Genomic DNA, 230,686 nt, shown 5'->3' with positions numbered 1-230,686 from the left:
GGAACCAGGCGTCCGAGCGAGCTCTCCGCCCGGTTGGTGATGCCCAGCAACTTCGGGGCGTAGGCGGGATCGGGGATCAGGTCGCGCCGCTCACGCTCCATCAGCAAGGCGGCGAGGGTGTCAGCGGTTTCGCCCGACTGGGTGACCCCGATCGTGAGGGTATGGGGCACCAGCGGCGGCGGTGCGTAGCGGAACTCGCTGGCGTAAAACACCGAGGTGGGCAGGCCGGCCAGCTGCTCCAGCAGGTAAGCGCCCACCATCGAGGCATGGCGGCTGGTGCCGCAGGCGAGGATCTGAATCCGCTCCACCTGCTCGAACACCCCGTCTTCCAGGGGCAGGGCCACCAGGGAGGGTCCGGCTGGGCCGCCGTTCGGCTCGGGCAGGTGACGCGCCACCCACAAGGCCGCCGTTTCCGACTGCTCATGGATCTCCTTGAGCATGAAGTGGCGGAAGCTGCGCTTGTCCGCCACGTGCTCGGTGCCGGTGAGCAGGCGCGGCAGGCGCTGCACCCGGGCACCGGCGGCGTCATAAAGCTCGATGCCGAGGGGCGTGAGCAAGGCCAGCTCGCCGTCCTCCAGCGGCAGGATCGTGCGGGTGAAGCCGGCCAGGGCGGGCGTGTCGCTGGCACAGAGGAACTCCCCTTCGCCAAGACCGATCAGCAGGGGCGCCTGACGCCGGGCCACCACCAGGGCGCCGGGCGTCTGGGCCCACAGCACCGCGAGGGCGTAGGCGCCATGCAGCAGGGGCAACACCTGCTGCAGCGCTTCGAGCAGAAGGGCGCCGCTCGGGATCGCCCCCGCGTCCAGCCGCGCCGCCAGCTCCCGCGCGATCAGGTGCGGGATCACCTCCGTGTCGGTGTCGGAGCGGAAGTGGACGCCCTGGGTCTGCAGCTCCTCGCGCAGTTGCCGGTGATTTTCGATGATGCCGTTCTGCACCACCGCCAGCTGGCCGCTGCCATCGAGGTGGGGGTGGGCGTTGCGCTCCTCGGGCTTGCCGTGGGTGGCCCAGCGGGTGTGGCCGATGCCGCAGTTGCCGGGGGCGCCCTGCCGCTCCAGCCGCTGGGCCAGGTTCACCAGCTTGCCCTCGGCCCGCAGGCAGACGAGCTGGTGGGTGCCGGCCAGGTCAGCCGAGGGGGCGGCGGCCCCGGCAGCCATCGACACGGTGGCCAGACCGGCGGAGTCGTAGCCGCGGTACTCGAGCTGACGGAGGCCTTCCATCAAGAGAGGGGCGGCCTCCCTGGAGCCGATCACCGCAACGATGCCGCACATGGGCGATGGGCCGGAATTGGGGTGGTTCTACAGGATCGCCGCTGCCTGGCAACAGTGCCAGGTGCCAGCTGCTGCGAGCTGACAGGTGCCAGGTGCAGGGCCGCCGGCACCCAGGCCGAAGCTTCTTGCGGCAGGCACGCACAGCGGGCAGGGCCCGACATGCAAAAGCCCGGCGTGCGCCGGGCTGGAAGCGCTGCAGAAGGCTGCGCCTGACTTCAGTAGGCCAGACCCATGCTGCGGCTGGTCTCGTCGCCCAGATAGACACGGACGCTGAGGAAGTCGGTGGGGCAGGCGGTTTCACAACGCTTGCAACCGATGCAGTCTTCGGTGCGAGGGGAGGAAGCGATCTGGCCGGCCTTGCAGCCATCCCAGGGCACCATCTCCAGCACATCGAGAGGGCAGGCACGGACGCACTGGGTGCAACCGATGCAGGTGTCGTAGATCTTGACGGAGTGGGACATGCCCGACCGGAGGCGAACGGCGTGCGGCCAAGGTACCCAAGGCGACCGAAGCCAAGGCTGGGCCGGCCCGAGGCCGTCATTCTTTTTCATATGGCTCGGGGGCCCGTCCGGGGCGACCCGTAGGATGCGGCCTCCCTCTAAGCGGCCATGTCACAGGAAGCGATCTTCGAGAAAGTGCGTTCGATCGTTGCCGAGCAACTCAGCGTGGATGCCGCTGAGGTCAAGCCCGAATCGAACTTCCAGAACGACCTCGGCGCCGACTCTCTCGACACGGTGGAGCTGGTGATGGCCCTGGAAGAAGCCTTCGATATCGAGATCCCCGACGAGGCCGCTGAAGGCATCACCACCGTGGGTGATGCCGTGACTTACATCCTGGATAAGCAGGCCTGAGGGTGTTGATGGTGGAGGGACTCCACCGCGTCGTGGTCACAGGCCTGGGCGCGGTCACACCGATCGGCAACACCGTTACCGATTACTGGGAAGGCCTGGCCTCGGGGCGCAATGGCGTGGCCGCGATCACCCTGTTCGACGCCTCGCGCCATGCCTGCCGTTTTGCGGCGGAAGTGAAGGATTTCGATCCCGTCGGCATGATCGACCGCAAGGAAGCCAAGCGCTGGGATCGCTTCTGCAAGTTCGGCGTGGTGGCCGCCAAGCAAGCCGTGCTGGATGCCGGTCTCACGATCGACGACACCAACGCCGACCGGGTGGGTGTGTCGATCGGCTCTGGTGTGGGCGGACTGCTGATGATGGAGAGCCAGGCCCATGTGCTGGCCGACCGCGGGCCGGACCGGGTCAGCCCGTTCTGCGTGCCGATGATGATTCCCAACATGGCCGCCGGCCTGGCCGCCATCGCCCTGGGGGCCAAGGGTCCGAGCAGCGCCGTGGCCACCGCCTGTGCCGCCGGCTCCAACGCCATCGGCGACGCCTTCCGCCTGATCCAGATGGGCCTGGCCGACGCCATGGTGTGCGGCGGCGCCGAATCGGCGATCACTCCACTCGGGGTGGCGGGTTTCGCCAGTGCCAAGGCACTGTCGTTCCGCAACGACGACCCCGCCACCGCCAGTCGCCCCTTCGATGCGGAGCGCAACGGCTTCGTGATCGGCGAAGGGGCCGGGATTCTGGTGCTGGAAAGCCTGGATCACGCCACCCGGCGCGGCGCCGAGGTGCTGGCGGAGATCGTCGGCTACGGCATGACCTGCGATGCCCACCACATCACCTCCCCCACACCCGGTGGGGTGGGTGGTGCCGAAGCGATGCGGCTGGCCCTGCGTGATGCCCGCCTCGACGCCGAAGCTGTGGATTACGTGAATGCGCACGGCACCAGCACCCAGGCCAACGACAGCAACGAAACGGCCGCCATCAAGGCCGCGCTCGGTCCGCACGCGCTGCGCACACCGATCAGCTCCACCAAATCCATGACCGGCCACCTGCTCGGCGGCAGCGGCGGCATCGAAGCCGTCGCCGTGGTCAAGGCGATGGAGCACAACCTCATACCCCCTACGATCAACTTCCAGAATCCGGATCCGGCTTGTGATCTGGATGTCGTGCCGAACCAGGCGCGGGAACAGAAACTGAACGTCGTGCTCTCGAACTCCTTCGGGTTTGGTGGTCACAACGTCTGCCTCGCATTCCGCAGGAAGCCCTGAACGCCCCCGTTCAGCCGTCCTTCAGGAAGCCCTCACACCACCCCCCTCCTCTTCGCCATGGTCGCTGCCCCTTCAGTGGACACCTTGTCCATCGACACCCTCTGCATCAACAGCATCCGCTTCCTGGCGATCGATGCCGTCAACAAGGCGAATTCCGGTCACCCGGGCCTGCCGATGGGCGCAGCGCCGATGGCCTATGCGCTGTGGGACAGGGTCCTGAAGCACAACCCCAGCAACCCCGGCTGGTTCAACCGCGACCGCTTCGTGCTCTCGGCCGGCCACGGCTGCATGCTGCTCTATTCGCTGCTGCACCTCACCGGCTACGACAGCGTGGGGCTGGAGGACATCAAGCAGTTCCGCCAGTGGGGCTCCAAGACCCCCGGCCACCCGGAAACCTTTGAAACCGCCGGTGTCGAAGTCACCACCGGCCCTCTCGGCCAGGGCATCGCCAACGCCGTGGGCCTGGCGATCGCCGAAGCCCACATGGCAGCGCGGTTCAACAAGCCCGGCGTTGAGCTGGTTGATCACTACACCTACGTGATCATGGGCGACGGCTGCAATCAGGAAGGGGTGGCCAGCGAAGCCGCCTCCCTGGCGGGCCACCTGGGCCTGGGCAAGCTGATCGCCCTCTACGACGACAACCACATCACGATCGACGGCAACACCGCGGTGTCGTTCACCGAAGACGTGATGAAGCGGTACGAGGCCTATGGCTGGCACGTGCTGCATGTGCCCGATGGCAACACCGATGTGGCGGCGATCACCAAGGCGATCGAGGAGGCCAAGGCGGTCACCGACAAGCCCAGCCTGATCAAGGTCACCACCACCATCGGCTACGGCTCCCCCAACAAAGCCAACACCGCCGGTGTGCACGGCGCTGCCCTCGGCGCTGACGAAGCCGAGCTCACCCGTAAAGCCCTCGGCTGGTCGTATGGACCGTTCGAAGTGCCCCAGGAGGCCTACGACCACTGGCGTCAGGCCCTCAGCCGCGGTGCCGCCGCCGAAGCGCAGTGGAACGCCGACCTGGAGACCTACCGCTCCCAGTACCCCACCGAGGCAGCTGAATTCGAGCGCCAGCTGCGTGGCGAGCTGCCCGAGGGCTGGGAGGCCAAGCTGCCCACCTTCACCCCCGCAGACAAAGGTCTGGCCACCCGCCAGCACTCCTACAACGTGCTCAACGCCGTGGGACCCAGCCTGCCGGAGCTGATCGGCGGCTCCGCCGACCTCACCCACTCCAACCTCACCGACATCAAGGGCGAGGCCAGCTTCCAGAAAGGCGGCGAAGCCAATCGCTACCTGCACTTCGGCGTGCGTGAGCACGCCATGGCCTCCATCCTCAACGGCCTGGCGTATCACGGCAGCGGCCTGGTGCCCTACGGCGGCACCTTCCTGGTGTTCGCGGGCTACATGGTGGGCGCCATGCGCCTGTCGGCCCTCAGCGAGCTGGGCGTGATCTACGTGCTCACCCACGATTCCATCGGCCTCGGCGAAGACGGCCCCACCCACCAACCGGTGGAAACCCTTGCCTCGCTGCGTTCGATCCCCAACCTGCTGGTGATGCGTCCCGGCGATGGCAACGAAACCAGCGGCGCCTACAAGGTGGCGATCAGCAACCGCAAGCGCCCCACCGTGCTGGCCCTCAGCCGCCAGGCGATGGTGAACCAGGCCAACTCGTCGATCGATCAGGTGGCCAAGGGCGGCTACGTGCTGATCGACTGCGACGGCACCCCCGATCTGATCCTGATCGGCTCCGGCACCGAGCTCGACCTCTGCGTCAAGGCCGCCGAGCAACTGAGCGCGGATGGCAAGCAGGTGCGCGTGGTGTCGATGCCCTGTGTGGAGCTGTTCGAGGAGCAGGACGCCAGCTACCGCGAAGCGGTGCTGCCCGCGGCGGTGCGCAAGCGCCTCGTGGTGGAGGCCTCCAGCTCGTTCGGCTGGCACAAGTACTCCGGCTTCGACGGTGACACCGTGTCGATCGATCGCTTCGGTGCCTCCGCCCCTGGCGGTGTGTGCCTCGAGAAGTTCGGCTTCACGGTCGACAACGTGGTGGCGAAGGCGAAGGCCCTGGGCTGAGCCGTTCCGCCATGCCGATGGAGATGCTCGAGCTGTTTCCGCGTTACGTGCTCACGGGCACGTTGCCGGTCGGCACGCTGGAGCCTCTCCTTTCCCTGGCGGAGCGGGTGCTGGCCGATACCGGCCTCACCAGCGATGCCTCCGCGAAGCTCGCCGGCCAGTTGCAGCAGCAGCGCGAGCTCGGTCCGCAGTTTCCGGAGATCACGGCCCTGTGCAGCGAGGTGGTGCTGCCGGCCTGCGAGCGCTGGCTGCGCCACGTGATGGAGCGGCAACCGCCCCAGGGTCGCGGCCCCTGGCATCCGGGCCGCTACGGCCTGCAGATGATCGACATCTGGCTCAACAGCCAGCAGGCCGGTGACTACAACCCGGTGCACACCCATGGCGGCTCGTTTTCCGGCGTGCTGTTCCTGAAGGTGCCACCGCAGATCAACGGCACCAGCTTCGACGGCCAGCTCTGCTTCCACGGCCCGGAGGAGTGGCACATCCAGAGCTTCCGTACCGGTATGGCGCACTACGTGCAGCCCGTGCCGGGCACCTTCTATGTGTTCCCGGCCTGGCAGCCCCATTCCGTGCCGCCCTTCCGTGGCGAAGGCGAGCGCTGGTCGCTGGCCTTCAACGTGCAGGCGGTTCCCGCGCCGCCAGGGGGGCAAGGAGCCCAGGCCGCTGCGGCCGTGCCCCGCGGCCGCCTGGAGGTGGGCCCGGCCATGCCAGTGCCGCCCCCGGCCAGCGGCAACGTGTCGCTGTCCTCCACCCGGAAGCGGCCCGGCGGCTTCGCCTGAGCGGAGCGGGGGCGGCGTGCAGCTGACCCAAGGTCTTGCGCGGCGAGGCCTGTCGCCGAGCTAACCGCGGCGCTGGCGGGGCGGTGAGGCGAGCACCAGCAGCACGGCGCTGACGAGCAGCACCAGGGTGGAGAGCACCTGGATCTGGGGCGAGATCTCGCGCTGAAAGGCACCGGCCAGGTAGAGCGGCAGGGTGACGATCTCGCCGGCGGTGAAACTGCTGATCACGTAGTCGTCGAAGGAGAGGGAAAAGGAGAGCAGGGTGGCCGCCAGCAGGCCAGGCGCCAGCAGCGGCAGGGTGACCCGGCGGAAGGCCGCCAGCGGTGGAGCGCCCAGGTCCTGCGCAGCGAGCTCGAGCGTGGGGTCGAACCCTGCCAGCCGTGCCTTGAGGGTGAGCGCCGCGTAGCTGAGGCAGAACAGGCTGTGGGACAGCAACAAGGTGAGCGGTCCACGGGGCAGATCGACGCGCACGAAGAGGGTGAACAGGGCCGTGGCCAGCACGATCTCCGGGTTGGTGAGCGGCAGGGCCAGCAGCAGCTCGATCCAGCGCCCCGCCCGCAGGCGGGCGCGGCTGAGCGCCAGGGCCATCAGCCCACCCAGCAGCACCGCCAGCAGCGCAGCCGCCAGGGCAAGGCCGAGGCTGGTGAGGAAGGCCTGGGTGAGGGCGACGTTACGCAGCGGATGCCGCCAGTTCTCCAGGGTGAAGCCCTGCCACAGCAGGTTGAAGCGCCCGCGGGGGGCGTTGAAGCTGAACAGCACGGTGACGACCACCGGCGCATACAGCAGGCCATAGGCCAGCGCACTCCATACACCCAGCAGCAGCGCACCGGTTCGGTTCATGGCAGCGGCAGATCCTCCACGCCACGGCTGCGCAGCTGCAGCACCACTGCCACCGAGATCAGCGCCATCAGCATGAGCGTCAGGGCCGCCGCCCGGGGCGCCTGCAGTTGCACCAGCAGCAGGTTGTCGATCGTGTTGGCGATCATCCGCTCATTGGGGCCGCCGAGGAACAGCGGATTCACGACATCACCGGCCGCCGGGATCAGGCTCAGCAGCAGGCCGGCTCCCAGCCCCGGCAGCGACAGGGGCCACACCACCCGAACGAAGGAGCGCAGCGGACCGGCATGCAGATCAGCGGCGGCCTCCAGCAGGCGGGGATCGATCCGCTCCATCGCCACCACCAGCGGCAGCACCAGAAACGGCAGCACCCCATTGGTGAGGCCCAGGATCACCGAAGTGGGCGTGTTCAACAGCCGTCCATCACGCAGCACCCCCAGCCCATTGAGCAGCTCGGTGAGCCCAAGGGTATCCAGCACGCCGAGCACCGGACCGTTGTCCCCGAGCAGGCTGGTCCAGGCAATCGCCCGCACCAGAAAGGACGTGAGCGAGGGCAGCACCACGAGGCCGATCAGCAGCGGTTGCCAGCGGCCGCCATGGAAGCGGATCGCGAAGGCCAGCGGATAGGCCAACACCAGGCCCACGGCCGTGGCCACCAGTGCGTAGCTGAAGGAACGCACCAGGATCGGGCCGTAGGCCTGCAGCACCTCCAGATAGTTCGCCACCCGGCCGGTGAACACCGTGTCGAGGCCGAAGCGGCTGAGCGGCTCCGACAACGACAGGGGCACCAGACCGAGCAGCGGCAGCACATACAGGGCCAGCAGCCACAGCAGGCCCGGGGTCAGCAGCAGCCACGGCCAGTGGCGCCGGAGTTCAGCCCTCGGTGATACGGGCAAAGCGTTCCTCCCAGCGGGCTTCCTCCTGATCGCTGAGCGGCCCGAAGACATGCAGCTTCTTCTGCATGGCCGCATCCGGGAACATCAGCGGGTTGTTGGCCAACGGGGCGGTGGCGGGATCCTTCGCCAGCACCTCGCGCACCCCTTCCACCGGGGAGATGTACTGCACCGCAGCGGCGATGCGTGCCGCTTCCACCGGCTCGTAGACCCAGTTGAGCCAGCGGGCCACCTCCTGCGGGTGGCGGGCGCCCTTGGGCATCAGCATCACGTCGGCCCAGAGCACACTGCCGCTGTCCGGCACCAGGAAGCGCAGGTCGGGCTGCTCCATGGAGAGCTGCGCCACATCCCCCGACCAGCCGATGCAGGCGGCCAGGTTTCCGGCCAGCAGATCGGTCTGGTAGTCGTTGCCGGTGAAGCGACGGATCTGGCCGTCCTTGCGGGCCTGCTCCAACCGGTCGAAGGAGGGCTGGGCTGCGGCCCAGGTGGGGCGGGTGATGTCCTGGCCGTCGGCCAGCATCAGCAGGCCCATGGTGTCGCGCATCTCCAGCAGCGCCGACACGCGGCCCTTGAGCGCCGGATCGAACAGATCATCGATGCCGCGCAGTTCCCGGCCCGTGGCCTTGATGTTGTAAGCAATGCCAGCGATCCCCGACTGCCAGGGCAGGCTGAAGCGCTGCTCCGGATCCCAGGAAGGCTTGCGCAGGGAGGGGACAAGATTGCGGGCGTTGGGCACCTCCGCCAGCGGCAGCGGCTCCATCCAGCCCAGCCGGATCAGCCGTTCGGCCATCCAGCCGGTGAGCACGATCAGGTCCTGAGCGAGCGGCCGGCCGGCAGCCAGCTGGGGCTGGATGCGGGCGAAGAACTGGCGCACATCATTCACGTCCTCGATGTAGCGCACCTGGATGCCGGTGTCCTTCTGGAAGCGCGAGACGCTGCCGGGGGCGCCAGGGGCGTCCACATCGATATAGAGGGGGAAGTTGGAGATCACCAGCTCCCTGTCCTTGCCGCCGCCGTCGCCGCCCTCGCTCTGGCCGCCGGTGCCGCCGCCAGCCCCACCGCCACAGGCCTGCAGCAGCGGCGGTGTGAGCGCCACCCCCGCAGCCGCCAGCCCCAGCTGGCGCAGAAAGACCCGGCGGCTGCGGGGGGATGGGGCGGAGCCGGAGCGGGAGGGGGTGAACGGACGGGTCATGGGCGGCTGGGCGGCTGGAGGGCGTGGCTGTCGGCGGGGTTCCACCGGCACCAGAGCTCGGTGCCGATGGAGAGATCGTCCGGCAGGCCGGCGCTGGTATCGATCGCGATCAGCGGCAGATCATCGGCACAGCGCAGACGCACCTCCACCGTGGCTCCCTGAAAGGCGAGTTCGCGCACCCGCGCCCGCAGTCCCCGCTCCCCTTCCCCCGGCGGGGAGGCGCTGAGCCGCAGGCGCTCGGGCCGCAGCAGCCGCACACCCTCCCCGGCACCGTTGGGCAGCAGGTTGGCGGCGCCCAGGAAGGTGGCCACCACGGCGCTGGTGGGGCGTTCATAGAGCTCCCGCGGCGTGCCCACCTGCTCGAGCCGGCCGCGGTGCAGCACCGCCAGCCGGTCGCTCAGGCTGAGGGCTTCTTCCCGGTCGTGGGTGACCAGCAGGAAGGTGATGCCCACCTCCCGCTGGATGCGCTTGAGCTCGGAGCGCATGGTGCGACGCAGATCGGGATCGAGTGCCGCCAGCGGTTCGTCCAGCAGCAGGGCAGCCGGGGCGTTCACCAGCGCCCGCGCCAGCGCCACCCGCTGCTGCTGGCCGCCGGAGAGCTGGTGAGGCCGGCGCCGGGCCAGCTCCGTGAGCCGCACCACCTCAAGCGCTTCGCCCACCCGGCGGCGGATCTCCGGCTCCGGCCGGCGCAGCGAACGGGGCCCGAAAGCCACGTTGTCCCAGACGCTGAGGTGCGGGAACAGGGCGTAGTTCTGGAAGACCAGATTCACCGGCCGCCGGTGAGGCGGCGCCTGGGTGAGGTCCTGGCCCTGCAGCAGGATCCGGCCCGCCTGGGGGCGCTCGAAACCGGCGATCAGGCGCAGGGTGGTGGTCTTGCCGCAGCCGGAGGGGCCCAGCAGGGAGAAGAACTCGCCGGCAGCGATCGACAGGCTGAGGTCGTCGAGGGCGGCCTGATCGCCGTAGCGATGGCTCACATGGCGCAGCGCGATCGCCTCGGCGGGGAGGGCCGCGACGCGGCCGCTCTCCAGGACGGGCTGCGTGAGCACAGAGGAAGCGCGAATGGGCCCCCTTTTAGCAATGTCCGGCCCGCTGTGATGTCCACCAGCAGCTGGCATCAGCAGTTGAACAGATGGCGCCGGCATGGGGCAGCGGAGCCAGCCGTTCAGACAGGCGCGACAGGCCATGGCAGACCTGGGGCCCTAGGTGGCCTACTTGATCGCCACCACCATCGAATCAGGCCCTACGAGGGGTTCCACCCGGCTGCTGGAGAAGCCCGCCTCCCGCATCCAGCCGGCGCAATCGGCGCCGGTGTAATCGAAGCCGCCGGGTGTTTCGATGAGCATGTTGAGGCTCATCATCAGACCGAAGGCATTCTGCGAGCGGTCGTCGTCGATGATGGCCTCGTAGACGATCAGGGCACCGCCGGGCGGGAGTGCGTCGTAGGCCTTGGAGATCAGCATCTTCTTGGTGGCGAGATCCCAGTCGTGCAGGATGTGCCCCATCAGCACCACATCGGCCTGAGGCAAGGCCTGCTGAAAGAAGTCACCCGGCTGGAAGCTGAGGCGATCTGCCACTCCAGCCGCGGCGACATACTCCTCGAACAGCGGCGCCACCTGCGGCAGATCAAAGCCGATGCCCCGCAGGTGTGGGTTGGCGAGGGCGATCTGGGTAGCGAGATCCCCCTGTGCCGTGCCCACATCCACGAATCTGCGTGCGGTCTGCCAGGGGTAGTGGCGGGCGATCGCCATGTTGGCCCCCCGGCTGATGCCGGTCATGGAGGAGAGGAATTCCTTCAGCCGGGCCGGGTCGCTGTAGAGCGTTTCAAACAGCCCCGTGCCGCCGTTGCGCAACTCGTTCTGCGGCGCGCCCGTGCGCAACGCTTCGGTGAGGTGACCCCAGAAGGGATAGAGGCGATGGTTCGCCATCTCAAGAATGCCGCCCAGGTAGGTGGGCTGGTGGGGATCGAGGAAGAGATCGCTGTCCGGAGCATTGGCATAGCCGGCCGGGCCACGGCTGAGGAAGCCGAGGGCCACCAGCGCATCGAGAAAGTCGCGCGCCGCACGCGGATGCAGACCAAGGCGCTCGCTGAGACCTTCGAAAGGTTCCGGACCATCCGCCAGCGCACGGAACACACCGATCTCGATGGCGCTGAGCAATGTTTTCGAGGCCCAGAACGCCAGGCCGGTCTGCAGGATCTTGTCCGGAGTGGGTTGCTCAGGCACGCAGGTCACCAGATGTTGAAGGGAGTCGCAGCAGCGGCCGTGGTTGAGGGTTGACGCCTCTGACAGCGGTTCGCCGCGGAGCAAGCCCGGCGCTACCGCAGCGTCGCTGACGGCGGCAGGGGCACTGGAGCCTAAAAGAGGAAGGGTCTGTGGCTGAATCGCGCCTTGGCTGAATCACCCTGCCGGCCGTGGCCGAGGGGGCCGGGCGTGGCCCAGGTGGCACCCTACCCGCCACGCCCGAGGCCCTGCGGGTTCCATGACCACCTGGGACTCCTGCAACCACGCTGATGGGCAGGAACAGTGGCCAATCAGGGGCGCCAGCACGTGCGCGCCTTAAAACTCCAGCCGGAGCGACAGCAGCAGCAGGGCAGCAGCCGCACCTGCCGACGGAGGCGAATGGCTTGAAGCCGTGCAGGCGGAGGCGACCACCTGGGTGTCCCTTCAGCTGGAGACAAACAGCTGGATGTCTCTTCAGGTGGAGGCGAACACCATGAGCAATGACGCCGCCTGGGGGAAGGATTGCCCGAGGACCTCCAGCTCCATCCGCTCAACCTCCTCCGGCATCACCCGACCCCATACGGCCGTGCCCAGCAGCGCGTAGCCAAAGGAGCCTCCGGGGGCCACCCGTCCGGCATGGAATGTGCCGCCTGGAATGGCCAGCTGGGGCCGCTCACCAGACGCCAGGTCACTGCCGACCTGCGCGATCGAGGCATGGCCTTCGGGCGACACCAGCAGCACTTGCAGCGGGTCTCCCAGGTGGTGGTGATACACCTGGTCGTGGCGGATGCGGTGCAGCTGGATGCCTCGCTCCGGGCTGGCAAGAAAGTAGAGGGTGCCGCCTGGAATCTCCCGGGCCACGAAGCTCTCGGCCACCCTGCCGCAGGTGCGATGGGGCTCCAGCCCGAGCCAGGCAACCACCTGCTCGGCGCTGGGTGGCTGGGCCCCTTTCGGGCCGTGGCCGGGCAACTTCAGACCCCTACCGGCTGGCCGGCAGCCGCCTGGGCCTTCAGCACGTCTTCGAGGCCGGCGAGATCCTCATCGGTGATCTTGGTCTGCATCGGGCAGTGCTTGGGACCGCACATTGAGCAGAACTCCGCCTGCTTGTAGATGTCGGCCGGCAGGGTTTCGTCGTGGTATTCGCGGGCGCGCTCGGGATCGAGCGAGAGCTCGAACTGGCGGTTCCAGTCGAAGGCGTAGCGGGCACGGCTGAGTTCATCGTCGCGATCGCGGGCGCCGGGGCGGTGGCGGGCGATGTCGGCGGCGTGGGCGGCGATCTTGTAGGCGATCAGGCCCTCACGCACATCCTCGGCATTGGGCAGGCCCAGGTGCTCCTTCGGGGTGACGTAGCAGAGCATGGCCGTGCCGTGCCAGCCGGCCAGGGCGGCACCGATCGCGCTGGTGATGTGGTCGTAGCCAGGGGCAATGTCCGTCACCAGCGGGCCGAGCACATAGAAGGGCGCTTCGCTGCACTCCTCCATCTGCTTCTTGACGTTGAACTCGATCTGGTCCATCGGCACGTGGCCGGGGCCCTCCACCATCACCTGGATGTCGTGCTCCCAGGCGCGGCGGGTGAGCTGGCCGAGGGTTTTGAGCTCCGCCAGCTGGGCGGCATCGGAGGCATCGTGCTGACAGCCAGGCCGCAACGAATCGCCCAGCGAAAAACTGCAGTCGTAACGCTTGAAGATCTCGATGATGTCGTCGAAGCGGGTGAACAGCGGGTTCTGCTTGTGGTGGTAGAGCATCCACTGGGCCAGGATGCCGCCGCCGCGGCTCACGATCCCCGTGAGGCGGCCCTTCACCAGCGGCAGGTGCTCGATCAGCAGACCGGCGTGGATGGTCTGGTAATCGACGCCCTGCTGGCAATGCTTCTCGATGATGTGCAGGAAATCATCGGCATCGAGCTTCTCGATCGAGCCGTGCACGCTTTCGAGCGCCTGATACACCGGCACGGTTCCGATCGGCACGGTGGAGGCGTTGATGATCGCCGTGCGCACCTCATCGAGATTGACGCCGCCGGTGGAGAGATCCATCACCGTGTCGGCGCCGTACTTCACCGCCAACCGCAGTTTTGCCACCTCTTCCTCGAGGTCGGAGGCATTGGGGGAAGCGCCGATGTTGGCGTTCACCTTGCACCTGGAGGCGATGCCGATCGCCATCGGCTCCAGATTGGTGTGGTTGATGTTGGCAGGGATGATCATGCGGCCCCGGGCCACTTCTTCCATCACCAGGGATTCGGGCAGGTTCTCCCGCTTGGCCACGTAGGCCATCTCCTCGGTGATCACACCCTGGCGGGCGTAATGCATCTGCGACACGTTGGCGTCGCCGCGACGCTTCTCAATCCAGGCGCTGCGCATGATCGACTCGAGAAATGGGGCGTTCGGACCGGGTCGCTGGGAAGCGAGGACACAACTCCGGAACCGGGCGCCACCGGGACCGATCGGACCGCGGTTGCATTCGGGACACTTCCCTGCGCCGGCATGACCCGGATCAGGTTCGGAGGGTGTGATCTCAGCCGAGGCCCAGGCGCACTTCCGGTGGGAAGCAGGCTCGGGGCGGCACCCCTAGTGACCGGCCAAAGCTAGCAAGGGTGCCTGTGAATGCCGGAGTTCAGCACAGAACCCATTCAGGGCTGCAGTCCGTTGAGGGCGGCCGCCACCACCCGGTGGTCGGGGTCGTTCTGCAGACCGCGCAACAGCGCCCGCACCGCTTCGGCACCCTCCGCCGGCGCCACTTCATGCGCCAGCCGGCCGAGGATTTCGGCGCCACCCACCCGCACCGAGCTGTCGGGATCGGCGATCGCCATGCGCGCCAGCTCCAGCAGCGGTTCAAACCCCATCACCGCCTGCTCGGCCAGGGCCGAGAGGATGCTGCAGCGCACCAGCCACTGGTCGTCGGCGGCGAAGGCCTCGCGCAGCAGCGGCCAGGCCTGCTCGGCGCCATAGCTGGCCAGGGCGTTGGCGGCCTCCGCCCGCACGTTGGCGTCGTCGTCGTGGCGCAGGGCCCGCTGCAGCGCCTCCCAGCCCGCCGCACTGCGCTTCACGCCCAGGCCGGCGCAGCTGAGCGAGCGCACGATGAAGGGTTCCTGCTCCAGGCCGAGCAGCAGCAGCGGGATCGCCACCTCGCTTTCCACGCCCCGCAGCCCCGCCAGGGCCGGCATCGCCTGCACCGGATCACCGGAGGCGATGGCGGCGCGCAGGGCGTCCGCATCCAGCGGCGGCTTGCTGTCGGAAGAGGAATCGGCCATGGCTCCACCCTGTCACGGAGGGGGAGGAAATGACTGCACCTGCCGGAGGCATTCCCGCACCACCCGGCGGCGACGACGGCGGCGCAGGCTGCTGCTCACCAGCAGGCCGCTGCCGATCAGCAGCGCCGGCAGACCCTGCACCCGCTGGATTCCCTGACGCGACACGATGCTGATCAGCGCCAGCAGGATCAGCAGCGGCGCCGACAGCGCCAGCAGCGCGCGGAGGGTGCGGTCGCGGGCGCTCACACCCGGCGCTCCATCCAGAGCAGCAGGCTGAGCGTGAGCACCTGCACGCCGACGGCGATCGCCCCTTCGTCAGGGTCGAAGCCGCCGTTGTGGAGGGCCGCGCAACCCTCGGGCCCGGCCACCCCCAGCCGGAACATGGTGCCCGGCGCAGCGGTGAGCAGCTCGGCGAAATCCTCCGCCCCCAGGGACGGCTGCTCCAGCCGCCGCACCTGCGGACGATCGAGCAGCGCCAGGGCCGCCTCCTCCACCAGCTCGGTGAGCGCCGGGTCGTTGTGCACCGGCGGCGAGATGCAGCGGTAGCGCACCCGCGCCTCGCCGCCGTAGCCGCGGCAGATGGCATGCACCGTGTCCTCGATCCAGCCGGGCAGTTCGGCGTGCACCTCGGTGTCGAGGCAGCGCACCGTGCCCAGCAGGCGCACATGGTCGGCGATCACATTGAAGGCCTTGCCCCCCTCGATCCTGCCGAAGCTCACCACCACCGGCTGCAGCGCATCCAGCCGCCGGCTGATCGCCTCCTGCAGACCGCTCACCACCCGGGCCGCGATCCAGATCGCATCGGTGGACTGGTGCGGGCGGGCGCCGTGGCCGCCTTCGCCGAGCACCTCCACTTCCAGCTCGCCCGCCGCGGCCGTGAGGCTGCCGCTGCGCACACCGATGCTGCCCACCGGCAGACTCGGAAACACATGCACGCCGAACAGGGCCTGCACTCCCTCCATGGCGCCGTCGGCCAGCATCCAGGCCGCCCCCTGGGCGATTTCCTCGGCCGGCTGAAACAGCAGCCGCACCCGGGCCGTGAGCCGCGGGGCGAGGGGCGCCAGCAGCCGCGCCACCCCCAGGCCGATCGCGGTGTGCATGTCGTGCCCACAGGCATGCATCAGCCCCTGATGGCAGGAGGCGAAGGGCAGGCCCGTGCGCTCCTCCACCGGCAGCGCGTCCATGTCGACCCGCAGAGCCAGCAGTGGCGCCGCTTCAGGGCCAAGCTCCGCGACCACGCCGGTGCGGCCCACCCCTTCGCGCACGTCCCACCCCAGCAGGCGCAGCTCCCCGGCCACCAGGGCGGCGGTCTGGTGTTCCGCCCCGCTCAGCTCCGGATGGGCATGAATGTGGCGACGCAGCCCGATCAGCTCCGGCATCGCCTGCTGGAGGGCCGCCTCCAGCTCAAACTGCTGCCAGAGCGTCAGCGGCGCGACCGGCAGGCTGGACAGGGACGGACGCGTTGACGCGGCAGGGCTCATCGACGGGCCAGTTGCAGAAAATCCTGAAGAGCGTGCACCGGCAGGGGAGGCCAGCGCCGTATCTGCAGGAGCCATTCTGGCTGCCGGTAGCGGGGGTCGAGGCCGGAGGCCGCCGCCCAGTTGCTCTCAGCCTCCCCTGAGGCGCCGCGTTGCCACAGCACAGCCGTGAGGCCGGCGCGGGCATCGGCGAACAGCGGGTAGCGGCGAATCAGCAGGCGCAGTTCCCGCTCGGCCGCCGCCCCATCCCCCTGCTGGAAGGCCGCCAGGGCGGCGCTGGAGCGGGCCATCGCAAAGCCCGGCCGGGCCAGATCGGCCGCTTCGAAGCAGCGGCGCGCCTGGTCCCAGTGTCCCTGGGAGCCGCGGACATTGCCGAGGTTGTAGAGCGCCGCCGCATCGGCCGGATCGTTCTGGAGGATCGCCTCGTAGTCGGCAGCGGCCAGGTCCCACTGCTGCAGGGACTCCTCGGCGATGCCCCGGTTCAGGTAGGGGTCGGCGCTGCCGGGTTCGAGCGCGATCGCGCGGTTCTGGTCGCTGATCGCGCCCTGCGGATCCCCCATCGCCAGCCGCACGTTGCCGCGGTTGCTCCAGGCGGAGGCATCGCCGGGCAGCTGCTCCACCACCTGATCCCACAGGGGCAGGGCCTCACCGAAGCGCCCGTCGCGGCTGGCGCTCAGGGCCGCATCGAACAGCTGGGGCACACTCATTTGCGCGGCCAGCAGCACCGCCAGCAGGGTGGCGAGCATCAGGCCGCCTCCGGCCAGGCGAGGTGTTCACGGGCGGCGGCGGTGGCGATGCGGCCCCGCGGGGTGCGCTGCAGGAAGCCCAGCTGCAGCAGGAAGGGCTCCACCACCGTTTCCAGCGTGACCGGGTCTTCGCCCAGCCCGGCGGCCAGGGTCTCGAGGCCCACCGGGCCACCGCCGTAGCCCTCCAACAGCAGCTGCAGCAACCGCCGGTCGCTGGCATCGAGGCCGCGGGCATCCACGCGGTGCAGGCTGAGGGCTTCAGCCACCAGCGCCGCATCGATGCAGGCGTGGCCGCGCACGCTCGCCACATCCCGGACGCGACGCAGCAGGCGGTTGGCGATCCGGGGGGTGCCGCGGCAGCGGCGGGCCACCTCGATCGCGGCATCGCCCGCGAGCTCCAGCTTCAGCAGGCCGGCGGCCCGCTCCACGATCGCCTGCAGATCGGGCAGGTCATAGAACTCCAGCCGCTGGATCAGCCCGAAGCGATCACGCAACGGCGAACTCAACGCTCCCGCCCGGGTGGTGGCCCCCACCAGCGTGAACGGCGCCAGCGGCACGGCGCGGGTGCGGGCCGTGGTGCCCTTGCCCACGGTGAGATCCAGCCGGCAATCCTCCATGGCGGGGTAGAGCAGTTCTTCAGCCACTCGGTTGAGCCGGTGGATCTCATCGATGAACAGCAGGTCGCGCGGCTGCAGGTTCATCAGCAGCCCGACGATGTCGCGCGGGCGTTCCAGCGCCGGCGCACTGGTGATGCGGCAGCGCACGCCCAGCTCCTCGGCCAGCACCAGGGCCATGGTGGTCTTGCCGAGGCCGGGGGGGCCGTAGAGCAGCACGTGATCGAGCGCATCGCCGCGGTTGCGGGTGGCCTCCACCGCGATCGCCAGCACCTGCTTGAGCTCCCGCTGGCCGATGTACTCCCCGAGCCGGCGCGGGCGGAGCGTGTCCTCGCGCAGCAGCCGCGGGGCCTCGGCTGTGCCGCTCAGCTCAGCGGCGCCGGCTGAATCGGCTGGGTCGCCGGCCTCAGCCCTGTCGAGGCCTGCGGCGGGGTCCAGGGCGCTGTCATACGGATGCGGCTGCGCATCCACCAGGCGTCTGGAGCCCAGGCGACTGGAGCCCTTGCCAGAGGTTCGATCGGACGGGCCGGAGGACACGATCGCCATGGCAGGAGCGTAGGGAGGACCGGGCCTGCTTAGGGTCGAGCCTGAGGCCGGGGGTGGCAATGGCGAAGGCAGCGGGAAAGAAAGCCGCGCGGGCAGCCCGTGATGCGGCCAACCGCCTGCTGGCCGACAACCGCTTCGCCCGTCACCAGTACGAGATTCTCGAAACGCTGGAAACCGGTCTGGAGCTGGTGGGCACCGAGGTGAAGTCGATCCGGGCCGGCAAGGCCAACCTGCGCGATGGCTTCTGCCTGATCCGCCAAGGGGAACTGCAGCTGCACAACGTGCATATCTCGCCCCACAGCCACGCCGGCGCCTATTTCAACCACGAGCCGCTGCGCACCCGCAAGCTGCTGGCCCACCGCCGCGAGATCGACAGGCTGCGCATCGCCATCGATCAGAAGGGGCTGACGCTCATCCCCCTGAACCTGCACCTCAAGGGCTCATGGATCAAGCTCACGCTCGGCCTGGCCAAGGGCCGCAAGCTGCACGACAAACGCCAGGAGGAGCGTCGCAAGGACGCCGACAGGGAAGTGCGCGCGGCCTTGACCCGCGGCTGAACCCGGCCACCGCCCCGGGCCCGGTGGCACGCCATACAGTCGCCACGCCCCATCGCCAGCAGCTGCCATGTCGGCATTGACCCGCTGCCTGCAGGAAGAGGCCGCCGCGATCGCCGCTGCCGCAGGCCGGATCGAAAGCTGCCAGGTGGATGCAGCCCTGGCGATGCTGGACCGCTGCGCCGACCAACGGGCCAAGCTCGTGATCACGGGGGTAGGCAAGAGCGGCATCGTGGCCCGCAAGATCGCGGCCACCTTCTCCTCGATCGGGCTGATGTCGCTGTACCTCAACCCGCTCGATGCCCTGCACGGAGACCTGGGTGTGGTGGCCCCGCAGGACGTGGTGCTGCTGCTCTCCAACAGCGGCGAAACCGGCGAACTGCTCGAAATCCTTCCCCACCTGCGCCGGCGTGGCACCGGCCGCATCGCCCTGGTGGGAAAACTGCAGTCGAGCCTGGCCCGCGGCTGCGATGTCGTGCTCGATGCCTCGGTGGACCGGGAGGTCTGCCCGCTCAATCTGGCCCCCACCGCCAGCACGGCGGTGGCGATGGCGATCGGCGATGCCCTGGCCGCCGTATGGATGGAGCGGCGCGGCATCTCCCCGGCCGACTTCGCCCTCAACCATCCGGCCGGTGCGCTCGGCAAACAGCTCACGCTCACAGTGGCCGATCTGATGCTGCCCACCACCCAGCTGCATCCGCTGGAGGAAAGCGACAGCCTCAGCGCCGTGATCGCCCTGCTCACGCGCGATGGTGCCGGGGCCTGCTGGGTGCGCCGCAGCGGCGCGCCGCAGCAGCTGGCGGGCCTGATCACCGACGGCGACCTGCGCCGGGCCCTGGAGCAGAACGCCGCGTCCGGCTGGGCTGAGTTGTGCGCCAGTCAGCTGATGACGGCCGATCCGATCACGGTGGGGCCGGGCATGCTGGCGGTGGAAGCGTTGGAACGCATGGAGCGCAACAGCCGCAAGCCGATCGGCGTGCTGCCCGTGCTCGACGACGCGGGAACCATGCTGGGCCTGCTGCGACTCCACGACCTGATCCAGGCGGGGCTGAGCCCCAGCTTGAGCTGAAGGTGTGGCCGCATGGCGTCCTGCAGAGTGGGCGGGGCCCGCTCAGGCGGCAGCCAGGCGGCGGGCCTGCTCCAGCTGGGCGGCGGTGTCGACCGAGAGGAAATCACCCTCCACCGGGAAGGTGCCCACCGTGAGGCCCGCCTCGATCAGCCGCAGCTGCTCCAGCTTCTCGGTGTGCTCCAGCGGTGAGTGGGGCAAGGCATTCCAGCGGGCCAGCACGTCGGCGCGGTAGCCGTAGATGCCTACATGGCCCCAGTAGGGCGCATGGGCGTGCCAGTGCTGCGGATCCTCACCGCGTACGTGCGGGATGGCGGAGCGGGAGAAGTAGAGCGCGCGGCCGTCGGCCGCCAGCAGCGTCTTGACCACATTGGGGTCGTGGATCTTCTCCGGCAGCATTCGGTAGATCGGGGTGAGCACCTCCGGCGTGGGCGTGCGCCGCTCAAACTCAAGTGCCATCGCATCGATCACGGCCGGATCAATGAACGGCTGATCCCCCTGCACATTGATAATCACGCTGCGGACCGCGGCCAAGGCGCCGCCCGTGGCCCCCGCCCGGGCAATCAGGGCCTCCACCACCGAGGCGAGCCGCTCGCTGCCGGAGCTGCAGCTGGCGCTGGTCATCAGCACCGGAAATCCCCAGCCCTCGGCCGCCGCCCGCAGCACCTCGCTGTCGGTGCAGAGCACCACCGCAGCAGGCCGCTGCGCCAGGCGGCAACGCAGCAGCACCCGCTGCAGCATCGGCTGGCCGCCGATGTCGGCCATCACCTTGTTGGGCAGGCGGGACGACTCCAGCCGCGCCGGCACGGCCACCACGCAGGCCAGCGCCGGTGGGCTGGCGAGGGCGGCAGGCTCCGGCGCCGAGGCGCCACCACCGTGCTGCCGATCGCTCAAGCCACTGCCCGTCATCTGCTGCCAAGACCCTGGTGGCGGGAGCCTATTCCCACAGCGCCGTGAGGCTGCGGGCCTGCCGCACCAGCGCTTCCACCCGCTCGGGCGCCGCCGCTGGCCGGGCGCCGGCCTCCATCTGCCGGTACACATCCGCCACCCGCCAGGCGGCGGTGTCGGGGTCGGCGGCATGGCGGGGGATCAGGTGGGCGTGCAGGTGCCGGGCCCCCTCCCCGAAAGCGATCACATAGACGCGCTCGCAGCCGGTGAGCTGGCGCACCAGGGCACTGCAGCGCTGCAACATCGGCCCGAAGGCCGCCGCCTCCGCGGCCGTGAAGGCGGCCGGGCCATCGAGGTGGCGGACCGCATCGAGCAGCAGCCAGCCCGGCAGCGGCGCCGGTGTGGGGTGGTGCCGCAGCAGCCACAGGGGCCGGCGCAGGATCTCGTACCGGGCGATCGCCTCCGGCTCGGCGTGCAGACGGCAGACGCCACAACCGGCGGCCACTTCGCTCAATCCCACAGACGCATGGCGTCGTCGCGGGCGGCATACCAGCGGGCGGCCAGGGGCCCGCCCATCGTGCGGCATTCACGGAACCAGGGGCCGCCCAGGGTCCAGTGCAGCAGGGCGGCACCGCCCGGCTCCGGCGCCAGCGGCGGCGGCGCCTGCACATCGACGAGATGGTTCCAGCGGTCGGGCAGGGCGCCGATCTCGTGATCCCCCGCCAACCAGTGGAAGCGGTGCAGATCGAGGCCGGAGGCGGTGTTGACGTACTCGGGGGTGAGCGCGGTGCAGCGGCTGGTGTTGAACAGCATCAACGAACTCCAGTTTTTCTTCGGATAGGCCGATTGCCGCTCACCGAGAAACTTCACGTTTTCGCCAGGAACGTGATCGTGCTGCACGCACATCACCGCGAAGCGATCATCCCGCAGGGCCCAGAGTTCAGTGATGTCACTGAGACACAACATGTCGCAGTCCATGAAAATCGCCCAGCCCTGATAGCCGCACAGCTGCGGCACGAGGAAGCGGGTGAACGAAAAGGCCGTGCTTTGCCTGGGATCCCGCTGGCGCCAGTACAACCCCTGGCACTCCAGCTGCGGCGTCTCGAGTGGTGTGATCGCCAGCGTTTGTGTGCTGTTCTGATACAGACTGTCGATCAACACATTGGTGGCCGCCCGCTCGCGCGGATCGACACCGATGAAAATGGGGATGGGCCTACTCATTGGGGTGAGCATATGTCCCGGCTCCCGTGAGCCATGCTGAGGGCACCTGCACGCGGTGGACCGTGAGTTTCATCCTGATCGCCGGCCCCTGTGTGATCGAAAGCCCGGAACTTGTGTTCGAGGTGGCCGAGCGGGTCAAGGCCATCACCGAGCGGCTCGGCATCACCTATGTGTTCAAGGCCAGCTTCGACAAGGCCAACCGCAGCTCCGGCGGCTCCTTCCGCGGCCCCGGCGTGGCCGAGGGCCTGGAGGTGCTGGCGGAAGTGAAGCGCCGCACCGGGCTGCCTCTGCTCACCGACATTCACGAAAGCCAGCAGGCCGCTCCAGTGGCCGCCGTGGTGGACGTGCTGCAGATTCCCGCCTTCCTCTGCCGTCAGACCGATCTGCTGCTGGCCGCCGCTGACGCCGTTCGCGGCACCGGCAAGACGATCAACGTGAAGAAAGGCCAGTTCCTCGCCCCCTGGGACATGGCCCAGGTGGTGACCAAACTGCGCGAGGCCGGCGTGGAGAAGCTCTGGCTCACCGAGCGGGGCTCCAGCTTCGGATACAACACCCTGGTGGTGGACTACCGCGGCCTGCCCCAGCTGCGGGCGCTCGGCTGCCCGGTGATCTTCGATGCCACCCACTCGGTGCAGCAGCCCGGTGGTCGTGGCAGCAGCAGCGGTGGCCAGCGTGAATACGTGGCGCCGCTGGCGCGCGCCGCAGTGGCCGTGGGGGTGGACGGCCTGTTCATGGAGGTGCATCCCGACCCGGAGAACGCCCTCAGCGACGGGCCCAACATGGTGCCGCTGCATCGGCTCGAACCCCTGCTGGAGCAGTTGCTGGCGATCCGCGCCCCGCTGCAGCAGCGCCCTGAAGCGGTCAGCACGCTGTGAATGGCGGCTGGCTGGCCCGCGGCCGCAGCCGGCTGGCGGCGCGGCGCTGCCGCGATCGGCTGCGGCAGCTGAAGCTGCTGGTGCTGGATGTGGACGGGGTGCTCACCGATGGCGGCCTCTGGACCACCGAGAGCGGTGAGGTGATCAAACGCTTCGATGTGCGCGACGGGCTGGGCATCCGCCTGCTGCAGCAGGCCGGGCTGGAGGTGGCCCTGCTCAGCGGCGGCAAGAGCGGGGCCACCGAGCAGCGGGCCCGCTACCTGGGCGTGCAGCACTGCCTCACCGGCGTGAAGGACAAACCCGCCGCCCTGGCGGCCCTGCAGCGGCAGCTGGGGCTGACCCCCGCCGCCACGGCCTTCGTGGGCGACGACCTCAACGACCTGCCGGTGCGCCCGGTGGTGGCGCTGCTGCTGTGCCCCGCCGACGCGGCGGCCCCCCTGCGACGCCACTGCGACTGGGTGCTGCCGCGGCGCGGCGGGGACGGGGCCGTGCGCCTGGTGGCGGAGGCGATCCTGCAGGCGCAGGGGCGCTGGCAGGCGCTGGCCGGCGCCGGCTGGCTCGATCGCAACGACGGGCCCGCAGCGCCGCTCACCACCGCTCCCGGTCGAGCCGCTCGGCCCTGAGGGCACGCAGGCGCTCGCCCAGCGCTGGCCCCTGGGTCAGGCCCGTGGCCAGCAGCTCCGCCGCCGTGCAGGGGGGCGGCAGCTGGCGCCAGCGCAGCAGCCAGCGCAGCAGTCCGCGGCGCAACGCCAGCCCAGGGGCGGGAGCGGCCGGCCCCGCGCCGCAGGCCAGGGCCAGCACCACGGAGTCGAGCGGCAGGCCCTTGCGCTCCAGCCGCTGGCTGAGCGCCGCCGGCGAGCGCGGCAGGGAGCCGCTGGGTAGGCGTTGCAGGCCCCGCAGTGCCTGCAGGCTGCGTTCTGGCAGTTGCAGGCGCTGCGCGGGCGGCAGCGGATCCTGGAGCGCAGCCAGCAGGGCCAGCAGCCGCCACGGGCCTGGCGACCAGCCTGGTAGATCCGCTGCCGCCCGCAGCCGGTCGGCCCAGCGCAGCCGCCGCCGCCAGCTGCTGTCGCCCTGCAGACCCGGGGCCAGCAGCGCCAGCCCCTGCCAGCCCTGCAGCAGCTGCAGGGCCTGCGGCCAGGGTTCGCGGCCCAGCAGCAGCTCCAGTTCCCGCCGCAGGCGCGTGCCCAGCGAGGGCACCGTGCCCGCCGCCGGCCAGGGCCAGCGGGCCAGGGTGTCGGTCCACTGCCGCAGGCTGCCGGGCGCCAGGTCCATGCCCAGGCGGGCGCCATAACGGGCCGCCCGCACCAGCCGGGTCGGGTCGTCGCTGAGGCTGCCGGCGTGGAGGAAACGCAGCCGCCGCGCGGCCAGATCCGCCAGACCGTCGTGGGGATCGAGCAGGGCGCCATCGGCGAGCACCAGCGCCATGGCGTTGATGCTCAGGTCGCGGCGGGCCAGGTCGTCGTCGAGGGAGCCGAAAAACACCGTGGGGTTGGCACCTGGATGGGCGTAGCGCTCGCCGCGTGCCGTGGCCAGATCCAGCACCACCCCATCGATCTCAAGCTCGGCGGTGCCATAGGCCGGATGCAGCTGACAGAAGCCCAGCCCCGCTCCCGGTGTGCCCCGCAGGCGCTCCACCACCCGGTGGGCCGCCGGCGGTCCCGCCGCTTCACTGCCTTCTTCCACCACCAGATCGAGATCGGGCAGGCCACGCCAGGGGTCGTTGTGGACGCGGTGCAGCAGCAGATCCCGCACCGCACCGCCCACCAGAGCCACCCGCAGCGGCGCTGCGGCGCGCACCACCGTGGCCAGCACCCGCTGCACGGGGGGATCGAGCGCGTCGAGCAGCGAAAGGCCGGGCATGGGGGGAAAGCGATTGTTCTGAGTGAAGCGACGCCAGCCTTGTCCATCAGCACTTCACTGCACCACGAAGGCGCGAACGCCTCCTGTGATCACATCAAGCCAACGGGATCGACCAGATCATTGGAATAAACGAGCCGCCGGTTCATGCCCTGCCATCCCGGCAGCAGCAAGGCCAGATGGACAGGCAGAAAGGGGCTGTTGAGCCAAGCGGCGTCGTAGCGGATGCGGGCACTTTTCACTGGATCAAAACGCATGTGATTGCCGCTGAGGATGTGGCTGCCGGTGGAAGGGCCCGGCATGAGCATCGCCGGCTCAAAGCTCAGATCAAGCCAGTGGCACAAGCGGGTGAGCGCAGCTTCGGGGGCCAGAGCCAGCTCCTCATAGCCCAGGAGAAACACAGGCTTGCCCGCCGTTTGCAGGCGCCGCTCGAGCTGGCCATTGACACGGCGCCAGCGGACCAGCGACCGCCAGCCACTGGCCACCTGGCGCCGGGGGCGGCGTGCGATCGCGTGAACCCAGGAGCGCACATCGCGGACCAGAAACAGCACCCGGATTTCCATGCCAAGCGCCGCATCAGGCAGGGTCAGCAACTCCAGATCCGACTGAAACGAGTCGACCATCCAGCGCAGTGGCTCGGCGAGGGCTTGCTCTTGAGCATGCGCTACCAAACGCTGCCACTTTTGAGCCAGCGGCAGGTGATCGTGAGCCGGTAGCCACTCCAGAAGCGGCCCCCAGACCGGGCATTGCGCCGCGATACAACCGCAGGTGCAGAGACGTTCGTTGCGCAGTTCGCGCCGCAGCCTGGCCGGACCACCGCCTTCCTCACCGGGCGCGGGCCTACGCAACAGGCGCACCGCCTCGCCGAAGCCCTGCACCTGGGGATGGGCACCGAGCGCCAAATCAAGAAGGGTGGTACCGCTGTGGCCCAATCCGCGGATGAGGAGCAGCTTCGGGCGAGTCGTCATCACTGGGAAATGCGTAGCGTTCGGGAAACACGCTGTGGGGAGTGAAACAATCGATCCCGTGTCGATGCTGGGATCAAAGTTTATCCACACGCATACCTATAGACGCCAGGCATCTGAAATCATGCATCGCGGTGTTTGGACTGGACACATTGCCGAAGCCCAAAAGACTGCGGCCGCACATGTGCACTTTCTGGTATCACAATGAAGGTACTTAATGCTGTGAATTGGCGAGGCTCCCAACACGATGCTCCTGAATGGGCCGCAAGCAGTGGCTGAATCAACTCTTTATCCCCGTGCAGACCAACAAAAGGCAGCATGACAGCAGAAAAACCATTCACTCCCTCGGGATCAACACGCTGCAAAGGAATGGAATCAAAATAGGGCACCAGCCTATGCTTTTTAGCAGAAACGCTTGTGCAACCTTGCCGACAAACCCCTGTTTCACCAATAAAGCGAGCCAAATACTTGTAGTTCTGAAGGGGATAAATCTTGGCAGAAAGCACTTCCTGGGAGTGCCAGAAATGCATGCTAATAATAACGGCCAAGACACACACTGTTGTTCGTCTTACATAAGGACTACCTGAGGCAATCAGACGTTGCCCCACATCCCCCAAAGCGAGGGCGAAGCAAGGGAGAAGCACAATAAAATATCGCTCAACAGCGAGTGGCTTAACCAGATCGATCAAACTGATGAGCCCTAAAAATGCCGCCGCTCCAGACAACAACCAACAGGCTTCACTGGAACCACGAACACTATCCCTTAGCTGAAGCCCTCTGTCTTTATCTCTTGATCGCCGCTGGCTTCCAACCGCTGAAATCAGCATGGCGAGCACGATCACGACCACTGCAGCAGGAAAGGCTGGAAAGGCTCCATTCATCGCGGTGCTGAACACACCGATGACCGGCTGAGACACAATCCAACTGGTTCTTCCGCCACCTGCGCCACCGACCAAGACATGAAGCAACGGCCAAGCAAAGAGTGCCGGCAGGAGAGCTAGGCCCCAGCGACGACGACCAAGACATGGCGCCCCTCTCAGGACATCCAGCACCAGGAGCGTGAGGGCGTAGAAAAAACCGAAGTAATGACTAAGAGAAAGCAGCAGCAGGGAAACGATAAAACAAAGGCGCAGAGCGTTAACTCTTGGCAGGTGAACCGAAGGCCCTTGCTGCTGAGACCGCCAGAGTATGGTCATGACCCCCACTGATACTGTGGCAAAAAGCAGAGTCCAGGAATAAGGTCGAACTTCCTGGGCATAAAGACTGAAGAGGGGGCTTGTTCCGAGGAACAGGATCGCGATGATCTGGCGGGCGAAACCGCCGTTTTGCGTGGTCCATGCAATGGCGATCAGGCTCAGCCAGGCAGGAATCAGGCTCAGAAAGCGGGTCGGGATCTCACCAGATCCAAACATGTCGACCCACAGCCGCAGGAGGGTCAGATGAAGGGGGGGATGGGTATCAGGAAGAATCCATTCTTTGAACAAGACATGCCACGAGGAAGCATTGGCAGCCCCAATGGAGAACAATTCATCGTGCCAGTAAGAGTACGCTTGAAACACGCCCCTCGAGCAGAGGAGTATCAGTAAAAGCAGAACGACCAGCAAGATCCGGCGTTGTTGCTTGATCTCCGTTGGATAGCGGCTCTCCTTCACCGCGGCTTGATCGGCGCCAGCCGGGGATCGAGGATCTTGGCGCTCATTCCCTCGAACTTCACCGCGATCGAGATCTTCTCACCGCTGCCGAACAGGTGGGTGATGATCCCGTCGCCGAAGCTGGCATGGTGCAGGGTGTCACCTACCGCCCAGAGCCGCGCCGGGGCGCGGTGGCGCACGGCATTGACCGGCTCAGCAGAACCACCGCCGTCAGCAGCGCCGCCCCCGGCCCGTTGTGCGCTGCGCGGGTTGTCGTCCCGGTCGACTCGGGTGAGCCGGTCGAGCCGCTGCTCACGGCGCAGCGCCGCACCGCCGCTGCGGGGCACATCGCCCTGCACCAGCTCCGGCGGCAGCTCCGAGAGAAACACCGACGGCACCGCCGGCTCGCGCATGCCGCCCCACAGCCGCCGCTCGCTGGCGTGGGACAGGAACAGCCGCTCCTTGGCGCGGGTGATGCCCACATAACAGAGGCGCCGCTCCTCCTCCAGGGCAGCGGGATCCTCCAGGGAGCGGTAGCTGGGGAACAGCCCCTGCTCCAGCCCCACCAGGCACACCACCGGAAACTCCAGCCCCTTGCTGGCGTGCAAGGTCATCAGAGTGACGCGATCGGACTCGGTGTCCTTGCTGTCGGCGTCGCTGGCCAGGGCGGCGGAGGCCAGGAAACCCTCCAGCGAACCCTCCTCGTTCTCCTCCTGGTATTGCAGGGCCGCGTTCACCAGTTCCTGCAGGTTGCGCCGCCGCTCCTCCGCCTCATCGGTGCCCTCGCTGATCAGTTCGGCCACATAGCCGCTCTGCTCCATCACCCGCTGCACCAGCTCCGAGGGGGGCGCGTCCTGCACGCGGCGGCTCAGGTCGCCGATCAGCTCGGCGAACTGCAGCAGCCCCTTCGCCGAGCGGCCCGCCAGCGAGCGCACCGCCTCGGGGTCGTTCACCACCTCCCACAGCGGAAGACCCAGCTGGCTGGCGGCATCGCTGAGCCGCTGCACGGTGGTCTTGCCGATGCCGCGGCGCGGCACATTCATCACCCGCAGCAGGCTGACGCTGTCCGCCGGGTTGACCAGCAGCCGCAGGTAGGCGAGCACATCCTTGATCTCACGCCGGTCGTAGAAGCGCAGACCCCCCACCACGATGTAAGGGAGGCCCCAGCGCACCAGGGATTCCTCCATCGCCCGGCTCTGGGCGTTGGTGCGATACAGCACCGCCATGTCGCCCCAGCGCAGCTCCGGGTGGGCCGCCTCGAGCATGCGCAGGCGGTGCACCACCGCCTCGGCCTCGGCGATCTCGTCGTCGCAGCGGGTGACCACGATCGGCTCCCCCTCGCCGCGGGTGGGGCGCAGCACCTTGTCGATGCGCTCGCTGTTGTGGGCGATCAGGGCGTTGGCCGCCTCCAGGATCGTGGCGGTGGAGCGGTAGTTCTCCTCCAGCTTCACCATTGTGCGGGTGGCCTCGTCGCTGGCCTTGTCGCCGAAGTCGTCCTGGAAGCCCATCAGGATCGTGAAATCGGCGGCGCGGAAGCTGTAGATGCTCTGATCCGCATCCCCCACCACGAACACCGAGCGCTGGCCCCAGTCGTCGAACTGCCCGGGGTCGCGGCCGCCCGTGACCAGCAGCTTGATCAGGTCGTACTGGGTGCGGTTGGTGTCCTGGTATTCATCCACCAGCACGTGGCGGAAACGGCCGTGCCAGTAGTGCCGCACCTGCTCGTTGGTCTGCAGCAGCTGCACCGGCAGCAGCAGCAGGTCGTCGAAGTCGAGGGCGTTGTTGGCCGCCAGGGCGCGGCGGTAGCGGCGGTACACATCCGCCACCATCTTTCCCCGCTGCCCCTGCTGCTCCTGCTCCAGCTGCTCGGGCAGCCAGCCCTGGTTCTTGGCGTTGCTGATCGCCCAGCGCACCTTCTTGGGCTCGAAGCGCTTGGGATCAAGCCCCAGCTCCTGGGTGACGATCTCCTTCACCAGGGTCTGGGCGTCGCCCTCGTCGTAGATGGAGAACTGGCGGGTCCAGGTGAGCCCTTCGGGATCCCGGTACTTGTCGATGTCGAAGCGCAGCAGCCGCGCGAACAGGGCGTGGAAGGTGCCGATCCACAGCTCCTTGGTGATCTCCCGGTAGATGCGGGTGCGCAGCTGACGCTGCTGCACCGGCGAGAGGGTGCTCAGCGGCTGGCCGAACTGGCTGGTGGCGAGCCGCTGGGCCAGCAGCAGCTCCAGCCGCTCCTTCATCTCCCGCGCCGCCTTGTTGGTGAAGGTGACGGCCAGGAGCTGGTGCGGATCGACGCCGTGATGGCCGATCAGGTGGGCAATGCGGTGCGTGAGCGCGCGCGTCTTGCCGCTGCCGGCACCGGCCACCACCAGCAGCGGGCCGTTGTGGTGGTCCACCGCCCGGCGCTGGGCGTCGTTGAGGCCGGCTAGGAAGCTCACGGGTTGAGCCTAGGGGGCCATGCCATCACCGAAAGCCATCGTCCGACGATCCAGCTGCGACGCGAAGGGATGATGGAGCAACAGTGCCAAGGCAACCAGGCTGAGGGGGATCAGAGGAGCGGAATAACGAATCAAAAAATGGGTTGAAAGTCCGTAGAACAAAAAGTAGCCAGCGGGCAACAGTGAGATCAGGATCCAGTCAGGCTTCCGCAGCCAGAGCCCAAGCAAAGGCATGAACACCAGGGAGAGCATTGCCACCCCATTCAGGATCGTGGTGCTCCAGCTGTAAGCGTGAGCGAAGGACCAGATACCCTTCCAAAGGAAAGCTGGGGTAACAAGCAGATGACGAAGGCTGTTGGCCTGAATGTTGCGAACAGCGATCTTCTTGAGAGCATTTTCCTGATCAGACAGTTGGTCGACAGGAAGGTTTGCTTTGAGCTTTGCGGGCACCACGCGCTTCCCAACCTGATAGAAACTCACGACCTCATCCAAGCGGCCAGCGGTGATTGCACGCTGGTCACAGGGGAGATTGCGTGTGAATCGCTGTAGTGAGCCATCGCATTCCAGCTGACTCGGGGCAAAGCCGAGAAAGGGTTCAAACAGGTCCTCGCGCAGACGCTCTGGCGAGAATGCATAGAAGGCGCCTCGAAGCTCATCGGCAGTCATCTTATTGTAACTGGCACGGATGAGCAGCACATCGGCACCTCCGCGTGCCAGGGCGAAATCATTGAAGAGAAGAAAGTTGCGAGTCATCCATGGCACAGTGAACAGACAGATTCCCAGTAACAGAGCAGTGGCGCATACGAAGGGCCTCTGATGCCTCCGCTGCGCTTCTCGCATGATCAGCACGAGGATCACCGGAACGGCAATCATGCAGACGTACTGGCCGGAAGCCTTGGTGAGCAACACCAGCGAAATCCCACCGCCAGCGAGCAATGCAAGGGGGGCGCCAGGTCGACGTCGGGCCAACACCAACAGCACTGCACTCAGGACGAAGAAGGCAGCTGCCGGTAACTCCGTCTTGAAGTTCTCAAGCTCGGATGAAACCAAAAAGGACCAGCTACCCAGCAGCACACCCATAGCAACGATGTGGGCCAGCCAGGGCGGTCGAAACAACAACCAGCAGAGCCACCAGAGCCCCGCGAACAGCATGAGTGCGTACAGGAGATTCACCTTCAACGCCTGCTCCAGGAGACCAGGGTCTTCAAGGAAACGGGAGAATGGCTGAGGCAGACCAGGGCCTTTGGAGAGTGACAGCACGGATGCGAGAATCAGGTTTGGAAGGGGTTCACGCCTGTACCCTGGGATCGCTGGATTCTCCTCAAAGCCATAGGTGCCGCCAACCACCAAGTTGTAGGCAGCATGCAGGTTCTGTCGCGCATCGCCTCCCACCGGCTCCAGCCGAATCTCTTGGCCGGCCTCCAGAAGCAACCAGCAGATCAGGACCCCCACCACAGCCGCCAGAACCGATGCCCAACGCAGACCCGTAACCTTGGTGAGCCAGGGCAATCGCATGTTCAGCGAAAACTCTGCCCCATCGTCGCATCCCTTCAACGTTGGATGGAGATCCTTGAACCAAGCGGAAACGAGCCGAATCCTTAATGCACGCCAGGAAGATCGGTCGCCAGAGCGGGATCGGAATGATGGCATCACCATGGAGTCACCCTCGGTATCGGTGATCATTCCCTGTTTCAACGAAGCCGGTGCGATTCGCCGCACGGTGGAGGAAATCCTGGCTGCCATTGACACCAGCGGACTCAAGGCCGTGGAGGTGATGGTGGTCGACGACGGCTCCAACGACGGCAGCGCTGAGATTCTTAGTGAGCTGGAGAATCTGTATGGCAGCCGGCGAATGCGAGTGATTGGCCATAGTCGAAACCGTGGCTACGGGGCTGCTCTGAAAACCGGCATCCGCCGGTCCCATTCCGAACTGATCTGCATCACCGATGCCGACGGCACTTACCCGAATGAGCTGATTCCTGAATTGGTCGATGAAGCCGCGGACCACGACATGCTCGTGGGTGCACGCATTGCCGAAGATGTCGAGTATTCGAAGCTGCGCACGATTCCTAAACTCTTCCTGGTTCCTTGGGTTTCCTTTCTTTCTGGCCAGGATGTGCCAGATATAAATTCTGGCTTTCGCTTTTTCCGCAGGGATGTTGCCTTGCGCTTCCTGGAATTACTGCCGAACGGATTCAGCTTTACAACCACCATAACGATCTGCATGCTGCGAAACAACTTCGATGTTGCCTACATTCCGATCAGCTATCGGCGTCGAATCGGCAATAGCCATATTCAGCCAATCAAGGACACCATTAATTTCGTTCATCTGATTAGCCGCACTGGCATGTACTTTGCTCCACTTCGGCTTCTCTTGCCGCTCGTGGTGGCGCTGAGCATCTGCTTCATTCTCAGCCTGTTCTATGATGCCTTTGTGTTGCGTAATCTCACAGATAAGACGATCCTCATTGGCTTTGCAGCTCTCAACATCCTGATGTTTGCCATGTTGGCCGACATGATCGACAAACGCAACATCTAAGTCGTTTCCATACCAGATTCAGCTCACAGGGTTGGCCAATCAAGTTGGCGGAGCCAGAACCTGGCAGCGAACGGGCTGGGGACAGGGAATCCTCCTGACCCGGTTGGGCTTCCGGTTGACAGCCAACTCACGCTCCCTCCTTTGTGGACCTGCCCGAACCTTCCTATTCCTTTTGGCCCGGCCTCTCTGCGCACCGGCTCAGAAGGGTGGCCAACTGGTCGTGGTGATGGCCCGTCGTGAACCTGGTCAGGCATCGATGGCGGCCTCGATTGCCGAGCCTTTCGGCAAAGGCGGGGTCAGCAGCCAGGCGGCTGATCGCTTTCCCCATCGCCTTCCAGTCCCCCTCGGGCACCAGGATCCCTGTCTCGCCGTCGATCACCACGTCCGGGATCCCCGCATGCCATGTGGCCACGACGGGCAAACCGCTCAGCTGGGCCTCCATCACCGCTACGGGTGAGCCTTCCTGGTCGCCATCGGGGGCGGTGAGCGAGTGTTGGAGGAAGCCTCTGCTGTGGCGCATCAACTCCGCCACCTCGGCAGGCGTCCGCAGGCCGGCAAACCTCACCCGTTCGGCGATGCCCAGCTGGATGGCCCGCTGGTGTGCCTGAGCGAGCAGGGGCCCCTCCCCGACCATCACCAGCTGGAGCTCTGGCAAGTCCCTGGCAGCCAGGGCGAAGGCGGCCAGGGTGAGCAGCGGACCCTTCTTGGCCACGAACCGACCGACACTGAGGAACAGGGGGGGGGCCGCGGCAGGATCGGCTCCGTGGAACACGGCTGGATTCGCCCCGGACGGACTCACCAGCACGGGGAGGGGACTTGTTCGTCTGTGGGCCAGACCCAACACCGTCTTGCGCATGATCTCCGACTTCACCACAGCTGCGCTCGAGAGCTCCAGCAACCGCTCGTAGCGCTCCTTCAGGTGGAACAGGTAGCGGTGGGCGGATGCATCGGCCCCCCGGAAATGCACGATCAGGGGAAGGCCGGTGGCCGGAACCAGTTCCATGATCTGCACCGCATGGAAGCCGAACTCCGCCAGCACCACAACGGGTTGCTCTGTTCGGCAGATCCTGCTCACCAGCCGGGAGGGCAGCCAGGTGCCGAACCGCCTCACCGCTTGCGCCAGACATCTGGGCAGAGCCGGTGCCAGCCGATGGAGCGCCTTGCTGACCACAATCGAAAGGCCGTAGGCCGTCCGCAGCGGCGGGCCTGACCAGGGAATCTCGTCAGCGCAGACCACGACCGTGTCGAAGGGCAGCCCGGTGGCGTTGGCCCTGATGAAGGTTTCCGAGGGTGCCCTGAGGCTTGGCACCAGGAGCAGCAACCGCTCAGCCATCGGGCTCCGGCGCTGCGACGGGCAGGTTCAGAGCCCACCGCCACAGGGGCTCGATTTCCGTCCACTCCTGCGATGCCAGCCGCTGACGGCCTGCTGACCCGAGCCGTGCACAACGCCGCTCATCGGACAGCAGGGCTTCGATCGCTTCGGCCAGGCACCCGGGGTTCTCGGCCGGCACCACGAGACCGGTGCGGTCGTGCTCCACCAGCTCAAGCGGCCCCGGGGAGGAATCCGTCACGATCACCGGCAGACCGGTGGCCATCGCCTCCAGCAAGGCATTGGGCATCCCTTCGAACCGGGAGGGCAACACGAAGATCCTGGCCTGGTGGAGATAGGGAAGAACGGTGCTTTGGAAGCCCTCGAAGCGAACCTTGGCTGCGATCCCCAGGGACCGGGCCTGCTCCTCCAGGGCCCCACGCTCCGGACCATCCCCCACGACCACCAAGCGCCACTCCCCCGAGGCTGGTGACACTCGGGCCATGGCTTCCAGCAACAGATCGAGTCCTTTCTGGGGCACCAGCCGAGCCACGGCGAGACAAACCTTCGACGGTTGGAGGTCGGGCCGTCCTGCACCGGCCAGGGATATCCCGGGCGGCAGGGGGTTGGGCAACAGGCGAGCCTGGGTGAGGCCCAGATCGGTTTCCAGGGTCGCCAGCACCCCGAGCGTGTTGGCGGTGAGCGCATCGGCGCGTCGGTAAAGCAGACGCCGCAGCCGCTGCCACGGGAAGCCAAGGGTCTGCCGGCGGGGATCGTTGCGTTCCGACACGGCCAGGTGGAGGGGCAGATCCCAGCAGGCCTGGCAGGCGAGCATGTTGGTCTTGGTGAGCAGGGCCAGCAGCCGGGGTGGTCGCTCCGCCAGCACCCGTTCCCGCAGCAAGGAGGCCTGGGGCCCGCCCACCCCGCGCACCAGCCAACGCAGCAGGCCGGCGCCCTGGGGAGGGCGCAACCGCCGGAGCAAGGGCCAGAGGGTGATGAGCAGGAACCAGGACGCCAGGCGCGGCAGCCACAGCTTGAGGAATCGGCGACCGCGGGCGAGCAGGGAGCGGTTCCACCAATCGCCGCGGCGGGCCGCCGCGACGGCGGCGCCAAGGTCGAGCAGCCGTACCCCCGCCGGCACCGCGTGCACCGGGGTCGGATCCGGCAGCAGGGAGACAACCGTGATCTGGTAGCCCTGCCCGGCGAAATGGGCAGCGGCCAGCATGGCGACCTTCTGAGCACCCCCAGGACCCAGATGGGGCAGCACGATCCAGAGGTCGTCAGCCATTGAGGGCCTCGATGAAGCGTTGTGCGAGCTGTGCGTCGCTGAACTGTTCACGCACGTGCTGAGCTGCCTGGCCCAGGCGGCGCCGCAAGCGGGCATCCCGGTGCAGGGTGGTGATGGCGTTCGCCAACTCCAGATCCGAGGCTGCTTCGGGCAACAGCAGTCCGTTCTCCCCATCCCGGATCAGGTCGGCTGGGCCGGTCGGACAGTCGCAGGCCACGCAGGCGCAGCCCGAGGCCATGGCCTCCAGAAGAACATTGGGGAAGCCTTCGAAACGGGAGGGCAGGATGAACATCTCGCAAGCCGAATACCAGTCGCCAATGTTTCCCACCACCCCTGGAAAGTGGACGCGCCCCATGGCTGCCGAGGAGGGGGGCAGCGAGGACTGTAGGTCGGCCACCTGATCCCTACCGCGGTAGGGCTTGATGGTGAGTCCAGCTATCACAAGGTGGAGCCCTGGGCAGTCGTCAGCGATCAACGCAAACGCCCTCACCAAGCGATCGAAGCCTTTCTGAAACGCTTTGGTTCCAACTGCAAGAAGCAGGGCGGGTGGAGGCCCAGCAGTGCCTGAATCGTCATGTCGGAGACAAGGACCAAGAACAGTGACTGGATCCACATGAGGCACAAATGAAGGCAACGGCCAGCTCACCGAATTCGGCAGCAACAGCTGTGGCGTGGCGCCCAGATGCCGCCTGAGCCAATCACCGGTCTGATGGGTCTGCACGAGATGAAGGTCAGCCCTGCGGTAGGTGAGCCATCGCAGCAGGCGCCATGGCAGAGACGGGGGCTTGGCGGGTGGATAGTTGCGCTCAGAGATCCAGCACTTCAGCGGCAGACCCCATACCGCCAGGATCAGTTTGATCGCTGGAAGGGTAGTCATCCCAATGGCGATATCGATTCGGTTGCGGCGTAGCCAATGCCGTAACGTCAGCACCCTCCATGGGAATCCCAGCCAGCCCAAGGCAGCCACCCAGGCTGGATCAGGGGCTTCAACCTCACGTAAAACACCCTCAGGGAGGGGGTAGAAGTCGTGGCGGGCCTGCCGCCGCGTGAGGACAACAGGAAGATAGCCAGCCTCGCGACACCATTGCGCCATCCGCAGCGTCACGCGTTCAGCACCACCAGTCTTGAGAGAGTCGATGTAGAACGCCACACGCACTGTCATTGCGACGGAGCCAGGTAGGAAGCAAACATAACTCTGATCTTGGGGAGGAAACGTGGCTCAAACGTGGTCTTGATGATGAGAGTGATCAAGTGATGGATCTGCTCATCTTCCTTCGCAACCAACCAGCCCGTGCCATCTGTTGTTGCAACTGCCCCAAGCATCTCCCTGGCGAAGCCACGGTGATCTTCCTGAGCACTGCTGGCATCAAAGCAAGGCCTGTGGCAATGGTCGTGGACTCGGCGCAATCGATGACAGGCGAGCCGCCACCGCTCAGCATCCTGTTGGTGCCAAGCCTGAAGGGCTTCAATGGCCAGGCATCGCATCAGATTACGGGTAGATCTGTAGGCGCTATCGGGATCAATGGCCGCGAGGTCAACGCTGTCGATGATGACAGAGACTCGAATCCCCACAGACTCGAAGGAATCAATACTCCCCAGAGACAGATACAATCGAGAAAGTGCTGTGAAAACCGAAACCAGCAGCTTTGCTCGGTTTTCCCGGTTGGCGCGCTGGCAGACAAACACGCCTGGATCGCTCAACAGCTGCTGGACCAGCCGCTCCAGATCAGCAGCCGTATGCTCCATCAGTGGGAAATCATCAGTTGCAATCGCCTGGTAAGCAATGATGATCAAGGAATACCAGCGATAGTGCTCAGGAAGCTTGCTGCTGGCAGCGATCAACTGAAACAGAGCCAGTCGCTGCTTCAGATCACCAGGCCGCATTGACCGGCGAAAGAGAAGGCGATGAAGATAATGCGTGTGGCCTGAGTTAAGCCATAGATCCTCAATCTTGCACACGGCAAAGGAATAATCATTCCGAGCCATTGCCTGAGGAATAATCGCGGCAAGCACCGCAGGATTGCGGGGCCACCGCTCCAGAAACCGCATCAAGAGCTGATAGGCTGCAAGCCGCCTGCCGAAGCAACGTAACCCGGCAGCTATCGCTACAGTCACCCAAGCCAGAACCCACTCAGGCAGGTAAGTGCGGATTCGCCGCCTACTGGGCTGGATCATTGATGGCTTGAGTGCCTCACGGGATTGGGTCGGCTGTCAGTGAACTGTCTACTGACGGCTCAGAGGTGAGGGTGGCTTCCGCGGGAGCACTGAACAGGCACAGCGACGTGGCCGCCAGGAAACCGATCAAACACTGGGTGACTTGATTGGTGCGATAGATGGTAGTGGCGAGGGTGTTGAGCAGGAGCAACACGTTGAGGGAAACAGCTACTTGAAAAAACACAAGGTGTGAGGGCGTTGTGTCACATCGGGACGCAATGCTCTGGAATTGTCGCCTGAGACCCATGGAGACGAGAATCACCACAATCAGAAATGCCAATAGGCCAAGCACACCAAGCTGGCCACCGATCTGAGCGATCGTGTTGTGAGCATGGCCGAATCCACCTCCCTCCCTCAGGTGGCTGCACATATCGTTTGCCTGTGGGCCGTAGCCCACACCATAAAGAAACCGATTCGCCCCAGTAAACATCAACGACAGCCAACATGCCCCCGCTCTCAGCCTACCCATATCCGAAGACTGATTGATGTTCGCATCAGGGGCCAAGAAAAACCACCACGACCCAATGACCATGACAGCCATGGCAGCGGTGGCAAACACAACGGAAAGAAACTTTGTGGAGCCCCTCCTCCAGCGTGCAGCTACCCAACCAATCAAAAGAGCCACTGGCGGAGCTATCTGGGCAAGGCGGGAATCCGTGCTCACGCAGAGAGCATAACCAACAACTGCTGCCGTGGTGCCGATCAGACGCTCGAGCAACGATCGAGAGAGCAATGAGTAACTGGCCGAACTGAGCGTAAGAAGCATCAGGATCGTGGCAAAACGATTGATGCCTCCATGGCCATCCATGGTCGCCTCGTACACATCTCTAACATATGATATGCTCCAGAAGCTTGCGGCAGAATGATGCTGCAAAAAGTAGGCCATCAGCAGCAAGGGGGTGAGCGCCAACCATCCGAATGACAACCTCCATGCGCGCAAGCTCTGGCTGGCACCGATCATGAAGCCGATGGCAATCAACAGGAAGGTCGTAGGCCCATCAATATCCTCACGGAGAACAATCAAGCGAGTGTTCACGAGCAGAAGAGCCAACAGAATGGCTTCCAGCGGAGGCTGCAAGGAGTGTGTCCTAAACTTGGCAACCATCTGATTGGTCAAGCGGATAGCCATCCAGATCACCAGCAAACCCAGCGCGGGCTTGCGTCCTTCAGTGAAGGAATGAAGTGTGATCACAATGGGAAGAATGCCGTCATAGCCCTGAATGGCCCAAAGACGCGACAGGAGCAGATTGGGCAGGCAAACAAGCAAATTCCAAACTTGATTGCGTTCGATCATTCCACCGAGGCAATGTTAGGAAGATAACGAAGCATGGCTTGCGTACGGCGATGATAGGTATGCTGAGCGGCACATTCGATACGCGCCTCAAGCGGGCATCCCAGGCCCTTGAGACTGTTATGCAGAGCGGCGAGGAATGAATCCACTGTTGGCTCGCAAAGAGCAGCAAACGGGCGATAACTCTCCAAAGCATCAATGGCCGAAGCCACAACCGGCAGCCCGGCGGCCAGATACTCAAAGAACTTCATGGGAAACATGGAGCGGGTGTATCTGTTGAAGCGAAGCGGCAGAAGGCCCACATCAAGACCCTTCATATAGGCAGGTAAATCATGATAGGACTTGACGCCAAGCCAGTAAACATTAGAACAATCCAGCAAGCCGGAAAGCTGGGTACTGGGATCACCCTCACCAACGGGACCGATCATCACATAGGACCAGCTTGGTGACGCCTCTGCAAGCTTGGCAAGCAAGTCAAGGTCAAGCTTGTACGCACTTATGGCCCCCACAAAGCCGATTCGAGGTTGGGGGATGATGGCAATATCGCGAGGAATCTCAAGATCAGGCTCAAGTGCCTGCGCGAAGTGATTGTAGTCAGCAACGTTTGAAAAGTAGTATGTATTAGGATTATACTTACGACGACTCTCCTGAAGGGCAGGAGAGGTTACAAAGACAAGATCAGCAGCCCGACAAAGACGCTCCTCCCACGCGGAGAGATCCAGATCATCCATGTCCGGTTGAGCCTGGATGTCATCTACGCAATGGTAAACCAGAGTTGCATACGGACCAGGCATCCCATAAGCAAGGGTCTTTGGATTGTAAGTCCATAACAATTCCGCTCGCATCCCCAGCCAGCGCCGAGCCAGAGCCAGACCGCCAAGCAAGATCAATCGGTTGATCCGAGTGGCAAGTTGACCACGAACCCCAGGCAAAACCAATGGTGACCAAACCCAGAGGTTGGGCTTCTGCTGCCGTGGCGGCATCAAGCCCTTGACTAAACGACGGAAAATTCTGCCAAAATCTTGAGCCTGACGGCGCGGTGCACGTAAACCCAGTGACTCGACATAAAGAACTCGATGACCAAGATCAGCCAACTCGGAAGCGACGTGTTGCTTATTGGTCCAAAGTAGTTGATCCCAATCTGCAGTGGCCAGAAGGGTGATGTCAGCCATTGTCTAGCGAAACAAGCTCCCTGAAGGTTTCCGACCTGGCCTGAAGCTGTTGATAATCTCCGTAGGCTCTAATCATCCCATCCGCAAATTCATAGATTCGATCGCAGTTCTTAACAGTGCTTAAGCGATGTGCAATCACAATTGTGGTGCATCTACGACCGATCAGCTCAAGCGAGTCTAAAACGCTGCTCTCAGTTTTATTGTCCAAAGAGCTTGTCGCCTCATCCAGAACGAGTACCTTGGCCTTCTTGTAAAAAGCCCTTGCAAGGGCGAGGCGCTGACGCTGTCCACCGGAGAGTCGCAAACCATTTTCCCCGATCATTGTATAGAGTCCATATGGCAACTCAGAGACAAACTCATTTAACTGAGCAGCTTCCAAAGCCTCCCAAACGGCATAATCATTGATCTCTTCCTCATCCACTCCAAAAGCAACATTTTCACGGATGCTCGTATCGAGCAGAACAATCGATTGAGGGACCATCGCGCAGCAAGCTTGCCAAGCTGGCGTTTCTTCATAAGCCAACTCGATCCCATCCAGCTCGATGCATCCCCTTTGCGGCTTATAGAGGGCAAGCAGGAGGTGGGCGGTGGTGGATTTACCTCCACCAGTTTTGCCGACCAAAGCAACCCTTGAGCCAATGGGGATCGTGATGTTGACTCCTTTGATCACCCAATCTTCCGAACTGGCATAACGGAACCAAACATCATTCAGTCTGATTGTGTGCTTAGGCATCACCCCAGCAGGAGAGGGGGTACCCGGGCTTAGAAGAGTGGCCCGTGACGCCTTCAGATCCAGCAGCTGTAAGGCATCCGAGATATCTGGAAGGCTGCCTCGAAACCGGTTGACAGATCGAAAAATCGACTGGATTGGAGCTGAGATTCTCAAGGCTGCAAACATGACAGCTGCCAATGCAGGCAAGGCTTGCTGCAGCTTTCTATCTGGATCCAACAAGATGGGAATAAGGCCAATCGCGAAGAGCATCGTGATTCCGGCCGGCTCAATGATATAGCGAGGAATATCAGGCAGAAGCTTTGAAATTCTGTCGTAACGTTTTCCTGTGATTCCAATGGACCAGAACTTGTCGATGAATCGCTGCTCGGCCGCATATAGCTGAACATCACGGATTGAACGAATAGATTCGACCAGCAACGAGTTGATTCTCAACGCAAACCGCAGCTTCTGCTTGGAGGCAAGCCTTAAGGGTGCAATCAGCAGTGCCGACACCGAGGCGTAGGCAGCAACGAGAGTGACAAAGAGAATGATCGCAACAGGGCCCAGGACAACTGCGACACCAATCGTAAGTACACCAACAGATAATGCGCTGGAAATCACTGACAGCATAGGCAGAATGATGTCATCAGATATTTTGCTGAGGATACGGTTGAGACGCGCAAGAAGGTGGGCAGACTTTTGAGCCTGGAAGTACTCGTAATCTTGCATCAGAATATTTGCATAGATCCGATTGCCGTAATCCGACCAAATCTGCGCGCTGAGGAAACTCTGGAGTGCAGCAGTGAGAAACTTTAAGCCTGTTGACAACCAAATCAATCCAATTAGGATGCTCACCATCCAAAGTGATTGAGAGGCTCTACCGCCGCCAAAGAACCAGATCTGTGGAATTCTGTCGGGCAGCTTGACCCCGCTCAAGGCACCCACAAGGCGAGCCAGAAGCCCAACGAAAACCAGATCCAGCAGGCCAACCAATAAAGAGATCACCAGCAAAGCGATCAGACCCTGCAGACGCTTTTTTGGCAAAAATGACAATAATCGGCCCAGTTGGGCCAGCGTCTGGCTTTGCAGCCCGGCAGGGAGGCTCAACTTCACTGAAATCGAAGACTCTGCTCAATGGCCCGATAACCTTATCGGTCACATCCGACAGGGTGCCTGCGTCCAAGCCAGTCACAGAACCGATCGTCCACGCCAGCGGCTTGTGAGGCTGCGCAGCTTGGAGAGGATCCTCATGGCTTCCAGGCTCGCGGGCGAGGGATTCCGCAGCGGCGGAGTGCGGGATGACAGCCGGTCCCAATGCTGGTCGATGGACTTGAGGGCCTCTGCCCAGCGGTACCTCAGTTCCTGCTCCGAGAACATGGACAACAGCCTGTTGCATTGGGCGGGGTCTGCCTGCCAACGGCCCGGATCAGCAGCCGCAGCAATGATTCGCTCTAGGTCGGCCTGGAGTGTGCCAAAGCCGATCTGGTGGCCAACCGCCCCCGGGTCAAGGAAGTCAGCCAGGGCATGGTTGACACTGCTGAACACCACACAGCCACTGGCAAGTGCCTCCATTGGTGGAAGTCCGAAGCCCTCGCTGAGCCCTTCGCTGCGCCAGTAATCGGCCGAGTCGTAGAGATACACCTTGGCGGAGCGAAACAAGCCCACCAGGTCGTCGACCCAGCCGCTCTGCACCTCAACCCGGAGGCCTTGGGCCCGCAAGGCCGGCACCAGTTGCTGCAGCACGTAGGCGCTGCTCTTGCGAGCCTGCACCAGCACATCAATAGGGCGCCGGGCCACCAGGGCCGGATCGGCGACTCTGTCGTCGTCCCCCCAGCTTGCATCAATGGCATTTGGCACCAGAAACAGCGGGTTGCGTGGCGCCCGATTTCCCCAGTACCCGAGCGTGTTGCGGCTCACCGCCAACACCGGCACGCCAGCGGGCAAATCAAAGCCATACCCAGTGCTATGGGCGTGATACGCCACCGCCCGACCCCGTAGCAGACGCAGCTGCCTGGGCACGTCAAACCCCCAGCTCACGATCCAAAGCGCCGAACCGGGTGCTCGCTCCTGGCGAAGCAGATCGGCCAGATAAGGCCTCCCGGGTTCCTTTCGCCGATAGGTGACCACCTCCGTGGGCACGATTGAAGCGGTGAGGCGGGCCGTTTGCAGTTCAACCTGAAGACCGCCACAGCGGAAGCGACCGCTGGTGCCGGGCACAAGGAAGCGAAGGGGGCGCAAAGGCGATCTGGCAGCCGCCGCTGACTCTGGCGCAGGGGAGGGCCGGTGCCGGCTCAGGCGGCGACGGCCTCGGTGCTGCCGGTGCGCTGGCGCCGGGTGAGGAAGCCGAACAGCACCTTGCCGATGGCGGCCACCAGGTTGCCTTCCAACTCCTGGAACATCACCATGTTGAGGTGGAAGGCGTGGTTGGCCTCCTCCACGATGCGATCGGCCGTGGCTTGATCAATCGGCAACTGATCGAGGCTTTCGCGATAGCTGGCCTTGAAGGCCTTCTCATCGGGAATGGCATCGAATTCGTAGAACCGCAGGCCATCGTGTTCGCCCAGGTTCATCGCTTTCTGAGCGATGTTCTTGAGGATCTGGCCGCCGGAAAGGTCGCCGATGTAGCGGGTGTAGTGGTGACCCACCAGCAGCTCGGGGGATTCTTTGGCCACCTGATGAAGGCGTTCCACGTACTTCTGGGCGCCCGGAGTGGGCTGCACCTGCTGACGCCAGCCGGCGCCGAAGTAGAAGGCAAGATCAGCCTCAAGAGCGCTGCGGCGGTTGAGGGCGTCGTGGGCGATAGGCCCCACCACCGGGTGAGACTTGAGGGCGCCGATCTCTTCCTCCATCGCGCTGTACACGAAGTAGAGGTCGGCGACCAGCTTGCGGTAGCTGATCTTGTCGACCACCCCTTTGAGGAAGCAGGTGACGAAGCCGGTGTTCTCGGCCATCGTGTGCGCCTTTTTGGTGCCTTCGCGCAACTGTGAAGCAAGGGCGACAGCCATAGAAGCCGGTGTGCCGTAGGTCGTGGCCAACAAGTTAGGGCCGTGCTGCCGGCACGGGCGGCTCAGGTTGCGAAGGGTTAAGCGGCCTCGTCGCTGGCGGCGGCGGCTGGCCCCTCGCCCAGCAGGGCGAACAGGTCGCGGCAGACGAGCCGCAGCTTCTCCGCCACCTCGGGCTGGGGCAGGTTCACCCCACTCGCTTCCCAGTCGCCCACGGTGGCGAGCCGCCACTGCTCGCCCTGGAAGGTCATGCCGCTGAGCAGCACCCCCAGCAGCCGCGGGGTACCGCCGCCACCGGCGACCGGAGCCTCGGCGAGGCGCAGCTGCATCAGCAGGCTGCGGCACTGCAGGCGGGGGCTCCAGCCGGGGAAGTGGAAGGCCAGGTCAACCGAGGCCTGCTCCTCGAAGCGGCGGGTGTCGGGGTCGTCGCGCCAGGGGGTGAGATTGGCGCGGGCATCAGGGAAATGGCGCCGGAACAGGGCGGCGGCGGAGGCGATGGCGTGGGCCATCTCCGGACTTCGGGCCAGGTCTGCCGCATTCATGGCGTTTCCCCTGAGCAGAACAGCGGATGGAACGGAACCTAGGCTCCGCGAGCCGACCCATGCTGGAGTTTCCCGAGGGAGGCTGCGCCAGCGGGCCGGCACCACGACCACGGACCGCCGTCGGTCGCGCCGTTTCCCCCCTCCTGCCGCCGATGGTGACCCTGTCCGCTCCGTCCTACGAAAAGCTCACCCCACCCGAAAACGGCACGGCGATCCGCTTCGAGAACGGCCTTCCGGTGGTGCCGTCCGACCCGATCATCCCCTTCATCCGCGGCGACGGCACCGGCGTGGACATCTGGCCCGCCACCCAGCGGGTGCTGGATGCGGCCGTGGCCAAGGCCTACGGCGGCGAGCGGCGCATCGAGTGGTTCAAGGTGTACGCCGGCGACGAGGCCTGCGAGCTCTACGGCACCTATCAATACCTGCCACAGGACACGCTCACCGCGATCGAGCAGTTCGGCGTGGCGATCAAGGGCCCGCTCACCACGCCGATCGGCGGTGGCATCCGTTCGCTGAACGTGGCCCTGCGCCAGATCTTCGACCTCTACTGCTGTGTGCGCCCCTGCCGCTACTACGAAGGCACCCCCAGCCCCCACAAGCGGCCCCAGGACCTCGATGTGGTGGTGTACCGGGAGAACACCGAAGACATCTACATGGGGATCGAGTGGGAAGCCACCGATCCGGTGTGCGTGGAGCTGATCGCCCACCTCAACGACACGGTGATTCCGGCCAACGGCAAGCTCGGCAAACGCCGCATCCCGGAGGGGGCCGGCATCGGCATCAAGCCGGTGAGCAAGGCGGGCACCCAGCGCCACGTGCGCAAGGCGATCCAGCACGCCCTGGGGCTGGAGGGCGCCAAACGCCACGTCACCCTGGTGCACAAGGGCAACATCATGAAGTTCACGGAAGGGGCCTTCCGTGACTGGGGCTACGAGCTGGCCACCAGCGAATTCCGCGACCAGTGCGTGACCGAGCGGGAAAGCTGGATCCTGGGCAACCTGGAGCGCAACCACGGCCTCAGCGTCGAAGACAACGCCCGCCTGATCGAACCCGGCTACGACAGCCTCACCCCCGAGAAGAAAGCGGCGGTGGACGCGGAAGTGAAAGGGGTGCTTGACAGCATCGGCGAGAGCCACGGCTACGGCAAGTGGAAGAGCATGGTGCTCGTCGACGACCGCATCGCCGACAGCATCTTCCAGCAGATCCAGACCCGGCCCCAGGAGTATTCGGTGCTCTGCACCCTCAACCTCAACGGCGATTACATCTCCGATGCGGCGGCGGCGGTGGTGGGCGGCCTGGGCATGGCGCCGGGGGCGAACATCGGCGACAACGCCGCCATCTTCGAAGCCACCCACGGCACCGCGCCCAAGCATGCGGGGCTGGATCGGATCAACCCGGGCTCGGTGATCCTCAGCGGCGTGATGATGCTCGAGTACATGGGCTGGCAGGAAGCGGCTGATCTGATCACTGCGGGGATCAGCGCCGCGATCGCCAATGGGGAGGTCACCTACGACCTGGCCCGGCTGATGGAACCGCGGGTGGATCCGGTGAGCTGCTCCGGCTTCGCCGAGGCGGTGGTGCGCCACTTCGGCGGCTGAAGCCCGGAGATTCCGGGCAGGGGTGCGGCCGAGGACAATCGGGGGGATGCGTGCGCCCCCCCATCAGATCGCTCGCAGAGCCGAGATCGACGGCCTCAGAGCCGTCGCCATCGTTGCCGTCATCGTCAACCACCTGAACAAGTCCCTGCTGCCGAGCGGCTATGTCGGGGTTGACGTTTTTTTTGTGATCTCCGGCTACGTGATCACCCGATCGCTGGAGCACAGGCCAACGGCCGACAGCCGCGGAGCCTTCCTGGCCGGGTTCTACCGCCGACGCATCCAGCGACTGGTCCCGGCTCTGAGCGCTTGTGTCGTCGTCACCGCCTTGCTGACCTGCCTGGTGGTTCCTGATCCGGCGGCCTCCCTGTGGACAGGGCTTCTTGCGCTGGCGGGGGCCTCGAACGTGTTCCTGCACCAGCAGGCCACCGATTACTTCGGCACCAGCGCCCAGCTCAACAGCTTCACCCAGACCTGGTTCCTGGGTGTGGATTATCAGTTTTATCTGGTGTTTCCGCTGGCTGCCTGGCAGCTCGGACTGGGCAGAGCCGGGGGAGCGGGGCGAAGGCGGTTTCGCCTGGGGATGGCCCTGGTGGCCGTGCTGTCGCTGATCCTGTTTCTGCAGATGCGGCAGGTCGATTCATCCGCCGCCTACTTCCTCACGGGGCCGAGGGTCTGGGAGTTGGCGGTCGGTTGTCTGCTGACTGCGAACGGGGAGGATCCGCAGGGGGAACCCGGACAGGCCCCCCTTCGCGACGGGCTGGCTTGGGGGGCCTTCCTGGCTCTGGTCGGCGTGACCCTGGCGCCCCAGGGTTCCAGTTCGATCCCGATGCTGGTCAGCGTGGCGGCAACCTGCGCGCTGATCCGAACCCTGCGGGGAAGTTCCTTGCTCGGCCGGCTCCTCACGTGCCCCCCGGTGCTCCGCATCGGCCAGATTTCGTACTCGCTCTACCTGTGGCACTGGAGCGTCATCGTGCTCAGCCGCTGGACGATCGGCATCCACGCCTGGAGTGTGCCGTTTCAGTTGCTGCTGATCCTGGGGCTGGCAGAACTGTCCTACCGGACGCTTGAAACCCCCTTCGGTTCGAAGCCGTGGGCCCCCACCAACCAACAGACCATCCTGATCGGAGTCGGAATCAACGCCGCCGCCGCAACCATGCTGCTGTTGCTGATCGGCGGAGGGCTCGGACCCCATCTTTATCTCGGCCAGCGGCCGGCCACGTTGTCCGAGGAACGGCGGAACCAGCGCATTGCCGGCACGACCATCACCTCAACGGCCTGTCTGATCGATCGAAACGATGTGCTCGATCGCCCTCAGATCGATGCCAAGGCCAGGACCTGCTCGGTCGAGTCCGCGCCCCAGGGCGCAGCCCAAGGTCGGACCATCTTCGTGGTCGGTGACAGCCATGCCACTGCCTTGATTCCCCTGGCCGCCGAGCTCCACCGGGAGGGCGCCGGAATCACACTGCTCACCAAAGCCGGCTGCCCGTTCCCGGCCACCGCATTCGGCCATCTGGATCCTGGCTGTGAGCGCTTCCAGGATGAGATTGCTTCCCGGATCCTCGCCACCAGCCGACCCGGAGATGGCGTTCTGATCGCGGGCTATCAGCTCAGTCACCTGGGCAGCGGCCTGCGGGCCACCCGTGACCATTTCCTGGATCGAACCGGACAGCCGGTGCGGGGCACCGAAGCGAAGACGGCGCTTTACATGAAGGCGCTGGATGCCTTTTCAGACAGGGCTGGCGCCAATGGGCTGCAGGTCGCCCTGATCGGGGCCGGTCCGAGGCTGATCGGACGGGAGCTCTGTCTGCCGGAGTGGTTCCGCCCCGCTCGATGGAGCGAGCCCTGCCTGAACACCCTGCGAGAGGATGCCACCTCCACCAGGACGATCAACGTTCAACTGAGCCGCAATCTCCCTGACCGCGTGCGCTTCATCGATCCGATGCCGTGGATCTGCCCGAAGGGCTGCTCCCTCGACGATCTGAAGTGGCAGCTGGCCGACGACGACCATCTCACCGCCGCGGCGGTTCGGCGGCTGAAGCAGCCGGTCCTGGAAGCCCTGAGCCGGGCAGACTGAGTGCCATGCCTTCTCCAGTCACCGATCCCTGCATCCACTGCGGTTTCTGCCTGCCCACCTGCGCCAGCTACCGGGTGCTGGGCACGGAGATGGATTCACCGCGGGGGCGTATCCACATGCTCAAGGCGATCAATGCCGGTGAGCTGGCGCTGGATGCCACCGTGGCGAGCCACTTCGATTCCTGCCTGGGCTGCCTCGCCTGCGTGAGCGCCTGCCCGGCCGGTGTCCGCTACGACGAACTGATCGAGGCCACCCGCCCGAAACTCAACGCCCCGGAGCTGCGCAGCGGCGGCCAGTGGGCCTTCCGCAGGCTGCTGTTCCAGTTGCTGCCCTATCCCCAGCGGCTGCGGGCCGTACTGCAGCCGCTGCGGCTCTATGCCGGCACACCACTGCAACGGCTGGCCCGGCGCAGCGGCCTCACCCGCCTGTTCGGGCCCGGGCTGGCGGCGATGGAGCGGCTGCTGCCGCCGCTGGCCGAGGAGTCGTTCACCGATCCGCTGCCGCTGGTGACCCCGGCCCAGGGCGAGCGGCGCTACCGCGTGGGCCTCGTGCTGGGCTGCGTGCAGCGGTTGTTCGAGCCGGCCGTGAACCGGGCGGCGGTGCAGGTGCTGAGCGCCAACGGCATCGAGGTGGTGATCCCGCCGGCCCAGGGCTGCTGCGGCGCCGTCACCCACCACCAGGGGGAAGAGGCCCAGACCCATGCCCTGGCCGCAGCCTTGATCGACGCCTTCGACGCCGTGATCGGCCCGGGCAAGCCGGCGGGCGCCGAACCGCTCGATGCGGTGCTGGTGGCGGCCTCCGGCTGTGGCCACACGCTCAAGGCCTACGGCCGCCTGCTGGCCGGTGATCCGGCCTGGGCCGCGCGCGGCAGCGCCTTCGGCGGCCGTGTGGCGGACATCCAGGAATTCCTGCAGCGGGTGGGGTTGAGCGAAGCGGTGCGCCAGCGGTTGCAGCCGCTGCGCCACAGCGACGGCAGCCGCGCCAGCGCCGAGCGTCCGCTGCGGCTCGCTTATCACGATGCCTGCCACATGCTGCACGGCCAGGGGCTGCGCGAACAGCCCCGGGCGCTGCTGCGCCAGATCCCTCACCTGCGGCTGCTGGAGGCCACAGAAGCGGGGGTGTGCTGCGGCAGCGCCGGTATCTACAACCTGGTGCAACCCGTGGAAGCCGCCGAGCTGGGCCGCCTCAAAGCCACCGACCTGAGCAGCACCGGCGCCGACCTGGCGGTGAGCGCCAACATCGGCTGCACGCTGCAGATCCGGCAGCATATGGAGAGCGCGCCGCGGCCGCTGGCGGTGCTGCATCCGGTGCAGCTGCTGGCCATGAGCCTGGATGGCGGATCCGACCGGCCGGCTTGAGCGGCCAGAAGCAGGGAACGGCGCAGCGGAGCGCCAGGCACCAACACGACGCGGAGCGTGATGCACCACCGCTTCGATGCTCACTTCCACATCATCGATCCAGCCTTTCCGCTGCTGCCGAACCACGGCTTTCTGCCCGAGCCCTTCACCGTCGCCGACTACCGCCGCAGCACCGAGGTCCTGGGAATCACGGCAGGGGCGGTGGTATCAGGCTCCTTCCAGGGTTTCGGTCAACGCCATCTGCTCAGTGCCCTGCAGCAACTGGGCCCTGGCTTCGTGGGTGTGATCCAGCTGTCGGCCCAGGCCACCGATGCGGAGATCCTCGCGCTCAACGCCAGGGGCGTGCGGGCCGTGCGCTTCAACCTGCGGCGTGGGGGCTCAGAACGCGTGCAGCACCTGGAGGCGCTGGCGCTGCGCCTGCATGCGCTGGTGGGCTGGCCTGTGGAGCTGTATGTGGAGTCGCGTGAGCTGGCGGCCCTGCAGCCGTTGCTGCGGCGGCTGCCGGCGGTGAGCATCGATCACCTCGGCCTCTCGCGCGACGGCTTTGCCACGCTGCTGCAGCTCGCCGAGCAGGGCGTGCGCGTGAAAGCCAGCGGCTTCTCCCGGGTGGAGCTGCCGGTGGCCGAGGCCCTGGGCGCCCTGCACGCCGCCAATCCCCAGGCCCTGATGTTCGGCACCGACCTGCCGTCCACGCGGGCGCCGCGGCCGTTCCACCCCAGCGACCTCACCCTGCTGATCGACACCCTGGGCGAGCCGGCAGCACAGAAGGTCCTGTGGAGCAATGCGGCCTCCTTCTACCGGCTGCCCGCGCCATCGGTCTGAACTCAGCCTCACCTCAGCGCCAAACACCACACCCGGGTTCCAAACAGCAACCTTCAGGCTTCCTGGTTCCTGGTTCCTGGCACAACATGGCCAGGGAGCCCGCTCCCCAAGCCAGTGCCCCCTGCTGCCCGTCTGCTGGCCGTCGCCAACGCCCTGCTGAACCTGGCGTCAGCGGAGGTGGCCGCCGATGCGCGGCAGGCGGCAGCTGGTGATGCAGGCGATCACTGCTCCATCTGCTCCCAGGCCTGCAGCAGCGTGTCCGCCTGGCCCAGATTGCCGGGAAAGGTGAGCACCGGCAGCAGCGGCGCGGTTTCGTGCTCCGCGCCCGTGCGCAGCATCGACAGCCCAGGCAGCAGCTGACCCTCCAGCCGCACCTGGCTGAGGCCCAGCCCTTCGGCCAGCAGGGTCTGGCTGGTGATGCCCCCCTTGCTGATCAGGTACCCCAGCTGCGGCGCCAGCGCGCCCCCCAGCCGGGCCATCGCCGCCGCCAGGGCCAGGCCCAGCCGCCGCCGCTCCTCGGCATGGCGGCAGACCAGCTCCCCCCGGCTGGTGAACAGCACCGGGGTGCGGCCGCTGGCCAGCACGGCGCGCAGCTGTGCCAGCCAGGCCGCTTCCAGTGAGGGCAGCAAATGGTCGGGCAGGGGGCCTTCCAGCACCCGCGCCACACGGGCCACCGGGATCTCCACGCCTACGCAACCCGGCGCCGCCAGCAACCGCTCCAACTGGGCATCGGCCAGCGGCACGTGCGATCCCACCAGCACCAGCCCCGGCAGGGGGCCCGAGGCCGCGCGCCGGCGCAGGCCGGCCAGGGCCGCCGGGTTCAGGGGCTGCGGCGGCAAGTCCACCAGGGCGTTCAGCAGGCTGGCGGCCGACTGGAACAGCAGCCGCAGCGGCCGTTGGCCCGCCGGGGGCTGCACCACGGCGCGCACCGCCTCTCCCAGCACCTGCAGCTGCTGCGGACGCTCCGCATCCACCACCATCCAGGGGTTACCCGACAGCCCGCGCAACCGCTGGATCAACACCTCACGGCCGGCCGGCACCAGTTCGTCCAGGCCGATCTGCTGCACCGCCGCGGCCAGCAGCCGCCCGCCGCTCTTCTCGGCCAGCCAGTCACGCAGCACGCTGGTGCCGTAGCCGAAGCGGCGATCACGGGCAAAGGGCGTGCGATGCACCGGCTCGCCGTGCAGCAGATGGCAGCCCCCCACCGTGGTGCGCCCCCCTTCCAGGAAGGCGGGCACCAGCAGGGTGGCGTCGAAGGGGCCCAGCTCCGCGGCGATCAGCTCCGCCTCCAGCGGCGTGTGCCCCCGCAGGGTGGAGTCGCCACGGCTCACCACCAGCCAGCGATCGATGCCGGCCGCCGCCAGCGCCGGCCGCAGCGCCCGGCAGATCTGGCGCACCCGATCGGCCGCCGGCTCCGGCTCCAGGGCACGGGTGTCGGTGAGCAGGAACAGCAGCGGCGACGGGTCGCGCAGGGCGCTCAGCAGGGTGTCCGGATCCCAGCGGAGCAGCAGCAGGCAGCCATGCACCGTCTGCGAACCGGTGGGATCGTCGTCGAAAACGACCACCTGGAACGGGGGCGCGGGTGGGGGGGGCGGGGCGGCCATGGCACCATCGTGCCGTGATCACTCCCGCGTCCCACGAGCTGCCCGACCTCGTGCGGCAGCTGCATGCCGCCGGCACGCCGTGGCTGCCTGCCGGCACGGGCAGCCGCCTGGGCTGGGGCCCGCCGGTGCGGCACACCGACACGGTGCTGAGCGTGGCGCGCCTGAACCGCCTGCTCGACCACGCCAGCGGGGATTTCACCGTGACCGTGGAAGCAGGGCTGCCGCTGCGTGAGCTGCAGGAGGCCCTGCGCGCGCGCAACCAGTGGCTCGCCGTCGACTGGCCCTGGGGCACAGGCGCCAACGGCGAAGGGGCCGGCAGCGTGGGCGGGCTTGTGGCACGGGGGCTCGGCGGCGGCCTGCGCCAGCGCTACCTGGGTGTGCGCGATCAGGTGATCGGCATCGGCCTGCTGCGCGCCGATGGTGTGGCCGCCCACGCCGGCGGCCGGGTGGTGAAGAACGTGGCCGGCTACGACCTGATGCGCCTGTTCACGGGCAGCTGGGGCGCGCTCGGCCTGATCACCGAACTCACCCTGCGCACCTTCCCGCTGCCGCCGCAACGGCGCGGGCTGCTGGTGCAGGGTCCGCTGGAGGGGCTGGAGCGCCTGCGCCAGTGGCTGCTGCGCTCCAGCCTCACCCCCGAACTGATCGACTGGTGGAGCAGTGCCCTGGCGGAGCAGGCCGGAGCCGAAGCCCAGCCTGCCCTGCTGCTGGCCCTGGCCAGTGTGAGCAGCGAGGCCCTGGACGACCAGCTCGTCACCCTGCGCGCCCAGGCCGACAGCCACGCGCTCAAGGGGCTGCCGCTCGATCCCGAACGGCTGGAGGCCCTGCGCGTGCTGGGGCTCGGCGGCCAGCAGCCGCAACCGGTATCCGGCGCAGACGAGCCGCTCTGGCTGCTGCGGCCGGGCGTGCTGCCCAGCCACACCGCGGCGCTGCTGGCGGATCGCTCCGTCGCCGGCCTGCCGCTGGCCCTGGGGGCCGGCAGCGGCCTCGGCTATGCGTGGTCGGCGGCGGCGGCCTTGCCGGCCTACCGGGTGGAAGCGCTGCGGCGCCGCTGCCAGGAGCTGGGCGGCCAGCTCACGGTGCTGCAGCAACCCAGCGGCAGCACGGTGCCCGCCTGGGAGGACGCCCCTGCCGTGGCGATGATCCAGGCGGTCAAGCGCCAGTTCGACCCCAGGCAGCAACTGGCCCGCGGGCGCCTGCCGGGCGTCAGAGCGGCCTGAGCACGTAGCGACTCTGCAGCGTGCAGCTCGCGCCGACTGCCACCTCCAGCCGCCGGTCGCCGCTCACCAGGGCGCCGCGTGGGCCGGTCCAGGGCTCCAGGCACACCATCGGCCGGGGCGGATCGGTCCACACCACGGCCAGGTCAAAGGGGGCGAAGGGTTGCAGCTCCAGCACCAGCCCGGCAGCCGGATCCACCAGCCGCACCGGCCCCTCGGGCCGCGCCAGCAGGTCCACCCCAGCGGCCAGCGGCGCGAGTGTGGCGGCGGTGTCCGCCTCCGCCATCACCTGATGGTTGAAGCAGCGCTCCGGCAGCCCTTCCAGGTGCACCGCCGCGTTGCCGCCGTCTGGCGCCGGCAGCGCCGACACATTGAAATAGGGGTGCAGGCCGAAGCTGAAGGGCAGCGGCCGGCGGCCGCTGTTCTCCAGCACCGCCGTGATCGCCAGGGCAGCAGGCTCAAGGCGCAGCTGCAGCCGCAGGCAGAAAGGGAACGGAAAGGCCGCCAGGGTGGCAGGGCTGTCGCGCAGCTCGAGTTCCACCCCCGCCTCCTGGGGCAGGGCGCGCAGCTGCCAGGGCAGATCCCGGGCGAAGCCGTGCTGACGCAGGGTGAAGCTGCCCTCCGGCAACGGCAACTGATCGCCCGGCAGGTTGCCGCAGATCGGGAACAGCACCGGCATTCCCCCCCGCACCGAGAGGGCGGGATCGGCAAAACGCTCCGCATCGAGATACAGCAGCTCGCGGCCATTGCAACGCCAGCCGGTGAGCAGGCCGCCCCGCTCAGGCACCAGGCGCAGCAGGTCGGGGCTGCCCGGAGCGTCGGAGTTGCCCGGAGCGCTGTACTCCCAGTGGGGATAGGGAAGGGTTCGTTGCAGGAGGGGCATGGCTCAGGCGCTCGGCAGGCCGGCCACCCACTCCAGCAGGGCGGCGTTCACCTGATCGGGCACCTCATCGTGGGGGCAGTGGCCGGCGTCGAGCACCACCTCGGCGGTGCCGGCGGGGGCGTGGCGCTGGAAGGCGGCGCGGCGGCCCACGGCATTGATCCAGGGGTCGCGGATGCCCCAGAGCAGGAGGAGCGGGGCGGTGAGGGCGGCGAACAGCTCATCGAGCGGCTGACCGCTCGGGATGTCGAACACGGTGCGGAACACCCCGAAAGCGCCCGGGTCGCGTGAGGGGCGCAGGATCGATTCCACCAGCGCCTCATCGACGTTGGTGCGATCGATGTACACCTGATGGAGGGTGCGGCGGATCGTGGAGCGGCGGCGCAGGTTTTCGAACAGCAGCCGCTGCAGCACCGGGCTGCGCAGCAGCGCTCCCCCGATCGTGCGCCGCGCGATCGCCCCCCAGCCCTGGGGAGGCGCCTGCTCGTCGCTGAAGGGGCCGGCCGCATTGATCAGCACCACACCGGCGGCGTCGGGGCCCAGCGCCACGCCGGCGGCCAGCACGGCGAAACCGCCGAGGGAATTGCCCACCAGCACGGTGGGGCGGCCGATGCGTTCGTGCACGTAGGCGGCCAGCTGGTCGCGCCAGAGGGCCCCGCCGTAACGCAGCTCGCCGGGCTTGGCACTGCGGCCGAAGCCGAGCAGGTCGATGGCATGCACCTCGTGCCGTGCCGCCAGGGCCGGAATGTTGTAGCGCCAGTGATCGGTGGAAGCACCGAAGCCGTGCACCAGCAGGAAGGCCGGCCCCACCGGCTCTGCGGGGGCGGCCCGCACCGCGTGCACGGCATGGCCCAGGTAGGTCCAGGGCTGCGCGCAGGGAATGGCGGGGGAAGGGGTAGCCGGCACCACGGCGGTGTCGGGCTCTGCGCTGGGTGCTGCGCTTGAAGGGATCACCGGAAGCCTGCCGCGGTGGCCGATGCTAGGGAGCAGTTTGAGCGGCCCGCTCCGTGCGCGACTGGACCAGCCTGCTGTCGGGGGGGGCGCTGTGGGCGCTGGCGCTCTACCTGCCGCTGACGGTGCCGCTGGCGCGCTTCGAGGAAGCACTGGCCGACGGGCCGCTGAACGAAGGCCTGCGCCAGCTGGCCCTGGTGGTGAGCAGCCTGCTGCTGGCCCTGGTTGTGGGGGGAATCACCCAGCTGGGTCTGAGCTGGGCGCTCAGCCCGAGCTGGGCGGCCAGCCTCGGGCTGATGGCGGTGCTGGCCGGAGCCTTCTGGGGGCTGGCCAGCCGCCGCGATTCCGAGTGAGTCAGGCCGGCTGTTCGGCCGGTGCTTCCTTGCCTCCGAGCACCAGGCGCAGCAGCAGCGGCGCCAGGAAAGTGGTGCCGATCACCATGATCAGGATGGCGGCCTCCAGCGCAGGGTTGAGCAGCTTGGCCTGGGTGCCGAGGCCGAGGAAGATCAGGCCCACTTCGCCGCGGGGCATCATCCCCAGACCCACCACCAGCCGGTTGGTTTTCTCCTTGCTGAGGTAGCTCCAGCCGGACACCAGCTTGCCGAGGATCGCCACAGTGAGCAGGAAGGCGGCCACCACCAGGCCTTCGCGGTTGCTGGGGTCCATCGGGTTGAGCACCGACAGGTCCATGCTCGTGCCGATCAGCACGAAGAAGATGGTGGCGAACAGGGCCACCAGCGGCTTCACCGTGTCCTGGATCAGATGGGTGTGCTTGGAGCTGCTCAGGATCAGGCCGGCGGCGAAGGCACCGAGGGCCGCTTCGAGGCCGATGGCCTGGGCCGCGAAGCAGCAGAGGCAGAGCACCACGAAGGAGGCCACCACCACTTCACCGGGGGCCTTGAGCTGGTCCAGCACCCAGTCGAACAGCGGGGCAGCCGTGCGGCTGAGGAACAGGGATGCCGCCACGAACACCGCCGCGGCCACCAGCAGCTTGATGATCGGGCCGATCTCGAGAGCGCCGCCACCGGCCAGGGCCACCACCACCGCCAGGATCACGATGCCGAGGATGTCGTCGAGCACGGCGGCGCCGATCACGATCTGACCTTCCTTGGTGCGCAGATATTTGAGTTCGCCGAACACACTCGCGGTGATGCCGATGCTGGTGGCGGTCATCGCCGCACCCGCAAACACCGCCGGGATCAATGGCAGATGGAAGAAATAGAGGAGTCCGAGCGTGCCGAGCGCGAAGGGCACCACCACGCCGGTCACGGCCACGGTGCTGGCCTGCAGGCCCACCGCCACCAGCTCATCGAGTTCACTCTCGAGGCCGGTGAGGAACAACAGCGCGAACAGGCCGAGCGTGGCGAGCGATTCCAGGTTCGGGAACGTGGAGTTGTAGATCGACTGCACCACGTCGGGAGTGACATCCGACAGTGAGCTGACCAGATTCAGCAGCGTGCCGTTCAGCTGCGCTCCGGTTTCGGGGGGAAGGATGAAATGGAGGCCGGAGAAGCCGATCAGCACACCGGCCAGCAGCTCGCCGAGGATCGTGGGGAGCTGCAAGCGCACCATCACTTCGGCGAGCGCACGGGCCGCCACGAAGATCAGCAGGATCCGCCCCACCGAGATCAAGGTGGAAGCCACCTCCATCTCATGGGAGCCCATCTGGAGCAACAACTGAGGAACAGACGAGATCATTGGTGTGGAGGTCGTTCCCCAGCGGGGAGCAGCAAAGTGCGTTGGACCTTAATGGGAATCCTGCTGAGCTGACTGAAAACCGAGCCGACGGATTGCAGCGTTCGGCCCCGCAAGGGGGCGGTGGGAGTGCGCCTGGGCGAAACCGCGAAGGGCGAGCGCAGCGGCGGCCCCGGCGGCTGCGCGGGGGTGAGGGAACGCCCATCCAGGGGCGAGCGGCCTTGCGGCCACGGCGGTGCTTGAACAGCCTGTCCGTGAGCAGGGACGGCCCGCGTGCTGCAGCCGACCGTCCTGGCTCCGCACCGTGCCTACGGTTCCGGGTGCTCCCCGAGCCCGCTCTACGCCCTTCGCCACCCGCTCCCATGACGATCACCTCGGCCAGCAGCGCTGGCCAGACCCAGGAGACAGGGACACAGGCCCCGCTTGACGCCGTCGAACTGCAGCGGCTGGATGCCTGGTGGCGCGCCGCCAACTACCTGGCGGTGGGAATGATCTACCTGCAGGCCAACCCGCTGCTGCGCGAGCCGCTCAAGCACGAGCACATCAAGAACCGGCTGCTGGGGCACTGGGGCTCCAGCCCGGGCCAGGCGTTCATCTGGGCCCACGCCAACCGCCTGATCCGCGCCCACGATCTGGAGATGATCTACCTGTCGGGGCCAGGCCATGGCGCCCCCGGCGTGCTGGGCCCCACCTACCTCGACGGCAGCTACAGCGAGATCTATCCCGACAAGTCCCAGGACGCCCAAGGGCTGCGCAGCTTCTTCAAGCAGTTCTCCTTTCCCGGCCACATCGGCAGCCACTGCACCCCGGAAACCCCCGGCTCGATCCATGAGGGCGGCGAGCTCGGCTACGTGCTCTCGCACGCCTGCGGCGCCGTCTTCGACAACCCCGAGCTGATCGCCCTGGCCTGCGTGGGGGATGGCGAGGCCGAAACCGGCCCGCTGGCCACCTCCTGGCACATCAACAAGTTCCTCAACCCGGTCAGCGATGGCGCCGTGCTGCCGGTGCTGCACCTCAACGGCTACAAGATCGCCAACCCCACGCTGCTGGCCCGCATCAGCCGCGACGAGCTGGAAAGCCTGATGCGCGGCTACGGCTGGACGCCCTTGTTCGTGGAAGGGCATGAGCCGGCGGCCATGCACCAGGCGATGGCCGCCGCCATGGATGAGGCGGTGGACCGGATCCTGAGCGCCCGCGCCCAGGCGCGCCAGAGCGGCGAAGCGTTCCGGCCCGCCTGGCCGATGATCGTGCTGCGCTCACCCAAGGGCTGGACCGGCCCCACCGAGCTGAACGGCAAGAAGCTGGAGGGCTTCTGGCGGTCGCACCAGGTGCCCCTGCCGGCCCCCAACAAGGACCCCGAGCAGCTGCAGATGCTGGAGAGCTGGCTGCGCAGCTATCGGCCTGAGGAGCTGTTCGATGAAAGCGGCACCTTGATGGCCGAACTCAGGGCCCTCTCTCCCACGGGCCAGCGGCGCATGGGCTCCAGCCCCCATGCCAATGGCGGTCTGCTGCGCCGCAAGCTGCGCCTGCCGCCGATGGAGGCCTACGAGGTGCCGGTGGATCACCCCGGTCAGCGGGAGCATGAGAACACGGCGCCGCTGGGCGAGCTGCTGCGCGACACCATCGCCCGCAACCCGGACAGCATGCGCGTGTTCGGCCCCGACGAGACCGCCTCCAACCGACTGCAGGCGATCTACGAGGTGAGCAAGAAGGTGTGGATGGAGGACATCCTTCCGGAAGACAGCGGCGGCAGCGAACTGGCCCGCAACGGCCGGGTGGTGGAGATGCTCTCGGAGCACACCCTGGTGGGAATGATGGAGGGCTACCTGCTCACCGGCCGAAATGGCCTGTTCCACACCTACGAGGCCTTCGCCCATGTGATCGCCTCGATGTTCAACCAGCACGCCAAGTGGCTGGAATCGTGCATTCACCACGCCCCCTGGCGGGCGCCGATCGCCCCCTGGAACTGCCTGATCTCCTCCACCGTGTGGCGCCAGGATCACAACGGCTTCACCCACCAGGATCCCGGCTTCATCGACCTGGCCGGCAACAAGAGCGGTGAGGTGGTGCGGGTGTATCTGCCGGCCGATGCCAACTGCCTGCTGGCGGTGGCGGAGGAGGCGTTCCTGGAGCCCAACGTCTGCAACGTGATCGTCTCCGACAAACAGAAGCACCTGCAGTACTTCACCCTGGAGCAGGCGCGGCGCCATGTGGCCAAGGGGATCGGCATCGTCTCCTGGGCCAGCAACGACGATGACGGCACCGCACCGGATGAACCTGATGTGGTGATGGCCTGCGCCGGTGACATCCCCAGCAAGGAAACGCTGGCGGCGGTGGAGATCCTGCGCCATCAGATTCCCACTCTCAAGATCCGCGTGATCAACGTGGTGAAGCTGTTCGCCCTCACCAAGCCCAGCGAGCACCCGCACGGGCTCTCCGACCGCGACTTCGACAGCCTGTTCACAACGGACAAGCCCGTGCTGTTCAACTTCCACGGCTATCCCTGGCTGATTCACCGGCTCACCTATCACCGCAGCAACCACGGCAACATGCACGTGCGGGGCTACAAGGAGAAGGGCAACATCAACACGCCGCTGGAACTGGCGATGAACAACCAGATCGACCGCTTCAATCTGGTGATCGACGTGATCGACCGGGTGCCCTCGCTGGGATCACGGGCCGCCCACGTCAAGGAGAGGATGAAGGAGGAAATCCTGCGGCACCGCGCCTACGCCCACATCCACGGCATGGACACCCCCGAGGTGACCAACTGGCGCTGGAGCCTTCCGGCCCCGTCAGTAGCGCCCGGCGCCTGAACCAGCGCCTTCTCTCCTCTCCCGCGCCCCTTACCCGCCCCACTCGATGACCGAAACCCAGGCCCGCCAGCTGCAGCTGCCCACCCCCGGCTGCTATGCAGATCCCCAGCGCAGCGGTCTCACGGCGGACGATCTGTTCGACAGCGTCACCGGTCACCTCTTCTACACACTCGGCAAGCTGGCACCGGTCGCCACCCGCCACGACGCCTACCTGGCGCTCAGCTACGCGGTGCGGGACCGGCTGATGACGCGTTACCTGGCAGGGGTGGAGGCGATCTCGGCCTCGCCACGGCGGGTGGTGGCCTACCTTTCGGCCGAGTTCCTGATCGGCCCCCAGCTCGGCAACAACCTGGTGATGCTCGGCATCCAGGACGAGGCGGCCGAGGCGATGCGTCGCTTCGGCATCGAGAGCCTGGAGGAGGTGCTGGAGGTGGAGGAGGAGCCGGGGCTGGGCAATGGCGGCCTCGGCCGCCTGGCGGCCTGCTACCTGGAATCCCTGGCCAGCCTGGAGATTCCGGCCACCGGCTACGGCATCCGCTACGAGTTCGGCATCTTCGATCAGCTGGTCCGCGACGGCTGGCAGGTGGAGATCACCGACAAGTGGCTCAAGACCGGCTGGCCCTGGGAGCTGCCGCGGCCGGATCAGGCCTGCACCGTGGGCTTCGGCGGTCACACCGAGACCTACCGCGACGCGCAGAACTGCCTGCGGGTGCGCTGGGTGCCGGCGCAGCAGGCGATCGGCATCCCCCACGACGTGCCGGTGCTGGGCTACCAGGTGAACACCTGCGACCGGCTGCGGCTGTGGAAGGCGGAAGCCTCGGAAAGCTTCGACTTCTACGCCTTCAACATTGGCGATTACTACGGCGCCGTGGAAGAGAAGGTGGGCTCGGAGAACCTCACCAAGGTGCTTTACCCCAACGACGGCACCGATGAGGGGCGCCGGCTACGGCTCAAGCAGCAGCACTTCTTCGTGAGCTGCTCCCTGCAGGACATGGTGCGCAGCCTCGATGCCCGCCAGCTGCCAATCAGCGAGTTTCCCGATCACTGGGCCGTGCAGCTCAATGACACCCACCCGTCGATCGCCGTGGCCGAACTGATGCGGCTGCTGATCGATGAGAAGCACCTGGAGTGGGATCAGGCCTGGGACATCACCACCCGCTCGCTGTCTTACACCAACCACACCCTGCTGCCGGAGGCGCTGGAGAAGTGGGGCCTCAATCTGTTCAGCAGCCTGCTGCCGCGCCATCTGGAGCTGATCTTCGAGATCAACCGGCGCTTCCTGCAGACGGTGCGCATGAAGTACCCCGGCAACGATCAGATCCTGAGGCGGGTGTCGATCATTGCCGAGGACGGCGAAAAGGCCGTGCGCATGGCCAATCTGGCCACCGTGGGCTCCCATCACGTCAACGGGGTGGCGGCGCTGCACAGCGAGCTGGTGCGCACCGAGCTCTTCCCCGATTACGCCGCCATCTGGCCGGAGAAGTTCCTCAACGTCACCAACGGCGTGACGCCCCGCCGCTGGATCGCCCTCTCAAACCCGCTGCTGCGCAGCCTGCTGGATGAAACGATCAGCGCCGACTGGGTGCGCGATCTCGATCTCCTGCGGGAACTGGAACGCTTCCAGCACGACAGCGCCTTCCTCGAGCGCTGGGGCCAGATGAAACTGGCCGTCAAGCGGCGGCTCACCACTTACGTGCACCAGACCACGGGCCTGCTGGTGGATCCCGCCACGATGTTCGATGTGCAGGTGAAGCGGATCCACGAATACAAACGCCAGCACCTCAATGCACTGCAGGTGATCGTGCAGTACCTGCGCATCAAGCACGGACTGGCCGATGGTCAGGCGCCGCGCACGGTGATCTTCGGCGGCAAGGCGGCCCCTGGCTATTACATGGCCAAGCTGATCATCCGCTTCCTCAATGGCATCGCCGATACGGTCAATGCCGACCCCGACATGGACGGGAGACTGCGGGTGATCTTCCTGGCCGATTACAACGTGAAGCTGGGCGAGCGGGTGTACCCCGCCTCCGATCTTTCCGAGCAGATCTCCACCGCTGGCCTGGAAGCCTCCGGCACCGGCAACATGAAATTCGCCATGAACGGCGCCCTCACGATCGGCACCCTCGATGGCGCCAACGTGGAGATCCGTGAACAGGTGGGCGAGGAGAACTTCTTCCTGTTCGGCCGCACCACCGACGGCATCGAGGCCCTGCGCCGCGAGGGCTACCGGCCGTGGGAATGGATCAACGGCATGCCGGAGCTGGCCGAAGCGCTGCGGCTGATCGAGCAGGGCCATTTCAGCAACGGCGACACCGAACTGTTCAAGCCGCTGCTGGAGAACCTCACCGGCCGCGATCCCTTCTATGTGCTCGCTGATTTCACCGATTACCTGCGCGCCCAGGATGCGGTCAGCGCCGCCTGGGCCGATCGGGAGCACTGGAACCGCATGTCGCTGCTCAACACCGCACGCACCGGCTTCTTCTCCTCCGACCGCTCGATCCGGGAGTACGCCGAACGCATCTGGAAGGTGAAGCCCTTTCCGATCACGATCAGCTGCGCCATCGAAGGGGCCGAATCCCCCTGAGCCGGAGGCCGCGATGGAGCCCAGCGCAACGCAGGCCGCCGATCTGGTGCTGGTGCTCAACGTGGGCAGCTCCAGCCTCAAGGCTTGCCTGATCGACCCGGCCGGCACGCGGCTGTGGCAGGACCAGCGCCCCTGGGATCCCGCCGCAGCGGACGAGGTCCTGGCGTCGTTCCTGCCACAGGCGCTGGCCCCGTGGCGTCAGCGCCTGCTGCTCACCGCCCACCGGGTGGTGCACGGCGGTGCCGCGCTCACGGAGCCCACCTGGATCACCCCGGCGCAGGAGGCGGCCCTGGAGGCGCTGGTGCCCCTGGCCCCCCTGCACAACGGGCCGGCGCTGGTGGTGATCCGCTGGATGATGCGCTGGCTGCCGCAGCTGCCGCAGTGGGCCTGCTTCGACACCGCCTTTCACGGCACCCTGCCGCGGGCGGCTTTCACCTACGCCATCCCCGCCGCCTGGCGCGCCGAGGGGTTGCGGCGTTTCGGCTTTCATGGGCTCAACCACCAGCACGTGAGCGAAGTGGTGGCGGTGCCGCGGCTGATCAGCTGCCACCTGGGGGCGGGCTGCTCCCTGGCGGCGGTGCGCAACGGCCTGAGCATCGACACCACGATGGGCTTCACGCCGCTGGAGGGGCTGGTGATGGCCAGCCGCAGCGGCTCGGTGGATCCCGGCCTGCTGCTCGATCGCCTACGGCAGGGCATGAGCGCTGCTGAGCTCGATCACGCTCTGCAGCACGAAAGCGGCCTGCGGGGGCTCTCGGAACTGAGCGGCGACATGCGCAGCCTGCGGCTGGCGGCGGCGGCGGGCCACGCCGGCGCCCAGCTGGCGCTGGAGGTGTTTCTGCACCGATTGCTTCAGGGCATCGGTGCCATGGCCGCCAGCCTGGGCGGGGTGGACGCGATCGCGCTCAGCGGCGGCATCGGCCAGAACGACTTGCTGCTGGAGCAGGAGCTGCGGGAGCACCTGGCCTGGCTGCCACCGTTTCAGCTGCTGCGCGTTGCCGCCGATGAGGAGGGCATGGCCGCCCGGCTCTGCCGCCGGGCCAGCGGCGGCACCGGGCCGAGCGAACACTGACGCTCAGCTGCGATCGGGCAGATCGGGGGTCTGGTGCAGCAGGCGATTGAGGCGCAGGCGATCGGCATTGAGCGGATCGGGAGCCAGCTCACCGGCCGTTTCCCGGAACTTCTGCTCCACCTCCTCCGGCACCCGCACATCAAAGATGCGCTCCATCAGCGCCTCGATCGAGAAGAGGTGGGCGTTGATGTTTTCGAGGTCACTGATCGCCTGCTGCAGGCTGTCCTGCTCCGGCGCGTCGTCGTCAGGCGACTGGGCATCGGGCGCAACGGAACCGGCGGTGGCAGCCGCGGCATCGGTGGCGTCGTCGCCGTGGGTTTTCTGCAGCTCTTCCAGCACGCGGCCCGCCAGGGTGCGGAAGGCCTGAAGGGCAGCCCAGTTGAGCTCCTGCTGCTGGCGCAGGCTGGGATTTTCGCGGATCAGTCGGTCGTGCTCCCGATAGAAACGCTGACAATCAGGGCATTGGCAGGGCTCTTCGGGCACCGCGCTCCCTTGGTTCTTCTCAAACCATCATGCCATTGGACGCCAACCTGTGCCGTCAAGCGAGATCGATACAGGAATCCCCGGTGAAATCATCGTCACCGAAGAGGTCGCCATCCTCCACCTGGGCGGCAGGCAAAGGAATTTCGATCGTGCTCACCACCTGAATCACATCGCGCAGCCGCATCGAATCGGCGAACCAGCTCATCGCCTGCTCCATGTCACCGCGCCGCTCCGCCTCGCCGGCCTGCTCCTCGTGCGCTTCGGTGAGCAGGGCCAGCCAGCAGAGGCAACGGGCCTGCACCACGGAAAGATCGAGCTCATCGGGCTGGCCCCGGGCGATCCTTTCGCTCTCCTGCTGCACCAACAGCCTCAGCCGCAGATCATGGAGCTGGGTCATGCTCAGAAAACGACCTCCCCTACACTAGTGGCGGTGGCCCGTTCAAGCACGGCACCAGTGGTAGTGCCTGCTACCCCTCTGCAAGGTCTCTATGGCCGCGAAGCGAGGTGGTGAGGTGCAGCGGTGAACCGTGTCTGCGCCTGTTTCCTGCCGCTGGCAGTGCCGGGGCCGGGGCCTGGTGAGTGTCGTTGCAGCGTTTCCCGCACGTCGGGCGTCGGCCGGCGGCCGGCGGCGGCGTTCCGGGCCCAGGCTTCAGGCGTTGAGCGCCGCAAGGCCCAGATCCTGGCGCCAGTCGCTCAATGGGCGTTCCCAGTGGTCTTCAAAGCGCTGGGCAATCACCAGGCAGCCGGCCGAGAGGCCCATGGCAAAACCGTTGCTCAAGGCCTGCAACAGCGGGGCGATCGGTTCATCGTCCTGGAGCGTTTTCAGCAGGCCGCCGAAGATCAGCATCACTGCCAGCGGGGAGCGCACCTGGGCCAGATTGAAGGCCTGCAGTCCGAGCTCGCCCACCGCATCGGTGCCGAAGCCGGTGAGCACATGCACGATGTCGTGGGTTTCGCGCAGGCGGTGCACCAGGTAGTCGGACGCGGAGGTGATCGGCGCAGGGTCAAGCAGCGCCTCCAGGGACAGGCCCTGCTCGCTCAGGTGCCGGGCATAGGCATGGCCGAGGCTGCCTACCGGCATGGCTTCGAGCGCCTCAAGGTCCAGCGGTTGCGGTCGCCAGCCTTCTGCCACCAACGCCGCCATCTGCGGGTTGGCGAGCAGATGGCGGTGCATCTGATTGGACAGCGGACTGTTCTGCAGACTCCGCGCCACCGCAAACACGCTGTCGAGCTGGTCGGGGTTGCGCAGAAAGCCGCTCAGTGCCGCCACCATGCGCAGCGACTGCAGGCGCTGGGGAAGGTTGAACATGTGAGCGCTGGATGATTGCGACCATGTTGCCACCGCTGCACCAGGCGGCCGGCGCAGATCACCGTGATTCCAACGCCCTTCGCGGGATGCGCCGATCCATGAACGCCACAGCGCAAGCCATGGCAAGGTGAACAACATCACCGCAACTGCACCACAGTTGTTGACTCTGCTGCAGTGAACAGTGCAGTCAACGCAAATGGGGAAGAGCCAGCCCGACGGACAGTGCCAACGGCAGACTGCGAGCCTGGAGAACAGCAAGCCAGGAGAACAGCGGTGTGTGTCAAGTGGAGATAATCTGGCTACACCGGAGTTCGCGGTTGGTTGCCGATGGCACAGCCGCACCCATCAGGCCCTTCCGCTGGCTGAGATCCACCCGATGAACCAAGACCTCACCACACCCCGAAGACCACGGCTCACCTCGGCCTTTCAGCGGCTGATGTCGGTGCATTGGTGGATGGCAGGGCTCTATCTGTTGTTGTTCAGCGGCGGCGCCTTCATGGCCCAGCTGAGTCGCGAGGTGTCTTTTCGTGGCTCTCTTTATGACATCCACAAATCGATCGGCCTGCTCACCATCGCCCTGCTGCTCTGGCGGATCGTGGTGCTGCTGCAGGTGTGGTGGAAGAAGTACACCCGGCACCTGCCTCGGTTGAGCCCGAAATGGTGGCGCAACATGCTGCTCCATACCCTCCTGTATGGCTTCATGGTGGTGGTTCCACTGGCCGGATTGCTGCTGTCCAATTCGTTCAAGGCAGGCAATGTCGCCTTCTTCGGCCTCGTGATTCCCGATCTGTTTCCTGAAAACAAGGCGATGGTGGAGCTGGGCCGCAGCCTGCACTTCTGGCTCTCCTACACCTTCCTGGCCTTCATCGTTCTGCACACCCTCGCCCAGTGGCGCGTCGTGCAGGCCAACCTGCGCCGGCTGGGTGACACCATCAAGCGCCGGCGGGCCTCAGAGGTTGTTTCCCACTGAAGCGGTCGGCATCGGTCAGAGGCCGCGCAGCGGCAGCGCCGATCAGCAGCAGGCGCCGCTCGTTGTGGACGTGGCCGCCGCAGGCCCGTCGAACGGCAGGGCCGTGCCGCAGCCCTCGAACAGGCCGTAGTGGCGGCTGAAATCGCCGATGAAGCTGAAGTGGGGCGCCAGGCGGCTGCCTTCGAGCATGCGGAAGGTGTTGCCGCAGACGGGAAACACCTTGCCGGCCTCGATCCAGTGGTGCTTGTCGAAAGGCAGGGCGTGGGGGTGCTCGGTGATCGTGCCGCGGTAGATCACCGCCTGGCCGTGGTCTTCGCAGGCATCCTCCAGCTCGGGGAGGTGGAACAGCCGGTAGGTGGCGGAGAAGAAGCGGATGGCGCCGGTGCGGGCGGCCAGCTCGGCATCGGTGATCTCCAGGGGCCGGTCGCTCACCAGGCGGGGATCGGCGAAGCCGGCCTGGCGGGCCAGGCGCAGGAAGTCATTCCAGTAGAGGGCGCCGCTGAGGCATTCGCCGTAGAGCACCGGATCGCGTCGCAGGGCTTCGGGCACGCGCCGGTCGGCGTACACGTCGGCGAAGAAGAACTCACCGCCGCTCTTGAGCAGGCGCCGCACCCCGTTCAGCACGGCCAGCTTGTCGGCCGAGAGGTTCACCACGCAGTTGGAGATCACCAGATCGAAGCTGCCGGGCTCCAGGGGCAGCTGATCGAGCTGCTCGATGCGGCCCTCCAGGAACGTCACATTGGCAAAGCCGAACTGATCGGCGTGGTGCTGCTGGTGCCGCCGGGCCACCGCCAGCTGCTCGGGCGTCATGTCCACCCCCACCACTGCGCCGCCGGGCCCCACCAGCTGGGCCAGCAGGTACACATCACGGCCGCTGCCGCAGCCCAGATCCAGCACCCGCAGGCCCTCCAGCAGCGGCGGCACCACCAGGCCGCAGCCGTAATAGCGCGACAGCACCTCGGGATGGATGCGGGCCAGCAGCGGACGCAGGGCCTGGGGCACGCTGCTGGCGTCGCAGCAGGCGTCGGTGCGCAGGTCGGCGCTGCTGCTGAGCGTGGCGCCGTAGTACTCCTGCACGCCGCGGCTGACGTCGGTGGTGCTGGTGTCAGGGGTGCTGGTGCCCGCCGGGCTGCAGCAGCTGGTGTCGGTGGAAGGGGCGTCGGCGCTGCTGGTGTGGGTGGGGCTGGCCATGGAAGGGTGCAGGGGGATGAACGGGAGGGCTTCGGGGGGCTCAGCCGCGCCGTCGCCAGGCGTGGTAGCGGCGCAGCCAGGGCATCAGGTGCTGGGGCACCCGCTGCTTCTTCCAGCTGGCGGCGGCGTACTTGTTGGCCTCCGCCATGGTGGGGTAGGCGTGAATGGTGGCAAAGATCCGGCCCAGCCCCAGGCCCCAGGTCATCGCCAACACGAACTCGGCCAGCAGTTCGCCGGCGTGCTCGCCCACGATCGTGGCGCCCAGGATGCGGTCGCTGCCTGGCTGGGTGAGCACCTTCACGAAGCCCTGCTCGGCGCTCTCCACGATGGCGCGGTCGAGTTCGTGCAGGGGGAAACGGGTCACGTCCACGGCGATGCCCTGCTGAGCGGCGTCGGCTTCGGTGAGCCCCACCGTGGCCACCTCCGGTTCGGTGAAGGTGGTACGGGGGATCACCCGGTAGTCGGCCTTGAAGGCGCGCAGGTTGCCGAACAAGGCGTTCACCGCCGCATACCAGGCCTGGTGGGCGGCGGTGTGGGTGAACTGGAACGGTCCGGCCACATCGCCGGCGGCGTAGATGTTCGGGTAGTTGGTCTGCAGGAAGGCGTTGGTGGTGACCGTGGCGCCGGTGGGGATGCCCAGCTCCTGAAGGCCGTAGCCCGAGAGCCGGGCGCGGCGGCCGAGGGCGCAGAGCACGGCATCGCAGACGATCGCCCGCTCCTCCTCCCCCTGCCGCAGCCGCACCGTGATCGCGCCCTGGGGGCCGGGCTGGCGCTCGAAGCCGAGCACCGTGGTGCCCATCAGCAGGGTTATGCCGTCAGCTTCCAGGGCCCGTTGCACCTCGGCGGCCACGTCCGTGTCTTCCTTGCTGAGCAGGCGCTGGCTGCGCTGGATCTGGGTGATCGGCAGGCCCAGCTGGGCCAGGGCCTGGGCCAGTTCGCAGGCGATCGGCCCGCCCCCCAGCACCGCCAGCCGCGGCCGCTCCAGGGCGCAGCTGCCGAGCCAGCTCCACACCGTTTCGCTGGTGAGCAGCGGCACCGTATCGCTCCCCGGACAGTGAGGCAGCACCGGCTCGGCGCCGGTGGCCAGCACGATCGCGCGCGCCGTGAGCTTGTGCTCCCCCCCCTCGGGCCCCTGGATCGCCACGGTCCAGGGATCGAGCAGCCGAGCCTGGCCTCGCAGCACCTCCACCCCCAGCCCCTCGTAGCGCTCGACGCTGTCGTGGGGCGCAATCGCCTCCACCTTGGCGGCCACCCGCGCGAACACCTGGCGCACGCTCAGGCGCGGCTCCACCGGCTCAAGGCCGTAGCGGTCGGCGCGACGCATGCGGGCCGCCAGCCGCGCCGAGCTGATCAGTGCCTTGCTGGGCACGCAGCCGGTGTTGAGGCAGTCGCCGCCCATCTCGGCGCGCTCCACCAGGGTCACCCGCGCCTTCACCGTGGCGGCGATGTAGGAGGTGACCAGTCCTGCCGCGCCGGCGCCGATCACGATCAGGTTGCGGTCGAAGTGGCGGGGGCGCCGCCAGGGGCGGTAGAGCTGCCAGATCTGCCAGCGGCGGGTGGCCGCCTTCGCCAGCCAGGGGAACAGGGCCAGCAGCAGCAGCGAGCCCAGCAGCGGCGGGCTGAGGATGCCGCCCAGGCCGCGCAGCTGGGCCAGCTGGGTGCCGGCGTTCACGTACACCAGCGTGCCGGGCAGCATGCCGATCTGGCTGGTGAGATAGAAGCTGGCGGCCCGCATCGGCGTCAGCGCCATCAGCAGGTTCACCAGAAAAAAGGGGAACACCGGCGCCAGCCGCAGGCTGAGCAGGTAGAACACCCCATCGCGCGCCACGCCCGCCTCGATCGGCGCCAGCTGGCGGCCGAAGCGCCGCCGCACCAGATCGCGCAGCAGGGTGCGGGCCACCAGGAAGGCCAGCAGGGCGCCAACGCTGGAGGCGATCGACACCAGCAGGGTGCCGAGCCCCAGGCCGAAGATCGCCCCGCCGGCCAGGGTGAGCACCGCGGCGCCCGGCAGCAACAGGGCCGTGACCAGCACGTAGAGGAGCATGTAGGCCCCGGCCATCAGCACCGGCGCCTGCGCCCGTCGCTCCAGCAGGGCGGCGTGGGCGCGCTGCAGGCCCTCGAGGGTGAGCTGGCGGTGCAGGCCCAGAGCGAAGAAAAGCACCACCACCAGGGCGATGGCGGCGATCAGCAGCAGCTGGCGCCAGCGGGGCCGGCCAGATGGTGGTGAACCAGACGCAGACATGGAGGAGGCGCTTCCCTAGACCTACCGGCAACAGCGTGGTGCGGATTGGCCGGCAACACCGTGGCGTGAACCGGCCGGCTGGGGCAGGCAGCAAACCGGATGGGCCACTGGTCGGTATTGCCTTGGTGGCCACCCTGGAGGGCTAACCCCCTGCTTCCGCCTGTTCGAATCGTCATCCTCGCCAAAGCGCCCGTCCCGGGGCAGGTGAAGACCCGGCTGGAGCCGGCCCTGGGACCGGCCGGCGCCGCGCGGCTGGCCGAACGGCTGCTGCGCCGGACCATCCGCACCGCCTGTGCCAGCGGCCTGGGCGTGGTGGAGTTGTGCACGACGCCTGCTCCCGACCATCCGGCCTGGCGGCGGCTGAACCTGCCGGCGGAGCTGGCCTGGAGCGAGCAGGCCGAGGGGGATCTCGGTGCGCGCCTGGCCGCCGTTGATGAGCGGGTGCAGGCGACGGGAGCGCCTCTGGTGCTGCTGGGCATGGATTGCCCCGGCCTCGGCGTGCAGCATCTGCAGGTGGCGGTGGCCCAGCTGACCGCCAACCAGGCCGCACTGATTCCCAGCCGCGATGGCGGCTACGTGTTGCTGGCGCTGAGCCGCTTCGCTCCCTCCCTGTTCCGCGCGATCCCCTGGAGCACGGACGCCGTCTGCGGCATCACCCGCGAGCGGCTGCGCACACTCGGGTGGTCGTGGGGAGAGCAGAGCCCCCTGGCCGATATCGACGAGCCTGCCGATCTGGCTTGTCTGCCACTGGGACTGCGCGCACACCTCGAGACCTGCCATGGCCATCGATTCATCCCAGAGCCGACCGGAGCCCCAGCCCCCGTTCACAAGGGAACTGCTCGACAGCCTGCAGGTGGTGATTCCGGTGCGCAATGAACGACTGACGATCGCCCATGTGATCGGCCAGCTGCAGCACCAGGGGCTGCGCCGTATCCGGGTGGTGGACAACGGCAGCAGCGATGGCAGTGCCCTGATCGCCGCCGCGCAGGGGGCGGAGGTGCTCAGCGAGCCGCACCCCGGCTACGGCAGGGCCTGCTGGCGCGGCTGCCTCGAGCTCGACCCCGCGGTGCGCTGGCTGCTGTTCTGCGATGGCGACGGCAGCGATCCGATCGAGGAGCTGCCCCGCTTCCTGCCGCTGCTGCACGACCACGACCTGCTGCTGGGCGACCGCACCGCCACGGCCCTGGGGCGGGCGGCACTCACTCCCCTGCAGCACTGGGGCAACCGCCTGGCGACAGGGCTGGTGACCCTGGGCTGGGGCTTCCGCTACCGCGACCTGGGGCCCCTGCGCCTGGTGCGCCGTTCCGCCTTTGAGGCGATGGGGATGCGCGACAGGGGTTACGGCTGGACGCTGGAGATGCAGGTGCGGGCGATCGAACTGGGCCTGCGCATCGGCGAGATTCCCATCTCCCACCGGCCGCGTCTGGCCGGGGACTCAAAGATCTCCGGTCGCTGGCGCGCCAGTGTGCGGGCGGGAAGCGTGATCCTCTCCACCCTCGGCCGGCTGTGGCTGCGGCGATGGCGCTGAGACTCCAGCTGCCGGCGGAGCTGAGGCAGATGTGGCTGCGGCAGGTGTGGCTGCGCCAAGCCTTCAGCGCCCTGCTGCTGATCGGTGGGGCGTTGATGATGCGCCCCCACGGCGATCTGTTCGACCCCGCCAACCTACAGCCGTTCTGGCTGGCGGCAGCGGTGATGGGGGCGGGCTTTGCCCTGTCCTGGTCGCTGGCTGCGCTGCCCCGGGCGCTGTTCTGGGCGGTGGCGGTGCTCACGCGACTGCCGTTGCTGGGCATGGAGCCCGGCGACGACATCTGGCGCTACCTGTGGGAGGGGGGGATCCAGCTGCAGGGCTTCAGCCCCTACGACCTGCCGCCGGATGCCGCGGCGCTGGAGGGGCTGCGCACGCCCTGGTGGCCGCAGATCAACCATCCCGGCACCACCGCCATCTATCCGCCACTGGCGCAGCTGCTGTTTCGGCTGCATGCCGCCGTGGCCCAGCAGGCGCTGCTGTTCAAGCTCTCCTTCACCGCCGCCGACCTGGCGATCTGCGGCCTGCTGGCGGCGCGTTTCGGGGCGGCACGCACGGCGCTGTACGCCTGGAATCCGCTGGTGATCTACGGCATCAGCGGCGGCGGCCATTACGACAGCTGGTTCCTGCTGCCGCTGGTGGCGGCCTGGCTACTGAGCGAGCGCACGCCCGGGCCCCAGGGCGCCCGCGCCCAGGCCGGGGTCGACCTGTTGCTGGGCCTGAGCGTGGCGTTGAAGTGGATCACCCTGCCGCTGCTGATCCAGCGGGCCTGGAGCCGCTGGCGGCAGACACGGCGGCCCGGGCCGCCCTTGGCCACAGTCCTGGTGGGGCTGGCCCCGCTGCTGCTGGGGGCCTCCCTGTTCTGCGGCCTGCGCAGCTGCCCGCTGGTGCCCACCGGCTCCAGCTTCGTCCGCTACGGACGCAGCGCCGAATGGCTGCCCCACTGGATCGGCCGGCTCTGGCCCTGGACGCTGCAGACCAATGCCGTGCATGGGCTGCTGCTGCTCCTGGTGGTGGGGGTGCTGCTCGCCGGCCGGGCGCGGCTGGGGGTGTTCGCCTGGCGCTACCTGCTGGCCCTGCTGCTGCTCTCCCCGGTGGTGCACGCCTGGTATTTCATCTGGCTGATGCCCTTCGCGGTGCCCAGCCAGAACTGGGGGGCGCGGCTGGTGAGCCTCTCGGCGTTCGTGTATTTCGTGCTGCCCTCGCGGCTGCCCGACTGGCAGCTCACGCCCCCGGAACGGCTGCTGCTGTGGCTGCCCTTGCTGCTGGGTCTGCTGCTGAGCCTGCGGGGGGAACACCATGACCGAACCGAATCGTCCGCTCAGCGGTAAACCCCTGGTCTGCTTTCGCGCTTCCATGGCTTCGCTTCGTTGGCGTGTCCCGTCGCTGGCGCTCTGCGGGGTGCTGCTGCTCAGCGCCGCAGGCTGCGGCGGCGGACCGGCCGAGCAGATCCTCCGCCAGAGCAGCGGCAGCGCAACAGCCACCGCCCCCCAGCCGCGCCTGGATCCAGCCCCCTTCAATGCCGTGCTGCAAGCGGTGGTGGACGCGCAGGGGCTGGTGGACTACGACACCCTGCAGCGCGATCCGGCCCAGCTGGATCGTTACCTGAAGGAACTGGCTGCGCTGACGCCCGAGCGCTTCGGCTCCTGGCCGGAGGCCGATCAGATCGCCCTGCTGATCAACGCCTACAACGCCCTCACCCTGCGCTCGATCATTGATCAACAACCGATCCGGCCGAGCATCAAGGACATTCCCGGCGTGTGGAAGTTCCGCCGCCACGCGCTGATGGGCCAGCAGCTCACCCTCGATGGGATCGAGCACGAGATCCTGCGGCGCGAATACAACGAGCCCCGCATCCATGCCGCCCTCGTCTGCGCCGCCATGAGCTGTCCGCCGTTGCGCGGCGAAACCTTCACGGGCCCGGAGCTCGACCGGCAGCTGGACGATCAGAGCAAGCGCTGGCTGGCCAGCAACGTGGGGCTGCAGATCGACCGGGCCAACAGAACCGTGGGCATCTCAAAAATCTTTGAGTGGTTCGGGGAAGACTGGTCGCGCGCCGATCCCAAGGCCGCGACGGTGCCCGGCCACGAGAAGCAGAGCGCAATTCTGCGCTTCATCGCCCGCTACCGGCCGGCCGAGGATCAGAAGCTGCTGCTGGGGGGCGACTACCGCCTGATCCACCTGCCCTACGACTGGAGCCTGAATCGGTCACGGCGTTGAGTTGGTCGCAGAGCTGAATTGGTCGCTGGGAGAAAGCATATGCAGGCGATAGATCTTATGAGTTGAAGAGCATTAGGCCTCACGCAAAGTGTCTCTTGCACGTGGCAAAACTCCCAGAGAATATGTATCGTTGCGAACAGTGGTTCTCTGACCCGCGAACCAACGGCACCGCTTTCAGCTGACCAACCAAAGCCCTTGCAGCATCTGCTTAGTCGGATGGCCTTGATGCGATTCTCTCTGCGGTTTGCAGAAGGGCAAGGCCAAGTCGGGGTGGTTTGCGGAACCGTCGAAGAACAAGTTCGGCAGACGCCTCAGTCATGCAGTATCATTTAGAGATTGCACTTCACCACTATGGACAAACACATTGAACCCCTCCCCCTTCCGGATATAACTAATTTACTGAGTAGTCAAACCACTTGTGAGTCAGATTGGTCAGTTTTAGACATTTCAACAGACAGCAGATCAATTAGTACTCCTAATTGCTTGTATGTGGCCCTTCGAGGTACAAGTTTTGATGGCCATGACTTCGTTGCTCAGGCTTTCCAAAAGGGAGCCGCTGCCGCTGTTGTCAGTCAACGTGTTGAAGGTGTTGACGGGCTTCAGATTGTCGTCCCAGACACCCTTCTTGCCCTTGGAACACTTGCCAAATTCTATAGGTCGTTATTCAAGATTCCCGTTGTTGGTGTTACGGGCAGTGCTGGAAAGACGTCTACGAAAGAAATGATTGCAGCTGCCTTAAGGCCATTCTTGAATATACAAGTAAATAAAGCCAGCTACAATAATGAGATTGGAGTTCCACTCACCCTCTTTGGGATTGATCGAAACACCCAAGCAGCAGTGCTGGAAATGGGGATGCGAGGCATAGGCCAGATAGAATATCTTTGCAATATTGCAACGCCAAATATTGGGGTAATTACGAATATAGGCATGTCGCACATTGAATTACTTAAGTCCAGGGAAAATATCGCTATCGCGAAAAGCGAGCTTCTTGCTTCATTGGGCACCAATGGAGTAGCAATAATAAACGCTGATTCCGATTTTGCCGAGTTCCTCAAGGGGCGTTCTCCATCAACTGTGATCACGTATGGAACAAGTCCAAGTGCTGATTTTCAAATTACTGAGTTGCGCTACATAAATAACAAAGATACGGCCTTTAAGGTCAACGACGTTGATATTTACCTTAATGCAACCGGAGATCACCATGCAATGAATGCAGCTGCAGCATGTGCAGTAGCTTCAGCTCTTGGTTATTCCGTTTCGGAGATTGCCGGGAATTTAAGAAACTTTCGCTCAGTAGAGCAACGCGGCACAGTTATCAGGACTAAAGATGATATCATTGTATTGGATGACACGTACAACGCCGCTCCAGATTCATTCCGTTCGGCACTTCAGACATTAAGCATAGTAGGTGCGAATCGGCGTAAGGTCGCAATTTTAGGCGAGATGAGAGAGTTGGGCGAGAAAAGCTCAGAAGCGCATGCTTATGTTGGCCAGATTGTCTCAGAGCGTAACATTGATATCTTAATTACAGTCGGGGGTGATGCACGGTGTATTTCAGAAGCAGCCAACTCTTTACCAGAGTCTCATAAATATCATTTCGAGTGTGCTGACGATGCTGCATTGAAGGCAGCTGACTTGGTTCATCCAAGCGACATTGTTTTAGTGAAAGGATCAAGAGCGATGCAAATGGAGAAGATTGTCGCGCGGCTTGAGCGCGGATTGGAAGATCTAGCATAAGAATGTGGCAACAGCTGCCCAACATCAAGATGCAGCGGGCGGGAGCACAGTTTTCTTAATTGTCGTTCAGGAATTTGCCCGCCGCTGATCTTGGCGTTAGATTTCACTCGAGGGCATGATGAGATCGGAAGTGCAACTCAACGGATTCGCGTTTTCTGGATACAGGAGCTTTGGTGGCGCGCTAGCGAAGATCGCTCCACTGAAGAAGATAAATTTTGTAATTGGTCAGAACAACAGCGGAAAGTCTAATGCAATTAACTTTCTTAACAAGCAATACCCATTGTTTTGGAGCCTGGCCAACGGAACATATAGATCTGGGAGCGATGGAAAGCATAAGTTCACCGATCTTGATCGACCTATCGTGTCATCAGCAAGTAATCCGAAGATTGCATTTCCGATCGCAAAAGAATCCATCGATGAATACCTCAGCAGCAAGTTTGAGGATCCACGCGTTCCGGCCTTTCAGCTTGCAAAGAAAATAATTGCGTCATGCTATGAAGCCGACGACGAATTTGTTTGGTTCGTTTACGGCGGAAGCTCTCTGAATAAGAACTTCGAGCTGCAGGTAGACGTAGAAGAGGCTATCCCAGCTTTGGCACAGCACGAATGGGGGCAAGTGTGGAGAGCGCTGACACATCAGCAGCAAGGAAATATTCGTACACATTGGGTGCCTCAAACTCTTCATGCCTTGGCATATGTGCCCGAGCGTTGCCCCGCTGTAGAAACTATCCCAGCAATTCGACGGATTGGTGAGCCAAATTCGGGCAAGCTCGATCATAGCGGTGAGGGAATCATTGAGAGCCTGGCAAGACTCCAGAACCCCCCTATATCTAGCCGTAAAGATAGAGAGAAGTTTACCCGGATAAACACGTTTGTACAAAGGGTTCTTGAAAATAGTTCGGCAGAAATTGAAATTCCGTTTGATCGAGACATGATTCTCGTTCACATGGACGGGAAAACACTGCCGTTGCACTCACTGGGGACCGGGATACACGAAGTAATTATATTGGCATCAGCAGCTACAGTTCTCGATAACAGCATCTTGTGCGTCGAAGAGCCTGAACTACATCTGCACCCAGCATTGCAGAGGAAACTCCTCAAGTACTTAGCTTCGGAGACGAACAACCAATATCTGTTCACAACGCATTCAGCACACCTAATGGATGCGGTGGATTCTGAAATATTTCATGTGTCGCTGTCATCGGAGGGCTCAGCGGTTTACCGCGTCGGAAACGATTCGGAAAAAGTCAGAGTATGTAAAGATTTGGGATACAAAGCTTCCGACATATTGCAAGCAAATGCTTTGATTTGGGTTGAGGGGCCGTCCGATAGAGTTTATTTGAATTATTGGATTCGCGCAAAACGTCCGGATCTGATGGAAGGGGTTCATTATTCGATCATGTTTTACGGTGGAAGGTTGTTCAGCCATATCTCCGCAGAAGTGGGGGCAGTCGAAAGCATTGCCGATGATCTAATAGCAATTCGCTGTTTAAATCAGAACACTTCAATTGTCTTTGATAGCGATAAGCCGAAATCGCATGTCCAACTTACTGCAACCAAGCAGAGATTGAAGTCAGAGTTCGACTTGGGGCCTGGCTTTGCGTGGGTGACTCGTGGCCGCGAAGTTGAAAACTATCTCGATGAGGAGGCGTTGCAGGCTGTCATTCGCAGAGTGCATCCATCGGTGGATCAGTTCGTGGCATCTGGGCAATGGGCCAACCTTCTTGTCTATAGATCCAAGAAAGATGGCAAAGAGCGAACGGCTGATAAGGTCAAGGTTGCTAGGGCTTTTGTAGAGGGAAATGAACCAGACTTCTCTATTCTAGATCTGAACAAGCGTATTGAGCAGTTGGTCGTATTTATAGTTATGGCGAATTCAGATGAAATCTAACAACACGTTGCAGGTGACGTTGACGCGCTGCCAACTTTTGCTGCCCCAAAAGCGCCCATCGCCTCAAACGCACATGAACGTGGGCGCTATCCGCATCCAGGAAGCCGTTGGCCAACAACCGCGCTTGGTACCAATCGGCAGTACCATGCTGGAACGAAGCGGAAGCACCAGCGCACCCTTGAGCTGATCTTCTCCCGTCCTGTAAGCGGCAGCTTGCCGTGGAGGGACATCGAAGCCCTGTTTCAGGAGCTCGGTGGGGATGTCAGTGAGAGGGCGGGCAGCCGAGTCGTGGTCGTTCTGTTTGGCGAAGTCAGGGTCTTCCACCGCCCCCATCCATCGCCCGATACAGACAAGGGTGCTGTTGCTTCAATCCGCAAATGGCTTGAAGAGCACGGAGTGTCACCATGAATCTCATGAAAGTAGATGGCTACCACGCCAAGATTGAGTACGACGAGGAAACAGATCAATTTCGAGGGGAAATTCTTGGGCTTTCTGGAGGAGCGGATTTCTATGGTTCTAGCCCAGATGAGCTTCGCCGTGAGTTCAGAAAGTCATTGGACGTTTTTCTTGAGGTCTGCAAGGAACAAGGTATCGAGCCCCGTAGAAGCTTTTCAGGCAAGTTCAATTTTCGGATACCGCCTGAACTACACGAGAAATTAGCGATGGCTGCGGAGGTGCAAGGAAAGAGTCTCAACACGCTCGCCCAGGAAGCACTTCAGAGAAGTGTCATGGCATAGAGGAGCGGATATCCCGCTCTTCGAGTTGACAGGCCTCCATTGATTCCGTGCTTGCGATGTGAAGTCCATGCCTGCCACTGAGCGGCAGTGTCAGCGCCACACGAAACCCACAAGAGGCATCCCCCTCCTTCTCTTCCCTGCAGCGCTCGTCGCCACCCCGATCAGCTCCTTCTGGTTGGCTTCAGCAGCGCTGCCATATCAAGACCCAACACCTTCGATGTTGACCGAGCAGGCCACAGAAGGGCAAAGAGTGCAGTGGTTCATGGGCGGCAGTTCCATCTTTGCGCTTGCAGATGTAATCGGGCGATGAAAAACAGGACAACCACTCAGATAACGCCTGCCTGGTTCTGTGGGCGAATCCCGTTGGGCCCATCAGAGGCTTGAGATCAAGAGAAATCCGCCGCTTCTGCCGCTCAGCTGAGCCATTCGGACACCTCACGTCGATCAACGCCCTGGCTCCGTCGGACCAGATCGCTGCCCAGCAGGTCGCCGATCCGCTGGGCCAGCACGTCGAAGCAGGCGGAGAAGGCCGTTCTGGCTTCTTCCATCTCTGTGTGCGCAGCAGGGTCGGGCAGCCCCCAATGCAGCCGCGTGGTGTCGGCTGGCAGCGGGTCGCAGTGACGGGCCGCGTGATCGCACACGGTGATCACCAGATCAAACGGGTCGGCCGACGCCTCCAGCACCGCCGCCAGGCTCTTGCTGGTGAACTGGCCGGGGTCGACGGGCAGGCGGCTGATCTGCTCCAGCGCCAGCGGATGGACCCGCCCGGTGGGGGCACTGCCGGCGCTGGCGACCTCAACGGCCCCCTGACCGAGAGCCTGAAACAGGGCTTCCGCCATGATGCTGCGCGCCGAATTGCCGGTGCACACCACCAGCACTCGCTGCCTGGTTCTCTTCGTCACAAGGTTGCTGCGCAATGGGTTGGTTGAGCGCGGCCCCATCCCCCGGCCCGTGCTGAACCGCTCAGTAACTACCGGCGGCGGTCGGAATCGGATGGCCACGCCTGGCGCCCATGCGCTTCCCGGGTCGCAGGCAGCACACGAGCCCTTGCTTCGGCTGCGTTCAGGAGGCACGGGGCTGGCGGGACTCGAACCCACGACCTACGGTTTAGGAAACCGTCGCTCTATCCGGCTGAGCTACAGCCCCTTGCGGCCCATTATGAGCTCCGCCCACGCGGGCATGATGGACCACGAAAGCAGGCGAGGTGGTCGCAATCGGGGCAGCGTTTCGGTCTTCGGGCCGGGCGCCGGGCCCGGTTGAGGAAAGTCCGGGCTCCCGAATGGCCAGGCTTGCTGGGTAACGCCCAGTGCGGGTGACCGTGAGGAGAGTGCCACAGAAACACACCGCCGATGGCTCAGGGGGGTTCGCCCACCGGGCACAGGCAAGGGTGCAAAGGTGCGGTAAGAGCGCACCAGCAGCATCGAGAGGTGCTGGCTCGGTAAACCCCGGCCGGGAGCAAGGCCGAGGGACAAGGGTTGGCCATGACACCCGTCCCGCTTCATGTGTGCCGCTCGAGGCCGTTGGTAACAACGGTCCCAGATAGATGACCGCCCCGGTCCGCTCCGGCGGAACGGAACAGAACCCGGCTTACGTCCTGCTTTCACCCCCTGACGATGACGCCCCGAGGCCCAACGCTGAGCCCCCGCCGGCAGCGCCAGCTGCTGGCCTACCTGGCCAGCCTGGGGCTGGAGGAGCCCAGCACGGGCCTGTCGGGTCTGGCTTCGATCGATGAGGCCCTCACCCACACCTCCGCCGGCCTGGCGCGCAACCATGAGCGGCTGGAGTTTCTCGGCGATGCGGTGCTGCGGCTGGCCGCCTCCGAGCACCTGCAGCGCCTACACCCGCAGCTGAGCGTGGGCGCGCGTTCGGAGCTGCGGGCCCAGATCGTCAGCGACCGCTGGCTGGCGGACCTGGGCGATCGCTGCGGGATCGATGCGGTGGTGCGGCTTGGCGCCATGGCGGCCGGGGATGCCGCAGCGCGGCGCACGATCCGCGCCGAGGCCTGTGAAGCCCTGATCGGCGCGCTCTACGAAACCTGGGGAACCCTGGAGCCGGTGCACCGCTGGCTCTCCCCCCACTGGTCGGAGAGCATCGCGGCGCTGCTGGCCGATCCGCACCGCCACAACTGGAAGCAGGCCCTGCAGGAATGGACCCAGGCGCGGGGGCTGGGTCTGCCCGCCTACAGCTGTGAAGAGTGCAGCCAGGGGCATGGCGATCCGCGCCGCTTCCGCAGCGCCGTGGTGGTGGCCAGCTACGCCGCCGCATCACCTCTGGGCGAAGGCTGGGGCCGTTCGCGCCGCGAGGCCGAACAGCAGGCGGCCAGCGCGGCACTCAGGGTGCTGGAACTGGAGCAGGGCGCCGAAGCGCTCAGGCCGGCTCCAGGCTGCTGAGGGGCAGGGTCACCAGCTTGTCCCAATTGCCGCCCTCGAACAGCACCGCCACCTGCTTGCCGCTGAGGCGCTGCACGAAGCCGCGGTAGCCGTTGTAGATCGAGCGTGGGTCGCGGACCACCACGGTGGACCCGGGCAGGATCGGCAGCGCGCTGACAGCCATCGGTGGTCTGAAGGGGTGGCGCCATTATCGAGGCTGATGCAGGCGAGCGGGGATGGCAAAAGGGGCACCACCGCGCCGTGATGGGGCTGACCTGCCGCCGCAGGAGGCCCCTGCGGCCGATCCCTGGCTGGTGGTGGGGCGGATCGTGGCCGCCCAGGGCCTGGAAGGGGAGCTGCGCGTGCTGCCGCGCACCGATTTCCCGGAGCGCTTCACCCGCCCGGGGCCCCGCTGGCTGCGGAAGCAGCAGGAGCCTCCCCGGCCTGTGCGCCTGCTCAGTGGCCGTCAGCTGCCGGGGCGGGAGCTGTTCGTGGTGCGGCTGGAGGGGATCGGCAACCGCTCAGCGGCGGAGGCGATCGTGCAGCACGACCTGCTGGTGGAGGCGAGTGACCGCCCGCCGCTGGCCGACGGGGAGTTTCACCTGTTCGATCTGCAGGGGCTGGAGGTGCGGCTGGCGCCCGGCGGCACGCCAATCGGCACCGTCGTCGACCTGATCCACGCCGGGAATGACCTGCTGGAGGTGAGGCTGAGCGAGGGGCGGCGGGTGCTGATCCCCTTCGTGACACCGATCGTGCCGCGGGTGGAGGTCAGCGAAGGGTGGCTGGAAATCACACCGCCGCCGGGTTTGCTGGATCCCTGACCACCTCCATAAACTGCGTGCCTATCCGGTCTCTTCTCCGACCATGAGCTCAGAGATCGCGTTTCTCGTGCCGGTGATTCTCTGCGGAGGGACAGGCACGCGGCTCTGGCCGCTCTCGCGCGCCTCCTACCCGAAGCAGTACTGGGCGCTGGCCGGCAGCGACGACACCACCCTGCTGCAGCAGACCCAGCAACGGCTGGAGGGCCTGCCCCAGCTGGCGCCGCCCTTGCTGGTCTGCAACGAAGACCACCGCTTCATCGTGGCCGAGCAGATGCGCCAGATCGGCGTGGATCCAGCCGCGATCCTGCTGGAGCCGGTGGGGCGCAACACCGCGCCGGCGATCGCCGTGGCCGCCCTGCAGGCCACCGCCCGCGGTGAGGATCCGCTGCTGCTGGTGCTGGCCGCCGATCACGTGATCCGCGACGGCGCCGCCTTCCGCGCGGCGATCACGGCGGGTCGTCCCGCCGCCGCGGCCGGCCGCCTGGTGACCTTCGGCATCGTGCCCACCGCGCCTGAAACCGGCTACGGCTACATCGAGGCGGCCCTGCCCTTCGCCGCTGCGCCCACAAACGGAGCCGCCGCCGGCCCTCTGGAGCCGGTGCCGATCGCCCGCTTCGTGGAGAAGCCCGACCGGGCCACCGCCGAGCAGTTCTTCGCCTCGGGACGCTTCACCTGGAACAGCGGCATGTTCCTGTTCAAGGCCAGCGCCATCCTGGCCGAGCTGGAGCGGCTCACCCCCGAACTCGTGAGCGCCTGCCGCGCCGCCCTGGAGCAGGATTCCGCCGACCTGGATTTCCTGCGTCTGGAGCAGGAATCCTTTGCCAGCTGCCCCAGCCTGGCCATCGACGTGGCCGTGATGGAGCGCACGGCGCTCGGTTCGGTGCTGCCGCTGGAGGCGGGCTGGAGCGATGTGGGTAGCTGGAGCGCCCTGTGGGACACCGGCGAGCGGGATGCCTCGGGCAACGTGCTGCGTGGCCGGGTGATCAGCGAGGGGTCGCGCAACTGCTATCTGCGCAGCGAGCACCGGCTGGTGGTGGGCCTCGGCGTCGATGATCTGGTGGTGGTCGAAACCGACGATGCGGTGCTGGTGGCCCACCGCGACCGGGCCCAGGACGTCAAGATGATCGTCAACCAGCTGGAGGCGGCGGGCGCCTCGGAAGGCAAGGCCCATCGCCGCATCTACCGCCCATGGGGCCACTACGACGGCGTTGTGGAGGGAGAGCGCTGGCAGGTGAAGAAGATCCTGGTGAAACCGGGCGCTTCGCTGTCGCTGCAGATGCACCACCACCGCGCCGAGCACTGGGTGGTGGTGAAGGGCACCGCCGTGGTGGAGAAAGACGGCCTCCAGGAGATGGTGGGCGAGAACCAGAGCACCTACATCCCGCTCGGCTCGAAGCACCGGCTGTCGAACCCCGGCAAGATCGCCGTGGAGATGATCGAGGTGCAGAGCGGCCCCTATCTCGGCGAAGACGACATCGTGCGCTTCGATGACGTCTACGGCCGCACCGACGCCCCCCACCGCGGCATCGCCCAGGCGGCCAGCTGACGCTTAACCGGGGCCATACCCCGCCGGATTGGCCGACTGCCAGGCCCAGCCGTCCCGGCAGATAACGTCCAGGCCACGCTCGGTGCGCCAGCCCAGCCGCTCGGCCGCCAGGGCGGGATCCGCCACCGACACCGCCACATCCCCAGGCCGACGCTCTTCGATGCGGTAGGCGATCGGCCGTCCGCTGGCCCGCTCATAGGCGCGCACCACCTCCAGCACCGAATGCCCCGCACCGCTGCCGAGGTTGAGGGTAAGGCGCTGGGGAGCTTCTGCCAGCAGCACCTCAAGGGCCGCGCGATGGCCGTCGGCCAGGTCCATGACGTGGATGTAGTCGCGCACGCCGGTGCCATCGGCCGTGGGCCAGTCACCGCCGAAGACGCGCAGGAAGGGCCGCCGGCCGATCGCCACCTGGCTCACGAAGGGGAAGAGGTTGTTGGGCAGGCCGCCGGGGTCTTCGCCGATGCGGCCGCTGGGATGGGCGCCACAGGGGTTGAAGTAGCGCAGCAGGGCCACCCGCCAGCCGGGTTCGCTGGCCGCCACATCGGCCAGCAGGCGCTCCACTGCGGCCTTGGTTTCGCCGTAAGGGTTCACCGGTGCCACCGGCGCGGATTCGGGGATCGGCACCACGCTGGTGAAGCCATACAGCGTGGCGCTGCTGCTGAACACGATCGTGCGGCAACCGGCCTGGCGCATGGCCGCCAGCAACCGCACGCTGCCGCCCACGTTCACATCCCAGTAGCGCAGCGGGTCGGCTACCGACTCCCCCACCGCCTTGCAACCCGCCAGATGGATCACGGCCTCGATCGCTGCGGCGGCGAACGCCCGTTCCAGGGCGGCCGGATCACGGATGTCGCCCTGGATCAGATGCAGCGGCGCCCCCGCCAGTTCCTCGACCCGGCGCAGGGCTTCCGGGGAGCTGTTGGAGAAGTCGTCGAGCACCACCAGGCGATGGCCCAGCTGCAGCAGCAGCACACAGAGGTGACTGCCGATGAAGCCTGCCCCACCGGTGATCAGAAGCGCGGCCATTGCAAAGGCTGGGTGTGCTTTCGGACACTACTGATCGGCAGCGATGGCCAGCCGCCTCGCCCCTCGGGGGCGCTTCAACCCAGGCGGAGGTCGATGGTGCGCAGGCCGGGCTCCGGCAACGGCCAGGCCGGCGCCGCCAGCGGCTCGAGGGGCTCAGGATCGGGCACGAAGTGATGCGGCTCACCATCGCGGCGGAAGCAGACCAGCCGCTCCCCGCTGCCTGCCGCGAGGATCTCCAGCTGCAGGGGCAACTGGTTCGGGATGCAGGGATGCAGGGAAGGGAACAGGCTGCTGTGGCGGTAGCGGATCCCCAGCCAGCCGTCCGCGAGCGGCAGGTCGCGGCCGCAGAGGCGCAGCCGGTAGGAGGCGAGGAACGCCTCGTTCGCCCGCAGTTCCAGGCGCTGCAGGGAGCTGTCGACGAAGCGGCTGGTGGTGCCGCCCTCCGCCGGGGTGTCGCACAGCAGCGGCCAGGGCTCCAGGGCACGGCGGATCTCCAGCCGGGCGCCCTGCTGCTCCCAGGAGAGCAGCAAGGGGAAGCGCCAGTTCCAGATCTGCCGGTAGGGCTCGGGCTGCATGTCGAGACCGTCGGCATCCAGCTGCTGCAGCACCTCCTGCAGATCGCTCCAGAGCGCATGGGGCAGTAGCGCCTCATCGTGGAGGTGCTCGTTGAAGGTGATCAGCTCGGTGGGGCGGTGGATCGGATCCAGCAGGTGCGCCGCCAGCGCGCTCCAGAGCAGGGCGATCGCCGCGGCCCACTCCGCCCTGGGCAGGGCCTCGATCGCCCGGAATTCGATCAGACCCTGGCAGCCGCTAGGCCAGGCGGGGTTCCAGAACTTGTCGAAGCTGATTTCGCTGCGGTGGGTGTTGCCGCTGCGGTCGGCATGGAGGTGGCGCAGGGTTTCACTGATCAGCACCCGCTGATCGCCCTCGGGCAACTGCTCCAGGGCGCTGTGGGCCAGTCGGAGATCGAAGGGGCTGGCACTGCCCTCATCGAGCCGCGGCGCCTGGGAGGACGGGCCCACCGAGCTGTTGCTGAAGAGATAGGAGAGGCTGGGATGGTGCTGCCAGAAGCGCAGGATCCCCACCAGCCAGGCTGGCCGGCTGAAGAACGGGTTGGCCTCAAGGCTGGCGCCGCCCCAGAGCAGGTGGTTGCCACCGCCGGTGCCCTGCTGCTCCAGGCCCTCACCCTTCGAGCTGCAGAGGCCCACCGCCACGCCCGCCTCGGCCAGGGTCTGCATCCAGCCGGCGTAGTCGGCCCAGCCGTGGCACACCGGCAGGTTGACCTCCAGCACGCCGGGGTCGGCGGTGAGGCCAAGCACCTGCCACTGGCCGTCCACATCAACAGGCAGCATGCCGCTGAGTTCGGGCTGGCTCCAGCCCGCGCTGGCGGCGGCGATCACCGTCAGCAGCTCGAGCAGGGGCTCGCGCGCCAGCGGCGGCAGAAAGAGGTTCCAGCTGTCATCGCGGATCTCCAGCGTCAGCACCTGACGCAGCACCCCCTCGGGGAAATGCACAAGCGGCAGGCGCAGCCCGGCCGGACCGGGGGCCGGCAGCAGGCGGCAGAGCCGCTTGGCGAGGCTCCACTCGGCCGCCTGCCAACCCGCGGGCTCGCCGTCCTCGCTGGCCTCGGCGTGGTGGCAGAGCGGCACCGCCCAGACGCGGTTGTCGGGGGCGAGGGGATCCTTGAGCTTGAGTGGCTTGAAGGCGCAGCCCAGGGCCGAGCCGACGGCCTCCAGAAAGGCCTTGGCGCGTTTGCGCGGCAGGGGAGGCAGGCAGAAGGGCGCACCGAACGCCGGTGGGCGCCCCGCCGCAGCGTCCTGGGGCCAGCGCACCAGGGGCAGGCCATCGAGGCCGGTGATCAACCGCAGCGCCCAGCGCGGGTTCACCTCGCCGTCGTAGCGCTTGCCCGGGCAGTACATCAAGGTGCTGCCGGGCCAGGTGCGGCGCTGAATCTCCGCTGCCAGGCCATGGGCGTAGGCCAGCTTGGTGGGCCCATCGGCGGTGACCGACCATTCGGCCCCTTCGGGCTTGAGCGGCACGTAGGTGGGTTCACCGCCCAGGGTGAGGTGGAGGCCCGCGGCCTGCAGCCGGTGCTCCGCTTCAACGGCCGTGGCCGCCATCCAGCCGGGGGTGGAAGTCAGGGGAGGGGGCGCGGGCCGTTGCAGGGAGTCGGCGGGCGCAGACGCGGGGGTGACGGGCATGGTCAGTGAGGGGTAGTCCGCAGGCTGGCAGGAATCACGGTGCAGGCATTGATCGGCACCGGCGCCACCTTCCAGATGCGTTCGGCGTACTCGGCGATCGAGCGGTCGGAAGAGAAGAAGCCGCAGCGGGCTGTGTTCAGCACCGACATGCGGCTCCAGCTGGCGGGGTTCTGCCAGGCCTGATCGACGGCGTTATGGGCGCGGCGGTAGTCGCCCATGTCGGCCATCACCCGGAACGGATCGCTGCCGCAGAGGTTGGCCAGCAGCGGGTGGAAGAGGTCGCGGTCGCCTTCGCTGAAGTGGCCCGAGCCGATCAGCTCGATCGCTTCGCGGGCGATCGGATCGTTCTCCAGCCAGGGCATCGGGTGGTAGCCGTTGCGGTTGAGCGATTCGATCTGCTCGGCGGTGTGGCCGAACAGGAAGAAGTTCTCGTGTCCCACCAGCTCGCGGATTTCCACGTTGGCGCCATCGAGGGTGCCGATCGTGACGGCGCCGTTGAGCGCCATCTTCATGTTGCCGGTGCCGGAGGCCTCCTTGCCGGCGGTGGAGATCTGCTCGGAGAGGTCCACAGCGGGATAGACCTTCTGGCCGAGGCTGACACTGAAGTTGGGCAGGAAGACCACCCGCATGCGGCCGTCCATGGCCGGGTCCATGTTCACGATCTCGGCGATGCCGCCGATCAGCCGGATGATCAGCTTGGCCATGTGGTAGCCCGGCGCCGCCTTGCCCCCGAAGATGAAGGTGCGGGGCGGCAGGTCCTCACCGTTGCGCAGCCGCAGGTAGCGCTCCACGATCTGCAGCGCGGCCAGGTGCTGGCGCTTGTACTCGTGGATCCGCTTCACCTGGACGTCGAACAGCGACGAGGGGTCCACCAGCACGCCAAGGTCGTGGTGGATGGTGGCGGCCAGCCGCTGCTTGGCCTGGTCGCGCACGCTGCGCCAGCGCTCCAGGAAGGCACCGTCATCGGCATGGGCCTCGAGGCCCTTGAGCTCGGCCAGATCCCGCCGCCAGCCGCGGCCGATCGTCTCGTCGAGCAGGCCGGAGAGAAACGGATTGGCCACCGCGATCCAGCGGCGGGGTGTGACGCCGTTGGTGACGTTGGTGAAGCGATCGGGCCAGAGATCGGCGAACTCGGGGAACAGCTGCGACTGCACCAGGTCGCTGTGCAGCTCCGCCACCCCGTTCACCTTCTGGCTGCCCACCACCGCCAGGTTCGCCATCCGCACCTTGCGCTGGGGCCCCTCCTGGATCAGCGACAGCCGCTCCAGCAGCTCGGGCTGGCCCGGGTAGCGGATGCGCACCATGCGCAGGAAGCGGGCGTTGATTTCGTAGATGATCTCGAGCTGGCGGGGCAGCAGCTGGGCGAACAGCTCCAGCCCCCAGGTCTCGAGCGCCTCAGGCAGCAGTGTGTGGTTCGTGTAGTTCACGCTGGCGGTGGTGATCGACCAGGCGGTGTCCCAGTCGGCGCCGTGCTCATCGATCAGCAGCCGCATCAGCTCGGCCACGGCGATGGCCGGGTGGGTGTCGTTGAGCTGCACCGCGAACTTGTGGTGGAACTCGGTGACCGGCAGACCCTGCCCCTTGAGGATGCGGAACATGTCCTGCAGGGAGCAGCTCACGAAGAAGATCTGCTGGCTGAGCCGCAGGCGCTTGCCCTGTTCAAGCTCGTCGTTGGGATACAGCACCTTGGAGAGCGTTTCCGACTCCACCTTCTGCAGCACCGCGCGGGTGTAGTCACCGGCGTTGAAGGAAGCGAAATCGAAGGCCTCCGGGGCCTGCGCCGACCACAGCCGCAGCGTGTTGGTGGTCTTGACGCCATAGCCAAGGATCGGCGTGTCGTAGGCGACGCCCAGCACCACATGCTGGCCGATCTGCACCGGGTAGGTCCACTCGGGGCGAATCACCTCCCAGGGGTTGCTCTGCGCCAGCCAGGGATCGGTGCTCTCCACCTGCCAGCCGTTGCTGATCTGCTGGCGGAAAATGCCGAACTCGTAGCGGATGCCGTAACCGATCGCAGGCAGCTCCAGGCTGGCCAACGATTCCTGGAAGCAGGCCGCCAGGCGGCCGAGGCCGCCGTTGCCCAGGCCCGGTTCGGGCTCCTCGGCGATCAGCTCCTCAAGGTCGACACCAAGTTCGTCGCAGGCATCCTTGGCCGCCTCGCGCAACCCCAGGTTCACCAGGTTGTTGTCGAGGTGTGGGCCAAGCAGGTACTCGGCGGAGAGGTAGCTGACGGTACGCACCCCTTCCTGGGTGTAGGCCTCGGCGGTGTCGACCCAGTTGTGCAGCAGCTGGTCACGCACCGCCAGCGCCAGGGCGCGGTAGTAGTCGTGGCGGGTGGCCAACGATGGCGACTTGGCCAGGCTGGAGAACAGGTGGCGGCGGATGCCCTCCGCCAGCGCCCGACCATCCGCAGAAGAGAAGTAGTCGCGGTCAGCGGGGGGTGCTGTGGTGGCGGCCATGGGGTGCTTATCAGCAATCGGACCTTCATGCTGCGGACTGTGGCCCTGATGCTGCGCCAACGGTTACCAATTCAGGTTCATTTTCCGTTTGCCGCGCCAGGGACACCTGGCCGTGACTGCGGCCGGAATTAAGGCGGGATCAGAGTTGCAGCAGGTTCGGCACGGTGTGTTCCTCGCTCAGCACATCGGCGGTGATCGCCCAACTGAGTTCGCTTTTCACGCCGGGTGGTCCGGAGAAGCTTCCCGACACCGCCGCGGTAAGGCCGGACTTGGAGGAGGTGGCCAGGGGGATGTAGCGGTCGTCGATGGCCCCCTGGCCGCTGGGATCGAAGCCCCGCCAACCGGCACCGGGCAGATACACCTCCGCCCAGGCATGCAGGTCGTAGCGCTGCGGCCTGGGCTCCACCAGGTGATAGCCGCTAACAAAACGGGCGGGCAGGCCCACGCAGCGACAGGCCTCGATCATCAGCACGGCCAGATCACGGCAGGAGCCCACCCGCTCTTTGAGCGTGCGGCCAGCGGGCCAGGCCGGCCCGACATGCCGCTGGGTGTACTTGACCCGGTCCTGGATCATCTCCACCAGCTGCTGCAGGAACATCAGCGCCCGCTGGTCGCTGCCCATCAACGCCTCCTGGGCCAGCTCCACCGCCGCCGGCTCGTGCTGGCCATTGGGCAGCCAGCCATCGAGGGAGCCCTTGAGGTCGCTGTTCAGCAGGCCCACCGGATAGGGCAGCAGGGGCTCGTTCTCCTCCAGGCAGGCCTGCAGCAGGGGCGGCATCTGGGTGTCCACCTCACTGGTGGCGCGGATCTCGAAGCTGTCCGTGCTGCCCGCGAAGCGGGCCCGCAGCACGTCATCACCGCTGGCAGCCACCAGCAGATGCAGCCGGTGGGGATCGGGCGAGAAGAACAGCTCGAAACTCACCAGACGCTGGAACCCGTGGGCCCGGGGCCGCAGGCAGAGGCGATGGGGACCCAGCTGGACCGGCGCGCTGTAGCGATACGAAAGGGTATGGGTTACGCGGGCGCGCATGCCGGGGAGGAGGCGGTGGGCAGGGGTGGCGGGGGCACAGCCGAGGCGCTGGAGGAGGCCATCGACTGGGCCTCGACAGCGCCCGACTGCACGCAGGCCGGCGACGGGGAGGCGTGGGTGACGGTGACGAAGTAGCGGTCGCTGATCAGACCATGCAGGTGGTTGAGATCACTCTGGAACTGGTCGATCGCTTCATGCAGGCCACGCCCGATCAGCTCGTCGATGCGCACGTAGCTCCAGTTGGCCAGCATCAGACCGGAGAGGCATTCCAGGTCGTCGGGCGGGCCGGGCACCGGGTTGCCGCGGATCACCCGCAGCGACTTGCTGAGGCCTTCGAGGCAATACCGCACCGAGCGGGGGAAGATCGGATCGAGCAGCAGGAAGGCCGCCACCGCCTTGGGCTCGATCGCCCGCTGCTGCGACTGGCGGAACATCTGATAGGCCCCGGCCGAGCGCAGCAGGGAGATCCACTGCAGTTCATCGAGCACGCCGCCCACCTCTTCCGGGCTCGGCAGCAGCAGGAAGTACTTCACATCAAGGATGCGGCTGGTCTTGTCGGCGCGCTCCACCAGGCGCCCCAGCTTGCTGAACTGCCAGGAGAGATCGCGGCTGAGCGTGGCATCGGTGACGCCATAGAACAGCTGGCAGGCCCGGCGCACCTCGTGCAGCTGCTCCTGGGCCGGCAGGCGCCAGAAATGGTCGCTTTCCTTGAGTGTGAGATAGAGGTCGTTGATCTGCTCCCACATCTCCGTGGTGATCACCTCGCGGATCTGGCGGGCGTTCTCGCGGGCGGTGGCGATGCAGTTGACGATGCTGCTCGGATTGTCCGGCTCGCGCACCAGGAAGCGCACCACATCGGTGGGGCCACCATCGGGGTAGAGGCGGTCGAACAGCTCGCGGTCGCCGCTGGCATCGATCAACGGCAGCCAGGGTTCGGCGCTGCCCGGCGGGCAGTCGAGCGCCATCGCCTCGCTCACTTCAAGGAAGCGGGAGATGTTCTCGGCCCGCTCGACGTACCGGTTGATCCAGTAGAGGGAATCGGCGACGCGGCTCAGCATGAGGTCTCATCCACGATCCAGGTGTCCTTGCATCCTCCGCCCTGCGACGAGTTGACCACCAGCGAGCCGCGGCGCAGCGCCACCCGGGTGAGGCCGCCCGGGCTCACCCAGGCCCCCTTGCCCCGCAGCACGTAGGGCCGCAGATCGACGTGGCAGGGGTAGAGCTCGCCTTCGCTGAGCGAGGGCACGGTGGAGAGCTCCAGGGTGGGCTGGGCGATGAAGTTGCGGGGATCGGCCTTGATCTTGTCGGCGAAGGCGAGGATCTCGGCCGGATCGGCGTGCGGGCCGATCAGCATGCCGTAGCCCCCGGCTTCTCCCACCGCTTTCACCACCAGGTCCTTGAGGTGGGCCAGCACATAGGCCTGATCCTCGGGCCGGGCGCAGATGTAGGTGGGAACGTTCTCGATGATCGGCTCCTCCGCCAGGTAGTAGCGGATCATGTCCGGTACGTAGGCGTAGATCAGCTTGTCGTCGGCGACGCCGGTGCCCGGCGCGTTGGCGATCGCCACCCGGCCGGCGGCATAGGCCTCCATCAGCCCACGCACGCCCAGCATCGAATCGCTGCGGAACACGGCCGGATCGAGGAAGTCGTCGTCGATCCGGCGGTAGATCACATCCACCGGCTCGAGCCCGGCGGTGCTGCGCATCCACACCCGGTTGCCCTCGCAGACCAGATCGCGGCCCTCCACCAGCTGGATGCCCATCTGCTGGGCCAGGTAGCTGTGCTCGAAATAGGCGCTGTTGAACACGCCCGGGGTGAGCAGCACCACCGAGGGAGTGTCGGTCCAGGGGGCCAGTTCCCGCAGGGTCTGGAGCAGATGGGAGGGGTAATCGTCGATCGGCTGCACCGTGGGCCCGGAGAACAGGCTGGGGAACATCCGCTTCATCACGCGGCGGTTTTCCAGGAAGTAGGCCACGCCCGAGGGGCAGCGGAGGTTGTCTTCCAGCACCCGCCAGGTGCCCTTGCCGTCACGGATCAGATCGAGGCCGGACACGTGGCACCAGCGATCCAGCGGCGGCTTGAACCCCGCCATCTGCGGGCGCCAGCCATGGGAGCTGATCACGTCGGCGCGGGGGATGACACCGTCGTTGAGGATCTTCTGGTCGCTGTAAACGTCGGCGAGGAAGCAGTCGATCGCTTCGAGGCGCTGAATCAGGCCCTTCTCCAGGCGCTGCCATTCGCCCGCGCGGATCAGCCGCGGCAGGGGGTCGAAGGGCAGGATCCGCTCGCCGCCCTGCTCACCGGAGCCATTGAGACGAAAGGTGGCCCCCAGGCGCTTGAGCAGCATGCCGGCGGCCGCGTGGTTGCGGTTGATCTCTTCGATGCCCAGCTGGCCCAGGGACGAGAGCAGGGGCCGCAGGGCGGAGCGGGGCTGGGAAGAGGCGCTGAAATATTCGTCGTAGCCCTTTGCGGGCTTGTAGTCGGTGAACATGGGCAGCCGCATCGGGCTCAATCATGAACAGCGGCGCGGGGCCGACCCGTCATGGTTGCTACCGATCAGGCCCGGCCGGCCGCGGCTCCGGCCCGCCCTGATCGGCCCTGGCAGTGAATCCAACGCTCAGAGCAGGAAATAACGCTGCGCCATCGGCAGCACGTCGGCGGGTTCGCAGGTGAGCAGCTCCCCATCGGCGAACACTTCGTAGGTCTGGGGATCCACCTCCACCTTCGGCAGGGCCGTGTTGTTGCGCATCTCGGCCTTGCCGATGCCGCGGGTGTTCACCACCGGCACGCAGGGCCGCTCGAGGCCCAGCTTTCTGGGCAGGTCGTCATCGAGGGCGGCCTGGGAGAGGAAGGTGAGGCAGCTGGGGGCCAGGGCCTTGCCGAAGGCGGCGAACATCGGCCGGCCATGCACCGGGCCGGGGGTGGGGATCGAGGCGTTGGCATCGCCCATCTGGGCCCAGACGATCGAGCCGCCCTTGATCACCATCTCCGGCTTGACCCCGAAGAAACCCGGCTTCCAGAGCACCAGATCCGCCAGCTTGCCCACCTCCACCGAACCGATCTGGCTGTCAAGGCCGTGCACGATCGCCGGGTTGATCGTGACCTTGGCGATGTAGCGCTTGAGGCGGGTGTTGTCGTTGCGCTCCGAGTCGCCCGGCAGGGCTCCCCGCTGCACCTTCATCTTGTGGGCGGTCTGGAAGGTGCGCGTGATCACCTCGCCGACGCGGCCCATGGCCTGGGAATCGCTGGCGATCAGCGAGAAGGCGCCGATGTCGTGGAGGATGTCTTCGGCGGCGATCGTTTCGCGGCGGATGCGCGATTCGGCGAAGGCCACATCCTCCGGGATCGAGGGATCGAGGTGGTGGCACACCATCAGCATGTCGAGGTGCTCCTCCAGGGTGTTGCGCGTGTAGGGGCGCGTCGGGTTGGTGGAGCTGGGCAGCACGTTGGCTTCGCCGCAGATGCGGATGATGTCCGGCGCGTGGCCGCCGCCAGCGCCTTCGGTGTGGAAGGTGTGGATGGTGCGGCCGCCGATGGCGCGGATCGTGTCCTCCACGAACCCTGCTTCGTTGAGGGTGTCGGAGTGGATCGCCACCTGGATGTCGAAGCGATCCGCCACGGACAGGCAGCAGTCGATGGCGGCGGGGGTGGTGCCCCAGTCTTCGTGGAGCTTGAGGGTGACGGCACCGGCACGGATCTGCTCCTCGAGCGCCTCGGGGGTGCTGGCGTTGCCCTTGCCGAAGAAGCCCAGGTTCACCGGCAGCCCCTCGGCGGCCTGCAGCATGCGGGCCATGTGGAAGGCGCCGGGGGTGCAGGTGGTGGCGTTGGAGCCCGTGGCCGGGCCGGTGCCGCCACCGAGCAGGGTGGTGACCCCGCTGGCCAGAGCGGTTTCCACCTGCTGCGGACAGATGAAATGAATGTGGGTGTCGATGCCGCCGGCGGTGAGGATGTGGCCCTCGCCGGCGATCGCCTCGGTACCGGGACCGATGACGATCGTCACCCCATCGGTGATGTCGGGGTTGCCCGCCTTGCCGATCGCGCAGATGCGGCCGTCGCGCAGGCCCACATCGGCCTTGACGATCCCCCACCAGTCGAGGATCAGAGCATTGGTGATCACGGTGTCCACGGCCCCCCCGGAGCGGGGGGTCTGGGCCTGACCCATGCCGTCGCGGATCACCTTGCCGCCGCCGAACTTCACCTCTTCCCCGTAGGTGGTGAAATCCTTCTCCACCTCGAGGAACAGCTCGGTGTCGGCCAGCCGCAGCCGATCGCCGGTGGTGGGGCCATAGGTTTCGGCGTAGGCCCGCCGATCCATCCGATAGGGCATGGCTGAGGAAAGTCGAGGAGGACGGTGGGGGGTGGCCGGGGTGGCCGTCGCAGGGCAAGGGCAGCGCGCGCTGGTGGCGCCGCTTCAGTCGAGCGGGCCGTTGACCAGGCCGTTGAAGCCGAAGACCCGGCGCGCGCCGGCCAGGGGGATCAGCTGCACCTCCCGCTGATCACCGGGCTCGAAGCGGATCGCCGTGCCGGCCGGGATGTCGAGCCGCTGGCCACGGGCACTGTCGCGGTCGAACACCAGCGCGTCGTTGGCTTCATAGAAATGGAAGTGGGAGCCCACCTGCACCGGGCGGTCGCCGCGGTTGGCCACATTGAGCGTGGTGACGGGCCGGCCGGCGTTGAGTTCGTGGCTACCGGGCTCCGGCAGCAGTTCGCCAGGGATCAGAGGAGACATGCAGGCGGAGCGATCAGGGGGGATCAGCGGATCGGGTCGTGGAGGGTGACGAGCTTGGTGCCGTCGGGGAAGGTGGCCTCCATCTGCACCTCAGGAATCAGTTCGGGAACGCCCTCCATCACCTGGTCACGCCGGAGCCAGGTGCTGCCCTCCTCCATCAGCGCGGCCACGCTCTTGCCATCGCGGGCGCCTTCCAGCACCTGAAAGCTGAGCCAGGCCACGGCTTCGGGGTGGTTGAGCTTGAGACCGCGACCCAGGCGCCGTTCCGCCAGCAGGGCCGCGGTGACGATCAGGAGCTTGTCCTTCTCCTGGGGGGTGAGATGCATGGGGGACGCGATTGCCGGCCACACTCTTGCAGCGGCGCGGGGCTGGAGCAGGTTCAGCAGGAACGTTCGCAGCGCCGGCAGCGGCGTCGGTCATGGCCCCACCGGTGTTGCCTGCGCAGGCGGCCTCGGCACAGGGGGCAAGGCGGGAGGCACCTGCCCCGTCCAGCGGGCCTCCTCCAGCGCCGCCGGATACAGCCGCCGGGCAGCGTCCTGCGCAACCGGGCTCCGGCGCAGCAGGGCGCGGTATTGCTGCAGTGCGGAGGTGGGCCGGAACAGCAGGCCTGCCACCACAGCCAAAGCGGAGCCCAGCAGGTAATCCAGCCAGCGGTGGGGGATGTACCAGGCCACCAGCGGTCCGTAACCGACAAAGGCCACCCCGCTGGAAATCAGCGCGGTGCGCAGGTACGCCTCGCCCTGCAGCGCCACCACCAGCGCCGCGGTTCCGCCCATGACCACGGCGGTGCTGAGCGGGCTGAGGCCAAAGCTGTCAAACACCAGCAGCGGCATCAGCACACCGAGGCTGACTCCCACCATGCGATCGCGCACCCGGGCCAGGGTGGCGCCGAGGCTGTCGTTGAGCAGCAGCACCACGCCGAAATAGAGGTATTTGGGGGCGACGGCGCCGAGGCCTTCCCCGATCGGCAACGCCAGTACGGCCACAACCAGCTTGCGCCAGAAGAACGGCGAGGCCAGACCCGCCGCCAGGCGCGCGGCCAGCGGCGGGTCGGCGGCAGCCGGCTCAGGCTCCTCCGCTGGCGCCTGGTGCCCCGCCGGACTCCACACCACCTGCACGACACTGCCGACCACGAGCCCGAGCGCGATGGCGGCCAGTTCGTTGCCCAGGCTCAGCCAGCTGCTGGTGGCGTTCAGCAGCGGCAGCACACCGGTGATGGCGAGCACGTTGCCGAGCGGCCGCAACGCGCCGGGCAACAGCAGCATCAGCACCTGCATGAGCGCGGCCACCAGGCCGAACACGAACACCTCCGGCGCTCCGGCGAAGGCCTCACCGATCAGCAGCCCGATCGCCATCGAAAGGCCGCTCAGCCCCACCAGCACCGGGTACACGGGCAGGGGCCAGCGGCTGAAATCCGGACGCACCACCAGCGCCGCCACGATCACCCCGTAGGCGGCCGCGCCGCTGTCGAGGCCCAGGCCGGCCGCCAGCGCCGCGGTGAAGCCGCTGGCCTGGGCGATCACCAGGGCGGCACGCAGGCCCCGCGAGGGCAGCGGGGCTGCGGCGCCGGTCACCGAGGCCGGCCGCCGAGGGCCTGGATCCAACCCACCAGCAGCACCACCCCCAGCAGAGCCACCCAGAACCACAGCCGGGGCGGGCTGCTGGCGGCCGCCAGCGCCAGCAACAGCAGGGCCAGCCACGGGGCCGGGGCCGCCCAGGGCGCCAGCCAGGGGACCAGCGACTGCCGCAACGGGCGGCGGCGGGCGCGGGCGGCGACGGCCTCAACGCGGGGGTTGCTCATCGCTCGGTCCCCCCCAGCCAGCGCAGAAACGGCAGCACGAAGCTGACCAGCGGACGCCGCTCCAGTTCAACCCGGGCCAGGGCCGGTGTGCCGTTCTCAAGCTCAAGATCGGGGCCGTTGCCACCGCTCCAGCGCAGGCCGCTGGGGGTGGCGGCCGGCTGCAGATCCACCAGCACCAGCATCACCGGCGCGGTGACCTTGTTGCCCAGGGTGGCGAGCGGATCGCCGCCTTCCCCGAAGGCCTCCTGGCGGCTGCGGGCCGCCAGGCTGGCCGCCAGATCGCTGTCGCCCAGCACATGGGTGAGCGCTTCGGCATCCAGGGAGATCGGTGACAACGAACGGATGCGGCCCGTCAGCGCGCCGTAGCGCTGCGCGGTGCCGCCGTAGCGGTCACGACTCTGAAGCTGGGGTTCCACCTGGACCCGGGCTCCGGGCCGCAGGCGGCTGGCGTCGGCCTCGGTGAGCAGGGTGATGGCGGTGCGGTGGCGTGACACCGCCTGCGGAGGGGCTCCGACTACCGCGATCCGCTGGCCCGGAACCACCGCCTGCCCCGGGGCCACCAGCAGCGACAACAGCGTGCCGGCGCGGGGGGAGAACACCTGCTGACTGACCAGCTGGGCCTGCAGTTCGGCGCGGCCGGCCTCCAGCTGGGCGATCTGACCTTCCAGGGCACGGATCTGGCTCCGGTTGCGCAGGTAGAGGTCCTGAGCGCCCACCCAGAGCGGGCTGTAGCGCGGAATCACCTCGTCGCGCCGCAGCGATTCGAGGGCGGCGAGCTGTTGGCCGATCGGCTGATTGCTTGTGCGCAGGGTGTCGATCTGGCTGCGCATCGCCTGCTGCTGGAGATCGATCGCCTGGTTCTGGCGCCGGATCGCCTCAGGGTTGGCCGCCACCCAGCCGCCCCCCGGTGCCGCCTGATCAACCCGATTGATCGTGGCCAGCAGCTGGCCCTGACGCAGCGGCGCCCCCACCTCCGCCGCCAGGCGCTGAATCTGGCCGGCGGAGCGGGCATAGACGCCGGCGCGGCTGTCCGGCTCCATCAGCAGGGCGCCGCCATGCACCAGCACAGGCACCCCGGGGGCGAAGGCCCAGGTCAGCGCCAGGGCACTCACGGCCGCGATCGGCAGCAGTCGGGGCAACAGCGGCGCTGGCGCCGTGGTGGTGCTGGCCGGCGCTTCGGGCATTCGCCACAGGCCCGAAGGGCACCACCGAAAGGAGCACGTAGGGTACGCGCCACGTCCGGTGGTGTCGATTGGTTGGCCGCAGCTGCCGAGGCCAGATCGCCTGGTGGGCCATCGCCTGGCCGCTGCTGACGGCCACCGTGGCCATGCCAGCCACAGCGGCCACACCAGGCCCGCCTCCGGCCGTGCTGCGCCTCAGCCTCGAGCAGGCGCTGGCCCTGGGGCTGGAGCGTTCGCTGCCGCTGCAGAGCGCCGCGGTGGCCATCGAGCAGAACCGCTCGCTCGTGGCACTGGCCAGCAGCGCCTTCCTGCCGAAGCTGGATCTGCTGGGCCTGGGCACCTACGCCCAGGTGGGCACCGACATCAACTTCATCAGCAATGTCTCCACCATCGGCGACCTCAACCTCAACCTGGGCAGCCAGGGGTATGCGGTGGTGCAGAACGCCTTCGGCAATCTCGCTCTGGCGCTCAGTTATCCGCTGATCGATTTTCGCCGTGGCCCGCTCAGGGATGCCGCCAGGGCCAACCTGGCGGCCGCACAGTCGCAGCAAATGGAGCAGCAGCGGATCAGTCGCTTCGCCATCACCGCCGCCTATCTCCATCTGCAGCTCGCCGATGCATTGATCCCGGTGTGGCAGCGGTCGCTGGACGTGTCCACGCGGCTGCGCCGGGACGTGAACGCCATCCGGGCCCGCGGCCTGGCCAGCCGCAGCGACAGCGCCCAGGCCGAGGCCTTGCTCGAGAACGACCGGCGCGGCCTGGCAGAGGCCGAAGCCCAGGTGGAAATCAGCCGCAGCGGGCTGGCGCGGCTGCTGGCTCTGCCTGCGGATCAGGCCGTGGCCGCCACAGATCGCCTGCAGCCCGGACCGGCCTGGGGACAGGACCTGCCCAGCACGATCCGCCGCTCACTGCTGGATCGCCCCAGCCTCGCCGCGCTGGAGCAGCAGCGCCAGGCCCAGCTGGCCCAGGTGCAGCTGGCCAGGGCCGCGCGGCTGCCGTCGGTGGGGCTGTTGCTCGGGGGCGGCATCAATGCCAACCGGATCAACCTGCCGGTGCTGTCGACCAGCACCACCGTGGGGCTTTCCTCGGGCCCCAGCGCCGCCTTGCCGCAACAGAGCGCCGGCGCCAGCCAGTCGGGCAGCTTCTACGACTGGGGCGCCCTGATCAGCCTGCGCCAGCCCCTGTTCGACGGCGGCAGCGCCCGGGCCGCCACCGCCGTGGCGCAACGGCAGGTGGAGCAGCAGCAAATCGCCATCGCCAGCGCCGAGCAGGCAATCATTCAGAACGTGGAAACCTGGTGGCAGACCCACCGCGCCACCGCCGCTCAGATCACCGCTGCCGCCGCCGCCGCCCGTGCCGGTGAGCTGGCGGTTCGCGATGCCGAGTTGCGCTATCGCGCCGGCATCAGCCCGATCCTGGAGGTGATGATCACCCAGCGGGATCTGCAGCTGGCCCGCACTGCCCTGGCGGTGTCCGTCCACCGCTGGAACCTCAGCCGCGCCGGCCTGGAGCTGGAAACCGGCGCCACAGCGCCCTGACACCGCCGGCTCAGCCGAACGGCGACTCCTGGAACGGCCACACCCGCGGCAGCTGGGGCGGCGCCAGCCCCCGTTCAGCGCGAATGCGCGCCCAGAGGCGCGTGAACCAGTAGCGGGCCGCCTGGGTGGAAGGGCCCCGGTAGCGGGCCACCAGGCCCTGATCGAGGCGGCCGCAGGCCATCTCCCCCACCAGACCCTGGCGGTCGTCGCGGCAGCGCAGCAGCAGCTCCTCGCTCACCGGCGCCGGCGCCGCCCACACGAGGCTGCCGAAGACCGGAGCACCGCCCAGCCCGTGGGCGTGATCGAGGCTCCCGCCGCCCAGCTCCAGCCGATCGACCACGCTCCAGCACCCTTCGCGGCGGATCGCCAACGAGGAGCGCCAGCGACCGGCGCCGAGGGATTCACCATCGGCGCTGCGGCCGAGCCGCACCACTTCGGCGCCCAGCCAGCTGGCTCCAGCCGCCAGCTCCACCCGGCTGTCCTGCTCGTAGAGCGCGCCGGCGTACAGCACCAGCTCCTGGGGCAGCCATTCGAGATCGGCACCGTCTTCCAGGCGGAACGCCAGCAACTGCCGCGCCCACTGGCCCTCAGGCGCCAGGCGGGAGCGGCCGATCGAGCCATAGACCTTCTGCGCCGCCACGCTGGTGACCAGGGCCCGGCTGCCGGCCTCCAGCCGGGTGTCGATCGCCAGCTGATCGCCGCCCACCAGGCCGCCGGCGGTGTGCAGCAAGGGCAACTCACAGCGGCCATCGGCGCGGCTGAAGGCGCGTTGGATCTTCAGCGGCGAGGTGGCTCCCCCCTGGTGCAGGGTGAGCGGCGCCGAGGGCGAGAGGGCGAAGCGAAGACTGGCCTCACCACGCCAGCTGCTGGTGGATGGGGGCGGATCCGCAACGATGACGTGGGCCAGGAGGGGAAGGGGCGGTGGGGCGATGCTGAGAGCGAAGCGGTGGTCATCAGGTAGCGGTCGTCACATTTCTCGCCCCTGCCCATGGCCATGGTGGCGCGCATGATCGTCCTTGACCGGCGCCTGAGCGCCCCGCCCGACGCCCCCTCCAGCCTGCGGCTGCCGCTCAGCGCCCAGCAGCGCGAGGGGCTGCGCGGCCATCGCCGCACCACCTGCGGCGAGGATCTGCTGCTGCAGCTGCCGCGCGGTGAAGCGCTCGAACCCGGCGAGTGGCTGAACAGCAGTGAGAGCGGCGTGGTGGTGCAGGTGGAAGCGGCTCCGGAGCCGTTGCTGCTGGCCCGCAGCGCCGACTCCCTCCAGCTGCTGCAGGCCGCTTATCACCTCGGCAACCGCCATGTGGCGCTGGAGCTGCACCCGGGCGAGCTGCGCCTGCTGGAAGATCCGGTGCTGGAGGAACTGCTGCGCCACCGCGGCTTGGCCGTTCTCCACCTCGACGCACCGTTCCGGCCGGAACCGGGCGCCTATGCCGGCAAGGGCGGGCATGCGCACTGAGCCCCCAGCCCAGGCCGGCGCGGCGCCGACCCGGTTGCTGTTGTTCCAGCTGATCAGTCCGGCGCTGCCGGTGGGGGCGTTCAGCTATTCGGAGGGTCTGGAAGTGCTGGTGCAGCAAGGCCGGATCAACTCCGCCGAGGCGCTGCACGGCTGGCTGGCGGCGGAACTGCAGCGGGGGACGCTGGGCGTGGAGGCAGCGGCCCTGGCGCCGCTGCTGCAGGCCATGGCGGCAGGGCAATGGAGCGCCGTGCACGATCTCGACGGCTGGCTGCTGGCCCTGCGGGAAGCCCCGGAGGTGCGCGCCCAGCAGCGCCAGATGGGCCGTTCCCTCACCCAGTTGCTGGGCGAACTGGGTTGGCGGCTACCGGCCGACGCGGGCCAGGGGGCGGCCACCACCTCTGCGGCATCCGCATCGGCGCAGGGGCTGGCCTGGCCGGCGGCCTGGGCCTGGGCCGGCCACTGCCTGGGTGTTCCCAGCACCGACCTGGTGGAGGCCTACCTCTATGCCTGGGTGGCCAGTCAGATCAGCGCGGCGGTGCGGCTGGTGCCGATCGGCCCCACCCAGGGACAGGGGCTGCAGCTGCGCCTGGCACCGCTGCTGGCGCAGCGGGCCGCAGAGCTGGCCCACACCGACCCGCACACGATGTGGTCAGGCGGTGTGGGCGCGGGGCTGGCCCAGCTGGGGCACGCCGAGCTCTACTCACGGCTGTTCAGAAGTTGAGGGGAGGCGTAGCTGGGCACCGGTGGCAGGATTGCGCCCACTCGTCTGAAGCAACGCCATGAGCAAGCTGCGTGTCGGCGTGGCCGGACCGGTGGGCTCGGGCAAGACAGCCCTGGTGGAAGCCCTGTGCCGGCGGCTGCGCGAACGGCTGCAGTTGGCCGTGGTGACCAACGACATCTATACCCAGGAAGACGCCCAGTTCCTGACCCGTGCCGGCGCGCTGGAGCCGGAACGGATCCGCGGGGTGGAAACCGGTGGCTGCCCCCACACCGCCATCCGCGAAGACTGCTCGATCAACCGGGCGGCGGTGGAAGACCTGGAGGAGAGGTTTCCGGATCTCGACCTGGTGCTGGTGGAGAGCGGTGGCGACAATCTGGCGGCCAGCTTCAGCCCCGAACTGGTGGACCTCTGCATCTATGTGATCGATGTGGCGGCCGGCGACAAAATCCCCCGCAAAGGCGGGCCGGGCATCACCCGTTCTGATCTGCTCGTGATCAACAAGATCGACCTGGCGCCGATGGTGGGAGCGAGCCTCGAAGTGATGGAGGCGGACACCCGCCGCATGCGCGGTGATCGCCCCTGGTGCTTCACAAATCTGCGCAGTGGCGAAGGCCTTGATGCGGTGGAACGTTTTCTTTGCCGGCAACTTCCCGCTCCCGGGTCTTCGCTCTGATCGTTGCCATCGGAGCCGGCGCTCGGCAGCGGCTGCGGCGTGTACAGACATGAGACGGCGAACCGCCCCTGGAGGCTGAACAGGGAATCAACACAGTGGCGGCGGCAAAGGGGGAAGCAATACCCAAAAAGCCCGTGCACAGGGGCTCTTCAGCCGTTTCTGTGCCTTTGGCGACAGGACTGACAAGACCGGCTCCGTATGTTCCGCAATGCCGTCAGCACTGCGGCAATTTCTTCACCTTGAACAGGCCCAATGGTTCCGTATTTCTCGAGGCGGCTGGTTGCCGGTCTTGCTGCAACTGCGATCACGGTATCCCTCGTCGCCTGCGGGGGCGGTGGCGGTGGGGATAGCGCTGGTTCTTTCGACGGAGAAGTGAAGGTTGGCATTCTTCACTCTCTGAGTGGAACGATGGCAATTTCTGAGACGACCCTGAAAGAGGTCGAAGAAATGGCTATCAAGGAAATCAATGATGCTGGCGGCGTCAAAGTTGGCGGCAAGTCCTACAAAATCGTTCCCGTCATTGAAGACGGTGCATCTGACTGGCCCACCTTCGCTGAGAAGTCGCAGAAGCTGATCGACTCCGACAACGTGGCCGTGGTGTTCGGCGGCTGGACCTCCGCCAGCCGCAAAGCCATGCTGCCGGTGTATGAGTCCAAGAACCATATGCTCTTCTACCCCATTCAATATGAGGGTCAGGAGTGCTCCCGCAACATCTTCTACACCGGCGCCGTTCCCAACCAGCAGGCCGAGCCTGCGGTGGATTGGCTGATGAAACAGTACGGCGAAAAGCTGGGCAAGAAGGTCTACCTGGTCGGTTCTGACTACGTCTACCCCCGCACCGCCAACACCATCATCAAGGAGCAGATGAAGGCGCTCGGCGGCGAAACCGTCGGCGAGGATTACATCCCCCTAGGCAACACCGAGGTGGCGCCGATCATCGCCAAGATCAAGAAAGCCTTCCCTGATGGTGGCATCATCATCAACACCTTGAACGGTGACTCCAACGTCGCCCTGTTCAAGCAGTTCAAGGCTGCAGGCATCGATCCGGCCAAGTACCCGATCATGTCCTTCTCGATCGCAGAAGAGGAAATCCGCCAGATCGGCCCTGAGTACACCACCGGCACCTTCGCCGCGTGGAACTACTTCATGAGCCTGGATACACCGGCTTCGAAGAAGTTCGTTGCCGACTTCCAAGCGGCCTATGGGGCTGACCGTGTGGTGGGTGACCCTGCAGAGTCCGCCTACAACATGGTGTACCTGTGGAAGAACGCCGTTGAGAAGGCTGGCACCTTCGAAGATCTCGACAAGGTTCGGAAGACCATGATCGGCATCACCTTTGATGCCCCTCAAGGTGAGATCAAGATGTTCCCGAACCATCACACCTCTGAGCGTGTGATGATCGGCGAAGCCCTGCCCGATGGCCAGTTCAAGATCCTCTCCGACAGCGAGAAGGCCATTCCGCCCATCCCCTGGAACCAGTTCGTTCCTGAAACCAAGGGCTACACCTGCGACTGGACGCAGGACCGCCCGGATGCCGGCAAGTTCAAGATGTGATCGTGCCTGGGTGGCTTCTTCGGAAGCCACCCTTTCCTTTCACTTCTCCATTTCCTGTCTGGCCTGAGATTATCTTCGGCATTGAAGCCTGCCTATCACTTTCGATAGCGCCTTTGATCGCCCCAGCCCTCAGGACATCATGTTCACGAGACTTGCAGACAACACCAGAGAGATCAGCCAGTAACGGATTGTTCTCTCTGCATTTATCATTTTTCAGACGATTCCAGCCATTGCTTCGCGTATTGAAGCGGCCTACACGGAGGTGGCACCATCTTGGCGTCTGCCCATGCACCGGCTGATGGGCTCAAGCCAATCTGTCGCTGCGCCCCTGACGCTCTGCAGAGAGGCCCCGATCAAGCTTCACGCACAAAAACAGTTCGCAATATCACTTGATACAGCCGCAAGGCTCCTGTTGATCCAAGGTTAATCCCACTCGCACGGAACAGCCCCCCAGTGGAACTTTTCTTCTCGCAGATTCTTGATGGCTTGAGCATCGGCTCGGTGCTTCTGCTCGCCGCCACGGGTCTCGCCATCGTGTTTGGCCTCATGGGGGTCATCAACCTGGCTCATGGTGAGTTCATGATGCTGGGTGCCTATATCACCTTTGTGGTCCAGAACCTGTTTCGGCCCATGGGCGGTGTGGTGTTTGAGCTCTACTACCCCGTGGCACTCGTGGCCGCTTTCTTCATCACCGCCATCTTCGGCGTGGTGCTGGAGCGAACCCTGATCCGCAAGCTCTACGGAAGACCACTGGAAACGCTGCTGGCCACCTGGGGGGTGAGCCTGATCCTGATCCAGCTGATTCGAAGCATCTCCACCTCCATGGTGATCGGTATCGCCGCAGCTGTGGTCATCGGCTTCTTCGGTGGGAAGTTTCTCGGCAAAAAGATCGGTGATCGTCCCGCGTTCCCTTACCTCAACGGCGTGCTTTGGGCCGTGGCTGTGGCCATCGGCCTGGTGGTGGTGAATTCCTTCTCCTCTGTGCGGGCCATCGCCAGCCCCTGGTTCGGGCCGCGCAACATTGACGTGACAGCACCCAAGTGGCTGCAAGGCAGCTGGGGCGAGATCGGCGGAATTGAACTGCCTGGCCTGAGGATTTTCATCATTCTGTTGTCCGCAGTGCTGCTGCTCTTCGTGATGTGGTTCCTTACCAAGAGCGTGTGGGGCCTCCGCATCCGGGCTGTCACCCAGAACCGGCAGATGAGCAACTGCCTGGGCATTCCCACCGACAGCGTCGACAGCATCACGTTCGGACTCGGTTCAGGTCTGGCAGGAGTCGCAGGCTGCGCCATCACCTTGCTGGGATCCGTGGGCCCGAACCTGGGAGCGGCCTACATCGTGTCCTGCTTCATGGTGATCGTGCTGGGGGGCGTGGGAAACCTGCTGGGCACGGTGCTGGCTTCTCTGATCCTCGGCATCATTCAATCGGTGGTGGGTTCCGGATCGCTGTTGATCGTGTTCCCGGATATGCCGCCTGCGGCCAAAGGGGTGGTGGAATTCTTCGCCACAACAAGCATGTCGCTGGTGCTTGTATTCATCTTCATCATTGCCTTCCTGCAGTTCCGCCCCAACGGCATGTTCCCTCAGAAGGGGAGATCGGTAGATGCTTGATGCGCCGCTGCCAACAACCAAGCTCCTTCCATCTGCTCCGTCTCCACTGAGGTCCCAGCCATGAAACTTCTCAAGCGACTCGTTCCCTGGATTCTCCTCGCCATCGCGCTGTTCATCCTTCCAGCGGTCCTCAGTGATTTCCGCATCAACTTGTTTGGCCGCTATTTCTCACTGGCGATCACAGCGCTTGCTATCGACCTGATCTGGGGCTACACGGGGCTTCTGAGCCTTGGGCAAGGGATCTTCTTCGCCCTGGGTGGCTATGGGGTAGCGATGTACCTCACCCTCAACACCCCCAGTGAAGCGGGCGGTAATGGCATCCCCAAGTTCTTTGAGAACTACGGCGTGGAACAGCTGCCCTTCTTCTGGCAGCCCTTCTGGTCGCCCGCCTTCACGCTGATCGCCCTCTGGGTGTTGCCCGCGATCGTGGCAGGCCTGGTGGGCTACCTGATCTTCAGAAACCGGATCAAGGGGGTCTACTTCTCGATCATCACCCAGGCGGCGTTGATGGTCTTCTTCCACTTCTTCAACGGCCAGCAGAAGCTGATCAATGGCACCAACGGCCTGAAAACCAGCACCACCGAGCTGTTCGGCATGCTGGTGGGCTCCAGTGAGATGCAGATCTGGCTCTACCGCCTCACGGTTGTTCTCATACCTGTCGCCTTTCTGATCTGCCGCTATTTCACTTCCGGCCGCTTCGGCGATGCCTTGATTGCCATCCGAGATGATGAGCAGCGCTTCCGTTTCGCTGGCTTCAATCCCGTTCCCTTCAAAACGATCGTCTTCCTCGTTGCCGGCGCGCTCTGCGGCATCTCAGGCGCTCTTTACACCGTTCAGAGCGGTATTGTCTCCCCGCAATACATGTCGATCTCCTTTTCGATCGAGATGGTGATCTGGGTGGCTGTGGGGGGACGCGGCACCTTGGTGGGCCCGATCATCGGCGCCGTTCTGGTGAACTATCTGCGCAGCCTGGTGAGCGAAGCACTTCCCGAGTTCTGGCTGTTCGTGCAGGGGGCACTGTTCATCTTCGTGGTGGTGCTGATGCCGGATGGCATCTACGGCTGGGTGTCCAAAGGAGGCCTGCGCACCATGCTGGCCGCCTTCGGCATCGCTCCCAAAGCTCGTACCTATCCCCAGATCGACCAGGAGGGCCCTGGCATGGAAATGAAGAGCCCCGCCCCTACCGATTCCTCGGCCTGAGGCCTAGGCCGCTGGCTGGCCGGAGGAAGCCCGACGACATCAAGGCCAGACATCAAGGCAGAAAGTCAATGATCCTGGGCTACCACCCTCACGGCTCCATCAGATCCATCCACTCCATCCTCATCCCATCGGGCCCTTCAGCTCACACGTCCACCAGGCAAACCCGCTGCCCAGCCCCCCTTCCACAGACCCCCTGAAACACCCTGGCGATCATGTCTGAAACACTCCTTGAACTTCACGACGTCAGCGTCAGCTTTGATGGTTTCTTCGCCCTGACCGATCTTTCACTCACCCTGCAGAAAGGCGAACTGAAGTCGATCATCGGGCCCAATGGCGCCGGCAAGACCACCTTCCTTGATGTGATCACAGGCAAGGTGCGCCCCACCAAGGGCACTGTCACCTTCAAAGGAAAGTCGTTGGTGGGGCTCTCCGAGCAGAAGATCTCAAGGCAGGGAATCGGCAGGAAGTTCCAGACCCCACGGGTGTTCGACAACCTCACAGTGCTGCGCAACCTGGAACTGGCCGCCTCGCCGAACAAGAACCCCCTCAGCCTTCTCTCCGACAAGCTGCCGAAGGCCGCCAAGGATGAGGTGCATCGTCTGATGAGCTACGTGGGCCTCACCCCCTTCGCCACCACTCAGGCGGGTTCACTCTCCCACGGGCAGAAGCAATGGCTGGCGATTGCTTCCCTCGTGGCTCAGTCGCCGGAGGTGCTGCTGCTCGACGAGCCCGTGGCCGGGCTCACCGATGAAGAAACGGTTCGTACCGCTGAATTGATCAAGTCACTGGCGGGCGATCACACCGTTGTGGTGATCGAACACGACATGGAATTCATCCGGGACCTCAATGCCCCCGTCACCGTGCTGCACCAAGGGCAACTGCTCACCCAGGGCCTGCTGGAGGATGTGAAGAAAGATCCCCGGGTGATTGAGGTCTACCTGGGCCCAGCCGAGGAATAAGCGGTTTCCACCACTCGCCTGACACCAACCCACAGCTGCCATGACAACCGACAACCTCCTTTCCGTCTCTAACCTCAACGTTTACTACGGCGAAAGCCACATTCTTCGCAATGTGGATCTCTCCATCCCTAAAGGGCAGATGGTGTGCCTGATCGGTCGCAACGGCGTGGGCAAAACCACGTTCCTCAAAACGATCATCGGTCTGCTCAAGCAACGCTCCGGCAGCGTCCAGTACGACGACCAGGCCCTGAGCGATCAGCCCCCCTACCAACGGGCCCGCTCCGGCATCGGCTATGTGTCCCAGGGGCGTGACATCATTCCGCAGGTGACGGTGAAGGAAAACCTTCTGCTGGGAATGGAAGCGCTCCCTGGTGGCATGGCGAAGAACCGCCACATCGACCCGATCGTGTTTGATCTGTTTCCAATTCTCGAGAAGTTTTTATCCCGCAAAGGCGGTGATCTCAGCGGCGGACAACAGCAACAGCTAGCCATCGCTCGCGCTCTGCTGGGCAAGCCGAAATTGCTGCTGCTGGATGAGCCCACCGAAGGCATTCAGCCGTCCATCATCCACGACATCGAAGTGGCGGTGAAACGGATCATGAAGGAAACCGGAATCAGCGTGCTGCTGGTGGAGCAACACCTTCACTTCGTGCGCCAGTCCAACTACTACTACGCCATGCAACGCGGCGGCATCGTTTCAAGTGGCCCCACCGAGAGCCTCTCCGATGATGTGGTCCAGGAATTCCTCACGGTGTGAGGGCGCTCCAAGGGAGCGCCATGCAACGCGATGCAGCCTGGACGACACATCTTTGCAGTCAACTGTGTCATCACAGGTGCCAACTCTCCCGTGCAGCTGTTTGGATGCCAGCCGTTTACGTGCAACCCGTTTACGTGCCAGCTTCTTTCCGATCAACTCCTTGCATGCGGTGGTCTCAGCCGCCAGAGTTGGAGGCCATGACCGACCATGGTGCGAGCTGTATGAGCTGCAGCCTTTCTGCCTGCTGACTCCTGTGACTCCTGCCTCCTGACTGCTGCCCGCGGCTCAGCAACCGCGGGTGACCATCCAGGGGCGAGCCGCACTTTCCCTGAGCCGGGGCTTGGGGCTTTCTTCGCGCACTTCCTTGCGGACCAGCCGGGGCTCACTGGCTTCCTGCTTGAGGCGGAAGCCACCGGACAGTGTCATGGGCGGGCTGAACACTCTGTTACCGGGATTGCCACAGCTCGGACAGTCCGTATCGTTCTGGCGGGCGTCGATGCTGCGCCACACCTCGTAGTTGTCGCAGCCGGAGGTGCAGCTGAATTCGTAGACAGGCATGGAGAAGAGGAGAAAAACAGGGAGCACCAGCTGGCGGGTCGTTTTCAAAGAACCGAGTGATTCCCGCAACAACCCTGCTGCGCTGATGGGAGTTGGAGCCGACAGCGACAGGGGAGGCGGCGGCCCGCAGGGATGGCCGTAGCCGTCACCAACAACGTTGGCGACAACCACGGCCAGCAGAGGGGGAGGGAGCCATGACGTGGAGCCGGCGTGGAGCCACCGAACACCCACCTTGCCGAGGCAGAGGCGGCGGTGGCCCCTTGCGGGCCATCAACAGGGAAGAATGTCCTGGTCGAAGATGGAGGTGGGAATCGCCAGGGTGCAGCAGGCATTGGGAATGTCCACAATGCCGCTGATCCTGCCCTCCACCGGCGCACAGCTCAGCAGCAGGTAGGCCTGCTCACCGGTGTAGCCGAAGCGCTTGAGATACTCAATGGCGTTCAGGCAGGCGCGTCGGTAGGCGATGTGCACGTCCATGTAGTGCTGCTTGCCTTCGAATTCATCCACGGAGATGCCTTCGAACACCAGATAGTCGGTGAAGTGGGGCTCCACCGGGCTGGTCTTGAACATGGGATTGACCATCCCATACTTTTCGACGCCACCTTTGATGATCTCCACATGCAGATCGAGGTAGCCCGACATTTCAATCGCGCCACAGAAGGAGATTTCCCCATCGCCCTGGGAGAAGTGGATATCGCCCATCGAGAGCTTGGCGCCTTCCACATACACGGGGAAGTAAATGCGGGTGCCCTTGGTGAGGTTCTTGATGTCGCAGTTGCCGCCGTGCTCACGGGGCGGCACGGTGCGGGCCGCTTCGTTGGCCACACGCTCGAAATCGGCGCTGGGCAGCGTGCCGAGGATGGCGCTGTTGGGGTTGGGCAGGGCCGCCAGCACGGGCTCGCTGCCGGAGAGGCCGGCGCCATAGGTGCGCCGATCCGGGGCCGTGTTCACCAGCTCGGTTTCGCGGCGGTTCCATTCCCGCAGCAGCTCGTGGGAGGGCGCACAACCGATCAGGCCGGGGTGGGTGATGCCGGCGAAACGCACACCGGGGATATGGCGCGATGAGGTGTAGATGCCTTCGAAATCCCAGATCGCTTTGGCTGCCTTGGGGAAGTGATCGGTGAGGAAGCCGCCGCCATTCTCTTTGGCAAAAATCCCGGTGAAGCCCCACTCATCTCCCTGCAGCGCACCCACATCAAGGATGTCAACCACAAGAATATCGCCAGGTTGAGCTCCATTCACCCAGATCGGGCCGCTGAGCACGTGCACCACTTCCAGGTTCACATCAGCGATATCCTGGGGGTCGTCATTGTCCTTGATCTGGCCATCCGTCCAGTCCTTGCATTCGATCCGGAAAACCTCACCGGGGTTGACAGAAACGACGGCGGGGATATCGGGATGCCAGCGGTTGTGGCCCGGCATGTCCTGTTGATCCATCGGCTTGGTGAGATCAACCTTGAACAGCGTTTTTGGCATCGCAAACGAGGCGTGGTTTCATCTCCATCGAAATCCACAGGTGGATTCGCGGAAGTGTCATCGGCTACCAGACCCACCCAGTTTGGCTGCGGCAACACAGGCGTGCATGCCACAGCAACACAGCACACAGCGGCGGCAGGATCTGCAGAGCCGATCCGTTATGTCGCTGGCCGCGCCGTGCTGTCGTTGAAGGTGCCGCGGCGGCAGAGATTGTCCTTGAGGCGATCGGTCCAGGCTTGACGCGAGAGCACTCCCGTGCTGTCAACACCACCATCGAAATGATAAAGAATCTGCCAACGCGTAGCGGTGGAAAACTTTCCAGCGTCGGCGAGATCGTTCAGTTCATTGCCATAAATGTTGTCATACGTTGGCCAGTTCGGCTCGTTCTCGAGGCTGCAGACCGCATTGACCTGATACAGCCTGGCGCTGCTGTCGGGCTGCCCCTCCGTCTGCACGCGCACGACGCCTTTGTAGAGGCCGTTGGGCAGACCTGGCACGAAGGCCTTGGCCAGGGTCACATTGGCGGTGCCCGCCCGCACCAGCAGATCGCCGATCTCGGCCTGCTGAGCGGGTGTTTCGAGGGGAGCCGTGCGGCAGGCACTCAGGCTCAAAGCCGCCACCACCATCGCTGCCGCTGCGCTCCAGGCCCGTCCGGACGCCAACCCCATCACCCAGCTCTGCACCGTGAAGCCTCAGAACATAGGCTCGCCGCCCATGGCGGCGGTGGCCGGCGGCGGCGAAGGTCACCCAGCTGCCAGCAGCCGGCGCCAGAACGCTTCCGGCTCCGGCTCCAGCGGCTGCGGGGAACCGTTCACACTCAAGGCCGGACGGCAGCCGAGGCTGTTGATCAGCAGCACGGCACTGCCTGGGCCCAGAGGACAGGGACCTTCGCGGACCAGGCCCAGCGCCAGGGCGCGGCCCCGCATCACCCCCGGCAGGCAGCCGCTGGCCAGGGGCGGTGTGAACCACTGGCCGTCACGCCGCACCAGCAGGTTGGCCGTGGTGGCGCAGCAGAGGCCGCCAGCCGTGCTCTCCAGCAGGGCATCGGCGGCGCCGGCGGCCCGGGCCTCACGCCGCGCCTCGATGGCGGGCCCGTAGGCGAAGGTTTTGCAGCGGCTCAGCAGGCTGGAGGCGTTGCGCCGCTCCCTGCGGCTGACAATCACCGGCACGGGGTCGAACTGCGGCGCCGCGGCCGTGAGCTGCAGCCAGAAGCGGGGCTGCAGTGATGGGGCACCGGGGGCCGGCAGTTCCACACCCCGCGGCCCCGTCGCCCCACCAGCGCCAGCCTCCACCGCCGGCGCGCCGCGGCTCCAGTTCAGGCGCAGCGCGCCGGTGTGGATGCCGCTGCGGGACACCGCCTCCGCCAGCAGGGCGCGCACCCGCTCATCGCCGGGGGGTGGCTCCATGCCCAGCAGGGCGGCGCTCTGCGACCAGCGTTGCAGGTGGGCGCTCAGCAGCAGCGGCTGCCCCGCTTCCACCAGCAGGGTTTCGAACAGGCCGTCGGCCAGTTGCAGCCCCCGATCGGCCAGGGGCAGGGCCAGCTCGGCCGGTGCTCCCCAGAGCCCCGGCGCCCCCGGAGCGCCGCTGGGCTCGATCCAGGCGATCGCCTGCATCAGCACCCTCCAGCTGCGGGGCCTGGCGCGACGGCCGCCAGCAGCGGGCCCAGCTTCCAGAGCAGCTCCTCGGCCTCCGCCGCCGGGTCGGAGTCGGCCACGATGCCGCAGCCGGCATGGGCGCGCAGGCGCCGCCCCCGCAGCATCAGGCTGCGGATCAGGATGTTGCTGTCGAAGCTGCCATCGGCGCCGAAGCGGAACAGGGCGCCGCAGTAGGGGCCTCGGGGCACGGGCTCCCGTTCGCTCAGGCGCTCGCAGGCCCGCACCTTGGGGGCGCCGCTGATCGAGCCACCCGGCCAGGAGGCGCGCAGCAGCTCCACCACACTGCAGTCGGCGCGCAGCTGCCCCTCCACCACCGAGGTGAGGTGGTGCACGTGCGGGTAGCTTTCCAGCCCCACCAACTGGGGCACCTGAATCGAGCCCGGCACGCACACCCGGCCGAGGTCGTTGCGGAGCAGGTCCACGATCATCACGTTCTCGGCGCGGTCCTTGGGGCTGGTGATCAGCTCGGCGGCGGCGGCGGCATCGGCTTCCGGATCGCCATGGCGCGGGCGGGTGCCCTTGATCGGCCGGGTTTCCACCCAGCCGGTGGCGCTCACCCGCAGAAAGCGTTCCGGGGACGCCGAGAGCACCGCCTCGTCGCCTGCCACCAGGAGGCCGGCAAAGGGCGCCGGGCAGGAGCGGCGCAGCCGGCCGTACAGGGCCAGCGGGTCGGGGGGCGCAGCCAGGCTGGCCTCACAGCAGGCGGTGAGGTTGGCCTGGAACAGATCCCCGGCAGCGATCCAGCGGCGCAGATCGGTCACCTGGCGGGCGAAGGTGGCGGGATCGGTGTGCCAGTGCCAGTGTTCTGCGGCCACACCGGCCCCGCTGCCGGGCGCAGGGCCTTCAGCCGGGTCAGCAGCTGAGCCAGCAGGCGTGTCGGCCGCCGGCACCAGAGCCGCGAGCCGCTCTGCCATTGCCGTCAGCCGGGCGGGATCCACCCCTTCCAGCTCCAGACGACGCTCCTGCAGATCGAAGCGCAGCACGGGGTCGTAGCGGCCTGCCCAGAGCAGGGCCGTATCGGGCGAGCGCCAGTGGGCGGCCGGCTCCACCCACGCCCCGGCCTCGTAGGCGAGCCAGCCGAACCAGCTGCCTGGCCGTTCCCGCAGGCGCGCGAGGGCCACGAACGGATCGGCGGCTTCCGGCTCACCCGGCAGCCCCCGGCACACCACCTGCTCCAGAGGAGCCACGCCCAGGAAGCCCCAACGCCCCAGCGCACTGCCATCGCCATCGAGCCAGGCGAGGCCATCGCCGCTGCCCGCGGCGGCCAGGGCGAGGGCCACCTCCCAGGGGTCGCGCCACGGCAGTGAGCGGCGCAGCAGCGGCGGCTGAGCCCCGGAACCCGGCGTCATGCCGACGGCCCGCCCCAGCTGCCGCCTCCATCGCTGGCCAGGTCCGGGCGGCCCGCCTCCCTCAGGGCGGCATCGCGGATGCGGCAGCTGTCGCAGCGCCCGCACGGCCGGGCGCCGCCCGCGTAGCAACTCCAGGTGCGGGCGATCGGCACGCCCAGACGCAGCGCCTCCTGCACGATCCGGGTCTTGCTCCACGTCACCAGGGGCGCCCACAGCCGGGCGCCGTGGCCTTCGCGGCCGCTCTTGCTGGCCAGATCAGCCAGCTGCTGGAAGGCGGCGAGGTAATCGGGGCGGCAATCGGGATAGCCGGAGTAGTCGATGGCGTTCACCCCCAGCACCAGCCGCTCGGCCCCGCGCGCTTCAGCCAGGCTCAGGCCGAGGGCGATGAACACGGTGTTGCGGCCTGGCACGTAGGTGGTAGGAATCACCCCCTCCTCCACACCGGCCACCGGCAGCGCCATGGCGGCATCGGTGAGGGCTGAGCCGCCCCAGGACGCCAGGTTCACCGCCAGGGTGTGGTGCTCCGCCAGGGCCAGGTCGGTCGCCAGGGCGGCGGCCGCGGCCAGCTCCTGACGGTGACGCTGGCCGTAATCGAGCGACAGGCCGATCACGTGGTAGCCCGCTTCGATCGCCAGGGCCGCAGCGGTGGCCGAATCGAGGCCGCCGGAGAGCAGGGCGACCGCGACGGGTGGGGCGGCGGCGCTCACGGCGAAGCAGGCGTGTCAGGCGTCACGGGCGGCGGCGTCGTGGGTGCGGAGGGCGCCACAGGGGGCTGGGTTGGGATGGCGGGTGGCGTCACCGGCTCAGCGGGCGGCGGCGCCGTGGTGTCGCCGGGGTCGGTGGGCGGCGGCTGGGGCGGCTCCGGCGGCGGCGCATCGGCGCGCAACGACAGGGTGATCATCGCCGGGGCCACACCGTCGTTGGTGACCAGCAGCTGCACTTCGGTGCCCGGCACCGGCGGCAGGGTCACCACCCGCAGCGGGCCCTTCGGCTCCAGCAGGCTGCCGGCAGCGTTGTAGACGCTCATCTGCATCAACGGCGAGCCGTTGACACCGAGCACCAGCCGGTACCCCGCCGACAGCCGGATCGGGAACAACCGCGCCCCACCGGCGCCGAGCGAAGCGGAGAGGGCCTTCACCTCGCCCGCTGTGGCCTGGATCGGTTCGATCTGCAGGGTTTCCAGCGTCTGCTCGCCGGCGGCATACCAGAGCTGGCGGAAGGGCTCGGCGGGGATGTCGGCGCCGGCACGGCCGGGAAGCAACGCCTGGGCATTGCCGGAAATCAGTTGGCGCAGCACCGGCGAACTCACCCCCTGGGCGGCGAGCTGACGCTGGCGGGCCTCCCAGTCGGCGGTGGAAAAAGAGCCCAACCTGCGACGGAGCGGCGGCGGCAGCTGCTCCACCCGGGCCAGCCATTCCTCCGCCAGGCCGTTCCACACCTTGCGCAGGGGGGCGTCCTCGATCGAGTCGTTGGGCAGACGGCCGCCACGCTCGGGGAACTGGGCCAGCAGGTTGGCGTCCACCAACCGCAGGAACCAGCTGCGGTTGATCTGCAGCGCCCGCAGGCGGTTCAGCAACTGCTGGCGCTGATCGACCTCACCGGGGGGGAGGCTGGCGGTGAGCTCGCGGGGCTGTTCAGCCGGGCGATTGGCGGGGGCATCACCGCGGCCCAGCAGCCACCAGCCCGCGGTGATGCCCACCACAGCCGACACCACCAGGGCCACCACCACCGGCCAGAGCCGCCCTTCCACCGCCTCCTCCTTCTGCTGCTGCCGGCTGAGCGGCGGCATGGGCGGTGGCGGTGGCCGCCGCTCCACGACCCGGGGCTCGGGAGCCGGTGCTTCAGCCGCAGTGGCCGGCGCGGCCGTGAGGGGGGCGGCTGCAGAGTTGGTGGTGGAGGCAGCGGCCTGCTCGGCAGGCGCAGGGTCCGCAGCGTCGATGCCGGCCAGTCCCGGCGAAACGGCGGCGGGGGGCACGAGCATCAGGGTGCGATCGGCGCGGGCCACCGGGCCCGTGCTTTCCGGCATCGGCAGCGCCTGGAAGGCAACGAGGGCCTGCGGCGTGCTGGCAAAGCGGGCGGTGGGATCGGCACTGATCAGCCGCTCCAGGGCGGCGCGGAACGGTGGGTCGAGGCTGAGGCCGTCGGGCCAGCGCCAGGCCAGGCTCACCGGATCGAGCAGGGCGGCGGGATCCTCACCGCTGAGCAGCACCAGCGCCACCACCCCCAGGCCGTGCAGGTCCATCCAGGGCAGCAGCGGAGCGCCGGCCACCTGCTCCGGCGGCGCATAGCCCGGGGTGGCGCCGGCGGCGGCCTGGCCGGGGCCGGTCCAGCCGATGTCGAGCAGTACCGGCAGACCGTCGCGGTCACGGCGCAGCAGGTTGGCGGGGGTGAGATCGCCGTGGCAGATCTCCTGGCCGTGCAGCACCGCCAGCACCGGCAGCAGCTGGCGCAGCAGCAGCAGCACCTCACCGGGGCCGAACACCAGCTGGCGACCCCGCCGCGCCTCCAGCAGCTCCTGGTAGGTGCGCCCGTCCTGCCACTCGCGCACCAGCCAGAGCTGGCCGTCCCGCTGGATCGTTTCCCCGAAGCGGGGCACCTGGGGGTGGAGCAGGGCCTGCAGGCGGCTCCAGCCCGCCCGCGCCCCGGCCTGATCGAAACCGGGCCCCAGCTGCCGCAGGGCCACGGGCGCCTCGCCGGCCAGCAGATCACTGGCGCGCCACAGCACCCCCTGAGGACCGCTGGCCACCTCCATCTCCAGGCGGTAGCGATCGGCGATCACCGCACCGGCGGCCGCCCCGGGCTGGTCAGCCATGGGTGGGCCGGTCCTGCGGGACGCCATCCAGCAAGCCCCGTTCGGGCTGGCGCAGGCCGCGGCCGGCCAGCCAGTCGGCGTCGTAGAGGCGGGAGCGGTAGCGGTCGCCGCCGTCGCAGAGCACGGTCACGATCGTGTGGCCCGGACCGAGGCGCCGGGCGGTCTCCACCGCCGCGGCCACGTTGATGCCCACCGAGCCGCCCATGAACAGACCTTCGCGCCAAAGCAGCTGGTAGATGGTGTCGAGCGCGGCCTGGTCGTCGATGCGCACGGCGTCATCGATCGGGGCACCCTCCAGATTGGCGGTGACGCGGGTGTTGCCGATCCCCTCGGTGATGGAGGTGCCTTCGGCCTGCAGCGCCCCGGCGGTGGCCCAGCTGTAGAGGGCACTGCCGTGGGGATCGGCCAGCACGCAGCGCACCTGGGAGGAGCGCTCTTTGAGGAAGAGGGCCACGCCGGCGTAGGTGCCGCCGGTGCCCGTGGCCGACACCCAGGCGTCGATGCGGCCGCCCGTCTGCTCCCAGATCTCCGGACCGGTGCTGGCGTAGTGGGCGCGGCGGTTGGCCAGGTTGTCGAACTGATTGGCCCAGACGGCACCGGGCGTTTCGGCGGCGATGCGTCCCGAGAGCCTCACGTAGTTGTTGGGATCGCGGTACGGCACCGCCGGCACCGTGCGCACCTCGGCGCCGAGGCTGCGCAGCAGGCCGATCTTCTCGGCCGACTGGGTGTCCGGGATGACGATCAGAGCCTTGTAGCCGCGGGCATTGCAGAGGTGGGTGAGGCCGATGCCGGTGTTGCCGGCGGTGCCCTCCACCACGGTGCCGCCCGGGCCGAGGGCGCCGCTGGCTTCCGCCTCCAGCAGGATGCCCAGGGCAGCGCGGTCCTTCACCGATCCGCCGGGGTTCATGAACTCGGCCTTGCCGAGGATCTCGCAGCCGGTGAGCTCGCTGAGCAGCCCCAGCCGGATCAGCGGGGTGTTGCCCACCGCACCGACGAAGCCCTGGGTGGTTCCCGCCCGGGCGACGGCCATGGCCCTGCCGCTGCTGATCGAACCGGCGGTGCTGCCCATCGCGCCTGTGGGAGAAGAAATCGCTCTGGCGATGATCGTAGGGGCGGCAGCCCTGACGGCCGATTCCTTCTAGCCTCAGGCGAGCAGCCCTCTGGCCATGGCCTCCGCCGCCCCCACCGAGGCCCTGCTGCGGCGGCTTCATGCCGTGCGCGCCCACAGCGAGGCGCTGATCGCGGAGCTGGAGCCGGAAGATCTGTGCCTGCAGGGCATGGCGGACGCCAGCCCGCCCAAGTGGCACCTGGGGCACACCACCTGGTTCTTCGACACCTTCCTGCTCACGCCCCACCTGCCGGGTCATGAGCCGGTAGAGAGCCGCTGGAGCTTCCTGTTCAATTCCTATTACGACGCGATCGGGGCGCGCCACCCCCGGCCGCAGCGGGGACTGCTGAGCCGGCCACCCCTGGCGGCGGTGCTCGCCTGGCGGCGGCGCGTCGATGCGGGGCTGGAGGCCCTGGTGGAGCAGCTGAGCGCCGGGCCCGCCACGGCGGCGGCGCCGCTGTGGGAGCTGCTGGAGCTGGGTCTGCAGCACGAGCAGCAGCACCAGGAGCTGCTGCTGATGGATCTGCTCGACGGCTTCAGCCGCAACCCGCTGGAGCCGGCGGTGGAGCCCTCGGGCCGGGGTGCCGAAGCCACCTACGAAACGCTGGTGGCCGCCGCCGACGCCGCCCCCACCAGCACCCCCAACCCGCCCGCGTCCGCCTGGCTGCACTGGCCGGGAGGGCTGGTGGAGATCGGTCACGCCGAGGCTGGCGCCGGCCCCGAGGGCCCCTCCGGCGCCTTCCATTTCGACAACGAAAGCCCCCGTCACCGCCAGTGGCTCGAACCCTTCGCGCTGGCCCCCCGGCTGGTGTCGAACGGGGAGTACGCCGCCTTCATCGCCGCGGGCGGCTACCGGCGGCCGGAGCTGTGGATGAGCGAGGGCTGGCAGGTCTGTCAGCAGCGCGGCTGGCAGGCGCCCCGCTACTGGCGCGGCAGCGGCGCCCCCGAGGGCTGGTCGTGGGAGTTCACGCTGGCGGGGCGGCGCCCCCTGCACCCGGCCGCGCCCGTGCGGCACCTCAGCTGGTTCGAAGCCGACGCCTATGCCCGCTGGGCCGAGGCCCGCCTGCCGAGCGAAGCGGAGTGGGAAGTGGCCGCCGCCACGCCACCCCCGGCGGGCGGCAGCGGCGGGCTGGAAGCCCTGCAGGGGGTGCTGTGGCAGTGGACGTCCAGCCCCTACCGTCCGTATCCGGGCTTCCGGCCCGCCGCCGGAGCGGTGGGCGAATACAACGGCAAATTCATGAGTTCCCAGATGGTCCTGCGCGGCAGCAGTTTCCTCACACCGCCGGGCCACGGCCGCCTCACCTACCGCAACTTCTTTCCGCCCGCGAGCCGCTGGCTGGCCGGCGGCCTGCGCCTCGCCCGGGACGGCCGATGAGCGCCCCCTCCGCCGCTCTGCAGCGCGGGACGGCCGCCGTCGACCTGCTCGACCTCCATCCCGTCGCCGCCGACATGCGGCGGCTGGTGGTGGAGGGCCTGTCGCGCAGCCCCCGCCAGCTGCCCGCCTGGTTCCTCTACGACGCCGAGGGCTCGCGCCTGTTCGACCGCATCTGCGAGCAGCCGGAATACGCACTCACCGCCACCGAAACCGCCCTGCTGGAGCGGGAGGCGCCGGCGATGGCGGCGGCGCTCGGCGCCGGCGTGCCGGTGGAATTCGGCGCCGGCAGCGCCCGCAAGGTGTCGCCGCTGCTGGAGGCCCTGGCACCCCCGGCCTATGTGGCGCTCGACATCAGCTCCGAGCACCTCGCCGGTGCCTGCCGGGCACTGCAGGCCCGCCATCCGGCCATTCCCGTGCTCGGCATCTGCTGCGATTACAGCCAGCTGCTCACCCTGCCGGCCCACCCCCTGCTCGATGGCCAGCGGCTGCTGGGCTTCTACCCGGGCAGCTCGCTCGGCAACTTCGCCCCCAGCGAAGCGGTGGCCCTGCTGCGTCAGTTCGCCCGGCTGCTGGGGCCCGAGGGTCGTCTGTTGATCGGCATCGACCAACCCCGCGCCGCGGCCCAGCTGGAGGCCGCCTACGACGATGCCGCGGGCTGGTCGGCCGCCTTTGCCCGCAACCTGCTGGTGCGGCTCAACCGGGAGCTGGGGGGCAACTTCGTGCCGGAGCGCTTCCGCTACCGCGCCCGCTGGCAGCCGCAGCAGAGCCGCATCGAGATGGCGCTGGTGAGCACCTGCCACCAGGTGGTGGACGTGGCGGGCCGGCGCTGGCCGTTCGCCGCCGGCGAGGCGCTGGTCACCGAGCACAGCCACAAGTACGACCCCGCGGCCTTCACCGCCCTGGCGGCCGCGGCCGGCTGGCGGGCCCAGGCGCGCTGGGCCGATCCCGGCGAGAGCTTCAGCCTGCACCTGCTCGCTCCGCAGGCGCCAGGCAGACTTGAACCAGTCGAGGCCAGCCGATGAGCCGGGAAGACCAACGCAAGGCGATGCGCACCACGCGCGAGCAGTTGATCGCCGAGCTCGAGGAGCTCTACCGCCAGGCCTTCGATCGCATCGGCAGCGAAGACCTGGGCGAAGGGGCGATCGCCCGCCTCACCCAGCTGCTGCTGCGCTCCCGCGATGGCGCGATCACGCCGCTGCAGGAAGAGATCGAGGCGCCGCTGATCACGCGGGCACCGGAATGAAGGGTGGGTCGTGGCGGGGGCAGCGGCCATGAGCGGCAGCTGGTTCGAGCAGCTGGAGGCGCAGCTGGAGCAGCAACTGGAGGCGTTCCTCAGCAGCCGCCCCGAGCAGCGGCAGCTGCTGGTGGAGGAGGAGCAGCGGGAACGGCAGCAGCGGCTGAAGCGGCGGCAGCTGGAGGTGCAGGCGGAGGCGGAACGGCTGCGGCGCGCCCTGCTGGAGCTGGCCACCGAGATCACCCAGTGGCAGGGGCGGGTGGAGCGGGCCCGGGCCGCCGGCGCCAGCGCGCTGGCCGACCAGGCCGAAGCCCGGCTGCGGCAGCTGATGGCTCTGGGCCGCGACCGCTGGCAGGCCCTCAGCAGCCTGGGCGAGGAGTTCCGCCGCCTGGACGCCGACCTGGCGGCCCTGCAACGGGAGCAGGAGCAACAGGCGGCCACCGCCGCAGCCTCAGGCGCGCCTGCGCAAGCTGGGTCGGGGGAACGCGGGCCGGGCCCAGCTGGAGCGACCCCGGGCAGCCAGGCAGAGGCCGCAGGAGCAGCAGCGGCGGCAGCTTCCTCCCCCACCACGCCGCTCGATCCGATCGAGCTGGAAGCCGCCTGGTCGGCGTTTGAGGCGCAGCAGGAGCTGGAGGAGCTGCGCCTCCGCCACGGCACCCCGCCGGTCTGAGCCGGCCGCCATGGGATTCCTTCTCTCCAAGCTGCTGCCGCTGCTGCTCTACCCGCTGGGGCTGGCCATCGGCCTGCAGGCGATCGCCCTGGCGGGGCGCCGCCGCCGCTGGAGCCCCTGGCTGAGTGGCGGCAGCCTGGCGTTGCTGTGGATCAGTGCCCTGCCGTTCACGGCCCGGCAGCTGGTCTGGAGCCTGGAGGAACGCAGCGCCGCCCTCACCCCCAGCCCGCTTCCCACCGCCGACGCCGTGATCGTGCTGGGCGGCGGCCTGCAGCCCCAGCTGGCGCCCCGCACCAGCGTGGAGGTGAACGAGGCGGGCGACCGCCTGCTCACCGGCGTGCGGCTGCTGCAGGCCGGCAAGGCGCCGCTGCTGCTGCTGAGCGGCGGCAGGGTGACCTTCCGCAGCGCCAACCCGGCACCGGCGGAGGCTGAAACGGCGCGGCGGCTGGCACTGGAGCTCGGCGTGCCGGAGGGGCGCCTGCTGCTCAGCGATCAGGCCCGCACCACCGCGGAAGAGGCCCTGGCACTGCGTGCGATCGGCCGGGCCCGGGGCTGGCGTTCAGTGCTGCTGGTCACCAGCGCGATGCACATGCCCCGCTCGCTGGCCACGTTTCAGCGCCGCTCAGGGCTCCAGGTGGTGCCGGTGGCCTGCGACTACCTGCTGCCGGCCCGCAGCGCAACCGGAAGCCCGACCGCCGCCTCACTGCTGATCGAGCTGCTGCCCGAAGCGGGCGCCCTGCAGCTCACCACCCAGGCGCTCAAGGAGCACCTGGGGCTGCTGGTGTACCGGCTGCGGGGCTGGAGTTGATGGCCGGGATGGGGCGCAGACGGGCTTGCGGCGGCGCACCCTGCTGCCAGAAGCGCATCCGGACCGGATGCAACAAACCGGGCAGCAGCTACTTCTTTGGCGCCGGTGGCACCAGGCTCACACCTTCGGGCGGCGGCGTGGGATCGGGATCGGCGATCAGCATGTGCTGGAGCACGATCTCCGGGCGTTCACTGTCGCGCCAACGGATCCTGTAAGCCGGCATCTTGGTGCCGCGGCTGGTGGTCTGCTCCACCGGCTCCATCACCCAACCGCGACGGGAGCGGCCCTGAGGGTTGCGCTTGACCACCGCATCTGCGTGCTTGAAGCGGAATCCAACGCGCTCACCGCTCATGGGCCAAGGTCAGTGCCAACGTGACCCCATTATCCACTTTGCCCTTCAAGCTCCAGTGGAACCGGCCTCTGGACGCAAGAGCGGGAAGGCGATCACATCACGGATGCTGGGGCTGTCGGTGAGCAGCATGGCCAACCGGTCGATGCCGATGCCCAACCCGCCGGTGGGGGGCATGCCCACCTCAAGAGCTTGGAGGAAATCCTCATCCACCCCCTGCGCCTCCAGGTCGCCGGCGAGGCGACGCTCCTGCTGGGCCTCCAGGCGCCGGCGCTGATCGACGGGATCGATCAGCTCGCTGAAGGCGTTGGCGGTTTCACGGCCCACGATGAACAGCTCGAAACGCTCCACCAGGCCGGGCTTGCTGCGGTGCGTGCGCGCCAACGGTGAGATCTCCACCGGGTAATCGAGCACAAAGGTGGGCTGGATCAGGCTGGCTTCCACCCGCTGTTCGAAGGCCTCGTTGAGCAGACGACCCACGCTGTCAGCGGCGGCGGGCACCTCCAGCCCAGCGGCAGCCATGGCGGCGGCGGCCTGCTCACGGCTGGCGAAGCCGTTGAAATCGAGCCCGGTGGCCTGCTCCACCAGCTCGTGCATGGTGGCCCGGCGCCAGGGGGGCGTGAGATCGATCGCCACGCCCTGATACGTGAGGGCGGTGGTGCCGCACACCTGCTCGGTGACGTCCGCGATCATCTGCTCGGTGAGCGCCATCATGTCGGTGTAATCGGCATAGGCCTGATACACCTCCACCGAAGTGAATTCGGGGTTGTGGCGTGTGCTGATGCCTTCGTTGCGGAAGATGCGGCCCAGTTCGTAGACCCGCTCGAAGCCACCCACCACCAGCCGCTTGAGATGCAGCTCGGTGGCGATGCGCAGGAACAGCGGCAGATCGAGGGCGTTGTGGTGGGTGCAGAAGGGGCGGGCGTCGGCGCCACCGGCCTCCAGATTCAGCACCGGCGTCTCGATTTCGAGGAAGTCGCGGGCATCGAGCCAGCGGCGGATGCCGCTCACCAGACGGGCACGGCGGCGGAAGGTTTCGCGGGTGTGCGGCGAAACGATCAGATCGAGATAGCGCTGGCGGTAGCGCTTCTCCACATCCGCCAGGCCATGCCATTTATCGGGCAGGGGCTGCAACGACTTGCAGAGCATGTCCCAGGCCGTCACCTTCACCGACAGCTCACCCCGATCGGTGCGGCGCAGCGTGCCGTGCACACCGATCAGATCGCCGGCATCCACCAGCGAGGTGATCTGAGCAAAGGCCTCGGGCTGCTCGGGCAAGGCCGCCAGCAGGTGGGCCTTCTCGATGAACAGCTGAATCGGGCCGCTTTCATCCACCAGGGTGAAGAAAGCGAGCTTGCCCATCACCCGGCGGGTCATCACCCGGCCGGCCACGGCCACGGCCACGGCACGCTCCTCGCCGTTGGGCAGGTCGGCGTGCTCCTGCTGCAGGGCGGCAGTGCGGTGGCTGGGCTCGAAGCGCAGGGCATAGGGGCCCTGACCGAGGGCCGCCAGGGCCTGGCCCTTCTCGAAGCGGGCCTGCTCCAGGCGGTTGACGGGGTGCTCCGGCAAGGCGACGAACAGGGGACGGAAGGGACCATCCTGCAGGAGCGCAGGCGGTGGGCCTAAGCGGTGACGGCGACCAGGGGATCGATCATCCGTTGCGAGGCGTAGCCGGTGCCGCGCACGGTGAGGATCAGCTCGGGGTTGCGGGGGTCGGGTTCGAGCTTGCCGCGCAGGCGAGCCACATACACATCCACGACGCGCAGATCCGCGGCGCGGCGCGGCGGGTAGCCCCACAGCTGCTCAAGGATCTCGGCGCGCGGCACCACCCGGCCGGGCTCGCGGAACAGCAGCTCCAGCAAGCTGAATTCGGTGTAGGTGAGGCCGATGCGCTCACCGGCGCGGGTCACCTGACGGCGGTTGGTGTCCACCACCAGGTCTCCGATGCGCATCACACCCTGGCCGGCGGGGATGTCGCGGGGTTCGCTGTTGGCGGATCCACGCCCCACCCGCCGCAGGATCGTGGAGATGCGGGTTTCGAGTTCCTTGGGGCTGAACGGCTTGGGCAGGTAGTCGTCGGCACCGAGATCAAGGCCGGCCACCCGCTCGGCGATCGCATCAAGAGCCGAGAGGAAGATGATCGGCACGCAGGATTCGGCCCGCAGGCGCCGGCATACCGCAAAGCCGTCCAGCTTCGGCAGCATCACGTCGAGCACGACGAGGTCGGGCTGCTCCTGATGGAACAGGGTGAGGGCCTCCTCTCCATCCTCGGCGCAGAGGACGCGGTAGCCCGCGAGCTGCAGGCGCATCACCAGCACGCGGCGCACGGCGGCCTCGTCGTCGACGACGAGCAGGGTGGCCTTGGGTGCTGTCCGCGTGTCCTGAACCACCGCCTCCGCCTTGGCTTGCCGAGGCTGCGTGTCCAGTGGCATCACAGGAACAGTCGTGAAGAAAAATCACCCTACCTGTCAGCTTGTACGCATGGAGAGCAGAAGGCGCACGTCAGGGAGTAGCAGCGCCAAGACTTAATGATTTTTCAATAGTTGCAGCGGCGCCGGCAGCCACCCGTCAGCACCATTCTCACCAAGCCCATCGGTGGCCTCGCCGTGCGGCGCGGTCGCCACGCCGCACGGCGAGGCCAGGGCTCAGGGCCAGCGACCTTCCGCGTAGAGGTTCCATTCCCGCTCCGCCGCCAGCACGGCCGCATCGCTGCTGATCTGGCCAAGCATGGCGCGCTGGAGCTGGCGGTAGATGATCGCCTGCAGCCGCTTCACGCCGGGGTTGGCGGGCACCAGCACCCGTGCCCGCCCCAGCGTTTCAGCTGATTCCAGGCGTGCCGCATGCACCAGCGCCTGCTGGGGATCGGCAGGCGTGTCCCGCCGCAGCTGTTGCTCGATCGTGGTGAGCGCCTGCCGGGCCGAGGGGAGCACCCGCGCCTGCTCAGCGAAGCGGGCCTGATTGCTGGCGTTGGTCAGGAACAGGGCAAAGCTCACCGCTTCCTTGGGCATGGCGCTCTGGCGCGGAACCGCCAGGTTCATGACCGCCACGTTGGCGGTGCCGTCGGGGCCGGTGAGCGGCGGGTGGGGTTCGGTGACGGCAGCGATCCCCGGGGCGTTGGTCTGGATGCTGCGCAGGAACTCGGCGCCGCTGGCCAGCATCGCCAGCTCACCGCCCTGGTAGAGCTCGATCGCACGCCGGTAGCCCTGGCTCACCACTTCACGCGGCAGCAGGCCACGGCGGTAGAGATCGGTCCAGAAGGCGAAGGCCCGCCGACCCGCCGGGCTGTTGAAGGCGGCCCGTTGGCGGTCATCGGTGAGGGTCACACCCATCTGCACCATCGACTCCAGCAGCTCGGCCGAGTCATCCGGCACCACCGTGACGAACAGCGCATGGCGGCCGGTGCGCCGTTTCACCGCTTCCGCGAAAGCCGGCACCTCCTCCCAGCGGCGCGGTGGGTCGGCGTATCCGGCCCGCTTCAGCAGGTCGCGGTTGGCGAGCGTGATGCGCGCCGTGAGGTACCAGGGGATCGCGAACTGTCCATCCGCGTTGCGGCTGGCTGCCCAGATGCGCTGCAGATAGATCTCTGAGGCCCCGGGCGGCAGCAGGGGGTCGAGGTCGAGCAGCCCCCCCTTGCTGGCCAGGTTGGCGGCGAACAGCGGGTTGAGGTTCACCACGTCGGGGGCGGTGCGGGCGTAGACCGCCGCCAGCAGCTTGCGCTCCACCGATCCCCAGGGGATGTCGGTCCAGCGCACCGTGATGCCCGGGTTCTCCTTCTCCCAGGCGGCGATCACCTCGGTGAGGTAGGCGTCGAACTTGGGGGAGAGATCGAGCGTCCAGACGTTCAGCTGGCGCCCCTGGCTGCGCGGACCGCCGCAGCCCGCCAGCACCGCCGCCAGCAGGGTCAGCACGGCACGCCGCCGCCAGCGCCCCCGGATCCCCTCGGTCAGCCCCCGCATCGCTTCAGCCCCTCGATGGTGCGTTCTGCTGCCGCCAGAGCAACAGCAGCAGCGAACAGATCATCGGCGCCAGCAGACCGGTGAGCAGGGTCTGGGTCAGCAGGGTGCGCAGGCTGCCGGCGAGAGGCAGCTGGGGGGGTAGGCCCAGCCGCTGCAGGATCAAGCTGAGCCCCAGCAGAAAGGTGCCGATCAGGGCCAGCAGCCCGAGGCTGAAGCTGCGCTCGAGCGGCGGTCCCTTGCGGCCGAGCCTCCCCCACCACCAGCCCAGCAGCACCAGCGCCGGAATCTGGGTGGCGCCATCGAGGGTGAGGGCGTCGAGCAACAGCCCCAGCCCAAGCCCGGCCAGGGCACCGGAGACCGGCCCATCGCTGATCGCCCAGGGCAGCAGCCACAGCACCGCCCAGCTGGGTGGTGCCCCCGAGAGGCGCAGGAGCGCGGGAGAGGCCAGCGTGAGCCAGGGCACGAGCAGAGCGCTGGCCACAAACCAGGGGTGGCGGTGCAGCTTGCCCACCATTCAGGGCGCCGCCTGCCGGGGCTGCACCAGCACCTGCACCCAGTCGATCGCTTCCACCGGCGCACTGAGCTGCACCACCGCCGTGGGCGCCGGCACGGCCTTTTCATCCACCGACTGGATCACGCCGACGCTCATCCCCGGCGGCACCAGCGTGCTGGCCGGCGAGGTGACCACGACATCCCCTGGGCGCACCTGCGGATCCTTCACCAGAAAACGCAGCTCGGGCCGGCTGCCGTTCACGCCGGTGAGCAGGCCCATGCTCTGGGTGCGCCCCACCCACACGCCAATGCGGCTGGAGGAATCGGTAAGCAGGGCCACCCGCGCGGTGGTGGGGGTGACGCTGGCCACCCGGCCCACCAGGCCGCCCGGGCCCACCACCGCATCGCCGCGGCGAATCCCCTGAAGCTCACCGGCGCCGAGCACCAACTGCTTCCACCAGCCCTCGGGTTCGCGCGAGATCACCGCCGCCGTGACCTCCTGGGGGTTGGCCCGCTGCAGACCCAGCAGGGTGCGCAGGCGCCGGTTGTCCTGCTCCAACTGGGCGAGTCGGCTGCGCTGGTCGAGCTGCTGGGCTGACTGCAACCACTCGCGCTGGGCCGTGCCGGGCCAGAACGGACGGCTGACCAGCGCGTAGGCATCCGTGAGGAAGGCCCCCTTGCTGAGGCGGACCCCCACCAGCGCCAGCAGCAGCAGCCACCAGGGCCAGGCCTGGATCACCCGTTGCAGCGAGGGGACGCGCGGCAGGCGCCCGAACGGCATGGATTTCAGGAGGACAGACGGGAGAAGTCAGGCGTGTCGAGCACGCGCTCCAGGCGCTTGTAGTCCTCCAGCACCTGGCCGCAGCCACTGACCACGCACAGGAGCGGGTCCTGGGCCACGTGGGTGAGGATCCCGGTTTCGTGGCTGATCAGCTCGCTGATGCCGCGCACCAAGGCACCACCGCCGGCCAGCATGATGCCGCGATCGACGATGTCGGCGGCGAGCTCGGGTGGGGTGCGCTCAAGGGTGCGCTTCACCGCCTCCACGATCACGTTGAGCGGTTCGGCCATCGCTTCACGGATGTCGCCGGAGCGCACGTTGATGGTGCGGGGCAGGCCGGAGAGCAGGTGCAGCCCGCGCACGTCCATCGAGGTCTCGTCGTGGGCGTCGTCGGGGAAAGCAGAGCCGATGCGGATCTTGATGTCTTCGGCGGTGCGCTCGCCCACCACCAGGTTGTGGACCTTCTTGAGGTACACACCGATGGCCTCGCTGATCTCATCGCCGGCCACCCGCACCGACTCGCTGAGCACGGTGCCACCGAGACTGAGCACCGCCACCTCGGTGGTGCCGCCGCCGATGTCGACGATCATGGTGCCCACCGGCTCCGTGACCGGCAGGCCGGCGCCGATCGCGGCCGCCACCGGCTCATCGATCAGGTGCACTTCGCGGGCACCGGCCAGGCCGGCCTCACGCACCGCGCGGCGTTCCACGCCGGTGACGCCGCTGGGAATGCCGATCACCAGACGGGGCGCCACGATGCCGCGGCCCTCGTTCCCCTTCTGGATGAAGGTCTTGATCATCTGCTCGGCGGCGTCGAAGTCGGCGATGACTCCGTCGCGCAGGGGGCGCACGGCGCGGATGTTGCCCGGGGTGCGGCCGAGCATGAGCTTCGCTTCATCCCCCACGGCCAGGGGCACACCCCGCTCAAGATCGAGCGCCACCACGGAAGGCTCCTGCAGCACGATGCCCTTGCCGGACACGTACATCAGTGTGTTGGCCGTTCCCAGGTCGATGCCGATGTCGCGTGAGAGCTGGAAACGTCGAAAGAACACGTAGGAGCACCTGAGCGGTTGCGATCATAGGAGCGGGATCTGGCAGCAACCCCCCCGACGGTGGCGGTGGTACATCCGGGTGGAACGGGGGAACCTTCAGGGAGAAGCGGCCTGCGGCACCTTGAGGCAACGGGGCGCATCATTGATTCAACAACTCCACTTTTTTCAACGACAGGACAATCCATGGGTGTGAATTCCGTGACGCTGGTGGGCCGTGCCGGCCGTGATCCCGAGGTGCGCTACTTCGAATCCGGCAGCGTGGTCGCCAACCTGACCCTCGCGGTCAACCGCCGCAGCCGCGACGACGAACCGGACTGGTTCAACCTCGAGATCTGGGGCAAGCAGGCCCAGGTGGCCGCCGACTACGTCAAGAAGGGGTCGTTGCTGGGGATCATCGGCAGCTTCAAGCTCGACCGCTGGACCGACCGCACCACCGGTGAGGAGCGCACCAAGCCGGTGGTGCGGGTCGACCGACTCGAACTGCTGGGCTCCAAACGTGACGCCGACCAGGGCGCCTACGACGACGGCGGCGGCGCTGGCGGCGGTTTCGGGGGCGGCGGCTATGGCGGCGGCTTCGGTGGTGGCGAGCCGAGCAGCGAGGAAGTTCCGTTCTGAGCCGCCTGCAAGGGCGTTGCCTTCAGCCGGAAGGTGGTCTTGGGCGGCTGGGCGGCCTGCGTGGCTTCCCCAGGGACTGAGCCTCAGTGGCTGTCCTGGCGCTTCTTCCAGATGCGCAGCCCCAGCCAGGCGCCGGCGGCCAGCACGGCGAGCACCAGCACCACCTTGATCACCCGGGCCACCGGTTCGATCCACAGCTCGACGTTGCTGTAGCCCTCGCCCAGCAGCATGCCCGCCACTGTCAGCAGCAGGGTCCAGATCAGGCTGCCGGCCGTGGTCCAGATCAGGAAGGGCACCATCGGCATCATCTCGATGCCGGCGGGCACGGAGATCAAGGTGCGGATGCCGGGCACCAGCCGGCCCCAGAACACCAGGGCGGTGCCATGGCGGCTGAACCAGGTGCGGCTGCGGTGCAGCTCCTGCGGGCTGATGCCGATCCAGCGCCCATGGCGCGAGAGCCAGTGCTCGATGCGTTCCTCGTTCACCAGCCGCCCCACCCCATACCAGGGCAGGGCGCCGAGCACGGTGCCGAGCAATCCGGCCAGCACCACCGGAATGAGGCTGAGCTGCCCCTGCTGCACATAGAAGCCCCCCAGGGGCATGATCAGCTCGGAGGGGATCGGCGGAAAGAGGTTCTCGAGGAACATCGCCGCAAAGATCGCCGCATAACCGGCCATCGGGTTGGCCTCCACCGCCGAGCCGATCAGCTCGGGCAGTTGCTGAACCAGTTCGATGGCCATGCCGGCGGGCTCGTGATCGGGAAAGTCTTCCACGCTGACGTGAAGGTTGCCCGATGCTCAGGGAAGCGCCTTGCCGGCGAGGCCATCAGGCCTGCCGGCGAAGCAGCAACGCTGGGCGCGGAACTGTGGGGCGCGGGATCAGTAGCGGTAGTGGTCGGACTTGTAGGGGCCTTCCAGCGGCACGTTGATATAGGCGGCCTGCTCGGGGGTGAGCTCGGTGAGTCGGGCGCCGATCTTGTCGAGGTGGAGGCGGGCCACCATCTCGTCGAGGTGCTTGGGCAGCACGTACACCTCCTTGCCGTAGTGGTCGCCTTTGGTGAACAGCTCGATCTGAGCCAGCACCTGGTTGGTGAAGGAGTTGCTCATCACGAAGCTGGGGTGGCCGGTGGCGCAGCCCAGGTTCACCAGCCGGCCTTCCGCCAGCAGGATGATCTTGTTGCCGCTGGGCAGCAGCACGTGATCCACCTGGGGCTTGATGTTGTCCCAGGGGTACTGCTTCAGGGAAGCCACGTCGATCTCGTTGTCGAAGTGGCCGATGTTGCACACGATCGCCTGATCCCGCATCTGGATCAGGTGGTCGTGGGTGATCACGCGGAAGTTGCCGGTGGCCGTCACGAAGATGTCCACATCCCCCACCACGTCGTCGAGACGGACGACCCGGTAGCCCTCCATCGCCGCCTGCAGCGCGCAGATCGGATCGACTTCGGCGATCATCACGCTGGCACCGAGGCCACGCAGCGACTGGGCGGAACCCTTGCCCACATCGCCATAGCCGATCACCAGGGCCACTTTGCCGGCCACCATCACATCGGTGGCGCGCTTGATGCTGTCGACCAGGGATTCGCGGCAGCCGTAGAGGTTGTCGAACTTGCTCTTGGTGACGGAGTCGTTCACGTTGATGGCAGGGAACGGCAGTTCACCGCTCTTCTGCATCTGATAGAGACGCGCCACACCCGTGGTGGTTTCCTCGGTGACGCCCTGGATCTGGGCGTGGATGCGCGAATAGAAGCCGGGCTGGGCGGCCAGGCGTTGACGGATCGACTGGAACAGGGCGATCTCCTCTTCGCTGCCGGGGTTGTCCAGCACCGAGGGGTCCTGCTCCGCCTTGGTGCCGAGCACCACCAGGCCGGTGGCATCGCCACCGTCGTCGAGGATCATGTTGGGTGTGCCGCCGTCGGCCCACTCCAGGATCCGGTGGGTGAAGGCCCAGTATTCATCCAGGGTTTCGCCCTTGAAGGCGAACACCGGGATGCCGGCTTCCGCCATCGCGGCTGCAGCGTGATCCTGGGTGGAGAAGATGTTGCAGGAGGCCCAGCGCACTTCAGCGCCGAGAGCCACCAGGGTTTCGATCAGAACGGCTGTCTGGATCGTCATATGCAGGCTGCCGGCAATGCGGGCACCCTTGAGCGGTTGCTGGCTGCCGTACTTCTCACGCAGCGCCATCAGACCGGGCATCTCGGTTTCAGCGATCGCGATCTCCTTGCGGCCCCAGGCGGCAAGGCCGAGATCAGCGATCACATACGACGACGGGGTGGACAGTCCGGTTGCGGCGGCAGCCGCAACGGACGTGGCAGCTGAAGGCGTGGCCAGCATGGGGAAGCTCCGAAGGGAGAAGGATTGGGGATGTGGAAATATCTGCAGAGACGCCGAGGCTTCGGGCTCGCTTAACGGGAATCTACAGGGATGGAACAGTCTGCTGAGATCCGGGTGTGCCATCTGGCCGATGCGGCAGCCACGGCGGCGCTCGGGCGGGAGCTGGCGTCGCTGCTGTTGAACGGCGGCGGTGCTGCCAGCGGCGCAGCACCTCCCACTTTGCTGCTGCAGGGGGAACTGGGGGCCGGCAAGACCTGCCTGGTGCAGGGTCTGGCCCTGGCGCTGGGAATCGACGAACCGATCACGAGCCCCACCTTCGCCCTGGCCCAGCACTACAGCGGCCGGGGCGCTGACGGCGAGCCCCATGCCCTCGTCCATCTGGATCTCTACCGGCTGGAGCAGCCGGCCGCCGCCGCTGAACTGTTCGCCCAGGAGGAGGAGGAAGCCGGCGCCCTGGGGGCGGTGCTGGCGGTGGAGTGGCCCGAACGGCTGCCGTGGCTGCCCGATGGCGCCTGGCGGCTGGAGCTTCAGCACGACGGGGACAGGCGCCGGGCAGTGCTGCGACCGCCGCACTCAGCCGCCTGAAGGCCTCAACTCCTTGAACAACCGGACCGTAGGCGACCTCCAGCTTCGCCCCGGGCCGTGTCCGGGATGCGCTGCAGCCGATCGAGGTTGACCGGCTCGACATACCCGGGGGGTGCTCATAGGGCGTCGGTCCCCGCTGCACTCTCACCCAGAACGGCCAGAACCTGCTGCTCGCTCGGCTGGGGATCAATGGCGCCGGCACCCTGGCAAACCAATGCACCGCAGGCGGCTGCAAAGCGCAGAACCTGCTCCACGGCGCTGACGACCACCGGCTCTTGCAGCAGCCCCGGCCGGCCCACCAACTGGTGCAGCAGGCCTGCCAGGAAGGCATCACCAGCACCGGTGGTGTCGATGGTGGCCACAGCCACGGAGGGCAGCCGGCCACCGCAGGCTCCCACCGCCCAATCGATCGGCTGGGGGCCATCGGTGATCAGCACGGCGGGCCGCTGCGGCAGGGCCCGGCGCACGACTGTGGCGTTGGCGCTGCCGAACAGCCAGAGGGCCTCCTCACGGCTGCACTTGAGCAGGGCCGCCTGCGTCAGCAAGGGCTCAAGCCGCTGCCGCACCGCCGGCGGCGGGCCCTGCTCAGCGCCGAGCCCCCAGAAGGTGGGCCGCCAGTTGACGTCAAGCGCCAGCGGCAAGCCATGCGCCCCGGCAGCCAGCAGCAGCTCCTGCAGCGCCGCTGCCGCCGCAGCGGAAGCCAGCGGAATCGTGCCGCAAAGGAGCCAGCGGGCCTGGGCCAGCAGCGGCGCCAACGCCCCGGCCAGCGCCGCGGCATCGATCGCCTGATCAGCGAAGCCCTCCCCCCGGTCGCCGGCGAAGCCGCCGAAGTGGCGCTCACCTGCGGCATCGCGCCGCACCAGCACCGTGCGGCTCGGGCGCAGCGGATCGCACTGCAGCGCACGGGTATCCACCCCCCGCTCCAGCAACAGAGCGCGGAAGGCGGCGCCGATGCGGTCGTCGCCCAGGCGGCCGATCAGCGCGGCGCCGGTGCCGAGGCGCGCCAGGGCGCAGGCCACATTGGCCGGGGCACCGCCGAGCCTGTCGTCGACCGGGGTGTCGCGGGCCGGATCGCCGCCGGGCGGGCCGAGCCGATCAACGAGTGCTTCGCCGAAGCAGAGCACCCGGGCAGGGGAAGGCACCGTCACGGCAGGCTCGCGCTCAGTTCTCTCCACACTCGCCGGTGGGCCCGGAGGCCGCCACGGGCGCCGCGCCGGCCAGCCGCTCCAGCAGCGCCGCGATGATGCGCGCATTGGCGGCAGGAAAGGGGAAGGCCGCCAGCCCCTCCGGCTCCACCCAACGCACCTGCTGACTGGCCAGGGGCTGCGGATCTCCCGCCAGCCAGCGGCAGAGATGCACCACGAAGCGGAGACGCTTATGGCTGTAGCTGTGCTCCAGGGTGATCAGCTCCTCGCCCACCTCCGCCTCGATCGCCAGCTCCTCGCGCAGTTCGCGGGCGATGGTGGCCGCGATCGCTTCGCCCGGCTCCTGCTTGCCGCCGGGGAATTCCCACAGCCCCCCCAACAGCCCCTCCGGCAGGCGCTGATCGATCAGCACCCGGCCGCGCCCATCCAGCACCACCCCCACGCCGATCACTTGAAAGGGCAGCGGCCGGGGGGCGTCCTTCACGGGGTAGCGGGCGGGGTCGCCGGCAGCGTAAGCAGCGCATGGGTTCCGCCAGGGGCAACGGCCGCAGTCGGGGGAACGGGGGGTGCAGACCGTGGCGCCCAGGTCCATCAGAGCCTGGTTGAAGGCCCGGGGTCGCTGCCGGTCGAGCAGCAGCTCGCTCAGCCGCCAGAACCCGGCGAGCACCCGTTTCGGCGGGCGGGGAGCGGCGATCAGGCGCGCCAGCACCCGCGCCGCGTTGCCGTCAAGGATCGCGAAGGGTTGATCGAAGGCCGAGGACAGAATGCTGCCGGCGGTGCTGCGGCCGACGCCGCTCAGCGCCAGCCAGCCAGGCAGGTCACGGGGCCAGGGGTCGGCGCCGGGGGCGCTGGCATCAAGCAACTGCCGCGCCCCCTGCTGCAGGCGACGCGCCCGCCCGTAGTAGCCCAGGCCCTGCCAGAGCAGCAGCACCTGCTGGGGGTCGGCGGCGGCCAGAGCCGGCAGGTCCGGGAAGGCCGACATCCAGCGCTGCCAGTAGGGCAGGGCCACAGCCAGCTGGGTCTGCTGGAGCATCACCTCCGCCACCCACACCCTCAACGGATCGAGGGGTTCGCCATCCAATGGCGGGCGGCCATCGGACCGCAGCTTCCACGGCAGGCTGTGGCGCCCGTGCCGCTCCCCCCAGGCCAGCAGGGCGGCACGCAGCTGCTGCAGGGGTAAGTGCTCCTGCCTCTCTGCCCAGCCAGCATCACGCCGCCCTGCCATCAGCAATCTGTATCCGCCGCACCCCGCTGACGGGCCAGGGCCGCGGCGCTGAACACCAGGGCCATGAGCAGGTACCCGAGCGCCCAGCGTCCGCCCGTGCCCCAGCCCATCTGCAGCACGGTGTCGCTGGCGGTGAAACGCCAGGCGTGAATCAGCCCGAACCAGGAGGCCAGGGCCGCCAGGCCGGCAGCGATCGCCGCGGCCACGAACCGCTGCTCGATCACGTACACCACCATCGCCGCCAGCAACATCGCCGCCACGATCTGCCCCTGTTCCAGAGCGAAGGCGCCGGCCGCCCACACATCAGCCTGCTGCAGCGGCAACAGCAGGGCCGGACCGAAGGGCTCGGCGGCGCTGCCGGCCCCACCGGCCCGCAGGCCGGCCTTGAGCAGCAGGGCGCCCCAGCCCGCCAGGCCTGGCAGCAGGCCCAGCACCACCGCCGGCGCATGGGCGGCGGGGGTGGCCTGAAAGCTCTGGGCGGCGATCACCAGGCCGATGTAGAGCACGATCGCCATGCCGGCTTCAATCGGCACCAGCTGACCCACAAGGCCGAACACGCCGAACAGGCAACCCAGCCCCATCACCACGCCGTTCAGCCACGAGTAGCCGATGCGGGCCCCCATGCCCTTCCAGCCGGGATGGCCGATGTAGATGGTGGTGGGGAAGCAGGAGCCCAGGGCGGCGGCCACGATCGTGCCCACGCCGTTGATCAGCAGGGAGCTCTTCACCGGGTAGCGGTCACCGGCGGCTTCGGCGCTCTCCAGGTTCTGCAGCGACCCCAGCAGGTTGAACAAGCCCATCGGCACGATCACGCCGAGCCAGGGCAGCAGTTGCCCGCGCGCCTGCCACAGCGCAGCCAGTTGCAGGGGCGGCAGATGCAGGCCCACCTGAGCGGCGTTCGTCTGCCAGGTGAGGGCATCGATCGACACCAGGCCCGTCGCGGCCGCCAGCACGATCCCGAGCAGCACCGCGATCAGGCCGCCGGGCAGAGGCAGGCGCAGCTGGCCGTAGTAGGTGACAAGAATCACCGCCAGCACCGCCAGGCCCACCACCGGCTGGGCATAGGTGCGCAGCAGGAACCCCAGTGCGATGTAGCCCAGGGCAATGCCGGCCAGGGTGGAGAGCAGCGCCGCCCGCGGCAGCCAGCGCCGCAGGCCCCCCACCAGCCAGGCCCCGCCCGCCTCGATCAGGCCCGAACCCAGGCAGGCCATCAGACCCGCCTGCCACGAGAGACGCACCGCCTCGGCCTCCGGCAGCCCCTGACCCAGCGCTGCCAGCTTCACCGGAAGCATCACCAGGAACACGTAGGCGAACAGGCTGACCGTGTTGATGCCGTAAGGAAGGGCGGTGCGATCGCCACGGCCCTCGCGCTGGGCCAGGCGGAAGGCCTGCCAGGCGTAGGCCCCGTTGCCCACCACCAGGCTGAGGCCAGCCGCCGGCAGGATCACCTGAAAGATGAGGGCATCGGGGAAGCCGAGCACGCCGCGGCAGAGGCCAAGGATCAGCAGGATCTGGATCAGGTTGTCGAGGCCGAGGCCCATCAGGCCGTCGATGTCGCCGGCCACCAGCCAGCGGGGTCCGGAGCTGGCCATGGGCCAAGAGGCAGACGGTGGCTGCATGATCGCCCGGATGCAGCAGCGGGACGGTTCCGGTGCCATGCGGCGCACCGGAAGTCATCGCTCCCAGGGCAGGGCCGGCAGCTGGCCCTGAGCCAGGCGCTCGGTTGGCCCTCAGCTGGCCACGTAGTCCTCCACGCTTTCGCTGAAGCGGCGCAGGCTGGCGAGGCCATCACGCTCGAGGTTGCGCACGCGGTCGCGGCTCATGCCGAGGATGCGGCCGATGCCGGTGAGGCTCATCGGTTCTTCCACATCGATGCCATAACGCATCTTCAGCACATCGCGCTGCAACCCCGGCAGTTGCTCCAGCAGTGCCCGCATATCCCCCCTCAGGCATTCGCTGTCCACGCTCTCCTCCGGCAGCGTCCCGTCCCCCTGCAGCAGATCCAGCAGCTCCGTATCTTCCCCGTCGCCCACCTTCGTTTCCAGGCTCACCGGCTGCCGTGCTCGGCACAGCAGATCCTTCACCTCCTCCTCCGGCAGCTCCACCGCCACCGCCAGCTCACTCAGCGTGGGCGTGCGGCCCAGCTCCTGGCTCAGCTCCCGCTGACCCTTCTTCAGCTTGTTCAGCGTTTCGGTGATGTGGATCGGCAGGCGGATCGTCCGGCTCTTCTCCGCAATCGCCCGGGTGATCCCCTGCCGGATCCACCAGTACGCATACGTCGAAAACTTGTAGCCCCGCGTCGGGTCGAACTTCTCCACACCCCGCACCAGGCCGATCGTTCCCTCCTGGATCAGATCCAGCAGCTCCATGTTCCGCTTGGTGTACTTCTTCGCCACGCTCACCACCAGCCGCAGGTTCGCCGCCACCATCCGCTCCTTCGCCCGCCGCCCGCTCGCCAGCTTGCGGCGCAGCACCGGCACCGGCAGCTCCAGCGCCGCCGCCAGCACCTCCATCGTGGGTTTCACCCCGCCGGCGCGCATCTCCAGCTCCAGCTCCGTTTCCTCCAGACGCATCAACTCCTGCACCTGGCGGCCCAGCGTGATCTCCTGCTCATGGCTCAGCAACGGCACGCGGCCGATGTCCCGCAGATACGAGCGCACCAGGTCGCCGTCCACGGGGGGCAGGGAACGGGGCAGAACCACGGGCCGGGGGTCGGCATCGGCCAGCGACTCGACGGGCCGGGACGGGGAGAGAGCGACAATCACGGCGTGGTGTTTTGACAGTGTGTAAAGCCTAACCTGAAGAAGTGTGAAGTCCCTCTCATCTCGGACTCTTCGGGGCGACATTCCCCTGAGCGCCACCCAGAGCAGCCAGGGTCTGAGCAGTGCCGGTCGCCAGCTTCTTCCTGCCCTGGCGCTCACTGGCCAGAGCCGCTCATCCACCCACAACGCAAACCCTGCCTGGGGAGTAGGCGCAGCCATCCAGCCAGCAGGCCCGCCAAACGGCCCCAAGGCGCTGCCTCCGGCAGCCGCCTACCGCCCAGCTAGAGCGGCATCCCGAGCGAGTCGAGCAGCCAGGTGGCGGTCCTGAGGTAGATGAACACCCCTGCCACGTCGGTGGCGGTGGCGATGAAGGGCGCCGACATCAGGGCTGGATCGAGCCCCAGCCGATCGAACAGCAGCGGCAGCGCCGCGCCGGCCGTGGCCGCCAGGGTGGTGATGGCCACCAGGCTCAGGCCCGCCGCCACCGCCACCAGCCAGCTGCCTGACACATAGCGGGCCCAGGGCACCACCACCAGCACCATCAGCACCCCCAGCAAGGCGCCGGCCACGGCCTCGCGCCAGATCGCCGGCCAGGTGCCGAGCGCCTGGATGCGCTGGGTGCTGAGGCCACGGATCACCACGGTGGAGCTCTGCGAACCCACGTTGCCGCCCGTGCCGATCAGCAGCGGGATGAAGGCCGTCAGCATCACCACCCGCTTGAGCACCGACTCCTGCGAGGCGATCACCGCCGCGGTGCCGGCATTGGCGATCAGCAGCACGAGCAGCCACACCACCCGGCGGCGGGCCACGGTGAACAGGTTGCTGCGGAAGTAGTCGTCCTCATCGCCCGCCTGAACGGCGCCGGCCGCGTAGAGGTCACGGGTGGCCTCCTGCTGGATCACATCGATCACGTCGTCGACCGTGACGATCCCCACCAGTCGCTCCTCACGGTCCACCACCGGCACCGCCAGGAAGTCGTAGCGCTGGATCACGCGGGCCACCTCCTCCTGATCCGTGGCGGTGGTGACGTTCACCACCTCCCGGGTCATCACATCGCCGATGCGGTCTTCCGGGTCGGCCATCACCAGATCCCGCAGCGAGAGGATGCCAGTGAGATGGCGCGAAGCGTCGGTCACATAGAGGCTGTACACGGTTTCAGTGTCCCGGGCCCGCCGCCGCACGATGTCGAGCGCCTGAGCGGCGCTGTGGAACTCCTTGAGGTCGATGAATTCGGTGGTCATCAACCGGCCGGCCGTTTCCGCCTCGTAGCCCAGCAGCTGGGCCGTGACCCGGCGCTCCGCCGGGCTCAGCTCCATCAGCAGGCGCCGCACCACCTTGGCGGGCAGTTCATCGAACAGCCGCACCCGGTCGTCCGGCGACATCTCCTCCACCAGCTCCAGAACCTCGCCGGAACGGAGCCGCTCCACCAGGCTCTGCTGCACATCGCCATCGAGGTATTCGTACACCTCGATCGCCTTGTCCTTGGGCAGCAGGCGGAAGGCCAGGGCCTGCAGCGTGCGCGGCAGGGTGCCGATCGCCTCGGCGCAATCCACCGGCTGAACCGGCTCCAGCAGCAGTTTCACGCCGCCGTAGTTGCTGGCCTTGAGCAGGGCTTCCAGCTGGCGGGACACCACCTCGGCCACCTGCAGGCCGCCGCCGAGCACGATCGTGGAGCCGCTGATGCTGCCCACTGCGCCACCGCCGTGCTCAGCGCCGCCGGACTGGCCTCGGCCGGCAGGATCCTGGCGGCCATGGCGGGCGCCGCCGCTGTCGAGCTCGCTCATCGGCCCCGAAGTGGCGGCACATCGAGTGTATGGGGAGGGTTCCTGCCACGGCCTCCCCGCAGCGGCGCTCAGCTTCTAGGGTCAGCCGGCAGCGACAACAACAACCATGAGCGTGAGCGTTTCCAATGTGGTGGTGCGCAGCGCCACAGGCGCGGAGACACCGCTGGCCGGCTATGCCGGCTCGGTGCTGCTGATCGTGAACGTGGCCAGCCGTTGCGGCTTCACCCGCCAGTACGCCGGCCTGCAGACGCTGCAGGACACCTACGGAGCACGCGGCTTCAAGGTGTTGGGCTTCCCCTGCAACGACTTCGGCGCCCAGGAACCGGGCACCCTGCCGGAGATCCAGCAGTTCTGCTCCACCACCTATGGCGCCAGCTTCGAGCTGTTCGACAAGGTGCAGGCCAAGGGCGTGAAGAGCGCTCCCTATGACGTGCTCACCCAGGCCGAACCGGCCGGCGATGTGGAGTGGAACTTCGAGAAGTTCCTGGTGGGCAAGGACGGAACGGTGCTGGCGCGCTTCAAGAGCGCCGTGGATCCCACCGGCCCTGAGCTGACGGCAGCCATCGAGGCGGCCCTCGCCGCCTGAGCCGACCGCAGAGGCGGAGCGGCTCCATGCCGCTCACAGCCTGCGTCGCCGCAGGGCGGCCATCAGCCGATGGCTGGCGGCGGCCCCTGCGGCCGCTGCCAGCAGACCCAGCACCAGGCTGGCCAGCAGCAGCCAGAGTCCCTCGCCGGCGCGATCGAGCTCGGCCAGCCGCACCAGGTTCAGCATCCAGCTGCTGAAGGTGGTGAGGGCCCCGCAGAAGCCGATGCCGAGACAGAGCACCAGCGGCGTGCGCCAGGGGATCGGACCCGCCAGCAGGCCGAGCACCAGGCAGCCGGTCAGGTTCACCAATAGCTGCGCCCAGGGGGCACCGCCCAGCACAGGGCCGAGACGCGTTTCCGCCTGCCAGCGCAGCAGCGCGCCAGGCACCGCCCCCGCAGCCACCAGCAGCAGCTCCACGAGCTCGAACCGCAACCGCCGCGCCTGAAGGTCGCCCGGGTCAGGCACGGGCTACCGCCTGCCCCAGCAGCACGGCCAGCACGCCCAGCAGCACGGAGGCCGCCAGCAGCGCCAGTGTTTCGCGTCGCCTGCCGGCCTGCCAGGCCAGCAAGGCTTCCAGCATGAAGGTGGAGAACGTGCTGAAGCTGCCGAGAAAACCGGTGCCGATCAGCAGCAGCAGGGGGCTGCCAGTGCCGCTGGAGCGATCGAGCGCCACCACCAGCCCGAGCGCGAAGCTGGCGGACACGTTGACCGCGAGGGTGGCCCAGTGGCGATGAGGCAACAGCGGCTCAAAGTGGTTGACCAGCCGCAGCCGCAGCCAACTGCCGGGTACCGCACCGACGGCCACCAGCAGGGCCTCATTCACCCGACCAGCCAGCCGCGCCGGGCCGTTCCGGCGGCAGCCGCTGCCTCGACGTGCAACCAGCGTTCCCCCTCGGGCTCCTGCCACACGCGCAGCAGCCGCAGCGGCGCACCCGCAGACACGGGCAGCAGGCAGGGGGCGCGGTGATGGGGAGAAGCGCGCAGCACGCCATCGCGCGAGCCCTCAGCAAGCAGCGGATCGCCGTTCTGGCGGCGGCGCAGCTCCGGCGTGCGCCAATCGGCGCCACCGGCGGGGAGGGAGGCCGGAGCGATCAGGGCGAAGCCCAGCACCCAGATCCAACGCCAGGCCATCAGATGTCGAGCTGAGCGAAATCGAGCTCGGCGCTGTGGGTTTCGATGAATTCGCGGCGGGGCGCCACTTTGTCTCCCATCAGGATGGTGAAGATGCGATCCGCTTCAGCGGCATCTTCGATCTCCACCCGCTTCATCTTGCGGGTGGAGGGATCCATGGTGGTCTCCCACAGCTGCTTGGGCATCATTTCCCCCAGACCCTTGAAACGCTGGAGGGTGTAATTGGCCTTCTCACCAAAGCCATCAAGGGTTTTCCTGAGGTCTTTTTCGTCGTAGCAGTAGGTGTGATTCTTGCCGCGCTCCACCTTGTAGAGAGGCGGGCAGGCGATGTAGATGTAGCCGCCTTCCAGCAACATCTTCTGGTAGCGATAGAAGAAGGTAAGCAGCAGCGTGCGGATGTGGGCGCCGTCAACATCCGCGTCGGTCATGATCACGATCCGGTGATAGCGCAGCGAGGATTCATTGAATTCTTCTCCCTTGATGCCCAGCCCCAGGCCGGTGATCAGCGCCTGGATCTCGGTGTTCTTGTAGATCTTGGCGTCGTCGGTTTTCTCGATGTTGAGGATCTTGCCACGCAGGGGCAGGATCGCCTGGAAGCGGCGATCGCGGCCCTGCTTGGCGGAGCCACCGGCGGAGTCGCCTTCCACGATATAGATCTCGGATTCGGACGGATCGCGGGAGCTGCAATCGGCCAGCTTGCCGGGCAGTGTGGAACTCTCGAGCACCGATTTACGGCGCACCAGTTCACGGGCGCGGCGAGCCGCCTCAGCGGCGTTGAAGGCCTGGATCGCCTTCTCCAGGATCAGGTCGATCACCTGGGGGTGGAACTCAAGGAATTCGCTCAGCGATTCGCCCACCACGGTGTCCACGATGCCGCGCACCTCGGTGTTGCCGAGCTTGGTCTTGGTCTGACCTTCGAATTCCGGATCGGGCACCTTCACCGACAGCACGGCGGTGAGCCCCTCGCGGATGTTCTCGCCCGCCAGGTTGGAATCACCGTCTTTGCGCTTGCCACGCTTCCTGGCGAAGGTGTTGAGCGTGCGGGTGAGAACTGTTTTCAGGCCCTCGATGTGCGTGCCGCCGTCGACGGTGCGGATGTTATTGGCGAAGCCGAGAATGCTGTCGGAGTAGGCGTCCACGCACCATTGCAGCGCAGCCTCCACCTGCACACCGTCCTTCTCAGCATTCACATAGATGATGTCGGGGTGAAGGGGATCCTTGCCGTCGTTCATGTAGGCGACGTACTCGCGGATACCGCCTTCGTAGTGATAGATCTCCTCGTGGGCGCTGCCGTCGGCGCCGAGGGCCTCGCTGCGTTCATCGCGGAAAACAATCCGCACACCGCCGTTGAGATAGGCCAGCTCCCGCAGCCTGCCGGACAACGTGGTGTAGTCGAAGTGGATGCCGCCGGAGAAGATCTCGATATCGGGCTTGAAGCGCACCGCCGTGCCCGTGCGGCCGCTGGTATCGGCTTCCGAGCGCAGGGTTCCGATCGGGGCGCCGCGCTCGAAGCGCTGGCGGTGCACCTGATCCTGCCGGTGCACGGTCACTTCCACCCACTCGCTGAGCGCGTTCACCACCGAAACGCCCACGCCGTGCAGACCGCCGGACACCTTGTAGCCGCCACTGCCGAACTTGCCGCCGGCGTGCAGCACGGTGAGCACGGTCTCCAGGGCCGACTTGCCGGTGCGCGGGTGCACGTCGGTGGGGATGCCGCGTCCGTTGTCGGTGACCTCTGCGGAGCCGTCCTCGCAAAGGCGCACCAGGATCTCGGTGCAGTGGCCGGCAAGGGCCTCGTCCACCGAGTTATCCACCACCTCATACACAAGGTGATGCAGACCCCGCGGCCCGGTGGTGCCGATGTACATGCCGGGGCGCTTACGCACCGGTTCCAGGCCTTCGAGCACCTGAATCTGTTCGGCGCCGTAGGCGTGCTGAACTTTGGAGGAGTCGCTCATTCCGAAAGGCTCAGGTGGCAAGTTGCGGCGTGCGCCGGTAGCCGGGTGAAGCGGTGCAGCAGCGGCACAGGGCGCTCAAAAGGCCAATCGAGGTGTCGATCTTACCACTGCTGCTTCAGAGGGGCGCCCAGGGGGCGCTCAGCGCCCGTTTGCGACAGGGATGCACCCCCCAGTCGCATCTCTGCTCCGTCCGTCCCGCGCCGGGACCGCCCGCAGGCCTCCGGCGCATCCCCTCGGGCCGTTCCTCAGCGAGGCTCAGGTCACCCCGCGCGCGCCCTGCGCAGACGCCCCCCGGATGGCCGCTTCGCTTCCCCTCGTGCTCGTGCTGCTCGGGCCCACCGCCAGCGGTAAGTCGGCCCTGGCCCTGGAGCTGGCCGGCCACTTCGACCTCACGGTGCTCTCGGTGGATTCCCGACAGCTTTATGCGGGCATGGACATCGGCACCGCCAAACCCACCGCCGCCGAACGGGTGCGCGTGCCCCACGGCCTGCTCGACCTGCGCCAGCCCGACCAGCCGCTGAACCTGCAGGAGTTCCGCCAGGCGGCCGAGGCCGCCATCGCCGCCGAACACCAGCGCCGCGGCGTGGCCTTTCTCGTGGGGGGCAGCGGGCTGTACCTGCAGGCCCTCACCCAGGGGCTGCAGCCACCGGCGGTTCCGCCACAGCCGGCCCTGCGCGCCCAACTGGCGGCGCTGGGGCCAGCCACCTGCCACCAGTTGCTGCGTCAGGCCGACCCGGAGGCGGCAGGGCGCATCGACCATGCCGACACCGTGCGCACCCAGCGGGCCCTGGAGGTGCTGTACGCCACCGGCCGGCCCCTGTCCAGCCAGCAGAGCCAACGGCCACCCGCCTGGCGTGTGCTTGAACTGGGCCTTGACCCCAGCGACCTCAGGCAGCGGATCGCCCGCCGTACCCGTTCGCTCTATGCCGATGGCCTGGTGGAGGAAACGCAGGAGCTGGCCCGGCGCTTCGGCCCCAACCTGCCGCTGCTGCAGACGATCGGCTACGGCGAAGCCCTGCAGCTGCTGGCGGGCGAGCTGAGCGAGGCGGAGGCGATCAGCCGAACCGACCAGCGCACGCGGCAGTACGCCAAGCGCCAGCGCACCTGGTTCCGGCGCCGGCATGACCCGCTGTGGCTGGATCCGGCCGCTGGCGCCACCGATCTGCTGAGGGCCGCCATGGTGGCGGTCGAAGGGGTTCTAGGGTAAGTGTGAGTGCTCGACGGCTGTTCCCCGTGCCGGCCTCCGCTACGCCCCTCGCTTCTTTGAATGCCTCCTCGTCCTCGGTTTGATCGTCGTGCTCCCGTGCGGGAGCTCCCCAACATCAACGAACGCATCAGTTACCCCCAGTTACGGGTGGTCGATGCCGACGGCAGTCAGCTCGGCGTGATCACCAGGGAGGAAGCCCTCGAGGTCGCCAAGGACCGTGAGCTCGACCTTGTGCTGGTGAGCGAGAAGGCGGATCCGCCGGTGTGTCGGATCATGGACTATGGCAAGTTCAAGTTCGAGCAGGAAAAAAAGGCCAAGGAAGCCAAGAAGAAGTCGCATCAAACCGAAGTCAAGGAGGTGAAGATGCGCTACAAGATCGATTCGCACGATTACCAGGTGCGCATCGGTCAGGCCATCCGCTTCCTCAAGGACGGCGACAAGGTGAAGTGCACGGTGATCTTCCGCGGCCGGGAGATTCAGCACACGGCGCTGGCTGAGCAGTTGTTGTATCGGATGGCCAAAGACCTCGAGGAAAGCGCCGAGATCCAGCAGGACCCCAAGCGCGAGGGGCGCAACATGATCATGTTCCTCACGCCGCGCAAAACGCCGCTCACCAAGGAAAAAGATGCCGCTGCCCTGGCGGCCAAGGCGGTGCGCACCATTCCTTCACCGCAGCGCCAGACCAGCGCCGCCGCTGCAGGCGAGGCCGCCGAGGGCTGAGCGCAAACGCAGACGCAGAGCGTTGCTCGCTGATGCGGCACGCCCATGCTCAGAGCGTGGTGGCGAACAGTTCGAGCATTCCCTGCCAGCCGGCGGCGGCAGCAGCGGGGTCATGGTCGGGCCTGGCCTCGCACATGAATCCATGGCCCGCCTCCAGTTCGATCAGCCGGTGGCGCCCGCCCGCCGGATCGGCCTGGCGTAACGCAGCCCCGATCGCCGCCAGCTCAGCGGCCGGCATCAGCGGATCGCGCCGCCCGCAGAAACACCAGACCCTGCCAGTGACCTCCGGTAACACCTCCAGGGTGGGGGGGCCGCCCCCCGGCCTGCCGCTGGCCACCCCTGCCCCGTAAAAGTCTGCGGTGGCAGCGATCTGGGGCAGGCTGGCCGCCAGCAGAGCGGCGTGGCCGCCAAAACAAAAGCCCACGCAGCCCAGCAGGCCGGCCCCGGTGCGTTCCTGCAACCACTGGCAGGCCACGTCCAGATCAGCCAGCAGCTCGGCGCTGCTGGTGCGGTCCTTGTGGCTGCGTCCTTCGGCCAGATCATCGGCGCTGTAGCCCAGCTCCAGGGCCGGAGCGCTGCGGGCGAACAGTGGCACCGCCAGCGCCGCATACCCCTCCAGAGCCAGCCGGTCGGCGACCGAACGCACCCAGGCGTTGATGCCGAAAACCTCCGGCAGCACAAGGATGGCGCCCCGTGCGGGCTGGGCGGGAGCAGCCCACCAGCAACGCAGCGGCACCGAAACCACACCGGTGCGCTGCGCCTGCTCGCCTGCCAGCGAACCTGCCGGCCTGTCAGCAGCCACCAGGCCAGAAGCAGCAGCAGCGGGGGCTGCGGGAAGGGTGATCCACTCGGCCACGGATGCTGTCGCAGGGGTCGGCCCACACGATGCCACTGCGGCGGTTGGGCCAGTGGCGGAGCAACCGGCACAGTCTCTTATGACAAACAGGGAATTGTCACCGGGGCCGAAGCTCCGTAGGGTGTCCCCAGACGTTCAGGTCCGGGCCGGCGTGCGATTTCACATCCAGCAGGAAAGCGACATCCCGGCGTCGACCCAGCTGTACAACCAGATCTGCTTCGCGATCGCGGCCCGTCATTACCCGCCGGGCCACCGCCTGCCGAGCACGCGGCAGCTGGCCATGCAGACCGGCCTGCACCGCAACACGATCAGCAAGGTCTACCGCCAGCTGGAGAACGACGGTGTCGTGGAGGCGATGGCGGGCTCCGGCATCTATGTGCGCGATCAGCAGAAGCCGCGCGAGCTGAAGGCACCGCCGGGCCTGCGCAACCGCCTGCGGCCCGACATCGACCGCGAGGTGCGCCAGTGCGTCGACGGCCTGCTCAACGCCGGCTGCACGCTGCAGCAGGCCAGGGAGCTGCTCACGCGCGAAATCGACTGGCGGCTGCGCTGCGGCGCCCGCGTGCTGGTGAGCACACCGCGCGAGGACATCGGCGCCTCGCTGCTGATCGCCGAAGAACTGGTGCCCGTGCTGGAGGTGCCCGTCGAAGTGGTGCCGATGGAGGAGCTCGAGGCGGTGCTGGAGAGTTCGAGCAACGGCACGGTGGTCACCAGCCGCTACTTCCTCCAGCCCGTGGAGGAGTTGGCCCAGCGCTTCGGCGTGCGTGCCGTGGCGGTGGATCTCAACGACTTCCGCCACGAGCTCGATCTGCTCAAGGAGCTGCGGACGGGCAGTTGCGTGGGCCTGGTGAGCATCAGTCCCGGCATCCTGCGGGCCGCGGAGGTGATCCTGCACAGCATGCGCGGCAACGAGCTGCTGGTGATGACCGCCAACCCCGACGTGGGCAGCCGCCTGCTGGCCCTGCTGCGGGCCGCCAGCCACGTGCTCTGCGACCGACCGAGCCTGCCGCTGGTGGAGCAGACCCTGCGCCAGAACCGCGCCCAGTTGATGCGGCTGCCCCAGGTGCACTGCGCCCAGAGCTACCTGGGGGCCTCCACCATCGATCTGCTGCGCAAGGAGATCGGCCTCACCGGCCAGCGCGATGGCTACGGCGATCCTGAAACCATGAAGGTGGGATGAGCAGCGTGAAGCCATCTCCGCCCGGCTCGATCGGGCGGTTGCTGCGTGCGATCGGCGCCGACCTGCGCATGATCAAAGAGCGCGACCCTGCCGCGCGCGGCACGGTGGAGATCCTGCTCTGCTATCCGGGCTTCCATGCCCTGGTGCTGCACCGTTTCAGCCACCGCCTGTGGCGGCTGGGCCTGCCGCTGGTGCCGCGGGTGCTCTCGCAGGTGGGGCGCAGCCTCACCGGCGTGGAGATCCACCCGGGCGCGCAGATCGGCCATGGGGTCTTCATCGACCACGGCATGGGCGTGGTGATCGGAGAAACGGCCGTGATCGGCGATCGCTGCCTGCTGTTTCAGGGGGTCACCCTCGGCGGCACGGGCAAGGAACACGGCAAGCGCCATCCCACGCTCGGCGAGAACGTGGTGGTGGGGGCAGGAGCGCAGGTGCTCGGCGCGATCGCGGTGGGATCGAACACCCGCATCGGCGCCGGCTCGGTGGTGCTGCGGGATGTGGCGCCCGACAGCACGGTGGTGGGCGTTCCCGGCAGGGTGGTGCATCAATCGGGGGTGAGGATCGATCCTCTGGCGCACTCGCAGCTGCCGGATGCGGAAGCCAGGGTGATTCGCAACCTGATGGAGCGCATCGACACGCTCGAAGGTGAGGTGGGTCGGCTGCAGAACTGCCTGCGGGAAGTGGCCGCCGGCCGCCCCCTGCAGGACATCTGCGGCGGCAAGGCCCAGAACCTGAGGGACCGCGAAATCCTTGAGTTCCTGGGCGATGGGCCCGGCGATGGGCCGGGTAGCGGGCTGCTGACGGCGCCGACTGACGGCGCCGACTGACGAATGAGCTGCTGCGGCGCAGGCTCTGACGCTCAGCCGGTGACCACCGTTTCGGCGGTTTCCATGCGGGGCTGAAACATGAACATGGAGTAGATCACGTTGCGGCGCATGGAGGTCATCATCTCCAGGAACATGTCGTAGCCCTCGTTCTTGTATTCGATCAAGGGATCCTTCTGCCCGTAGCCGCGCAGACCCACCGATTCACGCAGGGCATCCATGGCCTGCAGATGTTCGCGCCAGAGGGTGTCGATCTGCTGGAGGATGAAGAACCGCTCCGCCTCCCGCATCAGCCCAGGCCTCACCTGCTCGATCTGGCTCTCCTTGAGGTCGTAGGCGTTGCGCAGCTGCTCGCGCAGGAACGCCTTGAGCTCTTCAGTGGAAAGGCCCTGGAGCTGCTCGGGCGTGAGATCGGCCAGCAGGTACACGAACTCCTGAACCTTGGCCACCAACCGGCCCAGATCCCATTCCTCGGGCGGCAGATCAGGGTTCACATAGGCATCCACAATGTCAGACATGGTGCGTTCGCCGTAACCGATCACCTGCAGCTTGAGCTCCCGGCCTTCGAGCACGCGGCGCCGCTCGGCATACACCGCTCGGCGCTGGTTGTTCATCACTTCGTCGTACTCGAACACCTGCTTGCGGATGTCGTAGTAGTAGGTTTCCACCTTCTTCTGCGCCCCTTCCAGCGAACGGGTGAGCATGCCCGATTCGATCGGCATGTCTTCCTCCACCCGGAAGGCATTCATCAATCCGGCCACACGTTCACCACCGAAGATGCGCAGGAGGTTGTCTTCCAGCGAAAGGAAGAAGCGGGTGCTGCCGGGATCGCCCTGACGTCCGGCCCGGCCGCGCAGCTGGTTATCGACCCGGCGCGATTCGTGCCGCTCGGTGCCGATCACGTGCAGACCACCGGCCTGCCGGACCCGCTCCTCCTCCTCCTTCACCACCACGTCGTACTCGGCGCGGACCCGGGCGATCAGGCTGCGCAGCGCCTGAATCTGGGGGTCGTCGGTGGGGGCCTTCTCCGCCGCCTGGGCGATCCGGTCTTCCAGCTGCAGCACGCTGAGGGCCCGGTCACCCCAGGCTTTCACCAGTTCACGGGCCAGCTCCACCAACGATTGCTCGGTGGCGGGGGTGAGGGCGCAGGGGAAAAGAGCGCCGATGGCACGGGCCTCGCTGGGCGCCGAGGCCGGCAGGGCGGCACCGGGAGCAAAACCGGCACGGGAAGCCTCCCGGGGCAGGGGGATCGGCGGCCGATGGCCCTCCTCCGGCCGCACCAGCAGGGGCAGGAGCACTTCCCTGAGCTTCAGCCGTGCCATGTAATCGGTGTTGCCGCCGAGGATGATGTCGGTGCCGCGGCCCGCCATGTTGGTGGCGATCGTGACGGCTCCGGCCCGGCCGGCCTGGGCCACGATCTCCGCCTCACGTTCAACGTTTTCGGGCTTGGCGTTCAGCAGGTTGTGGGGAATGCCCTGCTCGGCCAGCAAAGAGGAAAGCAGCTCCGACTTCTCCACGCTGGTGGTGCCCACCAGGATGGGGCGCCCGTCGTGGTGAATGGTGGCGGTTTCCAGAGCCACCGCCCGCCATTTGGCCACTTCGTTCTTGTACACCTGATCCACCAGATCGGTGCGGGAGCGCTGCCGATTGGTGGGCACCACAGTCACTTCGAGTTTGTAGGTTTTCTCGAATTCCACTTCTTCTGTCTTGGCGGTGCCGGTCATGCCGGCCAGGCGTGGATAGAGCAGGAAGAAGTTCTGGTAGGTGATGCTGGCGAGTGTCTGAGTTTCCGGCTGGATCGGCAGATTCTCCTTGGCCTCAATCGCCTGGTGCTGCCCATCGCTCCAGCGGCGACCGGGCATCACCCTGCCGGTGAACTCATCCACGATCACTGCGTCTTCGCCGCGCACGATGTAGTTGACATCTTTGATGAACAGCTCCTTGGCCTTGAGCGCATTGGTGATGTAGTGGGCCCAGGGATCGGCGGGGTCGAACAGGTCTTCCACTCCCAGCAACTGCTCAGCCTTGGCATACCCCTCATCGGTGAGGGTCACATTGCGCTGCTTCTCATCCACCTCGTAATCCCCTTCGGGATCCACACCATCTTTCGAGCTGCCTTCAGCACGGATGAGCTCATTGGCAATATCAGCAGCGCGGCGGTATTTCTCCTGGGGGCGCTCCACCTGCCCTGAGATGATCAGGGGCGTGCGCGCTTCATCCACCAGGATGGAATCAACCTCGTCAATCACGCAATAATTGAATTCACGCTGCACCACTTCTTCGATATCATTCGCCATGTTGTCGCGAAGATAATCAAAGCCCAGCTCACTGTTGGTGGCATAGGTGATATCGCAGCCGTAGTTGCGACGCCGCTCGCTGGGCGGCATGTCCTGCTGGATCAGCCCCACGGACAGCCCCAGGAAGCGGTGCACCTGCCCCATCCACTCGGCATCACGACGCGCCAGGTAGTCGTTCACCGTGACCACGTGCACACCCTTGCCGGTGAGCGCATTGAGATAGGAGGGCAAGGTGGCCACAAGGGTCTTGCCTTCACCCGTCTTCATCTCGGCGATCTGCCCCTCGTGCAGCACCATGCCGCCGATCAGCTGCACATCGAAGTGGCGCATCCCGAGCACCCGCTTGCCCGCTTCGCGCACCACGGCGAAGGCTTCAGGCAGGAGCTCATCGAGAAGCTGGCGCTGACGGGCCGGGGTTTCCGCCTTTGCCAGGCGCTCACGGAAGTCGACGGTCTTGCGCCGCAGGTCGTCATCGTCGAGAGGGGCCACCTCCTCTTCAAACAGATTGATGTCGGAAACGAGCGGTTGGTAGCGCTTCAGCTTCCGGGCATTGGGATCTCCCAGGAGGAGCTTGAGCATGGAAACGGACCATTCGTATTGCGTCACCCTACCACCGCAAAATCATGGTCGGGAGCGGAGAAGCCAGCTGCTGCAAGGGTTTTCGGCACCCGCGCCAGCGGGAATCCACCCCTGCTGGTCGTGTGAACAGCCTTGGCGCGCCGAAGCTGGCGCCTTCAGCTGGGCAGCGGGCGTCGCTGATGCCCTTCAGGCCAGAGCAGGCCAGAGCAAGCCAGAGGCTCACCCAAACCGAAGGGCGAGAGGGCGGGGCCTCCAGCGAGAAACGAACGTTGCTGGGAAGCCGTCAGGGATGGCCGGGTCGGCATCGATCGACCGGCGTCAGCCCCCCACACCACAACGTGGGGACGAGCCGGTCTGGCAAGGTGCTCGCATCATCTCCTTGACGGTGGCAAAGTGCCTGCTGCGCGAGCATCGACAGGCTGCTGAAGCGGCTTAGAGCGTCAAGGCTGTCTTCACGGCAGTGAGGCGGAGGGTCTGGGGGGAATCAACAGACATAGGGATAGGTGTGCGTGTGCTGGGGGTGATGGGGAGGGTCCCATCTCCCAACAGAAGGGATTCACTGCAAAGCAAACGCCTGCATCGGATGGCTGCGGGACGCTTCGGCAGGTGCGCAACAGGGTGGACCGTGGGTTATTCGCCCCTCTGCTCATGGCGTAACCGTACAAGCTCTTCACGTGCTTGCTGCAGGGAATGCCAATGCTGCTCAGCTTGCAACCTGTAGGGCAGGTGGTTACGCTCACCCCACTGGCATTCAGGCCGCAGTTCAGCAATCTGAGCGAGAAGGCTGCCCTTGGCAGTGAGCAGCGGCAGGATCTCCCGAAGCGAATTCAGCCAAGCGGGCTCGCTCGTGCCAAAACTCAATAGGCCCAGGCCATGGCCATGGAGAAGGCCTAAACCATGGGTATCGGAACGTTCCAGCAGCTCGTTCCATAGCCTCCAAACACCAAATCCACGCTCCCTCACATTGATATCGTGAAACAGCACCACGGCTTCGGGCTTCAATAGCGGTCGCCAGGTTTCGAGATCGTGCTGGACGGCGTCATACGTGTGCAGACCATCGACATGCAGAAGATCAATGGCTCCGGATGGAAAGTGAGTAGCGGCTTCATCAAAGCTGGACCGAACCAGCCGCGAACGACAACGATGGTTGCGATCCTGCTCGCTCTGAACGCGTTGATAGACCTCCTCTCCATACCCGCCCGCATGCTCGTCTCCCTGCCAGGTGTCAACGGCGTAGACAAAGGTTTGGGGTGAAAACGCCTGTGCCGCCTCACAGAATGCGAAAAAAGAAACTCCAAAATGCGTACCAAGCTCAACCACGGTCTGCGGTTGGAGATGCTCCACAAGCCAATGGGCAATGGGCACATGTTCCCACCACGCCGAGGGGGCCAGGTAGCGGGGCAAAAGGCCAAGATTTCGTTCCATCAGCAAGTTCATTGGCGGTGGCGGGCTCCCAGCTCCTTGCTGGATGGGCTGTCTTGGTGGGGCAAACAGCCAAACTCGATCTCCTGCATCGGCAGACCTGCAATGCCGGCGTACATGGCACTCGATTCGCTGTGGAGGATCAAGGCATCATGCTGCCACTGCAGCTGACGATGGTCTTCCTGTGTTCCTGCCGCCAGGGAAACGGCAATGGCATAGTCACCAGGAGCCAGCACAGGCAGGGTAAATCGAAAGCGAGCAAAGTAAGTAGCTCCGGCCGGAACTGTGAAGGTCGGGTCTGGATGGGATAAACACGTGTTGTCTCCGAGTACGGCCATCCCACGAGAATCTTTGAAGATGAATCCCACAATGGGCTGGCGGATCGCTGTGTGGGCACGGGCTGTGATCGAGAGATCGACAAGCTCTCCGCCCATGGCCGTGCGAAGCGGCAGGCCACTCGCCGCATCAACCAGGTGCACGCTCTCCAGACTGGCCTCCGCGGTTCCAAACGAGCTTGAGAGCAACAGGGCCTGATCAAAAGGCGTGATCTCAATCAAATTCCCAAGCCCTGCATTGAGCCGTAGCTCCTGTCGGTAGTCGCGCCAACGGGTGTAATACTCCTCCGCAGGCTCAACAGGTGGCTTGGTGGTCTTGTCTGGAGCCGTAACTGAACGGCCAGTCGATGCGTCCTGGGCGATGTAAAGGTCCTCAAGGTAGAAGTCGCTCACTGTGGACGCTTCTCCAGCGAACTTGATGCGGCCCGCCTCAAGAAGAATGGCTCGATTGCAGAGGCTACGCAAAGCCTGCGTGTCATGGCTCACGAAGAGCAGACACTTCTCCTCTCGCTGGCGATTCAGAAAGCGAAAACACTTCTGATTGAAGAAGGCATCTCCCACGCTGAGAGCTTCATCCACCACAAGGATGTCTGCATCCACATGAGCAACGACGGCGAACGCCAGCCGCACAGACATGCCACTGGAATAGGTTTTAACCGGCTGATGCACAAAGTTGCCAATGTCAGCGAAAGCGAGAATGTCGTCGAGCTTCTGTGCGGTTTCTTCTCGACTAAGCCCGAATAGGGAAGCATTGAGATAGATGTTTTCTATTCCTGTGAACTCAGGGTTGAAGCCACTACCAAGCTCCAGCAAGGCAGCAACCCTACCCCGCGTTTGCACCTGCCCTTCGCTCGGCGTAAGGGTGCCACAAAGAATTTGCAACAAGGTGCTCTTGCCACTGCCGTTGCGGCCGATCACACCAAGTGTTTCGCCGCGGCGCACCTCAAAGCTGACATTCCGCAAGGCCCAGAACTCGCGAAAGTATTGGCGACGGCCACGCCAAAGGGCCTGCTTCAAACGTTGCGTAGGATCGTCGTAAATGTGGAAGCACTTTCCCAAGTCTTCCACGTGGATCATCAGATCATCCGACTCAATAGTCACGTTGGAAGAGGTAGCAGGGACGCCGGAGAAAGATTATAGTTCATGGGGTGGTGCTTCTTACATCACATCAGCGAAGGCCCCTTGAGCCTTTTGAAACAAACGTAGCCCCAGCTCAGCGATCACAACCCCAAGCAGAAGGCCAACGCTGTCTCTGAGTGGCAAGCAAGGACTCTAGTGCGCAAACAGGGAATGGGTGGTGCCCAGTCCACTCAAGGGACTTGTTATCCGTTCCTCTACGCCGTGACACTTCTCTGGAGTGCTTCCTGAGCGAGCGTGTTGAGACTCTTTCCCTGCGCCTCTGCAGTCATCGCCAATCTCTCGTGTAGTTAAGGCGGAATCCGAAGGTTGATTTTGCCTGAAAAGTGCCTGCGAGGCTCAATTCCTTGCACCTTGCAGAACTCAAGAAAGTCGCCCCAACGACTTTTTGAACTCTAGGGAATCCCTGGGAAATAGAAGATTGACAATGGAAAGAGCTCGCAATCGCCACGTTTGCCTGTGGCTCAACGCAGCAGCCATTTCATCAGGTTTCTACCGCTCGTTATCACCCGTTTCTTCGTTGTTTTGGAGTTCCAAGCAGTCCCCCCACGCACAGCATTCCCGCCGTTCATGACGCCTCAAGCAGCTGTCGCCGGGCCAAGAACAGATTTGTGAGCGCTGCGATCACGTTGACCTTGCAACGATTCTTGGCAATCCCGCGCAGCCGGGTCTTTTGAATTCCGAACTGCTGCTTGATGCCCCGGAACGGATACTCACCTTTGGCGAGGACGTGCGCTTTGGCGGTCTCGATCAGATCCTGCAGCCTTCCATCTGGGGTGGTGGGCAGAGCTCGGCGTTGTCCCGGCCGCATTGCCACCCGGAACTCCGCTGTCTTGCTCGTCATTTCGGACCGTTTGGCGATGCCCTGGTAACCGGCCTCGGCTTAGACCACCTCCTCACCGCCCTGCAGCAGCTCTGCAGCTGGGGTGAGATCGTGCACGTTGGCGGCCGTGGTGACGACGGAGTGGATCAGCCCGTAATCCTGGGCGACGCCGGTATAGACTTTCCTTTCGTAGTACCACTGGTTGCCCTTCTTGGTCTGGTGCCTCTCAAGATCACGCTTCCCTTCCTTGTTCTTGGTGGAGCTGGGCGCTGCAATCAAGGTGGCATCCACGATCGTGCCCTGGCGCATCGTCATGCCCCGTGCGCTCAGGTGAGCCTTGACGGTCGCAAAGATCTGCTCGCCCGGGCGATGCTTCTCCAGCAGGTGGCAAAAGGTGAGAATCGTGGTCTCGTCAGGGATCCGATCTCTGGTCAGATTGACTCCCGTAAACCGGCGCATGGTGGGCACCTCAATCAGGGCCTCTTCCATCGCAGGATCACTGAGTAGGTACCACTGCTGCAACAGGTGAATCCTCAGCAACCGCTTCGCGGAAGCCAGGGGCTACGTGGACAGCGGATAAGGAGGCCTCCCACCCTTCTTGCTGGTTTTGGGGTAGTGGGGCTCCATCAGCGCGATCAGTGCCTGCCAGGGCACCACCGCCTCCATCTCCGCCAGGAACTTCTCGCGCTTGGTCTGTTGCTTGGCAGTCGTTTGTTCGTAGTCAGAGAAGCCGAGTTGCTTGCCGGCCATCAACACAGCCCTGACCGGCCATCACGGGGCCATTGTCTCGTGAATGGGCTGACTTTTCCAGAGTTTTCCTAGAGCCCTTGAGGTTGCCATATTTGCCAAGTCAACGTGAGCTATGCGATGAACCCTGCCGCATGTCCTTCAATCTGTTGGGGACGCAAACGTCGGGATTCTCAAGCCTCACCACCTTGTTTCAAATCAGGCTGTGACATACGGAAAATCAGTGTTAATGAGTCTCTCTTGCAGGAGTCTATCGGCTACAATAAGCTTGTCTTCATGAATCTGGGGAAATGCGTGGTTCGTCCCCTCGGGCCAAGGAAGAGGCAGGCCATGGTCAGCAACACCTGAGATCGACGTTGCTGCATAGCATGCGAAGCTTGGCAAACTCTCGGGCTGCTCGATGGATCTACTTACGTCTGTCACAGCTTGGCTTACTGGTGTCTCGAGATGATGTTTTATGGTGTTATCACTATCTTCTCGGCCGTGAGCCTGAATCCGAAAGCGATCTCCTTTCAAAGATACATTATCGCAGCTTTAGGGCGTTAGCCCAAAGTTTTACAGATTCTCCTGAGTATTTGCAAGGCCGCACAGTGAGCAGAGAGGACGTGCTTTGGTGCTACGAGCATATTCTCGGCCGCGCCCCTGAGTCCGAAATCGTTCTCCTTTCAAAGATGCATTATCGCAGCTTTAGGGCGTTAGCCCAAAGCTTTACAGATTCTCCTGAGTATTTGCAAGGCCGCACAGTGAGCCGAGAGGACGTGCTTTGGTGCTACGAGCATGTTCTCGCCCGCGCCCCTGAGTCCGAAAGCGTTCTCCTTTCAAAGATGCATTATCGCAGCTTTAGGGCGTTAGCCCAAAGCTTTACAGATTCTCCTGAGTATTTGCAAGGTCGCACAGTGAGCAGAGAGGACGTGCTTTGGTGCTACGAGCATATTCTCGGCCGCGCCCCTGAATCCGAAGAGGCCGTTACTTCATTTATGAGCACTCGTGACTTCAGGTCACTGGTTAGTTTTTTTCTTGAATCCGTCGAATTTGCAGGCAGGCATCCCTCATCCTCCGATAGTCCTGCTGATGTGTGGAAGTCAAGCATCCCGCCGGATGTCTTTCGGGAAGCCTTATTTCAACCTCTCAATCCGCAGTCACTCACCAAGCAAGATAGAGATTATGTCAATCTTCATTTTGAACGACTTTGGCATGCGATGAACGCCCTTGCCGATCTGTCGCCATCTGGCGGACGATTGATTGATTTCAGTGCACGTTCGCACTTCAGCGATGCGATGGGCAAGCTCCTGCCAGATGTTGAACAGACCGGCGTAAATGGAGTCAACTACGAGCTTGATGACTATGCTCATCTCTATGGAGAGTCGTCCTTTGATATCTGTCTGAACATGGAGGTGCTTGAGCATTTAATCTTTGATCCTGCGCACATGGTCTGGTCGATGAATCGCATGCTGAAGACTGGAGGTCTGCTATTTCTTTCGACGCCTAATGCGGTGGCGATGACGAATGCCCTCCATTGGATGAACGGTGACTCACCCACGCTATGGAATCAGGTAATCCCTGGAAAACCCTACTATGAGCGCCACAATCGCGACTGGACACCCTCAGAGGTGGTAAGGCTTCTTGAGGAAAACGGCTTTACAGTCCTGAACGTCTATACAAGAGACTTTTACTCTTCGTCACATGAGCTCCTGCCGCAGCATTCAAGAGATATCTCCTACTTGCAGAGTCATGCTAGGCACACATATTTCGGTGATACGATATGTGTGTTGGCGTCTAAGCAAGAATCTTTGACTGGGCCAGTCCGCAATACCTGGCTTTACGCTGATCAAGACTGATGGATCTAGGTATAGGTTCTATGCGAGAGTTGTTTTGCGGCATGGGTCTCGCAGAACGTTCTTCCTAAAACCATATGATTATGATGCCTTATTCATTCAGCACCAAGGAATCCCTGGGAAATAGAAGATTGACAATGGAAAGAGCTCGCAATCGCCACGTTTGCCTGTGGCTCAACGCAGCAGCCATTTCATCAGGTTTCTACCGCTCGTTATCACCCGTTTCTTCGTTGTTTTGGAGTTCCAAGCAGTCCCCCCACGCACAGCATTCCCGCCGTTCATGACGCCTCAAGCAGCTGTCGCCGGGCCAAGAACAGATTTGTGAGCGCTGCGATCACGTTGACCTTGCAACGATTCTTGGCAATCCCGCGCAGCCGGGTCTTTTGAATTCCGAACTGCTGCTTGATGCCCCGGAACGGATACTCACCTTTGGCGAGGACGTGCGCTTTGGCGGTCTCGATCAGATCCTGCAGCCTTCCATCTGGGGTGGTGGGCAGAGCTCGGCGTTGTCCCGGCCGCATTGCCACCCGGAACTCCGCTGTCTTGCTCGTCATTTCGGACCGTTTGGCGATGCCCTGGTAACCGGCCTCGGCTTAGACCACCTCCTCACCGCCCTGCAGCAGCTCTGCAGCTGGGGTGAGATCGTGCACGTTGGCGGCCGTGGTGACGACGGAGTGGATCAGCCCGTAATCCTGGGCGACGCCGGTATAGACTTTCCTTTCGTAGTACCACTGGTTGCCCTTCTTGGTCTGGTGCCTCTCAAGATCACGCTTCCCTTCCTTGTTCTTGGTGGAGCTGGGCGCTGCAATCAAGGTGGCATCCACGATCGTGCCCTGGCGCATCGTCATGCCCCGTGCGCTCAGGTGAGCCTTGACGGTCGCAAAGATCTGCTCGCCCGGGCGATGCTTCTCCAGCAGGTGGCAAAAGGTGAGAATCGTGGTCTCGTCAGGGATCCGATCTCTGGTCAGATTGACTCCCGTAAACCGGCGCATGGTGGGCACCTCAATCAGGGCCTCTTCCATCGCAGGATCACTGAGTAGGTACCACTGCTGCAACAGGTGAATCCTCAGCAACCGCTTCGCGGAAGCCAGGGGCTACGTGGACAGCGGATAAGGAGGCCTCCCACCCTTCTTGCTGGTTTTGGGGCAGTGGGGCTCCATCAGCGCGATCAGTGCCTGCCAGGGCACCACCGCCTCCATCTCAGAGAGAAAACGCTCACGTTTGGTGTGCTTCTTCGCCGTGAATTGCTCGTAGTCACCGAACCCGAGCTGCTTGCCCCCCCATGAGCCAAGCCCTTAGCTGCGATCACAAGGCCATCATTGTCCCGTGAATGGGCTGACTTTTCCAGAGTCTCCCTAAGTGTTGAGAGCGATATTGAGTTAAGGTGTGGTCTTCAGCGAAGGGAGGAATGACCTGCCTGCCACTTGCCGAGCAGCTCAGTCGCGGTTAGTGTCGCACATCCTCCAGTCATTTGGTTGACATGCATTTTTCTTGCTCTCGATGATTTCGCTGGCGATAACTGGATGCCAGCATCGCCCTGTGTTTACCTAACCTGCAAAGCATCTGTCACCGCGTTGTTGAGGACCAATGAAGATTACGCCAGAGAGGAAGCTGGATGCTGTCTTGGCCTTGATCCTGCTGACTGTCTATCCAGCTTGGGCGATTACTCAGGGCCAGGATGCCAACTACGATGCTCGGAACTACCATCTTTACTCCTCCCTTGCATTTCTTGGCGGTGCGTATGATGGTGACTTGCTCCCTGGTGGGACGCAAACATTCCTCAACCCCCTCGCAACGCTACCGGCAGCACTTCTCTACTACGCCAGTCAATCACTTGGCCCTTTGTTACCCACACTATTGTTGGCACTGATTCAGGGGGCCACATTGGTCGTTGTCTATGCCATCGGTTTGCGCCTTCTAAATGGCAACCGTCCAATGGCTTTCTTGGCAGCTCTAATGGGGGGGACTGCTCCGCTTCCTCTGTCCGAGGCTGGCAACACCATGGCTGACCTGACACTTTCGTTGGTGAGTGTCTCGGCCCTCGCGTTCGCCCTCGATTCTGCATCCACGGAACCTGTCTCTGACGGTCGCTGGCGTTTGGCGCTGTCAGCTGGCTTGGCTGGAGCGTCAGTAGGGATGAAACTGACGTTTATCGTTACGATTCCCTTGCTTCTTTGTGTGGGTTTGACCTCCATAGGCTCGTCACCCCTTCGGAAACAGAGATTGCACCAACTGCTATTAAAAAGCACGACTGCACTTCTGGCTTTTTCCATCAGCCTCGCTTTGTTCATGTCGCCGCAGTTTGTTCAGGCTTACAAGTTCACCGGAAATCCAGTATTTCCAATGTTCAATCAGTATTTCCGCTCTCCATTGCATGAAGACGCGCATTCATCTGATGATCGATTCCTTCCTGATTCGGGCCCGTCTTTCTTAATGGCTCCCTTGCACGATTTCACGGATAGCTTTTACGCACCGTTTAGTTCAACTATGGGGTTACAGACAAGGCGTGCCGAAGTACTGTTCCGTGACATGCGTCCGATGCTATGGATTGCCTGTTCACTAATCGTCCTAATGCTCCCGGTCTGGCGGCGGCGGCTGAATCGGGTTCAAATTGGCTTCGTGCTAGGCCTCTTGTCGTCATATTGGTTTTGGTTGGCTCTCGCGGGTATCGGGCGCTACGCCATCCCCTTACAGTTGCTACAAGGGGTTGCCATCGCCTTGCCCTTTCAGTTCCACCATGGTTTTACTCGTCGTTTTCCTTCCGGTTTGAATGGCAAAGTGGCCTTTACATTGCTTCTCGCTCTCACTTGGGTGACTCAGATCACTCCGAGTTGGGATCGAACCGGTTTTGAGGCTCACTGGGCCAAAGTGAGTCTCGATTCACAGCCTGCAGTTGTCACGGTTCGAAATGGTGAGCTCCAGTTTGTAAGGGAACAGCCCATCGTGTTGCTCCAGCGGCCGAGCGGATGGATCAAGTCCCAGAGTCTGGAGAGTAAGAACCCTCTCCTGAATTGGGATCCAGGTATTGCTCAGCGATCAGCTGGTCGTATTTCCAAGCTGCCAGCAGTACACGCGCGCATTGAGCACCAGATACTGGCTAGTGGATTCGAAAGCGTTTTGGCCATGAGCCTCTCAAAATCCCCAACTGATGTCTCTAAGGAACTTAACCGTTTTCTGGTGGAAGCCCCTCTCTTGCGCGCAGCTGGCTTCAAGCCTGGAAGCTGCTCGCGTTATCGTGCGGTCAACGGCGGGCTACCCTTCTCTCTTTGCAGTGTCACTCGCAAGTCGCTGCAATGACTTAAGCTGGTGCCTTAGTAACTTTGCGTAGGTTATGTTGAATGAATGCGAGCTCAGCTTCGTGATCCCATGTCTGAACGAAGCCCTCACACTCGCTGGCACGATTTCTGATTGCCATCAGGGTGCTAGTGCCTGTGGTGTTGCGTATGAAATCGTCGTTGCAGATAACGGTAGCACGGATGATTCGGTAGACATCGCACTTCGCCACGGCGCTCGGGTGGTGAATGTGCTTCAGCGTGGCTATGGAGCTGCCTTGCAGGCTGGTATCAAGGCGACTCGCGGACGATTTGTGTTGATGGGTGATGCTGATGGTACCTATTGCTTTGATCAGGCATCTCTGTTCTTGGAACCCTTAAGGCACAATGTCGATTTAGTGATGGGTAACCGGTTTAAGGGTACTATCGCGTACGGAGCGATGCCCTTCCTGCACCGTTATCTAGGCAATCCCGTACTCAGCCTTGTGGGGCGTTTGCTGTTTGGGGTTTCCATAGGAGATTTTCATTGTGGACTGAGAGCTTTTCGTCGTCGTACATATGATGAGCTTAATCTGTGTTGTAGCGGAATGGAATTTGCTTCTGAAATGGTGATCAAGGCCAGTCTGCGCGATATGCGAATCGTGGAAGTGCCTACGGACCTGAGGCCCAATCCTCCCGGTCGTCAGCCCCACTTGCGCACTTGGCGTGATGGATGGCGTCACCTTAAATTCATGCTCTCATTCAGCCCTCGCTATGCCTTTCTAAGTCTGGGTCTGCTGTTTCTGATTGCGTCGCTGGCGCTGTATTTTGCTTATGCGTTGGAGTGGTCAGTGTTTACCGGAGCAACGTCGCTTCTGGTGGCTGGCTTTCTGTCTTTTTCGGCTTGTGCATTGTTCTCTGATTACGTGACGACCCGCTTTTTTTTCGCTAGGCGCTATGGCAGCCGCGTCGGTCGTGGCGGCCGGATGATTGATCGCTTGCTCACTTTGCGCAGCGGAGTTGACCGTTTGTTGAGGCTCTCCGCGGCCTGCCTGGTGCTTGGAGCGGTAATCTCAATATTGGTATGGTATGCTTATGAACTGCGTATCTATTCTACACGCGCCATTGCTCAATGGGCGTTTTTAGCGTCACTCCTTTTTTCGATCGGTTTATTTGCTTATCTCACTGGTGCCAAGATATCCACGCTTCTTGCCTTTCAGGACCGCCAGGATTGATGTGGATAGGCGATTCTTTTCATTCGCCTTATTTGGTGTCCTGGCTTTTGGGGCGGATGTCCTTTTCTTCTATCTCGTTGGCAGCGCGGTAGACATTCCTTGGCTGCAGAAAGTTGCAGGTTTTGTTGCCGGCGTGAGTACTACTTATCTTCTCAATAGTGCATATACATTTCAGGCTCCGCTGTCGCCGCAGCATTACGGTTTATATGTGCTTTCCCAAATGGGCGGCATGGCCGTGAATCTTCTCGTATTTCTGCTGGTTCACGGCTCAGTTCACACCCTGGTCGCTCTGGTATTGGCGACGTTGGTGGGATTGGTTGTGAACTTTCTTGGGGCTCGGCGAGTCCTTTCAGGCTCAATTGGCCAAGGCGCTCGGGTGCGGCGGCTTCTGTCCCGTGGACAATAAAGTCTATAGTCCTCGGGGAGTATTCGAGTCTTGTATAGCACTTGCTTAGATTCGCACCAGCGCAACACGCTCTGGTTGGTGCTTGATAGCCTCCTGTGTGTCCCTGATGTGCTGTCTCGCGGGGATCTCTGAGGTGGGTGCCTTTTACTGGACAGATACGGCCCCTGAAATTGTTAACCCCGGACGGGAAGAACAGGGTTCGCTCTCAGTATAGACCTCGCGGGGAGTTCTGCCTCCCAGCCATTGCTGCATGCACGCAGGTAGACCCCCTCATACTTGTTCGTCCTCCACAGCCTCTCCACCAGGATGTTGTTGTAGCAGCGTTTCCTCCCTCGCCAGCTTATCTTGATCGTCTGGCTCTGCAGTCCCCTAACGAGGGCGATCGAGGTGAGTTTAGAGCCTTGATCGGAGTGGAAGACCTCTGACCTACGGCCTCCTTCCAGGGGCATCTCCAGAGCCTCAAGGGAGAACTCCGTGTCCATGCTGTTTGAGCCCGCCTCGGACAACACCATCGGGGCACTTCACCCCAGCAGTGCCGCCAGAAATGACAGCAGGCGATCGTGGGCGAACAACAGCAACCCGATCACATAGATCACCAGCAGAGCAACGCCCTGGAGCAATGAGAACAGCAGCGTCGGCAAGAGCGGCCCGACCACATGGCTACCTGCCAACATCCATGCCGCTGGCAGGCTGGCCAGGGGGTTCAGAAACGTCTGAGTGCCACCGGGAAGAAGATCGGCTCCGTAATCACCGGCGAGAAAAGCCAGTGCGGCGTAGAGGTGATAGTTGCGAGCGTCGTAATTGATATCCTGGCCATGCATCCAGCTGTAGACAGGAAACACTGCCATCAGCAAGGTGGCCAGAAGCCAATCCAAACGAGTCAACTTCGAAAGAAGCACCAAAAGCCTGAGTTGGTTCGCAAACACTATCAGGAAAGATCCCAGCCCACTGGATGGCGGTGGAGGCGAAGATGGAACACTGTCGTCAGTTCCACCAGGAGCCAGGCCTGTTGATCACCGTGATTCGCCACCGTGCAGGTGCTCCCAGCCTGCGTCTGGGACTTGGACCAGGGCTGAGGCCGGTGGATGCGATTGGCCAGCTGCAGAAGCTGCTAAATTGCAACAGCTTTTGGGCCACGGCACGAAGCCGGGTTCAGCTACGCACGATGCTCAAAGGTAGCTCCGTTGTGGTGAGTGCCTGGAGCGGACAGCAGCTTGTGGGGTTTGGCCGGGCCAACAGTGATGGCGTTTTCCGTGCCGTGCTTTGGGATGTGGTTGTGGCTGAGCAAAGCCAGGGGCAAGGATTGGGGCGCCAACTGGTGGAAGCGTTGCTGGCGGCACCAGCCTTGGCACAAGTGGAGCGCACCTATCTGATGACGACGAACTGCGAAGGTTTCTACCGGAAGCTGGGATTCAACGCCGTTCAGCACCAACGGCTGATGAGGCGTGAGGCCAGCGGGGAATGAGCAACTCCTCCCTGCGAGTGCGGGTGGCCATTCCCCACTACTTCCGTGAGCGCAGTGGCGGCACAGGCTATGGATCCGGCAAGCCAGGGGCCCGCTTTGAACGCTGCCTGGCACTGGGCCGATGCCTGGCCGCCCTGCTCGCACTGGAGCGGAGCACCGAGGATCTGGTGCTCAACATCGGCCAACGTGTGCTGGAGGGCGCGGGGCCACTGCAATTCGGCGACAAGCACCGGCTGGCCTCGATCAGCCTCGACTTGCATCTGTTCACCAGTGAGGGCCATCAACTGGAGGAAGCGATACGGCCCTACGCCGATCGGCTGACCCTCCACACCGTGTCACTGGAGGATCCGCGCCAACTGCCCCTGGCCGCCCGCGACTTCCTGATCCAGGCTGACCCAGTGCTGGATCTGGCTCTTTACCTGGAAGACGATCTGGTGATCGGTGATCCCCTCTTCTTCGACAAGCAGGCCTGGTTCCTTGCCGGCTGTGAACACAAGGCGGTGCTGATGCCGCACCGCTACGAACGGATTCCCGGCCAGGCGGGACAAAGGCTGCTGGTGGATGGCCCCTTACGCAGCGATTTCATCGGCCGGTTCACCACGCCCCAGGCCTCCGTTGGCCGCGGGCGGTTCTGGGATGGGCAGGAGATCGTGTTTGATCGAACGGCCAATCCACATTCTGGCCTCTTCTGCCTGAGCAACAGCCAAGTGATGCAGCTGCGGGGTCAATCCTTGCCCAAGCAGGGGTTCGTCGGTCCGCTGGAAACCGCCGCCACGCTCACCGCCCTGCGTTTTTTCGCCGTGCTGAAGCCAGCGCTGGCGCACAGGCAGTTCCATTGGGTGGAGCATGGCCACCCCTCGTTTCAGCCGTACGCCAAGCAGTGGCCGCGCGCCTGAGCACCACGCCAAGGCCTGGAAGCACGGTGATAAGGTGACATTGCATTTTGGATTCAGCCATGCCGGTTCGAAATATTATCTTCAAAGGGCGCCAATTCGTGATCGAAGATCTTCCCGAAGAAGCCAGGCAGGTGTTCGGCCTGCTCCAGGCTGCAGGGGAGCAGATCACCCGCGGCCAGGCAAGTGTGGCTGTGGCGGAAACAGCCCGGCAGGTATTAACAGCAAAGCTGGATCAGTTGCTTCATGATGTGCCTTCCAGCGAAGTCACTCAGCCATAGCGGTGGAGATGTGCAGGCTCTCTAAGTGGAGAAGCCTGCACAACCATCAACATTCAGCCTCTCCGATCCGTCGCGAGACTAGCTGCCGCCTTGGTACTGTCTGCGACCCTGGTTGTGCACCCGAAGGAATGGGGCTGTGGCCATGAACATGCCGCAGCCCGCAACCGATCGCCTGTGCCTCAACCGCTCTGAACGCCCCAGCACCGGCAAGACCTGGTGGCAGGTGGCACTTCAGATATGCCCATGAAACGCATCTTGAATGAGAGCGTGGTGACGGACCAAACAATCAGCGCGATCGTAGTGGCTGATCACCGTTCGGCGTGCCGCAAGCCGCAATGAGGCATAGGCCCCTGGATCACTCAAAACATCATGCATCTGATTGGCAAGAGCATCGGGGTTGAAATAATCCACAAGCAGGCCATTCTCACCGTGGCGGATCACCTCCCGCACCGGTGCGGTGTCTGAGCCCACCACCACACAACCGGCCGCCATGCTCTCAAGCAACGACCAGGAGAGCACAAACGGAATCGTGAAATACACGTGGCAACTAGAGATTGCCAACAGCCGCAGAAAGTCTGCATAGGCCAGGCGGCCAGGGAAATAGATGCGATCGAGATTGATCTGCCCTTCAAGTTCAGCCAGCAGCTGCTCTTTGTGGGGAACATCGGGACGGGCACCATATCCGCCTTCGGGAGTTCCCACGATGATGATGTGAGCCTGCGGGCACAACTCCTGAAACCTGGGTAGAGCGCGCATGAAACGGTGAAAACCGCGGGCGGGCTCAAGCGATCGGCTCACGAAGGTGACGACGGGATCGGCCGCCGTAAGCCTGCGGCCGCGCACCTCAAGATAGAGATCTTTCTGTGGTTTGGCATGGCGGGTATCGATGCCATCGTGAATGATGCGAATCCGTGAGCGAAGCTCCTGCGGATAGGTGCTGCGCTGAAAACGGGTGGGGCTCACACCCACGGTGACCTGCTGCAGCGACAGCAGGATGCTGGCATTCTTGCCTCGCAGCTTTTGCAGAATCAGAGAATCGCTGGAGCAATACTCTGGATCAAAGCCGAGATCAAAGCCATCAGTGTTGTAGTAATACTCACAGTAACCAATCAACTTCGCAGTAGGCCATACATCCAGCAGGAAGAGATCCTCACCCCAGCCTGTATGCGTGCAGATCACATCAGGGATGAATCCTTCATCACGTAGCGCTTGTGCGGCTGCAGCACAGCTGCGTGCGCGGATCATCTTGCTTTCAAAGTCCACCGCCAGAGGATCAGTATCACGGCCGCTGGAGCGATCAAAGCCGTAGTGGCGATAGGGGTAGGTCTTAGGAAAGGCGGAAAGGGGCCGAACATTGCCAAGCGCTAGCACCGTGTGGCCCTTCGCCTGGCAATAGGGCAGCAGATGCTTGTACTGGCCGGGAAAATTCTGATGAACGAACAGGATGTTCATGCAGGTGGAACTCAGGCGTCAACGAATTGAACAGAAAAAAAGCGGGGCCGAAGCCCCGCTTGAATGAGAAGGAGAAGACCAGACTCAGACCAGTTCAGTGCCGGTGAACAGGCTGTTGTCGAACACACCCAGCTGGCGCAGTTCGCTCGCTTCCACAGTGTAAGCCTGGGGATTGGCGAAGTCGAAGGACGACTCGGTGTACAGATACAGAGCCGTATCCGTTTGACCCTGCTGGACGATCAGGGCTTGGTTGGTGACAGCATCCACAAAGGTGAGGATGCCGACGAGATCACCAAGAGCAAGACCGTTGCCGATCACACCCACGCCGTTGATGTTTCCAGCAACAGCGTTGGCATCGAACAACTGTGCATCGGTAAGGCTGCGGGCCGGACCGGTGAGGTTGAGGATGTTGCGACCGGAGAGGTTGTTGCCCGCATTACCCGTGGAGCTCAGGCCACCCAAGACGAGCTGGGCATTGGTCGCCGGTGCGGTGGAGAGCAGCCCGCCGATGTCGGTGAGCAAGCCACCGGTGATATCGATGGAGTCAGCAAGGGAATAGCCGGTGATGAAGTCACCGCCAGTGCCTGTTCCACCGGTGCCACCATCATTGCCCGTGTTGTAGCGGACAACTTCAACTGCGCCGGAGAGAGCGATGGTGTCAGCACCGCCATTACCGGCCACTGTCACGTTTTGACTGGGGTCACCAGAGAAGTTGGTGAAGGTGTCATTGCCGGCACCCAGGTTGTAGGTGGAACCAGCAGCAGCATTGTCGAATCCGGTGGTGAAGACATCGACAGCCTGGCCCTGAACAAAGCTGGTGGCATTGAGGGTGAAGTTGTCACCATCAGAGTTGATGTCACCATCGAGGTTGACCGCCAAACGACCACCGGTGGGCAGGGGCAGCAGAGTGGTGTCGAGAACCAGGGTTTGGTTGAAAGCACCGGGGGAAACGTTCAGAACTTCAATGTTCTGAACTTGCGTGCCGGTGACGGTGGTGGTGGAACCAAAAGCGCCATCGAGCGCGAACACGAGCGTGTCCACATCAGCACCACCATTGATGCGATCACCAACGGTAAAGCCACCAAGCTCATCGGTATGAATGATGCCGCCTGACTCGACGGACGTTGTCACGCCCAGGACAATGAGATCATTGCCGGCTCCAGCAGTAACCGAATCATCGCCCAGACCCACCCGAACGGTGTCTGCGCCGGCACCAGAGGAAACCGTGTCGTCCTCGTCTTCAATGCCATCGGCGGTGCTGATGGAGTCAGCACCAGTGCCGGTCACGACTGAGTCAGCACCGAGGCCAGCCAACACGGTGTTGGTGCCATCTCCGGCGTTGATGGTGTCGCTACCCGTACCACCGACGATGGAGTCGTTGCCGACGCCCGTGATCACCGAGTCTTCACCAGTTCCAGCGTTGATGGTGTTGTTACCAGTGCCGCCATCGATGGTGTCATTGCCGCCGTCACCCAGCACGGAGTCGTTGCCTTCGCCGACGTTGATGGAGTCAGCACCACCCTGGGCATTGACGGTGTCGTTACCGCCGCCGGTCACGATCGAATCAGCACCACCGCTGCCGAAAACACTGTCGTTGCCACCAGCGGTGACAACCGTGCCAGCTGCATCGAGGTCAACGGTGTTGTTGCCGCTGCCTGCATCGATGAACAGCGAACGCTCGATGTCGTCCAGGAAGTCGTCGCCACCGGCGGTGAAGATCGACTGAAGCCCAGGAGCAAAGAACAGACCGATTCCACTGAAGCGGACCGGTTGGTTAACGGCCGCAGGGTTGAAATCGAAGATTTCGATGTTGCTGATGTTGGTGAGGCTCAGCTGCAGAGCCAGTGGGGCGAGCGGGTTGCTGACTGCAAACTCCAGCTCAAGGGTGTCCACCCCACCGAAGCCGTCGGCGAAGTCGCCGACTTGTACGTCCGAGAGCTGGAAGGCCGTGAACGTGTCGTTGCCCGCAGTGCCGAGAAGGTTATCGGCGTTGGGGGTGTAGAAGAGTGCCGTGTTGATAACGACGAAACCAGGCGGCACACCCACCACGGAAACGTTGAGATCGGCGCTTTGCTCAACAATGATGCGCCCGGCCAGCAGCGGATCAGCACCAGTGAGGTCGATGTTCAGCGAGGAAACGGAACCCGCCAACAGAGGAGTGGCACGGATGATCAGCACATCATCGCTATCACCAACGAGGCTGTTGAACTGGGCGACGCTGAGGTTGCGCAAATCGAACGTGAAGGTCTGAGGACCATTCACCGAGGAGCCCAGTTCGATCACCTCAAGACCCGTCACGTTGACGAGGTCGACGGCGGTGACATCTGCCGAGTCAAGAATCAGCAGTGTGTCTGCGAAGGTTTCATCCTGATCGAGCGGTGCTTCACCGAAGGCAAGCACAGATTCTGGGCTGATCAGCTCATCGCGGATGATGATGGTCTCACTGTCGGTGTCATCCTGACCGGAATAACGGATCGAGATGAGATTGCCAACGAGATCCACTGGGCTGAGGAAGCTCAGATCCAGGGTCACATTGCCGGCATCATCACCGGAAGTGAACACCGAGAAGATGCGTGAACCGATGTCATCCGACGTGCGGACCAGCTCGTCGCTGAGGGTGATCGAGTAATCACCGTTGCCAATCAGATCGAGGGCTTCGATCCGGCTCACCCGCAGGGTTTCCGAACGGAGCAGGGTTCCGCCGTTGGCGAGATTAATGGTGTCGATCCCAGCGCCACCGTTGATCGAATCGGCAAAGGTCAGGGAATCGGTGTCGATCACCAACTCATCGTTGCCGAGACCAAGCAGAACAGTGTTGGCGAAGGTGTCGTCCTGGATCACATCATTGACAACCTCACCCACAACGACGAGGTCATCATCATCGCCAGCATCTACGAGGTTGGCGCCGCTGCCGGTGAACACAACGTCAGAGCCGGCGCCGGAGCTGATGGTGTCATCGCCGGAACCAATCACATCGCCTGCGATGATCGCATCACCAACGATGAAGTCTTGGCCGCTGCCGGTGGTGATGGAGTCGTCGCCGAAACCACCCGTCACTGCGTTGTCGCCGTCACCAGCGTTCACAACGTCGTCGTCGGCGCCAGCATCAATCGAGTCGTCGCCAGAACCAGAGGTGATGGTGTCGTTGCCATCGTTGGTGTCGACACTGTTGTCGCCATCGCCGGCCTGGACAAGATCGATTCCATCACCGGTCGTGATGGTGTCGTCGCCAACGCCAGCGGACACTGAGTTGCGACCGTCGCCGGCATCCACCAGGTTGTCACCTTCGCCAACGAAGAGTTCGTCATCGCCGCCCACGGTGAAGACGGTGTCGTCTCCGTCTTGGGTGACGACAAAGAAATCGGTGGCGAAGGTTGGGGACTGGGTTCCAAGCTCGAGGAAGTTATCCCCGATCGCCCCGAACACGCTCACATCCGGGAGGAAGTTGTTGATGACATCGCCCAGGATCGAGGTGTAGCCCAGGCTCAGATCACCATCGAGAGCAAAGGCATTGATGGTGCTGATGCGCCGGTTGTCATTGCCGGCAAGGCCGAGATCCGTGGTGATGTCGAGGGAAGCATCACCGTCGATCACCAAGGTGGTCAGCGCATCACCAACGCTGAGCTGGTCGAGCACATTGGTGATTGAGCCAAGCGAGGTGAGCGCAAGGGTTTCGATGCTGGCGTTAGCGCTGAGAGGCCCTTGGGTGAAATTAAGGCCGAGCGCTTCACCAGAGGTGGCGTCGACCGGTGTTTCTTCGATGACGACACTGACCAGATTGTTAGAGCTGGCAAGTGCGTTGACGTCGAAGTTGTATTCGATCGTGCCGAAGCTGTCCGTGATTTCAGTGGTGAAACCAACGGCGGATTGGATGTCCTCGAGGAGGAGGAATCCAAGCTCTGACTGATTGATATTGATCTTGGTGAGCCCATCGGCTGCGCCGCTCGCGCCATTGAGGCCGAAGGCACGGCTGAGATCGACGGAGCCAACATCCCAGAGATCTTCGCCAGAAGGATTCAGCTCCAGGGTCTGAATGCCAAAGCTGGTGAAGTTGTCGATGGTGAAGCTGCCATCGGTACCGATCAGCAGCTTGGAGTCTGTGCCGGCACGGCCGGTCAGCTGATCGTTCTGGCCGAGGGTCGACTCAGTGCCGATGAAGGTGAACTCGGGCGCCGTTGTGGCCGTCACCACATCGGTTGCTGTGGTGAGAACCGTTTGGGTGGGGACGACGGGGGGAGGAGTGGTGTCAACGATCACCACAGAGTCGCTACCAGGCGGCTTGGAGAAGACGATCTGGTTGGGGAAAGTGATCTCAAGGGTTTCCGTCTCGCCAACAATCGCGTCTTGAGCGATGGTGACCTGGAGGACGCCCACGCCGGTGACGCTGATATCAACAGTGCCCACCAGCTTTCCACCGACCACGTCAGCGGCCTGAACACCACTGAGCTCGTAGGAAATGGTTTGGCCGGCAAGATCCGGGATCGTCTGAATCAGGAAGATGACCGTGCCGCCTTCGGTGACGCTGCTGGCGTTCGAGCTCAGCAGCGCAACGGTGCCGACGGGGGGCAGCCCATCGATGGAGGCTTGAGTGGCAGCCGGCGAAGGGATGGTGGCCGTGCTGACAACGGGCTTCAGGAAGTCGACGCCGAAGGTAATCGCGAGCGGACCGGCGTATTCAAGAGTTGCCGTGGCATCCGCTGCCACAAGGCCGGTCCAGGTTTGGGAGGCCGCCTGCTTCGATTCCAAAGCCACACGGTCGGGCGAACCAGCGGGCTGCGCCAGAGCGCCTAGGGCAATGAACAGGCCCACGTCCTGGATCGAAATCTCACCGTTGTTGACCTTGGCCGTCCAGAACTGAAGGCCGGCTGCATCGGCCTGACGCCCAAAGGCGTTGACATAGAACGAATTGATGATTTGTTCTGTTGTCTTGCCGGCGGTCGTCTGGGCAAACTCAACATCAGCAGCAAAAAAGTCTGCAACTTCGGCAAGCGGAAGAGATGCCTGAGGCCCAGTCGTCCAGAAAGTGAGGCCTGCAGGGTCAGCCGGCCTGCCGAAATAAGTGATGTAAAGAATTTGAGTTTCGAGGGCAGTTGCCATTCGTGGAGTTCTCCAGGCTTGGGGAAGAGGGGACGGTCTCCGCAGCTGGGCTGCGGCTGCGGCTGCCGAGAAACCTTAAGGGTCTTGGCAGTTCTGTCAAGGCTGTTGCCGCAGTGGCAGACCCAGCAGATCCGCCCAATCATACCCGAGCATTACGAGTTGAGACCAGCTTTTGCCGGTGTGATATGCCGCTTCGCTGACAGATCTTGGACTGGACGTACAAAGCTAGCAAACGACGACTGGGTTCGGAATACTGCAGCACCCCATGCAGCCGGCGCGAAGCCCACAACCCACCACTTCCTGCTATCTGCTAAAGAGCCGCTTGGATCGCCTCTGCGGAGCAGGGCTGCTGAGACTGGTCGTGACTCGTGAGCCGTGTGGGTAAGCAGTTGAATGACGGCGTGATCCCAGAGGCGCAGGAGTCAATTGATGGCCCCTATTGACAGCTCCCCATTCACGCCGACGGTTTCCTGCCTGGTGGTGTCCCGCAACGCCTCACTGCTGAACCGGCTGGTTCGCAGCCTTGGCGAAGCACGCCGCTTCTGGAAAGACACCGATGAAATTCTCTGTTCGTGGAACGGAAATCCGGAGGATGAAGCCCTGCTTCAGGCTGATGCCCACCCGCCACTGAGAATCGCTGCCCGCTCAGCCTATCATTTCGCCACCAATGTGAATGCCCTGGCCGATCAAGCCCGCGGTGACCTGTTGGTAGTGCTGAACGACGACGTCATTCTCGATCGTGGCAGCCTGGATCGGGCCATTCAGATCCTGCAAAGCCGGCCCGAGGTCGGTGTGGTGGGGGGGCGGTTGCGCACCAGCGCTGGTCGCCTGGGGCATGCCGGCATCCTCTTTGCGAACCAGGGTGTGCCGTACAACCGCTTCCGACCCGATCGCCTCGGCTCCCTGATCAACCCCGATGCGCTGGCAGTGCGGGAATCGGGCCCCATGCCCGCCGTCACCGGTGCGCTGATGGTACTGCGTCGCGAAGATTTCCAGGCCATCCGGCTGCGCGAGAGCTTCAGCGTGTGCGGGGAGGATGTGGCTCTTTGCCTTGATCTTTACGACAATCTTGGTAAATGGGCTTATTACGCTAGCGATGTAACGGCAATCCATGACGAGAAAAGCACCCGCGGGGAGACCCTTGATCACTACGACCTGCATCAAGTGGCGGAGCTGGTGAGGGAAAGGCTCCGCAAGAACCCCGCTCTACGTGCACAACAGGCCTATTGGGCAGTCCAGGAAGCCGATGAACTCGAGGGGATCGTGCATCGGCTCCGCGAAGACAACCGGCAAAGGGAAGAGCAATGGAGCGAAAAGGAGAAGGAGTGGAGCGAGAAAGAGAAGGAGTGGGCGATGATGGCGGAGGCCAGCGAGAGGAATCTGCTGGAACTGGCCGAAAAAGAGAAGAACTGCTTGGCCGTTCTGGAAGCCACCCGGGAAAACGTACGCGAACTTGAAATCGCACAACAGAACGCTGCTGATCAAAAACGAAGTGACAATCGAAAGCTGGGAGAGATGCAGGGAAAACTCAATCGTGCCCTGCTTGATCAAGAAAGTCTCAAGCACAGCCGTTCCTGGCGGCTCACCGCTCCCTATCGTCGCCTTGGACGCCTCCTTCAGCGTTGGCGTCGCAGCTCCTGAAGCCAGGCCTCAGCCCCCGGCAGGAGACACTCAGGCGAGCTTTCCGTACCAACCGGCTCCGAGAACGGGGTGGGGTGATGGGCGGGGCGCAGCAGCCGCTTGATCCGCTCCTTCACCGTGCTGAGTCGCCGGCGCCAGCGTTGCCGCCGGCGGGGTCTTGGCGCAGGAGGCTCAGGATTCATCGTTGCATCGGGGCCTGCCAACGAGGGCGCGCCCACGAATGGCGCTGGATCAGCTCCCGGCTGCAGACCAATCGCCTCAACGAGCTGATCGGCACTCTGGCTCCAGGACTGGGGGGTGAACGGCGCGGGTCGGTGGCCGGGTGCTGCTGCCGCGTTGCCAGAGATGTCCTCCAGAAAACGAGCGATGGACTCGCTGAGGGCTTGCCGGCTGGCCTTGCTGGGGAAAAAGCTGGCATGGCCGCCCGTGACCTCGTGGAACACCGGCAGATCCCGCAACAACAGCGGCAAGCCAAACGAGGCAGCTTCAATCAGCGGAATGCCGAAGCCCTCCCCAAAGGAAGCTCCGATCAACCCTGAGGAACGCTGATAGAGGCACTGCAACAGCGAATCTGACGCCGCATCAAACCAAAACAGCTGTTGGTGGAGCAGGGGATGCCGCCGGATCGCCGCCACCGTGGCCGGCAGGGTTCTGCGGTCTGGATCCGGTAGGTCGGTCCAGCCTTCACGGCCCACAATCACCAGGTTGAAGGTTGCCCCGTTCTGCCAGAGAGCCGTGGCCGCTTCCAACACCTCGAGGTACGCCTTGCGTGGTTCGACCGTCCCCACCATGAGCAGGGTGGGCCAGGGGCCCAGGGCTTCCACCGCTGTGATCTCCTCCTGGGTTGGCACGGTGGCGGTGCCACGTTGAAAATCAGCTCCGTGGTGAAACCAGCCGAGCCGGTATGGACTCTCGTGCGCTGCCAGCTGCCGCTCCAGCCGCCAACCCTTGAGCTCCTCCATCACGCTCCTGGAGACACACACGGCCCCATCTGCCTGCAGAACCACATCAAGCCAGGCGCGATGCCGTTCCGACGCACCCGGCGGAAAGCATTCCGGCAGAAAACAAGGCAGGAGGTCATGAACGACAAAGTGCACCTCCACACCTTGCGCACGCAAGAAGGCGTAGTAAGCCCGTTGGCTCACAACCACGTGGTGGCTGAGGTCGATGCCCAGAAACACATCGCCGGGGTACCAGGCGACAGGCCCATCCTCCAATTGATCGACCGCCGCTTGCACCAGAGTGGTGGTGAAGTGGCGCGCGTAGCGATAACCCAGGCCGTCCGAACAAGCCACAACAGGTTCGACCCGGAAACCAACTGGTGGACGCGCCAACAACTGCTGACAGATCGAACGCACCACACGCTGCACGCCGCTGCCCAGATCCTGCTCTGCCAAGGCCGAGACATCCAGGAGCAACTGGCGTTGCCGCGGCTCGGGAGGAAACAGCAAGCCGAGCGTATTGGCAGCCTTGACGATCTGCTGGGGATCTTCAGGCAGCTGCCGGCGAAATGGGGTGAGCAGCTGCTGGCGGCGTCGCGATTGCTCACCAGCGTGGTGCAGGGCCTCCGCATAGCGAGCGGCGCAGTGGTCGGGGCGATGGCGCTCGGCGATTTCGCGGCGTCCACGCTCCACGAGCCGCCGTCGTCGTTCTGGATCGCGCGCCAGCGACTCCAGGGCACGGGCCAACTCTGCCGTGTCGCAAGCCTCTGACAGGCGGAGCGCACAGCCTTCGGGGATCTCCCTAAGGCTGCCGTGGTCGTTGACGATCAGGGGGACCCCGCCAGCGAGGCAATCAAGAACCGTCCCGGAAGTCTCTCCCCGCGAAGAGCTGCGCAGCTGAACGGCAAGGTCGGCGGCCGCCAGGTAGCCGAGATAGTCGGCTGTATCAATCCAGCCGGTGATACGGACCTCCGCCAGGAGGCCACCGTCCGCCCGTGCCCGCCGAATGGCCCGGCGCATGCGGTTCAGCAGCCGTTGATCACTCCCAGCCGAACCAGCGAACACAAGGGCACAACGGGGGTCGCTCGCCAGGGACGACGCCAGGAACGCCTCCAGCAAGAGCAGGCTGCGCTTGGCCACCCCAAGGAATCCAAAGGTGCAGATCACGAGGCTGTCCTCGGCGAGATCGAGGCGGGCACGCTGATCAGAGCGATCGGTGGGCCCAGGGAGAACCTCCTGCTTGAGATGGGGAATAAGGGTCCAGAACTCAGCGTCGGTGGGGCCGTAGAAGGATTCCGCCAATCGCAGTGCCTCGCGGCTGTGAACGATCACGCCATCGGCCTGCTGAAGCAGCGGCAGGTTGCAGGGGTAGGCCCAGATGACGTGATCATCGCCGCATTGCTGCGACGCTTCGTAGGCGAGGCAGGCCTGATAGCCGTGGGAGGCGTAGAGCCTCTGCAGACAGCTTCCTCCGAGCCATTCATCTGACTCCGGGCTGCACACCACATGGCCAAGAAAGAAATCGTGCAGGACCACCACACCAGGGAAGGCCCCCAGCAACCGCATGATCTCCAGGTGAGCCGACGAATTCCCTAAGTGATACAGAACATGATCGTAGTGATGGGCGCCACTGGCGAACTGCAAAGGCGTGAGCACAGACAGCACCCCTTCTGGAGGTGGTCCATCCCACGGCAACTCGGTGACAACATCAATCGAGAAGTGCCTGGCCAGGTGGGGGAGCAGAGCGAGGCTATAGGTGCTGATTCCGCTCCTTTGGGGGGGCATCGGGCTGATATAGGCCAGCCGTGTGCCCGGGGAGCGTGGAGGCAGAGAGGGGGTGGCATCCGGTGCCCAGACGCGCGTTCGAGGCCACGCGGGTGGATGGAGTGAGGGGACACACACCTCGTCGAAGCCATACAAGGCCTGCAGCGCCTCCAGGCAGGGCTGGCCAAGCTCGGGAACGAGGCAGAAATGGCGCGGGCGATGACCAAGCCAGGCCAGCAACACCCCGGCAGCGGGGGACCCCCCCCATTGCGGATCCCCGCAGATCAGGACCGGAAGCTCTGCAGCGACAAGGCCAGGAGGCGCACTGGAAAGGCAGCGGCGCAGCAAGGCAGGATCTGCAGCGGCACTCTGACGCTGTAACTGACGCAGATCAATCAGCAGGGCAGGAAGGCGGCCTAGGGCCAGCCATCCTCCCACAGCGGGGCCTGCCCATGCCGGCAGACGCCCATGGGAAGATGGCGTCACGTCTACCCTGCGGACCCTTTGTCCCTGTCCACGGTCTTTCCCCATGACCCCATGAGCGCCGTTTCACAGCCCGAGCACGCTCAAGCTGCCGAGGAAGTGTCGGCAGGGATCCCAGGCGTGGCTGCACCAACACTGCGCTCCCTGGCCCACTGCAACTTGCTGCGCCCCTTCGTTTACCACATGGTTCTTGAAGAAACGCTGGACAAGGGTGCACTGGAGCAGGAGTTAAGCAAAACCCTGCTTTCGAACTTTCGCAAAGCCAATGGCCTGCAAGATCAAGCCAGCGAAGCCCAGTTTCTGAGCAAAATGGGATGGACGCAACAGGATTACCTGTGGCAAGTTCAATTGCCACACCGCATTGCCGTCCATTGCGGCCAACACTTTATCGCCAAAGCCGAAGCACGATTCCTGGACAAAAAGAACCAGCTTGACCAAGTCATCTATAGCCTGATCAGAGTGAAGGATGGCTCTCTTGCCCGCGAGCTTTACCTCAGAATTGAAGAGGGAGAAGCCACGTTTGCAGAGCTGGCTGAGATCTACAGCGAGGGGCCTGAAAAAACATCGCGCGGACTGATTGGCCCCCTGCCTCTCAATCAGGCCCATCCCCAACTCGCGCAACGCTTGAGAAGCGCCACGGTCGGCGAACTGATCGCTCCGTTCTCAGTCGAGCAGCTCTGGTTGTTGGTACGGCTCGAAAGGCATCAACCCGCTAGCCTTGATGAGGCGATGCGGCAGCGGATGGCCCAGGAGCTGTTCGATGAATGGATCCAGGAGGAGGTCACCCTTAGGATCAAGCAAATTTGCCCAGCCCCGCTGAACCCTCTCGTATGACCACCACCACCTACCAAAAGCTTTGGGAGCTTGAGGTGTTCAGTTCCCTTGGAGCTGAGGGGAAACAACTGGTGGAGGATACGTCCCGCCTGTTGCAGTACCGCGTCGGGCAGTCAATGGCGGTCGCCAACACCATTCCCAGTGAAGTTCTGATCATCCTTGAGGGAAGTGCCCGGCTCACTGCCCATCAAGGCACAGGCTGGCGAACTGTCGAGCGCTTGGAACCCGGTGAGGTCGTAGGGCTCACTTCACTGCTGAGCGCCTCCCCCTGCGAGGAGGTTCATGCCTCCAGCGAGGTCATGGCCCTGGCCATCCCCGACAATACAATTCTGAAGTTGCACTCCAGAGACAAGATCTTTAAGGATTGGTGCTCGACGCACCTCTGGACTGCAGAGCTTGTACGCCTCGTTCAACTCCTTCAAAGCCAATCCGCAGCTGCTCCTCTCAGCATCCGTGAGAGCGTGGCGCTGCTGCGATCCGAGGCCACAGTCCGCACTGTTCCGCTCACGACGCCACAGGTCGACGCTGACCATGTGTGGTATGTGGCAAGCGCCAACCTGCCTGGCTTGGAGATCGGGGCCGTCGTCGCCTCTGGCGCGAGCCTGCCAGCCCCCGTTGGCCCGTTGCCGGCAAGGTTGATTGGATTGCCAGTCGGGGTCATCGAAAGTCTTGGCAGAAGCCCGGCCGCTCCAGCTGCCAGCGGCAAAGAGAACGGGAGCCTCATCACCGCAGTGGATGGTGCCGGTCCCACAGTCCTGGCTGCGCCTGAATCGCCTTTACCCACGGCCGAGAATCTGGGAAGGAGTGATGAACGGCAACCCTTCAAAGTCATCAGGGGGGAGGGCCCCATTGATGAAACCCTGGCTTGCTTTCAGATGCTGAGCAGGCAGATGACCCTGCCCTTTCGAAAGGATGCCATCGAGAAAGTTTTACGGCAGCAGCTGCAACGCGGTCAGGCGCCGAACATGCAGTTGGTCGGAAGCCTCGCTTCAATGATGGGCATGCATGTGGTGGGGGCAAAAGTCAGCAGTAGCGCCTGTACCCGCCTGCAGACGCCCTCCCTGGTCGAATGGGACGGCACCTTTGCTCTCCTGCAAGCCAGTAACGCCCGTGGAATCGTGCTGGCTTCTCCGCGTAAGGGCTTGATCCGGCTTAGCCCTCAGGAAGTGGATGAAGCCTTCCCGGATGGAATCAACCTTCTTCTTGTCGATCGCACCAGCGTCACACCAGAGCAGAAGTTCGGGGTGTCGTGGTTCCTGCCGGCGCTGAGGCGTCACCGGGGTGTGCTCACTCAGGTGCTCGTCTCCTCCTTCGTGGTGCAGCTGTTCACGTTGGCCAATCCCCTGATCATTCAGGTGATCATTGACAAGGTGATCAGCCAGCGCAGCCTCGACACACTGCAGGTTCTCGGCATTGCATTGGTCGTTGTCACCTTGTTGGAAGGTGTGCTGGAGAGTCTTCGCACCTTTATTTTCACTGAAACAACCAATCGCATCGATACGCGGCTGGGCGCAGAGGTCATTGATCATCTGCTGCGCCTTCCTCTTGGCTATTTCGATAAGCGCCCGGTCGGAGAGCTGGGCAGTCGGATTGCGGAGCTGGAGAAGATCCGCATGTTCCTGACAGGACAGGCTCTCACCACGATCCTTGATGCCGCCTTTTCGGTGATCTACATCATCGTGATGTCGATCTATTCATGGGTGCTGACCCTGATCGCGCTGGCGGTGGTGCCGATTCAAGTGGCTCTCACCGTGCTGGGAGCTCCGCTGTTTCGGCGTCAGTACCGTGATGCCGCCGAAGAAAACGCAAAAACCCAATCCCACTTGGTGGAGGTCCTTACCGGAATTCAAACCGTCAAAGCCCAGAATGTGGAGATGGTCAGCCGGTGGAAGTGGCAAGACCTGTACTCAGGCTACATCAGCAAGTCCTTCGAAAAGACAATTACAGGGACGGCACTAAGCCAGACAAGCCAAGTTCTTCAGAAGCTTTCTCAGCTCATGGTGCTATGGGTTGGCGCTACGATGGTGCTGAAGGGCGAACTAACTCTGGGCCAGCTGATTGCCTTTCGCATCCTCAGTGGATACGTCACACAGCCATTGTTGCGCTTGGGCTCAATTTGGCAGAACATACAAGAATTGAGAGTTTCCTTTGAGCGTCTAGCCGATGTCGTTGACACCCCGGAAGAATCCAATGAAGCAGATAAGCAGAAGATCCCGCTCCCTGCCATCAATGGCAGCGTTCGCTTTGAAGATGTAACCTTCCGCTTCAACTTGTCATTGCCGCCAGTTCTTCACAACGTCAACCTGACGATTCCATCAGGAACGTTTGTTGGAGTTGTCGGCCAAAGCGGAAGCGGCAAGAGCACATTGATGAAGCTGCTGGCAAGGCTGTATAGCCCTGATTCAGGACGCATCCTGATTGATGACTACGATATCGACAAAGTTGAACTCTATTCTCTGCGTCGTCAGATTGGCATCGTACCTCAGGAGCCACTATTGTTCAGCGGTACGATCAACGAAAACATTGCACTTGGCAATCCAAATGCCACGAGTGACGACATCGTCGCAGCAGCAAAGATAGCCTGCGCTCATGACTTCATCATGAGCCTTTCGGCAGGCTACAGCACAAACATCGGCGAGAGAGGCGCTGGCTTATCAGGCGGACAGAAACAGCGCATTGCCATTGCCCGAACTCTTATCACCAACCCCAAGTTGCTTGTGATGGATGAGGCAACCAGTGCACTTGACTACGATACGGAACGTCGCCTTTGCGACAACTTGGTTGAAAGCATTCAAGGAAGCACGGTGTTCTTCATTACGCACCGTCTAAGCACGATCCGTCGTGCCAAGCTCATCGTAATGATGGACCAAGGAAACGTTGTCGAACAGGGCACCCATGAAGAACTTGTTCAACTGAAAGGTCGCTACTACGCTCTCTACCGCCAACAAGAAGGCAGCTGATCTAGCTCAAAACGAACGATGTTCTCTTCTTCGCAACTTCAGTGAAACTGACCAATCCCCTCCGCAAGCTCCAAAACAACATCGAGCAAAGCATTCACACAGAATCAGAGAATGCTTCTGTACTGGAGCAGTCACCATTTTGGGCGACGGCAACAACCTGGGGACTGATTGGCACTGCTGCCTTCGGTGTGGGTTGGATAGCCTTGGCGCAAACGGAAGAGATTGTGGTAGCCCCGGGAAAGCTAGAACCAATCGGTGTCGTTCAGGACATCCGTCTTCCGGTGGGCGGTGTCGTAGCGAAAGTTCTGGTTAAGGATGGCCAAAAAGTCAACGCTGGTGAGACTCTGCTTCAATTAGACAGCGAAGCAACAGAGGATCGCAGGCGGAGCCTCATGCGGGGCATCCTGCTGAAAAAGGAACAGCTGGAGCTCAAAGAAAAGGAGCTTGCAAAATATCTCGACCTAAACTCAACTGAACAGCAATCACTGCAACGGAACCTTGAACTAGAAACAGACGTGCTTAAGCGCTTGGAAACCCTAACCAAGGAGGGCGGCATTGGCGAGCTACAATATCTCAATCAGCGCAATAAGGTTGCAGAGATTGATGGAAACCTGAATCAAACTCGTGTTGACAGAATGCGTCAGAAAGCAATCCTAGACCAGAGCATTCAGCAGTTGAGAGGGGAGGTAAACGAGCTTAACTCTAGCCTTTCCGACGTAAGGATTAACATTCGATATCAGAATGTCAAGTCACCAGTCAACGGTATTATCTTCGGGCTCAAACCAACTGGACCTGGCTTTGCCGCCCAAACAAGCGAGCCAGTGATGCAGATTGTTCCCTTCGATAAACTTGAAGCCAGTGTAGAAGTTGCCAGTCAAGACATCGGCTTCGTCAGCGTTGGCAAGCCAGTGGATATCAGCATTGATTCCTTTCCTGCCACTGATTTCGGCGTGATCAGCGGTGTTGTAAGACAGATTGGCTCCGATGCGATCCCCCCCGATCAGCTGAAACCAACCTATCGGTTCCCCGTAAAGATCAAGTTGAATACCCAACAACTGAAGATTGAATCTGGCCAGGCACTGCCTTTGCAGGTTGGTATGTCCTTGCAGGCAAACATCAAACTCCGCAAAGTCAGCTATCTGCAGCTCCTCCTGAATACATTCAGAGACAAAGCCGACTCACTTCGTCAGATTTAGCTTCCAAGTACCCCTTAGGGTTCATCAACAATCGTGGCACTCAAGACTGTTGTGCTCCATACGCGTAAACTGAGGGAAGCGGACCAACCAACTAAACGCAAAACCCCTGAATCTTGCAAGCAAGATTCAGGGGTTTTACCGTAGGAAGCGGGTGACGCGATTCGAACGCGCGACATTCACCTTGGCAAGGTGACGCTCTACCACTGAGCTACACCCGCAGCCATTTGACTGGCACTCATTCATTATGCACCACGGCCTGCCCACCAGTCAACGCTGCTGGAGCAGTGGCGAGAGTCTATGGTGCAATGGCTCTTGGGCCACTGCTGGCAAGGGCTGGAGTGGGTAAGCGAGGCCGAGCAGAGTAACGCGCCCGCCAACAAGAGGCGCAGACCAAACTCAACAGTCCGTAACCGAAGAGGCAGGCGATGGGAGGCCATCCGGCAAGCTTGAATCTCATCTTTGACACCTTGATCTTTGGCCAGGCGGCCCGCTCACCTCTGGCACGGGGTGGCATCTATCGTTATGCCAGCCAGTTGCTGCGGGCACTCCACGATCAAGCCAACATCACATTTCGAACCTATTGCCCAGAGCCACTTCTTGCCTCTCTCGCTGAAGTCGAACTGAAGCGACTTGGCCTCGGTGACAATCCATTGGCCCTTGCCCTGACGACGTCGGTGTTGACGAGGAGCCTCCCGCCCCTGCTGATCCGACTGGCAAAGCCATTACATCGCAGCTACGCACGCCTTCCAGGCGCACGCGCCGCTAGCCAAAAGAGGTTCGACACTCTGCTGAAGAGCTGTGACAAAGAGGTCACCCTGTTCCACACGCCTTTTCAAGCCGTACCTTCTGCCATCCGCCGTCATGATGCGCTGCCAGTGGTCGTGACGGTCCACGACATGATTCCAATGATCATGCCAGAGTTATTCACGAGGGAAACCGTCCGCCATTTTCACGGGCTTGTCGATGGATTATGCAGGAGCGATCAGGTGATTTGCGTATCAGAATCCACGAAGCGGGACTTTCTGCACTTCACCCGCACCGTGCCCGCGGAGCATGTTCATGTCACTCCACTGGCCGCCTCCCCAGAGCTGCAACCGGTAACGGATCCTCATCTCCTGAGCTGTGCCCGTGAGCGTTTTGGACTGAAGCCCCAAGACCGCGTCATTCTTAGCTTATGTACACTTGAACCTCGAAAGAACCTCGCGACACTACTCACCGCATTCGAGACGTTGCAGCGGCACAGCTCGCTGGACTCCATCAAGCTACTGCTGGCAGGATCAGTCGGATGGAAGTCGGCACCCCTGTTGGACAGACTTAGGGAGAGCTCTGCCAGTTCGAACATTCATCTGCTTGGACATGTCACTGAAGAGGAGCTGCCGGTGCTGTATTCGCTTGCTGAGGTGTTTGTCTACCCTTCGCTATACGAGGGGTTTGGATTGCCGCCCTTGGAAGCGATGAGCTGCGGAACACCGGTGATCGTCGGAAACACGTCATCCATCCCGGAGGTGACGGGTGAGGCCGGCTTGACCATTGATCCACAGAGTCCTGCAGAACTGACTACTGCCCTTGAGCGCCTGCTGGCATCAGAAAGCCTGCGGCGCCAATTGGCTCAGCAGTGCGAGGTCCAAGCCAAGCAGTTCAGCTGGGCTCGTACCGCTCACCTGACCCGTGGGGTGTACGACATCGCCCTTGCGAGCAGAAGATGATCGCATTCGCCTACAGGCCGATGGGATTCCGTGAGATCGGCGGCATTCATGTGGTCGCCACCGAAGTGGCTCGGCGTCTGCGAGACTCCCAGTTCGCCTCTACCGGATTGTGGACCCTACGCACGACGTTGAAGTCCTTGCCCCATGAAGAGAAGTGTGGCGTCTTGCATGGCACGCAGCCTATCGAGAGGGTCAGGCCTGGAGAACGCTTGCTCCTGTTTGGCTGCGACAGCGCCTGGGCCTATCTGCTTGCCATCCATATCCGCTGCTTCAATCCATCCGTCCGTATCGCCTGGCTCCCCAGCTTTCATGACCCTGACTTTGTCAAGCACCGCTGGCGGGCTCGCCTGGCCCAGGTAGTGCTGAAAATGATGCAGAGGATCGGAATCAACGTGTATGCGCAGACGATCCATGAGCAGAAACTGCTTCAGGGAGGACGCTGTCTGCTTTCAAGTCATGCTCTGCCCCTTGCGGTGCTGCAGCGGCTGAAGGTTGAACAGGCGCACTCGTGCCCGGACGCCAGGCAGAGGCCCTTTGACTTGCTCTTTCTCGGACGCCCCACCGAACAGAAAGGTTGGTCCAGATTCCTTGCTGTGGTGCAGGAAACAGGGCTTCGCAGTGCGGCCATCGTTCCAACCCCCCCACCCAGCAGTGACATCTCACGCTCACCCACGTTGACTGTAGTTGTTTCACCAACGGCCAACGAGATTCCTTCCCTGTTGCGACAAGCAAAACTGGTGTTAATTCCTTCCGATTATGAATCGCTTGGGCTTGCGCAGATAGAGGCTGTGGCCAGCGGCTGCGTGGTACCAATCCTGGGGCGATGGCCACTGTGGGATCAGTTTTCACTGCTGCACTGGGAGACCAGCAGCCGCGACGAACTGGTGACCTCCTGTCTTCGCCTCAGCCGACAACCCTCCATGCTGAGTCGTCTATCACGAATGCAGCGAAGCTACCTGCTTCAACATCCGATGATGGACACCCCCTTCTTACCTGATTTTTAACGCTGTGTCGCCACGGGTCTCCATTGTGCTGCCCTTCCGTAACCAGGGGGCGCTCCTATCCCAGGCCTGCAAGTCTCTGCAGGTTCAAACGGTCGACGCATGGGAGTGTATTCTCGTCAACGACGGGTCAGATAGCGAAGCACAAGAAGTTGCTGAGGCTGTTGCCACACGTGATGGACGCTTCAAACTCATTAGTCTTCCACACAACGACCACTTTCCCGGACCCTGGCTCGCCCGCAATATCGGTTTGGCCAGTGCAACAAGCGAACTGATTGCGTTTCTCGATGCCGATGATCTCTGGCATCCACGCAAACTTGAGCGCCAGCTTGTCCTTCACTCCGTTCACGGAATCGAATTGTCGGTCACCGGATATCACCGCTTTGAGGCAAGCAGCATGAAGTTAGTCGAAACGCGCAGGCCTCCGCTTACCCTCGATCTCAAAGCACTGCTACGGGGCAATCTTGTGCCGTTCTCGTCTGTGATCATCCAGCGTGATTGTCTCACGCAACCGTTCCATCCTGAACGTCACGAGGATTACGGCCTATGGCTCCGGCTGTTCGCCAATGACCCGCCACCGCGCTATGGATGCCTCATGGAGCCATTGATGGCCTACCGGTTGCATAGCGCATCCCTGTCATCCCAACGTGGACGCAGCATCTTCGCTGTGGAGAAACTATTCAGGCACACATTCAGTGCTCCCAGCCGAAGACTCATGGCCCTAACAGCCTGGGCGCTTGAGCGTGCGTGGAGACAAACGGTGGCTGGAGCACACCGGATCCTGTGGCAGGGTGCCAAGCTGCCATCGCCCTTCATCGACTATCTGGCGAGCGGGAGTCAGCTGTACATCGACGAACATCGTAGCCCCTCATAGCTATCGAAAAGCAACACCAATTGCTGTGCCTGCTGAAGCAAGGATTAGGCACCCTAGAGCGCTGGCAAGGCCTGGACATTCACAGAGGTAGACAATCCATTGGCACCCAGGATGCTCACCAGAGATCATCCATCTTCTCTCGTTCAACCCACCTTCGGCTGAGCAGCGAAAGCTCACCGTAGCGATCAGCCTCTCGCGCATGAAGGGAACCGTGATGTTCATCACAGGCACGAACCGCGAGCACCACGAGTGAATAACAGGATCGATCCTCTCGCAATCTGCGAACTGGCCTGATTAAAGCGAATTGGCCGTATCTCCCTCAAGCCACTTGATAATACACAAGTGAATTGGACCCATCTGCTGACTCCACCTGCTGAAAGACCGGCAATGTATCTTGTGCATAGGCTGGAGTTTCCACTCGGCGATTGCCGGGATCCGCAACAACATCCTGGGTAAGGACAGCACCCAAGGCCCAGCTATCTCCACCGTTCGTGCTCTCGCTGACCGCAACAACCAATTGTCCATCGATATTGATATCATAGGCGATCTTGATCGTGCCATCATCCATCAAGCTGATCTGCATGTAGTTGCCGCTGGGCTGATCTGTGATCACAACAGGCTCATCCCATGAGTCCGTATCATTATTGTATCGCAAGTAAACAACTCGGCTCTCACCGTTGTTAGTGGCAACATGGATGTTGCCATCCTCATCGGTCAACGAGCTGAAATGGGTGGCATTGGGATCATTCTGACTATCTCCCTTGATCAAGATTGTCTCACTGACGCCAAGGCTGCCACCAGAGGACGCGCTTTCCGCAAACTCAGTCCAATTGAGGGTGTCTCCATTGGTATAAAGGACCCCAAAGCCGTCATCCAATGCAATGATGTCACCCGACATCCTGCCGTCATTCGTTGTATTAGGAATTCCTTGATTGAGGACAGTCCATGTTGCTCCTTGATCATTGCTCTGAGCGACCCTTAGGCTGGCCTGTCCTGTTGACCTGTCGGTTGCCGTAAACGCTACTACGATCGTGCCATCCTCCGTGACTGCGATGGACGGCCGCTCAATCCTGAGGGACGCAGGACTGGGTGGGATTACCGTCGATTCAATTGTCCAAGATACACTCTGCTCCGAATAACTCAGGATGGCAAGAGCGATCCTGCCGCCTTCAATTGTATAGACCGAATATAACTTGCCATCAACGATTGCGCCATCTGCACGGGAAGAACCAGTGGAGTTCTCCAGCGTGACAGTTGCCATCCATGTTGAGCCATTGTCTATGCTGGAATAAAGTGAAAGCCGGCCATTAGTGTTGGCCATCACATGAACAGCGCCATCTTCAGTGACCCATGAATGATCCTGAAAGCGCGAGGAGATCATGCCCTCATTCCCGTTCGTGATCGTAGTGGGAATACCGGTGATGACATCCGGGGCACTCGGGGCACTTGGGACAAACAGGATGGTGCCATTCACAGAGAAAGCGGCAGGATCGGCCGGCGAGTTGTTCGCTATGATCTCATCCAAGTCTTCGCCAACCAGTGTGATTGTCCCTGCATTGCCAGGGTTGGTGAAGCTATACGCTGTGGCGAAGATCTGGCCAGAGGAATTAGCATTAACAACATTATTGCCCTGCAGATCGGCGAAGATTGAGCCACCGGTTGTCTCCCTTCCATTCACAACTGCTCGAGCCCTCAAAAGAATGCCATCGCCCTCAGACTGGAGGATCGTGTTCGCATAAAGTGCGATGTTAATGCTCGAGTTTTCATAAGACAAGATCTTGATTCCTTCTGCAGACTGACTGCTCTGAATGGGATTACCCGCAAGTGTTGAGATTGTGTTATTCGACACCATGGCTTCGCCAACTTCTCCATTGACTCCGGCAATCAAGTAGATTCCATCCGCGTCATTGCCAAGCGTGGTGACTTCATTGCCTTCAATATTTACGCCCTGGATAGCACTATTCCTGAGCACGTTAACATAAATTGCGTCAGACTCTAGGTTGAATTGATTATTCGAGCCGCTGCCAACGTCTCCCGTTGTCAGAATCGTGTTGCTATTCACGGTTGCCTGCCTGATCGTTGCCCCATCCAAGCTGCTCAGGTAAACACCTTCGGAGAGAGGTCCCGACGTTGAAATGTCATTCTGGTTCACTTGCACAGTTCCAATCGAGCCAGATCCAGAGGCCAGCACGCGAATACCATGGGACAAGAAGGCTCCATTCGTGCTGATCGTGTTCCCAATGAGGTCTAGGCGATCAAGGTAACCATTGGAAACGACCACTTCAATGCCAGCTGTTTGTGCACCACTGGCTGTGATTGCATTATCGAGAATTTGGAGGTCGTTGGTGGGAGACGTAGTGGCACGGCTTTCCGTCACAAGGATGCCACGATTCCCATCGCCGATCGCGGAGATCTTGTTCCCAGAGATGGTATGAGTATTGGCACCTTGAACCAAGATACCCGAACCACCATTGCTACCAAATTTGTTGGAGAAAGTGTTATCAACCAGTTGCCCTGTGAGGGGATCCGTCAGAGCACCAATCGTGTTGTGACTTGAATTGGCTGTGATTCGGATCCCATTCCCCGAGTTGCCCTGGCCAGTGACACCATCGAGCATCAAGCCAAAGAAGTTATTCTGAACCGTGATCCCATTCGCATCAAGCCTGAGGCCATCACCACCGGCATCTTGTAGTGACAATCCTCGAAGACTTGATTCTGCGGCTCGGCTGCCGCGGAAGACTAATCCTGCTCGGCCATTGAAATCAATGGCAATGCCGGGCGCATTCGTGTCATTAAACAATCCACTGATCGCCACCCGGTCAGTAACTACGGGCAAACTACTAAACAGACTGATTGTTCCTCCAGCAAGAGAGGGATCAAAGCCAATCGAATCGAACCCGATAGAACTATTGGCACTGGTGATTGCCCACCTCAGGGTGCCAATCCCTTGATTGGCTAGGCTAGTTACAAGAAAGTCCATTGCAGCACGCAAACTAGACGATATACTTGATGCTATTGTAGGAATTCTTATCTTTCTGCAGTCTGGACGCTGATCTTTATAGTTTTTAACAATTAGCCGGGCTGGGCGACGCCAGAACCGAAGCAAAATAGCTCACAGGTTCTTTTGCCTGAGCTGCGAGGATTGGCTCGCTCAGTGGAGTTCCCTCCCCTCAGAGTCCATGCCAACGTCTACCGAAGTTGATCAAAAACTGATCAACACTTGGAGAAAATCTCTGATGCCCGTGTGCGTCACAGTCGGTCGACGGCGGCCACGGTCATAGGGCCGCTGGGCACGATCTCGTCCCATTCCCGGAACGGCTGGTTGGAGGTCCCCAGCAAGGAGGTCACCAGCTCGCTACGGCGCCGGTAGCTCGTTGCTGTCCTTGGCCTTGTGCAGGAGCTGCACCAGAGCCGTGGCAGGGAAGAGGCGGCAGGCCTGATCCTGCTCGATGATCGCCATCGTGATGGCCATGGCCAGGTGGGCCCAAACAGCAGCAGGCGGTGGCGGCAACGACGGGATGAGGGGTAGGGGTCTTCGCGATGGCCGCCGACATTCGCTGCGATCGCTTGGCTGCGGCTCAACGGGCAACACACTCCTTGGCGGGGGCTTCGGAAGGGCGATTCATCGAGGTCATCGAGGCAGAGGCTTACCCATCAGCTGAACTCCTCTGGTTTGATCTGCCCATCTCCAGGCGCCATGGCTCGGAAGACCAATGAGCGGCATCGCACAACCACACTGAAGCCATGAAAAGTGCTTCTCACGTCATACGCAGATGCTGGGCTTGCCGAATAGAACGCTATTGATCAACTGGTCGAAGCCAGGCCTGGCGGAGTATCTCGCATGATACTTCTGAACATAGGATGGGCCATTTGGGCCGAGAAGCCGAAGCTTGCTGAGATCATTTTCAATGATCGCCTTAACTTTTAAATGATCTGTTCCGTCGTAGCATGAAGGATAAAGCATGCCAAACTCTCCATTCGCAATCGGCTCCCTAAAGCCAACAATATCGGGAGCAATGATGGGGACCGACAGAGACGCACATTCCAAAGCCACCAAGGGCATGCCCTCATACTCCGAAAAGAAAACAACGACATCACAAAGGGACAAGAAGCCGCCAGCGTCTTTAACATTCCCTACATAACTGAGGTTGGCATACTGTGAAGCGGCTTTTTCAACGGTGCTGCGCAATTCACCATCTCCTCCCAGGAGATAGGAGACGCCGCTGTTAGCTTGAGTGGATTCGACAAGCCTCAGAAACTCATCGGGCCGCTTCTGTCTGTCTAAACGGCCGAGAAAACCAACAATCACATTGGTATCTGGGATTCCTAGCGCGTTGCGGCTATAGCGAGCAGAAGCCTGTTGCGATTGCAGACGCATAGACTTTACCTGGTTGTGCACGACAAGGACTTTGCTTTCATCCACGCCATAGCGGACGCAAATAAAGTCTTTATATGTCTCACTGATGACGATTCGAGTGTCAATGAAATCCTTGTAATAGTTGCTGAGATCGAACCAGCTCAGGGTGCCAGTGGCTCCGATGCAATGGAGCAAGTCGACAACACGGGTGGAGGGAAAGTACTTTTTGATCAGCGGCGTAAGGCAATAAAGATGCGGATTGCTCATAATCATTATTGCCGCAGGCTTGTGAATGCAAATCAATGCCCAGAGTGCCTTGATTCTGCCGATTGGCGATGTGCTCAGTTCTTCCAGGATGCCCGTACACAGTGACACAGAAGAAAACTGCTCTCTGAAGTAGCTATTCTCACCATGCCCACGAACGACAATGTTCAATAACTCTCGACCTTGAATCTCCTTCAGATATTCACAAAGATCCAACAAGACCTGCTCTGCCCCGCCAGCACGCCACCAATAATGGCCAACCAGAACGCTACTGGAAGCAGGGCTGAGCGCAGAGAGCTTAGAATAGATCTCATCAAAGCTACTGCTAGCGTAATTGACGCTCTCTGATAATCCGCAATACTGCTCACATGGATTGGGGAGGAACCTTAGAGAGACTAGTTCAGAGATCAACTTCTTAGGCCGAGCAATCGCATAGAACAGATAGCGCGTTTTAACCCTTGCCACGGGTGTATCAATTTTCAAGGCTTGCCTCAGCAGCATCGCTAGCGCTTGCCTTGAGTAATACCTAGGATCAAGTGGAGACGTCGTAGTCTCTGATCCAACACGCGCTTTCATATAATTTAGCTTGGCCCCTGCCATGAACGGCAGACGACAAACAAACGTGCGCCAATGAACATAACGGCTAGCGAGTGCGAGCTCAGGAGACCTCGTCATCATACTTTTGACGTTCTTACGGTAGTAAAAGACGATGGATCTATTGGGCTCTCCATACCAGCCTTTTACAAGTAGGCTCATATACGTGGCCCAGTCTTCATACCACTTAATGTCACCGGCAACTGTCTTATCTCTTTGGCCCTCGATTGACTCCCATGCTCTCTTTCTAAACATGGAGGCTGTTGCACAATAATTATAGACGAATAGCCTTCTTATGCCAAAGTCTTCAGCAGGCGAGAAGTTTTGCTCAAATCCGAATCCCACTACGTTTGGATATGCCCAGCCAATCTTTTCGCTTGACATCATTGTTGCCAAGCCTTTGAGAAGATAGTCGGATGAGACAAGATCGTCGGAGTCAAGAAACACCAGAAAGTCACCCTTGGCGATCTTTGCGCCGAAGTTGCGAACCTGAACCAATCCAGTATTAACGGCAAGGCGCTTAACCGTCACATGATTGGCACAACCAGAGGCTTGGCCCTCAATCACATCAAGCAAGTGCCGGGTATCCTGGCTAGTGGAATGGTCATCGATAATGATAATTTCATAGCTACTGGGGTCAAGAGTTTGCTTGCATGCGCTCAGAAATGCCGCCTCAAGCTGATCTGGCTTGGTATTGTATACAGGTATCACTACAGATGCAAGCATAAATAAATGATCGCCGATGTCTAATATAGTAGCACGCTAAGCACTTTCCTGCCAAGACTTTCACCTACAGATTCTGGAAGCTATGGCGATTCATAGGGAATTGAGGCCAGCTAACACTGCTGGCATTCACTCATTGGTGACAAGAAGCCCTGCACTCGTTGGTTACATGTAGAAGAGAGCCCCTAAAAGGAGCCATGCGCTGCAGCCTCAGACCCATAGAGGAAGGCGATACCGAACCCACTTCAAGGCTCCCACTGCGATCAAGACCCCAATAGTGTTAATGGCAAGGGAGAGTAACTCATCTCCAAGCTGTAACTGACCATCAATCAAGCTGTCCCTCACCGGTGCAAGCGCTTGGTAGAAGGGATTGAAGTCAGCGAGAACGCTGAGCTCGCCAAGGCCTTCCCGCTTGTAGAGGATTGGAGAAACAAGAAAAAGCAGCTGGAGAAGAATCGGCATCAACTGAGCAAAATCCTTGAAGCGGGCTCCCAACACGGCCATCAAAACGATGATCCAAAATGTGAATAGGAATAGATTGAGCAATGGTAGCCAGATGTAGTGAACAGCATTCAGGAGAAGGCCTGGATCAATCAATGCGAAGGCGAGGAGAACAACCACAAAGGCCTGGGCGAACGTCTGGAGCTGGAAAGCCCATTCCTCCAGGCAATAGAAGATGCTCGGCATCGCATTGTTCACGAGTTGGTCACGGCGCAGCAGGAATAGAGTGCTGCCTGCAAGCGACGCCATGCTGACGAGCCCCCAGATTGTGACACCAAATCCGAGATAGATAATGTAACGGAGAGGGTCGGCAACCTTCAGAACAGTGCCGTACACAACTCCTAAAACACCAACACTTAATAGATTGCTCAGGCCCATCCAAAAGCTACCCAGCGTGGTGCGGCTGAACCGAGCCAAGGTGCGCAACCAGGCGCTGTACCACCATGCACGCGCCGTGCGGCACGCATAACCCAGTCCATGGCCCATGGCAGGCTTTGCATCGCGCAGACTCATATCCCTCGATGAAAGCTCCTGCATCGCTCAGCCCACCCCCTTGGTGTAGGCCTCGATCGCATCCTCTAGGGAGCCATCAAACTCAAGGTGCCCGTGCATGAGAACCACCCCCCTGGTGCAGAATTGAGCGAGCAGGTCATTGGAGTGGGAGGCCAGAATCAGTGTTCCCGCTTCCCCTAAGAAGCGTGTGAGCTGGTGCCGGGCTCGGGAGAGGAACCACTGATCACCAGCCCCTAGCCCCTCGTCTAGCGCCAAGGCTTCATGCCTGAAGGCGGTAAGCAGCCCGAATTGCAACCGGGTGCGCATGCCTTCGCTATAGGTGCGAATCGGTAGATGGATGAAATCAGCCAATTCTGTAAAGGCTGTGAGTTCCTCCAGAAAAGCGTCAAATCCCTTGATTGTGTTGCAATTGAAGAGATAGTGGGCGCGTGCAGCGTGCCTGCCGGTGAGATCGGTGTCCACCCAAAAGTTCTTATTGATCAGTGGAACCACCCGACCATAACGGCGGATACTGCCACTGCTTGGCTTGTAGATGTCACAGAGCAACCGCAAAAGGGTGGATTTACCGGCACCGTTATGGCCCAGCAATGCAACTCGCTCTCCTTTATTGACTGTGAAGCTGAGGTTATTGAGAGCGCGCACCGAGACCCCTCCTCGTTTGCCGCGGTTCAGCAGGCCGCCAGTGAGCCCACCGACAAGCGCTGCTTTGAGCGAACGACCGCCAACGCCCTCCACCGGAATGTCGAGGCAAACCCTGTCAAGCTCCACCAGCGGCTGATCACCAGGACTGGAGGCCAAGCCTCTCCTTGAAGAGAGCGTCACGCTATCGGTCAACGTACAATTGTGCTAGGTAGCACTTGCATCAGGCTGCCCATTTCCAGGGCCTGCAACGCATAGCTCCAGCCCAGGTTGCTCTTGATGCCGGCCCGCTCCAGCGCCTGCTGGAGGGTGTCGGTGGTGAGCACGCCGAAGATCACCGGCACGCCCGTATCGCGGGCCACGGCCGCCACGCCCTTGCTCACTTCGGAGCAGACGTAGTCGAAGTGGGGCGTGTCGCCGCGGATCACGGCCCCGAGTGTGATCACCACCTGATAGCGGCCCGAGGCCGCCAGACGCTGCGCCACGAGGGGAATCTCGAAGCTGCCGGGCACCCACGCCACATCCAGCTGCTCGCTGCTGGGGGTGACGTCGATGCCGTGGCGAGACAGCGCATCCAGGCAGGCGCTGAGCAGCTTGCCCGTGACCAGGTCATTGAACCGGCCCACAACAATGCCGATATGGAGGCCGCTGACCTCGGTGAACCGTCCTTCGAAAACCGCCAAGGGCCTCAGACCACGAAGTAACTGATTCCCCAGTTGAGCAGAACGAGGGCCACCCAGGCGGCCCCACCCAGCAGGATCAGGCGGTTGGAGCGGCCGCTGTCTTCGGTGCTCGCGTAGAGCACCGGCACCGCCACGATCAGGGCGAACGACATCACCACCAGGGCCAGAACGGTGAGGGTGTTGAGGAGCTGCATGGGACCTGCGGGGCCTGGGGAGGGCAGTGCGACGATCTTCCCACGTGGGATTTCCCTCACCTGCGGGCGGCCGCGGGATCCTTCACATCTTGTGGGGAGCAGCTGGCCCGGGGCCCCTACCATCGCTGCAGCCAGGAGCCGCCCGTGGGCGCCGACGCCGATCGCCAGCTCTCGTTGGTGCCTGAGGAGGCGCTGCAGGGCAGTCTGTTCGGCGCCGCCGAGCCCGCAGCCGCACCAGGCGAAGGAGACCGCAGCAGCCCGGGCGATCTCGACCTGGAAGATGGCGCCCTCGCCGCCGCCGCCGCCGCCCGGCCCCGGGCCCACTCGCGCCGCAGCCTCTCCACCGATCCCGACACCGACGAAGCCCCTGCCAGCGCCGCCGGCGAAGCCAGCCCGCAGGACGTGTTGGCGGAGGACCAGCCCCGCTGGCATCACCACAGCCTGGTGGCGGCAGAAGCCCTGCCGCCAATGCTGCGGCACTACGCCGAGCTCAAGCGCGCCCACCCCGAGCGGGTGCTGCTCTACCGCCTCGGCGACTTCTTCGAGTGCTTCTTCGAGGACGCCATCCAGCTGTCCCGCCTGCTGGAGCTCACGCTCACGGGCAAGGACGGCGGCAAGACGATCGGTCGGGTGCCGATGGCCGGCATCCCCCACCACGCCGCCGAGCGCTACTGCAGTGAGCTGGTGCGCCGCGGTCTGAGCGTCGCTCTCTGCGACCAGCTGGAGACCACTGCCGCCAAGGGGGCGCTGCTGAAGCGCGACATCACCCGCGTGCTGACCCCCGGCACCGTGCTGGAGGAGGGGATGCTGGCCGCCCGGCGTAACAACTGGCTCGCGGCGGTGGTGCTGGAGCAGGGCGACTGGGGGCTGGCGGTGGCCGATGTGAGCACCGGCGAGTTCCGCCTCAGCCAACGGCAGGGGAGCGATGCCCTGCACCAGGAACTGCTGCAACTGGAGGCGGCCGAGCTGATCTGGCCCGATCCAGACGCCGCGGCGTACCCGGACGGCACCGCCGCCAAGCCGGCCTGGTGCCCACCGGCCCTGCACCTCACCCGGCTGGCACGCACGCCCTTCAGCCTGCCGGAAGCGCGACGCACACTGCTGCAGCGCTTTCGGCTTGCCACCACCGACGGTCTCGGGCTGGCGGAGGCGCCCCTGGCCCTGCGGGCGGCGGGAGGGTTGCTGCGCTACCTCGACGACAACCAGGCCGGCGCCCGGAGCACCGCCGCCGGCGTGGTGCCCCTCGATCCACCCAGCCTCCGCTTCGCCGGCGATCAGCTGGTGCTCGATGCCCAGACGCGGCGCAACCTGGAGATCACCCGCACCCAGCGCGACGGTCAGTTCCACGGCTCGCTGCTGTGGGCCCTCGATCGGACCATGACCGCCATGGGCGGCCGGGCCCTGCGTCGCTGGCTGGAGGCGCCGCTGATGGACCGCGCCGCCATCCACGCCCGTCAGGAGGGCGTGAGTGAGCTGGTGGAGCAGCGCGGGCTGCGGCTGGCCCTGCGCCGTCTGCTGCGGCCGATGGGCGATCTGGAGCGGCTGGCGGGGCGGGCCGGTGCGGGCACTGCCTCGGCCCGGGATCTGGTGGCCCTCGCCGATGGCCTCGAGCGGCTGCCGCGGCTGGCGGCGTTGCTGGCGGCGGCGCGCAGCGAGCCCCTGGCGGCCCTGCGCGAACCGCCGCCCGAACTGGCGGTGCTGGTGGAGCAGCTGCGTCACACCCTGCAGGACACCCCGCCACTGAGCCTCACGGAAGGGGGGCTGATCCACGACGGCGTCGACGCGCGACTCGATGGGCTGCGCAACCGGCTCGACGACCAGCAGGCCTGGCTGGTGGAGCAGGAGAAAGCGGAGCGGCAACGCAGCGGCATCCCCTCGCTGCGGGTGCAGTTTCACCGCACCTTCGGCTATTTCCTCTCGGTGAGCCGGGCCCGGGCCACACGGGTGCCCGAGCACTGGATCCGGCGCCAGACCCTCGCCAACGAGGAGCGCTTCGTGACGCCCGAACTCAAGGCACGCGAGGGCCGCATCCTGCAGCTGCAGGCTCGCGCCGCCCAGCGGGAGTACGAACTGTTCAGCGAGCTGCGCGCCGCCGTCGGCGCCCTGGCCGCGCCGATCCGCAGCGCCGCCCGGCGCGTGGCCCGCCTCGATGCGATCGCCTCGCTCGCCGAGGTGGCCGCCACCTGCGGCTACTGCCGCCCCGAGCTCACCGCCGACCGCAGCCTCTGGATCGAGGCCGGCCGCCATCCCGTGGTGGAACAGCTGCTGGTGGAGGAGCCCTTCACCGCCAATGGCATCCACCTGGGCGAGGCGGACCAGCCCGATCTGGTGGTGCTCACCGGGCCGAACGCCAGTGGCAAGAGCTGCTACCTGCGCCAGACGGGCCTGCTGCAGCTGATGGCCCAGATCGGCAGCTGGATTCCCGCCAGCCGCGCCCGGCTCGGCCTCTGCGACCGCATCTTCACCCGGGTCGGCGCCGTGGATGACCTCGCCACCGGCCAGTCCACCTTCATGGTGGAGATGGCCGAAACGGCCAACATCCTGCACCACGCCACCGATCGCTCTCTGGTGCTGCTCGATGAGATCGGGCGCGGCACTGCCACCTTCGACGGCCTCTCGATCGCCTGGGCGGTGGCGGAGCACCTGGCCGACGGCCTGCGGGCGCGGGCGGTGTTCGCCACCCATTACCACGAGCTCAACGAGCTGGCCGAGCTGCTCCCGAACGTGGCCAACTTCCAGGTGCTGGTGGAGGAAACCGGCGATCAGCTGGTGTTCCTGCATCAGGTGCGTCCCGGCGGCGCCAGCCGCAGTTACGGCATCGAGGCGGCCCGCCTGGCCGGGGTGCCCCAGCAGGTGGTGCGCCGCGCCCGCCAGGTGCTCGGACGGATCGAGGCCAACAGCCACGTGGTGGTGGGGCTGCAGGTGGCGGCCTAGGGAAGGCCTCAGGCGCGGTCCAGCCAGGCGCGCCGCAGCAGGGCGTTCACCGCCGCCGCCGCCAGACCCGCCCCCCCCTTGCTGCCCTCCAGCCGGATCTGGGGCAGACCGCTGGCGGCCAGGTGGCGCTTGCTCTCGGCCACCCCCACAAAGCCCACCGGCATGCCGATCACCAGCGCCGGCGGCACCACGCCCGCGACCGGCTCGGGGGCGGCCACCAGCTCCAGCAACCGTTCGAGCGCGGTGGGGGCACTGCCGATCAGCACCACCGCCCCCGGCAGGGCCGCCAGGGCCGGGGCCATCCCCGCAGCGGTGCGGGTGCTGCCTTCAGGCGCCAGAGCGGGCGCCCAGGCCAGCACGCTGTGCACCGGGTTGCCGAAGCTGCGGCGGGCCATCGGCGTGACCGCGGCCGCCGCCATCGCGGTATCGGTGAGGATCGGCGCCCCGGCCGCCAGGGCCGCCAGGCCGGCGACGCAGGCGCCCGGGCTGAAGCGCAGCTCCGGCGCAATGGCCAGATCGCCACTGCTGTGCACCAGGCGCTCGAGCACCTCCTGTTGCACGGGGTCAAGACCGGTGGGCCCCAGCCAGCCCCGGATCCGCCGCACGCTTTCGGTGAAGATCGGATGGTCCACGGCCTGCCCCGATGCCGATCCATCTCTACTGGGGCGACGACGAGGCCAGCCGTCAACGGGCGGTGGAGGAGCTGATCACCGCGTCAGTGGATCCGGTCTGGCAGAGCATCAACCTCAGCCGGCTCGATGGCAACGACATGGCCCAGGCCGGCCAGGCCCTGATCGAGGCGCGCACCGGCCCGTTCGGCGGCGGTGACCGGGTGGTGGTGCTGCAGCGCAGCCCCTTCTGCCACACCTGTCCAGCGGAGCTGGCCACGCAGCTGGAGGCCAGCCTGGAGCTGATCCCCGCCACCAGCCACCTGGTGCTGGTGAGCGAAGGCAAACCGGACGCACGCCTGCGCACCACCAAAGCCCTCAAGGCGATCGCCAAGGAACGCAGCTTCGTGCTGCCGGCGGTGTGGGATGGAGAGGGCCAGCTGGAGCTGGTGCGCAGCACTGCCCGCTCGCTGGGCCTGACGGCCACGCCGGCGGCGATCGAAGCGCTGGCGGGTGCGATCGGCAGCGACAGCGCCCGCCTGGCCAGTGAGCTGGAGAAGCTCGCCGTGTTCTGCGGTGAGCGCCCGATCGACGGGGCGGCGGTGGCGGCGCTGGTGGCGGGCCACAGCACCAGCAGCCTGGCGGTGGGGGAAGCGCTGCTGCGCGGGGACGCCGGCGAGGCCATCGCCCTGGTGGACGAGCTGGTGCGGGCGGGGGAGCCGGCGCTGCGGATCGTGGCCACACTCGCCGGCCAGCTGCGCGGCTGGGTATGGGTGAGCCTGCTGGACGCCCAGGGCGAACAGGACGTGGCCGTGATCGCCAAGGCGGCCGGCATCGGCAACCCCAGGCGCATCTACGTGCTGCGCAAGCAGTTGCGCGGACGGTCGGCGGAGCGGCTGCTGCGGTTGCTGGGGCAGTTGCTGGAGGTGGAGGCGGCGCTCAAACGGGGCACCGAAGCCGGCGACGCCTTCCGCGATGGGTTCCTGTCAGCCCCCCTCCGATAATCAGCACCGATCCACCGTTCGCGCGCGCACCGGGATGGCCCTGCTGGTTCAGAAGTTCGGGGGCACCTCCGTCGGCAGCGTGGAACGCCTGCAGGCCGTGGCGCGTCGCATCGCCGCCAGCCGCGAGGAGGGCCACGATCTGGTGATCGTGGTGTCGGCCATGGGCCACACCACCGACGAACTCACCGGCCTGGCCCGGGCCATCACCACCACCCCTCCCCAGCGGGAGATGGACATGCTGCTGGCCACCGGTGAGCAGGTGTCGATCGCCCTGCTGGCGATGGCGCTGCAGGCGATCGGCGTGCCGGCCGTGTCGATGACCGGCGCTCAGGTGGGGATCGTCACCGAGTCGTCCTACGGGCGCGCGCGGATCCTGGAGGTGCGCACCGACCGGATCGAGCGGTTGCTGGAGGAGGGCCAGGTGGTGGTGGTGGCCGGCTTCCAGGGCACCAGCAGCGGCAGCGCCGGTACGCCGGAGATCACCACCCTGGGCCGCGGCGGCTCCGACACCTCGGCCGTGGCGCTGGCGGCGGCGCTGGCGGCGTCGGTGTGCGAGATCTACACCGATGTGCCGGGCGTGCTCACCACCGACCCCCGCAAGGTGGCGGATGCCCAGCTGATGGAGCAGGTGAGCTGCGACGAGATGCTGGAGCTGGCTAGCCTCGGCGCCTCGGTGTTGCACCCACGGGCGGTGGAGATCGCCCGCAACTACGGCGTGCCGCTGGTGGTGCGCTCCAGTTGGAGCGAGGCCCCCGGCACCCGGCTCACCAGTGGCCCGCCGCGCCCGATCGGCAGCGGTGGGCTGGAACTCGGTCGTCCCGTCGATGGCGCCGATCTCGAGGAGCACCAGGCGGTGCTGGCCCTCACCCGCGTGCCCGACCGACCCGGTGTGGCCGCCCTGCTGTTCGAGGCCCTCTCGGCCGCCGGCCTGAACGTCGATCTGATCGTGCAATCGACCCATGACGGCACCACCAACGACATCGCCTTCACCGTGGCGGAGGATCAGCTGGAAGCCTCACTCACGGTGTGCCGCGCTCTGCTCGGCGATCTCCAGGCCGACGACACGGCCCTGAGCAGCGAGGCGGGCCTGGCCAAGCTGAGCATCTCCGGAGCCGGGATCATGGGGCGGCCGGGCATTGCCGCGCGCCTGTTCGACACCCTGGCGCGCTACGGGATCAACCTGCGCATGATCGCCACCAGCGAGGTGAAGGTGAGTTGCCTGGTGGACGGCAGCCAGGGCCACCGGGCCCTGCGGGCCGCCGCCGAAGTGTTCGAGCTGCAGGAGCACCAGCTGCGCCAGAACCCGCTGCCCTGCAGGGTCAACGATCCCGCTGTGCGGGGCGTGGCCCTCGACCGGGATCAGGCCCAGGTGGCCGTGCGGCAGGTGCCCGATCGGCCCGGCACTGCCGCCGCCGTCTGCCGCAGCCTGGCGGATGCGGGCATCAGCCTCGACACGATCGTGCAGTCGGAGCGCACCCGCGGGGAAGGGCCCACCCGCAGCCGCGACATGAGCTTCACGCTGCGACGGGAGGATCTGGCGCGGGCCCGCCAGGCACTGCAACCGCTGCTGCTGCAGTGGCCGGAAGCGAGCTTCGAGCAGGGCAGCGCCATCGCCCGGGTCAGCGCCGTGGGCGCCGGCATGCCCTGCACACCCGGCACGGCGGGCCGCATGTTCCGGGCCCTGGCGGCAGCGGGCATCAACATCGAGATGATCGCCACCAGCGAGATCCGCACCAGCTGTGTGGTGGCCGAAGACGATGGCGTCAAGGCCCTGCAGGTGGTCCACGCCTGCTTCGCGCTGGGCGGCGAGGCCAGCCATCAGGCGCAAGGCAGCGAGGCTCCCGCCAGCCACGACGCCGCCCTCCCCGCAGACGCCTAGGTGCACTGGCTCTCCACCCGTCGATGGCTGGCCCTGGCGGCGGGGCTGGATGCCGCCGGCCTCGTCGTGCTGGCGTTGCTGATCGGCCGGGCGCGCCAGGCGCCGAGCGATCCGAGCGCCGGCCTGCTGCTGATCCTGGTCTTGCTCTACTGGACCTTCGGCTGGCTGTTCGGTTCGTACACCGTGCTGCGCCGCGCCGACATGCGCCGCATGCGCCTGGCCCTGCGGCTCGGGGTCACGAGCGCGGTGTCGCTCAGTGCCGCCGCCCTGCTGGGCTGGTTGGTGCGGGCAGGCCCGGCTGTGGCCGTGCTGCACCGCGGCAGCCTCATCCCGCTGTTCGTGTTGCTGGCCCTGTGGAGCGCCTTGGTGCGGCTGGCGATCCGGCAGGTCTCCAGCCACCCCGGCAACGACCACTGGCGGGTGCTGGCGCTGCCGGAGGAAATCGCGGCGATCGAGCGGGAGTGGGGGCACCAGGCGGGGAGACCGGCACTGGCCATCCAGGATGCGCGCGCCCAGGCGTCCCCGGTGGACGGCCATCCCATGGACCGTGAAAAGTTGCCGGGCGGGCTGGATGGCATCGCCCTCAGCCCGGGTGTGCAGGCCGACCCCGCCCTGATGCGGCAGGCGGAGCAGCTGGCCTGGCTGGGCGGGCCACTCACCACCCTGGCCGAGATGGCCGAGCAGGAGCTGCAACGCATCCCGCCGCAGTGGGTGGGCCACCAATGGCTGCTGTTCTCCGGGCGGATCGAAGGGCGTCAGCCCACGGTGGAGAGGCAGCTCAAGCGCTTCGCCGATGTGGCCATCAGCCTGCTGCTGCTGCTGCTGGCTGCGCCGCTGCTGCTGCCGGCTGCAGCCCTGATCCACCTGGGCGATGGCGGACCTGTGTTCTACCGCCAGCGTCGCTCCGGCCTGATGGGCAAAGCCATTGAGGTGATCAAGCTGCGCTCGATGGTGCGACAGGCGGAACTGGGCGGGGCGAGGTGGTCGGAGCCCAATGATCAACGCATCACCCCGGTGGGTGTGTGGCTGCGGCGCACCCGCCTTGATGAACTGCCCCAGCTGCTGAACGTGCTGCGCGGCGAGATGAGCCTGATCGGCCCACGGCCGGAGCGGCCGGAGCTGGAAGGGGAGCTGGAGCAGCGCATCCCCCACTACCGGCTGCGGCACTGGATCCGCCCGGGCCTGAGCGGCTGGGCCCAGGTGAACATGCCCTACAGCTCCAGCGTGGAGGATGCGCAGCTGAAGCTCAGCTACGACCTCTACTACCTGCGCAACGGCAGCATCTGGCTGGATCTGCTGATCCTCGCCAAAACGATCAAAACCGTGCTGAAGGCCTCCGGGCGTTGACCAGCTGATCGCAGCAGGGCTCAGTGATGACCCACCAGTTTCTGACGCAACTGCTTGATGCGATCGCGCAGGTTGGCCGCTTCTTCGAAGTCGAGGTTCTTGGCGGCTGTTTTCATCTTTTCCTCCAGCTGGGTGATCAGCTCCGGAAGCGCTTCGAGCGGGGCTTCGTTGTGAACAGCCAGCTCCACGGCCTGCTCCAGCTGATCGTCGTTGAGGCGGCGGGACACCTCCAGGTAGGCCAGGATCGAGTTGCCGGCCCGCTTGCCGGCGGGGGTGGGTGTGATGCCGTGCTCTTCGTTGTAGGCATGCTGGATGGCACGCCGCCGCTCGGTTTCGGAAATAGCCTTCGCCATCGAATCCGTGAGGTTGTCGCCATAGAGCAACGCCACCCCACTCACATGGCGGGCGGCGCGGCCGATCGTCTGGATCAAGGAGCGTTCTGCCCGCAGGAAGCCTTCCTTATCGGCATCGAGGATTGCCACCAGCGACACTTCCGGAAGATCGAGCCCTTCGCGCAGCAAGTTCACGCCCACCAGAGCATCGAACGCGCCATTGCGCAGATCCTGGATGATCTCGATGCGCTCGATCGAGTGGATCTCGGAGTGGAGATAGCGCACCCGCACCCCATTCTCGGCCAGGTAATCGGTGAGATCCTCCGCCATGCGCTTGGTGAGCGTGGTGATCAGGCTGCGCTCCGAGCGCTCCGCCCGCACCCGGATTTCAGCCAGCAGATCATCCACCTGCCCCTCGGTGGGGCGCACCTCCACGATCGGATCCAGCACGCCGGTGGGGCGAATCACCTGCTGGGCGATGTGGCCCTCGCTCTGCTGCATCTCCCATTGCCCCGGAGTGGCGGACACGAAGATGGTCTGGCGGGCCTTTTCCCAGAACTCCTCCGCCTTGAGCGGGCGGTTGTCAGCGGCGCTGGGCAGGCGAAAGCCGTGGTCGATCAGCACCTGCTTGCGTGCCTGGTCGCCGTTGTACATGGCATGCAGCTGGGAGCAGGTGACGTGGCTTTCATCCACCACCAGCAGCCAGTCGTCGGGGAAGTAATCGATCAGGCATTCGGGCGGAGTGCCGGCCTGGCGGCCCGCGAGGTGGCGGGCGTAGTTCTCCACGCCGTTGCAGTAGCCCACTTCCTTGAGCATTTCCAGGTCGTAGGTGGTGCGCTGCTCGAGGCGCTGGGCCTCCAGCAGCTTGCCCTGCGCATGCAGCACCTCGAGACGATCGCGTAGCTCCGTGCGGATCGCGTCGATCGCCACTTCGAGCCGATCTTTGGGGGTCACGAAGTGTTTGGCGGGGTAGATGTTCACCGCCTCCAGGCTCTGCAATATCTCACCGGTGGTGGGGTCCACGTAGCGGATCGCCTCCACCTCATCCCCGAACAGCTCAATGCGCACGAGCCTGTCTTCATAGGCGGGGCCGATCTCCAGCACATCGCCCTTCACCCGGAAGCGGCCGCGGCCCGCCTCCAGGTCATTGCGGGAATACTGGTTGTTCACCAGCTCCCGCAGCGAGCCGCGCAGATTGAGCGTCTCCCCCACCTGGAACTTCACCGCCGCCTTGAGGTATTCCGAGGGGATGCCGAGGCCATAGATGCAGCTGATCGAGGCCACCACGATCACATCGCGCCGCTCGAACAGCGAACGGGTGGCGGAATGCCGCAGCATGTCGATCTCTTCGTTGATCGAGGCCGTCTTGGCGATGTAGGTATCAGAAACAGGAACGTAGGCTTCGGGCTGGTAGTAGTCGTAATAGGAGATGAAATACTCAACGGCGTTCTCTGGAAAGAACTCGCGCAGTTCGTTGCACAGCTGCGCCGCCAATGTCTTGTTATGGGCCAGCACCAGGGCGGGTCTGCCGGTGCGGGCGATCACATTCGCGATCGAGAAGGTCTTGCCCGTTCCGGTGGCGCCCAGCAGGGTCTGAAAGCGCTGCCCCTGCTCCACGCCGCGGGTGAGGGTCTCGATGGCGGTCGGTTGATCCCCCTTGGGTTCGTAAGGGGCTGTGAGCTGATAACGGGGCATGCCGCTCGGATGCCAGGCCAGGCCTGCCGGTAGCACCTGATCCTAAGGAAGCCGCAAGGGGTGAAGCGGCGGAGAGCCGCCCAGAGCCCGCCAGTTTTCAGCTGAGGCCGGCCCCGGCCAGCAGACCTGCACGGGTGAAGCTCACATTGAGGCCCAGCAGGCCGAGAATCAAGGTGCTGAGGATGCTGTAGGCCAGGGCGCCGAAGATCGCACTCACCGCTCCACCGCGCAGCCGGAAGCCCTGGATCAGCCACGCCGCCAAGGCGAACAGGATGATCGTGATCAGCCAGTTGAACAGGAAGGTCACCGGGGCGATCAATCCACCCAGGCTGGTGACCGCCCAGGGGAGAGCGAGCAGCAGTTTCAGGGGCCACACCAGCAGGGTGCCCAGCAGGCCGATCACCACAGCAGAGAGCATGGCCGTCCCGAAGCTGGACATCTCCACCCCCAGGGGGAGAGCCGCCACGATCAGCAGGATGCCGGCGCGGATGGGCCACTGCAGCAGCCAGACAAAGGCTCCCATGCGTCAAAGATGCGGACACTGAACCCTATCCACCTCACCAGGGGGTGGATAGGGCGCTGGGCACATTCCTTCATGGCCCAGGAGACAGGCGAAGCAACCGTGGCGGCAACCAGCTTTGGCCAAGCAGCCAATCGGATCAATGAACGGCTGCCGGAACGCCGTTGAGCGCCTCGCGCAGGCTGCGCACCACCGCAACCATCGCCAGGTCGTCGTGGAGGCGGTTGATGGCCGAGCCCACGCCCACGCCGCTGGCGCCGGCGGCGATCGCCAGGGGCAGGCTGACGGCCGAGAGGCCGGAGGCGCACAGCACCGGCAGGGGGACGGCGCGACTGATCGTGTGGGCCGCCGCCAGGGTGGGTGCCGCCTTCTCGATCAAGCCGAGGATGCCGGCGCTATTGGGGAGGGCACTGGTGCCGCCTTCGGTCTGGATGATGTCAGCGCCTTCGGCGGCCAGGGCCACTGCCAGCTGCTCCTGCTGGTCCAGCGGCAGGATGTGCGGCACGGTGACAGACAGCACCACGTCGGGAAGCAACTGCCGGGTGCGGCGGGTGAGGGCGATCACCTCCTCGGCACCGAAGCGGCGGCCCAGCGGATAGAAGGCATCGAAATTGCCGATCTCCACCATGGCGGCGCCGGCGGCGACCACCGCGGGGAACAGCTCGGGGTCGACCGCCGAGGCGCAGATCGGCAGACCGGAGGCCGCCGTCGCCAGCCGGACCAGCTCGGGGTCACAGGCCACGTCGATCAGGTCGGCGCCGCCAGCGCCCGCCGCCCGGCTCACCGCCGCCACCGAGGCCGTGTCGCGATTGGTGAGGCCCGCGATCACCTTCAGCATCCGCCGCGAGGCCAGCGAAGCTTGCAGAGCAGCGGGCAGACTGGCAAGACGGGACATCGGCGGGGGCAGCGGATGACTGGCATTGTCCCACCCGCCATGCACGGGGAGCCGCCAGCTGCCGCCTCCCCGTGGAGCCCTCTTCACCTGCGCCTGCACCGCACCCTGCTGCTGCAGCCCGAGCTGCTGCCACCGGGGGAGCGGCTGCTGCTGGCGGTTTCCGGCGGGCAGGATTCGATGGCGATGACCGGGCTGCTGCTTGACCTGCGCCGCCTGCACCACTGGCAACTCCATCTCTGGCACGGCGACCACGGCTGGCGCCCCGAAGCCAGCAGCCAGGCCCGGGAGCTTGCCGCCTGGGCCTGGCAGCAGCAGTTGCCGCTGGAGCTGGCCACCCCTGACCGAGCGCTGGCCTCGGAAGCGGAGGCACGGGAATGGCGTTACCACTGCCTGCAGCACCAGGCGCTGCGGCTGGGTTGCCGCCGGGTGGCCACGGGCCACACCGCCAGCGACCGCGCCGAAACCATGCTTCTGCACCTGGCCCGCGGCACCCATCTGCGGGGCCTGGCGAGCCTGAGACGCCTGCGTCCCAGCAGCGGGACGGTTCAGATCGCCCGGCCGCTGCTGGGGCTGATGCGTCAAGAAACGGAGCGGTTCTGCGCAGACCGTGGCCTGCCCGTGTGGCCCGACTCCAGCAACACGGATCCTCGCTTCAGCCGCAACCGCATTCGCCATCAGGTGCTGCCGGTGCTGGAGGAGCTGCATCCCGGGGCCAGCCGGCGCATGAACGCCCTGGCCGAACGGCTGGAGCACGGCCAGGCGCTGCAGAGCGAGCTGCTGGCCCTCAGCATCGCAGCGCTCAGCGAGCCGGACAGCCCCCGCACGCTCAGGCGTGCCGCCCTTGCCGGTCTGTCGGCGGCCACTCAGCGGGCGGTGCTGCACCACTGGATCGAGCGGGAAACGGGCTCCGGGCCGCTGAGCTCCCAGCTGGAGCGTCTGAGGCAGCGGTTGCCGCCGGAGCGCGGGGCTGGCAGCCTGGATCTTGCCGAGGGCTGGCGGCTGGTGTGGGGGCGCGCAACGCTCACACTGGAGCGGTCAGTCAGCCGCACCGATCCAGCATCGGCTTCGACCCTCCACGCCACCCCCCACTGATGTCCGAAGTGTTCGATCAGGCCAGCTTCGATCGCAACTACGGCGTGGTGGAGCTGGCCTACAGCCAGGGTCGCTACGACGAAGCCCTGTCCGGCGCCGAAGCGTTGATGAAGGAAGTGGAGGGCACGGGGAACCGCCCCCAGGTGCTCCGCCTCAAGCTGCTGCTCGGCCACATCAATTTCTATGGGCTGCAGCAGCCGCTGCGCGCCGGGCAGCTGTACCACAACGTGCTCGACAACGCCCTCGACCCCATCTACCGCGACCTGGCGGCGCAGGGGGTGGAGCTCACCGAGAAGGCGTTGCAACAACAGGCCAGTCAGTCCGAGCCGGGGCATGTTCCTGATCGACCGACCAAGCCAAAGATCGGCGGCAACGCCGCCATGCCCTGGCTGAGCGGTAACGGGGACGACGAGGAGGCGGAACTGCTCGACCTTGAGGCAAGCGCGTACAGCTCGCTGCCGTTCATGCCCACGACCCCGAAGGGCGGCTCTGCCCAGGGTGCGGCCTCCGGCAGCAGCAGACTGGCGATCGAGACGGTGTTGCCGGTCCCGCCCCCCATCGAGACCGTGAACGTGCGGGTGGTGGAAGACACCACGCCGGCAACCCGCTGGACCGCCGATGCGGGGCTCACGTCCCTGCCTCCGCTGGAAATCAGCCCCGAAGAGGAAGCGGAGCTGATGAAAGGACTGCTGCGGGTGGTGCTGGACTGAGGCCCAGCACCACCCGGCAGCGGCGTCAGCCCGCGGCGGTGGAACGGCGGCGGCGCACCCGGTTGGCGGGCATTTCAGGTTCCTCGCGGCGCTCTGCCTGAGGCTCCTCCTTGACGACGGCGGCCGCTGGTACGGCCACGGCAAGTTGACGAGCTGGCGTGGCGGCAGCCGTCGGGGCCGTGCGCACCGCACCATCCCGCACCACCTCGCGGCTCTGGTGCCGCACCGTGCGGGGAGCCGGCCGGGTGTCGGGCTCGGCATCGGCGCGGCCCTTGTAGGCGGGCGTGCCACCAGGAGCAGGCTGGACCAGACAGATGATCAGCGGCTCCACCTGCAGCTCGCGGCGCAGCCGGCGCTGCAGCCCCACTTCGATCTCGCGCTGCACGCCCACCCAATCCACATCGGGGGCCTTGCCGCCGCTGTTGCGGGAGAGCTGATTCCAGCGGTTCTCCAGCACCCAGGTGATCTCACGCTCGGCCCAGACCGAGAGCTTGCGGGCATCGGCTGTGGTGACCACGCCGCGCAGGTTCACCCGCGGCGGGGCCGCCATCACGCCATCGGTGCTGATCACGGTGAGCAGGGTGATCACCCCGTCTTCAGCGAGTTGCTGGCGCTCCTTGAGCACGCGAGCGTCGACGATGCCGTTGCGGGAGGCATCGAGCAGCTCAATGCCGGCCTTCACCGGTTCCCCTTTGTGGATGCGGTCGGGGGTGAGTTCCACCACATCGCCGTTGTCGATGATGAGGATGTTGTCGGCGGGGACCCCCATCGACTGGGCCGTCCTGGAGTGGCATACGAGCATGCGGTGCTCACCGTGCACGGGCACGAAGAACTTCGGCCGGGTAAGCGCCAGCATCAACTTGTGATCCTCCTGGCAACCGTGTCCGGACACGTGGATGCCCTCGCCTTTGCCGTACACAACCTTCGCCCCCATCATCATCAGCCGGTCGATGGTGTTCACCACTGAGATGGTGTTGCCGGGGATCGGGCTGGCCGAGAAGATGATCGTGTCGGTGGATTTCACCTGCACCTGCGGGTGCTCACCACGGGAGATGCGGCTCAGGGCAGCGAGGGGTTCACCCTGGCTGCCGGTCATCAGCAGCAGGGTTTCACGGTCGGGCAGATCACGGATCTGCTTGATCGGTACGAACAGCTCATCGGGGCAGCGGATATAGCCCAGCTCGCGCGCCTTGGCGATCACGTTGAGCATGGAGCGGCCCAGCAGGCCCACCTTGCGGCCGTGCTTCATGGCCAGCTCCAGAATCATCGACACCCGATGCACCGAGCTGGCGAAGGTGGTGACGATCACCCGCCCTTCGGCATTGGCGAAGTGTCGGTCCAGATTCGGGAACACAGCCCGCTCGGGCGGGGTGAAGCCGGGAATTTCGGCATTGGTGGAGTCGCTGAACAGGCAGAGCACGCCCTGCTCGCCGTAATGGGCCATGCGCTGGATGTCGAAGTATTCGCCATCCACCGGGGTGTGGTCGAACTTGAAATCGCCGGTGAACACCACCACGCCCACGGGGGTTGTGATCGCAAGGCTGAAGCTGTCAGCAATCGAGTGGGTGTTGCGGATGAACTCCACCTTGAAATGCTGCCCCACCTTCACCACATCGCGGGGGCTCACGGTTTGGATGACGGTGCGATCGGTGACCGCTGCCTCCTCCATTTTCCCCTGCAGCATGGACATCGCCAGCCGCGGCCCGTAGATCACGGGGATATTGAAGTTCTTGAGGTGATGCGGAATGCCACCGATGTGATCTTCGTGACCGTGGGTCACGATCATGCCGCGGATGCGCTTCTGGTTTTCGCGCAGATAGCTGGTGTCGGGCAGCACCACGTTCACGCCGTGCATGCCGTCGCTGGGGAAGGCCAGGCCGGCATCCACCAGCATCAGGTCATCGCCGTACTCGAACACGCAGGTGTTCTTGCCGATCTCGTGCAGGCCGCCGAGTGGAATGACTCGGAGACAGGGTTGTTTGCCGTTGGTGCTTGAGGTCATCAGGGGTGTCTCCGGATCAGATCCGGAACGAAGGGGAATGGAGCCGTGGAGCAGATGTTGTGGTCTGGTGCGGTGAAGCTGAAGCAGGAGTTCCGGGCGAGGCCATGCCGGAGGGGAGCCTTGGCGTCACGTGGGACGCAGGGCGGCCAGGGCCGTGGTCAATCGTTCACGCACATCGCTGTCGGCAGAAACAAGAGGAAGTCGGGGGGCGCCCACGGGCCAGCCTTCGAGCTGCAGGGCGGCCTTGACCGGGATCGGATTGGTACTGGAGAACAGCGCCCGGCACAGCGGCATCATCTGCTCGTGCAGCGCCTGGGCGGTGGCATGGTCGCCGGCATGGAAGGCGGTGATCATCTGCCGGATCCGGGGGCCGACCAGATGGCTGGCCACGCTCACCACTCCCACAGCCCCGAGCGCCAGCATCGGCAGGGTGAGGGCATCGTCGCCGCTGTAGATCGCCAGGGCCGAGCCGCAGCGGACCCTTAGCTGAGTGACTTCGTCGGTGCTGCCACTGGCGGCCTTGTAGCTCACCACGTTGGGCAGATCCATCAGCCGCTCGGTGGTCTCCGGGGCCAGGCTGCAGGACGTGCGGCCGGGGATGTTGTAGAGCATGATCGGCAGCTCCGGCACGGCGCTGGCGACGGCCCGGAAGTGGGCCTCGAGCCCCTCCTGGGGCGGTTTGTTGTAGTAAGGCACCACCACCAGGGCACCGTCGGCACCGAGCGCGGCCGCCTGGGAGATCGCCTCCACGGCCTCGGCCGTGCAGTTGCTGCCGGTGCCGGCGAGCACCTTGGCGCCGGGTCCCACCGCCTCCTTCACAGCCTGGAACAGCTGATGCTGCTCATCCCAGCTGAGCGTGGGGGATTCGCCGGTGGTGCCGCACACCACCAGACCGTCGGAGCCATGGGCGACCAGGTGCACCGCCAAGCGGGCAGCCAGATCGAGATCAAGGGAGCCATCGGCCGCGAACGGCGTGACCATGGCGGTGAGCACCCGGCCGAAAGGCGCGGCAACCAGTGTCAACCGGCACCTCCTGCAAGGGATTGCGCGCGGGATGGTGTTGCCGCGGAGGGCTCGGCCCTGCCACCTGGGGGCTGGCATGACGGGTCGAACAGCAGCTCGGCGATCTGGATGGCGTTGAGCGCGGCCCCCTTGCGGATCTGATCGCCACAGAGCCAGAGCTCCAGCGCATGTGGATCGCTGATGTCCTGGCGCAGCCGACCGATCGCCACAGGATCCCTGCCGGTCACATCGGTGGGCATGGGGAAACGGTTGGCATCGAAATCCTCGATCAGCTCCACACCGGGTGCCGCCGCCAGCAGGGCACGGGCCTCCTCGGGGGGGAAGGGCTCTTCGAACTCGATGTTCACCGCCTCCGAATGGGCCCTGAGCACGGGCACGCGCACGCAGGTGGCGGTGAGGCGCAGCTGCGGCAGCTGCATGATCTTGCGGGTTTCATTGACCATCTTCAGCTCCTCCTCGCAGTAACCGTTGCCCTGCAGCGGCGAGTTGTGCAGGAAGAGGTTGAAGGCGAGCGAGTGGGGCAGCACCGTGCTCACGGGCTGGCCACCATCGAGCACGGTGCGGCTGAGCGCGCGCAGCTCCTCCATCGCCCGTGCTCCCGCGCCGCTGGCCGATTGGTAGGTGCTCACCACGACACGCCGGATCGGACGCCGGGCCTGAAGAGGAGCCAGGGCCAGGGTGAGCAGGATCGTGGTGCAGTTGGGATTGGCCACGATGCCCCGGTGGGCGAACGCCGCCGCCGGATTCACTTCGGGCACCACCAGCGGCACATCCTCATCCAGGCGGAACGCGCTGGAGTTGTCGATCACCACGGCGCCGGCCGCCACCGCCACCGGCGCCCACTGCCGGGAGATGGAGCCGCCCGCAGAGGCCAGGACCAGGTCCACCCCTTCGAAGGCGTCCGGGGCGACCGGCTGGACGGTGAGCGACTCGCCCCGCCAGGTGAGGCTGCGGCCAGCGGAGCGGGGGGAGGCCAGCAGGCGCAGCTCGGCCACCGGGAACTGGCGTTCCTCCAGCAGCTCAAGCAGTTCACAGCCCACCGCACCGGTGGCGCCGAGTACGGCGACGGTGAGCGGCTGGCGGTTCAGAAAGGAGGCGGATGGTGCGGTGGACAACGTGGCGGGGGAGAACGGAGCAGCAGACGAAAATGGATTCAGACGGGGTGGAGCCGAAACGGATCAGGAGGCAGCGGCCGGGCCTTGCAACGAGCGCTTGGAAAGAGAACGGAGTGGGCCGACCGACGAAGCGAGGGAAATGAAGACAGACGAAAAGGGAACGGTGAGGGGAGCGGGGGGTGTGAAAACTCTGTGCAGCAAGCGCGGCGATTCAGACGGGGTGGAAACGGCCTGGACTCGGGCTTTACGAGAAGAGCGTTTCCAGCCGGCGTCGAACCGGATGGGGATATGGATCTGTTTGTCGTCCCGATCACCTTACCCGGACCCCATCGCTTTGGCGAACAAGGATGGGCCTGCCTGGGGCGACCTCTGCCCGGTCCATAGGGGGGGGAGAGGCGAGTTTCTAGTATCGGGAGCTGCCCTGCCCCGCCGGTCCAGCCGGTTCGTCCATGAGCTCTGCTTTGAAGGTCAAGACCAGCCCCCTCCCCGGCAGCCGGTTGGCCCTGGAAGTGGAGATCCCTGGCGGCCGTTCCCAGGCCAGCTACGAAGCGGCGGTCAACAAGCTGAGCCGCAGCGTGCGCCTGCCGGGGTTCCGGCCCGGAAAGGTGCCGCGCCCAGTGCTGCTGCAGCAGATCGGTCCGCTGCGGATCCGCGCCACCGCCCTCGAAGACCTGGTCGACAGCGTCTGGCGCGATGCGCTCGCTCAGGAAAAGATCGAGGCGCTCAGCAGCCCTGAACTGAGCGAAGGCTTCGAGGCGCTGCTGGAGCGCTTCAACCCTGGTGATGCCCTGGTGCTCACCCTGGAACTTGATGTGCAGCCCACCCCCAGCCTGAAGACCACCACCGGCCTGACGGCCGAAGCGGAAGCGGTCAGTTTCGACCCGGCCCGCATCGATGAACTGATCGAGCAATCCCGCCGCCAGCGGGCCACCCTGGTGCCGGTGGAAGGCCGGCCCGCCGCCAACGGCGATGTGGCGGTGGTGAGCTTCAGCGGCAGCTACGCCGACACCGGTGAGCCGATCGTGGGCGGTACCGCCGAAGCCCTGGAGGTGGAGCTCGACGATGGCCGCATGATCCCCGGATTCGTGGAAGGCATCCTCGGCATGACCATCGGCGAGGAGCGCCAGGTCAGCTGCCAGTTCCCCGACGACTACCCCCAGGAAGACGCGCGCGGCCGGGCCGCCAGCTTCGCGATCACGCTCAGCGACCTCAAGACCCGCGAACTGCCCGCCCTCGACGATGCCTTCGCCCAGGAAGCCAGTGACAAGGCCACCGTGGCCGAGATGCGGGCCGACCTGGAGACCAGGCTGCGCGATGACGCCGAACGGCGCGCCCGCAACGGCCGCCAGGAAGCCCTGCTCAATGCACTGGTGGAGCAGCTGGAGGTGGAGCTGCCCGAAAGTCTGATCCAGCAGGAAGTGCGCTCCTTGATCGAGCAGACGGCCAGCCAGATCGCTCAGCAGGGCATGGACGTCAAGAAGCTGTTCACCCAGGAGCTGGTGCGCAGCCTGATGGACACCTCCCGTCCTGAGGCGGTGCAGCGGCTGAAGCGCACCTTCGCCCTGCAGGCTCTGGCCGAGGCCGAAACGATCGCGGTGGAGCCGGCCGTCATTGACGCCAAGGTGAAGGAGGTGAGCAAGGGCTTCAGCGACACCAGCAAGATCGACCCCGAGCGGCTGCGGCTGGCCGTGGCCGACGACCTGCTGCGCGAGAAACTGCTGGAGTGGCTGGAGGCGAACAGCACCGTCACCGAGAAGGCGCCGGAGCCGGCCGCACAAGCCAGCGAGGGAGCTGACAAAGCCGCCACCGAACCTCCTGCCGCAGCGGGCTGAAGCGCAGCGGCCATAGATTGACTCCATCTCCCCTTGCATCCCCACGGCCGCGTGATCGACGCCTTCCGCCCCCATCCGATCCAGAACCGCTGGCAGGGTCAACCACCCATGGCCCTCAGCGGCGCGGGGCCCCAGGCCGCTCCGGGGGTGCTCCCCACGGTGGTGGAGCAATCCGGCAGGGGCGAGCGGGCGTTTGACATCTACTCGCGTCTGCTGCGCGAGCGGATCATCTTCCTCGGCACCGGCATCGACGACGCCGTGGCCGATTCGCTGGTGGCCCAGTTGCTCTTCCTGGAGGCGGAAGATCCCGACAAGGACATCCAGATCTACGTCAACTCGCCCGGCGGCTCGGTCACCGCAGGTCTGGCCATCTACGACACCATGCAGCAGGTGGCCCCCGATGTGGTCACCATCTGCTACGGACTGGCCGCGAGCATGGGGGCCTTCCTGCTCTCCGGTGGCACCAAGGGCAAGCGCATGGCGCTGCCAAGCGCCCGGATCATGATTCACCAACCGTTGGGCGGAGCCCAGGGCCAGGCGGTCGACATCGAAATCCAGGCGAAGGAGATCCTTTTCCTCAAAGACACCTTGAACGGACTGATGGCCGAACACACCGGCCAGCCCTTGGCAAAGATTGCCGAAGACACCGACCGCGACTACTTTTTGTCTCCACACGAAGCCGTGACCTACGGGCTGATCGACCGTGTCGTCACTGACACCATGCCGGCCTGAGCCGCGCCAGTGCGGCCTCCTTCGTCTGACCCCGTCATTCCGGCCCCATCTGGAGTTCCGGCCTCCAGCGTTCCTCCTCCGCTCCCGGATCCCACGCGATGGCAAAGTTCGACGCCCATCTGAAGTGCTCGTTCTGCGGAAAATCGCAGGAACAGGTGCGGAAGCTGATCGCCGGACCAGGCGTTTACATCTGCGACGAATGCATCGATCTCTGCAACGAGATTCTCGATGAAGAGCTGGTGGACACGGCCGGAAGCCCCCGCACCCACCACGACAGCGGCCGCAAGCCTGCGCCCAGGAAGGGCACCAAACCGGCCCCCACCCTTGCCACCGTCCCCAAGCCGCGGGAGATCAAGGCCTACCTCGACCGGCAGGTGGTGGGGCAGGACGAAGCCAAGAAAGTGCTGTCGGTGGCGGTCTACAACCACTACAAACGCCTCGCCTGGCAGGGAGATGGGCAAGGCGAAACCGACCATCTCGCCACCCGTCTGCACAAATCCAACATCCTGCTGATCGGCCCCACCGGCTCCGGCAAGACCCTCCTGGCCCAGACGCTCGCCGAACTGCTCGACGTGCCCTTCGCGGTGGCCGACGCCACCACGCTCACCGAAGCCGGCTACGTGGGCGAAGACGTGGAGAACATCCTGCTGCGGCTGCTGCAGAAGGCCGACCTGGATGTGGAGCAGGCCCAGCGAGGCATCATCTATATCGACGAGATCGACAAGATCGCCCGCAAGAGCGAGAACCCCTCGATCACGCGGGACGTCTCGGGCGAAGGGGTGCAGCAGGCCCTGCTCAAGATGCTGGAGGGAACGGTGGCCAACGTTCCGCCGCAGGGCGGCCGCAAGCACCCCTACCAAGACTGCATCCAGATCGACACCAGCCAGATCCTGTTCGTCTGCGGCGGCGCCTTCACCGGCCTCGAGGATGTGGTGCAGCGGCGGCTGGGTCGCAATTCGATCGGCTTTCTGCCCAGCGACGGCCGCGGCCGCAGCCGCGTCCAGAAGGAGCAGCAGGCGGCCCACGTGCTGCGCCACCTCGAACCCGACGACCTGGTGCGCTACGGCCTGATCCCCGAATTCATCGGCCGGCTGCCGGTGAGCGCCGTGCTCGAACCGCTCGACATCCGCTCCCTCGAAGCCATCCTCACCGAGCCGCGCGACGCGCTGGTGAAGCAGTTCCAGACCCTGATGAGCATGGACAACGTGCGGCTGGAGTTCGAGGCCGGCGCCATCGAGGCGATCGCCCAGGAGGCCCACCGCCGCCGCACCGGCGCCCGGGCGCTGCGGGGCATCGTCGAGGAACTGATGCTCGATGTGATGTACGACATCCCCTCCAACGACGCGATCACCACCTTCACGATCACCCGTGAGCTGGTGGAGCAGCGCTCGCGCGCCAAGATTCTTCCCTACCCCGGCCTGGTCGACAAACAGGAATCCGCTTGAGGCACAGCCGCCATGGCAACGGCTGACCATCTGCAGGTGCCGCGCCAGCACGGCCTGTTCGACCACCACGGCATCGATCTGGGCGACGGTACGGTGGCCCACTACCTGGAGGGCCGCCAGATCCTGCGCAGCCCGCTCGCCGACTTCTCCCGTGGCGAAGCGGTCAGCGTGGTGAGCTACCCGGAAGGGGAGGTGTCGCCGGTGGGCGTGACCCTGCGGCGCGCCATGGGCCGCTTGGGCGAGCAGCGCTACAACCTGGTGTTCAACAACTGCGAGCATTTCGCCAGCTGGTGCAAGACCGGGCGGCACCGCAGCTCCCAGGTGGAGGGATGGCTGGGCACCGGCAGCCTCGGCGCCCTGGCCCTGGGTCAGTTCATCCCCGCCGCCCTGCTGGTGGCCGTGCGCCTGCTGCTGCGCCAGGGTCTGACCATCGACGGCACCCAGCTGGAGCGCGGCCGCGAGCTGGCCCGCCGCAGCCTGGAGCAGCTCGATGCCCTGCGGCTGAAGCTGCAGCAGCGGCTGGAGCTGGAGCTGGAGCAGGCCGAAGCCCGCTGGAATGGCGGCAGCAGCGACCAGTTCGACCGCCTCCGGCTGCAGGCCCAGAACCTGGCCGATCAGCTGGAAGCGGTGGAGGAACTGGAAGGCCGGCTGGAGCGTCTGCTGGGCACCGGGAGCCCCCAGTAACCTCGCTGATCAGGCCGTCGGGGACCCCGCCATGACCCAGGCCAGCGCCTACCAGCCGCTCCATCACAAGTACCGTCCCCAGCGCTTCGACCAGCTGGTGGGGCAGCAGGCGATCGTGGCCACCCTCAGCAACGCCCTGCGGCAGGGGCGGATCGCGCCCGCCTATCTTTTCAGCGGTCCACGCGGCACCGGCAAGACCTCCAGCGCGCGGATCCTGGCCCGCTCGCTCAACTGCATCGCCGCCGACGGGCCCACCCCCGACCCCTGCGGCGTCTGCGAGCTGTGCCGTTCAATCACGGCGGGCAATGCCCTTGATGTGATCGAGATCGATGCAGCCTCCAACACCGGGGTCGACAACATCCGGGAACTGATCGAACGCTCGCGCTTCGCGCCGGTGCAGGCCCGCTGGAAGGTCTACGTGATCGACGAGTGCCACATGCTCTCGACCGCCGCCTTCAATGCGCTGCTCAAGACCCTGGAGGAGCCACCGCCGCGGGTGGTGTTCGTGCTGGCCACCACCGATCCGCAGCGGGTGCTGCCCACAATCCTGTCCCGTTGCCAGCGCTTCGATTTCCGCCGCATTCCGCTGGAAGCGATCGAAACCCACTTGGGCGAGATCGCCCGGCTTGAAGCGATCAGCATCACGCCCGAGGCCCTGCATGTGGTGGCCCAGCGGGCCCAGGGCGGCCTGCGCGATGCCGAAAGCCTGCTCGACCAGCTCAGCCTCCTGCCTGCCCCAGTGGAGGCTGGAGCCGTCTGGGAGCTGCTCGGGGCGGTGCCAGAACAGGAGTTGCTCTCCCTGGCCGCGGCTCTCGCCGGCACTGAGCCATTGGCCGTGGTGGAAACCTGCCGCGAGCTGCTGGAGCGGGGCCGCGACCCGGGGGCGGTGCTGCAGGGGTTGGCCTCGGTCTTGCGCGACCTCACAGTGGCCGCGGCCGCGCCCGGGCGCCTGGAGTTGAGCAGCCTTTCCCCCCAGTTCCGGCCGCAGCTGCCGGAGCTGGCAGCCCGCATCTCCACCCCGCGGCTGCTGAGCTGGCAGGCCGGCCTCAAGGGCAGCGAACAGCAACTGCGCCAGAGCGTGCAGCCGCGCCTGTGGCTGGAAGTTCTGCTGCTGGGCCTGCTGGCCGAAGCACCGACGGCCATCGCCGCCGTGCCCCTCCCCGCCGCGCCCGGCGCCCCCATCCGCAGGCCCGCCGCGCCGGTTTCTGTTTCGCCGGGAGCTGCTGCGCCCGCCCAGGCCCCAGCCGTTCCCAGCGCGCCAGCTGCGCATGCGCATGGCCCTACAGCCGCAGAGCCCGGCGTGCCGGGGCCCGGGGCCCCGCTGCCCACAGCCCCTAGGCCCGCAGCCCAGGTTCCTCCAGACCCAGTGCCCTCCAGCCCAGGGGGCGGCAGCGACCTCACCGAGCTGTGGCAACAGATCCTGGCCAGCCTGGAGCTTCCCTCCACCCGCATGCTCCTGTCCCAGCAGGCGGCACTGGTACGCCTCGACGGCCAGCGCGCGGTGGTGCGGGTCAGCGGCAACTGGGTGGCGATGGTGCAGAGCCGCCTGCCGCTGCTGGAGAAGGCCCTGCAAAGTGCGCTGGGCTCCCCCCGCCAGCTCGTGCTGGAGAGCGCCGACGCCCCAGGTCCACCGCGTGCCACCGTTAACGCTTCAGGGGCACCCGCTGGGGCCGTGCCGGGCGGAGGGGCGCCAACGCCAGCACCAGCGGCACCGGGACTGGGCCAGGGACCGGACCAGGCACAGCGAGCGGAAGCCGCCACGGCGATGCCGTTGCGAACGGTCTCCCCGCCAGCTGCTGTGACACCGCCTGTACCGGGGCTGCAGCCGGCTCAGGCGTCCTCCGCCGCCGGTTCAGGGCCTGGGGCTGCTGCCACTGCCATGGCTGCCGTTGCTGCAGCTGGCCTTCCAGCACCCGCGGTGGCCGCAGGCCTCACCACGGCCACACCTCCCGGTCCACCTGTACCCCCCGTGCCGCTCGACGACAAGGCGCGGCGCCTGGCGGACTTCTTCAACGGCGAGGTGGTTGCGTTCGACGGGCCGGTGCCAGGGCAGCAGGATGGGGCGAACCCGCCCTAGGAGACCTGGGTGGTGAGGTCAGCCTCACCGGTGAGATCGTCCGTGTCCTCGTGGCTTTCCTCGCCGGATGCCTCGCCCACGTGAAGCGTCTTGGCCCAGACGAGACGTTTCGGCAGCAGGGCCATGCGCAGCGCCACCCAGGGAATCACCACGAACCAGTGGGCCAGATAGGCGATGCCCAGGGCGGCAGTGAAGGGATTGATGTTGGGCAGGGGTGGGCCTTCGCTGCTGCGCCGGCAACCCGCCACGATCGCCGCCCCGGAGAGGCCGAAGGCCACGATCGACAGCGGCCAGATCGACGGCAGCGTGCGGGTGGCCAGGGCTGTGAGCAGATCGGCGATCGACACCACCGGCAGGGCGTACTGGAGCAGAAAGAACGCCGCCAGATCGAGCTTGCGGGAAGGGACCAGCGGACCTGCCACGAGGCTGGGCCAGTAGTCGAAGAAGCGTTGCAGGCCCCCCTCGGCCCACCGCTGCCGCTGCCGCCAGAGAGCAGGCAGGGTGCGCACCGCCTCCTCCTCCACCGGCGGATCCCAGAGCACGCCAATGCCGCAATCGCCCAGCAGCAGGCGGAAGCTCAGGTCGAGGTCGTCGGTGACGGTGGCTTCGTTGAAGCCGCCACAGGCTTCCAGGGCATCACGCCGCAGCAACTGGCCATTGCCACGCAGTTCGGGGACACCGCCGGAGGCCAGCCGTCCCTGCTGGATCACGGTGTCGAGGGCCATCTCCATCGCCTGGGCCTGGGTGAGCAGGTTGCGATCGGCTTCCACCACCGCCTTGCGCAGCTGCACCGCCGCCCAGCTGCCCGCTTCTGCATAGGGAATCAGCCGCTGCAGCAGATCACGCGGCATGCCGGCATCGGCATCCAGCACCAACATCCAGCGGCCGCGCAGCTGGGGCAGCACGGCATTGAGCGCCCCCGACTTGCCGCCACCGGCATCGCGCGGACGGCGCAGCACCGTGAGCAGGGAGTGGCGGCTGCCGATCTCCTCCAACAGCGCGGCTGTGCGGTCTTCGCTGCCGTCGTCCACCACCCAGAGACGCAGCTGGCCTTCGGGGTAGCTCAGCTGCGCCACCCGCTCCACCAGGCGCCCGATCACCGCCTCCTCGTCCCGCGCCGCCACCACCACATCAACGTCGGGCCAGTGGTCCAAGGCCTCGGGGAGAGCCACCGGCGGCTGGGGTTTCCAGAGCCGGAACAGCACGGTGCGGATCACATAGGCGCCCAGCAGCAAGGTGAGGCTGATCGCCGGCAGCAGATTGCGGGGCGGCTCCACCCAGTGGGGCGCCGCGCCGGCACAACCGCACAGGAGCACAAACAGCGCCGCTTTGCCACGCCGAGGACGAGAGGCGGTCTTCGCAGCGGTCAGGCCTGGCATGAATGAACGCTCTCCGTGATGCCACGCCGCACGCGACAGGGTCCCGGTCGTGGCAGGGCTCGAACTGGGCCGAACTCTAAAGGCCCTGACCGAGCGCCTCCAGCGGCTGGAGCTGGGTCCCCGGGTAGTACCGACTCAGCAGCTGTGGCAGGGTCCAGCCACGACCGGCCAGATCAATCGCACCCGCCTGAGAGAGGCCGGCGCCATGGCCGAAGCCGCCGCCGTTGAAGCGCCAGCGGCCAGCTCCCTCCGCTCTCAGCTCAAACAGGGTGCTGGGCAGCTGCCGGAAGGTGCGGCGGATGGCATCGCGGCGCAGAACCTGCCGACCTTCGCTCCCCTCGATGGCCAGCGCCATCACGCGGCCGCTCGGCCCCCGCTCCAGCACGCTGAGCTTCAAGGGGGTGCCCACCGGCAACCGGGCCGTGGTGAGGGCCTGCTGCACCTGAGCGGTCGTCAGCAGGCGCTGCCAGCGGAAGCGCGGGTGGTAGGCGCCATAGGCGGAACCGCCGTTGGCCAGCAGCGCCGGCAGCGACGACGCCGCCAGGGGCACGGCAAACCGCGCGTTGAAAGCGGGTGGGCCATCCGGCGCCGCCTGCAGATAGGGCAGCGGCGAGCCGCTCCACACCTCCTCAAAGCCGGCGGCCATTCCCCCGTTGGTGGCGTGATAGACGGCATGGATGGGCTCTCCCTGCCAGGTGAGCACCTGGCCCCGGGTGGCCTGGATCGCAGACCGGACCGCCGCCCCCGCCTGCCGCGGATCGGCGTAGACCTGGCATTGGGTGTCAGCGCAGAGGTGGTAGCCATCGGTGGCATAGCGGTGCTTGTTGCGCAGCGACCAGGTGCGGGCCAGCACCGCCTGGGCGGCAAGAGCGGCCGGCGGTGATCCGGCGCCGATCTCATGGGGCACCACCCCCAGCAGGTAGCGCTCCAGCGGCACCTCCTCGATCAGAGTCCAACCGCCGTAGGCGTTGCTCGCCAGGCGGAACGGCCCCTGGAACACACCGCCCTCCCAGCGCAGCCCTCCCGGCGCCGTGATCCGCAGCGGACCTTTCAATGCCGCACCGGCAGCTCCCGGCTCCCCGGACGTCAGCACCAGCCGCTGGCTGAACCGCTGCTCCACCTGCCGGGCCTGCAGGCCGGCCGGAGCCTGGGTGGCGGCAGGCGCCCATACCTCCCATTCGGCGGGATGAGCGATCACCGGAGTCACGCCGAGCTCCCGCCAGGCCGTCGCCGCCTGTTCCGCACTCTCGAAGCTGGCGAACGGGCCCAGCACGGTGCGGGCGAGCTGGAACGGCTCCGCCAGGGGCACCTCCTGCCAGCGCAGGCGAACGCTGGACCCCGAGAGCCGCTGGCCGTCGGCGTCGGTGACCACCAGCTCACCCGCCGCCGCCTGGAGCACCAGTGGAGCGGCCTTGGCCACCCCGCCAGGAGCAGGGCCCAGGCGTGGGCCGAGCGACACCCACAACACAGGCTGGGCGGGCTGCACCGGCGGCGGCGCACTGGTGGGCCAGTGCAGGGGCAGAGGGGCCGGGAGGGGGTCGAGAGCGGGGACAGCACGGCAGCCGGGTGCCGCCAGCAGGGTGAGCGCCAGCCCGAGGGCCACCGGCGCCAGGGCAGACCCGGGCTGCAGGGAGAGGGGGGCGGAAGGACGCAACAGCTGGCGGAGCATGGGCAAAGCGGACGGGGGGAGTTGGCAGCCGGCACTACCAAGTCGTAGTTTGGTTGTTTGTGAAGTCGCGCAGGACATGCCGAAGCTCAAGACCCGCAAAGCTGCCGCGAAGCGGTTCAAGCTGACCGGCAGCGGAAAATTCATGCGCCGGCATGCGTTCCGCAACCACCTGCTCGATCACAAGAGCCCCAAGCGCAAGCGTTTTCTGGGCACGATGGCGGTGGTCGACGAACGCGACGCCGACAACGTCAGCCGCATGCTTCCTTACGCCGGCTGACCTCTCGCCAGGTCGCCCACTCCTTTTCCTTTCCATTTCGCCCTGAGAACTCACCATGGCCCGCGTCAAGAGGGGCAACGTCGCCCGTAAACGCCGTAACAAGATCCTCCGCCTGGCCCGTGGCTTCCAGGGCAGCAACGGCAGCCTGTTCCGGACCGCCAACCAGCGGGTGATGAAGGCGCTGTGCAACGCCTACCGCGACCGTCGCCGCCGGAAGCGCGATTTCCGCCGTCTCTGGATCGCCCGCATCAACGCCGCCGCCCGCATGAACGGGCTGAGCTACAGCCGGCTGATGGGCGGCATGAAAAAAGCCGACATGCTGCTGAACCGCAAGATGCTTGCCCAGCTCGCCGTGGCTGATCCCGCCAGTTTCACCAGCGTGGTTTCGGCCGCTACGCGCTGATCACCACCGCACTGCGGGGAGACCCGATGGACATTCTCCTGCCTCAGGCCTATCTGATCGGCCTGATCCTTCTGCTCGGCGGTGCAGCCGTGGTCATCGCCCTGCAGGTGATGCGGGTCCGCCGCGATGAAGCGGCGCTGGCCCGGCTTGAGGGGCAAGCCAAGGGAGGGGACGGCAAGGACCCTGCCGTTCTCTACGAACTCGGCTCTGTGCAGCTGCGCAAGCGCCTCTACGCCCAGGCGGTGGACACCCTTCGCCTGGCCCAGAAGAAGAGTGGCGGTGAGCCCCCCGAGGCCCAGGCGCTGATTCAGAACGCGCTTGGCTTTTCCCTGGCGGCCCAGAGCAACTACGCCAGTGCGATCCGCCACTACAAGGCAGCTCTTCAGGCCAAACCCGATTACCCGGTAGCACTCAACAACCTGGGCTACGCCTTCGAGCGACAGGGCAAACCGGATGAGGCGCGGGACACCTATGCCAAGGCCCTCAGCCTCGATCCCACCAACAAAACAACCCTCAAGCGCCTGAAGCTGCTCGATCGTCGCTTTCCAGCTGAACTGAAAGCCCCGGCGACCAGCGGCCAGGGGATGGCTGCGGGCACTGGCGAGCCAGGCTCATCATCAGCTGGGTCCAGCAGCACAGGCAGCAAATCGTCCCCAAAACCCTCGCCCACCAACACACCGGTCTGACCACAGGGCGTCAGGCTCCAGGCTGATCCGCTTAAAGCGACAGCGGGAACCGAACACATGGCCTGGAGAGGGCCAGCCGTCCCTGAGGTTCGCTGCCTCAGGGGCGCTCGCTTGTCGTCACCACAGCCCGCGGACCGGCGCCACCTGGCCGGCTGGCCGGGAAGCGGGTGGGCTGAAACTCACGGGATCGAGCACCAGCCGACCGCCGGGATTGGTGAGCCGCGGTGCATTCCAGCCCATCAGCGAGAAGCCCTGCAGGCCGAGAAAATCACCGCCTGGTTCGAGGCCCAAGGTGAGGGTGTCGATCAGGGGGATGAGCTCCAGCTGATCAGACTTGGCATTGAGGTTGCCCTGCACCGGCGAGGAGGTGCCGCCCACCGTGAGCGTGCCGCGCAGATCGATCATCTGACCCATGGCCGTCACGGTGTCGAGGCGCAGCTCCACAGGGGTGGGGACGCCGCCGCCAAAGGCCTGGTAACTGCCGCGCCACTGCCGCGGCAACTGGGCGGCAAGCAGCACGGCCCGGCCTACCGGATCGAAGGTTTCCACCGGACCGGTCTCACTGAAGGAGGTGTCCAGCGGCGAGGCGGGCGGCAGGGTGAACGGCACAAAACTGCCCACCGGCACCGCACTGGCGGCGAGCAGCAGGGGGAGAACCGGTGTCATGGAAACAAGCGGGCTTGCGCGAAGGTTAGGAGGCGTGCGCTGTAACTTCTCCCCATGGTGCAGATTCCGGCTTCGGATCCGTCCGCCCTCGCCGACGACACGCTGGTGATCGGCGGTCGCCGCTTCCGCAGCCGCCTGATGACCGGCACGGGCAAATACCCCTCGCTAGCGGCGATGCAGGCCAGCCTGGCGGCCAGCCGCTGCGACATCGTCACCGTGGCGGTGCGGCGGGTGCAGGCGGCGGCGGCAGGCCATCAGGGCCTGATTGAGGCGATCGACTGGAGCACGATCTGGATGCTGCCCAACACCGCCGGCTGCGCCACCGCAGATGAGGCCGTGCGGGTGGCGCGGCTGGGCCGCGAGCTGGCCAAGCTCGCCGGCCAGGAAGACAACACCTTCGTGAAGCTGGAGGTGATCCCCGACGGCCGCCATCTGCTGCCCGATCCATTCGGCACCCTCGAGGCGGCCGAGCGGCTCGTGAAGGAGGGTTTCACCGTGTTGCCCTATATCAACGCCGATCCGCTGCTCGCCCGTCGACTCGAGGAGGTGGGCTGCGCCACCGTGATGCCGCTGGGCTCTCCGATCGGCTCCGGCCAGGGCATTCGCAACGCCGCCAACATCGCCTTGATCATCGAGTCGGCGGGGGTGCCGGTGGTGGTGGATGCGGGGTTGGGCGTACCCAGCGAAGCGGCCCAGGCCATGGAGATGGGGGCTGACGCCCTGCTGATCAACAGCGCCATCGCCATGGCAGGCGATCCACCGGCCATGGCCTGGGCGATGGCTCAGGCCACGGAGGCGGGCCGGTGCGCCTGGAAGGCCGGGCGCCTGCCGCAGCGACAGGACGCCCAGGCCAGCTCACCCCAGTGGGGACGGGTTGGCAACACCGAGGCTCCGCGCCTGTGACATTCCCTTTCGGCCTCGATGCCGGCGCCGAAGGACATCGTTAAGGTTCGCTTTCTGAATCGGGCCACCCCACCATGTCGGTCACCAAGGAGGACGGGGGCAGGCTCAACGCCTTTGCCAGAGAACCGCGGATGCAGGTGGTCGAAGCCGGCGGTGAACGCAGCCGCAGCACCACCGTCCTGCTGATCGCAGGTGGGCTGCTGGTGCTGGCCATGGTGGGCGTGGCGGTCGGCATCAGCTGACGCCACTGCTGCACGAGGGGGGCGGAATGCCTGTAGTAGCTTGCCCCAAGAGAGCAATCGCTCGTTCAGCAGGAGTTCAGACGTGAAGGTTCTCGTTCTCGGCGGCGACGGCTTCTGCGGCTGGCCCTGCGCTGTGAACCTGGCCGACGCCGGTCACGACGTCGTGATCGTCGACAACCTGAGCCGCCGCAAGATCGACATCGACCTTGGGGTCGAATCGCTCACTCCGATCGCCACGATCAACGACCGCCTGCGTGCCTGGGAGGAAACCGGAGGCCGGCCCATCCGTTTCGTGGCACTCGACATCGCCCAGCACTACGACCTGCTGCTGGGGCTGCTGCGCAGTGAGCGCCCCAGTGCCGTGGTGCACTTCGCCGAACAACGGGCCGCCCCTTATTCGATGAAGTCGAGCGCCACCAAGCGCTACACGGTCGATAACAACGTGAATGGCACGCACAATCTTCTTTGTGCAATTGTTGAAAGCGGTCTCGACATTCATATCGTTCACCTCGGAACGATGGGGGTGTACGGCTATGGATCCCACCGTGGCGCCACCATCCCCGAGGGCTATCTCACGGTGGAAGTTCCCCAGCCCGATGGCACCCGCTTCCAGGAGAAAATCCTTCACCCCACCGATCCAGGCAGCGTCTACCACATGACGAAAACGCTGGATCAGCTGTTGTTCTTCTACTACAACAAGAACGACGGCATCCGCGTCACCGACCTGCACCAAGGCATCGTCTGGGGCACCAACACCGACCTCACTGACAGGGATCCGCGCCTGGTCAACCGTTTCGACTACGACGGTGATTACGGCACTGTGCTCAATCGCTTCCTGATGCAGGCGGCGATCGGCTATCCGCTCACGGTGCATGGCACCGGCGGCCAGACCCGCGCCTTCATCCATATCCGCGATTCGGTGAAATGCGTGGAGCTGGCGATCGACAATCCCCCCGCCTCAGGGGAGAAGGTGCGCATCTACAACCAGATGACCGAAAGCCACAAGGTCAAGGATCTGGCCGAAAAGGTGGCGGCCGTCACCGGGGCCAAGCTCAACCACCTCCCCAACCCCCGCAAGGAGGCCATCGAAAACGACCTGATCGTCGACAACCGCTGCCTGATCGAGCTGGGGCTCAAGCCCACCACCCTCGACGACGGCCTACTGGGCGAAGTTGTGGATGTGGCACGCCGCTGGGCCGATCGCTGCGATCGCTCCCGCATTCCCTGCGTGTCCACATGGACCCACAGCCAGGCGGCCGCGCTCCAACCGGTGGTTTGAACGGACCGTCCGCAGGCACGCCGTCCACGTGAAGATTGCACTGTTCACCGAAACCTTCCTTCCCAAGGTCGACGGCATCGTCACGCGGCTCACCAAAACGGTGACCCACCTGGTGGATGCGGGCGACGAGGTGCTGCTGTTCTGCCCCGAAGGAGCCCCGGACACCTTCATGGGCGCACGGGTGATCGGCGTGCCGGCCCTGCCCCTGCCGCTCTACCCCGAGCTGAAGCTGGCGCTGCCGCGGCCCTTGGTGGCCGAGGCGCTTGACGCCTTCAAACCCGACCTGGTGCACGTGGTGAACCCGGCGGTGCTCGGCCTAGGCGGGATCTGGCTGGCGCGTACCCGGGGCGTGCCCCTGGTGGCCAGCTATCACACCCACCTGCCCAAGTACCTCGAGCACTACGGCATGGGCATGTTCGAGCCGCTGCTGTGGGAGCTGCTAAAGGCGGCCCACAACCAGGCGGCCCTCAACCTCTGCACCTCCACGGCGATGGTGGAGGAACTCAGCCAGCACGGCATCCAGCACACCGCCTTGTGGCAGCGGGGAGTCGACACCGATCTGTTCCGACCGGAATGGCGCAATCAGACCATGCGCAGCAAACTCACCGGCGTGCACGGCGACAGCGACAGCCTGCTGCTCTACGTGGGCAGGCTCTCGGCGGAGAAGCAGATCGAGCGGATCCGGCCGGTGCTCGATGCCCTGCCCCAGGCCAGGCTGGCGCTGGTGGGTGATGGCCCACACCGCCAGCAGCTTGAGAAGGTGTTCGCCGGCAGCGCCACCACGTTCGTGGGCTACCTGGGCGGCGAGGATCTGGCCAGCGCCTATGCCAGCGCCGATGCCTTCCTGTTCCCCTCCTCCACCGAAACGCTTGGGCTGGTGCTGCTGGAGGCGATGGCGGCCGGTTGCCCGGTGGTGGGCGCCAACCGCGGCGGCATCCCCGACATCGTCACCGACGGAGTGAACGGCTGCCTCTACGATCCCGACAGCCCGGCCAGCCTCACCGCCGCCACCGAAAGGCTGCTGGCCAGCACCGAACGGCGCCAGGCCCTGCGGCTGGCTGCACGAGCAGAAGCAGAGCGCTGGGGCTGGGCGGGCGCCACCCAGCAACTGCGGCGCTTCTACAGCGAGGTGGTGCGCCCCCCTCTGCAACTGGTGGCCTGAAGCCCCCCGTAGCAGCTTGAAGCCATCCGATGTCACCTGCGGGCGGCTTCAGTTGCGCAGCTGGGGCAGGGTGTCACGGAACCAGGTGGTGAGCAGGGCCTTCACCATCGGTGCGGCAACGGTGCCGCCGTAGCCGCCACTGTTCTCGCCGAAGGCAATGATCACCAGGTTGGGCTTGCCCGCCGGCGCATAGCCGCCGAACCAGGCATGGTCTGGCCGGGGGGGATCCTCGGCGGTGCCTGTCTTGCCGGCCACGGCGGGCAGCGAAGGGTCGTTCAGCAGGGTGGCCGTGCCGCTGGTGACCGCATCGCGCAGGCCCTCCCGCAACACTCTCAAGGTGCTGGGTTTGAGGCCGATCCAGCGGCGCTCCACCGGCCGCTCCGCCAGGTGGGGCGTCACCAGCCAGCCGCCGTTGGCGATTGCCGCATACAGACGGGCCATCTGCAGCGGCGTCACGGTGACGGCCCCCTGGCCGATCGAGGAGGTGATCGTGTCCACCGAGGTCCACGGCTCATCGAGCACCTGGCGCTTCCAGGCGGGATCGCCCAGCAAGCCGGGGCTCTCCTCACCCTTGAGTTCGACACCGGTGAGACTGCCGTAGCCCAGGCGGCGGGCCGCTCTGAACAGTTCATCGGGGCCGGTCTTGAGGCCCAGCCGGTAGAAGAAGCTGTTGCTGCTCACCGCCATGGCCAGGCGGAAGCCGATGCTGCCGAAGCTGCCGTGATCCGCGTAGCACTGGCCGTCGTAGCAGAAGGAGCCTGAGGTGAGGATGGTGGAGGCGGAATTGAACAAGCCCGATTCCAGCCCCGCGATCGCGGTGATCACCTTGAAGGTGCTGGCGGGCGGGAACCCGCGCAGCGCCCGGTTGAGCATGGGGGCTTCCGGGCGGTTGAGCTCGTTCCACTGCGCTGTGGTGGGGCCCTCCGAGAAGATGTTGGGATCGAAGTTCGGGCGGCTGGCCATGGCCCGGATCGCGCCGGTCTGGGGATCCATCGCCACGATCGCCCCCTTGCTCACCCCGCTGAGGGCCTTCTCGGCCGCCTTCTGCAGCTCCAGATCGAGGGTGAGGCGCAGATCGTTGCCGGCCCGCGACGGCTTGTCGCCCAGCACCCGCTGCACCTGCCCATCGGCGTTCACTTCCAGCTGCTGTCCCCCCCACTCGCCGCGCAGGTGGTTCTCGTAGACGCGCTCCAGGCCGGTGCGACCGATACGGTCCTGCAGGCGGTAGCCCGTTTCAGACAGCTCCTTGTATTCCTCCTCCGTGATGCTGCTCGTGTAGCCGAGCACGTGGGCGCCGAGCCGTCCGTGCGGGTAGGCGCGCAGCACGTCGACATCGACATCAGCCCCTTTGAGCGACTCGGCCTGCTCGCGAAAACGCAACACCTGCTCGGTGCTGAGGGGGCCCGCCAGTTCAATGCGGAAGCCGTCCACGGCTCTGCCGTCCTTGCGTTTGGCATCAAGCTGCGCCGGGTCGAGCGCCAGCAGCGCAGCCAACTGCACCCGCAGCGACGGCCAGGCTGCGTCATCGACAAGCCGGGGCTGGATGTAGAGGTTGTAGGTGAGGCGGCTGCTGGCCAGCACCTGGCCGTTGCGATCAAGCAGACGGCCGCGCATCGGATGGCGCGGCAGCAGGCGAATGCGGTTCTGATCCGCCAGCAGCTTGTTCTCTGCCCCCTGCGCGAGCTGCAGCCACACGAGCCGGGCGCCCATCGCCCCCAGCACCAGCACGATCAGCCCGAGCAGCCAGGCCGGCTGGTGCCGCATGCCCGCGTGGCGGGCCTGTCCATGCAGATGCCCAGCGGCCATGGGCGTCAGGCCTCCAGGCGGTGCTGGAGCAGCGCCAGGCGCTCGGAGATCCGGGCCAGGGTGGTCTGCAGCGCCTCCCGCTCCCGCTGCGGGTCTGCGGCCTCTGAGAATCCGGTGGCGGCCGGATCGCCCGCCTGCGGCGACCAGGGCGGTGGCGGGGCCACATCGTGCACCTCCACCTTCATCACGGGATTGCCCAGACCGGGCTGGATCTGATCAAGGCTCTGGCGCACGGCCCGCGCCGCTGGATCGCCTTCCTGCTTCAGCTGGGCGAGCGGGTCGGGCGAAGCGGTGAACGCTTCCACCACCTCGCGTGGGCCCCCCTTGCGCGCCCGCTCGACCACCGCCATACCTACCGGCAATACCTCCTGCATCAGCGCGAGCCGAAGGGAATCGAGAGGATCAGCCATGCCGAAGCAACCGAGGCAGCACCACCCGCGCAGGCGAGCGGCTTTGCCCCCAGTTTGACGCCCTCCGGAGGTGGCAGGGACTCAGGGCAGCCGCTGCACGCCGGGATCGACGATCATCTGGCGGCAGAACTCGCGCGAGCCCACCATCCAACCGGCCCCCACTGCCAGCACCAGCACCGCGGTGAACGGCAGCACGGCCTGTCGGGTGACGTCCAGCCCTGCCCACTCTCCCCAGCTGCGCAGCAGCCGCTCCCGATCGAAGCGGCGGCGCTCCTGCCGCTCCAACGTCTGCCGGCGGCGCAATGACTTCTCCACCCAGCGCTCGAAGGAGCGTTTCTTGGTCACGGCCATCTTGCGCTCCACCTCCAGCAGGTGGCCGGCGCTGAGCTCGGGGTTGAAGGTGCTGATCAGTTCCAGGGTCTTGAGGAACATCTCCACGGCGCCATCCTTGATCTGCGCCTCCTGCTCGGGGATCTCCTCCCACAGCACCTCGGGGTAGAAGCGGCCCCGGTTGGCGAGAATCTGCTCCTCCTGCAGCTGACCGGGTTCGCGCAACCAGCGGTCGGTGTTGGCATCGAAGCGCCGCCAATAGAGAAAGGGATTGAGGTAGATCACCTTTCCGGCCAGCTGGATGCTGTCCTGCTGGAGGCGGCGCTGCAGCTGCGGGTCCTGCTCGAGGGCGACAGTCAAGAGAGGAAGGCCGGGCCCCGATGGTATCGAAGCTGTCCCGGGCGGGCCAGACCAGACCCAGACCAGACAAGAGAACGCCGCCGGAGGCGCCTTCAGCCGGCTGTCACTCCCACTCGATCGTGCCGGGAGGCTTGCTGGTGATGTCGTACACCACCCGGTTCACGCCCCGCACCTCATTGACGATGCGGTTGGAGATCTTCTCCAGCAGGTCGTAGGGCAAGCGCGACCAATCGGCGGTCATGCCGTCTTCGCTGGACACGCAACGGAGCACGATCGGATAGGCGTAGGTGCGCTTGTCGCCCATCACACCAACGCTGCGCACCGGCAGCAGCACCGCAAACGCCTGCCAGATGTCGTGGTAGAGCCCTGCATCCCGCACCTCCTCGCGCACCACCAGATCGGCATCGCGCAGGATGTTGAGGTTCTCGGCCGTGACCTCGCCCAGGATGCGGATCGCCAGGCCAGGCCCCGGGAAGGGATGGCGGCGCACGATCTCTTCGGGCAGGCCGAGGCTGCGGCCCACCTTGCGCACCTCATCTTTGAACAGACGCCGAAGCGGCTCCACCAGCTTGAACTGCAGATCCTTGGGTAGGCCACCCACGTTGTGGTGGCTCTTGATTTTCACAGCCACCCGTTCGCCGGTCTTGGGATCCACGCCGGTGCCGGCCGATTCGATCACATCGGGATAGAGGGTGCCCTGGGCGAGGTAATCGAAGGGGCCGAGTCGCTTGCTCTCCTCCTCAAACACACGGATGAACTCGGCACCAATGATTTTGCGCTTCTCTTCCGGATCGGTGATGCCCTTGAGCTTGGCGATGAAACGATCACGGGCATTGATATATTCCACGCGAATATGAAACTGGCGATCGAAGAACTCCATCAGGAATTCAGGCTCCCCTTTGCGCATGAAGCCCTGGTCGATGAACATGCAGGTGAGCTGGTCCCCGATCGCCCTGTGCAGCAGAAAGGCGAGGCTGGAGGAATCCACGCCACCGGAGAGGGCGAGCAGTACCCGTTTGCTGCCGACACGGGCCTGAACATCGGCCACGGCTTCTTCAATGAAGGCGCTGGTGGTCCAATCTGGCTCGCAGCCGCAGATGTGATAAACGAAGTTCCGGATCATCACCATGCCACCGGTGGAGTGCACCACTTCGGGATGGAACTGCACGCCATAAAGATGGCGCCGATGATCCGCCACTGCCGCTTCCGGCGTGTTCCTGGTATGGGCCAGCCGCGCGAATCCAGGCGGCAGAGTCTCCACCGAATCGCCATGGCTCATCCACATCGTGGAGCCGTTTTCCACGTTGGTGAGCAGATCGGTGGGATCGTCCACCTGAAGCGGTGCCTTGCCGTATTCTCCGCGCCCCGCCGCCACGACGTTGCCGCCCAGCTGCTGCACCATCAGCTGCATGCCGTAGCAGACCCCGAGCACCGGAATGCCCAGATCCCAGAGGCCCGGATCGCACACAGGCGCCCCTTCGGCATACACCGAGCTGGGGCCACCGCTGAGGATGATGCCTTTGGGGGCCAGCTCGCGCAGCTCATCGGCGCTGGTGGCGTAGCCCATCACCAGGGAATACACCTCGGTTTCCCGCACACGGCGCGCGATCAGCTCCGAATACTGGGATCCGAAATCGAGGATCACGATCGCCGGGTGGCGCTGGCTCTCCGGCTGTTCCAGCGACTGTGAAGCTTGAGACATACGACCGGAACGCTTCTTGATCGGCGGCTGGCCGGATGCGTTGCCCCCGGAGCAAGGCCCCGCATGGGCCGCCAGGCCTGAGGGACTCACCCTAGAGGGTGCCGGAATGCCTCCAGCAACTCCTGGCCTTGAGGTCCGCACACACGCAGCTGGCGCCGGCGGTCGAACAGCGCGGCCCCCACGCACATGGGGAAACTGCCGTAGCGGGCCAGATAGGCCATGCTGCGTTGCTCAATGGCCGCGGCGATGCGCCGCTCCAGCCGTTGGGCCAGATCAGGGTCCACGGCCACCAGTGCGCTCAGCGCTGCCTCCACGGTGGCGGCACCATGCAGGCGGCCGAGGGCCTCACCGCTGAGACCTTCAAGGGCCGCCAGGGCGGTGAGCACCTCGGCGCGGCCATCGGCGAGATGGTGATGGGTGTGGAAGATCCCACCGGCCAGCTTGATCAACTTGCCGTGGTAGCCGAACAGCAGCAGGCGGCGCACTCCCGCTTCCGCCGCCGCCACCAGCACCGGCCCCAGCCAGTTGCCGGCCTTGAGCAGCAGCCCGGCGGGGAGCCCCAGGCTGGGCGCCAGATCGAGGCCGTTTTCGCCGATCACAAGCACGAGATCACCGTTGAAGCCGGCCGTGGCGGTGCGCGCCGCCAGGGCCGCCAGGCAGGCCTGCAGTTGATCGGGAGCGGCGCTGTGCTGCACCTCCGCCTGGGTGCCGATCAGCGCCAGTCCGTCGACCACGCCGAAGGCCGCGTTGCTGGTGCGCAGCGCCAGGGCCCGGCCCTCAGGAAGCACGAGCCGCAGGCACACCGCCCGGCCGGCACCGACCAAGGGCCGCAGGTTCGTCTCCAGCAGGGCACGTGCATAGGCGGAGGCACACAGGTCGCCCGTCGCGCCATGCACCCCCACCCCTTCGCCGGCCTCCAGCACGAAGCACGAGCCGCCGGCCGGCGGCGGCTGGATCCAGCAGGCCACCACCCACACCGCCAGGCCACGGGTGAGATCCAGGCCGGCGCCGGGGTCGCAGCGACTGATGCCGAGAGCTCGGCCTGGCCCGATCGGAGCCGCCGCTTCCACCGGCACCGGCCGCAGCCCGGGCGGCTCGAGCAACTCCAGTGTCTGCAGGCCCTCGAAGGCAGCCGCAGGGCCAGCTTCCGCCCGTTGGAGCGCCTGCACGGCGGCACACGCCGCCGCCGTCACCCACACCGGCAGGGTGTAGCCGGGTGAAGCGTTCACCATCCGTTTTTTAAGGTGGTTGATTGTGCCGCTGCGCCCCCGCGTTTCCACTCCCCATGCAGGACAAGCTCACCCTGATGATTCCCGGTCCCACGCCGGTGCCGGAGACCGTCCTGCTGGCGATGAGCCGCCACCCGATCGGCCATCGCAGCGCCGATTTCCAGGCGATCGTGAAGCGCACCACCGCGCAGCTCAAGTGGCTGCATCAGACCAGCAGCGATGTGCTGGTGCTCGCCGGCAGCGGCACGGCGGCGATGGAGGCGGGGATCATCAACATCCTCAGCCGCGGCGACAAGGTGATCTGCGGCGACAACGGCAAGTTCGGTGAGCGCTGGGTCAAGGTGGCGAAGGCCTACGGGCTGGATGTGCAGGTGATCAAGGCCGAATGGGGCCAGCCTCTGGATCCGGACGCCTTCCGTGTGGCGCTGGAGGCGGATACAGACAAAGCGATCCGTGCGGTGATCCTCACCCACTCGGAAACCTCGACGGGCGTGATCAACGACCTGGAAACGATCGCCCGGCACGTGCATGCCCACGGCCAGGCCTTGATTGTGGCCGACTGTGTCACCAGCCTGGGGGCCTGCAACGTGCCCATGGACGCCTGGGGCCTCGACGTGGTGGGCTCGGGCTCCCAGAAGGGCTACATGATGCCGCCCGGCCTGGGCTTCGTGGGCATGAGCGAGCGGGCCTGGCAGGCACAGCAGCGGTCCGACCTGCCCAAGTTCTATCTGAACCTCGGCGCCTATCGAAAAGCGGCCGCCCAGGACAGCAATCCGTTCACCCCTCCGGTGAACCTCTACTTCGCGCTCGAGGCCGCTCTCGACATGATGCAGAGCGAAGGCCTGGAAGCGATCTTCACCCGGCATGAACGCCACCGGCGCGCGGTGAGCGCGGCCATGAAGGCGATCGGCCTGCCGCTGTACGCGGCGGAGGGCCACGGCAGCCCCTCGATCACCGCCGTGGCACCCAGCGGCATCGACGCCGAAGTGCTGCGCAAGAAAGTGAAGGCCCGCTACGACATCCTGCTGGCCGGCGGCCAGGACCACCTGAAGGGCTCTGTGTTCCGCATCGGCCACCTCGGCTTCGTCTGCGATCGGGATGTGCTCACGGCGGTGGCGGCGATCGAAGCCACCCTGCAGGAGATGGGCATGGCCACAGCCACCGTGGGAGCCGGCATGGCAGCCGCTGCCACCGAGCTGGCCCGCTGAGGCGCAGCTTGCGGGGCGGCCTTCCAGGAGGCCGCCTTCCGGCACCTTGCTACATTGCAGGAATGCGGGTGTAATTCAGTGGTAGAATGTCAGCTTCCCAAGCTGAACGTCGCCGGTTCGAATCCGGTCACCCGCTTGAAAGATTTTCAATTTGAATTGATTTTAGCTTTTTAGCACTTAACTGCTGAAGCTGCTTCAGCTCCAAGCACATCGCCCAATGATGGGGCATTGAAGTGAAGCGTGTGCAGCGAATGAATCGCACCCCTGGCTGATCGGAAGCCACCCAACTGCCTGGCAGCACTTGGATTGAGGGTCTCAAGCACTCTCCGCCTTCCCCCTAACGACCTGCAGGGTGCCCGTCTGCGGATCAGGACTGGTTCCTCACATCTGCTGGTCTTATCCAGCATCGCCGGAACCCTTGTGGCATCTGCCGGATCTGATAACGCTGCGCAGGGGCGGTGCGGCATTGACCCTTGCGCGGCAGGCCGTGAGGCCGTCACACCAGGCAGGCAGCGCCAGGGCGTTGGCTCAACATCTGCCTGGGGAAGGCCAGGCCGGATGAGGCCGTGATCGGCAGGGTGCCCGCTGACCCAGGCGGGGGTGCAGGCTCAGGCGCGGGGTTTGATCAGTTGCAACACCTGGGGGCCAAGGCCACCCACACGACGCTCGCAGTCGAGGAGCAGCAGAATGCAGCGCGCAGATTCAGCCAGATCGCCCTCTTGCGCTGCCGCTTTGGCAGCAGACTCATGGCGGCTGATCTCTTGAAGGAGGGCAGAACGCTGCTCGTGCGAAACTGCTTTCACCGCCATGCTTTTAGCGACGACTGTCAAAACCGGAGATCATGAATAGCGCAAGTGTATGGGGTTTCGAGCAGAGTTGCCTGAGTTCTTGCCGCAGCGAAAAGTAACAGCTTTGCCGACCGCCATACGGCTGGGCCTGCCGCCAAACGCTCATGTTCCAGGCTCTTCTCCCTCGTCGACAAGATCGGCAATCTGCGATCTCAGGGTTTCCACGCGAGACTGATCACCCCGGCTCACCGCCACAGCAAGGGCGAATTCAAGCTTTTCGCGTTGGTGCCCCCGCTCCACATAAGCGGAAGGGGGTGTGCAGGAAGGAAACGTGCGGGAGGCGGAGGTTCCGGTGGCGTTCAGCCCAGCCGACCCGAGGGGCCG

197 protein-coding genes, 3 tRNA genes, 1 other RNA gene, 3 pseudogenes and 1 riboswitch (1 of these 205 only partly in view) are annotated in these 230,686 nt (G+C 65.3%); of the genes and pseudogenes, 86 read left to right on the top strand and 118 right to left on the bottom strand.

Annotated elements, in window-relative coordinates; genetic code table 11:
- Positions 1–1,268, bottom strand: the 5' portion of a protein-coding gene (gene glmS / locus KBZ19_RS08705; protein WP_255100616.1) for a glutamine--fructose-6-phosphate transaminase (isomerizing). It extends 670 nt beyond the left edge of the window; only the first 1,268 of its 1,938 coding nucleotides appear in the window; the start codon lies at positions 1,266–1,268; the stop codon falls past the left edge of the window.
- Positions 1,269–1,483: 215 nt separating this feature from the next.
- Entirely contained in the window at positions 1,484–1,729 is a 246-nt protein-coding gene (psaC, locus tag KBZ19_RS08700) for a photosystem I iron-sulfur center protein PsaC (RefSeq protein WP_094513650.1), read from the bottom strand.
- A gap of 147 nt (positions 1,730–1,876) precedes the next feature.
- Here psaC and acpP point away from each other — a divergent pair, with 147 nt between their 5' ends.
- Genes acpP through KBZ19_RS08680 form a run of 4 tightly spaced genes read left to right on the top strand, consistent with a single transcriptional unit; the run spans position 1,877 to position 6,227 of the window.
- Positions 1,877–2,119, top strand: a complete 243-nt coding sequence (gene acpP / locus KBZ19_RS08695) for an acyl carrier protein (protein ID WP_094513653.1) — start codon at positions 1,877–1,879, stop codon at positions 2,117–2,119.
- 8 nt (positions 2,120–2,127) lie between these two features.
- Positions 2,128–3,375: a beta-ketoacyl-ACP synthase II gene (gene fabF / locus KBZ19_RS08690; protein WP_094513981.1), complete on the top strand. Its 1,248-nt coding sequence runs from the start codon at positions 2,128–2,130 to the stop codon at positions 3,373–3,375.
- A gap of 57 nt (positions 3,376–3,432) precedes the next feature.
- The gene (gene tkt, locus KBZ19_RS08685) at positions 3,433–5,448 is read left to right on the top strand and encodes a transketolase (protein ID WP_255100615.1); all 2,016 of its coding nucleotides are present in this window, start codon (positions 3,433–3,435) and stop codon (positions 5,446–5,448) included.
- A gap of 17 nt (positions 5,449–5,465) precedes the next feature.
- A complete protein-coding gene (locus KBZ19_RS08680) occupies positions 5,466–6,227 on the top strand; it encodes a putative 2OG-Fe(II) oxygenase (RefSeq protein WP_255100721.1) in 762 nt (253 codons plus the stop codon).
- A 60-nt stretch (positions 6,228–6,287) separates the two neighbouring features.
- Here the strand turns inward: KBZ19_RS08680 and KBZ19_RS08675 are convergent, their stop codons facing one another.
- The 12 genes from KBZ19_RS08675 to ruvB form a co-directional block, all read right to left on the bottom strand.
- Positions 6,288–7,067, bottom strand: coding sequence for an ABC transporter permease (locus tag KBZ19_RS08675; RefSeq protein ID WP_094513659.1), 780 nt, complete (start codon positions 7,065–7,067; stop codon positions 6,288–6,290).
- Positions 7,064–7,960 (bottom strand): ABC transporter permease, encoded by an 897-nt coding sequence (locus KBZ19_RS08670; RefSeq protein ID WP_255100614.1) that lies wholly within the window; start codon positions 7,958–7,960, stop codon positions 7,064–7,066. Before KBZ19_RS08670 ends, KBZ19_RS08675 begins: the two co-directional genes overlap by 4 nt.
- Positions 7,938–9,149, bottom strand: coding sequence for a PotD/PotF family extracellular solute-binding protein (locus tag KBZ19_RS08665; RefSeq protein WP_255100613.1), 1,212 nt, complete (start codon positions 9,147–9,149; stop codon positions 7,938–7,940). Before KBZ19_RS08665 ends, KBZ19_RS08670 begins: the two co-directional genes overlap by 23 nt.
- Entirely contained in the window at positions 9,146–10,195 is a 1,050-nt protein-coding gene (locus KBZ19_RS08660) for an ABC transporter ATP-binding protein (RefSeq protein WP_255100612.1), read from the bottom strand. Before KBZ19_RS08660 ends, KBZ19_RS08665 begins: the two co-directional genes overlap by 4 nt.
- Positions 10,196–10,357: 162 nt before the next feature.
- Positions 10,358–11,371 carry an acetylserotonin O-methyltransferase gene (locus KBZ19_RS08655; protein WP_255100611.1) on the bottom strand — a complete coding sequence of 338 codons (1,014 nt, stop codon included), beginning with the start codon at positions 11,369–11,371 and terminating at the stop codon, positions 10,358–10,360.
- Between the two features lie 471 nt (positions 11,372–11,842).
- Positions 11,843–12,289: a cupin domain-containing protein gene (locus tag KBZ19_RS08650; protein ID WP_255100610.1), complete on the bottom strand. Its 447-nt coding sequence runs from the start codon at positions 12,287–12,289 to the stop codon at positions 11,843–11,845.
- 50 nt (positions 12,290–12,339) lie between these two features.
- A complete protein-coding gene (thiC, locus tag KBZ19_RS08645; RefSeq protein WP_094513674.1) occupies positions 12,340–13,725 on the bottom strand; it encodes a phosphomethylpyrimidine synthase ThiC in 1,386 nt (461 codons plus the stop codon).
- A 93-nt stretch (positions 13,726–13,818) separates the two neighbouring features.
- Positions 13,819–13,944, bottom strand: a riboswitch (TPP riboswitch).
- Positions 13,945–13,994: 50 nt separating this feature from the next.
- A complete protein-coding gene (locus KBZ19_RS08640) occupies positions 13,995–14,615 on the bottom strand; it encodes a HEAT repeat domain-containing protein (protein WP_255100609.1) in 621 nt (206 codons plus the stop codon).
- 12 nt (positions 14,616–14,627) lie between these two features.
- On the bottom strand, positions 14,628–14,861 hold the full coding sequence (locus KBZ19_RS08635) for a DUF3188 domain-containing protein (protein WP_255100608.1): 234 nt from the start codon (positions 14,859–14,861) through the stop codon (positions 14,628–14,630).
- The gene (locus KBZ19_RS08630) at positions 14,858–15,994 is read right to left on the bottom strand and encodes an amidohydrolase (protein WP_255100720.1); all 1,137 of its coding nucleotides are present in this window, start codon (positions 15,992–15,994) and stop codon (positions 14,858–14,860) included. Before KBZ19_RS08630 ends, KBZ19_RS08635 begins: the two co-directional genes overlap by 4 nt.
- Positions 15,995–16,092: 98 nt before the next feature.
- Positions 16,093–16,839, bottom strand: a complete 747-nt coding sequence (locus KBZ19_RS08625) for a tetratricopeptide repeat protein (protein ID WP_255100607.1) — start codon at positions 16,837–16,839, stop codon at positions 16,093–16,095.
- Positions 16,839–17,999 carry a Holliday junction branch migration DNA helicase RuvB gene (gene ruvB / locus KBZ19_RS08620; protein WP_255100606.1) on the bottom strand — a complete coding sequence of 387 codons (1,161 nt, stop codon included), beginning with the start codon at positions 17,997–17,999 and terminating at the stop codon, positions 16,839–16,841. Before ruvB ends, KBZ19_RS08625 begins: the two co-directional genes overlap by 1 nt.
- A 59-nt stretch (positions 18,000–18,058) precedes the next feature.
- Here ruvB and smpB point away from each other — a divergent pair, with 59 nt between their 5' ends.
- Positions 18,059–18,556, top strand: a complete 498-nt coding sequence (gene smpB, locus KBZ19_RS08615) for an SsrA-binding protein SmpB (protein WP_094513691.1) — start codon at positions 18,059–18,061, stop codon at positions 18,554–18,556.
- Positions 18,557–18,623: 67 nt separating this feature from the next.
- A complete protein-coding gene (locus KBZ19_RS08610) occupies positions 18,624–19,622 on the top strand; it encodes an SIS domain-containing protein (RefSeq protein WP_094513693.1) in 999 nt (332 codons plus the stop codon).
- A 42-nt stretch (positions 19,623–19,664) separates the two neighbouring features.
- Here the strand turns inward: KBZ19_RS08610 and kdsB are convergent, their stop codons facing one another.
- Genes kdsB through KBZ19_RS08595 form a run of 3 tightly spaced genes read right to left on the bottom strand, consistent with a single transcriptional unit; the run spans position 19,665 to position 21,728 of the window.
- Positions 19,665–20,528 (bottom strand): 3-deoxy-manno-octulosonate cytidylyltransferase, encoded by an 864-nt coding sequence (gene kdsB / locus KBZ19_RS08605; RefSeq protein ID WP_255100605.1) that lies wholly within the window; start codon positions 20,526–20,528, stop codon positions 19,665–19,667.
- A 28-nt stretch (positions 20,529–20,556) separates the two neighbouring features.
- Positions 20,557–21,027: a diadenosine tetraphosphate hydrolase gene (locus tag KBZ19_RS08600; protein WP_399220120.1), complete on the bottom strand. Its 471-nt coding sequence runs from the start codon at positions 21,025–21,027 to the stop codon at positions 20,557–20,559.
- The gene (locus KBZ19_RS08595; RefSeq protein ID WP_255100604.1) at positions 21,018–21,728 is read right to left on the bottom strand and encodes a glycosyltransferase; all 711 of its coding nucleotides are present in this window, start codon (positions 21,726–21,728) and stop codon (positions 21,018–21,020) included. The genes KBZ19_RS08600 and KBZ19_RS08595 overlap by 10 nt, the downstream gene beginning before the upstream one ends.
- Positions 21,729–21,754: 26 nt before the next feature.
- Between KBZ19_RS08595 and kdsA the strand changes: the two genes are divergently transcribed.
- Together kdsA and KBZ19_RS08585 are read left to right on the top strand one after the other, a co-directional pair.
- A complete protein-coding gene (gene kdsA / locus KBZ19_RS08590) occupies positions 21,755–22,603 on the top strand; it encodes a 3-deoxy-8-phosphooctulonate synthase (protein ID WP_255100603.1) in 849 nt (282 codons plus the stop codon).
- Positions 22,600–23,226 (top strand): HAD family hydrolase, encoded by a 627-nt coding sequence (locus KBZ19_RS08585; RefSeq protein ID WP_255100602.1) that lies wholly within the window; start codon positions 22,600–22,602, stop codon positions 23,224–23,226. Before kdsA ends, KBZ19_RS08585 begins: the two co-directional genes overlap by 4 nt.
- On the opposite strand, the gene KBZ19_RS08580 is transcribed toward KBZ19_RS08585, so the two are convergent.
- The 5 genes from KBZ19_RS08580 to KBZ19_RS08560 form a co-directional block, all read right to left on the bottom strand.
- Positions 23,192–24,463 (bottom strand): CCA tRNA nucleotidyltransferase, encoded by a 1,272-nt coding sequence (locus KBZ19_RS08580; RefSeq protein ID WP_094513702.1) that lies wholly within the window; start codon positions 24,461–24,463, stop codon positions 23,192–23,194. The genes KBZ19_RS08585 and KBZ19_RS08580 overlap by 35 nt on opposite strands.
- A gap of 89 nt (positions 24,464–24,552) precedes the next feature.
- Positions 24,553–25,392 (bottom strand): sulfotransferase, encoded by an 840-nt coding sequence (locus KBZ19_RS08575; protein WP_315856339.1) that lies wholly within the window; start codon positions 25,390–25,392, stop codon positions 24,553–24,555.
- A 155-nt stretch (positions 25,393–25,547) separates the two neighbouring features.
- On the bottom strand, positions 25,548–27,077 hold the full coding sequence (locus KBZ19_RS08570; protein ID WP_255100600.1) for a hypothetical protein: 1,530 nt from the start codon (positions 27,075–27,077) through the stop codon (positions 25,548–25,550).
- Positions 27,074–29,491: a UvrD-helicase domain-containing protein gene (locus KBZ19_RS08565; protein ID WP_255100599.1), complete on the bottom strand. Its 2,418-nt coding sequence runs from the start codon at positions 29,489–29,491 to the stop codon at positions 27,074–27,076. The genes KBZ19_RS08570 and KBZ19_RS08565 overlap by 4 nt, the downstream gene beginning before the upstream one ends.
- Before the next feature lie 9 nt (positions 29,492–29,500).
- Complete coding sequence (locus tag KBZ19_RS08560; protein WP_255100598.1) at positions 29,501–31,000, bottom strand: hypothetical protein; 1,500 nt, start codon at positions 30,998–31,000, stop codon at positions 29,501–29,503.
- A gap of 61 nt (positions 31,001–31,061) precedes the next feature.
- On the opposite strand from KBZ19_RS08560, the gene KBZ19_RS08555 reads away from it, so the two are divergent.
- Entirely contained in the window at positions 31,062–32,030 is a 969-nt protein-coding gene (locus KBZ19_RS08555; RefSeq protein ID WP_255100597.1) for a glycosyltransferase family 2 protein, read from the top strand.
- Between the two features lie 163 nt (positions 32,031–32,193).
- Here the strand turns inward: KBZ19_RS08555 and KBZ19_RS08550 are convergent, their stop codons facing one another.
- From KBZ19_RS08550 to KBZ19_RS08505, 10 genes are all read right to left on the bottom strand, one after another.
- Positions 32,194–33,363 carry a glycosyltransferase gene (locus tag KBZ19_RS08550; RefSeq protein WP_255100596.1) on the bottom strand — a complete coding sequence of 390 codons (1,170 nt, stop codon included), beginning with the start codon at positions 33,361–33,363 and terminating at the stop codon, positions 32,194–32,196.
- On the bottom strand, positions 33,356–34,627 hold the full coding sequence (locus tag KBZ19_RS08545) for a glycosyltransferase (RefSeq protein ID WP_255100595.1): 1,272 nt from the start codon (positions 34,625–34,627) through the stop codon (positions 33,356–33,358). The genes KBZ19_RS08550 and KBZ19_RS08545 overlap by 8 nt, the downstream gene beginning before the upstream one ends.
- Positions 34,620–35,777, bottom strand: coding sequence for a glycosyltransferase (locus tag KBZ19_RS08540; protein WP_315856338.1), 1,158 nt, complete (start codon positions 35,775–35,777; stop codon positions 34,620–34,622). The genes KBZ19_RS08545 and KBZ19_RS08540 overlap by 8 nt, the downstream gene beginning before the upstream one ends.
- An 8-nt stretch (positions 35,778–35,785) precedes the next feature.
- Positions 35,786–36,676, bottom strand: a complete 891-nt coding sequence (locus KBZ19_RS08535; RefSeq protein ID WP_255100593.1) for a hypothetical protein — start codon at positions 36,674–36,676, stop codon at positions 35,786–35,788.
- Between the two features lie 142 nt (positions 36,677–36,818).
- Positions 36,819–38,135, bottom strand: a complete 1,317-nt coding sequence (locus KBZ19_RS08530) for an O-antigen ligase family protein (RefSeq protein ID WP_255100592.1) — start codon at positions 38,133–38,135, stop codon at positions 36,819–36,821.
- Positions 38,132–39,304 (bottom strand): glycosyltransferase, encoded by a 1,173-nt coding sequence (locus KBZ19_RS08525; protein ID WP_255100591.1) that lies wholly within the window; start codon positions 39,302–39,304, stop codon positions 38,132–38,134. Before KBZ19_RS08525 ends, KBZ19_RS08530 begins: the two co-directional genes overlap by 4 nt.
- Positions 39,297–41,123 (bottom strand): ABC transporter ATP-binding protein, encoded by a 1,827-nt coding sequence (locus KBZ19_RS08520; RefSeq protein ID WP_255100590.1) that lies wholly within the window; start codon positions 41,121–41,123, stop codon positions 39,297–39,299. The genes KBZ19_RS08525 and KBZ19_RS08520 overlap by 8 nt, the downstream gene beginning before the upstream one ends.
- Before the next feature lie 81 nt (positions 41,124–41,204).
- A complete protein-coding gene (locus KBZ19_RS08515; RefSeq protein WP_255100589.1) occupies positions 41,205–42,254 on the bottom strand; it encodes a glycosyltransferase in 1,050 nt (349 codons plus the stop codon).
- Between the two features lie 53 nt (positions 42,255–42,307).
- Entirely contained in the window at positions 42,308–43,021 is a 714-nt protein-coding gene (locus KBZ19_RS08510; protein ID WP_094513739.1) for a heme oxygenase (biliverdin-producing), read from the bottom strand.
- Positions 43,022–43,098: 77 nt separating this feature from the next.
- A complete protein-coding gene (locus tag KBZ19_RS08505; protein ID WP_094513741.1) occupies positions 43,099–43,560 on the bottom strand; it encodes a hypothetical protein in 462 nt (153 codons plus the stop codon).
- Between the two features lie 152 nt (positions 43,561–43,712).
- Between KBZ19_RS08505 and KBZ19_RS08500 the strand changes: the two genes are divergently transcribed.
- From KBZ19_RS08500 to KBZ19_RS08485, 4 genes are read left to right on the top strand one after another with little or no spacing between them, the layout of a single operon-like run.
- Entirely contained in the window at positions 43,713–45,158 is a 1,446-nt protein-coding gene (locus KBZ19_RS08500) for an NADP-dependent isocitrate dehydrogenase (protein WP_094513744.1), read from the top strand.
- A 46-nt stretch (positions 45,159–45,204) separates the two neighbouring features.
- Entirely contained in the window at positions 45,205–47,232 is a 2,028-nt protein-coding gene (locus KBZ19_RS08495; RefSeq protein ID WP_255100588.1) for an acyltransferase family protein, read from the top strand.
- Between the two features lie 5 nt (positions 47,233–47,237).
- Complete coding sequence (locus KBZ19_RS08490; RefSeq protein ID WP_255100587.1) at positions 47,238–48,590, top strand: (Fe-S)-binding protein; 1,353 nt, start codon at positions 47,238–47,240, stop codon at positions 48,588–48,590.
- A gap of 60 nt (positions 48,591–48,650) precedes the next feature.
- Complete coding sequence (locus KBZ19_RS08485) at positions 48,651–49,412, top strand: amidohydrolase (RefSeq protein ID WP_255100718.1); 762 nt, start codon at positions 48,651–48,653, stop codon at positions 49,410–49,412.
- Between the two features lie 221 nt (positions 49,413–49,633).
- On the opposite strand, the gene KBZ19_RS08480 is transcribed toward KBZ19_RS08485, so the two are convergent.
- Positions 49,634–51,016 carry a four-carbon acid sugar kinase family protein gene (locus tag KBZ19_RS08480; RefSeq protein WP_255100586.1) on the bottom strand — a complete coding sequence of 461 codons (1,383 nt, stop codon included), beginning with the start codon at positions 51,014–51,016 and terminating at the stop codon, positions 49,634–49,636.
- Between the two features lie 14 nt (positions 51,017–51,030).
- Between KBZ19_RS08480 and KBZ19_RS08475 the strand changes: the two genes are divergently transcribed.
- A complete protein-coding gene (locus KBZ19_RS08475) occupies positions 51,031–52,236 on the top strand; it encodes an FAD-binding oxidoreductase (RefSeq protein WP_094513758.1) in 1,206 nt (401 codons plus the stop codon).
- Here the strand turns inward: KBZ19_RS08475 and KBZ19_RS08470 are convergent.
- Entirely contained in the window at positions 52,223–53,116 is an 894-nt protein-coding gene (locus KBZ19_RS08470) for a galactose mutarotase (protein ID WP_255100585.1), read from the bottom strand. The genes KBZ19_RS08475 and KBZ19_RS08470 overlap by 14 nt on opposite strands.
- A gap of 3 nt (positions 53,117–53,119) precedes the next feature.
- Positions 53,120–53,995, bottom strand: a complete 876-nt coding sequence (locus tag KBZ19_RS08465) for an alpha/beta fold hydrolase (RefSeq protein ID WP_255100717.1) — start codon at positions 53,993–53,995, stop codon at positions 53,120–53,122.
- Between the two features lie 125 nt (positions 53,996–54,120).
- On the opposite strand from KBZ19_RS08465, the gene KBZ19_RS08460 reads away from it, so the two are divergent.
- Positions 54,121–54,417: a hypothetical protein gene (locus tag KBZ19_RS08460; protein WP_255100584.1), complete on the top strand. Its 297-nt coding sequence runs from the start codon at positions 54,121–54,123 to the stop codon at positions 54,415–54,417.
- 1 nt (position 54,418) lies between these two features.
- Here the strand turns inward: KBZ19_RS08460 and KBZ19_RS08455 are convergent, their stop codons facing one another.
- A complete protein-coding gene (locus KBZ19_RS08455; protein ID WP_255100583.1) occupies positions 54,419–55,729 on the bottom strand; it encodes a cation:proton antiporter in 1,311 nt (436 codons plus the stop codon).
- 392 nt (positions 55,730–56,121) lie between these two features.
- On the opposite strand from KBZ19_RS08455, the gene KBZ19_RS08450 reads away from it, so the two are divergent.
- The 3 genes from KBZ19_RS08450 to KBZ19_RS08440 are packed head-to-tail and all read left to right on the top strand — an operon-like array spanning position 56,122 to position 62,231.
- A complete protein-coding gene (locus KBZ19_RS08450) occupies positions 56,122–58,575 on the top strand; it encodes a phosphoketolase (protein ID WP_255100582.1) in 2,454 nt (817 codons plus the stop codon).
- A gap of 46 nt (positions 58,576–58,621) precedes the next feature.
- Complete coding sequence (locus KBZ19_RS08445) at positions 58,622–61,159, top strand: glycogen/starch/alpha-glucan phosphorylase (RefSeq protein WP_094513775.1); 2,538 nt, start codon at positions 58,622–58,624, stop codon at positions 61,157–61,159.
- A gap of 13 nt (positions 61,160–61,172) precedes the next feature.
- Complete coding sequence (locus KBZ19_RS08440; protein ID WP_255100581.1) at positions 61,173–62,231, top strand: acetate/propionate family kinase; 1,059 nt, start codon at positions 61,173–61,175, stop codon at positions 62,229–62,231.
- 3 nt (positions 62,232–62,234) lie between these two features.
- On the opposite strand, the gene KBZ19_RS08435 is transcribed toward KBZ19_RS08440, so the two are convergent.
- The 3 genes from KBZ19_RS08435 to KBZ19_RS08425 form a co-directional block, all read right to left on the bottom strand.
- A complete protein-coding gene (locus tag KBZ19_RS08435; protein ID WP_255100580.1) occupies positions 62,235–62,714 on the bottom strand; it encodes a hypothetical protein in 480 nt (159 codons plus the stop codon).
- 55 nt (positions 62,715–62,769) lie between these two features.
- On the bottom strand, positions 62,770–63,111 hold the full coding sequence (locus tag KBZ19_RS08430) for a hypothetical protein (protein ID WP_094513784.1): 342 nt from the start codon (positions 63,109–63,111) through the stop codon (positions 62,770–62,772).
- A gap of 252 nt (positions 63,112–63,363) precedes the next feature.
- Positions 63,364–64,023 (bottom strand): Coq4 family protein, encoded by a 660-nt coding sequence (locus tag KBZ19_RS08425; RefSeq protein WP_255100579.1) that lies wholly within the window; start codon positions 64,021–64,023, stop codon positions 63,364–63,366.
- Positions 64,024–64,399: 376 nt separating this feature from the next.
- Here KBZ19_RS08425 and KBZ19_RS08420 point away from each other — a divergent pair, with 376 nt between their 5' ends.
- Complete coding sequence (locus KBZ19_RS08420) at positions 64,400–64,993, top strand: cytochrome b (protein ID WP_255100578.1); 594 nt, start codon at positions 64,400–64,402, stop codon at positions 64,991–64,993.
- Between the two features lie 42 nt (positions 64,994–65,035).
- On the opposite strand, the gene KBZ19_RS08415 is transcribed toward KBZ19_RS08420, so the two are convergent.
- The gene (locus KBZ19_RS08415; protein WP_255100577.1) at positions 65,036–66,184 is read right to left on the bottom strand and encodes a methyltransferase domain-containing protein; all 1,149 of its coding nucleotides are present in this window, start codon (positions 66,182–66,184) and stop codon (positions 65,036–65,038) included.
- Between the two features lie 40 nt (positions 66,185–66,224).
- The gene (locus KBZ19_RS08405) at positions 66,225–68,426 is read right to left on the bottom strand and encodes an FAD-dependent oxidoreductase (protein WP_261346240.1); all 2,202 of its coding nucleotides are present in this window, start codon (positions 68,424–68,426) and stop codon (positions 66,225–66,227) included.
- 99 nt (positions 68,427–68,525) lie between these two features.
- On the opposite strand from KBZ19_RS08405, the gene KBZ19_RS08400 reads away from it, so the two are divergent.
- From KBZ19_RS08400 to KBZ19_RS08365, 8 genes are all read left to right on the top strand, one after another.
- Complete coding sequence (locus tag KBZ19_RS08400) at positions 68,526–69,302, top strand: TIGR04282 family arsenosugar biosynthesis glycosyltransferase (RefSeq protein ID WP_255100576.1); 777 nt, start codon at positions 68,526–68,528, stop codon at positions 69,300–69,302.
- A complete protein-coding gene (locus KBZ19_RS08395) occupies positions 69,205–69,954 on the top strand; it encodes a glycosyltransferase family 2 protein (protein WP_255100575.1) in 750 nt (249 codons plus the stop codon). The genes KBZ19_RS08400 and KBZ19_RS08395 overlap by 98 nt, the downstream gene beginning before the upstream one ends.
- On the top strand, positions 69,945–71,282 hold the full coding sequence (locus KBZ19_RS08390) for a hypothetical protein (protein WP_255100574.1): 1,338 nt from the start codon (positions 69,945–69,947) through the stop codon (positions 71,280–71,282). The genes KBZ19_RS08395 and KBZ19_RS08390 overlap by 10 nt, the downstream gene beginning before the upstream one ends.
- Positions 71,283–71,307: 25 nt before the next feature.
- A complete protein-coding gene (locus KBZ19_RS08385) occupies positions 71,308–72,171 on the top strand; it encodes a DUF547 domain-containing protein (protein ID WP_255100573.1) in 864 nt (287 codons plus the stop codon).
- A 351-nt stretch (positions 72,172–72,522) separates the two neighbouring features.
- Positions 72,523–73,908, top strand: coding sequence for a UDP-N-acetylmuramoyl-tripeptide--D-alanyl-D-alanine ligase (murF, locus tag KBZ19_RS08380; RefSeq protein ID WP_255100572.1), 1,386 nt, complete (start codon positions 72,523–72,525; stop codon positions 73,906–73,908).
- A gap of 130 nt (positions 73,909–74,038) precedes the next feature.
- Positions 74,039–75,799 (top strand): AAA family ATPase, encoded by a 1,761-nt coding sequence (locus KBZ19_RS08375; RefSeq protein WP_255100571.1) that lies wholly within the window; start codon positions 74,039–74,041, stop codon positions 75,797–75,799.
- Positions 75,800–76,012: 213 nt separating this feature from the next.
- The gene (locus KBZ19_RS08370; RefSeq protein ID WP_255100570.1) at positions 76,013–76,207 is read left to right on the top strand and encodes a type II toxin-antitoxin system HicA family toxin; all 195 of its coding nucleotides are present in this window, start codon (positions 76,013–76,015) and stop codon (positions 76,205–76,207) included.
- Positions 76,204–76,536 (top strand): type II toxin-antitoxin system HicB family antitoxin, encoded by a 333-nt coding sequence (locus KBZ19_RS08365; protein ID WP_255100569.1) that lies wholly within the window; start codon positions 76,204–76,206, stop codon positions 76,534–76,536. Before KBZ19_RS08370 ends, KBZ19_RS08365 begins: the two co-directional genes overlap by 4 nt.
- A gap of 413 nt (positions 76,537–76,949) precedes the next feature.
- On the opposite strand, the gene KBZ19_RS08360 is transcribed toward KBZ19_RS08365, so the two are convergent.
- Both KBZ19_RS08360 and KBZ19_RS08355 read right to left on the bottom strand, forming a co-directional pair.
- Positions 76,950–77,477, bottom strand: a complete 528-nt coding sequence (locus tag KBZ19_RS08360; protein WP_255100568.1) for an arsenate reductase ArsC — start codon at positions 77,475–77,477, stop codon at positions 76,950–76,952.
- A 131-nt stretch (positions 77,478–77,608) separates the two neighbouring features.
- Positions 77,609–77,682, bottom strand: a tRNA-Arg gene (locus tag KBZ19_RS08355).
- 45 nt (positions 77,683–77,727) lie between these two features.
- On the opposite strand from KBZ19_RS08355, the gene rnpB reads away from it, so the two are divergent.
- An RNA gene (gene rnpB / locus KBZ19_RS08350) (RNase P RNA component class A) lies at positions 77,728–78,142 on the top strand.
- Positions 78,143–78,149: 7 nt separating this feature from the next.
- Positions 78,150–78,926 carry a ribonuclease III gene (gene rnc, locus KBZ19_RS08345; RefSeq protein ID WP_255100567.1) on the top strand — a complete coding sequence of 259 codons (777 nt, stop codon included), beginning with the start codon at positions 78,150–78,152 and terminating at the stop codon, positions 78,924–78,926.
- On the opposite strand, the gene KBZ19_RS08340 is transcribed toward rnc, so the two are convergent.
- Entirely contained in the window at positions 78,904–79,089 is a 186-nt protein-coding gene (locus tag KBZ19_RS08340; RefSeq protein ID WP_255100566.1) for an NAD(P)H dehydrogenase subunit NdhS, read from the bottom strand. The genes rnc and KBZ19_RS08340 overlap by 23 nt on opposite strands.
- Before the next feature lie 52 nt (positions 79,090–79,141).
- Here KBZ19_RS08340 and rimM point away from each other — a divergent pair, with 52 nt between their 5' ends.
- On the top strand, positions 79,142–79,726 hold the full coding sequence (gene rimM, locus KBZ19_RS08335) for a ribosome maturation factor RimM (protein ID WP_094513839.1): 585 nt from the start codon (positions 79,142–79,144) through the stop codon (positions 79,724–79,726).
- 43 nt (positions 79,727–79,769) lie between these two features.
- Positions 79,770–81,272 carry a mannose-1-phosphate guanylyltransferase/mannose-6-phosphate isomerase gene (locus KBZ19_RS08330; RefSeq protein WP_094513842.1) on the top strand — a complete coding sequence of 501 codons (1,503 nt, stop codon included), beginning with the start codon at positions 79,770–79,772 and terminating at the stop codon, positions 81,270–81,272.
- 3 nt (positions 81,273–81,275) lie between these two features.
- Here the strand turns inward: KBZ19_RS08330 and galE are convergent, their stop codons facing one another.
- From galE to KBZ19_RS15215, 12 genes are all read right to left on the bottom strand, one after another.
- Entirely contained in the window at positions 81,276–82,298 is a 1,023-nt protein-coding gene (gene galE / locus KBZ19_RS08325) for a UDP-glucose 4-epimerase GalE (protein WP_094513846.1), read from the bottom strand.
- Positions 82,299–82,372: 74 nt separating this feature from the next.
- On the bottom strand, positions 82,373–84,499 hold the full coding sequence (locus KBZ19_RS08320) for a transglutaminase family protein (protein ID WP_255100565.1): 2,127 nt from the start codon (positions 84,497–84,499) through the stop codon (positions 82,373–82,375).
- A gap of 2 nt (positions 84,500–84,501) precedes the next feature.
- The gene (locus tag KBZ19_RS08315; RefSeq protein ID WP_094513854.1) at positions 84,502–86,958 is read right to left on the bottom strand and encodes a glycogen/starch/alpha-glucan phosphorylase; all 2,457 of its coding nucleotides are present in this window, start codon (positions 86,956–86,958) and stop codon (positions 84,502–84,504) included.
- Between the two features lie 139 nt (positions 86,959–87,097).
- A complete protein-coding gene (locus KBZ19_RS08310) occupies positions 87,098–87,988 on the bottom strand; it encodes a transglutaminase family protein (RefSeq protein WP_255100564.1) in 891 nt (296 codons plus the stop codon).
- Positions 87,973–89,046: an alpha-E domain-containing protein gene (locus tag KBZ19_RS08305; protein ID WP_094513859.1), complete on the bottom strand. Its 1,074-nt coding sequence runs from the start codon at positions 89,044–89,046 to the stop codon at positions 87,973–87,975. Before KBZ19_RS08305 ends, KBZ19_RS08310 begins: the two co-directional genes overlap by 16 nt.
- Positions 89,040–90,479, bottom strand: a complete 1,440-nt coding sequence (locus KBZ19_RS08300) for a circularly permuted type 2 ATP-grasp protein (RefSeq protein WP_255100715.1) — start codon at positions 90,477–90,479, stop codon at positions 89,040–89,042. The genes KBZ19_RS08305 and KBZ19_RS08300 overlap by 7 nt, the downstream gene beginning before the upstream one ends.
- A gap of 126 nt (positions 90,480–90,605) precedes the next feature.
- Entirely contained in the window at positions 90,606–92,315 is a 1,710-nt protein-coding gene (gene ureC, locus KBZ19_RS08295) for an urease subunit alpha (RefSeq protein ID WP_255100563.1), read from the bottom strand.
- An 84-nt stretch (positions 92,316–92,399) separates the two neighbouring features.
- Positions 92,400–92,717, bottom strand: coding sequence for an urease subunit beta (locus KBZ19_RS08290; protein ID WP_094513865.1), 318 nt, complete (start codon positions 92,715–92,717; stop codon positions 92,400–92,402).
- 23 nt (positions 92,718–92,740) lie between these two features.
- Positions 92,741–93,043: an urease subunit gamma gene (locus tag KBZ19_RS08285; protein WP_094513867.1), complete on the bottom strand. Its 303-nt coding sequence runs from the start codon at positions 93,041–93,043 to the stop codon at positions 92,741–92,743.
- A 90-nt stretch (positions 93,044–93,133) separates the two neighbouring features.
- Positions 93,134–94,321 (bottom strand): FUSC family protein, encoded by a 1,188-nt coding sequence (locus tag KBZ19_RS08280; protein WP_255100562.1) that lies wholly within the window; start codon positions 94,319–94,321, stop codon positions 93,134–93,136.
- A complete protein-coding gene (locus tag KBZ19_RS08275) occupies positions 94,288–94,518 on the bottom strand; it encodes a hypothetical protein (protein WP_233133080.1) in 231 nt (76 codons plus the stop codon). Before KBZ19_RS08275 ends, KBZ19_RS08280 begins: the two co-directional genes overlap by 34 nt.
- Positions 94,515–95,702: a hypothetical protein gene (locus KBZ19_RS15215; RefSeq protein ID WP_399220117.1), complete on the bottom strand. Its 1,188-nt coding sequence runs from the start codon at positions 95,700–95,702 to the stop codon at positions 94,515–94,517. The genes KBZ19_RS08275 and KBZ19_RS15215 overlap by 4 nt, the downstream gene beginning before the upstream one ends.
- Positions 95,703–95,845: 143 nt before the next feature.
- Between KBZ19_RS15215 and KBZ19_RS08265 the strand changes: the two genes are divergently transcribed.
- The gene (locus KBZ19_RS08265) at positions 95,846–97,237 is read left to right on the top strand and encodes a TolC family protein (RefSeq protein WP_255100561.1); all 1,392 of its coding nucleotides are present in this window, start codon (positions 95,846–95,848) and stop codon (positions 97,235–97,237) included.
- A 10-nt stretch (positions 97,238–97,247) separates the two neighbouring features.
- Here the strand turns inward: KBZ19_RS08265 and KBZ19_RS08260 are convergent, their stop codons facing one another.
- Complete coding sequence (locus KBZ19_RS08260) at positions 97,248–98,132, bottom strand: urease accessory protein UreD (protein WP_399220128.1); 885 nt, start codon at positions 98,130–98,132, stop codon at positions 97,248–97,250.
- Positions 98,133–98,243: 111 nt separating this feature from the next.
- Between KBZ19_RS08260 and ureE the strand changes: the two genes are divergently transcribed.
- From ureE to urtE, 8 genes are all read left to right on the top strand, one after another.
- Entirely contained in the window at positions 98,244–98,693 is a 450-nt protein-coding gene (ureE, locus tag KBZ19_RS08255; protein ID WP_255100560.1) for an urease accessory protein UreE, read from the top strand.
- Positions 98,683–99,414, top strand: a complete 732-nt coding sequence (locus KBZ19_RS08250; RefSeq protein ID WP_255100559.1) for an urease accessory protein UreF — start codon at positions 98,683–98,685, stop codon at positions 99,412–99,414. The genes ureE and KBZ19_RS08250 overlap by 11 nt, the downstream gene beginning before the upstream one ends.
- A gap of 58 nt (positions 99,415–99,472) precedes the next feature.
- Positions 99,473–100,087, top strand: coding sequence for an urease accessory protein UreG (ureG, locus tag KBZ19_RS08245; RefSeq protein ID WP_094513883.1), 615 nt, complete (start codon positions 99,473–99,475; stop codon positions 100,085–100,087).
- A gap of 252 nt (positions 100,088–100,339) precedes the next feature.
- The gene (urtA, locus tag KBZ19_RS08240) at positions 100,340–101,641 is read left to right on the top strand and encodes an urea ABC transporter substrate-binding protein (protein WP_255100558.1); all 1,302 of its coding nucleotides are present in this window, start codon (positions 100,340–100,342) and stop codon (positions 101,639–101,641) included.
- A 453-nt stretch (positions 101,642–102,094) separates the two neighbouring features.
- A complete protein-coding gene (urtB, locus tag KBZ19_RS08235) occupies positions 102,095–103,252 on the top strand; it encodes an urea ABC transporter permease subunit UrtB (protein WP_255100557.1) in 1,158 nt (385 codons plus the stop codon).
- 60 nt (positions 103,253–103,312) lie between these two features.
- Positions 103,313–104,452: an urea ABC transporter permease subunit UrtC gene (gene urtC / locus KBZ19_RS08230; protein ID WP_255100556.1), complete on the top strand. Its 1,140-nt coding sequence runs from the start codon at positions 103,313–103,315 to the stop codon at positions 104,450–104,452.
- 212 nt (positions 104,453–104,664) lie between these two features.
- The gene (gene urtD / locus KBZ19_RS08225) at positions 104,665–105,411 is read left to right on the top strand and encodes an urea ABC transporter ATP-binding protein UrtD (RefSeq protein WP_094513892.1); all 747 of its coding nucleotides are present in this window, start codon (positions 104,665–104,667) and stop codon (positions 105,409–105,411) included.
- 40 nt (positions 105,412–105,451) lie between these two features.
- Complete coding sequence (gene urtE, locus KBZ19_RS08220) at positions 105,452–106,168, top strand: urea ABC transporter ATP-binding subunit UrtE (RefSeq protein WP_094513894.1); 717 nt, start codon at positions 105,452–105,454, stop codon at positions 106,166–106,168.
- A gap of 285 nt (positions 106,169–106,453) precedes the next feature.
- On the opposite strand, the gene KBZ19_RS08215 is transcribed toward urtE, so the two are convergent.
- From KBZ19_RS08215 to KBZ19_RS08180, 8 genes are all read right to left on the bottom strand, one after another.
- The gene (locus KBZ19_RS08215) at positions 106,454–106,726 is read right to left on the bottom strand and encodes an FmdB family zinc ribbon protein (protein ID WP_094514018.1); all 273 of its coding nucleotides are present in this window, start codon (positions 106,724–106,726) and stop codon (positions 106,454–106,456) included.
- A 270-nt stretch (positions 106,727–106,996) separates the two neighbouring features.
- Positions 106,997–108,202 carry a formamidase gene (fmdA, locus tag KBZ19_RS08210; RefSeq protein ID WP_094513897.1) on the bottom strand — a complete coding sequence of 402 codons (1,206 nt, stop codon included), beginning with the start codon at positions 108,200–108,202 and terminating at the stop codon, positions 106,997–106,999.
- Positions 108,203–108,360: 158 nt separating this feature from the next.
- Positions 108,361–108,864 carry a hypothetical protein gene (locus KBZ19_RS08205; protein WP_255100555.1) on the bottom strand — a complete coding sequence of 168 codons (504 nt, stop codon included), beginning with the start codon at positions 108,862–108,864 and terminating at the stop codon, positions 108,361–108,363.
- 81 nt (positions 108,865–108,945) lie between these two features.
- Positions 108,946–109,815 carry an aminotransferase class IV gene (locus KBZ19_RS08200; protein ID WP_255100554.1) on the bottom strand — a complete coding sequence of 290 codons (870 nt, stop codon included), beginning with the start codon at positions 109,813–109,815 and terminating at the stop codon, positions 108,946–108,948.
- Positions 109,815–111,206, bottom strand: coding sequence for an anthranilate synthase component I family protein (locus KBZ19_RS08195; RefSeq protein WP_255100553.1), 1,392 nt, complete (start codon positions 111,204–111,206; stop codon positions 109,815–109,817). Before KBZ19_RS08195 ends, KBZ19_RS08200 begins: the two co-directional genes overlap by 1 nt.
- Complete coding sequence (gene queC / locus KBZ19_RS08190; protein ID WP_255100552.1) at positions 111,203–111,913, bottom strand: 7-cyano-7-deazaguanine synthase QueC; 711 nt, start codon at positions 111,911–111,913, stop codon at positions 111,203–111,205. The genes KBZ19_RS08195 and queC overlap by 4 nt, the downstream gene beginning before the upstream one ends.
- Positions 111,910–114,018 (bottom strand): protein kinase domain-containing protein, encoded by a 2,109-nt coding sequence (locus tag KBZ19_RS15020; protein WP_261346225.1) that lies wholly within the window; start codon positions 114,016–114,018, stop codon positions 111,910–111,912. Before KBZ19_RS15020 ends, queC begins: the two co-directional genes overlap by 4 nt.
- Positions 114,011–115,048, bottom strand: a complete 1,038-nt coding sequence (locus tag KBZ19_RS08180; RefSeq protein ID WP_255100551.1) for a cysteine synthase A — start codon at positions 115,046–115,048, stop codon at positions 114,011–114,013. The genes KBZ19_RS15020 and KBZ19_RS08180 overlap by 8 nt, the downstream gene beginning before the upstream one ends.
- Before the next feature lie 136 nt (positions 115,049–115,184).
- Between KBZ19_RS08180 and egtB the strand changes: the two genes are divergently transcribed.
- The 5 genes from egtB to KBZ19_RS08155 are packed head-to-tail and all read left to right on the top strand — an operon-like array spanning position 115,185 to position 119,213.
- Positions 115,185–116,501 carry an ergothioneine biosynthesis protein EgtB gene (egtB, locus tag KBZ19_RS08175; RefSeq protein WP_255100550.1) on the top strand — a complete coding sequence of 439 codons (1,317 nt, stop codon included), beginning with the start codon at positions 115,185–115,187 and terminating at the stop codon, positions 116,499–116,501.
- Positions 116,498–117,523 (top strand): L-histidine N(alpha)-methyltransferase, encoded by a 1,026-nt coding sequence (gene egtD / locus KBZ19_RS08170; RefSeq protein WP_094513908.1) that lies wholly within the window; start codon positions 116,498–116,500, stop codon positions 117,521–117,523. Before egtB ends, egtD begins: the two co-directional genes overlap by 4 nt.
- Positions 117,520–117,744, top strand: a complete 225-nt coding sequence (locus KBZ19_RS08165; RefSeq protein ID WP_094513910.1) for a hercynine metabolism small protein — start codon at positions 117,520–117,522, stop codon at positions 117,742–117,744. The genes egtD and KBZ19_RS08165 overlap by 4 nt, the downstream gene beginning before the upstream one ends.
- Positions 117,745–117,772: 28 nt before the next feature.
- On the top strand, positions 117,773–118,405 hold the full coding sequence (locus tag KBZ19_RS08160; protein WP_255100549.1) for a hercynine metabolism protein: 633 nt from the start codon (positions 117,773–117,775) through the stop codon (positions 118,403–118,405).
- A gap of 10 nt (positions 118,406–118,415) precedes the next feature.
- Complete coding sequence (locus KBZ19_RS08155) at positions 118,416–119,213, top strand: YdcF family protein (RefSeq protein WP_255100548.1); 798 nt, start codon at positions 118,416–118,418, stop codon at positions 119,211–119,213.
- Positions 119,214–119,301: 88 nt separating this feature from the next.
- Here KBZ19_RS08155 and KBZ19_RS08150 read toward each other — a convergent pair whose 3' ends face one another.
- From KBZ19_RS08150 to KBZ19_RS08120, 7 genes are all read right to left on the bottom strand, one after another.
- On the bottom strand, positions 119,302–119,565 hold the full coding sequence (locus tag KBZ19_RS08150; protein WP_048016474.1) for a hypothetical protein: 264 nt from the start codon (positions 119,563–119,565) through the stop codon (positions 119,302–119,304).
- 45 nt (positions 119,566–119,610) lie between these two features.
- Complete coding sequence (gene lysS / locus KBZ19_RS08145; RefSeq protein WP_255100547.1) at positions 119,611–121,131, bottom strand: lysine--tRNA ligase; 1,521 nt, start codon at positions 121,129–121,131, stop codon at positions 119,611–119,613.
- Positions 121,132–121,184: 53 nt separating this feature from the next.
- Positions 121,185–121,994 (bottom strand): response regulator transcription factor RpaB, encoded by an 810-nt coding sequence (rpaB, locus tag KBZ19_RS08140; RefSeq protein WP_094513914.1) that lies wholly within the window; start codon positions 121,992–121,994, stop codon positions 121,185–121,187.
- A 213-nt stretch (positions 121,995–122,207) separates the two neighbouring features.
- Positions 122,208–123,518, bottom strand: coding sequence for an ABC transporter substrate-binding protein (locus KBZ19_RS08135; protein WP_255100546.1), 1,311 nt, complete (start codon positions 123,516–123,518; stop codon positions 122,208–122,210).
- Positions 123,519–123,522: 4 nt separating this feature from the next.
- On the bottom strand, positions 123,523–124,029 hold the full coding sequence (locus tag KBZ19_RS08130) for a rod shape-determining protein MreD (RefSeq protein WP_094514032.1): 507 nt from the start codon (positions 124,027–124,029) through the stop codon (positions 123,523–123,525).
- 3 nt (positions 124,030–124,032) lie between these two features.
- Positions 124,033–124,791, bottom strand: a complete 759-nt coding sequence (mreC, locus tag KBZ19_RS08125) for a rod shape-determining protein MreC (RefSeq protein WP_255100545.1) — start codon at positions 124,789–124,791, stop codon at positions 124,033–124,035.
- 5 nt (positions 124,792–124,796) lie between these two features.
- Positions 124,797–125,843: a rod shape-determining protein gene (locus KBZ19_RS08120; RefSeq protein WP_094513920.1), complete on the bottom strand. Its 1,047-nt coding sequence runs from the start codon at positions 125,841–125,843 to the stop codon at positions 124,797–124,799.
- Positions 125,844–126,026: 183 nt separating this feature from the next.
- Between KBZ19_RS08120 and KBZ19_RS08115 the strand changes: the two genes are divergently transcribed.
- Complete coding sequence (locus tag KBZ19_RS08115) at positions 126,027–126,458, top strand: single-stranded DNA-binding protein (RefSeq protein WP_255100544.1); 432 nt, start codon at positions 126,027–126,029, stop codon at positions 126,456–126,458.
- An 83-nt stretch (positions 126,459–126,541) separates the two neighbouring features.
- Here KBZ19_RS08115 and KBZ19_RS08110 read toward each other — a convergent pair whose 3' ends face one another.
- Together KBZ19_RS08110 and ahcY are read right to left on the bottom strand one after the other, a co-directional pair.
- On the bottom strand, positions 126,542–127,198 hold the full coding sequence (locus KBZ19_RS08110; RefSeq protein WP_094514035.1) for a DedA family protein: 657 nt from the start codon (positions 127,196–127,198) through the stop codon (positions 126,542–126,544).
- A 138-nt stretch (positions 127,199–127,336) separates the two neighbouring features.
- Complete coding sequence (ahcY, locus tag KBZ19_RS08105) at positions 127,337–128,791, bottom strand: adenosylhomocysteinase (protein WP_255100543.1); 1,455 nt, start codon at positions 128,789–128,791, stop codon at positions 127,337–127,339.
- 90 nt (positions 128,792–128,881) lie between these two features.
- Here ahcY and tsaE point away from each other — a divergent pair, with 90 nt between their 5' ends.
- Positions 128,882–129,376, top strand: coding sequence for a tRNA (adenosine(37)-N6)-threonylcarbamoyltransferase complex ATPase subunit type 1 TsaE (gene tsaE, locus KBZ19_RS08100; protein WP_255100542.1), 495 nt, complete (start codon positions 128,882–128,884; stop codon positions 129,374–129,376).
- A gap of 116 nt (positions 129,377–129,492) precedes the next feature.
- On the opposite strand, the gene KBZ19_RS08095 is transcribed toward tsaE, so the two are convergent.
- From KBZ19_RS08095 to mgtE, 5 genes are all read right to left on the bottom strand, one after another.
- Positions 129,493–130,518: a carbohydrate kinase gene (locus tag KBZ19_RS08095; protein ID WP_399220127.1), complete on the bottom strand. Its 1,026-nt coding sequence runs from the start codon at positions 130,516–130,518 to the stop codon at positions 129,493–129,495.
- 19 nt (positions 130,519–130,537) lie between these two features.
- Positions 130,538–131,746 (bottom strand): 8-oxo-dGTP diphosphatase MutT, encoded by a 1,209-nt coding sequence (gene mutT, locus KBZ19_RS08090; RefSeq protein ID WP_255100540.1) that lies wholly within the window; start codon positions 131,744–131,746, stop codon positions 130,538–130,540.
- Positions 131,746–133,338, bottom strand: a complete 1,593-nt coding sequence (locus KBZ19_RS08085) for an NCS2 family permease (RefSeq protein WP_255100539.1) — start codon at positions 133,336–133,338, stop codon at positions 131,746–131,748. The genes mutT and KBZ19_RS08085 overlap by 1 nt, the downstream gene beginning before the upstream one ends.
- A gap of 138 nt (positions 133,339–133,476) precedes the next feature.
- Entirely contained in the window at positions 133,477–134,472 is a 996-nt protein-coding gene (locus tag KBZ19_RS08080; RefSeq protein ID WP_315855866.1) for an RpoD/SigA family RNA polymerase sigma factor, read from the bottom strand.
- A 317-nt stretch (positions 134,473–134,789) separates the two neighbouring features.
- On the bottom strand, positions 134,790–136,292 hold the full coding sequence (gene mgtE, locus KBZ19_RS08075; RefSeq protein ID WP_094511096.1) for a magnesium transporter: 1,503 nt from the start codon (positions 136,290–136,292) through the stop codon (positions 134,790–134,792).
- 106 nt (positions 136,293–136,398) lie between these two features.
- On the opposite strand from mgtE, the gene KBZ19_RS08070 reads away from it, so the two are divergent.
- Entirely contained in the window at positions 136,399–136,878 is a 480-nt protein-coding gene (locus KBZ19_RS08070) for a glutathione peroxidase (RefSeq protein WP_094511097.1), read from the top strand.
- Between the two features lie 33 nt (positions 136,879–136,911).
- Here the strand turns inward: KBZ19_RS08070 and KBZ19_RS08065 are convergent, their stop codons facing one another.
- The 4 genes from KBZ19_RS08065 to gyrB are packed head-to-tail and all read right to left on the bottom strand — an operon-like array spanning position 136,912 to position 139,967.
- Positions 136,912–137,343: a CrcB family protein gene (locus KBZ19_RS08065; RefSeq protein WP_255100538.1), complete on the bottom strand. Its 432-nt coding sequence runs from the start codon at positions 137,341–137,343 to the stop codon at positions 136,912–136,914.
- Complete coding sequence (locus KBZ19_RS08060) at positions 137,336–137,713, bottom strand: CrcB family protein (RefSeq protein WP_094511495.1); 378 nt, start codon at positions 137,711–137,713, stop codon at positions 137,336–137,338. The genes KBZ19_RS08065 and KBZ19_RS08060 overlap by 8 nt, the downstream gene beginning before the upstream one ends.
- The gene (locus KBZ19_RS08055; protein WP_255100537.1) at positions 137,698–138,009 is read right to left on the bottom strand and encodes an SH3 domain-containing protein; all 312 of its coding nucleotides are present in this window, start codon (positions 138,007–138,009) and stop codon (positions 137,698–137,700) included. The genes KBZ19_RS08060 and KBZ19_RS08055 overlap by 16 nt, the downstream gene beginning before the upstream one ends.
- On the bottom strand, positions 138,009–139,967 hold the full coding sequence (gene gyrB / locus KBZ19_RS08050) for a DNA topoisomerase (ATP-hydrolyzing) subunit B (RefSeq protein ID WP_094511100.1): 1,959 nt from the start codon (positions 139,965–139,967) through the stop codon (positions 138,009–138,011). Before gyrB ends, KBZ19_RS08055 begins: the two co-directional genes overlap by 1 nt.
- Before the next feature lie 295 nt (positions 139,968–140,262).
- Here gyrB and miaA point away from each other — a divergent pair, with 295 nt between their 5' ends.
- Both miaA and infC read left to right on the top strand, forming a co-directional pair.
- Positions 140,263–141,174, top strand: coding sequence for a tRNA (adenosine(37)-N6)-dimethylallyltransferase MiaA (gene miaA / locus KBZ19_RS08045; protein ID WP_255100536.1), 912 nt, complete (start codon positions 140,263–140,265; stop codon positions 141,172–141,174).
- Positions 141,175–141,234: 60 nt separating this feature from the next.
- Positions 141,235–141,894, top strand: a complete 660-nt coding sequence (infC, locus tag KBZ19_RS08040; RefSeq protein WP_094511102.1) for a translation initiation factor IF-3 — start codon at positions 141,235–141,237, stop codon at positions 141,892–141,894.
- 49 nt (positions 141,895–141,943) lie between these two features.
- Here the strand turns inward: infC and KBZ19_RS08035 are convergent, their stop codons facing one another.
- Positions 141,944–142,750: a dienelactone hydrolase family protein gene (locus KBZ19_RS08035; RefSeq protein ID WP_255100535.1), complete on the bottom strand. Its 807-nt coding sequence runs from the start codon at positions 142,748–142,750 to the stop codon at positions 141,944–141,946.
- Positions 142,751–142,901: 151 nt separating this feature from the next.
- Between KBZ19_RS08035 and KBZ19_RS08030 the strand changes: the two genes are divergently transcribed.
- Together KBZ19_RS08030 and cysE are read left to right on the top strand one after the other, a co-directional pair.
- Positions 142,902–143,930: a GntR family transcriptional regulator gene (locus KBZ19_RS08030; protein ID WP_094511103.1), complete on the top strand. Its 1,029-nt coding sequence runs from the start codon at positions 142,902–142,904 to the stop codon at positions 143,928–143,930.
- A gap of 38 nt (positions 143,931–143,968) precedes the next feature.
- Positions 143,969–144,757 (top strand): serine O-acetyltransferase, encoded by a 789-nt coding sequence (gene cysE, locus KBZ19_RS08025; RefSeq protein ID WP_255100713.1) that lies wholly within the window; start codon positions 143,969–143,971, stop codon positions 144,755–144,757.
- A 32-nt stretch (positions 144,758–144,789) separates the two neighbouring features.
- On the opposite strand, the gene secA is transcribed toward cysE, so the two are convergent.
- The 5 genes and pseudogenes from secA to KBZ19_RS08000 form a co-directional block, all read right to left on the bottom strand.
- Positions 144,790–147,630, bottom strand: a complete 2,841-nt coding sequence (secA, locus tag KBZ19_RS08020) for a preprotein translocase subunit SecA (RefSeq protein WP_255100534.1) — start codon at positions 147,628–147,630, stop codon at positions 144,790–144,792.
- 630 nt (positions 147,631–148,260) lie between these two features.
- On the bottom strand, positions 148,261–149,067 hold the full coding sequence (locus KBZ19_RS08015) for a class I SAM-dependent methyltransferase (RefSeq protein ID WP_255100533.1): 807 nt from the start codon (positions 149,065–149,067) through the stop codon (positions 148,261–148,263).
- Positions 149,064–150,488 carry an ABC transporter ATP-binding protein gene (locus KBZ19_RS08010; RefSeq protein WP_255100532.1) on the bottom strand — a complete coding sequence of 475 codons (1,425 nt, stop codon included), beginning with the start codon at positions 150,486–150,488 and terminating at the stop codon, positions 149,064–149,066. The genes KBZ19_RS08015 and KBZ19_RS08010 overlap by 4 nt, the downstream gene beginning before the upstream one ends.
- A gap of 233 nt (positions 150,489–150,721) precedes the next feature.
- Positions 150,722–150,877 (bottom strand): annotated as a pseudogene (locus KBZ19_RS08005) (toxin-antitoxin system HicB family antitoxin).
- Between the two features lie 215 nt (positions 150,878–151,092).
- A pseudogene (locus KBZ19_RS08000) lies at positions 151,093–152,097 on the bottom strand (IS5 family transposase).
- A 374-nt stretch (positions 152,098–152,471) separates the two neighbouring features.
- Here KBZ19_RS08000 and KBZ19_RS07995 point away from each other — a divergent pair.
- Positions 152,472–153,932: a methyltransferase domain-containing protein gene (locus KBZ19_RS07995; RefSeq protein WP_255100531.1), complete on the top strand. Its 1,461-nt coding sequence runs from the start codon at positions 152,472–152,474 to the stop codon at positions 153,930–153,932.
- 275 nt (positions 153,933–154,207) lie between these two features.
- On the opposite strand, the pseudogene KBZ19_RS07990 reads toward KBZ19_RS07995, so the two are convergent.
- A pseudogene (locus KBZ19_RS07990) lies at positions 154,208–155,203 on the bottom strand (IS5 family transposase); the annotation flags it as partial.
- Between the two features lie 349 nt (positions 155,204–155,552).
- On the opposite strand from KBZ19_RS07990, the gene KBZ19_RS07985 reads away from it, so the two are divergent.
- From KBZ19_RS07985 to KBZ19_RS07975, 3 genes are all read left to right on the top strand, one after another.
- Complete coding sequence (locus KBZ19_RS07985; RefSeq protein ID WP_255100530.1) at positions 155,553–157,226, top strand: hypothetical protein; 1,674 nt, start codon at positions 155,553–155,555, stop codon at positions 157,224–157,226.
- A gap of 61 nt (positions 157,227–157,287) precedes the next feature.
- Positions 157,288–158,415 (top strand): glycosyltransferase family 2 protein, encoded by a 1,128-nt coding sequence (locus KBZ19_RS07980; protein WP_255100529.1) that lies wholly within the window; start codon positions 157,288–157,290, stop codon positions 158,413–158,415.
- A complete protein-coding gene (locus KBZ19_RS07975) occupies positions 158,390–158,821 on the top strand; it encodes a GtrA family protein (protein ID WP_255100528.1) in 432 nt (143 codons plus the stop codon). Before KBZ19_RS07980 ends, KBZ19_RS07975 begins: the two co-directional genes overlap by 26 nt.
- A 173-nt stretch (positions 158,822–158,994) precedes the next feature.
- Here KBZ19_RS07975 and KBZ19_RS07970 read toward each other — a convergent pair whose 3' ends face one another.
- Both KBZ19_RS07970 and KBZ19_RS07965 read right to left on the bottom strand, forming a co-directional pair.
- Complete coding sequence (locus tag KBZ19_RS07970; RefSeq protein WP_255100527.1) at positions 158,995–159,333, bottom strand: hypothetical protein; 339 nt, start codon at positions 159,331–159,333, stop codon at positions 158,995–158,997.
- Positions 159,334–159,342: 9 nt separating this feature from the next.
- Positions 159,343–159,720 (bottom strand): hypothetical protein, encoded by a 378-nt coding sequence (locus KBZ19_RS07965; RefSeq protein ID WP_255100526.1) that lies wholly within the window; start codon positions 159,718–159,720, stop codon positions 159,343–159,345.
- A gap of 53 nt (positions 159,721–159,773) precedes the next feature.
- Between KBZ19_RS07965 and KBZ19_RS07960 the strand changes: the two genes are divergently transcribed.
- From KBZ19_RS07960 to KBZ19_RS07950, 3 genes are read left to right on the top strand one after another with little or no spacing between them, the layout of a single operon-like run.
- Positions 159,774–160,286, top strand: coding sequence for a GNAT family N-acetyltransferase (locus KBZ19_RS07960; RefSeq protein ID WP_255100525.1), 513 nt, complete (start codon positions 159,774–159,776; stop codon positions 160,284–160,286).
- A complete protein-coding gene (locus KBZ19_RS07955; RefSeq protein WP_255100524.1) occupies positions 160,283–161,182 on the top strand; it encodes a hypothetical protein in 900 nt (299 codons plus the stop codon). The genes KBZ19_RS07960 and KBZ19_RS07955 overlap by 4 nt, the downstream gene beginning before the upstream one ends.
- Positions 161,183–161,241: 59 nt before the next feature.
- Complete coding sequence (locus KBZ19_RS07950; RefSeq protein ID WP_144036945.1) at positions 161,242–161,460, top strand: DUF6447 family protein; 219 nt, start codon at positions 161,242–161,244, stop codon at positions 161,458–161,460.
- A gap of 231 nt (positions 161,461–161,691) precedes the next feature.
- On the opposite strand, the gene KBZ19_RS07945 is transcribed toward KBZ19_RS07950, so the two are convergent.
- Both KBZ19_RS07945 and KBZ19_RS07940 read right to left on the bottom strand, forming a co-directional pair.
- The gene (locus KBZ19_RS07945; RefSeq protein ID WP_255100523.1) at positions 161,692–162,912 is read right to left on the bottom strand and encodes a glycosyltransferase; all 1,221 of its coding nucleotides are present in this window, start codon (positions 162,910–162,912) and stop codon (positions 161,692–161,694) included.
- A gap of 84 nt (positions 162,913–162,996) precedes the next feature.
- Positions 162,997–168,009 (bottom strand): DUF4214 domain-containing protein, encoded by a 5,013-nt coding sequence (locus tag KBZ19_RS07940; RefSeq protein WP_255100522.1) that lies wholly within the window; start codon positions 168,007–168,009, stop codon positions 162,997–162,999.
- A 429-nt stretch (positions 168,010–168,438) separates the two neighbouring features.
- Here KBZ19_RS07940 and KBZ19_RS07935 point away from each other — a divergent pair, with 429 nt between their 5' ends.
- Positions 168,439–169,650, top strand: coding sequence for a glycosyltransferase family 2 protein (locus KBZ19_RS07935; RefSeq protein ID WP_255100521.1), 1,212 nt, complete (start codon positions 168,439–168,441; stop codon positions 169,648–169,650).
- On the opposite strand, the gene KBZ19_RS07930 is transcribed toward KBZ19_RS07935, so the two are convergent.
- Complete coding sequence (locus KBZ19_RS07930) at positions 169,626–172,376, bottom strand: glycosyltransferase (protein ID WP_255100520.1); 2,751 nt, start codon at positions 172,374–172,376, stop codon at positions 169,626–169,628. The genes KBZ19_RS07935 and KBZ19_RS07930 overlap by 25 nt on opposite strands.
- 516 nt (positions 172,377–172,892) lie before the next feature.
- On the opposite strand from KBZ19_RS07930, the gene KBZ19_RS07925 reads away from it, so the two are divergent.
- From KBZ19_RS07925 to KBZ19_RS07915, 3 genes are read left to right on the top strand one after another with little or no spacing between them, the layout of a single operon-like run.
- Positions 172,893–173,672, top strand: coding sequence for a peptidylprolyl isomerase (locus KBZ19_RS07925; protein ID WP_255100519.1), 780 nt, complete (start codon positions 172,893–172,895; stop codon positions 173,670–173,672).
- Positions 173,669–176,632: a peptidase domain-containing ABC transporter gene (locus tag KBZ19_RS07920; protein ID WP_255100518.1), complete on the top strand. Its 2,964-nt coding sequence runs from the start codon at positions 173,669–173,671 to the stop codon at positions 176,630–176,632. Before KBZ19_RS07925 ends, KBZ19_RS07920 begins: the two co-directional genes overlap by 4 nt.
- Positions 176,633–176,673: 41 nt before the next feature.
- The gene (locus tag KBZ19_RS07915) at positions 176,674–177,828 is read left to right on the top strand and encodes an HlyD family efflux transporter periplasmic adaptor subunit (protein WP_255100517.1); all 1,155 of its coding nucleotides are present in this window, start codon (positions 176,674–176,676) and stop codon (positions 177,826–177,828) included.
- A 146-nt stretch (positions 177,829–177,974) separates the two neighbouring features.
- Here the strand turns inward: KBZ19_RS07915 and KBZ19_RS07910 are convergent.
- Positions 177,975–178,046, bottom strand: a tRNA-Gly gene (locus KBZ19_RS07910).
- Between the two features lie 228 nt (positions 178,047–178,274).
- Between KBZ19_RS07910 and KBZ19_RS07905 the strand changes: the two genes are divergently transcribed.
- Genes KBZ19_RS07905 through KBZ19_RS07895 form a run of 3 tightly spaced genes read left to right on the top strand, consistent with a single transcriptional unit; the run spans position 178,275 to position 181,409 of the window.
- Positions 178,275–179,534 (top strand): glycosyltransferase family 1 protein, encoded by a 1,260-nt coding sequence (locus tag KBZ19_RS07905; protein ID WP_255100516.1) that lies wholly within the window; start codon positions 178,275–178,277, stop codon positions 179,532–179,534.
- Positions 179,531–180,538: a hypothetical protein gene (locus KBZ19_RS07900; protein ID WP_255100515.1), complete on the top strand. Its 1,008-nt coding sequence runs from the start codon at positions 179,531–179,533 to the stop codon at positions 180,536–180,538. The genes KBZ19_RS07905 and KBZ19_RS07900 overlap by 4 nt, the downstream gene beginning before the upstream one ends.
- Before the next feature lie 4 nt (positions 180,539–180,542).
- On the top strand, positions 180,543–181,409 hold the full coding sequence (locus KBZ19_RS07895; protein WP_255100514.1) for a glycosyltransferase family A protein: 867 nt from the start codon (positions 180,543–180,545) through the stop codon (positions 181,407–181,409).
- A gap of 319 nt (positions 181,410–181,728) precedes the next feature.
- Here the strand turns inward: KBZ19_RS07895 and KBZ19_RS07890 are convergent, their stop codons facing one another.
- The 6 genes from KBZ19_RS07890 to psbZ all read right to left on the bottom strand — a co-directional run bounded on the left by KBZ19_RS07890 (position 181,729) and on the right by psbZ (position 189,877).
- Positions 181,729–184,389 (bottom strand): sialidase family protein, encoded by a 2,661-nt coding sequence (locus KBZ19_RS07890; protein WP_255100513.1) that lies wholly within the window; start codon positions 184,387–184,389, stop codon positions 181,729–181,731.
- 783 nt (positions 184,390–185,172) lie between these two features.
- Positions 185,173–187,350, bottom strand: a complete 2,178-nt coding sequence (locus tag KBZ19_RS07885; RefSeq protein WP_255100512.1) for a glycosyltransferase — start codon at positions 187,348–187,350, stop codon at positions 185,173–185,175.
- Between the two features lie 207 nt (positions 187,351–187,557).
- Complete coding sequence (locus KBZ19_RS07880; protein ID WP_255100511.1) at positions 187,558–188,385, bottom strand: ABC transporter permease; 828 nt, start codon at positions 188,383–188,385, stop codon at positions 187,558–187,560.
- Positions 188,386–188,388: 3 nt separating this feature from the next.
- The gene (locus tag KBZ19_RS07875; RefSeq protein ID WP_094511129.1) at positions 188,389–189,159 is read right to left on the bottom strand and encodes an ABC transporter ATP-binding protein; all 771 of its coding nucleotides are present in this window, start codon (positions 189,157–189,159) and stop codon (positions 188,389–188,391) included.
- A 32-nt stretch (positions 189,160–189,191) separates the two neighbouring features.
- A complete protein-coding gene (gene ribH, locus KBZ19_RS07870) occupies positions 189,192–189,683 on the bottom strand; it encodes a 6,7-dimethyl-8-ribityllumazine synthase (protein ID WP_255100510.1) in 492 nt (163 codons plus the stop codon).
- A 5-nt stretch (positions 189,684–189,688) separates the two neighbouring features.
- Positions 189,689–189,877, bottom strand: coding sequence for a photosystem II reaction center protein PsbZ (psbZ, locus tag KBZ19_RS07865; protein ID WP_094511131.1), 189 nt, complete (start codon positions 189,875–189,877; stop codon positions 189,689–189,691).
- A 144-nt stretch (positions 189,878–190,021) separates the two neighbouring features.
- Here psbZ and mutS point away from each other — a divergent pair, with 144 nt between their 5' ends.
- Positions 190,022–192,811, top strand: a complete 2,790-nt coding sequence (gene mutS / locus KBZ19_RS07860) for a DNA mismatch repair protein MutS (protein WP_255100509.1) — start codon at positions 190,022–190,024, stop codon at positions 192,809–192,811.
- An 8-nt stretch (positions 192,812–192,819) separates the two neighbouring features.
- Here mutS and KBZ19_RS07855 read toward each other — a convergent pair whose 3' ends face one another.
- Entirely contained in the window at positions 192,820–193,443 is a 624-nt protein-coding gene (locus KBZ19_RS07855; protein WP_094511132.1) for a precorrin-8X methylmutase, read from the bottom strand.
- A gap of 11 nt (positions 193,444–193,454) precedes the next feature.
- Between KBZ19_RS07855 and holA the strand changes: the two genes are divergently transcribed.
- From holA to KBZ19_RS07840, 3 genes are read left to right on the top strand one after another with little or no spacing between them, the layout of a single operon-like run.
- Positions 193,455–194,423, top strand: coding sequence for a DNA polymerase III subunit delta (gene holA / locus KBZ19_RS07850; protein WP_255100508.1), 969 nt, complete (start codon positions 193,455–193,457; stop codon positions 194,421–194,423).
- Positions 194,424–194,457: 34 nt separating this feature from the next.
- Positions 194,458–196,302: an aspartate kinase gene (locus KBZ19_RS07845; protein ID WP_255100507.1), complete on the top strand. Its 1,845-nt coding sequence runs from the start codon at positions 194,458–194,460 to the stop codon at positions 196,300–196,302.
- Positions 196,303–197,649 (top strand): exopolysaccharide biosynthesis polyprenyl glycosylphosphotransferase, encoded by a 1,347-nt coding sequence (locus KBZ19_RS07840; RefSeq protein WP_255100506.1) that lies wholly within the window; start codon positions 196,303–196,305, stop codon positions 197,647–197,649. It abuts the gene before it with no gap.
- Positions 197,650–197,669: 20 nt separating this feature from the next.
- Here KBZ19_RS07840 and uvrB read toward each other — a convergent pair whose 3' ends face one another.
- The 3 genes from uvrB to KBZ19_RS07825 all read right to left on the bottom strand — a co-directional run bounded on the left by uvrB (position 197,670) and on the right by KBZ19_RS07825 (position 201,091).
- Complete coding sequence (gene uvrB, locus KBZ19_RS07835) at positions 197,670–199,676, bottom strand: excinuclease ABC subunit UvrB (protein WP_094511508.1); 2,007 nt, start codon at positions 199,674–199,676, stop codon at positions 197,670–197,672.
- A gap of 97 nt (positions 199,677–199,773) precedes the next feature.
- Positions 199,774–200,199 (bottom strand): phage holin family protein, encoded by a 426-nt coding sequence (locus tag KBZ19_RS07830; RefSeq protein WP_094511136.1) that lies wholly within the window; start codon positions 200,197–200,199, stop codon positions 199,774–199,776.
- A gap of 136 nt (positions 200,200–200,335) precedes the next feature.
- Entirely contained in the window at positions 200,336–201,091 is a 756-nt protein-coding gene (locus KBZ19_RS07825; RefSeq protein ID WP_255100505.1) for a DUF561 domain-containing protein, read from the bottom strand.
- A 15-nt stretch (positions 201,092–201,106) separates the two neighbouring features.
- On the opposite strand from KBZ19_RS07825, the gene tilS reads away from it, so the two are divergent.
- Positions 201,107–202,183: a tRNA lysidine(34) synthetase TilS gene (gene tilS, locus KBZ19_RS07820; RefSeq protein WP_255100504.1), complete on the top strand. Its 1,077-nt coding sequence runs from the start codon at positions 201,107–201,109 to the stop codon at positions 202,181–202,183.
- Positions 202,183–202,893, top strand: coding sequence for a hypothetical protein (locus tag KBZ19_RS07815; RefSeq protein WP_255100503.1), 711 nt, complete (start codon positions 202,183–202,185; stop codon positions 202,891–202,893). Before tilS ends, KBZ19_RS07815 begins: the two co-directional genes overlap by 1 nt.
- A 25-nt stretch (positions 202,894–202,918) precedes the next feature.
- Here the strand turns inward: KBZ19_RS07815 and KBZ19_RS07810 are convergent, their stop codons facing one another.
- From KBZ19_RS07810 to KBZ19_RS07800, 3 genes are all read right to left on the bottom strand, one after another.
- Positions 202,919–204,895, bottom strand: a complete 1,977-nt coding sequence (locus tag KBZ19_RS07810; RefSeq protein WP_255100502.1) for a ribonuclease J — start codon at positions 204,893–204,895, stop codon at positions 202,919–202,921.
- A gap of 126 nt (positions 204,896–205,021) precedes the next feature.
- Positions 205,022–205,918, bottom strand: a complete 897-nt coding sequence (gene dapA / locus KBZ19_RS07805; protein ID WP_094511141.1) for a 4-hydroxy-tetrahydrodipicolinate synthase — start codon at positions 205,916–205,918, stop codon at positions 205,022–205,024.
- Positions 205,915–207,033 (bottom strand): aspartate-semialdehyde dehydrogenase, encoded by a 1,119-nt coding sequence (locus tag KBZ19_RS07800; protein ID WP_255100501.1) that lies wholly within the window; start codon positions 207,031–207,033, stop codon positions 205,915–205,917. The genes dapA and KBZ19_RS07800 overlap by 4 nt, the downstream gene beginning before the upstream one ends.
- A gap of 449 nt (positions 207,034–207,482) precedes the next feature.
- On the opposite strand from KBZ19_RS07800, the gene tig reads away from it, so the two are divergent.
- From tig to KBZ19_RS07775, 5 genes are all read left to right on the top strand, one after another.
- Positions 207,483–208,865, top strand: coding sequence for a trigger factor (tig, locus tag KBZ19_RS07795; RefSeq protein ID WP_255100500.1), 1,383 nt, complete (start codon positions 207,483–207,485; stop codon positions 208,863–208,865).
- 51 nt (positions 208,866–208,916) lie between these two features.
- On the top strand, positions 208,917–209,597 hold the full coding sequence (gene clpP / locus KBZ19_RS07790) for an ATP-dependent Clp endopeptidase proteolytic subunit ClpP (RefSeq protein WP_094511511.1): 681 nt from the start codon (positions 208,917–208,919) through the stop codon (positions 209,595–209,597).
- 98 nt (positions 209,598–209,695) lie between these two features.
- Positions 209,696–211,042 (top strand): ATP-dependent protease ATP-binding subunit ClpX, encoded by a 1,347-nt coding sequence (clpX, locus tag KBZ19_RS07785; RefSeq protein ID WP_094511144.1) that lies wholly within the window; start codon positions 209,696–209,698, stop codon positions 211,040–211,042.
- A 12-nt stretch (positions 211,043–211,054) separates the two neighbouring features.
- A complete protein-coding gene (locus tag KBZ19_RS07780) occupies positions 211,055–211,726 on the top strand; it encodes a lecithin retinol acyltransferase family protein (RefSeq protein WP_094511145.1) in 672 nt (223 codons plus the stop codon).
- A 31-nt stretch (positions 211,727–211,757) separates the two neighbouring features.
- Entirely contained in the window at positions 211,758–213,803 is a 2,046-nt protein-coding gene (locus KBZ19_RS07775) for a DNA polymerase III subunit gamma/tau (protein ID WP_255100499.1), read from the top strand.
- On the opposite strand, the gene KBZ19_RS07770 is transcribed toward KBZ19_RS07775, so the two are convergent.
- Both KBZ19_RS07770 and KBZ19_RS07765 read right to left on the bottom strand, forming a co-directional pair.
- Complete coding sequence (locus KBZ19_RS07770) at positions 213,800–215,173, bottom strand: glycosyltransferase (RefSeq protein WP_399220126.1); 1,374 nt, start codon at positions 215,171–215,173, stop codon at positions 213,800–213,802. The genes KBZ19_RS07775 and KBZ19_RS07770 overlap by 4 nt on opposite strands.
- Before the next feature lie 85 nt (positions 215,174–215,258).
- Entirely contained in the window at positions 215,259–216,836 is a 1,578-nt protein-coding gene (locus tag KBZ19_RS07765; protein WP_315856337.1) for a SpoIID/LytB domain-containing protein, read from the bottom strand.
- A gap of 91 nt (positions 216,837–216,927) precedes the next feature.
- Here KBZ19_RS07765 and rpmI point away from each other — a divergent pair, with 91 nt between their 5' ends.
- The 3 genes from rpmI to KBZ19_RS07750 are packed head-to-tail and all read left to right on the top strand — an operon-like array spanning position 216,928 to position 218,217.
- Positions 216,928–217,128: a 50S ribosomal protein L35 gene (gene rpmI, locus KBZ19_RS07760; RefSeq protein ID WP_094511149.1), complete on the top strand. Its 201-nt coding sequence runs from the start codon at positions 216,928–216,930 to the stop codon at positions 217,126–217,128.
- 55 nt (positions 217,129–217,183) lie between these two features.
- Entirely contained in the window at positions 217,184–217,531 is a 348-nt protein-coding gene (gene rplT / locus KBZ19_RS07755) for a 50S ribosomal protein L20 (protein ID WP_094511150.1), read from the top strand.
- A gap of 26 nt (positions 217,532–217,557) precedes the next feature.
- On the top strand, positions 217,558–218,217 hold the full coding sequence (locus KBZ19_RS07750) for a tetratricopeptide repeat protein (protein ID WP_094511151.1): 660 nt from the start codon (positions 217,558–217,560) through the stop codon (positions 218,215–218,217).
- Positions 218,218–218,334: 117 nt separating this feature from the next.
- On the opposite strand, the gene KBZ19_RS07745 is transcribed toward KBZ19_RS07750, so the two are convergent.
- Positions 218,335–218,883: a hypothetical protein gene (locus KBZ19_RS07745; RefSeq protein ID WP_255100496.1), complete on the bottom strand. Its 549-nt coding sequence runs from the start codon at positions 218,881–218,883 to the stop codon at positions 218,335–218,337.
- Positions 218,884–218,937: 54 nt separating this feature from the next.
- Here KBZ19_RS07745 and KBZ19_RS07740 point away from each other — a divergent pair, with 54 nt between their 5' ends.
- From KBZ19_RS07740 to KBZ19_RS07725, 4 genes are all read left to right on the top strand, one after another.
- Positions 218,938–219,786: a thiazole synthase gene (locus KBZ19_RS07740; protein WP_094511153.1), complete on the top strand. Its 849-nt coding sequence runs from the start codon at positions 218,938–218,940 to the stop codon at positions 219,784–219,786.
- Between the two features lie 74 nt (positions 219,787–219,860).
- Positions 219,861–220,028: a photosystem II assembly protein Psb34 gene (gene psb34 / locus KBZ19_RS07735; RefSeq protein WP_094511154.1), complete on the top strand. Its 168-nt coding sequence runs from the start codon at positions 219,861–219,863 to the stop codon at positions 220,026–220,028.
- An 82-nt stretch (positions 220,029–220,110) separates the two neighbouring features.
- Positions 220,111–221,307, top strand: a complete 1,197-nt coding sequence (locus KBZ19_RS07730) for an NAD-dependent epimerase/dehydratase family protein (RefSeq protein WP_094511155.1) — start codon at positions 220,111–220,113, stop codon at positions 221,305–221,307.
- 28 nt (positions 221,308–221,335) lie between these two features.
- Complete coding sequence (locus tag KBZ19_RS07725; protein WP_094511156.1) at positions 221,336–222,469, top strand: glycosyltransferase family 1 protein; 1,134 nt, start codon at positions 221,336–221,338, stop codon at positions 222,467–222,469.
- Between the two features lie 48 nt (positions 222,470–222,517).
- Here KBZ19_RS07725 and mrdA read toward each other — a convergent pair whose 3' ends face one another.
- From mrdA to cbiD, 5 genes are all read right to left on the bottom strand, one after another.
- Positions 222,518–224,275, bottom strand: a complete 1,758-nt coding sequence (mrdA, locus tag KBZ19_RS07720; RefSeq protein WP_255100495.1) for a penicillin-binding protein 2 — start codon at positions 224,273–224,275, stop codon at positions 222,518–222,520.
- Between the two features lie 5 nt (positions 224,276–224,280).
- The gene (locus KBZ19_RS07715; RefSeq protein WP_094511158.1) at positions 224,281–224,685 is read right to left on the bottom strand and encodes a hypothetical protein; all 405 of its coding nucleotides are present in this window, start codon (positions 224,683–224,685) and stop codon (positions 224,281–224,283) included.
- An 81-nt stretch (positions 224,686–224,766) separates the two neighbouring features.
- A complete protein-coding gene (locus KBZ19_RS07710; protein WP_255100494.1) occupies positions 224,767–225,375 on the bottom strand; it encodes a hypothetical protein in 609 nt (202 codons plus the stop codon).
- Between the two features lie 103 nt (positions 225,376–225,478).
- Complete coding sequence (guaA, locus tag KBZ19_RS07705; RefSeq protein ID WP_255100493.1) at positions 225,479–227,077, bottom strand: glutamine-hydrolyzing GMP synthase; 1,599 nt, start codon at positions 227,075–227,077, stop codon at positions 225,479–225,481.
- Positions 227,078–227,163: 86 nt separating this feature from the next.
- The gene (gene cbiD / locus KBZ19_RS07700) at positions 227,164–228,309 is read right to left on the bottom strand and encodes a cobalt-precorrin-5B (C(1))-methyltransferase CbiD (RefSeq protein WP_255100492.1); all 1,146 of its coding nucleotides are present in this window, start codon (positions 228,307–228,309) and stop codon (positions 227,164–227,166) included.
- 53 nt (positions 228,310–228,362) lie between these two features.
- On the opposite strand from cbiD, the gene KBZ19_RS07695 reads away from it, so the two are divergent.
- Entirely contained in the window at positions 228,363–229,514 is a 1,152-nt protein-coding gene (locus tag KBZ19_RS07695; RefSeq protein WP_094511162.1) for an alanine--glyoxylate aminotransferase family protein, read from the top strand.
- 64 nt (positions 229,515–229,578) lie between these two features.
- Positions 229,579–229,650, top strand: a tRNA-Gly gene (locus KBZ19_RS07690).
- A 472-nt stretch (positions 229,651–230,122) separates the two neighbouring features.
- Here KBZ19_RS07690 and KBZ19_RS07685 read toward each other — a convergent pair.
- Positions 230,123–230,344: a hypothetical protein gene (locus tag KBZ19_RS07685; protein ID WP_233132859.1), complete on the bottom strand. Its 222-nt coding sequence runs from the start codon at positions 230,342–230,344 to the stop codon at positions 230,123–230,125.
- Between the last annotated feature and the right edge of the window lie 342 nt (positions 230,345–230,686).

Source organism: Synechococcus sp. L2F (genome assembly GCF_024345695.1).
Taxonomy (GTDB): Bacteria; Cyanobacteriota; Cyanobacteriia; order PCC-6307; family Cyanobiaceae; genus MW101C3.
This window is presented reverse-complemented; position numbering and strand designations above follow the sequence as displayed.

Bases quoted from the DNA above. Each gene is read 5' to 3' on its own strand.
- psaC (WP_094513650.1), bottom strand. From the start codon at position 1,729: ATGTCCCACTCCGTCAAGATCTACGACACCTGCATCGGTTGCACCCAG.
- acpP (WP_094513653.1), top strand. From the start codon at position 1,877: ATGTCACAGGAAGCGATCTTCGAGAAAGTGCGTTCGATCGTTGCCGAG.
- fabF (WP_094513981.1), top strand. From the start codon at position 2,128: ATGGTGGAGGGACTCCACCGCGTCGTGGTCACAGGCCTGGGCGCGGTC.
- tkt (WP_255100615.1), top strand. From the start codon at position 3,433: ATGGTCGCTGCCCCTTCAGTGGACACCTTGTCCATCGACACCCTCTGC.
- KBZ19_RS08680 (WP_255100721.1), top strand. From the start codon at position 5,466: ATGGAGATGCTCGAGCTGTTTCCGCGTTACGTGCTCACGGGCACGTTG.
- KBZ19_RS08675 (WP_094513659.1), bottom strand. From the start codon at position 7,067: ATGAACCGAACCGGTGCGCTGCTGCTGGGTGTATGGAGTGCGCTGGCC.
- KBZ19_RS08665 (WP_255100613.1), bottom strand. From the start codon at position 9,149: ATGACCCGTCCGTTCACCCCCTCCCGCTCCGGCTCCGCCCCATCCCCC.
- thiC (WP_094513674.1), bottom strand. From the start codon at position 13,725: ATGCGCAGCGCCTGGATTGAGAAGCGTCGCGGCGACGCCAACGTGTCG.
- KBZ19_RS08640 (WP_255100609.1), bottom strand. From the start codon at position 14,615: ATGGCCGATTCCTCTTCCGACAGCAAGCCGCCGCTGGATGCGGACGCC.
- KBZ19_RS08630 (WP_255100720.1), bottom strand. From the start codon at position 15,994: ATGCCGGAGCTGATCGGGCTGCGTCGCCACATTCATGCCCATCCGGAG.
- KBZ19_RS08625 (WP_255100607.1), bottom strand. From the start codon at position 16,839: ATGCTCGCCACCCTGCTGGCGGTGCTGCTGGCCGCGCAAATGAGTGTG.
- ruvB (WP_255100606.1), bottom strand. From the start codon at position 17,999: ATGGCGATCGTGTCCTCCGGCCCGTCCGATCGAACCTCTGGCAAGGGC.
- smpB (WP_094513691.1), top strand. From the start codon at position 18,059: ATGGCGAAGGCAGCGGGAAAGAAAGCCGCGCGGGCAGCCCGTGATGCG.
- KBZ19_RS08610 (WP_094513693.1), top strand. From the start codon at position 18,624: ATGTCGGCATTGACCCGCTGCCTGCAGGAAGAGGCCGCCGCGATCGCC.
- kdsB (WP_255100605.1), bottom strand. From the start codon at position 20,528: ATGACGGGCAGTGGCTTGAGCGATCGGCAGCACGGTGGTGGCGCCTCG.
- KBZ19_RS08595 (WP_255100604.1), bottom strand. From the start codon at position 21,728: ATGAGTAGGCCCATCCCCATTTTCATCGGTGTCGATCCGCGCGAGCGG.
- KBZ19_RS08580 (WP_094513702.1), bottom strand. From the start codon at position 24,463: ATGCCCGGCCTTTCGCTGCTCGACGCGCTCGATCCCCCCGTGCAGCGG.
- KBZ19_RS08550 (WP_255100596.1), bottom strand. From the start codon at position 33,363: ATGGCTGAGCGGTTGCTGCTCCTGGTGCCAAGCCTCAGGGCACCCTCG.
- KBZ19_RS08545 (WP_255100595.1), bottom strand. From the start codon at position 34,627: ATGGCTGACGACCTCTGGATCGTGCTGCCCCATCTGGGTCCTGGGGGT.
- KBZ19_RS08535 (WP_255100593.1), bottom strand. From the start codon at position 36,676: ATGCGGTTTCTGGAGCGGTGGCCCCGCAATCCTGCGGTGCTTGCCGCG.
- KBZ19_RS08530 (WP_255100592.1), bottom strand. From the start codon at position 38,135: ATGATCGAACGCAATCAAGTTTGGAATTTGCTTGTTTGCCTGCCCAAT.
- KBZ19_RS08525 (WP_255100591.1), bottom strand. From the start codon at position 39,304: ATGGCTGACATCACCCTTCTGGCCACTGCAGATTGGGATCAACTACTT.
- KBZ19_RS08510 (WP_094513739.1), bottom strand. From the start codon at position 43,021: ATGGCTGTCGCCCTTGCTTCACAGTTGCGCGAAGGCACCAAAAAGGCG.
- KBZ19_RS08505 (WP_094513741.1), bottom strand. From the start codon at position 43,560: ATGAATGCGGCAGACCTGGCCCGAAGTCCGGAGATGGCCCACGCCATC.
- KBZ19_RS08500 (WP_094513744.1), top strand. From the start codon at position 43,713: ATGGTGACCCTGTCCGCTCCGTCCTACGAAAAGCTCACCCCACCCGAA.
- KBZ19_RS08495 (WP_255100588.1), top strand. From the start codon at position 45,205: ATGCGTGCGCCCCCCCATCAGATCGCTCGCAGAGCCGAGATCGACGGC.
- KBZ19_RS08490 (WP_255100587.1), top strand. From the start codon at position 47,238: ATGCCTTCTCCAGTCACCGATCCCTGCATCCACTGCGGTTTCTGCCTG.
- KBZ19_RS08485 (WP_255100718.1), top strand. From the start codon at position 48,651: ATGCACCACCGCTTCGATGCTCACTTCCACATCATCGATCCAGCCTTT.
- KBZ19_RS08480 (WP_255100586.1), bottom strand. From the start codon at position 51,016: ATGGCCGCCCCGCCCCCCCCACCCGCGCCCCCGTTCCAGGTGGTCGTT.
- KBZ19_RS08470 (WP_255100585.1), bottom strand. From the start codon at position 53,116: ATGCCCCTCCTGCAACGAACCCTTCCCTATCCCCACTGGGAGTACAGC.
- KBZ19_RS08455 (WP_255100583.1), bottom strand. From the start codon at position 55,729: ATGGGCTCCCATGAGATGGAGGTGGCTTCCACCTTGATCTCGGTGGGG.
- KBZ19_RS08450 (WP_255100582.1), top strand. From the start codon at position 56,122: ATGACGATCACCTCGGCCAGCAGCGCTGGCCAGACCCAGGAGACAGGG.
- KBZ19_RS08445 (WP_094513775.1), top strand. From the start codon at position 58,622: ATGACCGAAACCCAGGCCCGCCAGCTGCAGCTGCCCACCCCCGGCTGC.
- KBZ19_RS08440 (WP_255100581.1), top strand. From the start codon at position 61,173: ATGGAGCCCAGCGCAACGCAGGCCGCCGATCTGGTGCTGGTGCTCAAC.
- KBZ19_RS08430 (WP_094513784.1), bottom strand. From the start codon at position 63,111: ATGACCCAGCTCCATGATCTGCGGCTGAGGCTGTTGGTGCAGCAGGAG.
- KBZ19_RS08425 (WP_255100579.1), bottom strand. From the start codon at position 64,023: ATGTTCAACCTTCCCCAGCGCCTGCAGTCGCTGCGCATGGTGGCGGCA.
- KBZ19_RS08420 (WP_255100578.1), top strand. From the start codon at position 64,400: ATGAACCAAGACCTCACCACACCCCGAAGACCACGGCTCACCTCGGCC.
- KBZ19_RS08415 (WP_255100577.1), bottom strand. From the start codon at position 66,184: ATGGCCAGCCCCACCCACACCAGCAGCGCCGACGCCCCTTCCACCGAC.
- KBZ19_RS08405 (WP_261346240.1), bottom strand. From the start codon at position 68,426: ATGTCTGCGTCTGGTTCACCACCATCTGGCCGGCCCCGCTGGCGCCAG.
- KBZ19_RS08400 (WP_255100576.1), top strand. From the start codon at position 68,526: ATGGGCCACTGGTCGGTATTGCCTTGGTGGCCACCCTGGAGGGCTAAC.
- KBZ19_RS08395 (WP_255100575.1), top strand. From the start codon at position 69,205: ATGGCCATCGATTCATCCCAGAGCCGACCGGAGCCCCAGCCCCCGTTC.
- KBZ19_RS08390 (WP_255100574.1), top strand. From the start codon at position 69,945: ATGGCGCTGAGACTCCAGCTGCCGGCGGAGCTGAGGCAGATGTGGCTG.
- KBZ19_RS08385 (WP_255100573.1), top strand. From the start codon at position 71,308: ATGGCTTCGCTTCGTTGGCGTGTCCCGTCGCTGGCGCTCTGCGGGGTG.
- murF (WP_255100572.1), top strand. From the start codon at position 72,523: ATGGACAAACACATTGAACCCCTCCCCCTTCCGGATATAACTAATTTA.
- KBZ19_RS08365 (WP_255100569.1), top strand. From the start codon at position 76,204: ATGAATCTCATGAAAGTAGATGGCTACCACGCCAAGATTGAGTACGAC.
- KBZ19_RS08360 (WP_255100568.1), bottom strand. From the start codon at position 77,477: ATGGGGCCGCGCTCAACCAACCCATTGCGCAGCAACCTTGTGACGAAG.
- rnc (WP_255100567.1), top strand. From the start codon at position 78,150: ATGACGCCCCGAGGCCCAACGCTGAGCCCCCGCCGGCAGCGCCAGCTG.
- KBZ19_RS08340 (WP_255100566.1), bottom strand. From the start codon at position 79,089: ATGGCTGTCAGCGCGCTGCCGATCCTGCCCGGGTCCACCGTGGTGGTC.
- rimM (WP_094513839.1), top strand. From the start codon at position 79,142: ATGGCAAAAGGGGCACCACCGCGCCGTGATGGGGCTGACCTGCCGCCG.
- KBZ19_RS08330 (WP_094513842.1), top strand. From the start codon at position 79,770: ATGAGCTCAGAGATCGCGTTTCTCGTGCCGGTGATTCTCTGCGGAGGG.
- galE (WP_094513846.1), bottom strand. From the start codon at position 82,298: ATGGCCGCGCTTCTGATCACCGGTGGGGCAGGCTTCATCGGCAGTCAC.
- KBZ19_RS08320 (WP_255100565.1), bottom strand. From the start codon at position 84,499: ATGCCCGTCACCCCCGCGTCTGCGCCCGCCGACTCCCTGCAACGGCCC.
- KBZ19_RS08315 (WP_094513854.1), bottom strand. From the start codon at position 86,958: ATGGCCGCCACCACAGCACCCCCCGCTGACCGCGACTACTTCTCTTCT.
- KBZ19_RS08310 (WP_255100564.1), bottom strand. From the start codon at position 87,988: ATGCGCGCCCGCGTAACCCATACCCTTTCGTATCGCTACAGCGCGCCG.
- KBZ19_RS08305 (WP_094513859.1), bottom strand. From the start codon at position 89,046: ATGCTGAGCCGCGTCGCCGATTCCCTCTACTGGATCAACCGGTACGTC.
- KBZ19_RS08300 (WP_255100715.1), bottom strand. From the start codon at position 90,479: ATGTTCACCGACTACAAGCCCGCAAAGGGCTACGACGAATATTTCAGC.
- ureC (WP_255100563.1), bottom strand. From the start codon at position 92,315: ATGCCCTATCGGATGGATCGGCGGGCCTACGCCGAAACCTATGGCCCC.
- KBZ19_RS08290 (WP_094513865.1), bottom strand. From the start codon at position 92,717: ATGTCTCCTCTGATCCCTGGCGAACTGCTGCCGGAGCCCGGTAGCCAC.
- KBZ19_RS08285 (WP_094513867.1), bottom strand. From the start codon at position 93,043: ATGCATCTCACCCCCCAGGAGAAGGACAAGCTCCTGATCGTCACCGCG.
- KBZ19_RS08275 (WP_233133080.1), bottom strand. From the start codon at position 94,518: ATGAGCAACCCCCGCGTTGAGGCCGTCGCCGCCCGCGCCCGCCGCCGC.
- KBZ19_RS15215 (WP_399220117.1), bottom strand. From the start codon at position 95,702: ATGCCCGAAGCGCCGGCCAGCACCACCACGGCGCCAGCGCCGCTGTTG.
- KBZ19_RS08265 (WP_255100561.1), top strand. From the start codon at position 95,846: ATGCCAGCCACAGCGGCCACACCAGGCCCGCCTCCGGCCGTGCTGCGC.
- ureE (WP_255100560.1), top strand. From the start codon at position 98,244: ATGATCGTCCTTGACCGGCGCCTGAGCGCCCCGCCCGACGCCCCCTCC.
- KBZ19_RS08250 (WP_255100559.1), top strand. From the start codon at position 98,683: ATGCGCACTGAGCCCCCAGCCCAGGCCGGCGCGGCGCCGACCCGGTTG.
- ureG (WP_094513883.1), top strand. From the start codon at position 99,473: ATGAGCAAGCTGCGTGTCGGCGTGGCCGGACCGGTGGGCTCGGGCAAG.
- urtA (WP_255100558.1), top strand. From the start codon at position 100,340: ATGGTTCCGTATTTCTCGAGGCGGCTGGTTGCCGGTCTTGCTGCAACT.
- urtC (WP_255100556.1), top strand. From the start codon at position 103,313: ATGAAACTTCTCAAGCGACTCGTTCCCTGGATTCTCCTCGCCATCGCG.
- urtD (WP_094513892.1), top strand. From the start codon at position 104,665: ATGTCTGAAACACTCCTTGAACTTCACGACGTCAGCGTCAGCTTTGAT.
- urtE (WP_094513894.1), top strand. From the start codon at position 105,452: ATGACAACCGACAACCTCCTTTCCGTCTCTAACCTCAACGTTTACTAC.
- KBZ19_RS08215 (WP_094514018.1), bottom strand. From the start codon at position 106,726: ATGCCTGTCTACGAATTCAGCTGCACCTCCGGCTGCGACAACTACGAG.
- fmdA (WP_094513897.1), bottom strand. From the start codon at position 108,202: ATGCCAAAAACGCTGTTCAAGGTTGATCTCACCAAGCCGATGGATCAA.
- KBZ19_RS08200 (WP_255100554.1), bottom strand. From the start codon at position 109,815: ATGCAGGCGATCGCCTGGATCGAGCCCAGCGGCGCTCCGGGGGCGCCG.
- KBZ19_RS08195 (WP_255100553.1), bottom strand. From the start codon at position 111,206: ATGACGCCGGGTTCCGGGGCTCAGCCGCCGCTGCTGCGCCGCTCACTG.
- KBZ19_RS15020 (WP_261346225.1), bottom strand. From the start codon at position 114,018: ATGGCTGACCAGCCCGGGGCGGCCGCCGGTGCGGTGATCGCCGATCGC.
- KBZ19_RS08180 (WP_255100551.1), bottom strand. From the start codon at position 115,048: ATGGCCGTCGCCCGGGCGGGAACCACCCAGGGCTTCGTCGGTGCGGTG.
- egtB (WP_255100550.1), top strand. From the start codon at position 115,185: ATGGCCTCCGCCGCCCCCACCGAGGCCCTGCTGCGGCGGCTTCATGCC.
- egtD (WP_094513908.1), top strand. From the start codon at position 116,498: ATGAGCGCCCCCTCCGCCGCTCTGCAGCGCGGGACGGCCGCCGTCGAC.
- KBZ19_RS08165 (WP_094513910.1), top strand. From the start codon at position 117,520: ATGAGCCGGGAAGACCAACGCAAGGCGATGCGCACCACGCGCGAGCAG.
- KBZ19_RS08160 (WP_255100549.1), top strand. From the start codon at position 117,773: ATGAGCGGCAGCTGGTTCGAGCAGCTGGAGGCGCAGCTGGAGCAGCAA.
- KBZ19_RS08155 (WP_255100548.1), top strand. From the start codon at position 118,416: ATGGGATTCCTTCTCTCCAAGCTGCTGCCGCTGCTGCTCTACCCGCTG.
- KBZ19_RS08150 (WP_048016474.1), bottom strand. From the start codon at position 119,565: ATGAGCGGTGAGCGCGTTGGATTCCGCTTCAAGCACGCAGATGCGGTG.
- rpaB (WP_094513914.1), bottom strand. From the start codon at position 121,994: ATGCCACTGGACACGCAGCCTCGGCAAGCCAAGGCGGAGGCGGTGGTT.
- KBZ19_RS08135 (WP_255100546.1), bottom strand. From the start codon at position 123,518: ATGCGGGGGCTGACCGAGGGGATCCGGGGGCGCTGGCGGCGGCGTGCC.
- mreC (WP_255100545.1), bottom strand. From the start codon at position 124,791: ATGCCGTTCGGGCGCCTGCCGCGCGTCCCCTCGCTGCAACGGGTGATC.
- KBZ19_RS08115 (WP_255100544.1), top strand. From the start codon at position 126,027: ATGGGTGTGAATTCCGTGACGCTGGTGGGCCGTGCCGGCCGTGATCCC.
- KBZ19_RS08110 (WP_094514035.1), bottom strand. From the start codon at position 127,198: ATGGCCATCGAACTGGTTCAGCAACTGCCCGAGCTGATCGGCTCGGCG.
- ahcY (WP_255100543.1), bottom strand. From the start codon at position 128,791: ATGCTGGCCACGCCTTCAGCTGCCACGTCCGTTGCGGCTGCCGCCGCA.
- tsaE (WP_255100542.1), top strand. From the start codon at position 128,882: ATGGAACAGTCTGCTGAGATCCGGGTGTGCCATCTGGCCGATGCGGCA.
- mutT (WP_255100540.1), bottom strand. From the start codon at position 131,746: ATGGCAGGGCGGCGTGATGCTGGCTGGGCAGAGAGGCAGGAGCACTTA.
- KBZ19_RS08085 (WP_255100539.1), bottom strand. From the start codon at position 133,338: ATGGCCAGCTCCGGACCCCGCTGGCTGGTGGCCGGCGACATCGACGGC.
- mgtE (WP_094511096.1), bottom strand. From the start codon at position 136,292: ATGAGCGAGCTCGACAGCGGCGGCGCCCGCCATGGCCGCCAGGATCCT.
- KBZ19_RS08070 (WP_094511097.1), top strand. From the start codon at position 136,399: ATGAGCGTGAGCGTTTCCAATGTGGTGGTGCGCAGCGCCACAGGCGCG.
- KBZ19_RS08055 (WP_255100537.1), bottom strand. From the start codon at position 138,009: ATGGCCTGGCGTTGGATCTGGGTGCTGGGCTTCGCCCTGATCGCTCCG.
- gyrB (WP_094511100.1), bottom strand. From the start codon at position 139,967: ATGAGCGACTCCTCCAAAGTTCAGCACGCCTACGGCGCCGAACAGATT.
- miaA (WP_255100536.1), top strand. From the start codon at position 140,263: ATGGCCGCTTCGCTTCCCCTCGTGCTCGTGCTGCTCGGGCCCACCGCC.
- infC (WP_094511102.1), top strand. From the start codon at position 141,235: ATGCCTCCTCGTCCTCGGTTTGATCGTCGTGCTCCCGTGCGGGAGCTC.
- secA (WP_255100534.1), bottom strand. From the start codon at position 147,630: ATGCTCAAGCTCCTCCTGGGAGATCCCAATGCCCGGAAGCTGAAGCGC.
- KBZ19_RS08015 (WP_255100533.1), bottom strand. From the start codon at position 149,067: ATGAACTTGCTGATGGAACGAAATCTTGGCCTTTTGCCCCGCTACCTG.
- KBZ19_RS07970 (WP_255100527.1), bottom strand. From the start codon at position 159,333: ATGGTGTTGTCCGAGGCGGGCTCAAACAGCATGGACACGGAGTTCTCC.
- KBZ19_RS07960 (WP_255100525.1), top strand. From the start codon at position 159,774: ATGGCGGTGGAGGCGAAGATGGAACACTGTCGTCAGTTCCACCAGGAG.
- KBZ19_RS07955 (WP_255100524.1), top strand. From the start codon at position 160,283: ATGAGCAACTCCTCCCTGCGAGTGCGGGTGGCCATTCCCCACTACTTC.
- KBZ19_RS07950 (WP_144036945.1), top strand. From the start codon at position 161,242: ATGCCGGTTCGAAATATTATCTTCAAAGGGCGCCAATTCGTGATCGAA.
- KBZ19_RS07945 (WP_255100523.1), bottom strand. From the start codon at position 162,912: ATGAACATCCTGTTCGTTCATCAGAATTTTCCCGGCCAGTACAAGCAT.
- KBZ19_RS07940 (WP_255100522.1), bottom strand. From the start codon at position 168,009: ATGGCAACTGCCCTCGAAACTCAAATTCTTTACATCACTTATTTCGGC.
- KBZ19_RS07935 (WP_255100521.1), top strand. From the start codon at position 168,439: ATGGCCCCTATTGACAGCTCCCCATTCACGCCGACGGTTTCCTGCCTG.
- KBZ19_RS07930 (WP_255100520.1), bottom strand. From the start codon at position 172,376: ATGCCCCCCCAAAGGAGCGGAATCAGCACCTATAGCCTCGCTCTGCTC.
- KBZ19_RS07925 (WP_255100519.1), top strand. From the start codon at position 172,893: ATGAGCGCCGTTTCACAGCCCGAGCACGCTCAAGCTGCCGAGGAAGTG.
- KBZ19_RS07920 (WP_255100518.1), top strand. From the start codon at position 173,669: ATGACCACCACCACCTACCAAAAGCTTTGGGAGCTTGAGGTGTTCAGT.
- KBZ19_RS07900 (WP_255100515.1), top strand. From the start codon at position 179,531: ATGATCGCATTCGCCTACAGGCCGATGGGATTCCGTGAGATCGGCGGC.
- KBZ19_RS07890 (WP_255100513.1), bottom strand. From the start codon at position 184,389: ATGGACTTTCTTGTAACTAGCCTAGCCAATCAAGGGATTGGCACCCTG.
- KBZ19_RS07885 (WP_255100512.1), bottom strand. From the start codon at position 187,350: ATGCTTGCATCTGTAGTGATACCTGTATACAATACCAAGCCAGATCAG.
- KBZ19_RS07880 (WP_255100511.1), bottom strand. From the start codon at position 188,385: ATGCAGGAGCTTTCATCGAGGGATATGAGTCTGCGCGATGCAAAGCCT.
- psbZ (WP_094511131.1), bottom strand. From the start codon at position 189,877: ATGCAGCTCCTCAACACCCTCACCGTTCTGGCCCTGGTGGTGATGTCG.
- holA (WP_255100508.1), top strand. From the start codon at position 193,455: ATGCCGATCCATCTCTACTGGGGCGACGACGAGGCCAGCCGTCAACGG.
- KBZ19_RS07845 (WP_255100507.1), top strand. From the start codon at position 194,458: ATGGCCCTGCTGGTTCAGAAGTTCGGGGGCACCTCCGTCGGCAGCGTG.
- uvrB (WP_094511508.1), bottom strand. From the start codon at position 199,676: ATGCCCCGTTATCAGCTCACAGCCCCTTACGAACCCAAGGGGGATCAA.
- KBZ19_RS07830 (WP_094511136.1), bottom strand. From the start codon at position 200,199: ATGGGAGCCTTTGTCTGGCTGCTGCAGTGGCCCATCCGCGCCGGCATC.
- KBZ19_RS07825 (WP_255100505.1), bottom strand. From the start codon at position 201,091: ATGTCCCGTCTTGCCAGTCTGCCCGCTGCTCTGCAAGCTTCGCTGGCC.
- tilS (WP_255100504.1), top strand. From the start codon at position 201,107: ATGACTGGCATTGTCCCACCCGCCATGCACGGGGAGCCGCCAGCTGCC.
- KBZ19_RS07815 (WP_255100503.1), top strand. From the start codon at position 202,183: ATGTCCGAAGTGTTCGATCAGGCCAGCTTCGATCGCAACTACGGCGTG.
- KBZ19_RS07810 (WP_255100502.1), bottom strand. From the start codon at position 204,895: ATGACCTCAAGCACCAACGGCAAACAACCCTGTCTCCGAGTCATTCCA.
- tig (WP_255100500.1), top strand. From the start codon at position 207,483: ATGAGCTCTGCTTTGAAGGTCAAGACCAGCCCCCTCCCCGGCAGCCGG.
- clpX (WP_094511144.1), top strand. From the start codon at position 209,696: ATGGCAAAGTTCGACGCCCATCTGAAGTGCTCGTTCTGCGGAAAATCG.
- KBZ19_RS07780 (WP_094511145.1), top strand. From the start codon at position 211,055: ATGGCAACGGCTGACCATCTGCAGGTGCCGCGCCAGCACGGCCTGTTC.
- KBZ19_RS07775 (WP_255100499.1), top strand. From the start codon at position 211,758: ATGACCCAGGCCAGCGCCTACCAGCCGCTCCATCACAAGTACCGTCCC.
- rpmI (WP_094511149.1), top strand. From the start codon at position 216,928: ATGCCGAAGCTCAAGACCCGCAAAGCTGCCGCGAAGCGGTTCAAGCTG.
- rplT (WP_094511150.1), top strand. From the start codon at position 217,184: ATGGCCCGCGTCAAGAGGGGCAACGTCGCCCGTAAACGCCGTAACAAG.
- KBZ19_RS07750 (WP_094511151.1), top strand. From the start codon at position 217,558: ATGGACATTCTCCTGCCTCAGGCCTATCTGATCGGCCTGATCCTTCTG.
- KBZ19_RS07745 (WP_255100496.1), bottom strand. From the start codon at position 218,883: ATGACACCGGTTCTCCCCCTGCTGCTCGCCGCCAGTGCGGTGCCGGTG.
- KBZ19_RS07740 (WP_094511153.1), top strand. From the start codon at position 218,938: ATGGTGCAGATTCCGGCTTCGGATCCGTCCGCCCTCGCCGACGACACG.
- psb34 (WP_094511154.1), top strand. From the start codon at position 219,861: ATGTCGGTCACCAAGGAGGACGGGGGCAGGCTCAACGCCTTTGCCAGA.
- mrdA (WP_255100495.1), bottom strand. From the start codon at position 224,275: ATGGCCGCTGGGCATCTGCATGGACAGGCCCGCCACGCGGGCATGCGG.
- KBZ19_RS07715 (WP_094511158.1), bottom strand. From the start codon at position 224,685: ATGGCTGATCCTCTCGATTCCCTTCGGCTCGCGCTGATGCAGGAGGTA.
- guaA (WP_255100493.1), bottom strand. From the start codon at position 227,077: ATGTCTCAAGCTTCACAGTCGCTGGAACAGCCGGAGAGCCAGCGCCAC.
- cbiD (WP_255100492.1), bottom strand. From the start codon at position 228,309: ATGGTGAACGCTTCACCCGGCTACACCCTGCCGGTGTGGGTGACGGCG.
- KBZ19_RS07695 (WP_094511162.1), top strand. From the start codon at position 228,363: ATGCAGGACAAGCTCACCCTGATGATTCCCGGTCCCACGCCGGTGCCG.